The 230,686-nt window shown below is 66.0% G+C and carries 202 protein-coding genes, 1 tRNA gene and 6 pseudogenes (2 of these 209 running past the window's edge); 95 read left to right on the top strand and 114 right to left on the bottom strand.

Translation table 11 applies throughout. The features are described from left to right. From B4U45_RS21785 to B4U45_RS21770, 4 genes and pseudogenes are all read left to right on the top strand, one after another. A protein-coding gene (locus B4U45_RS21785) for an alpha/beta fold hydrolase (protein ID WP_075548849.1) crosses the window boundary here: on the top strand, window positions 1-497 show its 3' portion. 379 nt of this gene lie to the left of the window's left edge; the window shows 497 of its 876 coding nt (coding positions 380-876); its start codon lies beyond the left edge, outside the window; the stop codon is at window positions 495-497. After that, a complete protein-coding gene (locus B4U45_RS21780) occupies window positions 494-1,507 on the top strand; it encodes a VOC family protein (RefSeq protein WP_075548850.1) in 1,014 nt (337 codons plus the stop codon). The genes B4U45_RS21785 and B4U45_RS21780 overlap by 4 nt, the downstream gene beginning before the upstream one ends. A 72-nt stretch (window positions 1,508-1,579) precedes the next feature. Then, window positions 1,580-2,577, top strand: a pseudogene (locus tag B4U45_RS21775) (acrylyl-CoA reductase family protein). A gap of 41 nt (window positions 2,578-2,618) precedes the next feature. After that, on the top strand, window positions 2,619-3,590 hold the full coding sequence (locus B4U45_RS21770) for an NADPH:quinone oxidoreductase family protein (RefSeq protein WP_219859509.1): 972 nt from the start codon (window positions 2,619-2,621) through the stop codon (window positions 3,588-3,590). A 223-nt stretch (window positions 3,591-3,813) separates the two neighbouring features. Here the strand turns inward: B4U45_RS21770 and B4U45_RS30530 are convergent, their stop codons facing one another. After that, window positions 3,814-4,056 carry a PPE domain-containing protein gene (locus B4U45_RS30530; protein ID WP_158006378.1) on the bottom strand — a complete coding sequence of 81 codons (243 nt, stop codon included), beginning with the start codon at window positions 4,054-4,056 and terminating at the stop codon, window positions 3,814-3,816. Window positions 4,057-4,434: 378 nt separating this feature from the next. On the opposite strand from B4U45_RS30530, the gene B4U45_RS21760 reads away from it, so the two are divergent. The 8 genes from B4U45_RS21760 to B4U45_RS21725 are packed head-to-tail and all read left to right on the top strand — an operon-like array spanning window position 4,435 to window position 12,014. Then, the gene (locus B4U45_RS21760; RefSeq protein ID WP_075548852.1) at window positions 4,435-5,526 is read left to right on the top strand and encodes a homogentisate 1,2-dioxygenase; all 1,092 of its coding nucleotides are present in this window, start codon (window positions 4,435-4,437) and stop codon (window positions 5,524-5,526) included. 8 nt (window positions 5,527-5,534) lie between these two features. Next, window positions 5,535-6,716 (top strand): alpha/beta hydrolase, encoded by a 1,182-nt coding sequence (locus B4U45_RS21755; RefSeq protein WP_075548918.1) that lies wholly within the window; start codon window positions 5,535-5,537, stop codon window positions 6,714-6,716. Then, complete coding sequence (locus tag B4U45_RS21750; protein WP_075548853.1) at window positions 6,713-7,954, top strand: CaiB/BaiF CoA transferase family protein; 1,242 nt, start codon at window positions 6,713-6,715, stop codon at window positions 7,952-7,954. Before B4U45_RS21755 ends, B4U45_RS21750 begins: the two co-directional genes overlap by 4 nt. Next, on the top strand, window positions 7,951-8,847 hold the full coding sequence (locus B4U45_RS21745; protein WP_075548854.1) for a hydroxymethylglutaryl-CoA lyase: 897 nt from the start codon (window positions 7,951-7,953) through the stop codon (window positions 8,845-8,847). Before B4U45_RS21750 ends, B4U45_RS21745 begins: the two co-directional genes overlap by 4 nt. Continuing rightward, on the top strand, window positions 8,847-9,467 hold the full coding sequence (locus B4U45_RS21740) for a TetR/AcrR family transcriptional regulator (protein ID WP_075548855.1): 621 nt from the start codon (window positions 8,847-8,849) through the stop codon (window positions 9,465-9,467). The genes B4U45_RS21745 and B4U45_RS21740 overlap by 1 nt, the downstream gene beginning before the upstream one ends. 11 nt (window positions 9,468-9,478) lie before the next feature. After that, entirely contained in the window at window positions 9,479-10,717 is a 1,239-nt protein-coding gene (locus B4U45_RS21735; RefSeq protein ID WP_075548856.1) for an acyl-CoA dehydrogenase family protein, read from the top strand. Beyond that, window positions 10,714-11,679, top strand: coding sequence for a phosphotransferase family protein (locus B4U45_RS21730; RefSeq protein WP_099223156.1), 966 nt, complete (start codon window positions 10,714-10,716; stop codon window positions 11,677-11,679). Before B4U45_RS21735 ends, B4U45_RS21730 begins: the two co-directional genes overlap by 4 nt. Next, window positions 11,676-12,014, top strand: coding sequence for a DUF6285 domain-containing protein (locus tag B4U45_RS21725; protein WP_075548858.1), 339 nt, complete (start codon window positions 11,676-11,678; stop codon window positions 12,012-12,014). Before B4U45_RS21730 ends, B4U45_RS21725 begins: the two co-directional genes overlap by 4 nt. Before the next feature lie 329 nt (window positions 12,015-12,343). On the opposite strand, the gene B4U45_RS21720 is transcribed toward B4U45_RS21725, so the two are convergent. Both B4U45_RS21720 and B4U45_RS21715 read right to left on the bottom strand, forming a co-directional pair. Then, complete coding sequence (locus tag B4U45_RS21720) at window positions 12,344-19,150, bottom strand: PPE family protein (RefSeq protein ID WP_219859508.1); 6,807 nt, start codon at window positions 19,148-19,150, stop codon at window positions 12,344-12,346. Between the two features lie 35 nt (window positions 19,151-19,185). Further along, the gene (locus B4U45_RS21715; RefSeq protein WP_219859507.1) at window positions 19,186-21,165 is read right to left on the bottom strand and encodes a PPE family protein; all 1,980 of its coding nucleotides are present in this window, start codon (window positions 21,163-21,165) and stop codon (window positions 19,186-19,188) included. Window positions 21,166-21,620: 455 nt separating this feature from the next. On the opposite strand from B4U45_RS21715, the gene B4U45_RS21710 reads away from it, so the two are divergent. Together B4U45_RS21710 and B4U45_RS21705 are read left to right on the top strand one after the other, a co-directional pair. Next, on the top strand, window positions 21,621-22,022 hold the full coding sequence (locus B4U45_RS21710) for a nuclear transport factor 2 family protein (RefSeq protein ID WP_075548919.1): 402 nt from the start codon (window positions 21,621-21,623) through the stop codon (window positions 22,020-22,022). Window positions 22,023-22,145: 123 nt separating this feature from the next. Continuing rightward, window positions 22,146-22,679 (top strand): YceI family protein, encoded by a 534-nt coding sequence (locus tag B4U45_RS21705; RefSeq protein ID WP_075548861.1) that lies wholly within the window; start codon window positions 22,146-22,148, stop codon window positions 22,677-22,679. A gap of 15 nt (window positions 22,680-22,694) precedes the next feature. Here the strand turns inward: B4U45_RS21705 and B4U45_RS21700 are convergent, their stop codons facing one another. Further along, on the bottom strand, window positions 22,695-23,954 hold the full coding sequence (locus B4U45_RS21700) for a PPE family protein (protein WP_075548862.1): 1,260 nt from the start codon (window positions 23,952-23,954) through the stop codon (window positions 22,695-22,697). A 586-nt stretch (window positions 23,955-24,540) separates the two neighbouring features. Here B4U45_RS21700 and B4U45_RS21695 point away from each other — a divergent pair. From B4U45_RS21695 to nuoN, 17 genes are all read left to right on the top strand, one after another. Then, window positions 24,541-25,164, top strand: coding sequence for a DedA family protein (locus B4U45_RS21695; RefSeq protein WP_075548863.1), 624 nt, complete (start codon window positions 24,541-24,543; stop codon window positions 25,162-25,164). After that, on the top strand, window positions 25,161-25,856 hold the full coding sequence (locus B4U45_RS21690) for a class I SAM-dependent methyltransferase (protein ID WP_075548864.1): 696 nt from the start codon (window positions 25,161-25,163) through the stop codon (window positions 25,854-25,856). The genes B4U45_RS21695 and B4U45_RS21690 overlap by 4 nt, the downstream gene beginning before the upstream one ends. A 130-nt stretch (window positions 25,857-25,986) precedes the next feature. Next, on the top strand, window positions 25,987-26,388 hold the full coding sequence (locus B4U45_RS21685; protein WP_075548865.1) for an Rv3143 family two-component system response regulator: 402 nt from the start codon (window positions 25,987-25,989) through the stop codon (window positions 26,386-26,388). 257 nt (window positions 26,389-26,645) lie between these two features. Further along, a complete protein-coding gene (locus B4U45_RS21680; RefSeq protein ID WP_075548866.1) occupies window positions 26,646-27,023 on the top strand; it encodes an NADH-quinone oxidoreductase subunit A in 378 nt (125 codons plus the stop codon). Between the two features lie 50 nt (window positions 27,024-27,073). Continuing rightward, window positions 27,074-27,628: a NuoB/complex I 20 kDa subunit family protein gene (locus tag B4U45_RS21675; protein WP_023371908.1), complete on the top strand. Its 555-nt coding sequence runs from the start codon at window positions 27,074-27,076 to the stop codon at window positions 27,626-27,628. Beyond that, window positions 27,625-28,344, top strand: coding sequence for an NADH-quinone oxidoreductase subunit C (locus B4U45_RS21670; RefSeq protein ID WP_075548867.1), 720 nt, complete (start codon window positions 27,625-27,627; stop codon window positions 28,342-28,344). Before B4U45_RS21675 ends, B4U45_RS21670 begins: the two co-directional genes overlap by 4 nt. Further along, complete coding sequence (gene nuoD / locus B4U45_RS21665; RefSeq protein WP_075548868.1) at window positions 28,344-29,642, top strand: NADH dehydrogenase (quinone) subunit D; 1,299 nt, start codon at window positions 28,344-28,346, stop codon at window positions 29,640-29,642. Before B4U45_RS21670 ends, nuoD begins: the two co-directional genes overlap by 1 nt. Beyond that, entirely contained in the window at window positions 29,639-30,406 is a 768-nt protein-coding gene (nuoE, locus tag B4U45_RS21660) for an NADH-quinone oxidoreductase subunit NuoE (RefSeq protein ID WP_075548869.1), read from the top strand. The genes nuoD and nuoE overlap by 4 nt, the downstream gene beginning before the upstream one ends. Further along, window positions 30,406-31,734, top strand: a complete 1,329-nt coding sequence (gene nuoF / locus B4U45_RS21655; protein ID WP_075548870.1) for an NADH-quinone oxidoreductase subunit NuoF — start codon at window positions 30,406-30,408, stop codon at window positions 31,732-31,734. Before nuoE ends, nuoF begins: the two co-directional genes overlap by 1 nt. Beyond that, entirely contained in the window at window positions 31,731-34,142 is a 2,412-nt protein-coding gene (locus tag B4U45_RS21650; RefSeq protein ID WP_075548871.1) for an NADH-quinone oxidoreductase subunit G, read from the top strand. Before nuoF ends, B4U45_RS21650 begins: the two co-directional genes overlap by 4 nt. A 49-nt stretch (window positions 34,143-34,191) precedes the next feature. After that, on the top strand, window positions 34,192-35,445 hold the full coding sequence (gene nuoH / locus B4U45_RS21645) for an NADH-quinone oxidoreductase subunit NuoH (RefSeq protein ID WP_219859506.1): 1,254 nt from the start codon (window positions 34,192-34,194) through the stop codon (window positions 35,443-35,445). Next, window positions 35,438-36,034 (top strand): NADH-quinone oxidoreductase subunit NuoI, encoded by a 597-nt coding sequence (gene nuoI, locus B4U45_RS21640; RefSeq protein ID WP_089025017.1) that lies wholly within the window; start codon window positions 35,438-35,440, stop codon window positions 36,032-36,034. Before nuoH ends, nuoI begins: the two co-directional genes overlap by 8 nt. 8 nt (window positions 36,035-36,042) lie before the next feature. Beyond that, window positions 36,043-36,819, top strand: coding sequence for an NADH-quinone oxidoreductase subunit J (locus tag B4U45_RS21635; RefSeq protein WP_089025019.1), 777 nt, complete (start codon window positions 36,043-36,045; stop codon window positions 36,817-36,819). Continuing rightward, entirely contained in the window at window positions 36,816-37,115 is a 300-nt protein-coding gene (gene nuoK / locus B4U45_RS21630) for an NADH-quinone oxidoreductase subunit NuoK (protein ID WP_068042120.1), read from the top strand. Before B4U45_RS21635 ends, nuoK begins: the two co-directional genes overlap by 4 nt. Before the next feature lie 10 nt (window positions 37,116-37,125). Next, on the top strand, window positions 37,126-39,027 hold the full coding sequence (nuoL, locus tag B4U45_RS21625) for an NADH-quinone oxidoreductase subunit L (RefSeq protein WP_075548873.1): 1,902 nt from the start codon (window positions 37,126-37,128) through the stop codon (window positions 39,025-39,027). Next, complete coding sequence (locus B4U45_RS21620; protein WP_089025020.1) at window positions 39,024-40,619, top strand: NADH-quinone oxidoreductase subunit M; 1,596 nt, start codon at window positions 39,024-39,026, stop codon at window positions 40,617-40,619. Before nuoL ends, B4U45_RS21620 begins: the two co-directional genes overlap by 4 nt. Continuing rightward, window positions 40,616-42,202 (top strand): NADH-quinone oxidoreductase subunit NuoN, encoded by a 1,587-nt coding sequence (gene nuoN / locus B4U45_RS21615; RefSeq protein ID WP_075548875.1) that lies wholly within the window; start codon window positions 40,616-40,618, stop codon window positions 42,200-42,202. The genes B4U45_RS21620 and nuoN overlap by 4 nt, the downstream gene beginning before the upstream one ends. 604 nt (window positions 42,203-42,806) lie before the next feature. Here nuoN and B4U45_RS30750 read toward each other — a convergent pair. The 9 genes from B4U45_RS30750 to B4U45_RS21570 form a co-directional block, all read right to left on the bottom strand. Further along, window positions 42,807-46,052 (bottom strand): PPE family protein, encoded by a 3,246-nt coding sequence (locus B4U45_RS30750; protein WP_122526384.1) that lies wholly within the window; start codon window positions 46,050-46,052, stop codon window positions 42,807-42,809. Window positions 46,053-46,399: 347 nt separating this feature from the next. Continuing rightward, window positions 46,400-48,286, bottom strand: a complete 1,887-nt coding sequence (locus tag B4U45_RS21605) for a PPE family protein (protein WP_075548877.1) — start codon at window positions 48,284-48,286, stop codon at window positions 46,400-46,402. Between the two features lie 193 nt (window positions 48,287-48,479). After that, complete coding sequence (locus tag B4U45_RS21600; RefSeq protein ID WP_075548878.1) at window positions 48,480-48,926, bottom strand: hypothetical protein; 447 nt, start codon at window positions 48,924-48,926, stop codon at window positions 48,480-48,482. 1 nt (window position 48,927) lies between these two features. Then, window positions 48,928-50,205: a DUF58 domain-containing protein gene (locus B4U45_RS21595; RefSeq protein ID WP_075548922.1), complete on the bottom strand. Its 1,278-nt coding sequence runs from the start codon at window positions 50,203-50,205 to the stop codon at window positions 48,928-48,930. Beyond that, window positions 50,189-51,166: an AAA family ATPase gene (locus tag B4U45_RS21590; protein ID WP_075548879.1), complete on the bottom strand. Its 978-nt coding sequence runs from the start codon at window positions 51,164-51,166 to the stop codon at window positions 50,189-50,191. Before B4U45_RS21590 ends, B4U45_RS21595 begins: the two co-directional genes overlap by 17 nt. Before the next feature lie 38 nt (window positions 51,167-51,204). Continuing rightward, complete coding sequence (locus B4U45_RS21585; RefSeq protein ID WP_075548880.1) at window positions 51,205-51,687, bottom strand: hypothetical protein; 483 nt, start codon at window positions 51,685-51,687, stop codon at window positions 51,205-51,207. Next, window positions 51,684-52,643 (bottom strand): DUF4129 domain-containing protein, encoded by a 960-nt coding sequence (locus tag B4U45_RS21580; protein ID WP_075548881.1) that lies wholly within the window; start codon window positions 52,641-52,643, stop codon window positions 51,684-51,686. The genes B4U45_RS21585 and B4U45_RS21580 overlap by 4 nt, the downstream gene beginning before the upstream one ends. Window positions 52,644-52,728: 85 nt before the next feature. Beyond that, entirely contained in the window at window positions 52,729-53,598 is an 870-nt protein-coding gene (locus B4U45_RS21575; protein WP_075548882.1) for an SDR family NAD(P)-dependent oxidoreductase, read from the bottom strand. Continuing rightward, on the bottom strand, window positions 53,595-54,197 hold the full coding sequence (locus B4U45_RS21570) for a TetR/AcrR family transcriptional regulator (RefSeq protein ID WP_075548883.1): 603 nt from the start codon (window positions 54,195-54,197) through the stop codon (window positions 53,595-53,597). Before B4U45_RS21570 ends, B4U45_RS21575 begins: the two co-directional genes overlap by 4 nt. A gap of 43 nt (window positions 54,198-54,240) precedes the next feature. Here B4U45_RS21570 and B4U45_RS21565 point away from each other — a divergent pair, with 43 nt between their 5' ends. The 3 genes from B4U45_RS21565 to B4U45_RS21555 all read left to right on the top strand — a co-directional run bounded on the left by B4U45_RS21565 (window position 54,241) and on the right by B4U45_RS21555 (window position 58,016). Further along, on the top strand, window positions 54,241-55,377 hold the full coding sequence (locus B4U45_RS21565) for a phosphotransferase family protein (RefSeq protein ID WP_075548884.1): 1,137 nt from the start codon (window positions 54,241-54,243) through the stop codon (window positions 55,375-55,377). Beyond that, a complete protein-coding gene (locus tag B4U45_RS21560) occupies window positions 55,377-56,492 on the top strand; it encodes an Rv3169 family protein (RefSeq protein WP_075548885.1) in 1,116 nt (371 codons plus the stop codon). The genes B4U45_RS21565 and B4U45_RS21560 overlap by 1 nt, the downstream gene beginning before the upstream one ends. Before the next feature lie 177 nt (window positions 56,493-56,669). Next, window positions 56,670-58,016 (top strand): flavin monoamine oxidase family protein, encoded by a 1,347-nt coding sequence (locus B4U45_RS21555; RefSeq protein ID WP_075548886.1) that lies wholly within the window; start codon window positions 56,670-56,672, stop codon window positions 58,014-58,016. Here the strand turns inward: B4U45_RS21555 and B4U45_RS21550 are convergent. Continuing rightward, window positions 58,011-58,973: an alpha/beta fold hydrolase gene (locus B4U45_RS21550; RefSeq protein ID WP_075548887.1), complete on the bottom strand. Its 963-nt coding sequence runs from the start codon at window positions 58,971-58,973 to the stop codon at window positions 58,011-58,013. The two genes, B4U45_RS21555 and B4U45_RS21550, sit on opposite strands and share 6 nt — an antisense overlap. A 160-nt stretch (window positions 58,974-59,133) precedes the next feature. On the opposite strand from B4U45_RS21550, the gene B4U45_RS21545 reads away from it, so the two are divergent. Then, a complete protein-coding gene (locus tag B4U45_RS21545; protein WP_167381710.1) occupies window positions 59,134-60,489 on the top strand; it encodes a flavin monoamine oxidase family protein in 1,356 nt (451 codons plus the stop codon). An 18-nt stretch (window positions 60,490-60,507) separates the two neighbouring features. Here B4U45_RS21545 and B4U45_RS21540 read toward each other — a convergent pair whose 3' ends face one another. The 5 genes from B4U45_RS21540 to B4U45_RS30515 form a co-directional block, all read right to left on the bottom strand. Then, the gene (locus B4U45_RS21540) at window positions 60,508-60,885 is read right to left on the bottom strand and encodes an ester cyclase (RefSeq protein ID WP_219859584.1); all 378 of its coding nucleotides are present in this window, start codon (window positions 60,883-60,885) and stop codon (window positions 60,508-60,510) included. Between the two features lie 50 nt (window positions 60,886-60,935). Next, window positions 60,936-61,664 (bottom strand): DUF2652 domain-containing protein, encoded by a 729-nt coding sequence (locus B4U45_RS21535; RefSeq protein WP_075548888.1) that lies wholly within the window; start codon window positions 61,662-61,664, stop codon window positions 60,936-60,938. A gap of 113 nt (window positions 61,665-61,777) precedes the next feature. Next, window positions 61,778-62,011, bottom strand: coding sequence for a hypothetical protein (locus B4U45_RS21530; RefSeq protein WP_036391787.1), 234 nt, complete (start codon window positions 62,009-62,011; stop codon window positions 61,778-61,780). A 200-nt stretch (window positions 62,012-62,211) separates the two neighbouring features. After that, window positions 62,212-62,742: a DUF5994 family protein gene (locus B4U45_RS21525; protein WP_240316597.1), complete on the bottom strand. Its 531-nt coding sequence runs from the start codon at window positions 62,740-62,742 to the stop codon at window positions 62,212-62,214. Between the two features lie 508 nt (window positions 62,743-63,250). After that, window positions 63,251-63,388: a citrate/2-methylcitrate synthase gene (locus B4U45_RS30515; RefSeq protein WP_371686945.1), complete on the bottom strand. Its 138-nt coding sequence runs from the start codon at window positions 63,386-63,388 to the stop codon at window positions 63,251-63,253. Between B4U45_RS30515 and B4U45_RS30510 the strand changes: the two genes are divergently transcribed. Then, complete coding sequence (locus tag B4U45_RS30510; RefSeq protein ID WP_075548890.1) at window positions 63,387-63,824, top strand: hypothetical protein; 438 nt, start codon at window positions 63,387-63,389, stop codon at window positions 63,822-63,824. The genes B4U45_RS30515 and B4U45_RS30510 overlap by 2 nt on opposite strands. A gap of 269 nt (window positions 63,825-64,093) precedes the next feature. Here B4U45_RS30510 and B4U45_RS21515 read toward each other — a convergent pair whose 3' ends face one another. The 3 genes from B4U45_RS21515 to B4U45_RS21505 form a co-directional block, all read right to left on the bottom strand. Further along, window positions 64,094-64,324, bottom strand: a complete 231-nt coding sequence (locus tag B4U45_RS21515; RefSeq protein ID WP_075548891.1) for an MbtH family protein — start codon at window positions 64,322-64,324, stop codon at window positions 64,094-64,096. A gap of 209 nt (window positions 64,325-64,533) precedes the next feature. Continuing rightward, complete coding sequence (locus B4U45_RS21510; protein WP_075548892.1) at window positions 64,534-65,460, bottom strand: DMT family transporter; 927 nt, start codon at window positions 65,458-65,460, stop codon at window positions 64,534-64,536. A 149-nt stretch (window positions 65,461-65,609) separates the two neighbouring features. Further along, entirely contained in the window at window positions 65,610-66,491 is an 882-nt protein-coding gene (locus tag B4U45_RS21505; RefSeq protein WP_075548926.1) for an oxidoreductase, read from the bottom strand. Window positions 66,492-66,959: 468 nt separating this feature from the next. Between B4U45_RS21505 and B4U45_RS21500 the strand changes: the two genes are divergently transcribed. Further along, window positions 66,960-67,976 carry a diacylglycerol kinase family protein gene (locus tag B4U45_RS21500; RefSeq protein WP_075548893.1) on the top strand — a complete coding sequence of 339 codons (1,017 nt, stop codon included), beginning with the start codon at window positions 66,960-66,962 and terminating at the stop codon, window positions 67,974-67,976. Between the two features lie 2 nt (window positions 67,977-67,978). Here B4U45_RS21500 and B4U45_RS21495 read toward each other — a convergent pair whose 3' ends face one another. Beyond that, complete coding sequence (locus tag B4U45_RS21495) at window positions 67,979-68,299, bottom strand: hypothetical protein (RefSeq protein ID WP_075548894.1); 321 nt, start codon at window positions 68,297-68,299, stop codon at window positions 67,979-67,981. Window positions 68,300-69,222: 923 nt separating this feature from the next. On the opposite strand from B4U45_RS21495, the gene B4U45_RS21490 reads away from it, so the two are divergent. From B4U45_RS21490 to B4U45_RS21475, 4 genes are all read left to right on the top strand, one after another. Further along, a complete protein-coding gene (locus B4U45_RS21490; protein ID WP_219859505.1) occupies window positions 69,223-72,462 on the top strand; it encodes a thioester reductase domain-containing protein in 3,240 nt (1,079 codons plus the stop codon). 81 nt (window positions 72,463-72,543) lie between these two features. After that, window positions 72,544-73,452 carry a metal-dependent hydrolase gene (locus B4U45_RS21485; protein WP_075548896.1) on the top strand — a complete coding sequence of 303 codons (909 nt, stop codon included), beginning with the start codon at window positions 72,544-72,546 and terminating at the stop codon, window positions 73,450-73,452. A 13-nt stretch (window positions 73,453-73,465) separates the two neighbouring features. Next, window positions 73,466-75,184 carry an SDR family oxidoreductase gene (locus B4U45_RS21480; protein ID WP_083156336.1) on the top strand — a complete coding sequence of 573 codons (1,719 nt, stop codon included), beginning with the start codon at window positions 73,466-73,468 and terminating at the stop codon, window positions 75,182-75,184. 10 nt (window positions 75,185-75,194) lie between these two features. After that, complete coding sequence (locus B4U45_RS21475; protein ID WP_082275585.1) at window positions 75,195-76,271, top strand: PDR/VanB family oxidoreductase; 1,077 nt, start codon at window positions 75,195-75,197, stop codon at window positions 76,269-76,271. 42 nt (window positions 76,272-76,313) lie between these two features. On the opposite strand, the gene B4U45_RS21470 is transcribed toward B4U45_RS21475, so the two are convergent. The 7 genes from B4U45_RS21470 to B4U45_RS21440 all read right to left on the bottom strand — a co-directional run bounded on the left by B4U45_RS21470 (window position 76,314) and on the right by B4U45_RS21440 (window position 87,116). Further along, window positions 76,314-76,673 (bottom strand): hypothetical protein, encoded by a 360-nt coding sequence (locus B4U45_RS21470; RefSeq protein ID WP_082275586.1) that lies wholly within the window; start codon window positions 76,671-76,673, stop codon window positions 76,314-76,316. A 587-nt stretch (window positions 76,674-77,260) separates the two neighbouring features. Next, window positions 77,261-77,836, bottom strand: coding sequence for a hypothetical protein (locus B4U45_RS21465; protein WP_075548929.1), 576 nt, complete (start codon window positions 77,834-77,836; stop codon window positions 77,261-77,263). Then, on the bottom strand, window positions 77,817-79,760 hold the full coding sequence (locus B4U45_RS21460; RefSeq protein ID WP_075548898.1) for a putative alpha/beta hydrolase: 1,944 nt from the start codon (window positions 79,758-79,760) through the stop codon (window positions 77,817-77,819). Before B4U45_RS21460 ends, B4U45_RS21465 begins: the two co-directional genes overlap by 20 nt. Before the next feature lie 784 nt (window positions 79,761-80,544). Next, a complete protein-coding gene (locus tag B4U45_RS21455; RefSeq protein ID WP_075548899.1) occupies window positions 80,545-81,711 on the bottom strand; it encodes a Wadjet anti-phage system protein JetD domain-containing protein in 1,167 nt (388 codons plus the stop codon). Then, entirely contained in the window at window positions 81,708-85,106 is a 3,399-nt protein-coding gene (locus tag B4U45_RS21450) for an ATP-binding protein (RefSeq protein WP_075548900.1), read from the bottom strand. The genes B4U45_RS21455 and B4U45_RS21450 overlap by 4 nt, the downstream gene beginning before the upstream one ends. Next, the gene (locus B4U45_RS21445; RefSeq protein WP_075548901.1) at window positions 85,099-85,677 is read right to left on the bottom strand and encodes a DUF4194 domain-containing protein; all 579 of its coding nucleotides are present in this window, start codon (window positions 85,675-85,677) and stop codon (window positions 85,099-85,101) included. The genes B4U45_RS21450 and B4U45_RS21445 overlap by 8 nt, the downstream gene beginning before the upstream one ends. Then, window positions 85,674-87,116, bottom strand: a complete 1,443-nt coding sequence (locus B4U45_RS21440) for a DUF3375 domain-containing protein (protein WP_075548902.1) — start codon at window positions 87,114-87,116, stop codon at window positions 85,674-85,676. The genes B4U45_RS21445 and B4U45_RS21440 overlap by 4 nt, the downstream gene beginning before the upstream one ends. Before the next feature lie 310 nt (window positions 87,117-87,426). Between B4U45_RS21440 and B4U45_RS21435 the strand changes: the two genes are divergently transcribed. Both B4U45_RS21435 and B4U45_RS21430 read left to right on the top strand, forming a co-directional pair. Beyond that, window positions 87,427-87,663: a hypothetical protein gene (locus B4U45_RS21435; RefSeq protein ID WP_082275593.1), complete on the top strand. Its 237-nt coding sequence runs from the start codon at window positions 87,427-87,429 to the stop codon at window positions 87,661-87,663. A gap of 1 nt (window position 87,664) precedes the next feature. Next, entirely contained in the window at window positions 87,665-88,057 is a 393-nt protein-coding gene (locus B4U45_RS21430; protein WP_075548904.1) for a PIN domain-containing protein, read from the top strand. Window positions 88,058-88,233: 176 nt separating this feature from the next. Here B4U45_RS21430 and B4U45_RS21425 read toward each other — a convergent pair. Beyond that, a tRNA-Met gene (locus B4U45_RS21425) sits at window positions 88,234-88,310 on the bottom strand. A 536-nt stretch (window positions 88,311-88,846) separates the two neighbouring features. Between B4U45_RS21425 and B4U45_RS21420 the strand changes: the two genes are divergently transcribed. Next, entirely contained in the window at window positions 88,847-90,052 is a 1,206-nt protein-coding gene (locus B4U45_RS21420; protein WP_075548905.1) for an RtcB family protein, read from the top strand. A gap of 24 nt (window positions 90,053-90,076) precedes the next feature. On the opposite strand, the gene B4U45_RS21415 is transcribed toward B4U45_RS21420, so the two are convergent. Both B4U45_RS21415 and B4U45_RS21410 read right to left on the bottom strand, forming a co-directional pair. Continuing rightward, window positions 90,077-93,058, bottom strand: a complete 2,982-nt coding sequence (locus B4U45_RS21415) for a UPF0182 family protein (RefSeq protein WP_075548906.1) — start codon at window positions 93,056-93,058, stop codon at window positions 90,077-90,079. A 77-nt stretch (window positions 93,059-93,135) separates the two neighbouring features. Further along, on the bottom strand, window positions 93,136-94,158 hold the full coding sequence (locus tag B4U45_RS21410) for a YlbL family protein (RefSeq protein WP_075548907.1): 1,023 nt from the start codon (window positions 94,156-94,158) through the stop codon (window positions 93,136-93,138). 77 nt (window positions 94,159-94,235) lie between these two features. Between B4U45_RS21410 and B4U45_RS21405 the strand changes: the two genes are divergently transcribed. Both B4U45_RS21405 and B4U45_RS21400 read left to right on the top strand, forming a co-directional pair. Further along, window positions 94,236-95,627: a zinc-dependent metalloprotease gene (locus B4U45_RS21405; RefSeq protein WP_089025044.1), complete on the top strand. Its 1,392-nt coding sequence runs from the start codon at window positions 94,236-94,238 to the stop codon at window positions 95,625-95,627. Between the two features lie 37 nt (window positions 95,628-95,664). Beyond that, window positions 95,665-96,519 (top strand): cyclodehydratase, encoded by an 855-nt coding sequence (locus B4U45_RS21400; protein WP_075548930.1) that lies wholly within the window; start codon window positions 95,665-95,667, stop codon window positions 96,517-96,519. A 17-nt stretch (window positions 96,520-96,536) separates the two neighbouring features. Here B4U45_RS21400 and B4U45_RS21395 read toward each other — a convergent pair whose 3' ends face one another. Then, window positions 96,537-96,710 (bottom strand): hypothetical protein, encoded by a 174-nt coding sequence (locus B4U45_RS21395; protein ID WP_023371764.1) that lies wholly within the window; start codon window positions 96,708-96,710, stop codon window positions 96,537-96,539. Window positions 96,711-96,933: 223 nt separating this feature from the next. On the opposite strand from B4U45_RS21395, the gene B4U45_RS21390 reads away from it, so the two are divergent. Next, a complete protein-coding gene (locus B4U45_RS21390; protein ID WP_075548931.1) occupies window positions 96,934-98,277 on the top strand; it encodes a macrolide-binding ATPase MABP-1 in 1,344 nt (447 codons plus the stop codon). 104 nt (window positions 98,278-98,381) lie between these two features. On the opposite strand, the gene B4U45_RS21385 is transcribed toward B4U45_RS21390, so the two are convergent. Next, complete coding sequence (locus tag B4U45_RS21385; protein ID WP_075548932.1) at window positions 98,382-98,645, bottom strand: WhiB family transcriptional regulator; 264 nt, start codon at window positions 98,643-98,645, stop codon at window positions 98,382-98,384. Window positions 98,646-99,067: 422 nt separating this feature from the next. Further along, window positions 99,068-101,167 (bottom strand): ATP-dependent DNA helicase UvrD2, encoded by a 2,100-nt coding sequence (locus B4U45_RS21380; RefSeq protein WP_089025048.1) that lies wholly within the window; start codon window positions 101,165-101,167, stop codon window positions 99,068-99,070. A gap of 179 nt (window positions 101,168-101,346) precedes the next feature. On the opposite strand from B4U45_RS21380, the gene mrx1 reads away from it, so the two are divergent. After that, window positions 101,347-101,601 (top strand): mycoredoxin Mrx1, encoded by a 255-nt coding sequence (mrx1, locus tag B4U45_RS21375; protein ID WP_075548910.1) that lies wholly within the window; start codon window positions 101,347-101,349, stop codon window positions 101,599-101,601. A gap of 257 nt (window positions 101,602-101,858) precedes the next feature. Continuing rightward, window positions 101,859-102,518, top strand: coding sequence for a sensor domain-containing protein (locus B4U45_RS21370; RefSeq protein ID WP_075548933.1), 660 nt, complete (start codon window positions 101,859-101,861; stop codon window positions 102,516-102,518). Between the two features lie 15 nt (window positions 102,519-102,533). Here B4U45_RS21370 and nudC read toward each other — a convergent pair whose 3' ends face one another. The 6 genes from nudC to B4U45_RS21340 all read right to left on the bottom strand — a co-directional run bounded on the left by nudC (window position 102,534) and on the right by B4U45_RS21340 (window position 112,171). Further along, the gene (gene nudC / locus B4U45_RS21365) at window positions 102,534-103,466 is read right to left on the bottom strand and encodes an NAD(+) diphosphatase (protein ID WP_075548911.1); all 933 of its coding nucleotides are present in this window, start codon (window positions 103,464-103,466) and stop codon (window positions 102,534-102,536) included. Further along, window positions 103,466-104,536, bottom strand: coding sequence for a potassium channel family protein (locus B4U45_RS21360; RefSeq protein ID WP_083153877.1), 1,071 nt, complete (start codon window positions 104,534-104,536; stop codon window positions 103,466-103,468). Before B4U45_RS21360 ends, nudC begins: the two co-directional genes overlap by 1 nt. 61 nt (window positions 104,537-104,597) lie before the next feature. After that, on the bottom strand, window positions 104,598-107,876 hold the full coding sequence (locus B4U45_RS21355) for an ATP-dependent helicase (RefSeq protein ID WP_240316595.1): 3,279 nt from the start codon (window positions 107,874-107,876) through the stop codon (window positions 104,598-104,600). Next, window positions 107,873-111,028, bottom strand: a complete 3,156-nt coding sequence (locus B4U45_RS21350) for an ATP-dependent helicase (RefSeq protein ID WP_244899419.1) — start codon at window positions 111,026-111,028, stop codon at window positions 107,873-107,875. The genes B4U45_RS21355 and B4U45_RS21350 overlap by 4 nt, the downstream gene beginning before the upstream one ends. A gap of 134 nt (window positions 111,029-111,162) precedes the next feature. Then, window positions 111,163-111,480 carry a J domain-containing protein gene (locus tag B4U45_RS21345; RefSeq protein ID WP_075548914.1) on the bottom strand — a complete coding sequence of 106 codons (318 nt, stop codon included), beginning with the start codon at window positions 111,478-111,480 and terminating at the stop codon, window positions 111,163-111,165. Window positions 111,481-111,748: 268 nt separating this feature from the next. Further along, the gene (locus B4U45_RS21340; RefSeq protein ID WP_075548297.1) at window positions 111,749-112,171 is read right to left on the bottom strand and encodes an Hsp20/alpha crystallin family protein; all 423 of its coding nucleotides are present in this window, start codon (window positions 112,169-112,171) and stop codon (window positions 111,749-111,751) included. Between the two features lie 412 nt (window positions 112,172-112,583). Between B4U45_RS21340 and B4U45_RS21335 the strand changes: the two genes are divergently transcribed. From B4U45_RS21335 to B4U45_RS21325, 3 genes are all read left to right on the top strand, one after another. Further along, window positions 112,584-112,793 (top strand): hypothetical protein, encoded by a 210-nt coding sequence (locus B4U45_RS21335; protein WP_075548298.1) that lies wholly within the window; start codon window positions 112,584-112,586, stop codon window positions 112,791-112,793. A gap of 71 nt (window positions 112,794-112,864) precedes the next feature. After that, on the top strand, window positions 112,865-113,665 hold the full coding sequence (locus B4U45_RS21330; RefSeq protein WP_075548299.1) for an alpha/beta fold hydrolase: 801 nt from the start codon (window positions 112,865-112,867) through the stop codon (window positions 113,663-113,665). Next, window positions 113,653-113,970: an MGMT family protein gene (locus tag B4U45_RS21325; protein WP_075548300.1), complete on the top strand. Its 318-nt coding sequence runs from the start codon at window positions 113,653-113,655 to the stop codon at window positions 113,968-113,970. The genes B4U45_RS21330 and B4U45_RS21325 overlap by 13 nt, the downstream gene beginning before the upstream one ends. Here B4U45_RS21325 and B4U45_RS21320 read toward each other — a convergent pair. The 3 genes from B4U45_RS21320 to B4U45_RS21310 all read right to left on the bottom strand — a co-directional run bounded on the left by B4U45_RS21320 (window position 113,959) and on the right by B4U45_RS21310 (window position 117,260). Beyond that, window positions 113,959-114,813, bottom strand: coding sequence for a TIGR02569 family protein (locus tag B4U45_RS21320; protein WP_023371734.1), 855 nt, complete (start codon window positions 114,811-114,813; stop codon window positions 113,959-113,961). The two genes, B4U45_RS21325 and B4U45_RS21320, sit on opposite strands and share 12 nt — an antisense overlap. 103 nt (window positions 114,814-114,916) lie before the next feature. Continuing rightward, on the bottom strand, window positions 114,917-116,095 hold the full coding sequence (gene moeZ, locus B4U45_RS21315; RefSeq protein WP_075548301.1) for an adenylyltransferase/sulfurtransferase MoeZ: 1,179 nt from the start codon (window positions 116,093-116,095) through the stop codon (window positions 114,917-114,919). Window positions 116,096-116,225: 130 nt separating this feature from the next. After that, on the bottom strand, window positions 116,226-117,260 hold the full coding sequence (locus B4U45_RS21310; protein ID WP_075548302.1) for a DUF3152 domain-containing protein: 1,035 nt from the start codon (window positions 117,258-117,260) through the stop codon (window positions 116,226-116,228). A gap of 194 nt (window positions 117,261-117,454) precedes the next feature. Here B4U45_RS21310 and fasR point away from each other — a divergent pair, with 194 nt between their 5' ends. After that, on the top strand, window positions 117,455-118,138 hold the full coding sequence (gene fasR, locus B4U45_RS21305; protein ID WP_075548303.1) for an HTH-type transcriptional activator FasR: 684 nt from the start codon (window positions 117,455-117,457) through the stop codon (window positions 118,136-118,138). Here fasR and B4U45_RS21300 read toward each other — a convergent pair. Then, complete coding sequence (locus B4U45_RS21300) at window positions 118,135-118,380, bottom strand: DUF3107 domain-containing protein (protein ID WP_075548304.1); 246 nt, start codon at window positions 118,378-118,380, stop codon at window positions 118,135-118,137. The two genes, fasR and B4U45_RS21300, sit on opposite strands and share 4 nt — an antisense overlap. Before the next feature lie 389 nt (window positions 118,381-118,769). Between B4U45_RS21300 and B4U45_RS21295 the strand changes: the two genes are divergently transcribed. Next, on the top strand, window positions 118,770-119,348 hold the full coding sequence (locus tag B4U45_RS21295) for a threonine AND proline RICH protein (protein WP_089025047.1): 579 nt from the start codon (window positions 118,770-118,772) through the stop codon (window positions 119,346-119,348). Between the two features lie 6 nt (window positions 119,349-119,354). Here B4U45_RS21295 and B4U45_RS21290 read toward each other — a convergent pair whose 3' ends face one another. Beyond that, the gene (locus tag B4U45_RS21290) at window positions 119,355-120,050 is read right to left on the bottom strand and encodes a ferritin-like fold-containing protein (RefSeq protein WP_075548305.1); all 696 of its coding nucleotides are present in this window, start codon (window positions 120,048-120,050) and stop codon (window positions 119,355-119,357) included. 259 nt (window positions 120,051-120,309) lie between these two features. On the opposite strand from B4U45_RS21290, the gene B4U45_RS21285 reads away from it, so the two are divergent. Beyond that, entirely contained in the window at window positions 120,310-121,821 is a 1,512-nt protein-coding gene (locus B4U45_RS21285) for a DEAD/DEAH box helicase (RefSeq protein WP_075548306.1), read from the top strand. A gap of 15 nt (window positions 121,822-121,836) precedes the next feature. Then, window positions 121,837-123,060, top strand: coding sequence for an Rv3212 family protein (locus B4U45_RS21280; protein ID WP_075548307.1), 1,224 nt, complete (start codon window positions 121,837-121,839; stop codon window positions 123,058-123,060). A gap of 91 nt (window positions 123,061-123,151) precedes the next feature. On the opposite strand, the gene B4U45_RS21275 is transcribed toward B4U45_RS21280, so the two are convergent. Continuing rightward, a complete protein-coding gene (locus tag B4U45_RS21275; RefSeq protein WP_023371712.1) occupies window positions 123,152-123,952 on the bottom strand; it encodes a ParA family protein in 801 nt (266 codons plus the stop codon). Window positions 123,953-124,028: 76 nt separating this feature from the next. Between B4U45_RS21275 and B4U45_RS21270 the strand changes: the two genes are divergently transcribed. The 3 genes and pseudogenes from B4U45_RS21270 (at window position 124,029) to B4U45_RS21260 (ending at window position 126,214) form a co-directional block, all read left to right on the top strand. Continuing rightward, complete coding sequence (locus B4U45_RS21270) at window positions 124,029-124,628, top strand: acid phosphatase (protein ID WP_075548308.1); 600 nt, start codon at window positions 124,029-124,031, stop codon at window positions 124,626-124,628. Then, window positions 124,625-125,725, top strand: coding sequence for an isochorismate synthase (locus B4U45_RS21265; RefSeq protein WP_083153869.1), 1,101 nt, complete (start codon window positions 124,625-124,627; stop codon window positions 125,723-125,725). The genes B4U45_RS21270 and B4U45_RS21265 overlap by 4 nt, the downstream gene beginning before the upstream one ends. Next, window positions 125,722-126,214 (top strand): annotated as a pseudogene (locus B4U45_RS21260) (GNAT family N-acetyltransferase). The gene B4U45_RS21265 and the pseudogene B4U45_RS21260 overlap by 4 nt, the downstream one beginning before the upstream one ends. Here B4U45_RS21260 and B4U45_RS21255 read toward each other — a convergent pair. After that, the gene (locus tag B4U45_RS21255) at window positions 126,166-126,546 is read right to left on the bottom strand and encodes a hypothetical protein (protein WP_075548335.1); all 381 of its coding nucleotides are present in this window, start codon (window positions 126,544-126,546) and stop codon (window positions 126,166-126,168) included. The pseudogene B4U45_RS21260 and the gene B4U45_RS21255 sit on opposite strands and share 49 nt — an antisense overlap. 437 nt (window positions 126,547-126,983) lie before the next feature. On the opposite strand from B4U45_RS21255, the gene B4U45_RS21250 reads away from it, so the two are divergent. Continuing rightward, the gene (locus B4U45_RS21250; RefSeq protein ID WP_075548310.1) at window positions 126,984-127,970 is read left to right on the top strand and encodes a diacylglycerol/lipid kinase family protein; all 987 of its coding nucleotides are present in this window, start codon (window positions 126,984-126,986) and stop codon (window positions 127,968-127,970) included. 254 nt (window positions 127,971-128,224) lie between these two features. Beyond that, on the top strand, window positions 128,225-128,479 hold the full coding sequence (gene whiB1 / locus B4U45_RS21245) for a transcriptional regulator WhiB1 (protein ID WP_023371700.1): 255 nt from the start codon (window positions 128,225-128,227) through the stop codon (window positions 128,477-128,479). Between the two features lie 58 nt (window positions 128,480-128,537). Here whiB1 and B4U45_RS21240 read toward each other — a convergent pair whose 3' ends face one another. Together B4U45_RS21240 and B4U45_RS21235 are read right to left on the bottom strand one after the other, a co-directional pair. Beyond that, window positions 128,538-130,040: a sensor histidine kinase gene (locus tag B4U45_RS21240; protein WP_075548311.1), complete on the bottom strand. Its 1,503-nt coding sequence runs from the start codon at window positions 130,038-130,040 to the stop codon at window positions 128,538-128,540. 46 nt (window positions 130,041-130,086) lie between these two features. Next, on the bottom strand, window positions 130,087-130,302 hold the full coding sequence (locus tag B4U45_RS21235; protein ID WP_075548336.1) for a biotin/lipoyl-binding carrier protein: 216 nt from the start codon (window positions 130,300-130,302) through the stop codon (window positions 130,087-130,089). A gap of 199 nt (window positions 130,303-130,501) precedes the next feature. Here B4U45_RS21235 and B4U45_RS30505 point away from each other — a divergent pair, with 199 nt between their 5' ends. Further along, window positions 130,502-130,576 (top strand): 50S ribosomal protein bL37, encoded by a 75-nt coding sequence (locus B4U45_RS30505; protein ID WP_089025046.1) that lies wholly within the window; start codon window positions 130,502-130,504, stop codon window positions 130,574-130,576. Between the two features lie 124 nt (window positions 130,577-130,700). Here B4U45_RS30505 and rsrA read toward each other — a convergent pair whose 3' ends face one another. Next, window positions 130,701-131,006: a mycothiol system anti-sigma-R factor gene (gene rsrA, locus B4U45_RS21230; protein WP_075548312.1), complete on the bottom strand. Its 306-nt coding sequence runs from the start codon at window positions 131,004-131,006 to the stop codon at window positions 130,701-130,703. Next, a complete protein-coding gene (locus B4U45_RS21225; RefSeq protein ID WP_162877407.1) occupies window positions 131,003-131,653 on the bottom strand; it encodes a sigma-70 family RNA polymerase sigma factor in 651 nt (216 codons plus the stop codon). Before B4U45_RS21225 ends, rsrA begins: the two co-directional genes overlap by 4 nt. 347 nt (window positions 131,654-132,000) lie before the next feature. On the opposite strand from B4U45_RS21225, the gene B4U45_RS21220 reads away from it, so the two are divergent. Then, window positions 132,001-132,849 carry an SDR family oxidoreductase gene (locus B4U45_RS21220; RefSeq protein WP_075548314.1) on the top strand — a complete coding sequence of 283 codons (849 nt, stop codon included), beginning with the start codon at window positions 132,001-132,003 and terminating at the stop codon, window positions 132,847-132,849. Window positions 132,850-132,898: 49 nt separating this feature from the next. On the opposite strand, the gene B4U45_RS21215 is transcribed toward B4U45_RS21220, so the two are convergent. From B4U45_RS21215 to B4U45_RS21205, 3 genes are read right to left on the bottom strand one after another with little or no spacing between them, the layout of a single operon-like run. Further along, the gene (locus B4U45_RS21215) at window positions 132,899-133,711 is read right to left on the bottom strand and encodes an alpha/beta fold hydrolase (protein ID WP_075548315.1); all 813 of its coding nucleotides are present in this window, start codon (window positions 133,709-133,711) and stop codon (window positions 132,899-132,901) included. A gap of 3 nt (window positions 133,712-133,714) precedes the next feature. After that, entirely contained in the window at window positions 133,715-135,415 is a 1,701-nt protein-coding gene (locus B4U45_RS21210; RefSeq protein WP_075548316.1) for a PHA/PHB synthase family protein, read from the bottom strand. Window positions 135,416-135,417: 2 nt separating this feature from the next. Then, the gene (locus tag B4U45_RS21205) at window positions 135,418-136,929 is read right to left on the bottom strand and encodes a long-chain-fatty-acid--CoA ligase (RefSeq protein ID WP_075548317.1); all 1,512 of its coding nucleotides are present in this window, start codon (window positions 136,927-136,929) and stop codon (window positions 135,418-135,420) included. A gap of 143 nt (window positions 136,930-137,072) precedes the next feature. Here B4U45_RS21205 and B4U45_RS21200 point away from each other — a divergent pair, with 143 nt between their 5' ends. Continuing rightward, complete coding sequence (locus B4U45_RS21200) at window positions 137,073-138,296, top strand: PucR family transcriptional regulator (RefSeq protein ID WP_082275536.1); 1,224 nt, start codon at window positions 137,073-137,075, stop codon at window positions 138,294-138,296. A gap of 303 nt (window positions 138,297-138,599) precedes the next feature. Here B4U45_RS21200 and B4U45_RS21195 read toward each other — a convergent pair whose 3' ends face one another. Further along, a complete protein-coding gene (locus B4U45_RS21195) occupies window positions 138,600-139,880 on the bottom strand; it encodes a PucR family transcriptional regulator (protein WP_371686926.1) in 1,281 nt (426 codons plus the stop codon). A gap of 135 nt (window positions 139,881-140,015) precedes the next feature. Here B4U45_RS21195 and B4U45_RS21190 point away from each other — a divergent pair, with 135 nt between their 5' ends. After that, entirely contained in the window at window positions 140,016-141,803 is a 1,788-nt protein-coding gene (locus B4U45_RS21190) for a DUF3556 domain-containing protein (protein ID WP_075548318.1), read from the top strand. Next, window positions 141,800-143,221 carry a phytoene desaturase family protein gene (locus tag B4U45_RS21185; protein ID WP_075548319.1) on the top strand — a complete coding sequence of 474 codons (1,422 nt, stop codon included), beginning with the start codon at window positions 141,800-141,802 and terminating at the stop codon, window positions 143,219-143,221. The genes B4U45_RS21190 and B4U45_RS21185 overlap by 4 nt, the downstream gene beginning before the upstream one ends. 170 nt (window positions 143,222-143,391) lie before the next feature. On the opposite strand, the gene B4U45_RS21180 is transcribed toward B4U45_RS21185, so the two are convergent. Together B4U45_RS21180 and B4U45_RS21175 are read right to left on the bottom strand one after the other, a co-directional pair. Next, a complete protein-coding gene (locus tag B4U45_RS21180; RefSeq protein ID WP_075548320.1) occupies window positions 143,392-144,261 on the bottom strand; it encodes a 3-hydroxyacyl-CoA dehydrogenase family protein in 870 nt (289 codons plus the stop codon). Between the two features lie 144 nt (window positions 144,262-144,405). Continuing rightward, window positions 144,406-145,170 (bottom strand): SOS response-associated peptidase, encoded by a 765-nt coding sequence (locus tag B4U45_RS21175; protein ID WP_075548321.1) that lies wholly within the window; start codon window positions 145,168-145,170, stop codon window positions 144,406-144,408. Between the two features lie 72 nt (window positions 145,171-145,242). On the opposite strand from B4U45_RS21175, the gene aroA reads away from it, so the two are divergent. Further along, on the top strand, window positions 145,243-146,529 hold the full coding sequence (aroA, locus tag B4U45_RS21170; protein WP_089025045.1) for a 3-phosphoshikimate 1-carboxyvinyltransferase: 1,287 nt from the start codon (window positions 145,243-145,245) through the stop codon (window positions 146,527-146,529). Further along, entirely contained in the window at window positions 146,526-147,518 is a 993-nt protein-coding gene (gene rsgA / locus B4U45_RS21165; RefSeq protein ID WP_075548339.1) for a ribosome small subunit-dependent GTPase A, read from the top strand. Before aroA ends, rsgA begins: the two co-directional genes overlap by 4 nt. A gap of 185 nt (window positions 147,519-147,703) precedes the next feature. On the opposite strand, the gene B4U45_RS21160 is transcribed toward rsgA, so the two are convergent. From B4U45_RS21160 to B4U45_RS21125, 8 genes are all read right to left on the bottom strand, one after another. Continuing rightward, window positions 147,704-148,984: a fatty acid desaturase family protein gene (locus B4U45_RS21160; RefSeq protein WP_219859504.1), complete on the bottom strand. Its 1,281-nt coding sequence runs from the start codon at window positions 148,982-148,984 to the stop codon at window positions 147,704-147,706. A 90-nt stretch (window positions 148,985-149,074) separates the two neighbouring features. Next, entirely contained in the window at window positions 149,075-150,220 is a 1,146-nt protein-coding gene (locus B4U45_RS21155; protein WP_075548324.1) for a ferredoxin reductase, read from the bottom strand. Window positions 150,221-150,406: 186 nt separating this feature from the next. Beyond that, a complete protein-coding gene (locus B4U45_RS21150) occupies window positions 150,407-150,769 on the bottom strand; it encodes a thiocyanate hydrolase (protein WP_075548325.1) in 363 nt (120 codons plus the stop codon). Window positions 150,770-150,788: 19 nt separating this feature from the next. Continuing rightward, entirely contained in the window at window positions 150,789-151,490 is a 702-nt protein-coding gene (scnC, locus tag B4U45_RS21145; protein WP_075548326.1) for a thiocyanate hydrolase subunit gamma, read from the bottom strand. Between the two features lie 10 nt (window positions 151,491-151,500). Beyond that, entirely contained in the window at window positions 151,501-152,343 is an 843-nt protein-coding gene (locus B4U45_RS21140) for a nitrile hydratase subunit beta (protein ID WP_075548327.1), read from the bottom strand. A gap of 104 nt (window positions 152,344-152,447) precedes the next feature. Continuing rightward, window positions 152,448-152,960, bottom strand: a complete 513-nt coding sequence (locus B4U45_RS21135; protein ID WP_075548328.1) for a DUF6912 family protein — start codon at window positions 152,958-152,960, stop codon at window positions 152,448-152,450. 33 nt (window positions 152,961-152,993) lie between these two features. Then, window positions 152,994-153,866, bottom strand: a complete 873-nt coding sequence (gene ppk2, locus B4U45_RS21130) for a polyphosphate kinase 2 (protein WP_075548329.1) — start codon at window positions 153,864-153,866, stop codon at window positions 152,994-152,996. 42 nt (window positions 153,867-153,908) lie between these two features. Continuing rightward, the gene (locus B4U45_RS21125; RefSeq protein ID WP_075548330.1) at window positions 153,909-155,318 is read right to left on the bottom strand and encodes a WS/DGAT/MGAT family O-acyltransferase; all 1,410 of its coding nucleotides are present in this window, start codon (window positions 155,316-155,318) and stop codon (window positions 153,909-153,911) included. A 218-nt stretch (window positions 155,319-155,536) separates the two neighbouring features. Between B4U45_RS21125 and B4U45_RS21120 the strand changes: the two genes are divergently transcribed. After that, window positions 155,537-156,061, top strand: coding sequence for an Rv3235 family protein (locus B4U45_RS21120; protein WP_075548331.1), 525 nt, complete (start codon window positions 155,537-155,539; stop codon window positions 156,059-156,061). Window positions 156,062-156,072: 11 nt separating this feature from the next. On the opposite strand, the gene B4U45_RS21115 is transcribed toward B4U45_RS21120, so the two are convergent. The 3 genes from B4U45_RS21115 to B4U45_RS21105 form a co-directional block, all read right to left on the bottom strand. Next, window positions 156,073-157,218: a cation:proton antiporter gene (locus B4U45_RS21115; RefSeq protein ID WP_075548332.1), complete on the bottom strand. Its 1,146-nt coding sequence runs from the start codon at window positions 157,216-157,218 to the stop codon at window positions 156,073-156,075. A 4-nt stretch (window positions 157,219-157,222) separates the two neighbouring features. Beyond that, window positions 157,223-157,705, bottom strand: coding sequence for a cation:proton antiporter regulatory subunit (locus B4U45_RS21110; protein WP_075548333.1), 483 nt, complete (start codon window positions 157,703-157,705; stop codon window positions 157,223-157,225). 100 nt (window positions 157,706-157,805) lie between these two features. After that, window positions 157,806-157,946: a hypothetical protein gene (locus B4U45_RS21105; protein ID WP_219859583.1), complete on the bottom strand. Its 141-nt coding sequence runs from the start codon at window positions 157,944-157,946 to the stop codon at window positions 157,806-157,808. 53 nt (window positions 157,947-157,999) lie between these two features. Between B4U45_RS21105 and B4U45_RS21100 the strand changes: the two are divergent. The 3 genes and pseudogenes from B4U45_RS21100 to B4U45_RS21090 all read left to right on the top strand — a co-directional run. Continuing rightward, a pseudogene (locus tag B4U45_RS21100) lies at window positions 158,000-158,113 on the top strand (ribonuclease domain-containing protein); the annotation flags it as partial. Between the two features lie 15 nt (window positions 158,114-158,128). Beyond that, window positions 158,129-158,626 (top strand): barstar family protein, encoded by a 498-nt coding sequence (locus B4U45_RS21095; protein ID WP_075547806.1) that lies wholly within the window; start codon window positions 158,129-158,131, stop codon window positions 158,624-158,626. A 145-nt stretch (window positions 158,627-158,771) separates the two neighbouring features. Then, the gene (locus B4U45_RS21090) at window positions 158,772-159,212 is read left to right on the top strand and encodes a hypothetical protein (RefSeq protein ID WP_241780271.1); all 441 of its coding nucleotides are present in this window, start codon (window positions 158,772-158,774) and stop codon (window positions 159,210-159,212) included. A gap of 189 nt (window positions 159,213-159,401) precedes the next feature. Here B4U45_RS21090 and B4U45_RS21085 read toward each other — a convergent pair whose 3' ends face one another. The 7 genes and pseudogenes from B4U45_RS21085 to B4U45_RS21055 form a co-directional block, all read right to left on the bottom strand. Next, entirely contained in the window at window positions 159,402-160,025 is a 624-nt protein-coding gene (locus B4U45_RS21085) for an alpha/beta hydrolase (RefSeq protein WP_158006356.1), read from the bottom strand. A 236-nt stretch (window positions 160,026-160,261) separates the two neighbouring features. Then, the gene (locus B4U45_RS21080; RefSeq protein ID WP_082275485.1) at window positions 160,262-161,254 is read right to left on the bottom strand and encodes a tryptophan 2,3-dioxygenase; all 993 of its coding nucleotides are present in this window, start codon (window positions 161,252-161,254) and stop codon (window positions 160,262-160,264) included. 871 nt (window positions 161,255-162,125) lie between these two features. After that, window positions 162,126-162,881, bottom strand: a complete 756-nt coding sequence (mddA, locus tag B4U45_RS21075; protein WP_075547803.1) for a methanethiol S-methyltransferase — start codon at window positions 162,879-162,881, stop codon at window positions 162,126-162,128. 68 nt (window positions 162,882-162,949) lie between these two features. Next, window positions 162,950-164,536, bottom strand: a complete 1,587-nt coding sequence (locus tag B4U45_RS21070; protein WP_075547802.1) for an HD domain-containing phosphohydrolase — start codon at window positions 164,534-164,536, stop codon at window positions 162,950-162,952. Window positions 164,537-164,554: 18 nt separating this feature from the next. Beyond that, on the bottom strand, window positions 164,555-165,301 hold the full coding sequence (locus B4U45_RS21065; protein WP_075547876.1) for a hypothetical protein: 747 nt from the start codon (window positions 165,299-165,301) through the stop codon (window positions 164,555-164,557). Window positions 165,302-165,402: 101 nt separating this feature from the next. Continuing rightward, window positions 165,403-166,014 (bottom strand): hypothetical protein, encoded by a 612-nt coding sequence (locus B4U45_RS21060; RefSeq protein WP_131808316.1) that lies wholly within the window; start codon window positions 166,012-166,014, stop codon window positions 165,403-165,405. Between the two features lie 379 nt (window positions 166,015-166,393). Continuing rightward, window positions 166,394-166,834 (bottom strand): annotated as a pseudogene (locus B4U45_RS21055) (PucR family transcriptional regulator); the annotation flags it as partial. Here B4U45_RS21055 and B4U45_RS21050 point away from each other — a divergent pair. Further along, window positions 166,825-167,493: pseudogene (locus B4U45_RS21050) on the top strand (NAD(P)/FAD-dependent oxidoreductase); the annotation flags it as partial. The pseudogenes B4U45_RS21055 and B4U45_RS21050 sit on opposite strands and share 10 nt — an antisense overlap. A 14-nt stretch (window positions 167,494-167,507) precedes the next feature. Next, window positions 167,508-168,410 carry an alpha/beta hydrolase gene (locus B4U45_RS21045; protein WP_075547875.1) on the top strand — a complete coding sequence of 301 codons (903 nt, stop codon included), beginning with the start codon at window positions 167,508-167,510 and terminating at the stop codon, window positions 168,408-168,410. Here B4U45_RS21045 and secA read toward each other — a convergent pair. The 3 genes from secA to B4U45_RS21030 all read right to left on the bottom strand — a co-directional run bounded on the left by secA (window position 168,407) and on the right by B4U45_RS21030 (window position 173,014). Next, window positions 168,407-171,259, bottom strand: a complete 2,853-nt coding sequence (gene secA / locus B4U45_RS21040; RefSeq protein ID WP_075547800.1) for a preprotein translocase subunit SecA — start codon at window positions 171,257-171,259, stop codon at window positions 168,407-168,409. The two genes, B4U45_RS21045 and secA, sit on opposite strands and share 4 nt — an antisense overlap. 96 nt (window positions 171,260-171,355) lie before the next feature. Next, a complete protein-coding gene (hpf, locus tag B4U45_RS21035) occupies window positions 171,356-172,045 on the bottom strand; it encodes a ribosome hibernation-promoting factor, HPF/YfiA family (protein ID WP_075547799.1) in 690 nt (229 codons plus the stop codon). Between the two features lie 336 nt (window positions 172,046-172,381). Then, window positions 172,382-173,014: a ComF family protein gene (locus B4U45_RS21030; protein WP_075547798.1), complete on the bottom strand. Its 633-nt coding sequence runs from the start codon at window positions 173,012-173,014 to the stop codon at window positions 172,382-172,384. Between the two features lie 171 nt (window positions 173,015-173,185). Here B4U45_RS21030 and B4U45_RS21025 point away from each other — a divergent pair, with 171 nt between their 5' ends. Further along, the gene (locus B4U45_RS21025; protein ID WP_075547797.1) at window positions 173,186-174,061 is read left to right on the top strand and encodes a L,D-transpeptidase; all 876 of its coding nucleotides are present in this window, start codon (window positions 173,186-173,188) and stop codon (window positions 174,059-174,061) included. Between the two features lie 29 nt (window positions 174,062-174,090). Here B4U45_RS21025 and B4U45_RS29540 read toward each other — a convergent pair whose 3' ends face one another. From B4U45_RS29540 to B4U45_RS20965, 12 genes are all read right to left on the bottom strand, one after another. Next, window positions 174,091-174,426, bottom strand: coding sequence for a hypothetical protein (locus tag B4U45_RS29540; protein ID WP_244899430.1), 336 nt, complete (start codon window positions 174,424-174,426; stop codon window positions 174,091-174,093). 532 nt (window positions 174,427-174,958) lie between these two features. Further along, window positions 174,959-175,789 carry a DUF2993 domain-containing protein gene (locus tag B4U45_RS21015; protein WP_219859502.1) on the bottom strand — a complete coding sequence of 277 codons (831 nt, stop codon included), beginning with the start codon at window positions 175,787-175,789 and terminating at the stop codon, window positions 174,959-174,961. Between the two features lie 55 nt (window positions 175,790-175,844). Then, on the bottom strand, window positions 175,845-177,620 hold the full coding sequence (lpqB, locus tag B4U45_RS21010) for an MtrAB system accessory lipoprotein LpqB (RefSeq protein WP_075547874.1): 1,776 nt from the start codon (window positions 177,618-177,620) through the stop codon (window positions 175,845-175,847). Further along, window positions 177,620-179,299: an MtrAB system histidine kinase MtrB gene (mtrB, locus tag B4U45_RS21005; RefSeq protein WP_075547794.1), complete on the bottom strand. Its 1,680-nt coding sequence runs from the start codon at window positions 179,297-179,299 to the stop codon at window positions 177,620-177,622. The genes lpqB and mtrB overlap by 1 nt, the downstream gene beginning before the upstream one ends. A 64-nt stretch (window positions 179,300-179,363) precedes the next feature. Continuing rightward, a complete protein-coding gene (gene mtrA / locus B4U45_RS21000; protein WP_036417860.1) occupies window positions 179,364-180,050 on the bottom strand; it encodes a two-component system response regulator MtrA in 687 nt (228 codons plus the stop codon). Between the two features lie 69 nt (window positions 180,051-180,119). After that, window positions 180,120-180,764 carry a dTMP kinase gene (locus B4U45_RS20995; protein ID WP_075547793.1) on the bottom strand — a complete coding sequence of 215 codons (645 nt, stop codon included), beginning with the start codon at window positions 180,762-180,764 and terminating at the stop codon, window positions 180,120-180,122. Between the two features lie 94 nt (window positions 180,765-180,858). Further along, the gene (ahcY, locus tag B4U45_RS20990; RefSeq protein WP_075547792.1) at window positions 180,859-182,337 is read right to left on the bottom strand and encodes an adenosylhomocysteinase; all 1,479 of its coding nucleotides are present in this window, start codon (window positions 182,335-182,337) and stop codon (window positions 180,859-180,861) included. A 103-nt stretch (window positions 182,338-182,440) separates the two neighbouring features. After that, complete coding sequence (gene alkX, locus B4U45_RS20985) at window positions 182,441-183,088, bottom strand: TetR family transcriptional regulator AlkX (RefSeq protein WP_075547791.1); 648 nt, start codon at window positions 183,086-183,088, stop codon at window positions 182,441-182,443. Then, the gene (locus B4U45_RS20980) at window positions 183,088-183,270 is read right to left on the bottom strand and encodes a rubredoxin (RefSeq protein ID WP_023371557.1); all 183 of its coding nucleotides are present in this window, start codon (window positions 183,268-183,270) and stop codon (window positions 183,088-183,090) included. The genes alkX and B4U45_RS20980 overlap by 1 nt, the downstream gene beginning before the upstream one ends. Before the next feature lie 22 nt (window positions 183,271-183,292). Next, window positions 183,293-183,454 carry a rubredoxin gene (locus B4U45_RS20975; RefSeq protein WP_075547790.1) on the bottom strand — a complete coding sequence of 54 codons (162 nt, stop codon included), beginning with the start codon at window positions 183,452-183,454 and terminating at the stop codon, window positions 183,293-183,295. Beyond that, window positions 183,454-184,728, bottom strand: a complete 1,275-nt coding sequence (locus B4U45_RS20970; protein WP_075547789.1) for an alkane 1-monooxygenase — start codon at window positions 184,726-184,728, stop codon at window positions 183,454-183,456. Before B4U45_RS20970 ends, B4U45_RS20975 begins: the two co-directional genes overlap by 1 nt. 112 nt (window positions 184,729-184,840) lie before the next feature. Then, entirely contained in the window at window positions 184,841-186,325 is a 1,485-nt protein-coding gene (locus B4U45_RS20965; RefSeq protein ID WP_075547788.1) for an amino acid permease, read from the bottom strand. 54 nt (window positions 186,326-186,379) lie between these two features. On the opposite strand from B4U45_RS20965, the gene B4U45_RS20960 reads away from it, so the two are divergent. Beyond that, entirely contained in the window at window positions 186,380-187,762 is a 1,383-nt protein-coding gene (locus B4U45_RS20960; RefSeq protein ID WP_219859501.1) for an FAD-dependent oxidoreductase, read from the top strand. 61 nt (window positions 187,763-187,823) lie between these two features. Continuing rightward, window positions 187,824-189,194 (top strand): FAD-dependent oxidoreductase, encoded by a 1,371-nt coding sequence (locus tag B4U45_RS20955; protein ID WP_116671271.1) that lies wholly within the window; start codon window positions 187,824-187,826, stop codon window positions 189,192-189,194. Here the strand turns inward: B4U45_RS20955 and manA are convergent. The 4 genes from manA to B4U45_RS20935 all read right to left on the bottom strand — a co-directional run bounded on the left by manA (window position 189,178) and on the right by B4U45_RS20935 (window position 193,504). Beyond that, window positions 189,178-190,404, bottom strand: a complete 1,227-nt coding sequence (gene manA / locus B4U45_RS20950) for a mannose-6-phosphate isomerase, class I (protein WP_075547785.1) — start codon at window positions 190,402-190,404, stop codon at window positions 189,178-189,180. The two genes, B4U45_RS20955 and manA, sit on opposite strands and share 17 nt — an antisense overlap. Window positions 190,405-190,411: 7 nt before the next feature. After that, window positions 190,412-191,512, bottom strand: coding sequence for a TobH protein (locus B4U45_RS20945; protein ID WP_083153764.1), 1,101 nt, complete (start codon window positions 191,510-191,512; stop codon window positions 190,412-190,414). Then, window positions 191,509-192,903: a phosphomannomutase/phosphoglucomutase gene (locus tag B4U45_RS20940; protein WP_219859500.1), complete on the bottom strand. Its 1,395-nt coding sequence runs from the start codon at window positions 192,901-192,903 to the stop codon at window positions 191,509-191,511. The genes B4U45_RS20945 and B4U45_RS20940 overlap by 4 nt, the downstream gene beginning before the upstream one ends. A 130-nt stretch (window positions 192,904-193,033) precedes the next feature. Continuing rightward, entirely contained in the window at window positions 193,034-193,504 is a 471-nt protein-coding gene (locus B4U45_RS20935; protein WP_183154970.1) for a DUF3499 domain-containing protein, read from the bottom strand. A gap of 65 nt (window positions 193,505-193,569) precedes the next feature. On the opposite strand from B4U45_RS20935, the gene B4U45_RS20930 reads away from it, so the two are divergent. Continuing rightward, the gene (locus B4U45_RS20930) at window positions 193,570-194,103 is read left to right on the top strand and encodes a metallopeptidase family protein (protein ID WP_371686920.1); all 534 of its coding nucleotides are present in this window, start codon (window positions 193,570-193,572) and stop codon (window positions 194,101-194,103) included. A gap of 36 nt (window positions 194,104-194,139) precedes the next feature. Here B4U45_RS20930 and B4U45_RS20925 read toward each other — a convergent pair whose 3' ends face one another. Further along, complete coding sequence (locus tag B4U45_RS20925; RefSeq protein WP_036391130.1) at window positions 194,140-194,487, bottom strand: WhiB family transcriptional regulator; 348 nt, start codon at window positions 194,485-194,487, stop codon at window positions 194,140-194,142. 398 nt (window positions 194,488-194,885) lie between these two features. On the opposite strand from B4U45_RS20925, the gene cofD reads away from it, so the two are divergent. From cofD to B4U45_RS20905, 4 genes are read left to right on the top strand one after another with little or no spacing between them, the layout of a single operon-like run. Then, the gene (cofD, locus tag B4U45_RS20920; RefSeq protein WP_075547781.1) at window positions 194,886-195,875 is read left to right on the top strand and encodes a 2-phospho-L-lactate transferase; all 990 of its coding nucleotides are present in this window, start codon (window positions 194,886-194,888) and stop codon (window positions 195,873-195,875) included. Further along, window positions 195,872-197,212, top strand: coding sequence for a coenzyme F420-0:L-glutamate ligase (locus B4U45_RS20915; protein ID WP_122526383.1), 1,341 nt, complete (start codon window positions 195,872-195,874; stop codon window positions 197,210-197,212). Before cofD ends, B4U45_RS20915 begins: the two co-directional genes overlap by 4 nt. A 2-nt stretch (window positions 197,213-197,214) precedes the next feature. Continuing rightward, a complete protein-coding gene (locus B4U45_RS20910; RefSeq protein ID WP_075547779.1) occupies window positions 197,215-198,786 on the top strand; it encodes an Eco57I restriction-modification methylase domain-containing protein in 1,572 nt (523 codons plus the stop codon). Next, the gene (locus tag B4U45_RS20905; protein ID WP_075547778.1) at window positions 198,783-199,331 is read left to right on the top strand and encodes an NUDIX hydrolase; all 549 of its coding nucleotides are present in this window, start codon (window positions 198,783-198,785) and stop codon (window positions 199,329-199,331) included. The genes B4U45_RS20910 and B4U45_RS20905 overlap by 4 nt, the downstream gene beginning before the upstream one ends. Before the next feature lie 60 nt (window positions 199,332-199,391). Here B4U45_RS20905 and manB read toward each other — a convergent pair whose 3' ends face one another. The 3 genes from manB to rfbD are packed head-to-tail and all read right to left on the bottom strand — an operon-like array spanning window position 199,392 to window position 202,270. Next, entirely contained in the window at window positions 199,392-200,471 is a 1,080-nt protein-coding gene (gene manB / locus B4U45_RS20900; protein WP_075547777.1) for a mannose-1-phosphate guanylyltransferase, read from the bottom strand. A 1-nt stretch (window position 200,472) separates the two neighbouring features. Continuing rightward, window positions 200,473-201,363 carry a glycosyltransferase family 2 protein gene (locus B4U45_RS20895; protein WP_075547776.1) on the bottom strand — a complete coding sequence of 297 codons (891 nt, stop codon included), beginning with the start codon at window positions 201,361-201,363 and terminating at the stop codon, window positions 200,473-200,475. A gap of 16 nt (window positions 201,364-201,379) precedes the next feature. After that, entirely contained in the window at window positions 201,380-202,270 is an 891-nt protein-coding gene (gene rfbD, locus B4U45_RS20890; RefSeq protein WP_075547775.1) for a dTDP-4-dehydrorhamnose reductase, read from the bottom strand. A gap of 64 nt (window positions 202,271-202,334) precedes the next feature. Here rfbD and B4U45_RS20885 point away from each other — a divergent pair, with 64 nt between their 5' ends. Both B4U45_RS20885 and B4U45_RS20880 read left to right on the top strand, forming a co-directional pair. Continuing rightward, complete coding sequence (locus B4U45_RS20885; RefSeq protein ID WP_371686909.1) at window positions 202,335-203,816, top strand: LCP family protein; 1,482 nt, start codon at window positions 202,335-202,337, stop codon at window positions 203,814-203,816. Then, window positions 203,804-204,520, top strand: coding sequence for a TIGR03089 family protein (locus tag B4U45_RS20880; protein WP_198929534.1), 717 nt, complete (start codon window positions 203,804-203,806; stop codon window positions 204,518-204,520). The genes B4U45_RS20885 and B4U45_RS20880 overlap by 13 nt, the downstream gene beginning before the upstream one ends. Window positions 204,521-204,612: 92 nt before the next feature. Here the strand turns inward: B4U45_RS20880 and B4U45_RS20875 are convergent, their stop codons facing one another. Further along, window positions 204,613-204,900 (bottom strand): hypothetical protein, encoded by a 288-nt coding sequence (locus tag B4U45_RS20875; protein WP_241780270.1) that lies wholly within the window; start codon window positions 204,898-204,900, stop codon window positions 204,613-204,615. A gap of 293 nt (window positions 204,901-205,193) precedes the next feature. On the opposite strand from B4U45_RS20875, the gene B4U45_RS20870 reads away from it, so the two are divergent. Beyond that, on the top strand, window positions 205,194-205,475 hold the full coding sequence (locus B4U45_RS20870) for a DUF1490 family protein (RefSeq protein WP_075547773.1): 282 nt from the start codon (window positions 205,194-205,196) through the stop codon (window positions 205,473-205,475). 10 nt (window positions 205,476-205,485) lie between these two features. Further along, window positions 205,486-207,642: a manganese-exporting P-type ATPase CtpC gene (gene ctpC, locus B4U45_RS20865; RefSeq protein WP_075547772.1), complete on the top strand. Its 2,157-nt coding sequence runs from the start codon at window positions 205,486-205,488 to the stop codon at window positions 207,640-207,642. A gap of 86 nt (window positions 207,643-207,728) precedes the next feature. On the opposite strand, the gene B4U45_RS20860 is transcribed toward ctpC, so the two are convergent. Then, window positions 207,729-208,403: a cation efflux transmembrane domain-containing protein gene (locus B4U45_RS20860; protein WP_075547771.1), complete on the bottom strand. Its 675-nt coding sequence runs from the start codon at window positions 208,401-208,403 to the stop codon at window positions 207,729-207,731. Between the two features lie 111 nt (window positions 208,404-208,514). On the opposite strand from B4U45_RS20860, the pseudogene B4U45_RS20855 reads away from it, so the two are divergent. From B4U45_RS20855 to B4U45_RS20845, 3 genes and pseudogenes are all read left to right on the top strand, one after another. Further along, a pseudogene (locus B4U45_RS20855) lies at window positions 208,515-208,953 on the top strand (class I SAM-dependent methyltransferase); the annotation flags it as partial. A 73-nt stretch (window positions 208,954-209,026) separates the two neighbouring features. Continuing rightward, entirely contained in the window at window positions 209,027-210,211 is a 1,185-nt protein-coding gene (locus B4U45_RS20850) for a CoA transferase (RefSeq protein ID WP_089025023.1), read from the top strand. A gap of 233 nt (window positions 210,212-210,444) precedes the next feature. Further along, complete coding sequence (locus B4U45_RS20845) at window positions 210,445-212,685, top strand: SulP family inorganic anion transporter (RefSeq protein WP_075547768.1); 2,241 nt, start codon at window positions 210,445-210,447, stop codon at window positions 212,683-212,685. Between the two features lie 5 nt (window positions 212,686-212,690). Here the strand turns inward: B4U45_RS20845 and B4U45_RS20840 are convergent, their stop codons facing one another. The 10 genes from B4U45_RS20840 to B4U45_RS20795 form a co-directional block, all read right to left on the bottom strand. Continuing rightward, window positions 212,691-214,679 (bottom strand): serine/threonine-protein kinase PknD, encoded by a 1,989-nt coding sequence (locus B4U45_RS20840; protein WP_075547767.1) that lies wholly within the window; start codon window positions 214,677-214,679, stop codon window positions 212,691-212,693. A 21-nt stretch (window positions 214,680-214,700) separates the two neighbouring features. Next, window positions 214,701-215,801: a phosphate ABC transporter substrate-binding protein PstS gene (pstS, locus tag B4U45_RS20835; RefSeq protein ID WP_089025024.1), complete on the bottom strand. Its 1,101-nt coding sequence runs from the start codon at window positions 215,799-215,801 to the stop codon at window positions 214,701-214,703. A 247-nt stretch (window positions 215,802-216,048) separates the two neighbouring features. Beyond that, complete coding sequence (locus B4U45_RS20830) at window positions 216,049-216,489, bottom strand: response regulator (RefSeq protein ID WP_075547766.1); 441 nt, start codon at window positions 216,487-216,489, stop codon at window positions 216,049-216,051. Then, the gene (locus B4U45_RS20825; RefSeq protein WP_075547765.1) at window positions 216,486-218,102 is read right to left on the bottom strand and encodes a sensor histidine kinase; all 1,617 of its coding nucleotides are present in this window, start codon (window positions 218,100-218,102) and stop codon (window positions 216,486-216,488) included. Before B4U45_RS20825 ends, B4U45_RS20830 begins: the two co-directional genes overlap by 4 nt. Continuing rightward, window positions 218,099-219,262 carry a PP2C family protein-serine/threonine phosphatase gene (locus B4U45_RS20820; protein ID WP_089025027.1) on the bottom strand — a complete coding sequence of 388 codons (1,164 nt, stop codon included), beginning with the start codon at window positions 219,260-219,262 and terminating at the stop codon, window positions 218,099-218,101. The genes B4U45_RS20825 and B4U45_RS20820 overlap by 4 nt, the downstream gene beginning before the upstream one ends. 485 nt (window positions 219,263-219,747) lie before the next feature. Further along, the gene (locus tag B4U45_RS20815; protein WP_075547763.1) at window positions 219,748-221,004 is read right to left on the bottom strand and encodes a PPE family protein; all 1,257 of its coding nucleotides are present in this window, start codon (window positions 221,002-221,004) and stop codon (window positions 219,748-219,750) included. Further along, on the bottom strand, window positions 221,001-221,171 hold the full coding sequence (locus B4U45_RS20810) for a hypothetical protein (protein ID WP_158006355.1): 171 nt from the start codon (window positions 221,169-221,171) through the stop codon (window positions 221,001-221,003). The genes B4U45_RS20815 and B4U45_RS20810 overlap by 4 nt, the downstream gene beginning before the upstream one ends. Window positions 221,172-221,610: 439 nt before the next feature. Next, entirely contained in the window at window positions 221,611-222,780 is a 1,170-nt protein-coding gene (locus tag B4U45_RS20805; protein WP_075547762.1) for an acyl-CoA dehydrogenase, read from the bottom strand. Between the two features lie 12 nt (window positions 222,781-222,792). Beyond that, window positions 222,793-223,308 carry a 5-(carboxyamino)imidazole ribonucleotide mutase gene (gene purE, locus B4U45_RS20800; protein WP_075547761.1) on the bottom strand — a complete coding sequence of 172 codons (516 nt, stop codon included), beginning with the start codon at window positions 223,306-223,308 and terminating at the stop codon, window positions 222,793-222,795. Continuing rightward, entirely contained in the window at window positions 223,305-224,633 is a 1,329-nt protein-coding gene (locus B4U45_RS20795; protein WP_075547870.1) for a 5-(carboxyamino)imidazole ribonucleotide synthase, read from the bottom strand. The genes purE and B4U45_RS20795 overlap by 4 nt, the downstream gene beginning before the upstream one ends. A 99-nt stretch (window positions 224,634-224,732) precedes the next feature. Between B4U45_RS20795 and B4U45_RS20790 the strand changes: the two genes are divergently transcribed. Next, complete coding sequence (locus B4U45_RS20790; protein WP_075547760.1) at window positions 224,733-225,401, top strand: GtrA family protein; 669 nt, start codon at window positions 224,733-224,735, stop codon at window positions 225,399-225,401. Here the strand turns inward: B4U45_RS20790 and B4U45_RS20785 are convergent. Further along, on the bottom strand, window positions 225,356-225,874 hold the full coding sequence (locus B4U45_RS20785; RefSeq protein ID WP_075547759.1) for a PH domain-containing protein: 519 nt from the start codon (window positions 225,872-225,874) through the stop codon (window positions 225,356-225,358). The two genes, B4U45_RS20790 and B4U45_RS20785, sit on opposite strands and share 46 nt — an antisense overlap. A 14-nt stretch (window positions 225,875-225,888) precedes the next feature. After that, window positions 225,889-226,698, bottom strand: coding sequence for a biotin--[acetyl-CoA-carboxylase] ligase (locus B4U45_RS20780; RefSeq protein WP_075547758.1), 810 nt, complete (start codon window positions 226,696-226,698; stop codon window positions 225,889-225,891). Between the two features lie 473 nt (window positions 226,699-227,171). Between B4U45_RS20780 and B4U45_RS20775 the strand changes: the two genes are divergently transcribed. The 5 genes from B4U45_RS20775 to B4U45_RS20755 form a co-directional block, all read left to right on the top strand. Next, entirely contained in the window at window positions 227,172-228,812 is a 1,641-nt protein-coding gene (locus tag B4U45_RS20775; RefSeq protein ID WP_075547756.1) for an acyl-CoA carboxylase subunit beta, read from the top strand. Continuing rightward, window positions 228,809-229,132 (top strand): acyl-CoA carboxylase subunit epsilon, encoded by a 324-nt coding sequence (locus B4U45_RS20770; RefSeq protein WP_241780269.1) that lies wholly within the window; start codon window positions 228,809-228,811, stop codon window positions 229,130-229,132. The genes B4U45_RS20775 and B4U45_RS20770 overlap by 4 nt, the downstream gene beginning before the upstream one ends. Then, window positions 229,129-229,770, top strand: a complete 642-nt coding sequence (locus B4U45_RS20765) for a Maf family protein (RefSeq protein ID WP_075547754.1) — start codon at window positions 229,129-229,131, stop codon at window positions 229,768-229,770. Before B4U45_RS20770 ends, B4U45_RS20765 begins: the two co-directional genes overlap by 4 nt. 65 nt (window positions 229,771-229,835) lie before the next feature. Then, complete coding sequence (locus tag B4U45_RS20760; protein ID WP_075547753.1) at window positions 229,836-230,324, top strand: pyridoxamine 5'-phosphate oxidase family protein; 489 nt, start codon at window positions 229,836-229,838, stop codon at window positions 230,322-230,324. A gap of 39 nt (window positions 230,325-230,363) precedes the next feature. Then, window positions 230,364-230,686, top strand: the 5' portion of a protein-coding gene (locus B4U45_RS20755; RefSeq protein ID WP_083153791.1) for a sulfurtransferase. Its footprint extends 571 nt past the window's final position; 323 of the gene's 894 nt are visible here — the first part of the coding sequence; it begins with the start codon at window positions 230,364-230,366; its stop codon lies off the right edge, out of view.

Raw genomic sequence — 230,686 nt, 5'->3', positions numbered from 1 at the left:
TGGGTCCGGGCGGTATCGGGACTACCCGCGCGCTACCTGCCGAAGGCTTGAAGTACCTGCTTTCCTACTACGGCGGTACCGGACCCAGCCGCGAGAAGCTGGCCACGTTCATCCGTAGCTATCTGGTCTACGACGGCGCCGCGGTGCCGGACGATCTGATCGACTCGCGCTACCGAGCGTCCGTCGATCCCGAGGTGGTGGCCAACCCGCCGCTGCAGCGGCCTTCGGCACCGGCGGCGCTGCGCACCGCGTGGCGTATGGATCTTATCCGGGACAAACGGCTCAAGCAGCTGTCCAACCCCACCCTGGTGCTGTGGGGCCGTGACGACAAGGTCAACCGTCCCTCCGGCGGACCGCTGTTGGTCAACGTCATGCCTAATGCCGAGCTGGTCGTGACATCCCATACCGGCCATTGGATGCAGTGGGAGCGCGCGGACCTGTTCAACCAGCTTGTCACCGAATTCCTTTCCTCCGACTCGAAATTGGCAGTCTCATGACTGACACTTCCACCTCGGTCTTTGGCCGGGTCCACCTCGGCTACATCGTGATCGAGACCGAGAAGTTCGCCGACTGGCGACGTTTCGGCCGCGATGCCATCGGCATGCACCTCGACGAGACGGTGCCCGGTGTCATGCGGTTCCGGCTCGACGACAACGAATGCCGCTTTCTGTTGCAGCGGGGCCCCGCCGAGGATGCCACCGCCCTGGGGTGGCAGCTCGACGACCACGCCACGTTCGACACCATCGAGGCCCGGATCAAGAGTCACGGCGTTCCTGTCACGGTCGGCTCCGCGGATGACGCCGCGCAGCGCGGCGTCGAGCGCTTCGTCCGGTTCCCCGGGCCCAACCGCCTGACCCAGGAGATGTACGTCAACGCCCGCAACGGCTCCCAACCGCTGACCTTGGCGGCCGGTGGCGGTTTCGTCACCGGGGCGGACGGCATGGGCCATGTGGCCATCACCACCAAGAAGCCACAGCAGATGCGCGGGTACTACGACACGGTGTTCGACGCGCGGCTCAGCGACTACATCGACGAGACGATCAGCGGCGTGAAATTCAAGATCCGGTTCCTGCGGGTCAACGAACGCCACCACACGGTGGCGATCGCGTCGACGAAGCACTTGCCGATCAACCCGATTCGCACCAGGATTCAGCATTGCAACGTGCAGGTCGCTGAGCTCAACGACATGACGTTGGCCTATCAACGGGTGCAGCAGCTGGGGTTCGACATGGCCCTTTCGGTTGGCCAGCACACCAACGACAAGGAGTTGTCGTTCTACGCGGTAACCCCGTCGGGGTTCGAGTGGGAACTGGGCTGGAATCCGATCGTCGTCGACGAATCGACCTGGGAGCCAACCACTCATCAGGGCATCAGCATCTGGGGCCATACCCCGGAGGGGCAGACGATCGTCGATATCTTCGAGCGGTTCAAGATCGGCGCACAATCGATGCTGCACCGCGAACACGCCGTTCCCGAGCTGTGCGCGACGGGCATTCCCGACGACTGAGCCGGCGACGCGGTCACCCGAAAAGCGACCGGGTGGAAACCAATCCAGCCGCTGCGGTTAGCGTCGAACGTTATGGACACGTTTCAAGCACTGGTGGCCCGCCAGGACCAGGATCGGATCAGCACGACGGTGGAGACGCTGACAACGGCCGATCTGCCGCCCGGCGAAGTGACCATCCGGGTGCTGTACTCCAGCGTCAACTTCAAAGACGCGCTCGCGCTGACGCCGGGCGGCGGTGTGGTGCGCAAGTACCCCGTCGTACCGGGTATCGATCTGACCGGCGAAGTCGTGGACTCGCAGTCGCCCGAGTTCGCCGCCGGCGACATGGTGCTGGCCCACGGCTATCAGATCGGGACGGGTCACCATGGCGGCTACGCCGAATATGCCCGGCTGCCAGCCGATCAGGTGGTACCCCTGGGTGCGTTGAGTCCGCACACGGCGCGGCGATCGGCACCGCCGGCTTCACCGCGGCGATGAGCGTGCAGGCGCTGATCGATTGGGGTATCGCTCCAGACGCCGGGTCCGTCGTTGTCACCGGCGCCTCCGGTGGCGTCGGGACGGTCAGCGTCGACCTGCTGGCCGCCGCAGGCTATCGAGTGGTGGCCTCGACCGGCAAACCCCAGGCCGCCGAACTGCTGAAAATGCTTGGCGCCAGCGAGGTTATCGGCCGGCTGCCCGCCGACCCGGACGCCAAACCGCGGCCATTGGCCACCGCGCGCTGGGCGGCCGCGGTGGACTGCGTGGGCGGCGCGACACTGGCCGACGTGTTGAGCGCAGTCGACTACGGCGGGGCGGTCGCGGCCAGCGGCCTCACCGGCGGGCCAGCCCTGCATACCACCGTGATGCCGTTCATCCTGCGCGGCATCGCCCTGCTGGGAATGGAATCCGTGCAGATGGCGATCGGTCCGCGCCGCAACCTTTGGGCACGCCTTGGCGATTCGCTACGGCCACGCCATCTGGCCGACATCACCACCGAGGTCGACGTCAAGAATGTCGTCGAGGTGGTCGACCAAGTCCGGGCCGGCGCGTTCACGGGGCGCGCTGTGGTGCGGGTAGCCGGCGGGTTCTAGATTGGGGCCGGGGACTGACGGGGCTTCACCAAGGAGGTGGCATGCGCGCGGCACGGGTGACTCGGCTAGACGGTCCGGACTCGGTCGAGGTGGGCGAGGTCGACGAACCCGCCGGCGACGGTGTGGTGGTCGATGTATACGCCGCCGGCGTGGCGTTTCCCGACGCGCTGCTCACCCGCGGCCTCTACCAGTACCGGCCCGAGCCGCCGTTCGTGCTCGGGGCCGAAATCGCCGGGGGGGTGCGCACCGCGCCCGAGGATGCCCAGGTGCGGGCCGGCGACCGGGTCGTCGGCCTGACGATGCTCACCGGCGGCATGGCCGAGGTCGCGGTGCTCGCCCCCGACCGGGTGTTCAAGCTGCCCGACAACGTGAGCTTCGAGGCGGGAGCCGGCTTGTTGTTCAACGACCTGACGGTGTACTTCGCCCTCAGTGTCCGTGGCCGGTTGCAGCGCGGCGAAACGGTACTGGTGCACGGCGCGGCCGGCGGCATCGGCACGTCGGCGCTGCGGCTGGCACCGGTGCTCGGAGCGTCGCGCACCATCGCGGTGGTCAGCACCGAGGAGAAAGCCGCGGTCGCGACGGCCGCCGGGGCCACCGACGTGGTGCTGGCCGAAGGGTTCAAAGACGCGGTCAAGGCGCTGACGGACGGTCGCGGCGTGGACGTGGTGGTCGACCCGGTAGGCGGCGACCGGTTCACCGATTCGCTACGCTCGCTGGCCCCGGCGGGTCGCCTGCTGGTCATCGGCTTCACCGGTGGTGAGATACCGACTGTCAAGGTAAACCGGCTGCTGCTCAACAACATTGACGTGGTCGGTGTCGGCTGGGGCGCCTGGGCCGGAAAGCATCCCGGCGCGCTGTCCGAGCAGTGGGCCGCACTCGAACGGCTGCTCAGTTCTGGCGAACTGCCTCCTCCCGAGCCGGAGGTCTACCCGCTGGAGCAGGCCGGTGCCGCGGTGGCGTCGCTGGAAAATCGCACTGCCAAAGGCAAAGTGGTGTTGCGTGTCCGCGATTAGCGAGCACGCTCAGACGAGCGACGCGAAATCGCCGGCTATCGATTTGGCCGCGCCGTAATAGGCATACGCGTGGAAGAAGCTCAGGAACGTGAGCAGTCCGGTGTCGGCGACAATCGGATAGCCCACCGCGTTAATGATTCCCGCAGGGTCGCCGTGGAGCGCTTTCCCAATTCCGTCGAGGAAGAGATTGACGTCATAGGACGGAGAGAAATGAGGATGGCGCTCAAGGTGTCTGCGGTCGGAAGCAGAGTCGCGTAAGCCGACGAGGTCGCGCTCGTGACGGCGTTGGTGAGGTTGGTGTTCCCGGTCTGCAGACCCTCGATGATGCCGTCGATCGAGGGTGCCACGCCGACCCCGCTACCGCCGAAATCACCGACGACACTGCGGTTGCGCTAGTGGCCAGATCCTCGCTCAGCGCCGCCCACGCCGTCGCCGCGGCCAGCAGGGGGCCCCGGTGCGGGGCCACAGAGAATCCGGGCAGAGTTCACCTCCGGCGCCAACATCGAGAATTCCATCACACCCACCTGACCGTCAGAACGTCAACACCCGTGGACAACTTCGGGTACCGTAGCCGATGTTGTCATCGCGAGTTGCCGTTTTAGCCAACCTTGGTTGACATCAATCGGAGTTGAAGCCAGCTCGGGTCAACGGTGTTGGACAACAGGCGTCGGGTCATGGCGCCGGCCGATTATTCGGCCGGTCGAGATGGTGGCCCGCCCCGGCGCGGAGCCGGCCCGCGGACTGTTCGGTGCCAGGCCCTTGCATCCGCCGAAAAGAAAAGTAATATCACTTTCAGTTTTATGTTGAACTTCACCTGACTTGCCCGACCCCCGGGAGCCGACGTATGGAATCCTTCGTCCACCTGCGTAAGGGCCGGACACCGCGGCGCCTGCATGCCGATCTCGACGGGCTCAAGGACGACGAGCTGGGCCGCGGCGGCTTCACCGGGCGAACCGCCAACATCTACCGCCGCCACGACCCCACCGGGTACCGGGCGGTCGGCCCACTGCGGCCGGTGGACGTGCTGGCTCACGAGCTCAACCCCGATGACGCCACCGATGCCGACGGCGGACCGCTACCGATGTTCCACAACGCCGACTGCCGGATTCTGCTGAGCCGCCGCCAGCAGCCCATGCCGTTCTACAGTCGCCACGTCGACGGCGACTTGCTGTGCTTCGTCCACCGGGGCAGCGGCATGGCCGAAACCGAGTTCGGCCCGTTGCGTTACCGGGAGGGGGACTGGGTCTATATCCCCAAGGCCTGCACCTGGCGCCAGCTACCGGACAGCGAAACAACCCTGCTGATGGTCGAGGCCACCGACGAGTTTCGGGTGCCACCGCCCGGCGCGCTGGGCCGGCACTTCCCGTTCGACCCGTCGCAGGTCACCATCCCGGAGCCGGTACCGATCGACGACGACGCCCGTGACGAGTACGAGGTACGGCTGATCCACCGGGGCGGCCCGACAAGCCTGTACTACCAACACAATCCGATCGACGTCGAAGGCTGGCGCGGCGACAACTTTCCGTTCACCTTCAACATCGCCGACTACAACGTGATCACCTCCGACAGCGTCCACCTGCCGCCGACAGTGCACCTGTTCATGCAGGCCACCGGGGTCTACGTGATGAACTTTCTGCCCAAACCCGCCGAGGGCGTCCCCGGCACCGAGCGCACACCCTGGTATCACCGTAATGTCGACTACGACGAGATCGCCTTCTTCCACGGCGGTTCGCTCTACGGCATTCCGATGCCGTCGGGGCTGATCTCCCATGCGCCCCAAGGGGTTCACCACGGCGCACCCGAAAAGGCACGGGACCGGGCGCGCCGCAAGTTCGACGAATATTCGACGGTCGACTGGCAGGTGATCGCCATCGATACCCGCCGGCGACTCGCCCCCTCAGACGCGGTGCTGGCTCACGACCTCGGACAGCACTGACCATGACGATGACGACCCGTCACGAATACGACAGAGTCCCCTACCTCGTTGCCTTCCAGAACAATTCCGGTGTCCGCGACATCTATGGCGGGCTCGCCGAGATCACCGTGTTGGAGAGCTACCTGCTGCGGCCCACGGATAAGCCGTCGGATACCGTGCTGGTGTTCATGCACCCCATCGGCGGCGGCGCCTATCTGCCGATGATCAACGCGCTGGCCCGAGCCGGCCACCATGTCATCTACTGCAACAGCCGGTTCCGCGGCACCGACTCGGCGCTGCTGATGGAGAAGGTGGTCGAGGACCTGGGCGAGTGCATCAAGGACGCAAAAACGCGGCTGGGCTACACCAAGGTAGTGCTGGCTGGGTGGAGCGGCGGCGGTTCGCTGTCGATGTTCTACCAGCAGCAGGCTCAGCACCCGACCGTCACGTCCAGCCCGTCCGGCGACGGGCCTGACCTGACCCGGCTCGGGCTTGCCGCCGCCGACGGCATCATGCTGCTGGCCGCGCACATCAGCCGCCATGGCACGCTCACCGAATGGCTCGACGCGTCGATCCTCGACGAAACCGACCCCACCAAGCGCGATCCCGAACTGGACCTGTACCACCCGGATAACCCCAACCAGCCGCCCTACAGCCAGGAATTCCTGGCGCGATACCGGCAGGCTCAGATCGATCGCAACCGTCGTATCACTGCGTGGGTCAAGGACACGCTGGCCGAACTGGCGGCCCGGGGCCGTCCTCATGATGAGGTGTGCTTCGTCGTTCACGGCACCATGGCCGACCCGAGGTGGCTGGATCCGACCGTCGATCCCAACGAACGAACGCCGGGCACCTGCTATCTGGGTGATCCGCAGGTGGTGAACATGAGCCCGGTCGGGTTGGCCCGGTTCTGCTCGTTACGCAGCTGGCTGTCGCAGTGGAGTTACGACGATGCCCGCGGCGACGGCGTGGCATGCGCGCATGATCTCACCGTTCCCGCGCTGGTGATCGGTAACCTTGCAGACGATGCCTGCACGCCCAGCCATACCCGGCGGCTCTTCGAAGCGATCGGGTACCCCGACAAGGAGATGTACGAAATCCCCGGCGCTACACACTATTACGCGGGTCCCGAGCAACGCGACAAACTGGCACAGGCCGTCGACATCGTGACCGACTGGCTGATCCGCCACGACTTCGCGAGCACCGCATGACCGAGCCGACCGGGAGTGCGGCACACTGCGAGTCGACCCCAACCGGACCGCTGGACGGCATCCGGGTACTCGAGCTCGGCACCTTGATCGCCGGCCCCTTCGCCGGCCGGCTGCTCGGCGACATGGGCGCCGACGTCATCAAGGTGGAGCCGCCGGGCGCCCCGGATCCGTTACGCACCTGGGGCCAGGCCGAACTCAACGGGCACCGCGTCTTCTGGACCGTGCACGCCCGCAACAAACGCGCCATCACCCTCGACCTGCGACGCCCGCGCGGCCGGGAGCTCTTTCTCCAGCTGGTCGAGAAATCCGACATCGTCGTGGAGAACTTCCGCCCCGGCACGCTGGAGAAGTGGCATCTGGGATACGACGTGCTCAGCGCCCGCAACCCCGGCATCATCCTGGTCCGGGTGTCGGGTTATGGACAAACCGGGCCCGACGCACACAAAGCGGGTTACGCCTCGGTGGCCGAGGCGGCCAGCGGGCTGCGCCATCTCAACGGCTTCCCCGGCGGACCGCCGCCCCGGCTCGCGCTGTCGCTGGGCGACACCCTGGCCGGCATGTTCGGCGCCCAGGGCGCGTTGGCCGCGCTGTATCGCCGCGGCGTCACCGGCAAGGGCCAGGTGGTCGATGTCGCCCTCACCGAATCCTGTTTGGCGGTCCAGGAATCCACGATTCCGGATTACGACGTCGGCGGGGTGGTCCGCGGGCCGTCCGGAACCAGGCTGGAAGGCATTGCGCCGTCCAACATCTACCGCAGCGCCGACGGCTCCTGGGTGGTGATCGCCGCGAACCAGGACACCGTGTTCGCCCGCCTGTGCACAGCAATGGGGCGTTCGGAACTGGTCACCGATGACCGGTTTGCCACGCACGGGGCACGCGGCCGCAACCAGGACGAGCTCGATACGATCATCGGCTCCTGGGCCGCCGAACGTCAGCCGGGCGAGATCATCGAAACACTGTCCGCCGCAGGAGTGATCGCCGGACCGATCAATACCGTCGCGGAGGTGGTCGACGATCCACAGCTGCGGGCACGCGGCATGCTGGTCGAGCATTATGACGAACGAATCGAGCGGCCCGTCCTGGGACCGGGGATCGTGCCGGTGCTCTCCGAATCACCGGGCACCGTGCGCACCGCAGGTCCCGCCCACCCCGGTCAGCACAACGACGACGTCTATATCGGACTACTGGGCAACAGCGCTCAGGACCTCGACGAGTTGCGTGCCGAAGGAGTGTTATGAATTCCCGGATAACCATTCGTGAGGTGTCGCTGCGCGACGGACTGCAGATCGAGAGGCCAATCCCGTTGTCGGCCAAGCTGGAGTTGCTGGCCTCGGTGGCCGCCACGGGTGTGCGTGAGGTGGAGGCGACGGCGTTTGTGTCACCGTCCAAGGTTCCGGCGATGGCTGATGCCGCCGAACTCGCGGCCGAATTACCCAACTACCCCGACATCGAGTTCTCCGCACTGGTGGCCAGTCCCAACGGCGCCAAGCGGGCGATCGCGGCCGGCCTGCGCGCGATCGAATACGTGGTGGCGGCCAGCGACTCGTTCAGCAAGGCCAACGTCGGTCGCAGCAGCGCCGAGGCGACCGTCCACATCGGCGAAATCCTTGCCATCGCCCGGAGCAGCGAGGTGACCGTCGAGGTCATCGTCGCCACCGCATGGGATTGTCCGTTCGACGGGCCCACCCCGCCGCAGCGGGTCCTCGACATCGCTGCCGTCGCCCGCGATCTGGGTGTGGACCGGTTCTCGATCGCCGACACCATCGGCACCGCTACGCCGGGTCGAGTAAGTTCGCTGATCGCACAACTACGTCCGGTGATCGGTGACATTCCGCTGGGTGGTCACTTCCACAACACCCGGGGCGCGGGGCTGGCCAGTGCCTATGCGGCGGTGTGCGCGGGTGTTACCCGGCTGGACGCCTCGGTCGGCGGACTGGGTGGCTGTCCGTTTGCACCGGGCGCCACCGGCAATATCGCCACCGAGGATCTGGTGTATCTGCTGGCCGACAGCGGCTTCGATGTCGACGTCGACTTGCCGGCCGCCATCGCGGCGGCTGAGGTTGCGAAATCGGTTGTCGGCCATGAATTGCCGGGCGCGCTGCTACGCGCCGGCGACCGGATCCGGAACTGATGCCCGCCGGCACACTCACCTCCAAGGGCCGCCAGACTCGGCAGGCCATCGAACAGTCCGCGCGAAAGCTGTTTGCCGAGCGCGGATTTCACGGGGTGACCCTGGCCGATATCACAGCGGCCGCGGGCAAGTCGCCCGCGGTGTTCTACCGGTACTTCTCCGACAAAGAGGATTTGCTGGCCGCCCTCGCGGAATCGTTTCTGCACGACGTCGTCGCGCCGTCCGGGCTGAGCGTGCAGTTGCCGGATACCCCCGAGGACGACACGTTCTTCACCTCGGTGGTCACCGGTTACTGGAACATCTTCAAACAGAACATCGGCATCATGATCGCTGTTGCTCAACTGGCAGCCACCCAGCGGCGTTTCGCCGCCGTGCAGAACGAATTCCGGCGTTTCGGAATGAACATCGTGGCCGCCTCGGTCCGCCGCGCTCAAGAGCAGGGCTACGGCACCGAGCTCCATCCGGAGCACACGGCGGCCGCGATCGCCCTGTTGTTCGAGAACTTCACCACCGTGTTCGTGGGCCGCTCGGGCCCGGAGAATCTGCGTCTGGACATCAGCGACGAGGATGCGATCAAAACCTTGTCAACGATCTGGAAGAAAACCCTGTACGGCGCTTAAGGAGATTGGTCGTGGATTTCATTTTGCCAGAACATCTTCCCGGTCTGCTCGCCGAGATCGACGAGTTCATCGAATCCCAGATCAAACCGCTGGAACGCGATCACATCCAGTACTTCGACCATCGCCGTGAGCATGCCCGCACCGATTGGGACAACGACGGCATCCCCCGGCGAGAATGGGAGGACCTGCTCACCGAGATGCGCAGCCGCGCCGACCGGGCGGGCTGGCTACGCTACGGCCTGCCGTCGCGGTTCGGTGGCCGCGACGGAACCAACGTCGATATGGCAGTCATCCGCGAACACTTGGCGCACAAAGGGCTTGGGCTGCACAACGACTTGCAAAACGAATCCTCCATCGTCGGCAACTTCCCGCAAGTCATCATGATGGACCGGTTCGGCACCGAAGCGCAGCAGAAGGAGTGGACCGAGGCGCTCATCACCGGCGAGCGGTCGATGGCGTTCGGCCTGACCGAGCCCGATCACGGGTCGGATGCCACCTGGCTCGAGACCCGTGCCGAGCGCGCCGGCAACGGCTGGGTGATCAACGGCGCCAAGCGATTCAACACCGGCGTGCACCGCGCCACCCACGACCTGGTGTTCGCCCGAACCTCGGGCGACCCCGGCCAGGCCCACGGCATCACCGCGTTTCTTGTCCCCACCGACGCTCCCGGCTTCACCGTTCCGTACTACTGGTGGACCCTCAACATGCCCACCGACCACGGCGAGGTGGTCTTGGACGGCGTCCGGGTGCCCGATGACGCGGTGCTCGGCGAGGTCGACCGCGGCCTTGAGGTGGGCCAGACTTTTTTGCACGAGAACCGTATTCGTCAGGCGGCCAGCAGTCTGGGCGCCGCCCAGTACTGCATTGACCGGGCCGTCGACTACGCGAACGAACGCAGGGTATTCGGTAAGCCGCTATCGGTGAACCAGGCCGTCCAATGGCCGCTGGTCGAGCTGCAGACCGAGGCCCAGATGGTGCGGCTGCTGGTGTATTACGCCGCCTGGCATCTGGATCGCAATCACCACACGGAAGTTTCGGACAAGGTCTCGATGGCCAACTACCGCGCCAACCGGTTGGTGTGTGAGGCCGCGGATCGTGCCATGCAAGTGTTCGGCGGAGTGGGATATAGCCGTCACGAGCCCTTCGAGCACATTTACCGCCACCACCGCCGCTATCGGATCACCGAGGGCGCGGAGGAGATTCAGATCCGCCGGGTTGCGCAGCGGCTGTTCAAGTTCGGCAAGAAGTGACTCTGCTGGAGGACTTGGCCGCGCTGCTGGGTCCGTTGCTGGGCGCCGAAGTGGCGGTCGACAACCTGCGAGTGCTCACCGGCGGCGCCAGCAGGACCACGTGGGCGTTCGACGCCATCGTGGACGCCGAGCGTCGACCGCTGATTCTGCGCATCGGCCCGCCCGACGATGTGCACGCCGGTATGGAACTCGAAGCCCGCGTCCAGGCCGCCGCGGCAGCCGCGGGCGCGCCGGTGCCGCGTATTCTGATCGCCAACGATTCGCCTGCGGCACTGGGCAATCCGTTCCTGATCTGCGAAGAGGTCAAAGGGGAAACGATCGTCCGGCGTATCCAGCGCCAGCTCGACGCGACCGGGCGGCAACGGTTGTTGGGCCAGTGCGCACACGCGTTGGCCGCGATTCACCGGGCCGACTCGAACGACCCCGGGCTTGTCCGCGAGGATGCACTTGCGCAATGGCGGGATCGGCTCGACGTCATGGGCGACACCACCGCCACCTTCGAATGGGCCTTCCGCTGGCTTGCGGCGCATCGGCCACCGCCCTCGGCAGCGGTTCTGGTGCACGGCGACTTCCGGATGGGCAACCTCATGGTCGACGGGTCCGACCTAGCGGCCGTTCTGGATTGGGAACTGGTGCATGTCGGGGAGGCGTATGAGGACTTGGCCTGGTTTTGCGTGCGGGCCTGGCGGTTCGGAGCTCCGGCCAACCTAGGCGCCGGCGGATTGGGCGGCATCGACGACCTCTTACGCGCATACCAGGAGGCCGGCGGGGCAGCCGTCGACCCGGTGACATTTCGTTGGTGGTTGGTACTGGCCACACTGCGTTGGGGTGTCATCTGTCGGTACCAGGCGGAGCGGCACTTGAGTGGTCAGTCCCGGTCGGTCGAGTTGGCGACCATTGGGCGCCGGGTCTGCGAGAACGAATGGGATCTGCTCGAACTGCTCGAGGGACGTGGACGATGACCGGGCTCTACGGCCGTCCGACCGCAGCTGAACTCGTCGCCGCCGTCGCCGAATTCCTCGAAGGCGACGTACGGTCGGCGACAGGCGGACAGGTCAACTTCCATGCGCGGGTGGCGGCCAACGCCCTGCGCATCGTTGAGCGAGAATTGTTGATTCCCAGCGACGTTGACGTCCGAGAGGCGCTGGTCGGCCTCGGCTTCGCTGACGAGGCCGACCTCGCCGCTTCGATCAGAGCCGGTGAGCTGGACGGCCGCGACGACGACGTCGTTGCCTGTCTGCGCATCCTGGTGCGGCATCGCCTTGCGGTCTCTCATCCCGGATACGACAGCGAATAGGCGGTTTGACGCTGCGGATTCGGCTGTCACCGGAGCGCTGGATCACGGCAATCACGTCTTTCTCATTGGTCCGTGACCGAGCAGGTACCCGGTTTGCCCACCTTCGAGCGACACCTCAGCGAAAAACCCTTGCGCGCCAGCATTTATCGCACAACGGGGAGGACTCGGGCGACTCGACTGACTGACATGACCGGCCCGGTCACCTCGACGGCCGACGGGACTACATCCTGCCCAACGGGCCGTTGATGTCGCGGTGCGGCCGCCGCGCTGCACCCGGCTGGTGGGCGTGGCCGGCGTGCACCCTACCCGGCGTGGGCAGGTTGAGATGGCTAGGAGAACAATCCGCGCAAGGCTCCCAGTAACAATGCAAATAACGGCGGCTGGATGTCCACGATGTTGTCGCCGGGACCTGCGATCGCCGATGCGCCGTCTGCCCTGGCGATTGCGAGGTCGTTGTTGCCGTTGAATGCTCGAGCCTGGGCGTTGTTGGCGACGACGATCGCGAGGTCGAGATTGCCTTCGTCGCCTGCTTCACCGCCCGCGAAGGCAGTGCTGTCATTGCCTACGACGACCGCCGCGTTGAAGTGGCCTCTTTGCGCGTGAACGTCGCTGTTGTTGCCGCCGACGACCACAGCGGCGTTAGCGAAGTTGCCGGCTACGGCGTCGACTGCGACCCCGTCGTTACCCGAGCCCACGACGGTAGCAGCGGTGACGAAGTCGTTGTCGCCGACAGCGCTGGCAGCAACCCCACCATTGTTGGCGCCCACCACGGTGGCCGCGGTGGCGATGTTGACGCTGCCATCCGCACTGGCCGCCACCCCATTGTTGGCATTGCCCACCACCGTGGCCGCTGTCGCAATGTTGGTATCCCCGACCGCAGTTGCCGAAATCGCTTGATTACCATCAAAAACCGCGGTCGCCGCCGTCACCACATTGATGTTCCCCTCGGCATCGGCGGTCACCCCACTATTGCCATCACCGACCGCCGTGGCCGCCGTCGCCACATTCACACTGCCATCCGCAGTCGCCGCCACCCCACTATTGCCATCCCCGACGGTCGTGGCCGCCGTCGCCACATTCGTGTCACCGACCGACCCCGCCGCAACCCCACCATTGTTCGCGCCCACCACCGTGGCCGCCGACGCGATGTTGACGCTGCCATCCGCACTGGCGGCCACCCCATTGTTGGCGTTGCCGACGACAGTGGCTGCGGTAGCCACGTTGGTGCCACCGTCAGCAGTTGCCGAAATCGCTTGATTACCATCAAAAACCGCGGTCGCCGCCGTCACCACATTGACATTCCCCTCGGCATCGGCGGTCACCCCACTATTGCCATCACCGACCACCGTGGCCGCCGTGGCCACATTCACACTGCCATCCGCAGTCGCCGCCACCCCACTGTTGCCATCCCCGACCACCGTGGCCGCCGTCGCCACATTCGTGTCACCGATTGCGACCGCGCTGGCCGCATCAACCACATTGTCATTGCCCACCACCGTGGCCGCCGTCGCAATATTGCGCACCCCCTGCGCGCTGGCCAACACCGCAGCATTGCGATCGCCCACCACCGTCGCCGCCGTCGCCACATTGGTATCCCCGACAGCGCTGGCCGCAACCCCACCATTGTTCGCGCCCACCACCGTGGCCGCGGTCGCAACGTTGACGCTGCCATCCGCACTGGCGGCCACCCCATTGTTGGCGTTGCCGACGACAGTGGCTGCGGTAGCCACGTTGGTGCCACCGTCAGCAGTTGCCGAAATCGCTTGATTACCATCAAAAACCGCGGTCGCCGCCGTCACCACATTGACGTTCCCCTCGGCATCGGCGGTCACTCCCCTATTGCCATCACCGACCACCGTGGCCGCCGTGGCCACATTCACCCTGCCATCCGCAGTCGCCGCCACCCCACTGTTGCCATCACCGACCACCGTGGCCGCCGTCGCCACATTGGTCTCCCCCACTGCGACCGCGCTGGCCGCATCAACCACATTGTCATTGCCCACCACCGTGGCCGCCGACGCAATATTGCGCACCCCCTGCGCGCTGGCCAACACCCCAGCATTGCGATCGCCCACCACCGTCGCCGCCGTCGCAATGTTGGTATCCCCAACAGCGCTGGCCGCAACCCCACCATTGTTCGCGCCCACCACCGTGGCCGCCGACGCGATGTTGACACTGCCATCCGCACTGGCGGCCACCCCATTGTTGGCGTTGCCGACGACAGTGGCTGCGGTAGCCACGTTGGTGCCACCGACAGCAGTTGCCGAAATCGCTTGATTACCATCAAAAACCGCGGTCGCCGCCGTCACCACATTGACATTCCCCTCGGCATCGGCGGTCACTCCACTATTGCCATCACCGACCACCGTGGCCGCCGTGGCCACATTCACCCTGCCATCCGCAGTCGCCGCCACCCCACTGTTGCCATCACCGACCACCGTGGCCGCCGTCGCCACATTGGTCTCCCCCACTGCGACCGCGCTGGCCGCATCAACCACATTGTCATTGCCCACCACCGTGGCCGCCGACGCAATATTGCGCACCCCCTGCGCGCTGGCCAACACCCCAGCATTGCGATCGCCCACCACCGTCGCCGCCGTCGCCACATTGGTATCCCCAACAGCACTGGCCGCAACCCCACCATTGTTCGCGCCCACCACCGTGGCCGCCGACGCGATGTTGACACTGCCATCCGCACTGGCGGCCACCCCATTGTTGGCGTTGCCGACGACAGTGGCTGCGGTAGCCACGTTGGTGCCACCGACAGCAGTTGCCGAAATCGCTTGATTACCATCAAAAACCGCGGTCGCCGCCGTCACCACATTGACATTCCCCTCGGCATCGGCGGTCACCCCACTATTGCCATCACCGACCACCGTGGCCGCCGTCGCCACATTCGTGTCACCGATTGCGACCGCGCTGGCCGCATCAACCACATTGTCATTGCCCACCACCGTGGCCGCCGTCGCAATATTGCGCACCCCCTGCGCGCTGGCCAACACCCCAGCATTGCGATCGCCCACCACCGTCGCCGCCGTCGCCACATTGGTATCACCGGTCGCCTCCGCCAGGATCGCACCGGTGTTGTTATCGCCCACTACCGTGGCCGCCGTCGCGACGTTGGTCGCCCCGTCGGCGGCTGCCGTAATCCCACTATTGGTGTTGCCGACAACAGTGGCTGCGGTAGCAACGTTGGTATCACCGGTGGCAGAAGCCGTAATCGCCTGATTGCCGTCAAAAACCGCGGTGGCAGCGGTTGCGATATTCAGTCTGCCGTCGGCGTTGGCTGCGACTCCGCTGTTGGCATCACCCACGGCGGTGCCCAGGGTAGCGATATTCGTGCTGCCGACAGCGTCAGCTGCCACCGCATTGTTATCACCGACGACCGTGGCTAGCGTGGCGATATTGATGTCGCCATTGGAGGTGGCGGCGGCGCCGGTGTTGGCGTTGCCGACGACAGTGGCGAGCGTGGCATAATTGGCAGTGTCGTTGGAGCTGGCCAGAACTCCGCTGTTGTGGTCGCCGACCACGGTCGCAAGAGTCGCGATATTGGCCGCGCCATTGGCCTCGGCTGTCAGCGCGTTACTGTTGCCAACCGCGGTACCGAAAGTGGCGATGTTGCCTGTGCCGTCGGTCTTGGCCTCGACTGCGGTGTTGTCATTGCCGACTGCGGTGGCGGCCGTGGCGTAATTGACCGTGCCGTTCGCACTCGCCAGGACGCCGCTGTTGTGGTCGCCGACGACTGTCGCAAGAGTCGATATGTTGCCATCACCGACAGCCTCGGCGGTGAGCGCGTTGTCGTCGCCGACCACGGTCGCGAAGGTGGCGATATTGCCCCGGTCGCTGGCGCTGGCCAGGACCGCACCGTTGTCATTACCGATTGCGGTAGCGAAAGTGACGATGTTGTTGTCTCCCATGGCTTTAGCGGTCACCCCATTGCTGTCGCCGAAGGCGCTGGCAAATGTGGCGATATTGCCCCCGCCGTTGGCGCTGGCTTCGACGCCGTTGCTGGCGGTACCAAAGAGCGTGGCGGCGGTGCCGACGGTCGCGATATTGCCCCGGCCGTTGGCGTTCGCTGCGACCGAATTGTCACCATTGCCAAAGATAGTGAGGGAGTTGGCCATCGTGGCGATATTGGCATCGCCACTCGCCGTGGCTTGCACCCCATCGTTGCCGTTGCCGAAAACCCCTGCGAGAGTGGCGATGTTGTTGTTCCCAGTGGCGCCGGCTTCCACCTGTTGGTTGCCGCTGCCGACGACGGTGGCGAAGGTGGCGATGTTACCTCCGCCGCTGGCATTGGCTTGGACGCCGTTGTTGGCGTTGCCGACGAAGCTGGCGTTGGTGGCGAACGTGGCGATGTTGCCGGTGCCGTCTGCGCTCGCTTGGATCGCGTTGTTGGCGTTGCCGACGAAGCTGGCGTTGGTGGCAAAAGTCGCGATATTGCCGGTGCCGGTGGCGCTGGACGCCACTGCTGTGTTGGCATTGCCAAAGACGGTGGCAAAGGTCGCGATGTTGCCCTGTCCGTCGGTGCTGGCGGTGACCCCGTCATTGGCGTTACCGAAAGCCGTTGCAAACGTAGCGATATTACCGGTACCACTGGCACTGGCTTCCAGGTTTTGGTTGCCGTTGCCGATAATGTTGATGTCGGTGGCAAAGGTCGCGATGTTGAGGTCGCCAGCAGCCTTTGCCTTGACGCCGTCGTTTCCGAGGCTTATCAGGCCCGTCGTGGTGGCGAAGGTAGCAATGTTGTTGTGGCCGAAGGCTTCTGCGGTGGTGTCGCTATTGGCGTTGCCCGCGACGGTGGCAAAGGTGGCGATATTGGTATCACCGCTCGCGCTGGCGGCCACCTCATGATTGCCGTTGAACATGGCAGTGCTCAAGGTGGCGATATTGAGATGGCCTGCGGTGTCGGCGGCAACGTCATGGTTGCCGTTGCCGACCGCGCTGGCGAAGGTAGCGATGTTGGTGTCGCCGTTGGCGCTCGCGCCGACCTCGTTCCCGCCGCCGACTGCAGTGCCGAAGGTGGCGATGTTCAGGCGGCCAACGGCATCGGCACCAGCCCCATGGTTACCGTTGCCGACGACGGTCGCGAAGGTGGCGATGTTGGTATCGCCATCGGTGCTGGCTGCGACGCCGCTGTTGGCGTTGCCGATGACGTTGCTGAACGTGGCGATGTTGGTATTGCCGACGGCGTCGGCTGCCACCACGTTGTTGTCGGCGCCGATAGCATTGGCCATCGTGGCGATGTTGAGGTTGCCATCAGCACCGGCCAACACCCCACCGTTGTTGTCGCCGAGCACGGTAGCGACGGTGGCGATATTGGTCTGGCCGGCGACGCTGGCTTGAACACCGCTGTTGTTATTTCCCAACACGGTGGCAATGGTTCCGACGTTGACGTTCGCGACTGCACCACTTCCGTTGGCACCGGCGGTAACCATGCCGTTGTTGCTACCGAGCACAGTGGCGAAGGTGCCGATGTTGGTGTTCGCGACTGCGTCATTTCCATTGGCACCCACGGTAACTGTGCTGTTGTGGTTCCCGACGACGGTGGCAAAGTTGGCGATGTTCGTTCGGGCTACGGAGCCCGTGCCGTTGGCGCCGACCCCGACCGGGCTGTTGTAATTGCCGAGCACTGTTGCCGCGTTGAAGTACCCGCCGCCGGCGTGGGCTGCGTTGTTGTCCCCGAAAACCCAAGCGCCGTTGCCTATGCCGTCAACCGCACCGGCCTGATTGTTGTTACCCAGAATCCCGACGAAATTCACAGTGCCACCGGCGCCGGTGCTATTGCCGCTACCGAGCGTAAGGGCCCCTGTGACCACGCCGACGACATCGCCTACATTGTCATTACCGAAAACCCAAGCCCGGTTACCAAATCCATCAACCACACCGACCTGATTGCCATTACCGACAAGCCCCGCGAAATTCACATAACCACCGGTACTCACACTGCTACCACTACCGAAAGCCGAAGCAGCAGTAAGCAAACCACCCACCTGCGCTACATTGTCGTTACCGAAAACCCAAGCCCGGTTACCAAAGCCATCAACCACACCGACCTGACTGCCATTACCGACAAGCCCCGCGAAATTCACATAACCACCGGTACTCACACTGCTACCACTACCGAAAGCCGAAGCAGCAGTAAGCAAACCACCCACCTGCGCTACATTGTCGTTACCGAAAACCCAAGCCCGGTTACCAAAGCCATCAACCACACCGACCTGACTGCCATTACCGACAAGCCCCGCGAAATTCACATAACCACCGGTGCTCACACTGCTACCACTACCGAAGGCCGAAGCCAGGGTAAGCAACCCACCGGCCTGTGTGCTGCTGGTGTCGCCCACGGCCAACGCCGTGTTGAGAATGCCGCTGCTGCTGGCGCCAGTGGCGCTGCCCAGGGCCCAGGCCCCGTCGAGCAACCCGGCAGCACTGGCAGAACTGTTCGGGCCGAGCGCGACCGCCAGCCCACCGAAAGTCGAGTTCGCGTGCGCTGTGCCCAACTGCACAAGTTGAAGGCCGCTGAACGACACACTGACATCCAAAGCATTGAGAGATTCAGCCTGGGCGGCCACGTTGACGGCCGCGACCGAACTGCTCGCATTCGCCTGAGGCGTTTGCAGCACTCCTTGCCACGGCATCAGCTGAGCGGCCACCGTCGAAACCCCGGCGTGGTAGCCCGACAGGGCTGCCACATCCTGGGCCCACATCTGTTCGTAGTGCGCTTCGGTGGCCGCGATCGCCGGAGCATTCAGACCAAACAAATTCGACATCGCGAGCCTGACGAGCTGAGTCCGGTTTGTCGCCACCACCGCCGGATGCACAATCGCCGCTAGCGCGTCCTCGAACACCGTCGCCGCTGCACCGGCCTGGACGGACGCACCCTGGGCCCCGGCAGCGGCGGCGTTCAGCCAGCTCGCGTATGGGGCGGCGGCACTCGCCATCGCCGCCGCCGCCCACCCCTGCCAGGAGTCGCCGACCAACGCCGAGGTCACCGACTCGAATGACGCTGCCGCCGAGGTTAATTCGTCGGCTAGCCGCTGCCACGACGCCGCCGCCTGCAGCATCGGCGCTGAGCCGGGACCAGCAAAAATCTGCGCCGAATTGATCTCCGGGGGCAAAACTGAAAAGTTCATCGCACTCTTTCCTCTCCGAGCTGGCCCACCCAACTTCAGAAGTTGCTACCAAAGAAGCCGGCCCAGCCGGTACCAATATTGAAGCCCCCGGAGTTGCTGTTACCGAAATTACCAACGCCCGAATTTAACCCGCTGACAACGTCGTTGATGTTTCCGAAGCCGGAATTATTGTCTCCAGTGTTGAAGAACCCGACATTATAAAAACCTGTGTTCCCGAAGCCTGAGTCGTTGTTGGACCCCGTGTTTCCAATTCCGGAATGCTGCGTCCCCTGATTCCCGATACCGGCATTGTTCTGGCCGGGGCCGCCTGCGACGCCCGCGTTGCCGTAGCCCGAGTTGTTATCACCGAAGTTGTTGAAACCAGAGTTGCCGGTGCCGGTATTGCCAAATCCCGAGTTGGCAACCGTCTGAATGATCGAACTGCCGAAACCGGTATTCAGCGTTCCGGAGTTCAAGGCGCCGGTATTGGTATGGCCCGAATTGCACAATCCGGTATTGACGGCGCCCGCGTTGAAGCTGCCGGTGTTCACGTCGCCTGCATTGAAGCTTCCGAAGTTGCCGTCGCCCGAGTTGTAGTCGCCCGTCCCGCCTGAGCCCGCGTTGAACCAGCCGGTGTTGTAGCTGCCCGCGTTGAAAGTGCCGGCATTGCCGGTACCAGCGTTAGCGAAGCCGGTGTCGTACGATCCGGAATTCCACAAGCCGGTGCTCGTCGCACCCGAGTTACCAAATCCGGTGCTACCCACCCCGGAGTTCCAGCCGCCCCAGTTGCCCAACCCCGAGTTCAACCAGCCCAGGTTGTTGCTGCCAGAGTTGAAGATACCGGTGTTACCGCTACCCGAATTGAACAAGCCCGCGTTCCCTGAGCCGGAATTCAGGCCGCCGAAGCCAATTTGATTGTCACCGGTGAGACCGATGCCGATATTGTTATTACCCGTATTAGCTAAGCCGATATTGAAGTTACCGGTGTTTCCGAGGCCGAGGTTGAGATTACCGCTATTTCCGCTGCCCAAATTCCCGCTGCCGTTGTTTCCACTGCCGAAGTTATTGCTGCCGGCATTGCCGAAGCCAAGGTTGCCGCTACCAATATTGCCACTGCCCAGGTTATTGCTGCCGACGTTCCCGTGCCCGAAGTTCGCGTTCCCGTTGTTGCCGCTGCCCAGGTTGTTGTTGCCGGCGTTGCCGCTGCCGAAGTTGAGGCTGCCGGCATTGCCGCTGCCAAGGTTGACGTTGCCGGTGTTGCCGCTACCCAGGTTGACGTTGCCGGTGTTGCCGCTACCCAGGTTGACGTTCCCGTTGTTGCCGCTACCCAGATTCAAATCGCCGGCATTGCCGGAGCCAAAGTTTCCATTGCCGGTATTGCCGAAACCGAGGTTGGGCAGCGAGATATTGGTGCCGGCGGCCGCACTCGACGCGGCCGAGACAGCGGCCGCCACCGGCCCTCCCCCGGAGGCCGGCATGTCCGCCGCACCCGACTGGCCCGATGCGGCGGAAATGCCTTGCAGCCCAGCACCCCACGGCGACAGCGCAGCCGCCGCGGCCGACGCGTCAGCGTGATAACTGAGCATCGCGTCCACGTCCTGTGCCCACATCTGCTCGTATTGGGCCTCGGCTGAGGCAATCGCCGGCGCGTTCAAGCCAAGCACGTTCGACGCCACCAACTGCACGAACCGATTACGGTTGATCGCCACCATCAATGGATGCACTGTGGCCGCGCGCGCCGTGTCAAACGCACTGACCACCGCACGAGCCTGAGCTGCCGCCCCCCAAGCGTGACCCGCCGCGGCACTCAACCATCGGGCGTAAGGCGCCGCTGCAGCCGCCATCGCCGCCGACGCCGGCCCCCGCCAAGAGCCGTCGACCACCCCCAACGTCCCCGACGAAAACGACGACGCCGCCCCGGCAAGTTCGCCCGCCAGCCCGTCCCAGGCCGTAGCCGCGGCCAGCATCGGTTGCGGACCGGCGCCAGCGAAAATCCGCAACGAGTTGATCTCCGGCGGCAACACCGAAAAGTTCATCACACTAGCCCTTCCGCAGCCGACCTGCCCCGACCGACGGGCCCGCGATAACGGACCAGAGCAACCGTTACACCGGCCCACCCAGGCTGTCAGCGGTTCGGGCGAATTGCTCTAGGAGGTCCTCGACCGCATCCCTGTTACGGCTGCAACGCCGGGTTCCGCCGTCGCGGCAGCGCCCTCGTTGCCGACGGGTCGGCAGCGTGACTCGGCGAATCAGGCGGACCCTACGACCCGGCGACTTCACACCGGGCCACCCACCGAGCCGGTGCGTATCGTCGAACCCGACCATGACGAACAACCGGCACCGGGCAGCCGCAGCGATGCCTCGGTCCGGGCCGGCGCACCGCGCAGCGGGCAGCGGGCAACGGGGACCTGCCTATCCCCGCCCGGCTCCCGCTGGTGCGGCATCGATTGGCCAACGCACACGCGGACGACCACGAATAGGAATCATGCTCATGTCCACTTCCACCACCGAGGCCATTGCCGAAGTGGCCGACCGGTTGTTCACTGCCGTCGAAAACGGCGACCGGGCTGCGGTTGCCCGCATGTGGAGTGACGACATCGCTGTATGGCGCGCGGGTGCTCATCGCGACGACGACAAGGCCCGCGCCCTGCGGGTGATCGATTGGTTCGTCTCGACGACCACGGAGCGTCGCTATGAGGTCCTGGACCGCCAGATTTTCGAGGGCGGGTCGGGAAAGGGATTCGTCCAACAGCACCTGCTACATGCGGCAGGCCAGACCGGGCTGTCGATCGCGCTGCGGGTTTGCATCGTGATCAAGCTGAACACCGAAGGTTTGATAAACCGGATCGACGAGTACTTCGACCCGGCCGAGCTTGCGCCCCTGTTCGGCTGAGGCCCGGCAGTGCATCGCCGGCGGCGACAAACTTGCGAGCGGTGCCTTCGCTTGCGGGTACACCACAAAGGATCAGACGACCACCGGGTGGGCTCCACGCCCGATAGACAATGAGGCAGCACGATGACGACGCTCGAAACGCTACTCAGCGATCCCGATGCCACCGGGGCATGGAATCTTGTTCCGGATCGCTCGGCGGTCACCTTCAAAATCAAGAACATGTGGGGCCTGCTCGCGGTCAAGGGCGAATTCACCAGGTTCACCGGCCACGGCAACCTGACTGACCAGGGCACGGTCTCCGGTTATCTCGAGGTCGACGTCGCCTCGCTGCGCACCGGTATCCGCCTGCGCGACAAGCACTTACTCTCGGCCGACTTCTTCGACGTCGAACGCTTCCCAGAAATCCGGGTTGTGGTGACCGCGCTGCACCCGACCAAGGGCAAACGCGCCGAACTGCAGGCCAGTCTCACCATCAAAGGCATCACAGACCCGGTAACCGTTCCGGTCACGGTCACCGAGTTCAGCGACGGCTCGGTGCGCATAGCCGGCGAAACCGAGATCGACCGATTCCAGTTCGGCTTGCGGTGGAACAAGTTCGGCATTCTGGCCGCAACAGCGACCGCCGCGGGCGAGGTCTGTTTCGTGAAGGCGCCGTAGCAGAACGAAGTCCGTTCAGCCACCACGCATTTGAATTCCCGACTCTTGCTTGACCCGAGGTCGCAGCTTGCCCTTTTCGGCTTCCGGCCGTAGCGAAACCGCCTTGTCCTCCGCCTCCGATGCCTGGTCCTGCTTGTCGGCTGACCGGTGCGACCCATCGGCGGTCCGAGACGGCCGTAGCGCCGACTCCGGAATTCCCGAACCGGTCGATTGCGCCACCCGCGCTACTGGTACCGGGGCCGCTTTCGCCGCAATTTCCGGATCCGCGTTCGGCAACACCCCCAGCTGGGGAGCCGCAGCTTCGACCTCGGCCGCCGGTGGGGCCGAGGCTTCCGGCGCCCGCGTTGGTGCGGCATTTCCGGCGCTTCCGGCACCAACGCCGATACCGGCGGACCCCGCCTGATTGCTGCCGGTGACCGGGACCGGAATCGGAACGCCCATCATCCCGGGGGTCGCGACGCCGCCGTTTGCGCTGGTAGCACCGCCACTCAGCAGACTTGCAGTGCCGACATAGCCGCTGCCGGCAATCCCTTGACCCACGTCGGCATACATCGGGTCTGACTGCGATAACCCGGCGCCGGGGGCGCCGTTGACGACGTTGTTCGTCTCCCCACCGACCGGAACGCCGCTCGCTCCGCCGGCGTCACCGCCGCCGGCAACGTTTGCGCCCTCCCCGTTGCCGCCGACATTGGCCGTAGCCGCTCCACCGCCGGCGCTTGTGCCCGCGGCACCGGCGCTGCCCATAGCCGGGAGGCCCTTCAGGATGCTCTGCCACGGCACCAACTGCGAGGCGAGCGCCGCGGCACCGGAGTAGTAGCCCGACATCGCAGATACGTCCGCAGCCCACATCTCCTCGTAAATACTCTCCGCGAACGCTATCGCCGGCGCGTTCTGGCCGAACAGATTCGACATCACCAACTGCACGAATGCGTCGCGATTGGCAGCCACGGCGCCCGGAAGCACCGTTGCCGCCTGGGCTGCCTCGAACATGCTGGCCATGGCACTGGCTTGCCCCGCGGCCCCGGCGGACTGCGCTGCGGCCGCACTCAGCCAGGCCGCGTACGGAGCTGCCGCGGCCGCCATTGCCGCCGCTGCCGGACCCTGCCAAGCCTGACTCGCCAAGGACGACGTCACCGAGGCAAAGGATTGGGCCGCGGCCCCTAATTCATCGGCGAGTCCCGCCCATGCGGTCGCTGCCTGCAACATGGGCGCTGAACCCGCGCCAATGAACATTCGTAAAGAGTTGATCTCCGGCGGCAGCACCCAAAAACTCACTGCACCAGTCCTCCAGAATCGCCTGCCGGGTTTCTACCCGATCTGCACACAGCGTAACGACAAATAGCCGCCGATTCGCCGCTTAGCCCCGCATTCATCATTTTCGCTTCCACGCCCGACTTCACGGGCGCTCCCCCACTGCGCCAAGACGCTACCCCGAACCGGGACCAGTTGGTATCAACCAGCGCGCACCAGGCCGATGTCTGCTCGTCAGGAGCAATGCCGGCGGGTTCACCGCAGCGGAACGGACGGTGAAACCGCCCGTCTCGCGGCGCTGTGTCACCCCGGTATTGACAACTATGGTTGACAGAAGCTCTAATTTACGTGCGATACGGCATTTGTTTCCATAGACATTGGTCCGCCTGGTCTCTAGATCACGTCCGTTAGCCGCCCGGACGGTCCGCAACCGGCCCAGGCGAAGGTTGTCGATGCGCATAACGGAGGCAGGTTTGCGACCATGTCCAACAACTTTGAATGTCCAATTCACCAGAGCTGGTGGACCGCAGCCTGTCGCCGTGCCGAGCGACCCGGCGCAACCGGCGGTCCGCAACGTGCGTCGTTCGTTGGCCCGACCCGGGGTTGACGGATGGAAACGTTCATCGTGTCGCACCATTCGTACTTGCTGTTGCCGCTGCTTACGGCCACCGGCATTCCCGTCCCTGAAGAAGTGGTCACCGTCGCGGCGGGCGCGTTGAGCTCACCTTCGGTCGGCCGGCTCGAACCCGGGTTGGCGATCTTGGCGTGCCTGGCCGGGGTGCTGGTCGGCGATTGCGCGCTGTATTGGATCGGCAGGGGTCTCGGTCAGACACACCTGGGGCGATATCACTGGTTTGCGCGGTTGGTCGACAGCGATCGAACAGGGCATGTCGAGCGCATCCTGCAGCAACATGGCCTGAAGGTGTTCCTCCTGGTGCGTTTCCTGCTGGGGATGCGTACTCCGGTGTATCTGGCAATCGGTGCCCTAAAGATGGACTTCCGCCGGTTCCTGGTGTGCGACGTGGTCTGCGCGACATTGGCCGTCGGCATTTTCTTCTTACTCAGCTATCTCGGCGCTGGATGGATCAGCGGACTGATTCACCGGTCGGAATGGGCGGCGACTGCGATCTTGCTGGTGACGGCTGTGACCGGCGGATTGTATTACGGCGTCTGGAAGCGTTGGCGCGTGCAATTGAGCGCGCACGGGCCCCGATTACAAGGAAAAGCACAATGACTCAACAGTCGCCTGACACCACCCTGTTTTTTCGTGAGTTCTGCGGGAAATTCGAGACAACCGGATCGGTGATGCCGAGCACCCGCTACCTGGCCCGGGCCATGACTCGCCACCTTCGGCGCCGTGGGCCGGCGCCTATTCGCGTTCTGGACTGCGGGCCAGGCACCGGCGCGTTCACTGACCGAATTGTCGACCACCTGCGCCCGGGTGACACATTGGACGTGGTGGAAATCAATGATTCCTTTGTCCGCGTGTTGCAAAGACGTTTTGCCACTGAACCACGCTGGCAGGCGGCCAGCAATTTCACCAATATCCACGAGGTACCGTTTCAGTATTTCGATGCCGCGGAGCCATACGATTTCATTATTTCGAGCCTGCCGCACAGCAACTTCCCGGCGATCACCGTGGCGGAGATCCTCCACTCCTACACCCGGTTGCTCAAGCCTGGAGGGGTACTCACCTACGTCGAATACCTGTACCTCCGGCAAATCCGCAGAACCCTGTCACGCGGGACCCAGCGCGCTCGCATCCGCAGTGTTGAGCAACTCATGCTGTCGCACATGAGCGAGCACGAGGTCGCCCACGAGAATGTTCTCCGGAACGTTCCGCCCGCCCGGGTACACCACTTGATCGCGCCGGCCGACGGCACCGGGGGAAACACGGGTCGTGACTGGAACACGCTCAGTGCGTAGGAGCTCGCTGTCCGAGCCCCGCCTCACCGCTAGGCACGCCAGTGCGCCCATCACCGAGGAGGTCACAGCACGATAGCCTCGATGCCCGCCGTGCCAAAGAAGGCTGACGAGCACAAGTAGCATCTTCACCGTGCCCGACTCCAGCGACGCTCTGCGGATCCTCGTTTACAGCAACAATGTCCAAACCCGCCAACAGGTGATGCGTGCACTGGGCAAACGGCTGCACCCTGATCTGCCGGAATTGACCTATGTCGAAATTGCGACAGCTCCGAGGGTGATACAGCGGATGGACGAAGGCGGCATCGACTTGGCCATCCTCGACGGCGAAGCGACACCAGCCGGGGGCATGGGAATCGCCAAACAGCTCAAAGACGAACTCTCGACGTGCCCGCCGATTCTGGTGCTCACCGGGCGGCCGGATGACACCTGGCTGGCCAGCTGGTCGCGAGCCGAGGCCGCGGTACCGCATCCGATCGACCCGATTGTGCTCGGCCGCACGGCGCTCGGCCTGTTACGCGCGCCCGCGCTCTGACCGCCGCGCACACCAACCCAATCGCCCACGAGACTTCCGAGCCACCCCGACTCCGAGCCAACGCGCGAGGCACCCCCAACGCCTCCGCAGCCGCGGATCTGCAGGTGCCCGCGAGGGTTGACCCCGGGCATGGGCCCTTGCCGCAGCGCGACTATGTTGAAGGTCACTGCGGCGGTCCACAAGCCCGGCCCGTCACAGCAGCCCGGTCACCGCCCGGCCGCCGTGTCGGCGGCCAATACGACGGATCATGGAGCGACGTGAACGTCTACATACCCATCCTGGTGCTGGCGGTGCTTGCCGCCGCCTTTGCCGTGTTCTCGGTTGTGATCGCGAGCCTGGCCGGTCCATCGCGCTTCAACCGGTCGAAGCTCGCGGCCTACGAATGCGGGATTGAACCGACAGACAGCTCGGTGAGCGGCCCGCAAGCGACGGCCGGGCAGCGGTTCCCGATCAAGTACTACCTGACCGCAATGTTGTTCATCGTCTTCGACATCGAGATCGTGTTCCTGTACCCGTGGGCGGTCAGCTTCGACGCGCTGGGCACCTTCGCGCTGGTCGAGATGCTGATCTTCATGCTCACGGTGTTCGTTGCCTACGCCTACGTGTGGCGCCGCGGTGGTCTGACGTGGGATTGAGGGCTGAGATGGGATTTGCGATGGGATTTGAGATGGGATTGAGGTAGGGCGTGGGACTGGAAGAACAGCTACCCGGCGGGATCCTGCTGTCAACAGTCGAGAAGGTGGCGGGCTACGTCCGCAAAAACTCACTGTGGCCGGCGACGTTCGGCTTGGCGTGCTGCGCGATCGAAATGATGGCGACCGCCGGACCGAGGTTCGATCTGGCCCGCTTCGGGATGGAGCGATTCTCGGCGACACCGCGGCAAGCGGATCTGATGATCGTGGCGGGACGGGTCAGCCAGAAGATGGCGCCGGTGCTGCGCCAGATCTACGACCAGATGGCCGAGCCGAAATGGGTGCTCGCCATGGGGGTCTGCGCGTCGTCCGGCGGGATGTTCAACAACTACGCGATCGTCCAGGGTGTGGACCACGTTGTTCCGGTCGACATCTACCTGCCGGGGTGTCCGCCGCGTCCCGAGATGCTCCTGCACGCAATCCTCAAGCTGCACGAGAAGATTCAGGAAATGCCGTTGGGTGTCAACCGGGAACGTGCCATCGCCGAGGCCGAGGAGGCGGCGCTGCTGGCCAGGCCCACCATCGAGATGCGCGGACTGCTGCGATGAGCTCCCCAGACCAAGACCCGCAGGAGGCGATCGCCCGCGCCGACGAAGAAGTGATCGACGTTCGCCGCGGGATGTTCGGCGTCAGCGGCACCGGTGACACGTCCGGATACGGGCGGCTGGTGCGTCAGGTCACGTTGCCAGGGAGCAGCCCTCGGCCCTATGGCGGCTATTTCGACGACATTGCCGACCGCCTGGCCGAAGCACTGCAGGGCGAGGGTGTCGAATTCGACGACGCCATAGAGAAAGTCGTGGTGTACCCGCCCGGCAAGGGGGCCGAACTGACCCTGCACGTCCGGCGCGAACGACTGCCACAAGTCGCCCAACGCCTGCGCGACGAACCGGAATTGCGGTTCGAAATGTGCCTGGGCGTCAACGGAGTGCACTACCCGCACGAGACCGGCCGAGAGCTGCACGCCGTCTACCCCCTGCAGTCGATCACCCACAACCGTCGCCTCCGGCTGGAAGTGTCTGTGCCCGATAGTGATCCGCATATCCCGTCGCTGTATTCGGTCTATCCGACCAACGACTGGCATGAGCGCGAGACATATGACTTCTTCGGGATCGTCTTCGACGGGCATCCGTCACTGACCCGCATCGAGATGCCCGACGACTGGCACGGACATCCGCAGCGCAAGGACTACCCACTCGGTGGCATCCCGGTCGAATACAAGGGCGCGCAGATACCCCCGCCCGACGAACGTAGGGGCTACAACTGATGAGTGAGACCGAAACCATCCTGGTCGCCGGCGGCCAGGACTGGGAGGACATCGTCGACGCCGCCCGCAAGGCGGACCCCGGCGAACGCATCGTCGTCAACATGGGGCCCCAGCATCCGTCCACCCACGGGGTGTTGCGGCTGATCCTCGAGATCGAAGGCGAAACGATCATCGAGGCCCGCTGCGGAATCGGCTATCTGCACACCGGTATCGAGAAAAACCTCGAATACCGGTACTGGACCCAGGGCGTCACCTTCGTGACCCGAATGGATTATCTGTCACCGTTTTTCAACGAAACCGCGTACTGCCTGGGTGTGGAGAAGCTGCTCGGTATCACCGAGCAGATCCCAGAGCGGGTCAACGTCATCCGGGTGCTGCTGATGGAGCTCAACCGCATCTCGTCTCACCTGGTGGCATTGGCGACCGGCGGCATGGAACTGGGCGCGATGACCGCCATGTTCATCGGCTTCCGGGCGCGCGAAATCATCCTCAACGTGTTCGAGTCGATCACCGGATTGCGGATGAACCACGCCTACATCCGGCCCGGCGGCGTCGCCCAGGATCTGCCGCCCAACGCGGCCAGCGAAATCGCCGAAGCCCTCACCCAGCTGCGGCAACCACTGCGCGAGTTGGGTGATCTGCTCAACGAAAACGCCATCTGGAAAGCCCGCACCCAGGGCATCGGATATCTCGATCTGGCCGGATGCATGGCGCTGGGTATCACCGGGCCGATCCTGCGTTCCACCGGATTACCGCACGACCTGCGCAAGAGCGAACCCTACTGTGGTTACGAAAATTACGAATTCGACGTGATCACCGATGACGCCTGTGATGCCTACGGGCGCTACATGATTCGGGTCAAAGAGATGTGGGAGTCGGTGAAGATCGTCGAGCAGTGCCTGGACAGGCTGCAGCCGGGCCCCACCATGATCGAGGACCGCAAGATCGCCTGGCCCGCCGACCTGAAGGTGGGCCCCGATGGCATGGGCAACTCGGAGGAGCACATCGCCAAGATCATGGGCAGCTCGATGGAGGCGCTGATCCACCACTTCAAGTTGGTGACCGAGGGCATCCGGGTACCGCCGGGCCAGGTCTACGTGGCGGTGGAATCACCGCGCGGAGAGCTCGGCGTGCACATGGTCAGCGACGGCGGCACCCGCCCCTACCGGGTGCACTACCGGGATCCGTCGTTCACCAACCTGCAGGCGGTCGCCGCGATGTGCGAGGGCGGCATGGTCGCAGACCTGATCACCGCCGTCGCCAGCATCGACCCCGTCATGGGCGGGGTGGACCGATGACCGGACCGCTGGGGCAACCGGTGTTCCTACGGCTCGGGCCGCCGCCCGAAGAACCCAACCAGTTCATGGTGGAGGGTGCGCCACAGTCGTATCCGCCCGAGGTGCACGCGCGGCTGGAGGTCGACGCCAAGGAGATCATCGGCCGCTACCCCAACAAGCGTTCCGCGCTGCTGCCGCTGCTGCACCTGGTGCAGGGTGAGGACTCCTACCTGACACCGGCAGGTCTGGAGTTCTGCGCAAACCAGTTGGGGCTGACCGGGGCCGAGGTCTCGGCGGTGGCCAGCTTCTACACCATGTACCGGCGCGGACCCACCGGCGACTACCTGGTCGGCGTATGCACCAACACGCTGTGTGCCATCATGGGCGGCGACGCCATCTTCGCGGACCTCAAAGACCATCTCGGCATCGGCAACGACGAGACCACCGCCGACGGGTCGATCACCCTGCAACACATCGAATGCAACGCCGCCTGCGACTACGCCCCGGTCGTCATGGTCAATTGGGAATTCTTCGACAACCAGACACCGGAGTCGGCGCGCGAACTCGTCGACTCGCTGCGCTCCGGCACCCCGAAGCCGCCTACCCGGGGGGCCCCGTTGTGCGCCTTCCGGGAGACGTCGCGCATCCTGGCGGGGCTGCCGGATCAGCGTCCCGACCAAGGCCAGGGCGGTGCCGGCGCCGCCACGCTGGCCGGCCTGCAGGTGGCGAAGGAAAACGACATGCAGGCGCCACCCGGGCCCGAAACCACCCCGGAAGGCCAGTGATGACCTCGCAGGCAACCCCGTTGACCCCGGTGATCAGCCGCTACTGGGACGACCCCGAGTCATGGACCATGGCGACGTATCAGCGTCATGACGGCTACCAGGCGATGAAGAAGGCCTTGGCCATGGACCCCGACGACGTGATCGGCACCGTCAAGGACTCCGGGTTGCGCGGGCGCGGCGGCGCCGGATTCGCCACCGGAACCAAATGGTCGTTCATCCCCCAAGGAGACAAGGGTCCGGCCGCCAAGCCGCACTACCTGGTGGTCAACGCAGACGAGTCCGAACCCGGCACCTGCAAAGACATTCCGCTGATGCTGGCGACACCGCACGTGCTCATCGAGGGCGTCATCATCGCCGCATACGCGATCCGGGCCCACCACGCCTTCATCTATGTGCGCGGCGAGGTGCTGCCGGTGCTGCGCCGGCTGCAGAACGCGGTGGCCGAGGCGTACGCCGCCGGTTACCTGGGCCGCAACATCGCCGGGTCGGGTTTCGACCTGGAGCTGGTGGTACACGCCGGTGCGGGCGCCTACATCTGCGGAGAGGAGACCGCGCTGCTCGATTCGCTGGAAGGCCGCCGCGGCCAGCCGCGGCTCCGGCCGCCCTTTCCCGCTGTTGCGGGGCTGTACGGCTGCCCGACGGTGATCAACAACGTCGAGACCATCGCCAGCGTCCCGGCGATCATCCTCAACGGCGTCGACTGGTTCCGGTCGATGGGCAGCGAGAAATCGCCTGGCTTCACGCTGTATTCGTTGTCCGGGCACGTCACCCGTCCCGGGCAGTACGAGGCGCCGTTGGGTATCACGTTGCGCGAGTTGCTCGATTACGCCGGCGGGGTCCGCGCCGGACACCGGCTGAAATTCTGGACGCCGGGCGGGTCCTCCACACCGTTGCTCACCGACGAGCACCTCGACGTGCCCTTGGATTACGAGGGTGTGGGTGCTGTCGGATCGATGCTGGGCACCAAGGCGCTGGAGATCTTCGACGAGACCACCTGCGTGGTGCGTGCGGTGCGGCGCTGGACCGAGTTTTACAAACACGAATCATGCGGGAAATGCACACCGTGCCGCGAAGGGACGTTCTGGCTGGACAAGATCTACGAGCGGCTGGAAACCGGCCGGGGCACCCACGAGGACATCGACAAACTGCTCGACATCTCGGACTCGATTTTGGGAAAGGCGTTCTGCGCGTTGGGCGATGGCGCCGCAAGCCCGGTGATGTCGTCCATCAAGTACTTCCGCGACGAGTACGTCGCGCATGTCGAAGGCGGCGGATGCCCGTTCGACCCCCGGGAATCCATGCTCATGGCGAACGGAGACACGGCGTGACCCAAACGGCCGACACCGAAAACCGGGTGGCCCAGCCGGAGATGGTGACGCTGACCATCGACGGAAACGAAATAAGCGTCCCCAAAGGCACTTTGGTGATCCGGGCGGCGGAGCTGATGGGCATCCAGATCCCACGGTTCTGCGACCACCCGCTGCTCGACCCGGTCGGCGCGTGCCGCCAATGTCTGGTCGAGGTCGAGGGACAACGCAAACCGCTGGCGTCGTGCACCACGGTCTGCACCGACGACATGGTGGTGCGCACCCAGCTCACCTCGGAAGCCGCCGACAAAGCCCAGCACGGTGTGATGGAGCTGCTGCTGATCAACCATCCGCTGGACTGCCCGATGTGCGACAAGGGCGGCGAATGCCCGCTGCAGAACCAGGCCATGTCCAACGGCCGGCCCGACTCCCGCTTCACCGACGTCAAGCGCACGTTCGCCAAGCCGATCAACATCTCCGCACAGGTATTGCTGGACCGGGAACGGTGCATCCTGTGCGCCCGCTGCACCCGGTTCTCCGAACAGATCGCCGGCGATCCGTCCATCGACATGCAGGAGCGCGGCGCGTTGCAGCAGGTCGGCATCTATACAGGCGAACCGTTCGACTCCTACTTCTCGGGCAACACGGTGCAGATCTGCCCGGTCGGCGCGCTGACCGGGACTGCCTACCGATTCCGGGCGCGTCCGTTCGACTTGGTCTCCAGCCCCAGCGTCTGTGAGCACTGCGCGTCGGGCTGTGCCCAGCGCACCGATCACCGCCGCGGCAAGGTGCTGCGCCGCCTCGCCGGCGACGACCCGGAAGTCAACGAGGAGTGGAACTGCGACAAGGGCCGGTGGGCTTTCACCTACGCGACCCAGCCGGACGTGCTGACCACTCCCCTAATCCGGAATGCCGACGGCGAGCTGGTGCCCGCGTCGTGGTCGCACGCCATGGTGGCCGCGGCCCAAGGACTCGAAGCGGCCCGCGGTCGCACCGGTGTGCTGGTCGGCGGCCGGGTCACCTGGGAAGACGCGTACGCCTACGCCAAGTTCGCGCGAATTGTGTTGGACACCAACGACGTCGACTTTAGGGCCCGGCCACACTCAGCCGAGGAGGCCGACTTCCTGGCGGCCCGCGTCGCGGGCCGGCCGAAAGCCGTCAGCTATGCCGACCTGGAATCGGCGCCGGTGGTGCTACTCGTCGGGTTCGAACCCGAAGACGAGTCCCCGATCATCTTCTTGCGGCTGCGCAAGGCTGCCCGCAAACACAAGGTTCCCGTGTATGCGATCGCCCCGTTCGCCACCCGGGGTCTGCAGAAGATGTCGGGCACGCTGATCAAAACCGTTCCCGGCGAGGAGCCCGCGGCCCTAGATGGGCTGGCCACCGGTGAGGTGGGTGATCTGCTGGCCACACCGGGAGCGGTCATCATGGTCGGGGAACGCTTGGCTACGGTGCCCGGTGGATTGTCCGCCGTGGCACGGCTGGCCGACTCCACCGGGGCCCGGCTGGCCTGGGTGCCGCGCCGCGCCGGGGAACGCGGCGCGCTGGAAGCCGGCGCGCTGCCGGGACTGCTTCCCGGTGGCCGTCCGCTGGCCGACGAGACCGCCCGCTCGCAGGTCCGAGACGCCTGGCATGTGGCCGAATTGCCTTCGGCCCCAGGGCGTGACGCCGACGGGATGCTGGCCGCGGCGACCGACGGCGCGCTGGGCGCGCTGCTGGTCGGCGGTGTCGAACCCGGCGACTTCGCCGATCCGGACGCGGTGCTTGCCGCACTGGACTCCGCCGGTTTCGTGGTCAGTCTGGAATTGCGGCACAGCGCCGTCACCGAGCGCGCCGACGTGGTGTTCCCAGTGGCCCCGACGGTGCAGAAGGCCGGCGCATTCGTCAACTGGGAGGGCCGCTACCGCGGGTTCAAGCCCGCGCTTCAGGGCACCATTGCGCAAGCCGGTCAGTCGGATCATCGGGTGCTCGACGCGCTGGCCGACGAGTTGGGCGTCTATCTGGGCGTATCCGACGTCGAGGCGGCCCGCGCCGAGCTTGCCGCGCTGGGCACCTGGAACGGCAAGCACGCCGCAGGCCCGCAGGTTGCCGCGCCCGGGCCCGCCCAACCGGGCACTGGCGAGGCGGTGCTGACCGGTTGGCGGATGCTGCTGGACGCCGGCCGGCTACAGGACGGCGAACCGCATCTGGCCGGCACCGCGCGCCCGCCGGTGGTGCGGCTGTCGGCCGACACCGCAGCCGAGATCGGCGCCGCCGACGGCGACGATGTCACCGTCAGCACGTCGCGTGGATCGATCACCGTGCCGCTATGCGTCACCGACATGCCCGATCGGGTGGTGTGGCTTCCGCTGAACTCTTCCGGTTCGGCGGTGTACCGGCAGCTGGGCGCAAGTCTGGGCAGCGTCGTGCGCATTGGAGTGAGCGAATGACCCGCGCCGGCGACGACCCAGAACGAAGTGATGTGGAGGAGCGGTGCCGATGACCCCGTTCGGACATGACGTCTGGTGGCTGGTGGTGACCAAGGCGATCGCCATCTTCGTCTTCCTCATGCTGACCGTGCTGGTGGCGATCCTGGCCGAGCGCAAGCTGCTGGGCCGGATGCAACTGCGCCCCGGCCCCAACCGGGTGGGGCCGCACGGCGCGTTGCAAAGTCTCGCCGACGGAATCAAGCTGGCGCTCAAGGAAAGCATCACTCCCGGCGGCATCGACAAGTTCGTTTATTTTCTCGCCCCGATCATCTCGGTGATTCCCGCGTTCACGGCATTTGCCTTCGTCCCGTTCGGCCCCGAGGTGTCGGTGTTCGGCCACCGGACGCCGCTGCAACTGACCGATCTGCCGGTCGCGGTGCTGTTCATCCTGGCCCTGTCGGCGGTCGGGGTATACGGCATCGTGCTCGGCGGTTGGGCGTCCGGCTCCACCTATCCGCTACTCGGCGGTGTGCGCTCGACCGCGCAGGTGATCTCCTACGAGGTCGCGATGGGGCTGTCGTTCGCGACCGTGTTCCTCTACGCGGGCACCATGTCGACGTCACAGATCATCGCCGCACAAGACCGGGTCTGGTACGTCTTCTTGTTGCTGCCGTCGTTCGTCATCTACCTCATCTCCATGGTGGGCGAGACCAACCGGGCGCCGTTCGACCTGCCCGAAGCGGAGGGTGAGCTGGTCGCCGGGTTCCATACCGAGTACTCGTCGCTGAAGTTCGCGATGTTCATGCTCGCCGAATACGTCAACATGACAACGGTTTCGGCGCTGGCCGCGACGATGTTCCTGGGCGGCTGGCATGCTCCCTGGCCGCTGAACATGTGGGCCGGCGCCAACGTCGGCTGGTGGCCGGTGCTCTGGTTCACCGCCAAGGTGTGGGGCTTTTTGTTCATCTACTTCTGGCTGCGGGCCACGTTGCCGCGGCTGCGCTACGACCAATTCATGGCGCTGGGCTGGAAATTGCTGATTCCCGTCTCGCTGCTGTGGATCATGGTCGCGGCCGTCATCCGCGCGCTACGCAACCAGGGATACCAGTATTGGACGGCGACGTTGGTGGTCAGCAGCCTGGTCGTCACCACGGGCCTGGTGATGTCGCTACGAAGCCCGGGCTCTCGGGTGAAGCGCCGCCAACAGCGCGCCGAGACCACAGCCGAGCGCGGCGGCGCCGAACCGGTATCCCCGACCCCGCCGCTGCCGATGAAACCACTGGCGCAGCCAGTTGGTGCGAGCAAGGAGAACGCACGTGGCTAAGTCTGACCGTCCGACTTCTCCTCGGGCCGGCTCCGGCCCGCATCGTCGTCGGTTTCTGGACGCCGTAGCCGGATTCGGCGTGACCCTCGGGTCGATGTTCAAAAAGACCGTCACCGAGGAGTATCCGGAAAAGCCCGGTCCGGTGGCACCGCGGTACCACGGCCGTCATCAGCTCAACCGATACCCCGACGGGCTGGAGAAATGCATCGGCTGCGAGTTGTGCGCCTGGGCGTGCCCGGCCGACGCGATTTACGTCGAGGGCGCCGACAACACCGAGGAAGCGCGTTATTCGCCCGGTGAGCGTTACGGCCGGGTGTACCAGATCAACTACCTGCGGTGCATCGGTTGCGGCCTGTGCATCGAGGCGTGCCCCACCCGGGCGCTCACCATGACCAACGACTACGAAATGGCCGACGACAACCGCGCCGACCTGATCTATGAGAAGGACCGGCTGCTGGCTCCGCTGCTGCCCGAGATGACCGCGCCACCGCACCCCAGGGCCGCGGGTGCCACGGACAAGGACTACTACCTGGGCAACGTCACCCCGCAGGGCCTACGTGAACCGCAGCAAGCCGGAGATTCCCGGTGACCGCGTTACTGGCCGCTAATCTGGCGCAGGACACCATCGTTCGGACCTCCACCGGTGAAGCGGTGACGTTCTGGATCCTGGGCGCGCTGGCATTGATCGGCGCGCTCGGGGTGGTGCTGGCGGTGAACGCGGTGTACTCGGCGATGTTCTTGGCGATGACGATGATCATCCTGGCGGTGTTCTACATGGTCCAGGACGCGCTGTTCCTGGGCGTCGTTCAAGTCGTGGTCTACACCGGCGCGGTGATGATGCTGTTCTTGTTCGTGCTGATGCTGATCGGCGTGGACTCCGCGGAATCGCTGAAGGAGACCCTGCGCGGACAGCGGATCGCCGCGGTGGCCACCGGGATCGGGTTCGGCATCCTGCTGGTCGGCGGCATCGGCAACGTGGCCACCGGCGGCTTCGCCGGACTGACCGCCGCCAACGCCAACGGCAATGTCGAAGGCCTGGCGGCGCTGATCTTCTTTCGCTACCTGTGGGCTTTCGAGCTGACCAGCGCGCTGTTGATCACCGCGGCTATCGGGGCGATGGTGCTAGCTCACCGAGAACGCTTCGAGCGCCGCAAAACCCAGCGCGAGCTCTCCCAGGAGCGCTTCCGTCCCGGCGGGCATCCCACCCCGCTGCCCAACCCGGGTGTCTACGCGCGCCGCAACGCGGTCGATGTGGCGGCGCTGCTGCCCGACGGGACGTACTCGGAATTGTCGGTCTCCCCGATATTGCGCGGCCGGGGCGCGGACGGCACGGCGACCCCCTCCGCCGACACGGTCAAGAGAGGTAAGTCGTGAACCCGGCCAATTACCTTTACCTTTCGGCGCTCCTGTTCACCGTCGGCGCTTCCGGTGTACTGCTGCGACGCAACGCGATTGTCATGTTCATGTGCGTGGAGCTGATGCTCAACGCGGTCAATCTGGCGTTCGTCACGTTCGCGCGGATGCACGGCCATCTCGACGGGCAGATGATCGCGTTCTTCACCATGGTGGTGGCTGCCTGTGAAGTCGTCGTCGGCCTGGCCATCATCATGACGATTTTCCGTGCCCGCAAATCGGCGTCGGTCGACGACGCGAACCTACTCAAAGGCTGAGAACGCCACCGTGACAAATTCTTTGGGGACTCACTACACCTGGCTGCTGGTGGCGCTGCCGCTGGCCGGTGCCGCGATCTTGCTGTTCGGCGGCAGACTAACCGACGCCTGGGGTCATTGGCTGGGCTGCGCGGCGGCCCTCGGGTCGTTCGGCGTGGGCGTGACGTTGCTCAGCGACATGCTCGGCCGGGGTGAGGGCGACCGCGTCATCCGCCAGACGGTGTACACCTGGATTCCGGTGGGCGGCCTCCAGGTCGACTTCGGGCTGCAGCTCGACCAGCTGTCGATGTGCTTCGTGCTGCTGATCACCGGCGTCGGATCGCTGATCCATATTTATTCGGTGGCCTACATGGCCGATGACCCGGACCGCCGCCGATTTTTCGGCTACCTCAACCTGTTTCTGGCCTCGATGCTGCTGCTGGTGGTCGCCGACAACTATGCGCTGCTCTATGTCGGCTGGGAAGGCGTCGGCCTGGCTTCCTACCTGCTGATCGGTTTCTGGTACCACAAACCGTCGGCGGCCACGGCGGCCAAGAAGGCGTTCGTGATGAACCGGGTCGGTGACGCAGGACTGGCGCTGGGCATGTTCGTCATGTTCGCCACGTTCGGGACGCTGTCCTACGCCGGAGTGTTCGCCGCAGCACCCGCCGCCGGTCGCGGTGCGCTGACCGCGATGGGGTTGCTGCTGTTGTTGGGCGCGTGCGCCAAATCGGCACAGGTTCCGCTGCAGGCCTGGCTGGGCGACGCGATGGAGGGCCCCACCCCGGTGTCCGCGCTGATCCACGCGGCCACCATGGTGACCGCGGGCGTGTATCTGATCGTGCGGTCCAACCCGCTGTATGACCTGTCGCCGGAGGCTCAGCTGGCCGTGGTCGTCGTCGGCGCCGTCACCTTGCTGTTCGGCGCGTTCATCGGGTGCGCCAAGGACGACATCAAGCGCGCGCTGGCCGCCTCCACGATGAGCCAGATCGGGTACATGGTGCTGGCCGCCGGCCTGGGCCCGGCCGGTTATGCCTTCGCGATCATGCATCTGCTCACCCACGGCTTCTTCAAGGCCGGCCTGTTCCTCGGGTCCGGTGCGGTGATCCATGCGATGAACGAAGAACAGGACATGCGCCGCTACGGCGGACTGCGGGCCGCGCTGCCGGTCACGTTCGTCACCTTCGGGCTGGCCTATCTGGCGATCATCGGGGTGCCGCCGTTCGCGGGCTTCTTCTCCAAGGACGCGATCATCGAGGCGGCGCTGAACGTCGGCGGCGCCCGGGGCTATGTGTTGGGCGGCGCGGCGCTGCTCGGTGCCGGCGTCACCGCGTTCTACATGACGCGGGTGATGCTGATGACCTTCTTCGGCAAAAAGCGTTGGGCGCCAGGGTCACATCCGCACGAGGCGCCGGGGCTGATGACGTGGCCGATGATCTTGCTGGCCGTCGGCTCGGTGTTCTCCGGGGGCCTGTTCGCGGTCGGCGGAACCCTACGGCACTGGCTCGAGCCCGTCGTCGGCGTACCCGAAGAAGCCGCCCACGCCATCCCGGCCTGGGTCAGCACCACGGTGACGCTCGCCGTCGTCGCCGCCGGAATCGCGGTCGCCTACCGGATGTATGCCACCGCACCGATCCCGCGGGTGGCCCCCACCCAGGTGTCGGTGCTGACGACGGCCGCGCGCGCCGACCTCTACGGCGACGCCTTCAACGAGGAGGTGTTCATGCGTCCCAGCGCCCGACTGACGGACACGCTGGTCGAAGTCGACAATGCGGGGGTGGACGGGTCGGTCAACGCGCTGGCGGCGCTGGTGAGCCGGACGTCGAACCGCTTGCGGCGCATGCAAACCGGCTTCGCACGCAACTACGCGCTGTCGATGTTGGCCGGCGCGGTCCTGGTGGCTGCGGTACTCCTGGCGGTGAACCTGTGGTGAGCAACTTTGCCTGGCTGAGCACGCTGTGGCTGGTGCCGCTGGCCGGTTCGGTGCTGATCATCCTGCTGCCCCCGGGACTGCGCCAACTGGCCAAGTGGACCGGCCTGATCGTCAGCGTTGCGACGCTGGGGGTCTCGATCGTCATCGCGATCGGCTTCAAGCCCGGCTCACAAACTGGCACGGAGCCATACCAGTTCGTCGAAAAGCATTCATGGATACCGGCTTTCGGTGCCGGCTATACCCTCGGGGTGGACGGCATCGCGGTGGTGCTGGTGCTGCTCACCACGGTGCTGATTCCGCTGCTGCTGGTAGCCGGCTGGAATGATGGTGGTGAGCGCACCCGCGGGGTGCACGCGTATGTCGCCTTGACGCTGGCCATCGAGTCGATGGTGCTGATCTCGCTGGTAGCGCTCGACGTGCTGCTGTTCTACGTGTTCTTCGAAGCCATGCTGATCCCGATGTACTTCCTCATCGGCGGCTTCGGCCAGGGTCCGGGGCGCTCGCGCGCGGCGGTGAAGTTCTTGCTGTACAACCTGTTCGGCGGGCTGATCATGCTGGCGGCGGTGATCGGGCTGTACGTGGTGACCGCGCAGCACGGTCCGGGCACCTTCGACTTCCGCGAGATCGTGGCCGGTGTTGCCTCGGGCCGCTACGGCGTGGACCCGGCAGTGTTCAAGGCGCTGTTCCTGGGTTTCATGTTCGCGTTCGCCGTCAAGGCCCCGCTGTGGCCCTTCCACCGCTGGCTGCCCGACGCCGCCGTCGAGTCCACACCCGCGACCGCGGTGCTGATGATGGCCGTGATGGACAAGGTCGGCACCTTCGGCATGCTGCGTTATTGCCTGCAGCTATTCCCTGACGCGTCAACGTATTTCCGTCCGCTGATCGTGACACTGGCCATCATCGGCGTGGTCTACGGCGCGGTGGTGGCGATCGGTCAGACCGACATCATGCGGCTGATCGCCTACACCTCGATCTCGCACTTCGGATTCATCATCGCGGGCATCTTCGTGATGACCACCCAGGGGCAGAGCGGATCGACGCTGTACATGCTCAACCACGGCCTGTCCACGGCGGCGGTGTTCCTGATTGCCGGCTTCCTAATTTCCCGCCACGGCAGCCGGTCGATCGCCGACTACGGCGGTGTGCAAAAGGTGGCCCCGGTCCTGGCCGGAACGTTCATGGTTTCGGCCATGGCCACCTTGTCGCTGCCCGGCCTTGCCCCGTTCGTCAGCGAATTCCTGGTGCTGCTAGGCACTTACAGCCGCTACTGGCTGGCAGCGGCGTTCGGCGTCACCGCCCTCGTTCTGTCTGCCATCTACATGCTGTGGCTCTACCAGCGGGTGATGACCGGGCCGGTGGCCGAGGGCAACGAACGGATCGGTGACCTGGTGCCCCGCGAAATGATTGTGGTGGCACCGCTGATCGCGTTGCTGCTCGTGCTCGGGGTCTACCCCAAACCGATGCTCGACCTCATCAACCCGGCGGTCGAGAACACCATGACCACCATCGGCCAGCATGATCCCGCGCCTCACGTCACACATCCGGTTTCGGGCCCCGGCGCCCAGCGGACAGCCGAAGGACCGCACCAATGACCTTGCCCAGCCCCAGTATTGAGTACTTCCTGCTCTGCCCGATGCTGATCGTCTTCGGCGTCGCTGTCGTCGGAGTGCTGGCCGAAGCGTTTCTGCCTCGCCGCATGCGATACGGCGCCCAGGTGACGCTCACCGTCGGCGGATTGGTCGCCGCATTCGTCACGGTCATCATGGTGGCCAGGTCGATTCCGGCGTCCGGTCGACGCGCGGTGCTGGGTTCGGTGGCCGTGGATCGACCGACGCTGTTTCTGCAGGGCACCGTGCTGCTGGTCGCGGTGCTGGCAGTCATCTTCATCGCCGAACGCAGCGCCCACCGCGTCGCCACCCCGCGCAGGGTGGCGGTCGCGGCGGGCACCGGCGGGCTGGATTCCTTTACGCCGCAGGCTTCTGCGGTGCCGGGCAGCGACGCCGAGCACGAGGCCGAACGGGCCGGCGCCGCTCAAACCGAGATCTTCCCGCTGCTGACGTTGTCGGTCGGCGGCATGATGGTCTTTCCCGCGTCCAACGACCTGTTGACGATGTTCGTCGCGCTCGAAGTCTTGTCGCTGCCGCTGTACCTGATGTGCGGGCTCGCTCGTCACCGCCGGCTGCTGTCGCAGGAAGCGGCGTTGAAGTACTTTTTGCTGGGCGCCTTCTCGTCGGCATTCTTCCTCTACGGCGTCGCATTGCTCTACGGTGCGACCGGCACGCTGACCCTGTCCGGTATCCGGGATTCGCTGGCAGCACAAAGCGATACGTCGATGGCCTTGGTCGGCGTCGGACTGCTGTCGGTCGGCCTGCTCTTCAAGGTCGGCGCGGTCCCCTTCCATTCCTGGATTCCCGACGTCTATCAGGGTGCGCCCACCCCGATCACGGGATTCATGGCGGCCGCCACCAAAGTCGCCGCGTTCGGCGCACTGCTGCGCGTTGTCTATGTCGCGCTGCCGCCGCTGCACGACCAGTGGCGCCCGGTGCTGTGGGCGATTTCGATCCTGACCATGGCGGTAGCCACCATCACCGCAGTGAATCAGACCGACGTCAAACGGATGCTGGCCTATTCGTCGGTCGCCCACGTCGGATTCATCCTCACCGGCGTCATCGCCGACAACCAAGCCGGCCTGTCGGCGACGCTGTTCTATCTGGTCGCCTACAGCTTTTCGACAGTGGGCGCGTTCGCCATCGTGGGCCTGATCCGCAACGCCGACGGAGTCGAGGACGCCGACCTGTCGCACTGGGCCGGGCTGGGCCAGCGTTCACCCATTGTGGGCGTGATGCTTTCGATGTTTCTGCTCGCGTTCGCCGGTATCCCGCTGACCAGTGGATTCGTCAGTAAGTTCGCGGTGTTCCGGGCCGCTGCCCAGGGTGGGGCGGTGCCATTGGTGATCATCGGTGTGATCGCCAGCGGAGTGGCCGCCTACTTCTACGTGCGCGTCATCGTGTTGATGTTCTTCACCGAGGGATCCGACGACACACCGCAGGTGGTGGCGCCCGGAGTGCTGAGCAAGGCCGCTATCGCGATATGCGCGATCGTCACAGTGGTTTTGGGGATCATTCCGCAGCCGGTGCTCGATCTGGCCGATCAGGCCGCGCAATTACTGCGCTGAGGTAGCGGCTACATTGGAGTCGTCCTCGGCCTCGTCCTCGGCCGTCACATCCTTCCCACCAGTCTCTGGCCCAGTGGGTGCCGTTTCTGCCCACACTCGGAAATTCATGGTGATCACGCATGCTGCTGGTGGACAATGTCCGCTTGCGCGGCCTTGGCGGCCTGGCTCTGTTTTCGGCACACCTTGGGCTCTGTTTTCGGCACGCCGATACCGCGCATTCGCTCAAACCTGTTGTGATGGCAGGCGTTCGGGGGATGTCTGGGGTGCTCACCGAGTCGGGCGTCATGCCGCGGCATCGAGTGCGCATTGACGGCTTTGAGTGCGTTTGTAGGGCGGGATCCGCCGCGATCAGCCGCCCTGACGGCACGGTCGGCGCCATCAGCACACACTCGGCGCCATCAAAGCACCCTCGGCGCCATCAAAGCACACTCGACGCCGTCAGCCTCCGACCCAACCGCACCAGCACGCGATTTCCATCTCCCCGCAGCGGGAGCAGGCCCACGACCGCCATTGGCGACAAGCTAAGGTGCACAATGCATTTGTCCCTGGTAAGCGGGCACAATGCACCTACGGAGACTCGTGTGGCTGAGGTGACGGTCGCCGGCTAGTGGAAGAACCCTGACTGGCTGTCACCGGTGTTGAAGCCGCCGGAGCTCAGCGTGCCCGAGTTCTGCACGCCCGAGTTGTCGCTACCTGAGTTGCCGACGCCGGCATTGTCACTGCCGGAGTTGGCGATGCCCGTGTTGGCGATGCCCGTGTTGAAGAAGCCCGCCAGCCCGCCTCCACCCGAGTTTTGGACGCCGGACACATAGGCGCCCCCGGTCGTGTTCTGGAAGCCGGAGGTATCGGTGCCCGAGTTGTAGAAGCCCGACATATTGGTACCCGTGTTGCCGAAGCCCGACACCGAACCGGGCTGGTCGATCGAGCTGCCGAAGCCCGTGTTTACGCTGCCCGCATTGAACAGCCCGGTGTTGAGGTCTCCCGAGTTGAACCACCCCGTGTTCTCGTTGCCCGAGTTGAACCAGCCGGTGTTGACGCCGTCCCCGGCGAAGCTGTTGAAGCTGCCGGTGTTTCGCGTGCCCGAGTTTCCGAAGCCCATGTTGTCAAGGCCCGAGTTGCCGGCCCCCACGTTGAACCGTCCGGCATTCCCGATTCCGAAGTTGCTGTCGCTCCCGTTTCCGAAGCCCGTGTCCCAGCTGCCGGCGTTCCAGAAACCGGTGTCGACGCTGCCGGAGTTCGCGAAACCGTAGTTAGCGTTGCCCGAATTGAAGAAGCCGACGTTGTTGTCTCCGGAGTTGAAGAACCCGATGTTGTTGTTGCCCGAGTTTCCGAAGCCGATGTTGTTGGTGCCCGCGTTCAACCCGCCGATGCCGATCATGTTGTCGCCGGTGAGCCCGAACCCGATGTTGTTGTTGCCGTGGTTGCCGAAACCGAAATTGTTGTTGCCCAGGTTGCCGAAGCCCAGGTTGTGCGAGCCATGGTTTCCACTGCCCACGTTGGAGCTACCGAAGTTCCCCCCGCCGAAGTTGTAGCTGCCCCGGTTTGCGCTGCCCAGGTTCCCGTTGCCGAAATTGCCGAAACCGACGTTAGCGCTGTTGAGGTTTCCGCTGCCCAGGTTGAGATCTCCGAAGTTGCCGATGCCGAAGTTGGTATTGCCCAGGTTGCCGTTACCCAGGTTGAAGAAGCCGCGGTTTCCGCTGCCCAGGTTGGCGTTGCCGAAGTTTGCGCTACCGAAGTTGAAGTCACCGGTATTCCCACTGCCGAAATTGAAGTCGCCGGTGTTTCCGCTGCCCGGGTTGAAGTCGCCGATGTTGCCGATGCCAAGGTTCCAGGCGCCGGTGTTCCCGAAGCCGGTGTTGATGCCCGGAATGCTGGTCGCCGGCACGGACAGGTGGGGCAAAGCGGGAATGGCAACCGTCGGCAAGATCCCGTGCAAGAAGCCCGACTGGTTGTCGCCGGTGTTGAAGAACCCCGAGCTGAACATGCCCGCGTTGGCGATTCCCGAGACCAGCTCACCGGAGTGGGCCAGGCCAAAGTCGTTGGTGCCCTTGTTGAACAAGCCCGAGTTGAGCGTGCCCGAGTTGAACCAGCCCGCATCGCCGTCGCCCGAGTTGCCGATCCCCGAGTTCAAGCCGAGGCCCGTGTTCGTGTTCTGCAAGCCGGAGGTGGCGGGGCCGGTGTTATTGAACCCCGAGACATCGGTGCCCGTGTTCCCGAAGCCCGAGACCGAACCCGGCTGGTCGATTGAGCTGCCCAGGCCCGTGTTCACGCTGCCAGCGTTGAACAGGCCCGTGTTGGTGGCGCCCGAGTTGAAGAAGCCAGTGTTGTTCGGGCTCGAGTTGAAGGAGCCGGTGTTTCCGCCCGGTGCGGGGAATGCGCCGCCGCCGGAGTTGAAATCGCCGGTGTTGAAATCACCCGAGTTGAAGAAGCCCATGTTGTCCGAGCCCGCGTTGCCGACGCCCATGTTCTTGAAACCCGCGTTGCCGAAGCCGAAATCGAGGTTGCCCCCGTTCCCGGCGCCGGTGTTCCAGTTGCCCGAGTTCCAGAAGCCCGTGTTGATGTTGCCGGAGTTTGCGAAGCCGAAATTACCGCTGCCCGAGTTGAAGAAGCCTACGTTGTTGTCGCCGGAGTTGAAGAACCCGATGTTGTTGTTACCGGAGTTCCCGAAGCCGATGTTGTTGACGCCCGAGTTCAGCCCGCCGATGCCGATCTGGTTGTCGCCGGTGAGCCCGAAGCCGATGTTGTTGTTGCCATGGTTCCCGAAGCCGAGGTTCTTGCTACCGAAGTTTCCGAAGCCGATGTTGTTGGCGCCGTGGTTCCCGGAGCCCACGTTCAAGGGGCCGAAGTTTCCGCTGCCGAAGTTGTCGCTGGAGTGGTTTCCGCCGCCGAAGTTTGCACTGCCCCAATTTCCGAAGCCGATGTTTCTGTTGCCGTCGACGGGTCCGGTGTTACCGCTGCCGAAGTTGAGATCGCCGCGATTGCCGTTGCCGAGGTTGAGGCTGCCGAAGTTTCCGTTGCCCAGGTTGAAGAAACCTCTGTTTCCGCTGCCCAGGTTTCCGTTGGCAACGTTTCCGCTGCCGAGGTTGCCGTTGCCGTAATTTCCGCTGCCGAAGTTGAGGTCACCGTGGTTGCCGCTGCCCAGGTTGACATTGCCGATGTTTCCGATGCCCAGGTTCCACGCACCGGTGTTGCCGAAGCCGGTATTGATCGCCGGCAGAATCGACGCCGCGACGACCCCCGCCGGGCTGGCGGCCACCGCCGAGCCGACCGCAGCCGCAGCCGCCCCAACCGGGCTGGCCGACACCGCGCCGGCCACTTGGCCCGCCAAACCTTGCGGCGCGCCCTGCCAGGGCGCCAACTGCCCGGCGATCACCGACACCCCGCTGTGATAGCCGGCCATGGCGGCCACGGCTGAGGCCCACATTCCCTCGTACTGAGCCTCGGCAGCCGCAATCGCCGGCGCGTTCTGCCCGAACAGATTCGATAGCACCAACCGCACGAACTGATTGCGGTTGGCCGCCACCACCACCGGCCGAACCATCGCGGTCCGCGCGGCCTCGAACACACTGGCCACCGCGTTGGCCTGGGCAGCCGCCCCCGCCGCCCGCGCCGCCGCCGCAGTCAGCCACCCCGCATACGGAGCCGCCGCCGCGCCCATCGCCTGCGCCGCCGGACCCTGCCATGCCTGACCCGCCAGCCCGGACGTCACCGACGAAAACGACGACGCGGCAGACCCCAACTCAGCAGACAACCCGTCCCAAGCCGTCGCGGCTTGCAACATCGGGGCCGAACCGGCACCAGAAAACATTCGCAGCGAATTGATCTCCGGTGGCAAGACTGAAAAATTCATCGCATCCGTCCCTTCTGAGCCCCGGCCAGCATCGTCCGATCGGCGAAAACCGAGCATCGCGCGAACGCGTTTGGGTTCAACAGGGCCTTCCGGCCCTAGTCATGAGGCCGAAAGTTCAGAGGCTAATGCGGTGCCGTCGCGGACATGCGGACGTCGGTAGTTGGTCTCCGCCACCGCGCTGGATAGCCCACGGCGAGCCGGTGCCTTGGGTGCGACCGCCACCAAGAGAGCCGAATGTGCGCCGACCGCCAGAAACGCTTGTTGCGTTGCGCTACAACGGGTTCGCTGTTTGGGCGCAGCACCACGGCATCTTTAGCCGAGGAACCGAGACCCGGATACCCGTTCCGTTAGGGCTGACCGAGGATACCCGCCTGGTTGTCGCCCTGGTTGAACAAGCCCGCACTGCCGTCACCGGAGTTCCCGACACCGGAGCTGCCAAGTCCCGAGTGGAAGAGACCCGAGCTGAAGCCGAGCGTGGCCGTGTTACCGATGCCGTAAACGAAGGTGCCCGAGTTTGCGATTCCGGTGTTGTTGTTGCCCGAGTTGAACAGGCCCGTCTGGCCGTCACCGGTGTTCTGGAAGCCCGAGCTGGAGTCACCGTGGTTCTGGAAGCCGGAGGTGTCGTTGCCGTTGTTGAAGAAGCCCGACACGTTCGTACCGGTGGTACCGAAGCCCGACGAGGTCGCCCCGGCGGGCGTGGCCGCACTGCCAATCGCCGTGTTGAAGTCGCCGGAGTTGAACAGGCCCGTATTGACGTCACCGAAGTTGCCGAAGCCCGTGTTCGCGTCGCCCGCGTTGTAGAAGCCGGTATTCAGGCCGCCCGAACTGAATCCGCCGGTGTTGTCGTGCCCTGAGCTACCCAGGCCCAGATTGGCATCCCCCGAATTTCCGAAGCCCATGTTGGTGAAGCCCCCATTGCCGAAACCGAAGTTGATGGAGCCACCATTGCCGATGCCGGTGTTGGTGTTACCGGAGTTCCAAAAGCCACTGTTGGTGTCGCCCGAGTTGGCGAAGCCGAAGTTGCCGGTCCCCGAGTTGAAGAAGCCGAAGTTCCCTTCACCGGAGTTGAAGAAGCCGATGTTGTTGTTGCCCGAGTTCCCGAAGCCCATGTTGTTGGTGCCGGTGTTGAACGCGCCGAAGCCGACCTGGTTGTCACCGGTGAGCCCGAAGCCGATGTTGTTGTTGCCGTTATTGCCGAAACCGAAGTTGTTGTCGCCGATGTTCGCGAAGCCGATGTTGGAGGAGCCGATGTTGGCGCTACCTATATTGAATGCGCCTTGGTTCGCATCCCCGAAGTTGTTGCCGCTACTGAAATCAAACGGGTTAAAGGTGTTGCCACTGCCCAGGTTTCCGCTGCTGAAGGAATTTCCGAAGCCGAAGTTCCCGTTACCGAAGAAGTTTCCGCTGCCGAGGTTGAGATTGCCCCGGTTGCCCCAGCCGAAGTTGGTGTTGCCAGTGTTTCCGCTGCCGAAGTTGGCAAAGCCGAAGTTGCCGCTGCCCGAGTTGAGGTTGCCGATGTTTCCGCCGCCAAGGTTGAGGCTGCCGAAGTTCCCGTTGCCCAGGTTGAACGAGCCCTTGTTGCCGCCACCGATGTTCCAGTCGCCGGTGTTTCCAAGACCCGTGTTGGACAACACAATCCCAAAAGGTGCTGCGGCCGGTGACGCGGCCGCCGCACCCACGGCCGACGCCGCCGCCTGACCCAGGCCCGGCAACCGGGACAACGCCTGTTGCCACGACTGCAACGCCGATGCTGCCGTCGCCGCCCCACCGTGATACCCGACCATCGCGGACACATCCGCGGCCCACATCTCCTCGTAGATTCCCTCAGCCGCGGCGATCAACGGCGCGTTCTGACCAAACACATTGGAAAGGACCAGCTTCACGAAGGCATTCCGGTTCGCGGCCACCTCGAGCGGATGAACCATGGCCGACCGCGCCGCCTCGAACGCACTCGCCACCGCCTTGGCAGACGCCGACGCTCCCACCGCCCGTGCCGAGGCCGCCTCCAAGAATCCCGCGTATGGCGCTGCCGCGGCGGTCATGGCCTCTGCGGCAGCACCCTGCCACGCCTGGCCCGTCAGCCCCGAGGTCACCGACGTGAACGACTGCGCCGCCGTGCCCAACTCCTCGGCCAACCCGTCCCAGGCTGCCGCCGCCTGCAGCATCGGTGCAGACCCCGCGCCGGTAAACATGCGCAGCGAATTGATCTCAGGGGGCAAGACAAAGAAGTTCATCAGCTAGTCCTTTCGTCCGGTCGCCACACCGCATTCCTCCCCGGGCCGCGCAACGGATGCCTGAGCTTCGGGCGACCGTCCACAGCACTACACCGGTTATCGCAGACTTTAGGAAAATCGCCGCATGAATGTGGGGAGTTCCGTCAAACTCGTTGAACATTATTGCTGACAGCAACATGGACCCAGTTCACACTCAGCCGATGAACGGGCGGGTCGCCAGCACATAGATCGCGACCACCGCCACCGGCGCCACCAACGGCAACCACGGCACCTGCAACGGAAATGACGTCGCGACCAATCCGGCTAAGGCGAATCCCGCGGCGGACACGATCGTTGGCAAACTGCCCACCACGAGACCAATGGCGTGTCGGCACACCAGATAGGCGGCTGCGCACAACCCCGACAGTGCGGCAAGCCCCTGCGACGGATCCGACATCACCAACACCGACACCGACAGCAGCACCGCAATCGTTGCCGCCGGCCGAAACGCGATCCCCGCCGCCACCGCAAGAGCGGCCGCAATCCCGACGGCGACGGCCGGCCCGTGCGCCCCGACGACGGCGGACGCCACCATCAGCAGGCCGAACAACGAGGACCCGACCCGACTGAGCTTGCCGACCTGACGGGCAGAAACGCCCATGTCAGTGCCTTCCCGCCAGCTGTCCGCGCCCCCGACGACGGCGATCGGGCAAGGTGCTCATCGACAGCTCCAACGGACGATCCCCTTGCCAGGACAGCACGTCGACACCGACGGTGGCCATGTCGCGATACATCGCGGAGCGCTGCAGCGCCCACAGCCGTACCACCAGCGGATCCTGCTCGCCCTCGAACGGAGACCCGTCGAGAACGTCGACGGCAACTACCACATGACCGCGTTTGCGCAAGTCGATGAGTGCCAGCGCGAATTCGGTGTCGAGCAAGGTGGAGAACGCGATGACAATCGCCCCGGCCGGAACGGCAGCACGCGGCGCCAATGTTCCGGTAGTCCTTTCGAACCCGTCGCCGGTGGCCAGCACGGTATCGAGCACTCGATAGAACTGGCGCTGGCCGATATCGGCGCCCAGCCACCGGGGACGGTTGCCCCCCAGCGCGACGATCCCGGCGCGGTCACCGTTGCGCAGTGCGGTCTGCACCACCTGAGCGGCGCCACGCGCGATTCGCTCGGTGGCCTCGGTCGCCGGACCCGGCGGCTGCCGATAGGTGTCGATGAGCACGACCACGTCGGCGGCGCGGTCGGTCAACCGCTGCGTCACGTGCAATCGGCCACGCCGCGCGCTGACCGCCCAATTGACGGCGCGCAGCTGGTCGCCCGGCACGTAGGGGCGAATGTCCGCGTATTCCACGCCCGGGCCGATGTGCCGGGTGAGGTGGGCACCCAGACGGTCGAGCAATTCGGTCTGCGGAATCGCCGTGGGCTGTGGCGGTGTCAGCGGAAAGACCACGATTTCGGCCGCGTCGACGGTTCCTGACCCGGTCAGCAAGCCGCCGCGTGCGACCACGTCGACCCGGGCCCGGATGGGATAGCGACCCCATCGCGGGGCCGACGCGGCGACCATTCTGGCTGTGCGGCAATCCGATTGGAGAGCATCGAGCTGCATGCCGGTGGGCGCCGAGACCGTCACCTCGATCGGCTCCGACCCGGATTGAGCGGTGGAATCCGTTGTGGCCCAAACCTTGACGTGTACCTGCTCATTCTCGAAGCAGCGCTGCGAATCCGGCTCGCCGAGCACCTGGACGGCCGGGACCGGTCGCTGCCAGTAGATAGAGCACAGCACGCCGAGCAGCGGCGCCGCGAACGCGATCAGCTGCCAGCGACCGCCGATGACGGCAGCCGCCAGCGCCGCTGCCGCACCGGTAGCGATCGCCAGCGTCAACGGTGACGCACGCCAGCGCAACTCGACTTCACGCGTCTGGATCATTCGCCCCATTGGTTCGCGGAACAGGCAAGCGGCGCAACAGTTCTCCGACGACGTCGGCGCCCTGTACCTTTCGCACCCACATCTCCGGACGCAACGTGATCCGGTGTGCGATCGACGCGGTGGCCAGCGCCTTGACGTCCTCGGGGATCACATAATCGCGCCCGAGCAGCAGGGCACGGGCACGCGCGAGTTGGACCAGGTCGAGTTCGGCACGCGGACTGGCGCCGACGGCGACCTGGGGGTGATGCCGCGTCGCGGTGGCCAGCGACACCACGTAGTGCAAGACGTCCTCGTGGACGGTCACCTGCTCGACCGATTCCCGCATCGCCAGCAGGTCGTGCAGGTCGACGACCTGGTTCACCGTCGGTTCGGCCGACCCGCGGTCGAGACGACGGCGCAGCATCGCGGTCTCGTCCCGCTCGGAGAGGTAGCGCAGCTCCAGCCGAATCGCGAACCGATCCAACTGTGCCTCGGGCAGCGGGTAGGTGCCCTCGTACTCGATCGGGTTGTCGGTGGCCAGCACGATGAACGGTGTGGGCAGCTTGTGCGTCTTGCCGTCGATGCTGACCTGGCCCTCGGCCATCGCCTCCAGCAACGCCGCCTGGGTTTTCGGCGGCGTGCGGTTGATCTCGTCGGCCATCAGCAGGTTGGTGAAAATCGGACCAGGGCGAAACTCGAAGCGGCCCGACTGCATGTCGTAGATCGTCGAGCCGAGCAGGTCGGCCGGCAGCAGATCAGGCGTGAACTGCACTCGCTTGAATTCCAGCCCCAGCGCGGCGGCGAAGGAGCGTGCGATCAGCGTCTTACCCAGACCGGGCAGGTCCTCGATGAGCACATGGCCGCGCGCCAGGACGGCGGTGAGGATCAGCGTGAGCGCGGCGCGTTTGCCCACCACGACGCGTTCGATTTCGTCGAGCACCGCCTCGCAGCGGGCCGTCGTGGTCGCAACCGGCATATTCATGATCGGGTCATGATCGAGTCACATTCGTCCTACCAGCCTCATACCAGCTCGAATTTTTCCAGGATCGCCTCGAGCGCCGCGCGGCCGGGACCGGGCTGATGCGCACCGGAACGCACGACGTTGTTGGGGTTGACCCATTCCCACAACTCGGCGCCGAACAGCATCTGGCCGGTGGCGTGAAACGCCGCCGGGTCTTTGGCCAGCCGTTGACCGGTCGCGATTTCATATCGGCGCGCCAGCATCGGACGCAAGTGCCGGTCCCAGTCCGCGCGGGTGGATTCCGACCACCGGATCGTGGTCTCGGTGCTCGACAGCCAGCGGCGCAATCCGTCGCCGAGATCGTCGTGCTCGGGCTCGACGGCCGGCGAGGATCCGCGGCCGAGGACCCGGCGGACATTGAGCAACACCAGGCCCACCGCCACACCGGAAGCCGCGAGCACGAACCGGCGATCCTGCACGATCAACCCCAGCAGCTCGATTCCGACGATGAGGCAAACACCCAGGACGACAAGCTTTTTCACAAGGCAGCTCGCTGGATGCGGGGCGCCAGTTCGTCGAGCACCAGCCGAAGGACCCGGACCGCGAGTTCGCGGTGCCCCTCGTTCATCACGTGCGGACTGAACCGAGCCTCGGCGAACAGGTTGACCAGCTGTCCGGCGTTGTCGGCACGCAGGACGCCGTGTGCGACGGCGCGGGCCAGCACCTCGGTGGGGGTGTCGAAGTCCTGAGGAACGGCACCGGGAACGTTGGCGAGCTCCCGCTCCATCGCCGCGTAGCAGGCGATGATCGCCTCCCGCGGCTCGCGATCCAGATCGGTCATCTCGGCCAATCCCAGTTCGGCCGCCCGAGCCAGCAATTCCGACCCCTCGGCCGGCCCCGGGAACTCGACGTCGTCGGCGGCGACGCTCGCCGGGGGTGCGCCGCGCCACCGCCGCCGTGCCATGACGGCTGCTGCCACGACGATCATGATCAACAGCGGAACCGTGTACGCGAGCAGGATTTCCAGGGTGTGTCCGGGATTGCCCGGCGGGTGCTGCCTCGGCGGCGCCGCGGGGCGGGGCGCCGGCGGTGGCGCGCTCTGATCCGCCGAGGGCAGCGAGGAAGCCACTTCCCGCGGCACGACCAGGCGAGCGAGCAGCGTCGCGACCAGCAGCCAGGCCACGATCACGCCCAGCCCGATGAGCAGCACCCGCCAACTCGGACGTCCCTTGCCGCCGCCGAGCATCTCGGACAGGGTCCCCGCACTGGGCGCCTCCGCGCGCGGATCGCGTAATCGCGCGATCATCGCGAACGCCATCAGCGCGACACTCGCGCTCAGGGCGACGATCACGAACGTCAGCGCCGCCCGGCCGCTACCCGGCTCCGAGCGGGAGCCGCCGTCGGCAGCCGGCAGATAGCCACGCAGGGCAGCGGCGACCAGGATCAACAGCAGGATCAGGACGACAACGCGTCCTGTCGGCTTGTCGATACCGGGCATCTGGCACACCTGCCTGCCGCCGTTGCGGCCTGGGATTTCTTCATACTGGCACGTCGAAGACCCGTGTCGCCACCAGCGGCCGAAGTTACTGCCCCGGCCGGAACGGCCGGAAGCTGCCGTCGAGAACCTCCCGGTGCCCGATCGTGCGCCCGGTGACCACGGCGGCGTCAACGAGTGCCAATTCCACTGCCGCCCTGGCGAATTCATCGGCCGGGGCGGTGTCGTCGAATTCCCGGGCGTAGTAGGCCAACCCCGGAGTGAGGATGGGTTTCGACGGCGCCAGCGCGTTGACCGCGATGTTGTGGCCGGCGAGATCGAAGGCCGCGCACTGGGTGAGATGCTCGAGCGCCGCCTTGGCTCCGCCGTATCCGGGCAGCACCCCGCCGCTGCGATCCGGATACGGCCCGTCGCCGGGTAACCGGGAGGCCACCGAGGTGATGTTGACGACCCAGCCGCCACCCGCCGCGACCATGTCGGGACAGGCGAGTTGCATCAACTCGTAGGCAGCGAACACCGAGATCTCGAAGTGCCGGCGATAGGCGGCCAACGGGATACTGAGGAAACCGGGCCAGCCGGGTTTGCCGTCGGTCGGCCTGACCGGCTTGGCGTGCGGTTGCGCGCCCGGCACCGGCGGGCGACCGGGCGCGGTGAACGCCGCATTGTTGACCAGGATCGTGATCGGCCCCAACGCATCTCGCGCTTGGGTCACCAGCCGTGCGACGTCGTCGCGCTCGGTCAGGTCGGCCCGCACCGCGATCGCGCGTCCGCCTGCCGCCTCGATATCGGCCACGGTTTCGCCGATGGTCCCCGGCAGCCGGTCGTCCCACACCTGCTCGGTGCGCCCGGCGACGGCCACCGCCGCGCCCTCGGCCGCCAATGCCAACGCGATGGCACGGCCCAATCCGCGGCTGGCGCCGGTGACGAGCGCGCCGCGGCCGGCCAGCCGCCGCGTCACCGGGTCACCCCGTGCACCAGGATCGCGGCGGTCTGATCCACCCATGTGTCGTCGAGCTTCTCGTCCGGGCGCAGCAGCATTCGCAGCATCGTGGCTCCCCCGATCAGTTCGATCAACCGGTCCGGGTCGACGTCGGGATGCGCCTCACCGCGTTCGACAGCCTCCCGCAACCGCGCCCGCACGGCGACGAACAGGTCGGTGAACCGTGACATCACCCGGGCGTTGAGCTCGGCATCGGCGGTCATATCGGCCACCAGGCCGGGCAACGCGGCCCGTACCACCGGGGTGGTGAACACGTCGCGGGTGGCGGCGAGCATCATCGCGATGTCGGCGGCGATATCGCCGGCCGGAGCCTGCAATGCCGTGGGGGCCGCCGGGAATGCTGCCTCGTGGACCAGTTCGGCCTTACTCGACCAGCGCCGGTACAACGCCGATTTCGTGGTCCCGGCACGTTCGGCGACCGCGGCCAGGCTCAGGTTCGAATAGCCGATCTGCACAAGCAATTCCGCGGTCGCCGCCAAGATCGCCGAATCGATGCGCGGGTCGCGGGGCCGGCCGGCGCCCGGGGCCTTGTCAAGGGAGGACGGGTCTGCTTTCATAACGCTACCTACCGTATCGTAATTATCGCGGGAAGGAAGACCTGTGACCAACGAACCGGCGATTGGGGACATCGACCGCCTGCAGCGCTCGAGTCGTGACGTCACCACCCTGCCGGCGGTGATGTCGCGATGGCTGTCGACCGTGTTGCCCGGCGGCGCCGCACCCCAGGTGAGCGTGGAAAGCGGCGTCGATTCCACCGGCATGTCGTCGGAAACCATCATTGTGACCGCGTGCTGGCGTCAGGACGGCCAACCCATCGAGCAGAAACTGGTGGTCCGGGTGGCGCCCGCGGCCACCGATGTGCCGGTGTTCCCCACCTATCGACTCGACCACCAATTCGAGGTGATACGGCGAGTTGGCGAACTGACCGACGTCCCGGTCCCCAACGTGCGCTGGATCGAGCCCACCGGGGACGTGCTCGGAACTCCGTTCTTCCTGATGGATTACGTCGACGGCGTGGTGCCGCCCGACGTGATGCCCTACACCTTCGGCAACAACTGGTTCGCCGACGCCGCGGCCGAGCGTCAGCGCGAACTACAGGACGCCACGGTGGCAGTGCTGGCCACGCTGCATTCGATCCCCGACGCCGAGAACACCTTTGGATTTCTGGCCAAGGACTTCCCCGGCGACACCGCGCTGCGCAGGCATGTCAACTGGGTTCGCGCCTGGTACGACTTCGCGGTACCCGACATCGGCCGATCTCCGTTGCTGGAGCGGACGTTCGCCTGGCTCGACGACAACTGGCCGCACGAAGCGGATGCGCGCCAACCGGTGCTCCTGTGGGGGGACGCCCGGGTGGGCAACGTCATGTATCGCGACTTTCGTCCGGTGGCGGTGCTGGACTGGGAAATGGTCACGCTGGGTCCCCGCGAACTCGATGTCGCCTGGATGATCTACGCGCACCTCGTCTTTCAGGAGCTGGCCGCCCTGGCGACGCTGCCTGGGCTGCCCGAAGTGATGCGCGAAGCCGACGTCCGGGCCACCTATGAGCGCCTTACCGGCGCCGAACTTGGCGACCTGCATTGGTTTTACGTGTATTCGGGTGTCATGTGGGCCTGTGTGTTCATGCGTACCGGCGCGCGCCGCATTCACTTCGGTGAGATCGACAGACCCGACAACGTCGAATCGCTGTTCTACCACGCCGTTTTGATGAAGCGCCTTATCGGAGAGGACGACTGATGATCGGGCCACTCGACGAATATCCGGTGCACCAACTTCCCCAGCCGATCGCCTGGCCGGGTTCCTCCGACCGCAACTTCTATGACCGCTCCTACTTCAACGCCCACGACCGCACCGGAAACATCTTTGTGATCAGCGGTATCGGCTACTACCCCAACCTCGGAGTAAAGGACGCATTCCTGCTAATCAGGCGCGGGGATACCCAAACGGCGGTACATCTTTCCGACGCTATCGACCAGAACCGGCTGCGCCAGCACGTCAACGGCTATCGCATCGAGGTCGTCGAGCCGCTGCGCAAGCTGCGCCTTGTCCTGGACGAAACCGAAGGCATCGCAGCCGATCTCACCTGGCAGGGGTTGTTCGACGTCGTCCGGGAACAGCCGCACATACTGCGGTCCGGCAACCGGGTGACGCTGAATGCGCAACGGTTCGCCCAGCTGGGCAGCTGGAGCGGCCGGATAGCGATCGACGGCGAAGAGATCGCGGTAGACCCCGCCACCTGGATCGGCAGCCGCGACCGGTCCTGGGGCATCCGGCCGATCGGTGAGCCCGAGCCGGCCGGCCGGCCCGCCGATCCGCCATTCGAGGGAATGTGGTGGCTGTACCTGCCGATGGCGTTCGACGCTTTCGCGGTCGTGCTGATCATTCAGGAGGAGCCGAACGGATTCCGCTCGCTCAACGACTGCACCCGGGTGTGGCGCGACGGCCGCGTCGAGCAGCTGGGCTGGCCACGGGTCACAATCCACTACCGCTCCGGCACGCGGATCCCCACCGGGGCCACCATCGACGCGACGGCACCCGACGGCGCCCCGGTGCATTTCGACGTGGAGTCCAAGCTGCCGGTGCCGATCCACGTCGGCGGCGGCTACGGCGGCGATTCCGACTGGCTGCACGGCATGTGGAAGGGCGAGAAATTCGTCGAGCGGCTGACCTACGACATGACCGATCCGGCGATCATCGCCCGGTCCGGCTTCGGCGTCATCGACCACGTCGGCCGTGCGATGTGCCGCGACGGCGAGGCCGAACCGGTAGAGGGCTGGGGTTTGTACGAGCACGGCGCGCTGGGACGCCACGACCCGTCGGGGTTCGCCGACTGGCTGACGGTTGCACCGTAAGCGCGCCGTAACGGGGCGCCGGCCACCGCACCCCGACGTCAATGCCGATGTCGTGCTGTCGGCTGTCGGGGCTCAACGGTAGTCAGTCGGGCCCGGTCACATCAGTCACTCGAGTCACCCGGCGTCGGGGTGTTGGTTTTTCCGACGGATCCGCCGAAATGCGGTTGACTGGAGGACGTGACAAACCCACGCTGGATTGTCGACGTGGTCATAGTCGGTGCCGGCTTCGCCGGACTGGCGGCAGCCCGCGACCTGGCCGGTCAGGGTCATGACGTGCTGGTCTTCGAAGGCCGCGACCGCGTCGGCGGCCGATCCCTCACCGGCAACGTCGCGGGATTACCGGCGGACATGGGCGGCACGTTCGTCGGACCCACGCAAAACCAGGTCCTGGCCCTGGCCGACGAGCTGCGAGTTCCGACCATCCCGACCTACCACGACGGCAAGAACGTGATCCACTGGCGGGGCGCGGTGCGCCCGTACAGTGGCACGATCCCGAGGCTTTCGCTGGCCGGACTGCTCGACATCGCGCGGTTACGCTGGCAATTTGAGCGGCTTGCCCGCGCCGTGCCGATATCGGCGCCCTGGGATGCGCCGCGAGCGCGCCAACTCGACGGCGTGTCACTGCGTCAGTGGTTGCGCGCGGTGCGCGCCACCGCGTCGTCACACGACCTGATGGCCATCATGGCCCGGGTGACCTGGGGTTGCGAACCCGAAGACGTCTCCATGCTGCACGCCACCCGCTATGTGCGCGCGGCCGGCGGCCTGGACCGGCTCCTGGACGTCGAAAACGGCGCCCAACAAGATCGGTTCGCGGGCGGCACCCAGCAGATCGCCGACCTGGCGGCGGCCGAGCTGGGAAACCGGGTGGTGCTGGATGCCCCGGTGCGTCGCATCGACCGGCACGGCGCGGGTGTGACCGTCACGTCGGATCAGGGACATGCCGAAGCTGGGTTCGTCATCGTGGCGATCCCGCCCGCACACCGTGCGGCCATCGAGTTCGATCCCCCGCTGCCGCCGCAATACCTGGAACTCGCCCGGCATTGGCCGCAGGGTCGGTTGAGCAAGGCCTACGCCGCCTATTCCACGCCGTTCTGGCGAGCCAACGGATTCTCCGGCCAGGCCCTGTCCGACAACGGCCCGGTGTTCATCACCTTCGATGTCAGCCCACATGACGACGGGCCGGGCATCCTCATGGGTTTCGTCGATGCCCGCGCATTCGACTCGCTGCCCACCGAGCAGCGTCGCCGCGACACGTTGCGGTGTTTCGCATCGCTGTTCGGCGACCAAGCGCTCAAGCCTCTCGACTACGCCGACTACCGTTGGGGCAGCGAACAATTCGCGCCAGGCGGTCCCACCGCCGCGGTGCCGCCCGGTTCCTGGACCAAATACGGGCGGTTGCTGCGCGAACCGGTTGGGCCGATTCACTGGGCCGGCACGGAAACCGCGGATGAATGGACCGGCTATTTGGAGGGCGCCGTCAGGTCCGGTCGCCGTGCGGCCACCGAAGTGTCCGCACGGCTATGAGCTGATCCGCCGGACGGCGGAATTGCGCGTGACCGATTCGGCCAGGGTGCGCAAATGGCGGTTGACCTCGTGGTGCTGTTCCAGCATCGAGCAGTGGCCGCCCGGCAACTCGACGAGATCGAAGACATTGGGTGCGGCACTGGCAATTTTGCGGGACTGACTGATCGGCGTCAGCCGGTCACGCTTGCTGCCGATCACCAGGGTCGGCACCGTCAAACCGTCGAGGTTGATATGCCGGGGCCCCAGTTCCTGCACGAGCATCCGTGCACAGCCGCCGCGCCCTGCCGGTGAGGTCTGCGTGAACAGCTCGTAGACCAGCCGCGCGGTGCTCGGGTGGGCATCGGCCCCGACGGCCATCATTGCGACCATGAGCTGGGTCGGTATCCGGACCGCGCCCGGTATCCGAAATCCCCCGAACGCGTTGATCAAGCCGCGGCCGGCCAGTACTCGTGCCGCCGACAATTCCCGTGGCACCGACAGCAACTTCACCTTGCTGAGCAGGTCGCCGGTGGTCGTGTTGATCAAGGCGACCGCGTCGGCACGTCGGAGTACCTTGTGGCGATAGCGTTCCGACCAGGCCGAGATGGTGATCCCGCCCATCGAATGCCCGGCGATCAACGCCCGCTCGTGCGGGGCCAGCGTCGCGTCCAACACCGAATCCAGGTCGGAGGCAAGGTGTTTGAGGGTGTAACTGCCGCGCCGCGGAATGCCGCTGTTCCCGTGTCCGCGGTGGTCGAAAGCGATCACCCGATAGTCGGTGGCCAGGTCGGCGATCTGATACGCCCACACCCGGATGGAGCAGACGAAGCCATGCGTCAAGACGATCGGATAGCCGTCCGGCGGCCCGAACACCTGGGTGTGCAACGGAGTACCGTCGGCCGCGCGAACGGTCAAGCTGCGACTGGGCGGCAACGCATCGGGCAACTGGTTCGGCACACTGCCGCGGGTGGACTTCATCGCCGCTCCCCCTTCGAACGCGGCTTCGTCGCCGCCCTCCGGATGCAGCCGAGTTTACCTGACGGTAATGTGGGGCCGGTCACATTTGCGTGAACACGATCTGGTAACGACGCTGAGCAGCCCACATTTCCGGATCGCGCGGGTGTGAGACGCTGACATCGTGTCCCAGATGTCCCGCCGGGGGTTCTTGGCGGCAACGGCGGGTTTGGGCTGCGTCGTCGGGTCCGGGGTAACGGCCGGGTGCGCCAAGACAGCGCCTCCGGACCACCAAGCGGTGCTGGTCATCGGCGCCGGAATGGCGGGGTTGGCCGCGGCCCGCAGTCTTGCCGACGCGGGTTGGCCGGTGCAAGTGATCGAAGCCCGCAATCGGATTGGCGGCCGGGTGAACACCACCCGCGACTGGGGTCCGCCACTGGAAATGGGCGCGTCGTGGATTCACGGCACGACAAACAACCCGCTGGCGGAGTTGGCGCGCAAAGTACAGGCGCAATTCGCGCCGACCGACTACAACCAAGCGGCCAAGCTGGTGATCGATCCGCGCCTAGGGCCCGTCGAGTACCGCCAGGCAACCTGGCGGGCGCTGGTAGGGCAGGCTCGCGACGAGGTCGACGGCGGCAGTCTGGGCGCCGCCCTCGACGCCCAGGCGGAGCGCGACGAGTTGTCCGATAGCGAACGCGCCCAATTGGCCTACTACGTCAACACCGAAATCGAAGACGAGTACGCCGCGGATGCAGACCAGCTCTCCGCCACGACGTTCGACAAAGGCACGTACACCGGCGGACCGCAGGTGGTCATCACCAGCGGATACGATGCCGTGCCACGCTCACTGGCCGACGGGCTTCCCGTCGTCCTCAATACCGCGGTCACAGCGGTGGTGCGACAAGGCAATTCGGTGATCGTGCGAGCCGGTGACCGGTCCTTCGAAGGACCCGCCGCGATCCTCACCGTTCCGCTCGGCGTGCTGCAAGCCGGAGCGATAACCTTCGATCCGCCGCTTCCGGATGGACACGCACACTCCTTGCGGGCGTTGGGATTTGGCGTGCTGTCCAAGAGCTACTTCCGCTTCGCGCAACGGACCTGGGACCTGGAAAACGCGTTCTACCAATTCCTGGGCGCAGACACCGGGATGTGGGCGCAATGGCTGACGTTGCCGGCCGCCGCCGGACCGATCGTGTTGGCTTTCAACGCCGGTCACCGCGGCCGGCACGTGGAGTCCTCGGCACCCGGTGAGTTGATGGCCTCCGCGCTGCCCATCGCCCGGCAGTTGTTCGGCACTGACGTCGCGCTCGTCGACGTCAAATCGTCGACCTGGACCGTCGATCCCTATGCCCTTGGCTCGTACTCGTTTCACGCGCCGGGCTCCGGTCTCGACGATCGCCGCCGGCTGCAGGAACCGATCGGTGACCGGCTTTACCTCGCCGGCGAGGCTGTCGGCGAAGACAATCCCGCCACCGTGCACGGCGCCTTGCTCAGCGGCCGACACGCCGCGGCCGAATTGATGCGCCGGCTGCAATGACGTTGCCGGGATGCCCGGTCAGTAGGCTTCCAGCGCGGCCACGTTGCGCCAACTCGGCCACGTCGTCTCCCAGATCCGATGGATTCGACCGTTGCGGTACGCGGCGATGAGCACAACCTCTATTCGGGTCGGCTGTTCGCCGGGGCGAGACGTGGTAATCCACAACCGTCCCGCGACCTTGTCGGCGGCCGCCACCCACGCCTGCTCGTCGTACTCGACCGCGTAGCTGATGTCGGTGGCATAGACGTTGCGGTGGCTGTCGCGGAATTCGGTGAAACTCTGACTCAGCCCGTCGGAGTACATCACGAAGTCGGGGTCGTAGTAGTGCTCGAAGAGATCAGCGTTCTTGGCCACGACCACCCGGTCGAACATCTCGCGAAGCAGCGCCACCGACACCGGCCGATCGTATCCGGGTTCGGAACTGCGACGACTGCCCGCCGCCCGGCTCACGCGGGAAGCTCTTGTGCGCCGCGATCAATGTTGTGGAACTGCGCGCAGGGCTGTTTTGCCCCCAGCATGAAGGGCAACGCCTTCGCCCCGAATCCCAGCTTCGCCGAAAGCCGGGCGAAGAAGCCGCGTTCCACCACCACGGGCAGCACCTCGAAGGTGGCGAGATCGATATAGTAGGTCGCCGTTTGGCCGATGCCCTCGAAATCGTGGTTCAACGCAATCGAGAGCTTCCGCATCGACTCATCGAGGCAAGCGGCCACCACGTCGGTCATCAGCACGTACTCCGGCACCGGCACCAGGTTCTTCAGCATCCGGTGCACGAGAATGACATCGAAGCCGGCGAGTTCGACCCGCCGCTTGACCTTCTGTTCGGCGACGTCGCCTTCGTGAGTGACGAACTTGAGCGATAAATTGCCCAGTTGCGAACAGCTCGCGCAGTCGCAGGCGATGTCTTTCTTGAGCCTTTCCCGCCGCGCCAGGAAGGCTTGCCGCATGGTTGTTATCCGCTCGCACACAACGACTTTCGGGTTTCCGCCGGGCGCCCAGAAGAACGCCGCATCGCCCTCCAGCTTGGCCAGCTTGAGACCGTTACCGGCGTCGATCACCGCTTCGAGCAACTCTGCCACCGTCTGCTGCGCGTGGACCAGATGCATGCGGTTCCACGTCATGTAGCGCGTGTATCCGCCGATATCGGCAATGAGCAACACGGCGCGCCTAACGGCCATGAAATTAAGATTTTAGCGGTCTGACCCGACACAGTCGATGCTGGCCCGCGCGAAGATCGGCGCCAGCGCAACCGCTTCGGTGGCGCTCTGCCGGACCGTCGTCGGGGCGGCGGTCAGGAGGCCTTGGTGTACCTGCGGACCAATTCACCGTCACCGAAGGTGCTCACGTAGTCCAGGCCGGCGTCGTCGCGGCCGAAAAACGTCCATTGCTTCGGGCTTCTATTCGGCTCACTGATCAGCTTGACCTTGAAGGGAACATGGGTCGGGCGCACGGTGCCGATGACGTCACCGACCCGGATCTCCGACGGATGAATTTCCGGTGCGTCCCACCAGTTCTGTATGGCCATGAGATACATCCTTTCTTACGAGCGTCGGCGCGACACGTCTCAAGCGCAGGCCCGCACCGAGCATGATGTGGGGCTTCAGAGGTGGGTTGCCCAAGCGTCCGGAGGTCAACGAAGTCGCCGGCTGGTCGCGGTCGGACCGTACGCCGAGAAGTGTTGCCGCTGCACGGCGTTGCGCGGTTGGAGAGGTACCCATTAAGCCGTCATGACTGCAGATCGGCCGGAGCGGCGTGCGCGGCCGCATCATCCCGGACAGGTCGGCCGCAGTGTGCGCTTTCGGCCCGAGCAGCACGCAGGATGTCGCCGCAGGTCTGGAATTCCTGAGTGTCCCGCTCCTCACCCATGGCGGGCAGTCCCGCACATCTGCGCAACACCATCTTGGCCAGAGCCGCGGACGTGCGGCACGGTACCACCAACAGGTTCGCCGAGGCCCGGCTGCCGGTGATCGTCATCAGTCGCTGGCGTACGACAACCCGGCCACGCTCAGCCCTGTCCCCTACCCCGGGACGGTTCAGCGCATCGAGATCCGGCGAGCTTTCCAGCGAGGACCAGTTCACGGTGATGGCGGTGATCTTGCCCAACCGCGCGCACAGCGCATCAACCAACTCGGGAAGCTCGCGCGCTATCGAGGCCGTGTGCGGCCACCACGCCCCGTCAAGCGGCGCACCCAGCTCCATCGCCAAGGCGACCCGCACGGGGCTGGCCAGGCGCCGCCCACCCACTGCTCCGTTCATGGCGCTGACATTGCCCAGCCGAAAACCACCCGCGTCACGCGGCCGTGGCCCAGCAACATCATCACCGCCACCGGTCGACCCGCGCGCAACTCGCGATGATCCATTGACGACCCCTTCACTTCGGCCTGACCCGGCACACACGTGTGGGGATCGACAAACGAAGCCAGTCACAGACCCGTGGTTGCGATGCGGTCGCAAACCCTGAGATCAGGGCTGGCTACGAAAGAAAACCTCACCATGGACACTACACCCACGGCGGCGGTAACCGCACCGAGTTGAGTGATCAGGTGACGACCCGGTCGGTGTGGCTTCCGGGCCCGCCGCACCGGGTCGCAGTCCCCGATTTCGACCGCCGCGCACCGTCGTTGCACGACCGGTTCATGGGCCGCGCGACGAAAGTCCAGATTCGGCCTGATTCCAGTCGCGGCCAACATATCCCGCTCCAGGATGGGGTACAGGATGGGGTAAGTGTGGAGCCACCGCTGACCCTCTCGTCCGGCCACCCGCATCAGGGCTTGCCCCTGGCCGACACCCGCCAGTCACCGTTCTGGTACACCCGGTGACCGCATCCTACGATCTTCTCGTTGCGGGCCAGTTTGCTGGTCGACCACTCGGATGTCCTTGCAGCAGCGCCTATTTCGAACATGTCACGCATCACCGCCTCGTTGGTGCAACCTGAGCGCACTACTCGCCCAGGCCGACGTGATCGCACCGGCATCGCCGGCGACGACCAACTCGGCGACGACGCGCGCGGCATGGCCCGCATTCGTCTGACCAACCATCTCACCGGCGCTTTGCTGTTGTCCTACGTGCTTTCCTGGACGCCGCCCAGAGCGTGCACTCCGACCTCGATACTGGCACCGACCTGCCCTACCGGCCGGCGGTCACTCCCCGAGCAACTGCCGGCTCAGCTGCAATGTCCCGACGCCGTGCCCTGCGCCGGGGCGGGTTACCCGCTGGATGGGCTCCCACGGGTCAGCCTCCGCAAAGCCTCGGGCGGCACCGGGATGGCCTTGGGCGCTGCTGGTGTGGTCCTGTTTCGCTGCCGGGCAAGACGGCGACTGGTCACATGGGTCGCATGAGTCACCGGAGGTCAGGGTGCCCGTCGCGCCCGGCTAAGCTGTGGGGTATCCCGTCGATCACCGAAAACACCGGGCGCAGGCCTTCGTGGGGGCTGCCGGAGTCGTCGGCCAGCGCGCCGCATTCAGCGCCTCGGCATCAAGAGCGCCTCATCAAGCGCCTGGACCTCACCGGGCTCGGTGAGATACGTGTGCATCTTGGCCTTGCTCGTCGGCACACTCGACATGGCGCAGCCGCCCATCAGGGTTCACGCGGATTGCACCCAGCGGGCCTACGAATCGGAAGCCCTCCGCTCCGCCAGCCTCTCCCGCAGACTCTTCGGCCGGATATCGGTCCAGTTCTGGTCGACATAGTCCAGGCATTCGGCCCGGGTGGCCTCACCGTAAACGACCCGCCAACCGGCCGGAATATCGGCGAACACCGGCCACAGGCTGTGTTGCTCCTCGTCATTGACCAGGACGAAGAAGCTACCGTTTTCGTCGTCGAACGGATTGACACTCACTCGTTCTCCTCACGGCCCAGTAGAGACGGGTCAAAACCGAACCAGCGCGGAACCATTCTTGTGGTAGAACGTTGTGTCCAGATCACCGATCGGCGACGTCAACGTAGCACCAACACCCTTGAGTTCTATGGTCAACTCAGTGTCCCGATGAAGACCCGGGCGGAAGTCGGCAGCCGGGACGCCGCCCGGAGATAGCCGCCGGTATTGCGTCAACCGCCCAAGGGCTGCGACCGCGCCGTGGGCCGCTCGGCGATGGTCACGTCACGTCCCGCGCCGGCCGCCATGGTAGCGGCCTCACCACGCGCCAAGGCAACCGTCGCGATGATCACCACCACCGCCGAGGCCACCAGCAACAGCCACTCCGGGCCGTCGGCCTCCAACGTCTCGCCGAGCACGGTGACCCCCAGCACCGAGGCCACCACCGGTTTGGCCACCGTCAGCGTCGGCAACGAGGCGGTCAGGGCGCCGGCGCGAAACGCCGACTGCTGGAAGATCATCCCGCCCAGCGCGGCCAGCACCCAGCCATACAACTCGGGTGTGCGCAACAGGTTGTCGGTACCATGTTCGAGCACGTCAACGATGCCCTTGGTGAGTACCGCGAACAGCGCCAACGACGAACCCGACACCACCGCCAGCAGCACCGCCGCAGCGGGACGATCCGCCAGGATCCGGGCGCCCAGCACACACAATCCCAAGGCAGGGCCCAGCACCGCGGCCACCACGATCCAGGCTTGCACCGAGCCCCGGGAGTGGCCGGCGGTGGGATCTCCAGCCGTGATGAGTGTCGCCAACGCCGCAGCCAGCAACACCGCCGACAGCCACTCCCGCCGGGTTATCCGATGGTGGGCCAACCGCGCATAGAGGGGCAGCGCGAACAGCAGCACCGTCACCTGCAGCGCCGTCACCAACATCACCGAGCCCTTGTCGAGGGCCGCGGCGAGCAGACAGTAACTGGCGATGTCGCCCAGACCGCCCAGCCACCAGCGGGTGTCGCGCAACAACATGCCGAACAGCGCCAGGTAGCCGACGGGTTGGTCGGTGATCTCCTGGGCGGACCGCTGGCGGATCACACTGCCGATCGCGGCCGCCAGCGCGGCGCACAACGCGAGAAACCCGGCGATATCCGTATTCGACATGGGGCGCCCTCCTCGCCGACATCCGGCCCGCGGCCGCACGTATACCCACTATTCACGTTTCGTGGGCATTGAGGCGACTGTGCACCGAGTTCTCAGCCGTCCCGGCGCCGAAACCGCCTCGCCGGCTTGCACACTCGCGCACCGTCGCCTCAAAGCGGGAACTTGGCGTCGGTCAGCCGTTCGGACAGCTCCCAGAGTGCGACGGCGGTGGCGGCCCGCCTGGCCGACCAGTTGCGCCAGGTCGGCTGGCTGCGGCCATATAAGCCGAATCGGGGGCCGACGAACGTGTTGCCGGCAAGGTCCTGCGACACCGCATACAACGTCTGGCGGGCACCGAAGTCGGCGTCGGTAGACACCATCCGGTCGACGGCCAAGACCGCCGCGTCCACCACTTTGCGGCCGGAGTTGCCCTGCAGGTTCGTGTGCGACCAGCCCGGATGGGCGGCCAGCGCGCGCAGCGAGGAGCCGACGGCATCCAGACGCCGCTGCAGCTCGCTGGTGAACAGCAGGTTGGCCAGCTTCGACTGGCCGTAGGCCAGCCACGCCGAATACGGCCGCGACTGCCAGTTCAGGTCCCTGAGGCTGATGTAGCCGATGTTGTGCAGCAGCGAGGACACCGTCACCACCCGGTCGGCGAGCTTGCGCAGCAGCAGGTTGGTCAGCGCGAAATGACCGAGGTGATTGGTGGCCATATGGCCCTCGAATCCGTCGGCGGTCAGCGTGTATTGAGCGGCCATGATGCCGGCGTTGTTGACCAGGACATCGACTTTGTCGATGCCGTCGGCGAAGTCCCGCACCGAGGACAGGTCCTGCAGGTCGAGCCGACGCACCTCGACGCGACAGGCCCCGGGTTCGGCCATTTGCCGGGCGGCGGCCTCGCCTTTCTCGGTGTTGCGTACCGCCAGGATGACGTGGGCACCGACCCGGGCCAGCTCGCGGGCGGTCACCTCACCGAGCCCGCTGTTGGCCCCGGTGACGATGACGGTGCGTCCGGCGAAGGACGGCAGCTCTGCCGCAGTCCACTCAGGCACGGCAGTCGCGGGAATGCGGAGCCTCATCAGCCGGCCCCCGGTGACCTTTCCGCGGCGTCCCCCGTGCCCCCCGCGGCGCGCGGCACCCCCCCGCCACACCGATCAGGCATCCGTTATCCCACCCCGTCAGTGCTTAGTTCTTTTCGGTTCTTCGCGATGGAAAACCTCACGCGTTCGACACCGATGACATGGTAAAGCGCGACCCTTGACCGGATCCCCGACGGTGCTTGGTCACGCCCGGGACACCGCCGAGGCCGAAGCCCAGGCTTTGGCGGCGTCTATTTGGTGGCGACGACGGCAGGGTTCAAAACCAGTGAAGCTGGGTATCGTCCCGAGTGGTCCGCGTGATCGCACGCGCTGTCCCTTCGCCGAGGAGTATCCAAGTGGCACGCAATGTATCCGCCTGGCCGGCCCTGCCCCGCAACGGCCGCGGGTCGGTCAGACGCGCGCCGGGCGGGTGACCAGCAGATGTACCTGGGCGTCATCGTCAATCCGAAGGCACGCAAGAACCTCGCTGCGCCACGTGATCGCGCCGCCGAGCTGCGCGACATCGTCGGCCGTTGGGGCGAGGTGCACGAAACCGCGTCCGTCGACGAACTCCGCACGACCCTGCAGCAGCTTTATCCCCGAGTCACCCACCTCGTGGGCGACGGCGGCGACGGCGCACTGCACTGGTTGATCAACGAAACCCGGCAGTGGGTGGCCGATCCGGAACGCTGGCCGGCATTCGTGCCCACCAACGGCGGCAGTGTCAACGCCGTCGCGCGCAAAGCGGGGGTGCGCGGGCGGGCCGATGCGATCGTCAGTGCGCTGGCGGCGGCCGCCGAGTCAAATCAGCCGCCGCCCGAGGTCTGCCTCGACACTTTGCAACTCGACGGCGAGACCGCCGACGGCGCGCCATTCCATCGCCTGTGCTTCGGGCTGGCCGCCGGAGGCGTCGGCAACCGGTTCTACGACAAGTACTACGCCAACCCCGATCATGGCCGCGCGGCCGTCGCCCGGGTGATCGCCCGCACGTTCGGTGACTACCTGACTTCTAAGGTTGCCCCGGGCCGCATGAACAGACCCAACTGGGCGGCTCACCTGTTCGCGCCGACCCACGCCCGCGTGATCATCGACGGCGAGGAGGTCCCGACGCGAACCCACCGACTGCTGCACGCGGGTGCGATCGACCTGCGTATCGGCGGTCCGTTCCGGCTCTTCCCGAAGGCCGCCGCAGCCGGAGTGCTGCATTTCCAGGCCGGGGACACCAGGCCCTCCAGGATCGTCGCGCAACTTCCCGCGGGGCTCACCTACGGCAGCATCCGCGGTGATCGGGTGCGCGATGTCAACGGCGAAGAAATGGTCATCGAGGCCGAGGACGAGCCGCTGTCACCGATCATCGACGGCGAGCGATTCGTCGGCATCGTCAAGATTGTGGCCAGCGCCGGACCACGCATCCGGATGGCCCAGGTGGGGCATGCGCGTCGCCCGCGTCGTCGGTGACGTCAGCGCCGGGAACGGATGGTGCGGGTGATCTGCGCCGACAGTTTGGGGTCGCTCAAGAGTTGGTCGACGAGGGCGACCAGGACCTCTTGTCCGGTGACGCGGGCGACGCCGAGGCGGTCCGCGGCTTCTCGCTGCCAGATGTCGAGGGCTCGATGCTGGGCCGGTGAGAGGTCGACCGTTCGCCGGGTGCGCGCGGCGCGTGTGCGGCCGATGGTGACCGGTTCGGTCGGCGCCGCCGCGACCGACGACGCGAATGGTGCGTCTGCGGTGTACGCCCGGAAGCGTTCGGCGTCGGCGTTGATGCGGTCTGCGCTGCTCATCGTGGTGCCCCCCTCGGCCAGCCATATCAGTATGTCAGTACATCCGTTGCAGTATATCCGTAGATGAGGAGTTGCTGCACTATCACGGCGGTGCGGATTGGGGGCCGCCGGCGAACGGGGATCCGCAGGCCCGCGGGGTACCGCGCCTGGTCGCAACCGGCGGGCGGGAGGGGCCCGGCCGGTCGCCGGTGACGGCGTTGCTGCACGTGGCTGTCGTGAGGCGGCGTGGTTACGGGGTCAGACTGCGGTCCGGAAGCAGCGGGTGACCGCGGCCCGGTGGCCGGCGCGGATGCCGTCGACTCGGGCCAACACCATCCGCACACGGCTGGCCCGATGCTGCCGTCGCGCCCGCTGGCACCGGCCCATCGACGGGGCGCCCGGCGCCGAGACGCCGGCCCACCGCCCAATGACTCATTTTCGCAGGTGACATAGATTGTTGTTGCTGCAATGACCGATAACGACAGAAAGACGAGCAGTTGCGAGGCCGCGTTCGGCTTACAAGCTAACCTGGGATTGTGACGGTGACACCGGTTGGTAACGGTGTGAAAGGTAAACTCTATGGCCATGTTCATGAAATCCGGTGATACGCATTTGCGTATGTCAGTATCTTTGGATTACCGCCGGTTTACCTGCTTAAATGCCGCCGTTCAACGTACTGAGATACTGAGATGCGTAAGTACGGAAATCTCCGGTGATTCCGTGTCACGTGCCTGCGGGGCCGGAAGTCACAGCACTCGCTATTTGTAATATGACTTATTAATGTGAAACGCGCCTGTGAGGTTAGTGTCAACCCACATAAATTGGACTGAAATCCTTTGCTTGCTATCGGTCTGTCGCGTTACTCTTGGCATTACCGATTGGTGAATGACGTGGTTCCGTCGATCCGGTCGAAGACCGGCTCGGAAGGGGGAATGGCTCCTACGATGGATACGCTTATCGACTACCTGCGGATGTGGGAAGCGCGCCGGCCCGACCAGACTCTCTACCGGTTCGTGGATGCCGAAGGCCGCGAGCTCGCGCACTACACCTATCAAAGCTTCGCCGAACGGACCCGCGAGCTGGCCGCCTATTTGTTTGCAGAGGCCGGGCTGCGGCCGGGAGACCGGGCGCTGCTGGTCTACCCGCCGGGGCTAGAGATGGTGGCGGCGTTCTTCGCCTGCGCTCGTATCGGGGTGATCGCCGTACCGGTAAGCCCGCCTTTGCCCATGGCGTTCGAAGCGGGCCTGGCCAAGTTCAGCTTCATCGCCCGGGACTGCCAGGCCAAGGCGGTGCTGTCGACCAAACAGCTCGAGTACGACTACCGCCTGCTGCTCGGCCACCGACAAGGCGGGCTGCCGTGGCCCGACGCCGCGCGGCCTCCGGAGCTGCCGTGGTTCGCAACGGACGGCACCTGGGAGTTCGGCGGCGCCCCCGTGGCGGACGCGCCCGGTCCGGTGCTCTTCCTGCAGTACACCTCCGGCTCCACCAGCGATCCCAAGGGTGTGATCGTCAGCCACGCCAACGTCATCGCCAACGGCTCGGCGTTCGCCGGCGGCGAAGTGGCCGTCAGCTGGCTCCCGCAGCACCATGACATGGGCCTGATCTCCGCTTACCTGTTCATATTGCTGCTCGGTGGGACTACGCATGCGATGTCGCCGGCTGATTTCCTGCAACGGCCGTCGGCGTGGCTCCGGCTGATCAGCCAGGTGCGCGCCACCCACAGCCCGGCGCCGAACTTCGCGCTGGAGTACTGCCTGCGTGAGGACAAGCTGCCCACCGACGAGCTGACCGGGATCGACCTGAGCAGCCTGGACAGCCTGGTCGTCGGTGCAGAGCCGTTGCACGCCAACACGTTTGCTCGTTTCCGGCAGCGCTTCGCTGGCTACGGTCTGCGGCCCGATGCGCTGGCCGGCGCTTACGGCTTGGCCGAAAACACCCTGATCGTGTCTATCCGGGGGCGCCAGACGCTGGCTTTGAACAAGCGGGCGCTGGGGCAGAATCTGGCCCGGGTCGAAAAGGCGCTGCCGGAGAACAACAACCAGGCCCGGGTCGTGAGCTGCGGCAAGCCCGTTGCCGGAAACGTGGTCCGCATCGTCGACCCGCAGTCGAGGCAGGCAGTGGGCGAGGGCCGAATCGGCGAGGTGTGGCTGGACGGGCCGTCCAAGGGCGGCGGCTACTGGCACCGTCCCGAGCTCACCGCGGAGACCTTCGCCGCCCGCATCACCGGCGATGCGGAGCGCACCTATCTGCGTACCGGCGATCTCGGTTTCCTCTACGAGGGCGAGCTGTTCGTCTGCGGCCGCAGCAAGGACCTGATCATCGTCCGGGGCGTCAACTGCTACCCCTCCGACATCGAGGCCGTGGTGGAGCGCTCGGCCGCGCAGGTTCGCAACGGCTGCGTCGCGGCCTTCTCGGTCGAGCAGGAGGAGCAGGAAGCGCTGGTCGTGGTCGCCGAGGTGCGTGACCAGCACGCCCTCCCGGACCCGAAGGCACTGGCGCGGTCGATCCGCCGCCACTGCCACGTCGATCCGCACACCATCGTGTTCGCGCCGCCGCGCAGCATTCCCAAGACCCCCTCGGGCAAGATCAGGCGCGCGCAGACGCGGCGGCTGTGGCTCGACGGCAAACTGCCCGTGCTGGCGAGCCACACCCGCCGGACCCACGAGGAGCTGGGCGTCACCGCGGGTCCGCTGGAACGCTTCCGTCACCTCATGGAGAGCTACGATTTGACCGGCCAGGAGGACTGCTCCTTCGCCGATCTCGGCATCGACTCACTGGCCCTGGCCGAACTGCGCGCGGACCTGCAGTCGCTGCTGGACGAGCATGGCGCGGCGGAGCTGACCGAGGAGGTCAACACTCGCCTGCTGCAGCGCCTGACGGTTGCCGAGTTCTTCCGGCTGGTGTGGCAGTTCGGCGATGGGTCGGGCCAGCCGATCCACGCCCTGCGCCACGCGCTCGACCGGATTGCCGCCGAGTACGAGGCATACGAGGTCATGCAGATGCGTGTCGACGCGCGGCTGCCGCTGCCGGCGCTCCCGCCGGCGCGATCGGGCGCGCCCAGCGACATCCTGTTGACCGGGGCGACCGGATTCCTGGGACCGTTCCTGCTCGCCAGCCTGCTGCGGCGGACGTCCTACACCATCCACGCGCTGGTGCGCGCCACCGATACGGCACACGGTCACGATCGGATCATCGCCTCGCTACGCCGGGCTCAGCTATGGTCGCCGGCGCTGGAGGCCGAAGTCCTGGCGCGGGTTCGGGTGATCTGCGGCGATCTGGCCGAGCCTCACCTGGGAATCGGCGAGGCGGGGTTCCGGCGACTGGCCGACACCATGGACGGCATCGTCCACAACGGCGCCCTGGTCAACTACGTCCGAACCTATGACGCACTGCGTCCGGCCAACGTGATCGGCACCTGGGAGCTGCTGCGGCTGGCGCTGACCACCCACCGCAAGAGCTTCCATCTGGTCTCCAGCACCTTCATCTATGGCTGGAGCACCATGCCGGTGGTCGGCGAGTCGTATGGCAACGAGGAGATGGCCGGGCTGGATTTCGGCTACTCGCAGACCAAGTGGGTCGCCGAGCAGCTGACGCTGGCCGCGCAGCGGCACGGACTCGACGTGCGGATCTACCGGCCGTCGCTCATTTCGCCCACCAGTGCGGGCTTCGGCAGCCAGGACGACATCCTGGTGCGCCTCACCGCGTTCATGATCGAGCACGGCCTTGCCGTCAACGCGCACAACCAGGTCAGCCTGCTGCCGGCCGACCTGGTCGCCGATCACATCGTCGCGCTGATGGACCTGCCGGCCGAGACCGGCACGGTCTTCAACATCACCGCCGACGACTACTACAACCTCACCGACATCACCCGGCTGTTGTCGGAACGCCACGGTTACCGCTTTGCCTACCACGACATCCCGTCGTTCGCCGAGCAGTTGAACCGCCGGTGCACGCCGCGCGACCCGCTGTACCCGCTGGTCGATTTCCTGACCCGCTCGGCCGGCAAGATCGAGGCGATGCGCGACAAGCGCTACGACAACACGCGGTACCGGCATGCCCGCGCGCTGGCCAAGGTCGGGTTGCGCGAACCGGCCCTGGCCGACACGGTCGATGCGCTGGTCGAGTTCCTGCGGCGCGAGCAGCTGATCACCGAGGCTGAACCCGAGGCGCAATGCAGTGCCTAGTCACCGTGGGTCGGTTACGAGGTAGTGCCAGCGCACTTTTGGGTACTAGCCGTACAGCCGCACGCGTCCAGGGGGATCACCATGTTCACTGTCGATGACCAGGCCGCCGGCCCGCACGACGCGTCACTGGATCACGAGCGAATCGTCCTTCAGGCGCGCGACGTCAAGTTCGATTGGGCGAAGCTGCCGTTCTACTACGTGCCCAACGAACCCTTCACCACCCACTTCTGCAATGTGCTGCACCTGCTGCTGCCGGCGGGTGAAGAGTTCATCGTCGAGGCGTTCAAGAAGGCATTGCCGCTGATCAAGGACGACCAATTGCGGCTTGACGTACAGGGATTCATCAGCCAGGAGGCCTTGCATTCCCAGGCGCATTCCGGCCTGCTCGAGCGCTTCGCCGCCCGGGGCATTGACGTGACACCGTTCACCGACCAGCTCCGCTGGCTGTTCGGCAAGCTGATCGGTGACCGGCCCCGCTGGAGCCTGCGACGACGGCAGAGCTGGTTGCTGGAGCAGGTTTCGATCGTGGCGGCCATCGAGCACTACACCGCCATCCTGGGCGAATGGATTCTCGACACCCCGCAGCACGATGCCCTCGGCACCGATCCGGTGATGCTGGATCTGCTGCGCTGGCACGGCGCGGAGGAGGTCGAACACAAGGCGGTCGCCTTTGACACCATGAAGCATCTGCGGGCCGGGTATTGGCGGCAGGTGCGCACCCAGCTGTTGGTCACGCCGGCGATGCTGTGGTTGTTCGTGCGCGGTGTGCGGTTCATGTACTCGGTCGACCCGTACCTGTCGCCGGGGACCAGGCCGCGCTGGCGGGATTACTTCGATGCGGCGCGGCGGGATCTGGTGCCGGGGCCTTTTCAGTTCCTGCGGGTCATCGGCGCCTACTATTCGCCGCGTTTTCATCCGTCCCAGCTGGGCGGGGTGGGACGGGCGGTCGAGTACTTGGCCCGATCACCCGCTGCCCGAGCGGCGCACTGAGCATCGAGGGGCCATGATTCGCACCACTGTGACCGCATCGGACGGCGTCGCACTGGCCGTGCATGCCTATACCGAGATCGACCCGCGGCGCCCGACCATCCTGGCCATCCACGGCTACCCGGATAACCACCACGTGTGGGACGGCGTCGCGGCGGAACTTGGTCATCGCTACCCCGGCAAATACAACGTCGTGGCCTACGACGTGCGCGGGGCCGGCGAATCCGGACGACCGGCCGGTCGGTCGGGATATCAACTCCCCCAATTGGTTTCCGACGTCGGCGCGGTGATCGACAGCCTCGGCGTTGACCAGGTACACCTGATCGGGCACGACTGGGGCTCGATCCAAGGCTGGACGGCGGTCACCGACGACACCGTGCTGGGCAAGATCGCCTCGTTCACCTCGATCTCCGGGCCGCACCTGAACTATGCGGGCCGGTTTCTGCGCTCACCGCGTACGCCGCGCGCCGTGGCCGCCGTTGCCCGACAGCTCCTGGCCTCCTCCTACATCTGGTTCTTCCTGTGTCCGGTTGCGCCGGAGATCGCGATCCGGTCGCGGTTGCAAGTGAAAGTGTTTGAGGCCGTTGAGCGTATCGGGAGATCAAGCACCCGTAGCCGGCGGGGCGCGTCGCCCCGGTCGCTCGACGACTACCGCAACGGGCTCAACCTCTACCGCGCCAACATGCCCGCACCGTTTCTGGCACCGCCGGCGCAACTGCCGCAGGCCGGCGTCCCGGTGCAGGTGCTGGTGGCGCGTCAGGACTATTTCGTGACGCCGGCCCTGCAGCGGTTTACCGGCTCGATTCCGGCCGAGCGCAGGGTCGTCTCGATCGAGGGCGGGCACTGGGTGGTGACCTCGCGTCCCGACGTCATCGCGAGGCTCACCGGCGAGTGGGTCGATATGGTCACCGAAGGGGCGGCTCCGTCGGGTGAGTCCACCCGACCGCGCGCTGTGCGAGGCACCCTCGCGCTGGTAACCGGGGCGGGCGCCGGGATCGGCCGGGCCACCGCGGTGGAGTTGGCCCGTCAGGGTGCGCGTGCCGTCGTGATCGTCGACCGAGACCTTGCCGGGGCCAATGACACCACCGAGGCCGTGCGGGCAGCCGGCGCCGAGGCCGCGGTTTACCAGGTCGACGTCAGCGACGAAGCGGCCGTGAACGACCTTGCCGCACAAGTGCGCAACAAGCACGGCGTGGTCGACGTCCTGGTCAACAACGCCGGCATCGGGATGGCCGGCCGGTTCCCGCAGACCACGTCGGAGCACTGGGACACCATCATGGCCGTCAATGTTCGCGGCGTCATCAACGGCAGCAGAGCGTTCGGCGCCCAGATGGTGGAGCGCGGCCAGGGCGGCACGATCATCAACGTGGCGTCGGCGGCGGCGTATGTGCCGTCAAAATCGATGGTCGCCTACGGCACCTCGAAAGCGGCGGTGCTGGCGTTGAGCGAATCGATGCGCGCCGACTTCGCCGACGAGGGCATCACCGTCACGGCGGTGTGCTCGGGCTTCGTCATGACGGCCGAGCAGCAGGAGCGCGCCCGCGAGAAGGCCGACGCCGCGTACCGCCGGCGTAACTACCCCCCCGAGGCCACCGCCAAGGCGATTGTCCGAGCCGTCCGGACCGGCCCGGCGGTGTTGCCCGTCGCGGCGGAGTCGCGGCTCGGCTATACGCTGCGCCGCGTCAGTCCGTCGCTGGTTCGGCTGTTGGCGCGCTTCGACATTCGGCAGACGTAGGGAAACGGCTGTGGCGCAGACTATTTGGAGCAGCAGACCCGCCGATCTTTATGGTCGTCGCGGCCGCGATCGCATGTTGACCGCATTGTGCGGGGTGGGCGCTCTCTTCGGCGGTTTCGCCTCGGCGTCGCGGTGGACGCCATCGCGGATAGTGCCGGTGCAGCGGAACATTGCCGCCGTGGTGGCCAAACGCGAGCTGCTCACCCCGGACGTGGTCGCGTTGACGTTGGCCGACCGTGACGGCGGGCTGCTGCCATCCTGGACCCCCGGAGCGCACATCGACGTTCGGCTGCCCTCGGGGCGACGCCGGCAGTACTCGCTGTGCGGTCCGCCCGGGAGACGCACCGACTACCGCATCGCCGTGCGACGGATCGCCGACGGCGGCGGCGGTTCGATAGAGATGCATGACGCCTTCCGCGAGGGCGACACGCTGACGTTCGAAGGCCCCCGCAACGCGTTCTATCTCGTCACCGACGAGCACGACGTGCTGTTCGTGATCGGCGGCATCGGGGTGACTCCGATCCTGCCGATGATCCGCCTTGCCGATCAGCACGGAATCGATTGGCGCGCAACCTATGCCGGCCGGAGCCGAGACTACATGCCGTTGTTGGACGAGGTGCTGGCGGTGGCGCCGGATCGGGTCACCGTCTGGGCCGACGACGAGCGCGGCCGCTTCCCCACCGCCGAAGATCTGCTTGCCGACGCCGGGTCGACGACGGCGGTGTATGTGTGCGGGCCGACCGGGATGCTGGAGTCGGTGCGGGCAGCGCGCGACCAACACACCGACGCGCCGCTGCACTATGAGCGGTTCGGTCCGCCGCCGGTGGTCGACGGTGTCGCCTTCGAGCTGGAGCTGGCGCGATCGCAGCGAGTGCTCACCGTGCCGGCCGACCGGTCGGTGCTGGGCGTCATGCTCGATTGCGATCCGGCGACGGCATATTCCTGCCAGCAAGGGTTCTGCGGGACCTGCAAAGTCAAGGTGCTGGCCGGCGAGGTTGATCGTCGGGGGCGCGCTGCGGAGGGTGAGGACGAAATGCTGGTCTGCGTCTCGCGCGCTCGAAGCGATCGTGTCGTGATCGACGCCTGAGTTCGACTGAGAACGTTGGGGGTTGGTTGGCCGACATTTCAGCTACACGTACTCGTTCCGTGAGAGGACAAGCGTCTGCGTGGGTGCGGAAATGTCGACATAGTAATGACCCGCACCGGTGGTGGTATGAGTCATCGCCGTCAACAACTCGATGATTTCCATCGCCTTGGCATCGTCAAACCGCCACACAACCTTGTCGTCGTGCAGCTCGATGTCGGCCGCGCCGGGAACGATCAGGAATTCGTGGATCTTCCCGTCGTGCGCCATTCGCGAATACCCCTGGCGCTCAGCCTGAACCAGCGTTACGAGGACGGTATTTACCCCGGCGGTGTCCATGGCCAACAACACCGCGTCGTCACCGAAGTAGAACTTTGGAGCCAGTTCGGCACGAACTACGGTCATGGTTCTCATGCTTTCTCACGGGCAGCCGAGGCGGCTCAGCGCACTCCGTTGTCGGTCCGAATCACATCCTCGATCAGAGGTGGATGCCTTTCTTCGCTTCCCGCACGTGGCCGATCTCATCGTCGAGCCCTCACAGCTGACCCTCTAGAATTCGCACGGTCTTGGATATTGTTGGCGCACTGGGTAAATCCTGCCAACGATAGCTGCTCCAGCGTTCCAGTCCCAGGGTTCACTGAGTGAAGACTGCTGGCTGGCGGTGCGTCGCTGGGCGTGACCCATGGCCAGCGCCCGGATTATCGACGCGCAATCGCTCAAAGCTGCTGACTCCGCCAGCAGGGCCACTCGCGTGTTTGACCTGTCTTGGCTCACGATTGGGGATTAGCATTAGCGGGCCGCAACGCCTCTGAGGTGCTGCCACGCCGCTGGATGGTCGAACGCGCAAGCGCTGCGCAAACGGGCCATGATGGGCCTAATGGTTCGCCGCGCCGAACCACTGCCCGGCCGGCGCCCATGGCAAACCAGCTCACGCAACGTAAAGTCAGCTCTTCGCGAACGCGTCCTGAGATGTCCTCAGCGCAGCCGAGCCGTCAGGGCGCAGTTAGTTGGTTGGTGATATCGAGTCCGGCGCCAGGATCATGGCGATGATCGGTCGTGTTCCGGCACTCGCCATCAAGGATGATTTGTCCGTAACTGTGGTCGGACGGCAGAAAGCTGATATTCGCCGTCACGCCGTTCTTATTCAGGGTTGTGCCGTGCAGATGCTGTCCCGGAGGGGGGCCGGCGTTCCAGCCGTGGGAGAGCATCGCGGCCCGAACTTGCTGGAAGTAGGTGTCCGGCTCGCCGTGAATCAGGAAGGTGATCGTGACTGTCCCCTGATAGGGCGGATCGCCTTGGTCGTTGCACGAGGCGAACGAGAACCCACCGCTGACGCCTTGCAGGTTCGCGGCGGTGACGATTTGTTTGGCCGGCTCGATCACCTGGGCCTTGATCTGATCGTCGGTCATGGGGTGAGCCGAATCATCAAAGGGATTAGACGAGCCCGAGGAATGCGGTTTGGGAAACACCAGCGAACACGCTCCTAACACCATAACGGCGACCACGGTTACGGCAAACATTGCTTGCCGTAACCACACGCATTGCCGCTCAGTGGTGATGTTGGTCATCGAAAACATGATCATCGGTAACAGATCCTGGCGGGCGGCCCCACTCCGGGTCAATGACGGCGGGCGTGCCGGGTATACCGACGCCGACCGGACCCACACCCGGCATGTTGACCTTGCCCACCTGATAGCGGTGTTGGGCCGTCATGCCGTCGGATTCCAGCGCATCACCGTGACCCGAAGCGATGTCGGCCATGCTGTGCAAGGCCTCGCTCCCGCGATGGTAATAGTACGAATGGTCATGCGGATTAATGCCGTCAGAGCCGGGCACCTCGGCGCGAAAACGCACCGATCCGAATCCGTCGGCGGCCGGGTCAGCGCCCAGGCCGGGCGTTAAACCAAGCACCTGACCGCCAATGTTGTCTCGGTTCACATAATGGCTAAGACCATTCAGCTCCCCCAGCATCCCAACGGGATCCGTCGAGGCGTCACCCACATACACATGCCCACCGTCAAGATGAAAACTCGCGGCGTTGGCGGCAAGATCGGTACCCGGGCAACCGATCAGCACCGCATCGTTCGCGTGCATCTGACCCAACGCGAACGCGTCAGCCACCGTGGTCGAACCATACGAGTGGCCCAACACGGTGACGTGCTGACCGGCGCCGAGGTGGGTGGCCCACAAACCATTGACATCCTGCGCCAAGGCCTGACCGCCGGTTCGCGCCAGCTCCGGGGTGGAAATTCGTTGAACGTCGTTGAAGTCATTGGGAGCGTCGGAGCCCATCCACGCGATCACCGCGGTGGGGTTCTTTGGGTCGGCGGCGTTGGCCTGCTCGAACAGGTTCAGCGCGTCGTTGTGGCCCTCGTGCAGCCAACCACCCCTCACGCTGCTGCTGGTGCCCGGCACAATCACCGCGGTGTTCTTCGCCAGGTCCGGGTTACCGATGGCGATCGCCGCGCGACCCTTACCGCCGAAAGCCAGCGGGTCGTACGCGAACAGATAGGTGGGGAGAGGGTGGCGAGGATCATTCCCGGCGTCGTGGTCGAGACCCTGCTCGGTCTGATCGGCGTTCTGGTAGCGGGTGATGTCGGTGGCCGACAGACCGTACTTCGTCGGATCGCGCACCACATCGTCGACAGGCACGCCGTAGCGGCTGGCGATGTCGCGTACCCGGTTGAGGTCCTTTGTCATCACCGCGAGATTGGCGCCGCTGCGAGCAAGGACCGGGACGCCGTTGAGATTGCCGATCTGATCAGGGTGCTCAGCGATGAGCTGCTGTCGCTCCTCGGGGGTCAAGGACGTCCACCACTTGTTGACATCCTCCGGTTTCGTGCCGGGTGGCGGAATCTGAGGTTTTGCATCCACGGCCTGGAGAACGTCGGGGTCGTAGCCATCGGCACGTAACGTGTCCAGCGACTTGTCCAGGTAGCGTGAGTAGCCATCACGAAGCGACTCGACCTGGCCCAGAGCGGATTTGGTGTCAGCGATGGCCTCGTCTTCAAGACCGGTGATGTGGAGATCCAACAGCTTTCTCTCACCCGCGGTCAGGTGGATGTCCTTCTCCGCTTCCAGGGCCCGGCCGATTTCATTGTCGAGTTCCTGTAGTTGAGCCTCCAAGGTCGAGATCAGCAGTGTGCCGGTTCGCTGTGCCTGGGCCAACGCGGCCGCGATGTTTTCTAGGTCCACCCCGATCTTGGGCAATTGCAGGGACTGCGCACCCAGCGCCTTGGTCACCCGCTGCACCTCGGCGGAGTCATTAATCGGGTGAATGCCATCCTCGCGATTCCATGCCGCCTCAAACCGACGACGCGCCTCCTCGAATGCCGCGTCAGCCTCATCGGTGCAGCGACCGGCAGCATGAAACGCCTCCGCCAGATCAGAAATCTGCGACGGGCGACCAACTTGCAGACTGTGGTTGATCGCCCAGGGGTCACCGCCGGCTTCGGCGATCAGCGCTGGGCTACTTATGTAGCGCAGCTGCATACACGGCCCATTCTATGAATCGGTGTTGCTTTGCAAGCATGGCACCTTTGCCGAGCCGGCGACAACACGACTACCGACTGCCGTACTAAAGCGCATCTGAGCGTGCCCGCACTGGCGCTGTCACGATTGTCAACGGCGCGTGAAAACTAGCCATTGTAGTCTCCGCCGGAAGGCCGACCACAGTATCGTCCCTGGGGACGGTTCACCCGAACATGCTGCTGACGTGTGTGCGCTGGGCCACAGCACCCCGTCCAGTCGTCGGTGGTCTCCCGGCGATAAAGTATGAGCCAACTCCTCGACGAATTACGGAACTCGACAGCAATCTGCTGGTAGCAAAGCCCGATAACTCACATCGCACGACCCCCCATTACCCGCCCGTGTCCAAATGTCTTCGTACGGGCCGGCGTGCAAGTCCATGAGGGAGCAATCGGTCGGCAGTGAGCCGCCAAGAGCCGCCGTCGGCAGCTCCTTGGCCGTAGACCGCGGCTGTGGTCACGGATTCACTCAACATCAGCACCACATCAGGCGGCGGGGCCACCAATTCGTCTTCGAGAAGCGGTGTTTCGCCGTACCCCCAGCGTCAGCGGCATCAGGGACGCTGTTGACGCGCAGCGAGGAAACGTTTTACAGCAGGTAATCGAACGAGGCCGGCAGGAATTGCCCGATTCTCGAGTTTGCCTACGACTGCAATGATTCGGCGGTAGCGCGCCTCATCGCATCCTCCGTAGCGCCATGACGGCGGGCACGGCCAGCACGTCCTTGACAACGCGCGGGCATCGGTCGACTACACCCCCTTATGAAGGCTGACTGCCGACAGCCGATGCATGACCCGCTGCCAGTCGATTCGCTCCTGTTCCAGGCGCACGCGTTCACCCAACCCATCGGCGACCAGATCCGAATAGAGGTCCTGCTCGTCAAGCGTCAGTCGCGTGAGACTAGACGTGGCCGGACGGTCCTCGGTCACCCAACGGTCGCGATGGGCGACCAGCGTCTCACGGTCCATCAACACCGAGCGGGCTTGTGGGAGCCATGCCCGCAGCCGGTCGAGAATGGCGAAGCCGTGTGTGTCGATGTCGCCCCAGTACAAGACCTCGGCTTCGGCCAGCCATCCCAGCCTACCGACGCTGTCGACATCAAAGCCCTTCCCCCACAGCACAACACCGTCCTCGGGGACGTCGACACTTAGATAGCTGATCTCGTTCTCAATGACCAGAGCCACCCGTGGCTCAATCCTGAGCTGAGCCAACTCCTCAGAGCGCACCGCCAGCTCGGTGAGCGCAGCCGGCAGGCCCAACGAGGGTGCGGGCCGGAGTCGGACCAGTGCGGGCTTCGACCGGAGGCCAAGTCCCGCAAGGAATCCCGAGGCTGTCGATGAAACGCCAAGCATCGCCGCCAGAACCGGTCGGTGCCGCTCGGCGAACTTGGTGTCGACGCCGGGTGCAGTGATCTCGCGCAGATACCGATTCGATTGACGGTGACCGTCGAGCCACACGTAGGCAGCGATCAGCTGCGACATCTCAGACCCTAGGCCGAGCGCGTGGTGCGGATGGTCCACGACCCACTCTCGAACCCGCGGATATCCATCTGCGAGAGCCAGGAGCTCGTCGAAACGACGAACCAACGTCGCTACACCCAACAACGCACAGGCCTGCTCGATTGAGGACACCACCGCGCGGACGGGCAGCTGGTTATGGCCGATCCGCCTGCCGCCGATCGAGTGCCAGTGCAGGGTGTATCGGCGACCGTCGCGACCGCCGTCGTCGAGCGCGGCCACCCAGTCGCGGGCGGCGGCGATGTCGTCACCGACCTGCGACGGTTTGGGGCCACGTAGTGGCACTTCGATCGGTTCGAACGGATCGCCGTTGGCGTAGGCACGTAACAGTGATCCGTCGTCCCACCGGCGTCTGACCCTGGTGGCAATGTCATCCGGTGTGGTCCACCTGGCACTCATGGCCGCCGTCCGTCACGTCGTGTCCGGTACTCCTCGATCGTCATCGTCTGGAGGCGGGAGAACGTTCCGGTCGGATTGTCGACGAATCCGATTGCCTTCACATACGGCTCGATGACGTGAACCTTCTGCAACGGCGTGACGATGAGAAGTTGCAGCCCAAGCGTCGCAAACAGGTCCAGCGCGTAGCGCGTCGAGACATCCGAACCACGCCCGAAGGCTTCGTCGATGACCGCGAAACGGAAGTCGCGTGACTGCGCGGCACCCCACTCGAGCCCGAACTGATAGGCCAGCGACGCCGCCAAGATCGTGTAGGCGAGCTTTTCCTTCTGGCCGCCGGACTTGCCATCGGAGTCGCTGTAATGCTCCCACTCGGCACCGGTTTCGACGTCGCGCTCGGAGGCCGAAAAGACGAACCAGTTGCGCACGTCGGTGACCCGTCGGGTCCAGTTCTTGTCCGATTCGGCGTAGCCGTCACGACCGCGGAAGCGCTCGATGATTCGCTTGACGTCGAGGAAGCGCTGCTCGGAGTATTGATCGCCGTCGACCGCGAGACTGTCATTGGTCAGGTTGCGTAAGTCTGCGCGGAATTGCGCAATGTCCTGGTTTGTGGTGGGCTCCTTCTCCAACCGGATGAAACGGCCCGGGTTGTAGGGCACCGCGCCGAGCGCCTCGTTGATGCGGTCGACGCGCTGGTCGATTCCCGAGGCCTGCCGGTGCAGCCAGTTGTTGAACCCGGCCAACTCCTGGATGGCGTTCTTGTTGAGCTGTTCCTTGAATTCGCTCTCGAAGCGCGGGAGATCGTCGGTCGCGATACGGTCTCGGAACGCCAGGAACTCTTGGCGGGCATCGACATTGGCGTCCATGTCCGCGCGAAGCCCGGGCCAGCGGATCAATACCTTGAGCATCGACTGGATCAAGCTCTGGGCGTAGCCGCCAAGTTCCTTGTTGAGTCGGTCGATACGGTGATGGAGATCAGCCGAGAGAGCGTTCTCGGTCTCGGCGCAGTCCGCTGCCCGCGCCGGGCAGTTCTTGCCCAGTCGTTCGGTGAGGGCCGGATACGATTGGCGGGCCGCCGCCAACTGTGCCTCCGGCTGGTCCCCGACGAATTCGTCGTCGCGCTTCTTGTCCCGTTTTGCTTGATTTGCTTTCGCGGCCGTGGTGGCCAGCTTGCCGGTGAGTTGCTCGATCGAAGTCGCCACCGCATCAGCTTGTTTGGCGTTGTCCGCAAGCGCTCGGGCAATCTCCTCCAAACGCGACGAGCCGGCCTGCAACCGAACCCGTTCGGCGTCATGGTCGTTCGCGCGCGACTGCGCCTCGTCAACGTCGAGATCGGCCCAGGAGCGGAATCCCTCGATCCGAAGTAGTGCATCCAGCCGTTCTTGCAGCGCTTCCCGTAACCCGCTGAGCCTGGCCTGCTCGGATGCCGCCGCTTCGCGCTCGGATTCCAGCTCGGCGAGCTCGGTGCGCAGCGCGGCGACCTTTTTCTCGTTGGCCCAGCCGAGAACCCAACGACGAGGGTCGTCGACGCGATGCCGGTCGTCCTTCTCGTGGCGCTCACCGGAGCGCACCTGACCCTCGCGGGTGACGGCCCGCCGCTGGCCGCGGAACTGCTCTAGGCTTGCCGTGCAACGGAAGTCGGCTCGTTTCGTGAGTTCGTTGACGAGGTACTCGCGGAACGGCCCGTCCTTCACGTCGATGCAGTCGGCAAGTAGCAGCCCGTCATGGCCCGGCGGCTGGAGGCGTACCCGTTGCCGGGGAACCCTTTCATAGACCAGCTTGGCGCCGGCCACTTTTCCACCGCGGCCGTGGAAGGTGAGCCGTCGGCCGTTCACCCAGCCGGCGACGGCGTCGTAGTGCTGTTGCGGCACCAGCAGCGAGAGGGCGAACCCGCGCAACACGCGTTCGGCAGCTCCCCGCCACTGCGCGTGCTCGTCGAAGACGTCGAGAAGCTCACCCGCGTAAGGAAGATCCGCCGGCGTCAGCCCGAGGGCCGCGCACATCTCGGCGCGCACCTCGACCTGCTCCACGGGCAGATTGCTGGTGCGCTGTTGCAGGCTGGTGAGTTCGTCGATGATGTGACCGCACTTGCGTTGCAGCTCTTTCTCGCGTCCGATCGCTTCAGCGCTGGCTGCGTCGAGGTCTCTCTTCTTGGCTACCAGCCGCGGGCGCTCGGCGGCGACCAGAACCGATAGGGCCATGAACTCGTCGCTGCTGGCGACCGCCTTCAGTCCGGCGCTAGCGACAGCGTCGTCGAACAAAGTCCTTGCGCGACGGCGGGTTTCGGCCTGGTCGCGAGCCTCGCAGGCGAGGCGTTCCAGCTCGCCGATGCGATCGCCGCCCGCTTTCGCGCGCTCCTCGATGAGGGATTCGCGTTCGCGCGTGAGCGTCTGCTGCCTGGCTTTGGCGGTGTCCTGCTCCTGCCACAGAGCGGCGCCGTCGGTTTCCAGCTGCGCGATCTCGCCGGCCAGCAGATTCGACCGAAACTCTGCGATGAAGAGGCGCACGGCGGATCGCTGGCGCTCCAGGTCATCGCGCTCGGCGAGGGCATCGTCGTACTTCGCCGCCGTCGACACGACGGGTTCGAGCGCTTCCAGTTGCTCCCGCGCCCGCTTGACGGCATCGTGTGCCCTGGTCAGGTCTTCGAAGTGGCCAATAATGTCACAGACGCGCGGACTGGCGTCGCTAGGTTCCAGCATATGGTCGCGCACGAAATCGTTGAGGTTGCCCACAGACTTCAGCGAGACGGTCTGGTGGAACAGCTCCAGGGCCTGCTCCGATCGGATGCCCAGCAGCCGACGCAATGAGGTTGCGTACTTGGGGAATTCGTCGAAGATGTCAGCTCCGGCGGCCCGCAGCCGCTTGCGCAGGTCGCGTAGATCGGAGCCGAAGTCGGCAAAGTCCGTCGCGATCGAGAGTTCTTTGGTGGCTGTGACCATGAAACGGTAGGGCTGTCCGGTGCTCTCGCGCTGCTGAAAGACCTGGGCCAGGGTGACCGTTTCGTCGTAGCCGTGGTTGGTGAAGACTCCGAGGATCACCGAGTACGTTCGCCGGTTCTCGCGCAGGCCCTTGGCGCGGGATTTACCGGTGGCCTCATTGCGCTCCGATTTGTAGTGGCCTTCAACGTAAGAGCGCAGGGTGCGTTCCCTGGCCTCGGCGCCCGCGGCTTTGTTGTAGGCGGCTTTGTGGGACGGCACCAACAAGGTGGTGAGTGCGTCGACGATTGTCGACTTGCCCGAACCGATGTCACCGGTGAGCAGCGCGGTATCGGTGCCAGGGGTGAACCGCCAGACGTGGCTGTCGAAGGTGCCCCAGTTCAACAGCTCCGCGTGCTGCAGCCGGTAGCCGGCCCGTCTGGTATCTCCGAGATCGGCCGTGGTAGATCGTGTTTCACTCATCACTGGTCACCGCCCCGGCGTATTCGCGCAGCTTGGCCGCAAAGTCCGACAGGGTTTGGGCGTCGACGTAGGCCTTGAGGATGCGCCGCACCTCCCAATGGTCGCGTTGACGGGGTAGCTGGCGCAGGAAGCCCAGTTCGGCGGCCTTCTTGATCGTCGTCTCGGCCTGGTCTACGACGCGCGCGTCGTTGGTGGACTCGGCCTGGAAGAGTCGCAGCATTTCCACGATCTGGTCGGTGGCGAGAACCAGTCGGCCCTCACCGCCGGTCGTCTCGAACTCGACGAGCCGTTTGCGTAGCAGCACCAGCAGCAGGCTGACGTTGTACGTCAGCGCTCGCCTGCGCACCAGGCGCGGGAGCGCCTCATCACCGTCTTGCTCTGGCCGGGAGCGAAGATGGGCGTAGCCCTCGGCGTCGTCGATCACCACGTCGACGCCGATGGTGGCGAAATGGTCTCGCACGCCGGCTCCTAGGCGCTCCAAGGTCAGCCAGGTGTCCTCGTCGGAATCGCGATAGACGACACCTTGCATCAGCCGGATGATGGCGCTGGCGATCGCATGCTCGTTGCTCATCGTCGCCGCACCGTCACCTTCGGCAGCCTCGCCCGCTTGGTGACGTCCGGGTCGGCAGGGTCGCAGTATTCCAGCAGCGTCTCGTCGGTGTCGTCCATGTCGACCATCACGTCCTCGTCGTTGAGTGCCAGATAGCCGACGATCTCTGCGGCACCCTGCTCGATCGGGCGGGCCGCGACAATGTCGGACAACAGCGCCGAAGAGTTCTCCGGCAGCACATCGCGGATGGTCTCGATCAACCGCGCTTGGTCGATGAAGGTCTGGACGAAGAGCAGACCGGTGTCGACCTCCTCGGTTTCGGCCGGGATATGGCTCTCGACCGCGACCGCCGCCGGCGGCTGGTAGAGCGGGCGCTCGAACGGAAGCGCGATCTCGATGCCCGGCTGGTCTAGTTCGAGCCCGAAAGACGGTGGGTCGCCGCGGATTTCGAGCGCGGTGCTCTCCACCGCTCTGACCAAGTCGAGCACTCGCCGGTTCTCCAGCCAAACCTGGTCATCGAGGAAGCGGCGCAGTTGTTCGGATATCTGCCGGACGGTGCGCTGCGCTCGATCGGCAGCTTCAGACCAGTCGTGGTGAATTCCGCGAATCCGATGGTCGGCTTCGATGGTCTTGAGGGTGGACACCTTCGCCAGGAGTTCGGCGAGTTCGGCCTGGCGCGACTCAGACAGCAGGAAGTCGTAGAACGCCTGGAAGCTCCGGCCCTGGTCTGAGCCGGCAATCTGCGAGCGGCTTCCGACCAGCTCGGCGAGCAGTTCGCCCTTGGACCCATCCCACGCCGCGATCTTCTCCCGCGCCGCCCGGTCGAGGAGCCGGAAGTTCTCTTCGACCTCGCGAAAGTCCGAGAGCAGTTCCCGCGCGGTGGTGGCGAGCTGCTGGTAGCGGTCGCGGACTCCGGTCGCGTCGAGTAGCTGAACGATGCCGGCTTCCACGGCGGCGATCTCGGCGTCGATTTCGTTACGGCGGCGCCGTAATTCGGCGAGCCGGACCTCGGGTTCGACTTCGGTTCCGTGGACGATCTGTCGCAGCAGTTCGACGACGGTGTGCAGCCTGGACTCGGTCCCCACGAAGGCCCTGCCTTTAAGGCCTGTTACCCACGCGTAGGCCTTCTCGAACGCCGGCGTCACCTCATAGTGGACTTCGTCGTCGCCGGCCGGGTAAAACCGTCGCAGATACGCGGCGTCGGTGGCCGACCAATCCTCCAGGTAGGACCGAGCGTCCTTCGGAAACCGTTCCTGCCCGTTCTCGGTGGGAATCTCGGCGTTCAGTGCGTACAGGTGGTCGTCCAACGCGGCCGCGACCTGGCTCGCTGGGCACGCGCCACGGTTGTCCTCGACAAAAAACGCCCCGAGGAACGCCAGGATCAGCGTGGCATTGCCGGCGCGGAGCAGTCGCCAAGCGGGGTGCCGGTCCCGCAAAGCATCGATCTTCGCGTATTCCACGAGTGAAGCGTAGGCAAGGCCGCCGACAAGTTCGGGCGGGTACTCCGGAAGGGCCGTGATGTGACGATCGCCCCTGGGTAGGCCCGGCTGTCCTTGGCCATGAAAAAGTCCGGGCGGCCCGCCAAGCACGGGTTGGGCATTCGCCGCTGCGGCACGGCCGAGTCGGCCCGGCCGCCGTGGCCCTCAACCCCGATGATGCGGCGTCGAACTCGCGGCCGATCCGCTTCGCGGTAAAGCGCTACGGCCGGTGCTGCCCACTGACGCACGAGTGCGGCAAAGTGCTACCACGTTAGTGGGCTATAGTCAGCACATGCGACTGCACATTACCGTCGATGACGAGCTCGTTGCCGAACTCGACCGGCGGGCCGGAAGCCGGAGACGCAGCGCATTCATCGCAGAGTTGATTCGCCGCGGCCTCGACGACGAGCGGCGATGGGACGATATCGAGGCAGCGCTTGGGGCCATCCCCGACGAGGGCCACGAATGGGATGACGATCCCGGCGAATGGGTCCGCAGACAACGCTCCGACCAGCGTCGCGTCGGCTGACGTGGGGAGGATCCTGCTCGACTCGACCGTTCTCATCGACGCTCTGCGCGGCCGCCCGGCGGGCGAGCGACTGCGCGCTCTGCGCCGACAAGGTGACGAGCCGTGGACCTGTGCGATTTCGATCGAGGAGATTTGGCGCGGACTGCTTCCGGGCGAAGATGCCGTAGCGCAACGACTGGTGCGCGGCCTACGGTGTGCACCGTTGGGCCCGACCGAAGGAATTCGCGCTGGAAGCTGGCGCCGCCAGTTCGCCGAACGCGGGATCACCCTTCACCAGGCCGACTGCCTGATCGCCGCGGCGACCGCCGGCATCAATGCGCGCTTGGCGACAGGCAACCCCGCCGACTTTCCCATGGACGACATCACGATCGAGCACTGGCCCGTCGGACGCTGAGGGCACATTTCTCAGCGGGCGCGAACAACTGGGGGCACCACCGCTCCCAAACCGGATGCTCGCCGCTGTGGCCCGATGCCGTTCCCAACGCGTCATTAGCGTTGCGAATGTTCCCCAAAGCGTTGCCAACCCGCATGAAAATGGCCCTCCGGCTTGCGCCTGAGGGCCATCTCCGCTGGTAGCGGGGACAGGATTCGAACCTGCGACCTCTGGGTTATGAGCCCAGCGAGCTACCGAGCTGCTCCACCCCGCGTTGGTGAATGCCAGGTTACCGAACATCTGTGAACCTGACCAAATCGCGCGGTCAACAGCGCAGTAGCAGCCTGAAACACGACACACCCATGTCGCCCTGACCGACCGTAAGGAGTCGACCCCGCACTGAAGCAGCCCCCGGGATTCACCCCGAAATCCCGGCAGCGCTTGCCTCGGCACGGCGCTTCCGCTCGCCCATCGGGCGAACCCGTCAGTCAATTTCACCGTGCGTCGACCGGCATCCAACCGCAAGGCGCGCCTGCATCTGGCTCGCCGGCAATTCCCACAGCTACAACACGCAGCGGAACCGCCGACCTCGTTCCGTCGGCCACCACCGGCCGTCAGTGACCAGCGTAAATTGCTTTGCGGCCGAGGGCTTCGGCCGGATAGCATCCCAGGCTTGGCCGCTACGAGTTAACTCCGCAGCAGGTAGTGGCCCGGCAACGAACAACCAAGAGCTGCAACATGATCCACACCCAATCGGTGCCGCCCCACGCTCGTGCTGGCCAACTATAATCGCGTCCGAAGGAGTTCACCATGCCGCAACGCCTCGGGCCGAAGCTACTCAACTTCGCCAGCGAAATCGCCGGCGACACCGTCGAGCAAGCAAAACTCACCGCATCGATGGCGTTCGTCCACCCGCACGTCTCCCTCATGCCCGACGCCCACCTGGGCAAAGGCTCGGCCGTCGGCACCGTGATACCCACCAAGGGCGCCGTGATTCCCGCGGCCGTCGGGGTGGACATCGGCTGCGGCATGGTCGCGGCCACAACGCGGTTCACCGAGCGGGATCTGTCAGACCGGTTCGGCGGCGAGTACGCCGCACAGTTACCCGCGCTGCGGCGCCTAGTAGAAGACGCGATTCCGCTGTCACCGGGGAACTACAACAAGAGCCTGCAACGGTTCCCGTTCACCGCCAAGAAGCACAACGAGCTCCTGCAGCTACAGCAGGATCTCGACGTCGACCTATCCCATAGCCCAAAGTGGATGGAGCAGTTGGGATCTCTCGGCGGTGGCAACCACTTCATCGAACTCTGTGTCGACACCGAGGACAACGTCTGGCTGTTCCTGCACAGCGGCTCACGCGGCGTAGGCAACAAGATCGCACAGCGGCACATCAAGATCGCCTTGCAACGCTGCTCGGCTGACCCCGGTATCAGGCTGCCCAACCGCGATCTGGCGTTCTTCACAGAGGGAACGGCCGAATTCGACCGCTACCTCAAGGATTTGGAGTGGGCACAGCGCTTCGCCTATCTCAACCGGGCGGAGATGATGGATCGCTTCATCCACGTCTTCGCCTCGTGGCTGGGTGTGCAGCCGCAACGCGTGGAGTCCCAACGCATCAACTGCCACCACAACTACACCGTCGCGACGAAGATCGGCGGCGAAAGCGTCTGGCTCACCCGCAAGGGCGCAATCGACGCAACCGAAGGTAAATTGGGGATCATTCCCGGCTCGATGGGCACTCGCTCCTACATCGTGCGCGGCAAGGGAAACCACGACGGCCTCTGGTCGGCCCCGCATGGGGCCGGTCGCCGGTTCAGCCGGACCAAGGCCAAGCAACTGTTCACCGAACAGGATCTGGCCGCCGCGATGGTCGGCATTGAATACCGCCACGGCAAAGAGTGGATCGATGAGATCCCGCAGGCCTACAAGGACATCGACCGCGTCATGGTCGATGCCGAGCCGCTCGTCGACATCGTGACGTCGCTGCGACAGATCATGAACGTCAAGGGGCAGTGATCGCCGCTACCCGGCACCACCCGCCTACTTGGCGTTGTTGAACTTGGTGATGGCCTCGTCGAGCCGCTGCAGCGCTGACCCGTAGGCGGCGAAATCGCCCTTCTTCTGCGCGTCTCGCGCCGCGCCGATCGCAGCCTGAATCTCTTGTAGCGCAGCCGCTTTGGCCGGCGACAAGGTGGCAGTCCCGTCCGGGGGCGGTGGCACCACGGCCGTCGGCGGCGGGGTTCCCGGTCCGGTGGCGGGCGGCGGCGGGTTGGCGGGCGGGTTCGGCGGCACGCCGGCCTCGGTCGGTTGTATTCCGGCCGCCGCGTCACCGGCCCCTGGCCCGAACAACCCGTTGAGCGCATCGCGCACGGTGGGGCCGTATCCGACCTTGTCGTTGTACATCATCGCCACCCGGATCAACCGCGGGTAGGACGAGGCGGCGTCGCTGGCGCCCGGGGAGGCATATACCGGTTCGACGTACAGCAGCCCACCCTGAGCCACCGGCAAGGTGAGCAAGTTGCCCCAGCGGATCCGATTCTGGTTATCGCGCCCGATCACGCCGAGGTCCTGCGATACCGCGGGGTCGGTGGTGATCGCGTTGTTGGCCAGCTTGGGACCGTTGACCTGTCCCGGGATGGTCAGCACCGTGATCTTGCCGTATGTCGCGGGGTCGGAGCTGGCGCTGATGTAAGCGGCCAGGTAGTCGCGCTTGAACCTGTTCATCGCGCTGATCAACTGGTATGCAGCCGAATTATCGTCCTTGGCAATGTTTTTCGCAACGATGTAGTACGGCGGCTGATAGCTGCTGGCGGTCGGGTTCGGGTCCAGCGGCACGTCCCAGAAATCCGAGGTGGAAAAGAACGTCACCGGGTCGTTGACGTGGTATTTGGCCAGCAGCATCCGTTGCACCTTGAATAGGTCTTCGGGGTAACGCAGATGCTCGGCGAGCTCGGGCGTGATGTCGCTCTTGGGCTTGACCGTACCGGGGAAGACCTGCATCCACGCCCGCAGCACCGGGTCCCGTTCATCTTGCTGATACAGCGTCACGGTGCCGTCGTAGGCATCGACGGTGGCCTTCACCGAGTTGCGGATGTAGGAGACTTTCTTGTCGGGGGCCAGCCGGTTGAACGCCACCTCGGTGGAATCGGCGGTCGCCGACGACAACGACGTCAGCTCGGAGTAGGGATAGTTGTCCAGGGTGGTGTAGCCGTCGATGATCCACACCAGCCGCTTGTTGACGATCGCCGGGTACACCGCGCTGTCGGTGGTGAGCCACGGCGCCACCGCCTCCACCCGCTGCGCCGGATCCCGGTTGAACAAGATCTTGCTGTTGGAACCGATCACATTGGAGAACAAGAAGTTCCGCTCGGCGAACTTCGCGGCGAATACGGTGCGGGAAATCCAGCTGCCGACCGGGACGCCGCCGCTGCCGGTGTAGGTGTAGTTCTTGGTTTCGGTGCTGGTTTCATAGTCGTATTCCCGGTCTGCGCCGGTCTTTCCGACAATCGCATAGTCGGCGGACGTGTTGGAGATGACCGGTCCGAAGTAGATCCGCGGCTGGTCCAACTGTGCCGGGCCGTCGGACACCACGGTTCCGTTGGCGCCGACGACGTTGACCAGGAACTCCGGGTAACCGCCGTTCTGGTTCGGGTCGTTGGCGATCCCGCGCACGGTGTTGGCCGGCGACGCGATGAATCCGTTGCCGTGCGTGTATACCGTGTGCCGGTTGATCCAGTCGCGCTGGTTGTCGATCAGCCGGTCGGGGTTGAGTTCCCGCGCCGCCACGACGTAGTCACGCAGGTTTCCGTTGCGGTCGACGTAGCGGTCGATCGACAGCTGGTCGGGGAAGTAGTAGAAGTTCTTGCCCTGCTGGAACTGTGTGAACGCCGGGCTGACGATCGTGGGGTCGAGCAACCGGATGTTCGAAGTCGTGGCGCGGTCGGCGGCGACCTGCTGCGCAGTCGCCTGACCCTCGCCGGTGTAGTTGCGATAAGTCACCACGTCCGACGTCAGACCATAGGCTTGCCGGGTCGCGGCTATGCTGCGGCTGATGTATTCGCTTTCCTTCTGCGCGGCGTTGGGTTTGACGCTGATCTGCTCGACGATCATCGGCCAGGCGGCACCGACGATCAGCGACGACAGCAGCAACAGGGCCAAACCGATAGCCGGAATCCGCAAGTCCCGCAGGGTGATTGCGGAGAACACCGCCGCCGCGCAGATCAACGCGATCGCCATCAGGATCAGCTTCGCCGGCAGGACCGCGTTGATATCGGTGTAGCCGGCACCGGTGAACGGCTTACCGCCACGGCTGTGTGATAGCAGCTCGTAGCGATCCAACCAATAGGCGACGGCCTTGAGCAGCACCAGCATCCCGACCAGGCTGACCAGTTGGATACGCGCCGAGCGGCTCAGAGCGCCCGTGCGACCGGAAAGCCGTATGCCGCCAAAGATGTAGTGCGCCACCAGGTTTACCACGAGCGCCAGGAACACGGCTACGAACAGATAGCTGAGTACCAGCCGGTAGAACGGCAATTCGAAGGCGTAGAAGCCTAGGTCCTTCCCGAACTGCGGGTCCCTGACGCCGAAATCACCGCCATGCAAGAACAACTGGATCCGAACCCAGTAGCCCTGCGCGACGACGCCGGCCAGCAGTCCGATCGCCGCCGGCACGCCGATGCCCACCAGCCGCAGCCGAGCGAGCACGAGGGCCCGATAACGCGCCACCGGGTCATTGTCGTTGCTCGGCACGAAGACCGGCCGGGTGCGGTAGGCCAACGCCAGCCCGGCAAAGACGATGCCGCCGACCAACAGTCCACCCACCAGAAACACCACGATTCGGGTGACCAGCACGGTGGTGAACACCGACCGGTAGCCCAGTTCGCCGAACCACAGCCAATCGACGTACGCGTCGATCAGGCGTGGCCCGGCGAGCAGCACCGCGATGACACCCAACGCGATCAAGATCAGAATCCGGCTACGCCGAGTCAGCTTCGGCATACGTGCGGACGGCCGCATCCCCACTAGCTACGCTCCCTGCTCGGTATTGGCTGCTGCCGCAGATTTGTCCAGTCGGTCACAACTGTACGCATCTCAGAGCATTAGCAACTCGGCGTCGCGGCTCCGGCAGTCATCGCATGCAACGCGTCCACCGCCTGGCCGAGCGTCTCGACCTTCACCAGCCGCAGACCAGGCGGGATGTCGGAGGCCGCCTCGTAGCAGTTTTTCGCCGGCACCAGAAACACCGTGGCGCCGGCGGCACGCGCGGCGGCCATCTTGTGCGTGATCCCCCCGATAGCGCCGACCTTGCCGTCAATGCCGATGGTGCCCGTACCCGCGACGAAGGTCGACCCAACCAGGTCACCGGTGGTGAGTTTGTCGATCACCGCAAGACTGAACATCAACCCGGCCGACGGGCCGCCCACATTGGCGAGGTTGAAATCCACCACGAACGGCGCCCACGGCGCGTCCAGCACCGCCACCCCCATGAATCCGTAGTCGCGGTCCTTGTTGGTGCCGAGCGTGATCTGCGCGACACCGGCCGGCTCGTTCTTGCGACGGAAGTCGATGGTCACCGACTGGCCGGGCTTGGTGTTCTTCAGCAATCCGGTGAACTGCTCGACATTGGCCACCGGCGTGCCGTTGACCGCGTCGATAGCGTCACCGGCTTTCAGCTTGCCCGCCGACGGTCCGGGATCGTTGACCGAGGCGACGGTTACCGCTTCCGGATACTTCAGATAACCCAGGGCCGCGTACTCGGCGCTGTCTTCGGAGTTCTTGAAATCGGCGTTGTTGGCCTTGTCGACCTCCTCCCGCGACTTGCCCGGCGGGTAGACAAGATCGCGGGGCACCAGCTGTTCTTGCCCGGAGAGCCACAGTGTTATGGCCTCGCCCAGACTCAGACCGTCGCGCTGGGACACCGTCGTCATGTTCAGATGACCAGACGTCGGATGTGTTTGGGTGCCTTCGATGTCGACGACCTGTTTGCCGTCGACTTCGCCGAGGGTGTCGAATGTGGGCCCGGGTCCCAGCGACACGAATGGCACCGTCACGACCGCGAGCAATACGCCGAACACCACGATGGGCACCAGCGCGACCATCAACGTCAAAATCCGCCTGTTCACGCCGCATAGACTAGACGGGGCCGCCGAGGCCGGTTCAGCTGCGAGCGTGACGGCGGATGGCGCTTTCTTCTGCCCTGATGGGTACCGTTGACCGTATGGCTGACCTGCCTTTCGGTTTCTCCTCCGGAGACGACCCCGACCGCGACAAACGCGGGAAGAACGAACCCGACCCCGGCTCGGGCGCTAACCCGCTGGGCCCGTTCGGTTTTAGCGGGGATTCCGCCATGGCCGACCTGGGTCAGATCTTCACCCGGTTGGGCGAGATGTTCGGCGGTGTCGGCAGCGCGATGACCGCGGGTCAGAGTTCCGGACCGGTCAACTACGCCCTGGCCCGCCAAGTGGCAGCCAGCTCGGTCGGTTTCACGGCGCCCATCCCGGAAGCGACCAACTCCGCGATCGCCGACGCGGTGCACCTGGCGGAGACCTGGCTGGACGGGGCCACCTCATTGCCCGCCGGCACCACCAGGGCGGTGGGCTGGAGCCCCACCGACTGGGTCGACAACACCTTGGACGTCTGGAAGCGACTGTGCGATCCGATGGCCGAGCAGATCTCGACGGTCTGGGCGTCGTCGCTGCCGGAGGAGGCCAAGAGCATGGCCGGCCCGCTGCTCACGGTGATGTCGCAGATGGGCGGCATAGCATTCGGTTCGCAGCTGGGTCAGGCGCTCGGCCGGTTGTCGCAGGAGGTGCTGACATCGACCGACATCGGCCTGCCGCTGGGACCTAAGGGTGTGGCCGCAATCCTGCCCGCCGCCGTCGAGGACTTTTCGTCCGGCCTGGAGCAGCCGCGCAGCGCGATCCTGACCTTCCTGGCCGCCCGTGAGGCCGCCCATCATCGCCTCTTCGGCCACGTTCCCTGGCTGGCCGGGCAGCTGCTGGGCGCTGTCGAGGCGTACGCCAAGGGCATGAAGATCGACATGACCGGAATCGAGGAGCTGGCCCGCGACTTCAATCCGGCCACGCTGACCGATCCCGCCGCCATGGAGCGGTTGCTCAGCGAGGGAGTATTCGAGCCCAAGGCGACACCGACCCAGATCCAGGCGCTCGAGCGGCTCGAGACGCTGCTCGCCCTGATCGAGGGCTGGGTTCAAACCGTGGTGACCGATGCGCTCGGCGAGCGTATTCCGGGCACCGCCGCACTCAGCGAGACGCTGCGCCGGCGCCGGGCCAGCGGCGGTCCCGCCGAACAGACGTTCGCGACCCTGGTCGGGCTGGAGCTACGGCCGCGCAAACTGCGGGAGGCCGGCGCGCTGTGGGAGCGCCTGACCCAGGCCGCCGGCGTGGACGCCCGGGACGCGCTGTGGCAGCATCCCGACCTGCTGCCCGCGGCCGACGATCTGGACGACCCGGCCGCGTTCATCGACCAGGTCATCGGCGGTGACACCAGCGGCATCGACGAGGCAATCGCCGAACTCGACCGTGAGACCGGCGGCCCGGAAGACTCCGGCCCCGGCCCTGTGGATAACTGAGCCGCTAGCCGAGCCCGGCGTGGCACAGTTTCTGGTCATGCCGCAGGCAGTTCCCACCTTGTATTCGCTTGATCCGGCGATGCCGGTGCTCCTGCGGCCCGACGGCGCCGTGCAGGTGGGCTGGGATCCGCGCCGGGCCGTGCTGGTGCATCCACCCGGCGGCCTGAGCGCCTCGGCGGTGGCCGCGCTATTGCGGTCCATGCGCTCGCCGACACCGATCACCGAGCTGCAGCGCCAAGCCGTCAGCCAGGGATTGGTGGACGGCGAGGGGGTGGTGAACCTCGTCAGGCAATTGGTCAGCGCCGGCGTCGCCACCCACGGGCATCGAGGCTGCCCGGGCCGCGCGGCGTCGATCCGGATCCACGGGCGCGGACCGTTGTCGGACCTGCTGATGCAGGCGCTGCGCTGCTCGGGGGCCCGGGTCGGGCAGAGCAGCCAACCGCATGCCGCGGTCAGCAGCGGCACGGTGGATTTGGTGGTGTTGTCCGACTATCTGGTAGCCGATCCACGTTTGGTGCGCGATATGCACAACGAGGGCATTGCGCACCTGCTCGTTCGGGTTCGTGACGGCACCGGCCTGGTAGGACCGCTGGTTATCCCGGGCGTGACGAGCTGCCTACGCTGCGCCGATCTGCACCGCAGCGACGTGGACTGCGCCTGGCCGGCAATCGCTGCACAGCTGCGCGGCACCGTCGGAGTGGCTGACCGAGCGACGTTGCTGGCGACGGCCGCACTGGCCCTCAGCCAGGTCAACCGGGTGATCGCCGCGGTGGGCGGTGAACAAGCCGACCACGATCCGCCGTCGGCTCTCAACGCCACGCTGGAGTTCGACCTCAACGCCGGCTCCATTGTGGCGCGCCAATGGACCCGGCATCCGTTGTGCTCGTGCTGACGGTGGCGTGACGGGGTCTAACCGAGACGGCCCTGCTCCGGGACGTTCGTAGACACCGCCGCATAGGCTCTGGCCAAGTCGTCCAGCACGCCTTCGGTCAGGGTGCCGTCTTTGCGGTGCTTGTCTAGCGTTTCGATAATCGCCCTAAATAAGGCATCGGCGGTGTCGTGCTGGGTTTGCTTTGCTGACATGGCTTTGGCGGTCCACCCTCCGGATGTGGGGATCGATGCGTCACACCGTTGCGACCTGCAAGAGACTACATAGGCGCTGTGCCGGCGGCGATCCGAAAATGCACCCGCCATCCGGCGAGCCGAAGGCGAGATGGGCGCCGTCGGTCCGGTGCTCAGCGGCCCGGGCGCGCCGCACCCGCGCGGCCGGTTGATACCGGATCAATACCCGGTTGGCGCAACCGTCATGGATGATGGGTATGTGTCAGACATCAAACGCGGCCGCGCCGCGCGAAACGCCAAGCTGGCCAGCATTCCGGTCGGCATGGCCGGCCGGGCGGCGCTTGGCTTCGGCAAACGGCTGACCGGCAAGTCGAAAGACGAGGTCAACGCCGAGCTGATGGAGAAGGCCGCCAACCAGTTGTTCACCGTCCTGGGCGAGCTCAAAGGCGGGGCGATGAAAGTCGGCCAGGCGTTGTCGGTGATGGAAGCAGCCATCCCCGAGCAGTTCGGCGAGCCCTATCGCGATGCGCTGACCAAGCTGCAGAAGGATGCCCCGCCGCTGCCCGCGGCCAAGGTCCACCGGGTGCTCGACGCACAGCTGGGCACGAAGTGGCGTGAACGGTTCAGTTCGTTCGATGACACCCCGGTTGCCTCGGCCAGCATCGGCCAAGTGCACAAGGCGGTGTGGTCCGACGGCCGCGAAGTGGCCGTCAAGATTCAGTACCCGGGTGCCGACGAGGCCCTGCGGGCCGACCTGAAGACCATGCAACGCATGGTCGGCGTGCTCAAACAGCTCTCGCCGGGCGCCGATGTTCAAGGTGTCGTCGACGAACTGATCGAACGCACCGAGATGGAGCTCGACTACCGGTTGGAGGCCGACAACCAGCGGGCCTTTGCCAAGGCGTACCACGACCACCCACACTTCGCGGTGCCGCGGGTGGTGGCCAGCGCACCCAAGGTGGTGATCCAGGAATGGATCGACGGCGTGCCCATGTCGGCGATCATCCGAAACGGCAACCAAGAACAGCGCGACCTGATCGGGACCCGCCTGATAGAGCTCACCTTCGACGCCCCACGCCGGCTCGGGATGCTGCACGGTGACGCCCACCCCGGGAACTTCATGCTGCTGCCGGACGGCCGAATGGGCGTCATCGACTTCGGCGCCGTGGCACCACTACCCGGCGGCTACCCCGTCGAGCTGGGAATGACGATCCGGCTGGCCCGCGACAAGAATTACGACCTGCTGTTGCCGACCATGGAGAAGGCCGGCTTCATCCAGCAGGGCCAGCAGGTCTCGGTCCGGGAGATCGACGAGATGCTGCGCCAGTACGTCGAACCCATCGAAGTCGACGTCTTCCACTACACCCGCAAGTGGCTGCAGCGGATGACCGTGAGTCAGTTCGACCGATCGGTGGCGCAGATCAAGGTGGCGCGGCAAATGGACCTGCCGGCCAAGCTGGCGATTCCGATGCGGGTCATTGCCTCGGTGGCCGCGATCCTCTGCCAGCTGGATGCGCATGTGCCGATCAAGTCACTGACCGAGGAGCTGATTCCCGGCTTCGCCGAGCCCGATACGGCCGTGGTCTGATACGCGGTCGAGCGGGGAAACCGGCGGCGGTCGTGCGCTTCGCCGAGTGGCGTCGATGTCTCCACAAAGCTGGGCCCGGCTCTCGGCGAGCCGGGCCCGGCCTGCTAAGCGGCGACCTTGCGCGGACGCCCCCGCGGACGCTTGCGGCTCACGATCGCGCCGCGCTCGAAAATCTCGCCGCCCCAGACGCCCCATGGCTCGGCACGTTCCAGCGCGGCCGCCAAGCATTCGCGCCGCACCGGGCAGCCGGTACACAGCGTTTTTGCGCGCTCGAGATCAGCTGGGGTGTCGGCGAACCATAGGTCGGGATTACCCACATGGCATGGCAACGCCGGCAGCCGATTTTTGGGGACTGTCAGTGCTGACATGTTCTGGCTCACCTGCTTCCTGGTCTTGGGGCTGTCTTTCGAAGGTGATCCGGACCAGGTGAGGGAGGTTGCCCCCCAACAAGTTTGGCCACGGATCCTGGTGACTTGGGTCCGTGGCCATTCGGCAAATCTGGGGCTGCTACGCAGTGTCTACGTTGAGCTCCGATCCACGGACGCGTCGGTCGCGGCGGCGACGCGGTGCTTAGCCGCTGCCGCCGGTGCGGCGGCATGAGGGGTTGCCGCGGTTGACGCCGGGGCAGCCACGCTCACACCGAACATGTTGATGTCGAGCATCGTGGCCACCCTCCTCTCGTACCGTTTGCCGATTTGCCAGCCTTCAACGCCGGCAGCGAAGTGCGTTTCGAGGGTAATCGGTCACGGCCGCCAATCACAACCGATTTTCTGACCTGCGGTTTCGTTGCTCAGCGAGCCTGCCTGACCATGTCGAGCACGTCGGCTCCGTACTGTTCCAGCTTTCGGGCACCGATACCCGGAATGGCGATGAGCGCCTCGTCGTCGTCGGGGCGCATCTCGGCGATGGCGATGAGGGTGTTGTCGGTGAAGACGACGTAGGCCGGCACGTTCTGTTCCTTGGCGATGTTCAGCCGCCACGACTTCAGCTGCAGCAGCAACCCCTCGTCAACGTCGCCTGCGCATGTTTCACATCGCCGCAGCATGACGGCCGCCGGGGTGGTCAGCTCCTTGTTGCAGACCCGGCAGCGGGCGGAGGCCCGGTTGCGACGGGCTTTGCCCGGCCCCGGTTCGGCACGCGTCTGCGGCGCAATGCCGTTGAGGAACCGCGACGGCTTACGGCTCTGGCGACCGCCCGGCGCCCGAGCCAGCGCCCAGCTGAGGGCCAAATGCACTCGGGCCCTGGTGATTCCGACATAGAGCAGGCGACGCTCTTCCTCGACCGGCTCACTGTCGGGACCGTGCGCCAGCGCGTGCGAGATGGGTAAGGTGCCGTCGGCCAATCCGACCAGAAACACCGCATCCCACTCCAGGCCCTTGGCCGCATGCAGCGACGCCAGGGTGACGCCCTGCACCACCGGCGGATGCCGGGCGTCGGCTCGGGCCCGAAGCTCGGACAACAGTCCCTGAAGCTGTAAATGCGGACGCTGCGCCACCTCGTCGTCGACCAGTTGCGCCAATGCAGTAAGCCCCTCCCAGCGTTCCCGGGCGCGCGCACCCACCGGCTCGTGTGCCGTCAACCCCAGCGGTTCCAGAACGCCGCGGACCGCGTCGGCCAATGCAGCGTCGGTACCCCGTTCGGCGGCACGCTGCAACGCGACCAGCGCCTGCTTGATCTCCTGACGGTCGAAGAACCCCTCCCCGCCGCGTACCTGGTAGGCGATTCCCGCTTCGGTCAGCGCTTCCTCGTAGACCTCCGACTGTGCATTGACCCGGTACAGAATCGCGATTTCCGAAGGCGCAGTACCGGCTTCGATCAGCCGGCCGATCGACGCCGTCACCGCGGCGGCCTCGGCGGGCTCGTCGGGATACTCCTGGAACGACGGGACGGGACCGGGCTCACGCTGGCCGGATAACCGCAACTTGCTGCCCGCGACCCGGCCCCGCGCGGCTTCGATCACCCGATTGGCCAGCGACACCACCTGCGGAGTGGACCGGTAGTCACGCTCTAGGCGCACCACCGTGGCGTCGGGGAACCTGCGGGAGAAGTCGAGCAGGAAGCGAGGGGAGGCTCCGGTGAACGAGTAGATGGTCTGATTCGCGTCGCCGACGACGGTCAGATCGTCGCGATCCCCCAACCACGCCGACAGCACCCGCTGCTGCAGCGGTGTGACGTCCTGGTATTCATCGACGACGAAGCAGCGGTAGCGATCCCGGAACTCCTCGGCCACCGCGGCGTCATTTTCGATAGCGGCCGCGGTGTGCAGCAGCAGATCGTCGAAATCGAGCAGGGTGACGCTGTCGTCGCGGACTTTGAGGGATTCGTATTCGGAGTAGACCGCCGCGATGTGTGCCGCGTCCAACGGGGTGTCCCGGCGCACGGCCGCCACCGCGCTCGGGTAATCCTCGGGGCCGATCAGCGAGGCTTTGGCCCACTCGATCTCGCCGGCGAGATCCCGGACGTCATCGGTGCTGGCCTGAAGCCTGGTGCGGCTGGCCGCGCGGGCCACGACGGCGAACTTGGTGTCCAGCAACTGCCAGCCGATGTCACCGACCACGCGTGGCCAGAAGTACCGCAGCTGGCGATGCGCCGCCGCGTGAAAGGTCAGCGTCTGCACCGCGCCGACGCCCGAACCGACCTGCGCGGCGGCGCCCAGTGTGCGCAACCGGGCGCGCATCTCCCCCGCCGCACGCTGGGTGAACGTCACGGCCAGTACCTGACCGGCAGCCACATGACCACTGCTGACCAGCCGGGCGATCCGGTGCGTGATGGTGCGCGTCTTCCCGGTTCCGGCTCCGGCGAGCACGCAGACCGGTCCGCGTGGAGCCAATACGGCTTGGCGCTGCTGGTCGTCCAGTGCGGCGGTCAGTGCGTCGGCGACCATCGGCATAGCGTCCATCTTGGCAGCGGCGGCCGACAAGCCGGGCGTTTCGACGCGCCGCGGCCTGCGTCGTCGCCGGTGCCGCCTGCCCCCCAAGGCTGCCCGGGTAAACCGGCGATGCCCTCGCTTCTGCCCATCCCACGGCCCCCTCCATGACCCGGATGGCCGCCGGGCTACGTTTACCAGCTATGACCAACGCTGCGCTCACCATCTACACGACGTCATGGTGTGGCTACTGTTTCCGGCTCAAGACGGCGCTCAAGACAGAGGGGATCACGTACGACGAGGTCGACATCGAGCACGACGGCGCGGCCGCGGAGTTTGTCGCCTCGGTCAACGGCGGCAACAGGACGGTCCCGACGGTCAGGTTTGCCGACGGCTCAACGCTGACCAACCCGAGCGCACACGTGGTCAAAGCCAAGCTGGCAGAAGTCGGCGGCTGAGGCGGCCCGGTGTCGGCCGTTCACCCGGGGCCAAGACACGGCCCGTCGCCTGCGCAAAGGTGCCCAACAAGAGGTCCGGTCGCCCGTACGATAAAAGTTACGGCGTCGACCTCCGGGCACAACTCGCCGGCACCATAAGCGCCACCCAACGGCGGACGGCGGTCCGCAGAAAACGGCTATCAACGATGAGGCCAACCGGCTCAACCCGCTCGAGCGTGACATATCTGGCGCTGCGGCTGACGCGGCACGCGGCAGATATTCGCGCCGCCCTTGCCGGCACGGGCAAGTCACTGTTCATCATCTGCACTGCGCTACTCGTGATCACGGCATGCTCGCACAAGGGCACATCAGCGAAGCCGAGCACCGCCACCGCCGCCACGCCGCAATCGGGTGCCGATGCGTTGATCATCAGCATCGAAGAGGTACGGCGTATCGCCAATTACGAGGAACTGACCGCACATTCACACGCGGACTTGCGTCATCCGCCACCAGGCGACCTGAACGCGCCGGGCCCCTGCCGGGCGGCCGGGACCAGTGATCTCACCTTCGCCAGCGGCTGGATAGAGTTCCGGAGTGCCGGCTACAGCGGCGTCACCGACGAAATTCGCCCCGGCGGCATGGCTTTGGTGGATTCGGTCAGTCAAGCCGTTGCCATCTACCCGGACGCGCATGCAGCGCGCGCAGCGCTCGACCAGCTGGAAGCTTCGCTGAACGCGTGCATGGCATTACATGACCCCAAGTACACGTTCAACGTGGACAAGCCGGACCCTGCCACGTTGCGGATCACCGACCAAGGCTGGAGCCATCTGTATCGCGTCAAGAATGCGGTGTTGATGTCTGTCGGCGTATTGGGCATCGAACCGGCTGAACGGATCGCCAATACCGTGCTTGACGCGATCTGCGATCGCGTCACGTAGTTCGATCGCGGCAGTTCAATCGCGCGCCGCCGCCCAGGATTCGATGATGATCCGGGCGATCGAGACGGACCCCGGTAGCCGCAATGCCGACTCCGATGCGGCGGTTGTCCAGTCGCCCGCGTCCAGCGCCGCACGCACTTCGTCGCGGGTGAACCAGCCGGCCTCGGCGATCTCGCCGTCGTGGAATGAGAAATCTTGATCCGGGTCAGCTACGGCATGGAAGCCCACCATCAGCGAGCGCGGGAACGGCCAGGGTTGGCTGCCCAGGTAGCGCACATCACGGACGGTCAGACCGATTTCCTCACGAATCTCGCGGGCCACGCATACCTCGAACGATTCACCCGCCTCGACGAAGCCCGCCAGCAGAGAGAACATCCGCGGCGGCCATGCCGCTTGGCGGGCCAATACCGCGCGATCACCGCCGTCGTGAACCAGGCAGATCACCGCCGCGTCGATACGGGGAAACTCCTCGCGACCGGTGATCAGGCTGACCCGTGACCATCCGGCCCTGGCGGGTTTGGTCGGGGTGCCGTCGACGGGGCTGAATCGCGCGGTGTCATGCCAGTTCAATAACGCCAACGCCGACGACACCAATTGGCTGCTGGTGTCATCGAAGATCTTGCCGAGCCTGCGAAGGTCCACTACATCGACCTCCACCCCCTCGGGGGGCTCCAGTTCGCCCCTGATCGCCCAGACGTGGCGATCGCCCTCGATGCGACCCAGGAACACCGCCTCCGGCGGTGGCTTGTCGCCCAGCGCGGCCGCCGAACCCAGCACCGCTCGGCCATCGGCAACCAGGACCTGGTTGCGCGAATCCACCCGCAGTAGCGCCGCATCGGCCCAGCCGGCAGCCGCGGCGTCGACATCGGTCCGCAAGTGGTCGGCTCGGTCCGCGCCGATACGCGACAGGAATGGAACGTCCCGCAGCCGGAAGTCGACGATCGCCACTAGTGCCCCGTGTTGCGGACGTAGACGAGACGGTCGTCGGCCTCGATGGCGTCCACCTCGGGCATTCCGATACGCAATAGGTGTCCGTTGCGGACGACGCCTAGCACTATGTCTCCCAGATGCCGCGGAGAACCGCCGACTTCGCTCGCCTCCACCTCGCGTTCGGCAATCGCCAGCCCGGTATCCGGCGTCAACAGATCCTCGATCATCTGCACAACGCTGGGAGTGGTGGTGGCAAGGCCAAGCAATCGGCCCGCCGTCTCCGAGGAAACCACCACCGAGTCCGCCCCCGATTGCTCGAGCAGATGCTGGTTTTCGGCCTCCCGGATGGAAGCCACGATCTTGGCCTTGGGCGAGATCTCGCGGGCGGTCAAAGTCACCAGCGCCGCCGTGTCGTCACGGCTCGCGGCAACGATGATCGAGGCCGCATGCTGAGCACCGGCCAACCGCAGCACGTCGGATTTGGTGGCGTCGCCATATACGGTGACCAACCCCGCCGCCGCCGCGCGGTCCAGGGCCGCCCGGTCGGTGTCGACGACGACAATCTCACCCGGGACCACCTCGTCACCGAGCATCGCGGTAATCGCCGTTTTGCCTTTGGTCCCATAGCCGATGACGACGGTGTGGTTGCGCACTCTGTTCCTCCAACGCTGGATCTTCAGTGCTTGCCGGGACGTCTCCGTGACCACCTCGAGCGTCGTCCCGACCAACAGGATCAGGAACGCGATGCGCAGCGGCGTGATGATCAAGACGTTGGTCGCGCGCGCGAATTCGGAAATGGGCGTGATGTCGCCATAACCGGTCGTCGACAACGTCACCGCCGAGTAATACAGGCAATCCAGGAACGTCAGTTCGTCGCCCTGTGAGTCGTGGTATCCGTCCCGATCGACGTAGACGGTAATGGCGCCGACCAACAACGCCGCCAGGGCAATCGCCACTCGGCGGGTAATGATGCGCGCGGGACTGGCCCGACCCGAAGGAATGCGCAACACGCCGACGAGTGCGTAACTCGGCTGGACCGTCAACCTCTCGTCGAGACGCCTCAGCCGCCGCCAACTACCTTTTGCCACGGGAATCCGTCATCGGCTGATCCCAAAGCACGACACAGGCACGAGACACATGTAACCACGATCAGGTGTCGCAAGGGTGAGCGGAGTCAGCCAGCAGCGCAGCCAACGCCGCACCGTCGGGCAACTCATCGGGAACAACGGTGATGCCACTGCGGACGTAGTAGAACGCGGTGCGTACCGATGACTCCGAGCAGCCGAGCAGCGCTGCCCATGCCAGCCGGTAGACGGCCAACTGGACGGCGGCCTGCCGCCTGGCTTCCGGCCCGCGTGGCGGCTCACCGGTCTTCCAGTCAACCACGGTGACGCCGCCGTCGGGGTCGGCGAACACCGCATCAATGCGGCCGCGAACCACGGTGTTGCCGATCGGCATCTCGAACGGCACTTCTACCGCGATCGGGGTGCGAGCAGCCCAGGGCGATGCGGTGAACGCCGCTCGCAGTTTGGCCAACTCCTCGGCGTTGCTTGCGTCGGAGTCGGCGGCACCCGGAAGGTCACCGAGATCGAACAGCAATTCGACTCCGTAGAACTGCTGGACCCAGGAGTGAAAGGCGTTGCCCAGCAATGCCTGCGGATCCGGACGCGACGGCAGACGGTGGGCTAGCCGCTGCCGTGCCTTGGCAGGATCGCGGCCCAGCTCCACCAGACCGCTGACCGACAATTGGCCCGGCAGCTCGCGGGCCGGCGGTTGCACCGTGCGCGCACGTTCGGCCAGTAGCGCATCGACGTCATGGGTCCACCCCTCGGCGTCAGCGTCCCCGGCGCCGACCACTTCGGCCGCTGTCGCCTCAGCCACCAGCCGGGCCCCGCGTTCCACGTCAGAGCGCCGCGCGCCCAGCGGCTCGGCTGGCCAGACTGCTTGGATAACATTGTCCCGCAACGGGTTAGGCTCACCTTCAGCCGGTGCGGGAGCCCACTGGTCGATAGTCCCGCACGGCTCGCCGGCCGTAATCGAGTGATCGATGATGTCTTTGACTTCGCAGAGGAATTCCGACGGCCCGCACGGCTTGACCCCGGTAGCGCCCCAGTGGTGACCCGATATCAGCAGGGTGTCCTCGGCACGAGTGACTCCCACATATAGCAACCGGCGCTCCTCATCGACACGTCGCTGATCGAGCTGATGACGGTGCTCGGAGATCTTGTCCGCCAGCTGTTTTCGATTGGTCACCGCCGAGGTGTCGAGGACCGGGATACCGAGCACCCCGGTCGAGGCGCGGTCGCCGCGCAGCAGTGGCGGTAGCTCACCGGGGTCGGTTAACCAGGTGCTTCGCGACGCGGTTGACGGGAAAACGCCACCCGACAGGTGGGCAACCGCCACGACCTGCCACTCCAAGCCCTTTGCGGCATGCACGGTCAGCACCTGCACCCTGTCGCGGGCAACCGCGGGCTGCGCGGGGGGCAGGCCGTTTTCCACTTCTGCGGCCACGTCCAAGTAGGCCAGCAGACCAGCCACCGACGCGTGTGCCGGCACTTCCGTGGTCGACGGGGTAGCCCGCTCGGCGTATTTCGCTACCACGTCGGCGAAGGCGTCGAGATGCTCGGTGCCGGACCACTGTGCGGCAGCGCCGGATTTGGCGCGGGCTTCGCAATCGACGCCCAGCACGCGGCGCACCTCGGCAACCAGATCCGGTAGGCAATGGCCGAGTTGCGCACGCAGCAGGTTCAGTTCGCCGGCCAGCGCCACGATGCGCCGGTAGCCTGCCACCGAGTAGCAGTCGGCCGGACCCGGGTCGCTGATCGCGTCGGCCAGACAGGGGGTGTCGCTGTCAGGGCCGGCTGCCGCCGCAATCGACTCGGGCGAAGATTCGTTGGGGCCGCCCGCCAGGGCCAGTGCGCGCCGCCACAACGCTGCCAGGTCCCGGCCACCGAGCCGCCAGCGGGGACCGGTCAGCACCTGCATCGCCGCGGCTCCAGCCGTCGGCTCGGCCACCACGCGCAGCATGGCCACCACGTCGGCGACCTCTGGAATGGACAACAGGCCGGCCAGCCCAACCACTTCGACCGGGATCCCGCGAGCACGCAGTGCATCGGCGATGGGTGCCGCGTCAGCGTTGCGGCGCACCAGAACGGCTGAGGTAGGCGGGCCGACCCCATCGACCCGAGCCCGCAAGTAGTGCCGCTGAAGATGGTCGGCAATCCAGTCACGTTCGGCCTGCACATCGGGGAGCAGTGCGCAGCGAACGGTCCCGGGCGGGGCGTCCGGACGTGCCCGCAATGCCCGCACCGCGACCGATCTCCGGCGCGCCTCTGCAGATATGGCGTTTGCCAGGTGCAGCGCTCGCGGCGGGTTACGCCAACTGGTCCGCAGCTCCAGAATCGGCGCTGGTGTGCCGTCGGAGAGGGGGAAGTCGGTGGTGAAGCGTGGCAGGTTCGTCGCCGAGGCACCGCGCCAGCCGTAGATCGACTGGATCGGGTCCCCGACCGCCGTGAGCGCCAGCCCGTCGTCGACTCCGCCGCCGAACAACGACGACAAGGCGACCCGCTGGGAATGGCCGGTGTCTTGGTACTCGTCGAGCAACACCACCCGGAATTGGTTCCGCAGTTCGCGACCGACCTGCGGGAACGACGCCGCCAGCCGCGCGGCAGACGCCATCTGCAACCCGAAGTCCATCACCTTCCCGGCCCGCATGCGTTCGAGCAACGCATCCAGCAATGGCACCAACTCGGCGCGCTCATTCTGGGTGGCCAGCATCCGCAGCAACCACTGGCTGGGGCCGCGGTCGCGCTGATAGGGACCCGCCGGCAGGGTGTGCACCAGTCGTTCCAGCTCAACGTGGGTGTAGCGGAGTTGCCCGGTGTCCACCAGGTGCTCAGCGAGCTGGCTCCATAACCGCAGCACCATCGCCGTGACCGCCGCCGGGGTCTTCTGGGTATGCAACTCACCGCGATATCCGTTGACCACCTCGAACGCCAGCTGCCACAGCTCTGACTCGGTAACCAACCTGGTGTCGGGCTCGACGGGCAGCAGCAATCCGTAGTCACGCAGCAACGACCCGGCGAACGCGTGGTACGTGCTGACCACCGGAGTGGCCGCGGATTCGCACGCCGCCGCGCCGGGTTCCAGCCCGGCCAACCGCGCCAGTCGAGACCGGACGCGGCGCAGCAGTTGGCCGGCGGCCTTACGCGTGAACGTCAGGCCCAACACCTGGCCGGGTTCGGCGTAGCCGTTGGCGATCAACCACACCACCCGCGCCGCCATCGTCTCGGTCTTGCCGGCTCCGGCCCCGGCGATGACCACCAGTGGGCCCGGCGGCGCGGCGATCACGGCCGCCTGCTCCTCCGTGGGCGGGAAAAGCCCCAGCGCACAAGCTAATTCGGCGGGGCTGTAGCGGGCATTTTTCACAGCGGTGACCTGTCGGTGTGTGCCGGGCAAAACGGCCGGATCGGGCAGTTCGTGCAACCGTCGTTGCGTCGGGCGATGAACTGCGGCCCGGCCATCGCCTCGGCGGCCTGCCGCACCAGAGCGCGCCATCGATCACGAGTGGCCGGCGTCAACGGATCCTGCTCGCGTTCGGCAGCGCCGGTCGTCCCGCACTTCCCGGGATAGACCAGACGCGCACCACCGGGCTCGTCGCCTGCGGGCACCATCCCTTCGGCGACCGCCAGCTGATACATCGCCAGCTGCGCATGCTGTTGGCCATCGTCCTTGCTCACCGGCGTCTTGCCGGTTTTGACGTCGACGATCACCAGCCGACCCGCACCGTCGCGTTCGAGCCGATCGACGCGGCCGCGCAGCCGGATCTTTCCGCCGTCGTCGCGGCGGGTCCGCAGGACGCCGTCCACCTCGACCTCGACGCCGACCTCGGTCAACTCACCACGGGTACGCGCCCGCCACTCGACAAACGACTGGATCATCGCGCGGTGCCGGGCAAGCTCATTGGACGAATACCAGCTCGCGTCGAAGGGCAACCGCTGCCACACCCGGTCCAACTCGGCCAGTAGTTGAGCTTCACTGCGGCCCGGACCGGCGATCAGCGCGTGCAGCACCGAACCAACGGTGGAGCGCAGCTCACGCGGCTTGGCTCCGCCGTGGCGTTCGGTCAGCCACCGTAACGGGCACTCGCTCAGCGTCTGCAGGCTCGACGGGGTCAACGAGACGACATCCCCACTGCCGTACAGCGGTTCACTGGTGCTCACCGGGATCAGCCCGTGCCACCCTTCCGGGTCGGCCCCTGCCACACCGGCCTTGGCCAACCGCGCCAATTGCGTTGCCGCACATGCCCGTGCAGCGTCATCGACCGTGCCGTCTGGTGCACACACGACAGCCCGTAACCGACCCACCACCGCCGCGGCCGACAGGACACGCGGTGCCGGCTCCGGCTGCGCCGCCGCTGGTTCGCCGCCACAATCAGCCAACCGGGCGATCTCGAAAAAGAATGCCGACGGTAGCGCCGGTTCCCGGCCGCCTCCGTCGGCGTCGTTGTCGACGGCTGTCACCAGCAACCGGCGCCGGGCCCGACCCATGGCGGCCACCAAGAGCCGGCGTTCCTCGGCCAGCAGCGGCGCCCGGGCAGAGGCGTTTTGGGTGACGCCGTCGAGCTCATCAAGCAACCGCTGGGTAGCCAACACGCCACCACGCGGAATTGTGTTGGGCCACAGCCCTTCCTGCAGTCCCGCGATGATAACGAGATCCCATTCGTGCCCCAGGGCGGCGTGCGCGCTGAGCAACGTCACCTGTTCTGCCTGCGATACCGGCTCGGCGGTGACGGGCGGCAGCTGCAGAGCCGTGACATGCTCGATGAGTCCGCGCAGCGACGCACCCGAGGTTCGGGCGACGTACTGGTCGGTGATGTCGAATAAGGCGGTCACCGCTTCCAGATCCCGCGTGGCCTGGACACCCGCCGAGCCGCCGCGCTCGCTGGCTGCCAGCCAGCGACTTTGAAGACCTGAGCGGTCCCACGCCGCCCACAGCGTGTATCGCGGATCTTGACCCTGACGGTGACACCGTTCGGCCGCGGCGAGCACGGCACGCACTCGCCGCAGTGGGCCGGCCTGCGGACCTGAGAACTGCGGGCGCGATTCGGCTTCGGGGGAAAGTATTTGTGCCAGTACGTCACCGAAATCACCCGATGAATCGCCGGACCGGCCGCGCTGCAGCGTCCGCCGCAGCTGGCGAAGCGAAACCGGGTCGACGCGGCCGATGGGCCCGGTGAGCAGCGCCAATGCCCGCTCTCCGGTGAGCCCGTCGGCGGTCGCGGCCAAAACCGTGAGCAGCGCAGCCGAGGCGGGCTCCGCCGACAACGACCCGCCGATCGCCGGCATGGCCACCGGAACTCCGGCCGCTGCCAGCGCCCGGGGCAGCCGCGCGGCGGCCCGCGGCACCGACCTGACGATCACCGCCATCTGCGACCACGGCACCCCGTCGATCGCATGGGCTCGTCGCAGCGTATCGGCAATCATCGCGGCTTCGGCATGCGCCGAGGCGGCCAGCCGCACGGCAACCGAACCGCCCTGTTCCCCGATGCCGTCGATCTGCTTTCCGGCGCTGCCACCGGGCAACCGTCGGGTGATGCCACTGACGGCACGCGCCACCGCGGGCGCACAGCGATGCGACACCGTCAAGGTCACTAAGCGTCCGTCTTCGACAGCCCCGCCCAATAACCCGGCGGGCTCGCCGCCGCGGAAACCGAATCCCGCCTGGTTCGGGTCACCCGCCACCACGACACGTTCGGTGCCCGCGGCCAGCGCCCGGACCAGCCGGGCTGCCTGCGGATCGAGTTGCTGAGCATCGTCGACCAGCAGCAGCCGGACCCGGGCGCGCTCGGCTGCCAGTAGTCCCGGATCGACCGCGAAGGCTTCCAATGCCGCCCCGACGAGTTCGGCGGCCGCCAATGCCCGTGCCGTCGCTTGTGGCACCGCCATCCCGGCCGCCGAGCGCAGCAACATCACCTGCTCGTATTGGCGGGCGAACCGGCCGGCGGCAATCCATTCCGGGCGGCCGCAGCGCGGGCCGAGCCGCTCCAGCTCCGAGGGGTCTACGCCGCGTTCGAAACAGCGTGCCAACAGATTTCGCAATTCGTTGGCGAATCCCGCGGTGCTCAGCGCCAGCCACAGATGCTGCGGCCAGGCGGATTGGGAGGCCGCTGCGTCCTCGAGGTCGCCGGCTAGCAGCTCGCGGATGATCGCATCCTGTTCGGCACTGGTGAGCAGGCGCGGCGGCCCGTCTCCGGTACGCTCCGCGTTGCGTCGCAATAGCGCATAGGCGTAGCCGTGGACGGTACGCACCAGCGGCTCGCGGACCGCGGACCGGCCGGATCCAATCCTGCTCGACCGCAGCAACGCCGACGTCAACGCGCTACGTGCGCGCATCCCCAGCCGCCCTGAGCCGGTAAGCAGCAGAACCGATTCCGGATCGGCACCCGCGGCGATATGCGCAACCGCGGCCTCGACCAGCAGGCTGCTCTTACCGGTCCCCGGGCCGCCCAGCACGCGCATCGGCCCGCGCATTCCCGGCACCAGCAGCTCGCGCGCCTCGGCACCCCAGCTCAATGACATAGCCGACATAGCCGCATGCAACCACGAGGGTCTGACAATCTCCGGCGGCCAGAGCCGGCGAAGCCCCTCGGGGGGTTCGATCTCAACTGCTCGAGCGGCCCCAACGGCGATCGAACGCGGCCTGCAGCCGGCCGTCACCGATGCCAGCGCACTGGCCCCGCCCACAACGCCGCACCGACGTGGGCAGAGTCATTGCGCCTGACCGCGATTCGAGCCGTCGGCCGGTGTTTGCGGACGCGAGCGACCGCGCGGTCGTAGTCGTTGCGCAGCTGCGGATCGCGCAACACGCGGTAAGCCGACAGGACTTGCCGCAGCCGTTCGTCGGCGCCCGAGTCCGGTTCGCCGGACCGCAAGTCCGGGTGGCACCAGCGCAATAGGCGCCGGTAGGCATGGGTTATCTCGGCCTGCGTCGCCGTGGGCGAAACGCCGAGGACTGCGTACGGGTCAATCATCGAGTAGCACCGCGCCTTTCGTAAGTGATGGCGGGTTGCTGCTGGAAGTGGGCGCGCCGTCGGGGGCGCGCCCACTTCTACCGGCACCCTCCGCGCAGCCTCACCTCAACCACGTTGGGTGGCAATGCGCTGCGGTTACGGACTCAGTCGCGCGTCGATTGTGGCGACAGACGGCACGGAGGGCCGCAAGCGTCAAACAGATTTCAATCCGGCGTCATCACCTCCTCGTCGAGATCCGTTGCAACCAAAAGTGGGAAACCGAGCACCGTCAGGCATTGATCGGTGTGCGCTCCCCGTTGTGGCTGATCTCGATGCGGCGTGGCTTGGCCTGTTCCGCGATCGGAATGGTCAGGCGCAACACGCCGTCGTGGTAGCTGGCCCCGATTCTGTCGGTGTCGAGGGTGTCGCCCAGGAACAGCTGCCGGCTGAAGACGCCGCGTGGCCGTTCGGCCGCGACCACATCTCGCTCGCGGTCAAGACCGGGGCGCTCCGCGCGCACCGTGAGCACATTGCGTTCGACGTCGAGGTCGAGCGAGTCAGGGTCCACGCCCGGCAGGTCGAATTCGACGATGAACTGGTCTTCTTCTCGCCAGGCATCCATCGGCATAACGGCCGGGCGCGCCGGAGTGCCCAGCACTTGCTCGGTCCAGCGGTCGAATGCACGGAATGGATCTGAACGCATCAACATCATATTTCGCCTCCTAGCCGCAACGATTATCTATGTTGATGGTCATAGGTTCTATCTACCACCTCGACCGGCCGCGCGCAAGCATCCCAACGGAAATTTTTCCGATTCAGTAGCCGCAGCCGTTATCGATCCTCCTGGCGTACACCGTATTTCAGCGACGCCGCACTCCAATGCGGCGAGCCGCCACCGAGTGGCCCCGCGACAACGACGGGCCCGAAGCGATAGGGCATCACAGCCAACCGATGAGCAGATGGCACAATGCAGGTAACTGGTCGGCACTGTTCCTAATGGTTGATCGGGAAGCTCTGGAAGACTCAGCGAGAAGCCGCCAACACGCAGTGGCCGTGCGACAAACCCGGACTGCGGGCCAACGAGGCCGGCCAGCAGCCGGAGAGCTATAGCAGGAGTATCGATTATGGGCAATGCCGACGGGGTAGGTCCGCAGGATCAGATTCCCGAAGCGGACGCGGCGGAGCAGCACCGCACCGTCGATTTCGACGACGAAGCGGGGTTGGACACCGCCTACCTCAGCGATGCCGCGGATCGCGAAGCCAACGAAGCCGACGTGATCGATCAGGCCTACATCGTTCCGGTATCGGACGACGACGCGGACCTCGACCGCTAGCGCGCAGCCGATCTAGCCGCCCACGAGCCCCTTCGACGGCCCGCGGCGACCTGACCTGGCACCATCGACACGTGACTGCCGACCTCCACGTCCACCGCTACGGGCCGTCCGGCCCTGTCCAGGTACTGACGATTCACGGAGTCACCGAACATGGGCAGTGCTGGGAACTATTGGCCAACCATTTGCCCGAGGCCGCCATCGCCGCGCCTGATCTGTTGGGTCACGGCAGGTCATCGTGGGCGGCCCCGTGGACCATCGATGCCAATGTGTCGGCGCTGGCAGCACTGCTCGATGAACAGGGCGCCGGACCGGTTGTGGTGGTCGGACACTCGTTCGGCGGTGCTGTCGCGTTGTGGCTGTCGGTGGTCCGTCCGGATCTGGTAGCAGCGCTTGTGTTGCTCGATCCGGCCGTCGGTCTGGATGGATCGCGGGTACGCGAGGTGGTCGATGGGATGGTGGCGTTCCCCGATTACCCCCACCCGGCCGCGGCGCGCGCGGAGAAGGCGACCGGAGCCTGGGCCGATGTGGACCCCGCCGTGCTCGACGCCGAACTCGCGGAGCACCTCGTCGCCTTACCGAGCGGACGGTATGGCTGGCGGATGAGTCTGCCGGCAATGGTGTGTTATTGGAGCGAGCTCGCTCGGGACATCGTGCTGCCTGCAGCCGGAATCCCGACAACGCTGGTGCGTGCGGGGCGAGCTGATCCGCGCTATGTCAGCGACGAGCTCGTCGCCGCCCTCCGTCAACGGCTGGGAACCGATCTGGTGCTGCATGAATTCGACTGTGGACACATGGTGCCTCAAGCCAAGCCCGCTGAGGTTGCCGCGCTGATCCGCCAACGCCTGGCAACACCCTCGTCATGGCACCGGTGACCGACGAGCAAATCGAGCGGGTGCGCGCCCTGGTTGCCGCCATACCGCCCGGTAGGGTCGCGACCTACGGTGACATCGCCTCGGTGGCTGGACTTTCCAGTCCGCGCATCGTCGGCTGGATCATGCGGACCGACTCCGCGGATTTGCCCTGGCACCGGGTGATCACCGCCTCCGGACGCCCGGCGCGGCACCTGACCACGCGGCAATTGGAGCTGTTGCGTGCCGAAGGTGTGCTCAGCACCGACGGCAGAGTCCCGCTGGGTCAGGTGCGTTACGAGTTCCCACCTGGGCTGTCAGAGCATTAGCCGGACCAGCGCCGCGGTGCGGGCCAGACCGGGAAACGCCTCCGCCGTGGAACGCGGGTGCAGCGCATGCACCGCTAGCCGAAACATCAACGCGCGCAATAACATCTGTGGCCATTCCGGCAGCGCGCTCCACCGCTCGATGAGTCCGTCATCGGCCTCTCCCCACGACAGCGCATCGACGACGACCACCCCGGCCGCCCACGACGCGGGCCGCCAGTACGGCGTGATATCGGTGATCCCGGGTGCCGCTGCTCCCACGAAAAGCACTGTGCCGTACAGATCCCCGTGCACCACCTGGTTGGGGCTCCTGGTGGGTTTGCGCAGTGTGGCAAGTTGATTGATCAGATCGATCGATCGCTCGGCATCCGCTGTCGGCGAGGACGACCGGGCACCGGGCGGAATGGACTGCAGCGGCCGCTCCTCCCATGCCGCGCGGTCGGCGGCGATGAAGACGTCTACTTCCGCCCACGGCGTCGTGGGCCCCTGGGTCAGGAAGCGCGGCCGTTCCAACTTGCTGGTGGCCTCGTGCAGGCGTACCGCCGCCGAGACGACTTCATCGTGTCGGGCCTCAGGAGTGCCGGCGACGAAAGTGTCTGCCCGCCAGCCGGAAACCACGTACCGGCCGTCGGTCGAGCGAACCGGCCGGGCCAACCGGACCCCGTCGACAAACAACGTTTCGCGCACCCGCGCGGACCAAGCCGCGCGGGCATGGTCGGCCACCATGGACAACACCACTTCGCCACACCGCCAGCCACCTTCCCAGCTGGAACCCAACGAGGCGGGCTGCACACCGGTCAAACCAAACGCCGCCAGTACGTGCTCGGGCGGTGGCTCGACACTCACACGGGTCAGCCTAGTCGGGCGACCCAGCGGGTCGACACGACCCGCTGAGAGCCCGACAAATGGGGTTCACTACCGGCCGTCTGGCCCAGCGGTAGGATCCGGCTCAGTACATCACCATGTCGGGCTGCATTTGCCGGGCCCACGCCACGATTCCGCCCTGCAGGTGGACCGCATCGGAGAAACCCGCCTTCTTCAGCGCGGCCAATGCCTCGGCCGAACGCACACCCGTCTTGCAGTAGAGCACCGGCATCCGGTCCTGGGGCAGCCTGGCCAGACCCTCACCCGATTTGATGGATGACTGCGGGATCAGTGTCGCTCCGTCGATGTGCACGATGTCCCACTCCACACGCTCGCGGACATCGATCAGCGCCAGCTTCTTGCCGGAATCCATCAGCGCACGCAATTCCCGCGGAGTGATCGTCGATCCGCTGGCCGCGTGCGCGGCATCGTCGGAAACCACGCCGCAGAATTGTTCGTAGTCGACCAGCTCGGTGATCTTGGGCGTCGACGGGTCTTTGCGGATCCTGATCGTGCGGTAGGTCATCTCCAGCGCGTCGTAGATCATCAGCCGGCCCAACAGTGTCTCCCCAAGCCCGGTGATCAGCTTGACCGCTTCTGTCCCCATCACCGACGCAATCGAGGCGCAGATGATGCCCAACACGCCGCCTTCTGCACAGGAGGGCACCATGCCGGGCGGCGGCGGCTCCGGGTAAAGGTCACGGTAGTTGAGCCCCAGCCCGTTGGGCGCATCCTCCCAGAACACCGACACCTGGCCCTCGAAGCGGTAGATGGAACCCCAGACGTACGGTTTGCCGGCCAGGATCGCGGCGTCGTTGACCAGATACCGAGTGGCAAAGTTGTCGGTGCCGTCGAGAATCAGGTCGTACTGCCCGAACAGCTCGACGGCGTTGCCGGGCTCGAGCCGGTACTCGTGCAGTTGCACGTCGATCAACGGGTTGATCGCGACGATCGAGTCACGTGCCGACTGGGCCTTGGACCGTCCGATGTCGGCGACGCTATGAATGATCTGGCGCTGCAGGTTGGACTCGTCGACGACGTCAAAGTCGATGATGCCGATGGTGCCGACGCCCGCGGCAGCCAGATAAAGCAGCGCCGGTGAGCCGAGGCCGCCGGCCCCGATTACCAGCACCCGTGCGTTCTTGAGTCTCTTCTGCCCGTCGACACCCAGGTCGGGAATGATGAGATGGCGACTGTAACGGGCCACCTCTTCACGGCTCAGCGCCGGTGCGGGCTCAACTAGGGGCGGCAGCGATGTCGACACCGAACCTCTCCTCTGTGCAGGTTGTCAGGGCACTGTCAGGGCATCGTCTAGGACCCATCACAGCAGCTATCCGAACCGACGGCAATGAGATCAACACCCAGACGGGCGGTGTTGTTTCCCGGGCCCGTGGTCAGGCGATCGGGTATGGCCAGGGATTGAATCGGCAAGTCTTGCCGTCCGCCTTCACCCATTCGGGGTCGAACTTGGCTGCATCGTCGTCGGATGTGGAGAACGTCTGCTGCATCATCACCGGCGCCAGGCCGCCCTGCTTGTCACACGGCTCGTGACGCAGGTACCCGATGGCGTGGCCGACCTCGTGGTTGATCACGTACTGCCGGTAGGACCCGACATCGCCTTCGAACGGGACGGCTCCGCGGACCCAGCGAGCCTCGTTGATGAAAACACGTGCTTGCCGGTCCGCTCCGAAAGACGGGTTGTAACAGGAGGTCTCGAGCCGGAACTCGTAACCGCACCCTTCACGCACCGTCAGCGGTGACACCAGCGAAATGCGGAAGTCGGGCTTTGCCTTGTCGGTTCCATCGATCCGGACGAACGCAAATTGCGGATCGTGGGTCCAGCCTTTGGGATTGGCTAGCGTCTGGTCGATCATCTGGGCGAACGCGTTATCGCCGCCGTACATCGTCGGGTCCAGCCCGTTCTCGATCTCGACGGTGTACTTGAAGACCCTTGCCGTACCCTGCCCAACTTGCGGCGTGGTTCCCGGAACCACCCGCCATGACTTTTCGCCCCCTTCGGTGAACGGGCCACCATCGGGCAGTGTTCCGGCCGGCAGGTTGGCGTCGAATGCGGCCAGACCGCGCGGCGGCGTATCGATGATCACCGTCCCCACCGACCCGATGGAGGGCGGGTCATGAATGGTGGCCGCCACCGCCGACTTGGGTGATGTCGTCCCCGTCACCGTCTGATAGACCACCACCGCGGTGAGGGCCATCAGGATCGGCAGCGCATACGCCCGCCAGCCGTAGGTCGACACGAACCGCCCGAGCCAGGTTTGTTTGCGCCATTGGCGCGGCCTGTCGCGGTCAACGCGCGGCCGTCCGGCGGCCTGCCCGAGCGGGTCACGCTGGGCCCGCAGCGGTTCACGCCACGGCTCGCGCAGCACCGGCACCCGAGCGGTGCTGCCCGGCGGGCGGGTGGACGTCATTTCCCCAGGATGGCACAGTCGGCCGTGACTGCCACCCCTGGCGCGCCCGAATACGCCCGCTCGACCCCTTCAACCAGCGTCGACGATGTCTGTTCGGATCGGAGGGCGCCTCGGGTAGTAATGTCTTGCGATAAACCGTGCGGGCGCGGGGATGGCAAGTTGCCCGCGAATCAGCACGATCAGATTGAGGACCGATGAGCGATCTCGCCAAAGCTGCACAACGGCGTGCCGTCAGATCGGCCGACCGGATGCGGCCGGTGGAGGTTCCGGCCCAGAACCGCAAAGGCAATCGGCTGCCCCGCGATGAGCGCCGTGGCCAGTTGCTTGTCGTGGCCAGCGACGTCTTTGTCGACCGCGGCTACCATGCCGCCGGCATGGACGAGATCGCCGACCGCGCTGGTGTCAGCAAGCCTGTTCTGTATCAGCACTTTTCGAGCAAGCTGGAACTGTATTTGGCGGTACTCAAGCGGCATGTGGACAATTTGGTGTGCGGCGTCCAGCAGGCGCTGCGCACCACCACCGACAACCGCGGGCGACTGCACGCGGCAGTGCAGGCATTCTTCGACTTCATCGATCACGACGGCCAGGGGTACCGGCTGATCTTCGAGAACGACTATGTCACTGAGCCCGAGGTCGCCGCTCAGGTGCGAGTAGCCACCGAATCATGCATCGACGCGGTGTTCGCCCTGATCAGTGAGGACTCGGGACTGGACCCACACCGCGCCCGGATGATCGCGGTGGGCTTGGTCGGCTTGAGCGTCGACTGTGCCCGGTACTGGCTGGATTCCGACCGGCCGATCTCAAAATCGGACGCCGTCGAAGGCACCGTGCAGTTCGCCTGGGGCGGTCTGTCGCACGTGCCGCTTGCCCGCTCCTAGTGCCGCGCGGCGTCTGCGCCGATTCCGAACCCAACCCGGCGGGCGTCGGCGACGCCGATTTCGACATAGGCGATCTTGGCGGCATCAATCAGGAACCGACGGCCCCGGTCGTCGCTGAGGCTCAGCAGACCCGAATCCTCACGCAGCGCTGCGGCGACGAGTTCTTCGACCTCATCGGGGGTCTGTGCACTGGCGAAGACCAGCTCGCGCGGACTGTCCGTGATACCGATCTTGACCTCCACGGGGGCCCCTTCCGTTGGTATTGAAGTCGCAGGCGTTTCAGCAGCAGGCTAGTAGACGCTGCCGGCGCCGACCGTACCCCCAGCCCCTAGCGCCATCATCACGATTGGGTCTAACACGGCCCGACACGCCAACCGGCACCGACCGGTCATCGCGGGGCATCGATAACATCAGCCCCATCAGCAACATGTATCACACCCTGTACCAAGATTCTCGAGAGTCGCGAGACTCCCGCGACGCCCGGGGCTACCCGGACGAGGTAAACCATGCCGCCGAGGCCGACGATGACTACGGCTACGACGAGGACGGCTACGAGGACGGCGACTACGGCGAACTGGTCTGGTCGACCGAGAGCCGGTGGCGCCCCGTCGCCGCCATCCTCGGCGTGGTGGTGGCGCTCGGCGCCGTCGCGACCGCAGTCATCATCAACAGCGGCGACAGCGCCACGACAAAAGCGACGGTGGGAGCGCCGGTGGGAGCGCCAACGCCCAGGACGGTGGTCTCCACCACGCCGCGGTCGACGGCCCCGCCCGGCACGTCATCGAGTCCCCCGCCGAGTACCAGCGCACGGCCCGGTACGTCGGGGCCGCAACTTGCCCCCGAGACCGTCACCACGGTGACGATTCCCAGCGCTGCGCCGACGCGAATCCCGACCGCCGCGCCGCCGCAGCCGGGCACACCGCCGTCGGCCGCGCTGAGTCCCCGCGCCGTCTTCTACAGCGTCACCGGGACCAAGCAACTCCTCGACATCGTCAACGTCGTCTACACCGACGAGCGGGGCTTTCCCGTCACCGAGTTCAATGTGGCGCTGCCGTGGACCAAGATGGTGGTGTTGAACCCCGGCGTGCAGACCGAGTCCGTGGTGGCGACCAGCATCTACAGCCGCCTCAACTGTGTGATCGTCAACGCCCAGGGTCAGCCGGTCGTGGCGTCGACCACCAACTCGATCCTGGCGACGTGCACTCGCTGACAGCGGTCAGGCCAGACCGAGTTCGCGCATCCGTTGGTCGTGTGTCTGCTGCAGACGCTCGAAGAAGGCGCTGAGTTGGCCCAGGCCACCGGAGCCAGCTACCACCAAGTCGACCAGCTCGTCGTGATCGGCCAGCAACAACTGAGCTTGCGTGATGGCCTCGCCCAGCAGGCGGCGTGACCACAGCGCGAGCCGGCTGCGCTGTTTGCCGCTGGCGGTGACCGCCGCACGTACCTCGGCGACCACAAACTGGGAGTGCCCGGTCTCGGCCAACGCCGCGCGCACCACATCGGCAACCTCATCCGGCAGTCCGTCGGCGATCTGCAGGTACAAGTCCGCGGCCAGCGCGTCACCGACGTAGGTCTTCACCAACGCTTCCAGCCACGTACTCGGCATCGTCAGCCGGTGGTAGTTCTCCAATGCCGACACGTACTTCGCCATCGCCGGCACCACGTCGACACCGCGGCGTTCCAGCGCGTCGCGCAATAGCTCGTAGTGCGCCATTTCGGCGGCCGCGATGCTGGCCATCGAGATCCGCCCCTGCAGATTCGGCGCCATCCGCGCCTCGTCGGTCAGCCGGTAAAAGGCCGCCACCTCGCCATAGGCCAGCAGCGCGAACAACTCGTTGACGCCGGGATGGTCCGCCGGTAACCGTGGCCGGGTCGAATCGGCCACCTGATCGGCGGATGTGGGCGAAGTCATGGCAACACTCTAGTCGCCGGAACCACTCGCACACCGGTGGCAGTTGGCCAACCAGCTATCATGGGATTCGGTAGTGGCTGGATCTGTGCTGCTACTACCGGGAAATGTGCGTGCACGTAGCTGCGCCCGCCCAGATCGAGCAGCGGGCCGGCCTCTCGGCGACATATCGGAGTCGGAACTCGTGCGCGCGACGAAACCGCGACAAAGAAGTACCGACACCAGACCGATACTCGTCACCGAAAGGCTCTTCACCCCCCTAATGACCGCACTCAAAAGCACAACCGAACATAGCTTTGCCCAACTCGGAGTCCGCGACGAAATTGTGCGCGCACTACGGCAAAAGGGCATTGAGCATCCCTTTGCTATCCAAGAACTCACCCTGCCCCTGGCGCTGGCCGGAGAAGACGTGATCGGCCAAGCCCGAACGGGCATGGGCAAGACTTTCGCGTTCGGCGTGCCGCTGCTGCAGCGCATAACCTCCGAAACCGCCGTGCGGCCCCTCACCGGCACCCCCCGGGCCTTGGTAGTGGTGCCCACCCGCGAATTGTGCCTGCAGGTCACCGACGACCTGGCCACTGCGGCCAAGTACCTCACCGCCGAGGAAACGCGTCGCTTGGCGGTGGTCTCCATTTACGGAGGGCGGGCCTACGAGCCGCAGGTCGAGGCGCTGCGCGCCGGCGCCGACGTCGTCGTGGGCACCCCGGGCCGGCTGCTGGATCTGTCCCAGCAGGGCCATCTGCAGCTGGGCGGGCTATCGGTGCTGGTGCTCGACGAGGCCGACGAGATGCTGGACCTGGGCTTTCTACCCGACATCGAGCGCATCCTGCGGCAGATCCCGGCCGAGCGGCAATCGATGCTGTTCTCGGCGACCATGCCGGACCCGATCATCACCCTGGCCCGCACCTTCATGGTGCAGCCGACACATATCCGAGCCGAGGCACCGCACTCCCTGGCCGTGCATGACACCACCGAGCAGTTCGTCTATCGAGCCCACGCCCTGGACAAGGTGGAACTAGTCAGCCGGATTCTGCAGGCCCGGGACCGGGGCGCGACGATGGTCTTCACCCGCACCAAGCGCACCGCCCAGAAGGTTGCCGACGAGTTGAACGAACGCGGTTTTGCGGTGGGCGCCGTGCACGGTGATCTCGGGCAGGTGGCGCGCGAGAAGGCGCTCAAGTCGTTCCGCGCCGGCGAGATCGACGTCCTGGTCGCCACCGACGTGGCCGCGCGCGGCATCGACATCGACGATGTCACCCACGTCATCAACTACCAGTGCCCCGAAGACGAGAAGATGTATGTCCACCGCATCGGGCGCACCGGCCGGGCCGGACGCACCGGCGTCGCGGTCACCCTGGTGGACTGGGATGAGCTGGACCGCTGGACGATGATCGACAAGGCACTGGGCCTGGGCTCCCCCGACCCCGCCGAAACCTACTCCAGCTCACCGCACCTGTATGCCGAGCTGTCCATCCCCGCCGAGGCCGCGGCCACCATCGGTCCCCCGCGCGGATCGCAGCCCAAGCGCCGTGCCAGCGATCAGGAAGGCCAGCCATCGGTAACCGCGCGCTCCAGCGCGAGGCGTCGACAGCGCACCCGCGGCGGCAAACCGGTCACCGGGCATCCCGCCACCAGCCCGGCGAATGAGGCTGCCGCAGAGACGGGGTCCGGTTCCGGGTCCGCTTCCCCCTCGGCCAACGGGAACACCCGGCGCCGGCGTCGACGCCCAAAGCCCGCCTGCGTCCCGGACAACGCGACCGCCTCGGCCAACTGAGGCCCACGCTCGAGCATGGTCAAACCGGAGCGGCGCACCAGGGGCGATGTGCTGGCCGCCGCGGCCATCGTTGTGGTCATCGCCGTGGTTGTGGCACTGATCTGGTGGACCAGCGACGCCCGGGCCACCATCAGCCGTCCGGCCGCGACTCCGGTGCCCAACCCGACGCCGGCCCGGGAGGTCCCGGGCACACTGAAGCAGCTCTGGAGCGCGCCCAGCCCCGCCAGCCGCGTGCCCGTCGCGGTCGGCGGGACCGTCGTCACCGGCGACGGACGCCACGTGGACGGGCGAGATCCGGCCACCGGTGAGACGCTGTGGAGCTACGCCCGCGACACCGACCTGTGCGGGGTGACCTGGGTCTACCGCTACGCCGTCGCCGTCTACCGCGACGACCGCGGGTGCGGTCAGGTCAGCACTATCGATGGGTCGACCGGACGCCGCGGACCCGCCCGTAGCAGCTACGCCGACCCGCGGGTACGCCTATCCTCCGACGGCACGACGGTGTTGTCGGCCGGCAGAACCCGCCTGGAGCTGTGGCGATCCGACATGGTCCGGATGCTGTCCTATGGCGAGACCGACGCCCGGGTGAAACCGTCGAATCGGGGTCTGCACTCGGGGTGCACGCTGGAATCGGCCGCGGCCAGTTCGTCATCGGTGGCAGTTCTCGAGGCTTGCGCCAACCAGGCCGATATGCGGCTGGTCCTGCTACGGCCCGGCAAGGAAGAGGACGAGCCGGAACAGCGGATCGTGCCTGAACCCGGGATTCGGCCGGGGTCGGGCGCTCGGGTACTGATCGTCTCGCAGAACAACACCGCGGTGTACCTGCCCGGTGAATCCGGCGCGCAGCCACGAGTCGACGTGATCGACGAGACGGGGACCACCGTGGCGAGCACACTGCTGCCCAAGCCGCCGTCACCCGAGGCCACGGTGTCGCAGAGCGGCAACCTGGTGACGTGGTGGACCGGCGATGCACTGCTGGTTTTCGACAGCGGCAAACTGACCCAGCGCTACACCATCGCCGCCGGCGAGACGGCGGCGCCGGTAGGACCCGGGGTGATGATGGCAGGTCAGCTGATCGTGCCGGTCACCGGCGCGATCGGTGTCTACGATCCGGTCAGCGGCGCCAACACCCGTTACATTCCGGTGGACCGTCAGCCGAGCGGCTCGGCGGTGATCCCGGTCGTGGTGGGATCCAGGGTGATCGAGCAGCGTGGCGACTCGGTGGTGGCATTGGGCTGAATCCGGCGCCCGCCGCCAGGGGCGAGCAGACGCACAATCGCACAGCGCCGGGTGTTTGGATGCGATTCGGTGTCTGTTCGCGCGGCCAAATCTAAAGCTCGACAGCGAATGTGGGCAGCGGCTTGCCCGACTTCCAGTGCTTCAGTAGCGCCTGGGCCAGGTCGCGATAGGCCACCGCGCCCTTGTTCTTGCGCCCGGCCATGACCGACGAGCCCGATGCGCTGGCCTCGGCGAAACGCACCGTGCGCGGAATCGGCGGGGCCAGCACTGGCAGGCCGTAGCGATCGGCGACATCGAGCAGCACGTCGCGGGTATGGGTGGTTCGGGAGTCATAGAGGGTAGGTAGTGCCCCCAGCAACCGCAGATTCGGGTTGGTGATCTGCTGAACGTCAGCGACGGTGCGCAGGAGCTGTCCAACACCGCGGTGGGCCAGCGTCTCGCACTGCAACGGAACAATGACTTCGTCGGCGGCCGTGAGTCCGTTGAGCGTGAGCACCCCCAACGACGGCGGACAGTCGACGATGACCACGTCGAACTGGTCGGAGAGTTTGGCCAGCGCCCGTTTGAGCGCATATTCCCGGCCGGCACGCATCAACAACATGGCCTCGGCGCCGGCCAAGTCGATGTTGGCCGGCAGCAGCGCCATTCCTTCCATGGTGGTCACCAGCGCGGTGTTCGGTTCCACCTCCCCGAGCAGCACCTCGTGCACGGACACCGGTAGCTTGTCGGGGTCCTGGCCAAGCGAGAACGTCAAACAACCCTGCGGATCCAGGTCGACGAGTAGCACCCGCCGACCCTTATCCACCATCGCCGCGCCGAGCGAGGCGACCGTCGTCGTCTTGGCCACCCCGCCCTTCTGGTTGGCCACCGCCAGTACCCGGGTCTCTGTCACAGTGCCATCCTGGCACGTACCCGCCAGTCTGGTAGGGGCGACGGGTCCGGCATGTCGTCCGGCACAATCGGTCGGCATGGGCATACACGAACACCGGCTGCTGCTGGTCCGCCACGGCGACACGGAGTGGTCGAATTCGGGCCAGCACACCGGCCGAACCGATATCGAGCTGACCGAAACCGGCCGGATACAGGCTGAGCTGGCCGGAAAGGCTCTGGGCGAACTCGATCTCGACGACCCACTGGTGATCAGTAGCCCACGTAAACGGGCGCTGACCACCGCCGAGTTGGCCGGGCTGACGGTCGATGAGATATCTCCGCTGATCGCCGAATGGGACTATGGCGCCTACGAGGGGCTGACGACCGCACAGATCCACGAGGTCGAACCAGATTGGCTGGTATGGACGCACGGATGCCCCGACGGTGAGAGTGTCGCGCAGGTCAGCGAGCGCGCTGACCGGGCTGTCGCGCTGGCACTGGAACACCTGGCGTCACGCGACGTCGTGTTCGTCGGCCACAGCCACTTTTCGCGGGCGGTGATCACCCGCTGGATCGAGCTACCGCTCGTCGAGGGTACCCGCTTTTACATGCACACCGCTTCGGTCAGCATCTGCGGGTTCGAACACGGGATACGCCAGCTCTGCGCGCTCGGAGTGAAGGGGTATCCCGGCAAGTGAGCCCCATTGAGCCGCCCTTCGCGCTGTGCGGCCCCCGACGAACTCTGGTCGCCGACGGGGTGCGATCACATTACCGCGACATACGGGCGGCGCAAGCGGCGCTGCGCTCCGGTTCTGTGCCGATGATATTGGGCGCGTTGCCGTTCGACGTGAGCGAACCGGCCGCGTTGATGGAGCCGACGAGCGTGCAGCGCCTCGATGCGCTGCCCGGCTGGCCAACCGGCCCGCTGTCGGCGGTTCACGTCAGCGCCGCCGTTCCGCCGCTCGCCGAGCATCGCGCCCGAATCAGCTATGCGCGGGATCAGCTTGCCGCACTTGATAATCCACTGCGCAAAGTGGTGCTGGCCCGGGCATTGCGGCTTACCGCCGACGCTCCGCTGGACGCCCGCGTCATCCTGCGCCGGTTGGTCGCGGCCGACCCGGCGTCCTACGGCTATCTGGTCGACCTGAGCGCCGCCGGCGACGATTATCTGGGAGTGGCGCTGGTGGGAGCCAGTCCGGAACTGCTGGTCGCGCGATCCGGCAACCGGGTCACCTGCCAGCCGTTCGCCGGGTCGGCCCCCCGCGCTGCCGACCCCGAAATCGATGCCGCCAATGCGGCTGCACTGGCCGGCTCGGCCAAGAACCGGCACGAGCATCAGCTGGTTATCGACACCATGTGCGCGGCCCTGGAACCCCTCTGCGAAGACCTGGAAATGGCATCCGAGCCCCAACTGACCCGCACCGCGGCGGTCTGGCACCTATGCACTCCGATCACCGGTCACCTGCGCGACACAGCAACTACCGCAATCGATTTAGCGCTTGCCCTGCATCCCACGCCCGCCGTCGGCGGAGTGCCGACAGGCGCCGCCGGCGAGCTCATCGCTGCACTGGAAGGCGACCGCGGCTTCTACGCGGGCGCCGTAGGTTGGTGCGATGCGCACGGTGACGGCCGCTGGGTGGTGTCCATCCGCTGCGCTCAGCTATCAGCCGACCGTCGAACCGCGATCGCCCACGCCGGCGGCGGTATCGTCGCCGAATCCGATCCTGATGACGAAGTTGAGGAGACCACAACGAAATTCGCGACGATGCTGACCGCATTGAGAGTACTGCAATGACCGAGAACATCCGCCGCGCCATACTGGAAGACATCGTCGATATCGTGGCCATGGTTCACCATCTCGCGGGATTCGAGCGCGTCGCCGATCAATGCATGCTCACCGAAACACAAATGTATACAGCGCTTTTCGGCCCGTCTCCGACGGTTCGAGGACACGTCGTCGACAGCGACGGTCAGGTCGCCGCGAATTCGGTTGTGGTTTCTGAGCTTCTCCACCTGGGACGGTGTCGCCGGCGACTTTCTAGAAGATCTCTATGTGCGGCTGAGCTTTCGCCGCCGTGGCCTCGGCCGCAGGCTGCTGGCCACACTGGCCGGCGAATGCCTCGACAACGGCTACACACGGCTGCCCTGAGCCGTGCTGAACTGGAATTCCGATGCCTCCGATGCCGTAGCCCCCTACGACGGGATCGGTGGATAGCCGCGGCGCGAGTGGACCACCTATCGGCTGTCCGGGCCGGGCTTGGTTGCGTTGGCCGGACCGCGGTGATCGCTGCCGGCCACCCAGCGCAGCGCCGGAGGGCTGAAGAGCAGTACCAGAACCGCCAGCGCCACGATCGCTACCGGGATCCCGAACGCCGGCTGCCGAGAGCCGACGCTCAGATACCACGCCACCGGCAGCAGCAATAGCTGGGTGAACACGGCCACGCCACGGCCCCAGCGTTTGCCGATCACCAGAGCGCTGCCGCCGGCCAACACCCCGCCGCCAATCAGCACGAACCAGACCGCGGTTCCGAGCCCATTGACCACGGGTTGATCGGCCCCGGCAAGGCCGCGCACCACCAACACCGCAGCCGTCACCAAGGCCGCTGTGCCCTGCATTGCGACGATCAGTCCGGCGCCGCGCACGGTGGTCGGAGCAGTCACAGCATCAGCGTAGCCAGTGCGGCGTTGCGGCACCGTCGCCGCGCTTCAGTTGGAACGCACTAGCCAATCCTGTCGCTTTGATCGCAATTGTCACGTGAGCCTCTGCCGTGGGAGGTCCCCAATTTTCCCAGCTCCGAGCGACAACTCGCCATCACCTGACACTCGTCACAGCGTGACGCCGGTGCGGCTGTCGCGGAAAGCCGGGCAAAACGGATGCCGACCACCGTGCGTTCAATCAGGCAATGTGGCGGATATGAGCCCCTGCGGTCGCTGGCCCACCCGCTGCTCAACGGGCCCCACCGGCCCGCATCGTCACACGGCACAGCCCCATTGCCGCGCTCCTCAACGGGCCCCACCGGCCCGCATCGTCACACGGCTTAGGCTCATGCCTCATGCGCGCCGTGCTGATCGTCAACCCCACCGCCACTTCCATCACACCGGCCGCCCGCGACCTGGTAGCCCACGCGCTCAAGAGCCGGCTGCAACTCACCGTCGAGCACACCAACCACCCCGGTCACGGGGCCGAACTCGGTCAAGCGGCGGTTGCCGCCGGGGTGGACGTGGTTGTGGTGCACGGCGGCGACGGCACGGTAAGCGCAGTGGTCAACGGCATGCTGGGCCGCCCCGGATCGACCCCGTCGGGTCCCATACCGGCGGTCGCAGTGGTGCCTGGCGGCTCGGCGAACGTCCTGGCCAGAGCGCTGGGGATGTCACGCGACCCGATTGCTGCCACCAACCAGCTCATCCAGCTGTTCGACGACTACGGCCGGCGTCCACAGTGGCGCCGCATCGGCCTGATCGATTGCGGTGACCAGTGGGCCGTGTTCAACACCGGAATGGGCGTTGACGCCGAGGTTGTAGCGGCCGTCGAGGCCGAACGCAGCAAGGGTGGCAAAGTCACGGCCTGGCGCTACATCCGTGCCGCGGTTCCCGCCGTGCTGCGCTACCGGAATCGCGAACCCGTCCTTAGGCTGGAACTTACGGGCGGTGAGCCGATTCCCGGGGTGAGCTTCGTCTTCGTGTCCAACTCGAGTCCGTGGACCTACGCAAACGACCGGCCGGTGTGGACCAACCCTGGCTGCACCTTCGAGTCCGGCCTGGGCGTGTTCGCCCTCACGACCGTGAAGACGATCCCGACGCTGCGCATCGTCCGGCAGATGTTCGCCAAGAGGCCGAAGTTCGAGTTCAAACATCTCATCACCGACGATGACGTGGCCTGCGTACGGGTCACCAGCACCGCGGCTCCAGTTGCCTGTCAGTTCGACGGGGATTACCTCGGCGAGCGCCAAACCATGACCTTCCGGGCGGTTCCCGACGCGTTGGCGGTGGTCGCCCCTCCCCCCAAAAATTGTTCTGACCTGCGGCGATCCAAGCTGTAACAACCTTGGGACGCAAATGCGGAGCGCAATTGGGAGGCAGTGTAGTACAAATGAGTAAGGGCTTTGGTAAGAGAACGTCAAAGTGAGATAGCCCACGCGCTCAGGTAACACTATTGACATCTGTTGAGCCTGTGAAACGATCAAAAGGTTGCATGCAGAGACATGTAGGGGTACGGATACCTTTCTTGTGCACGCGTTAAGCCAGGAAATACGCCCGTGCGCCTTGCTGCGCATTTAGTGAGGAGTAGTGACTAATGGATTGGCGCCACAAGGCGGTCTGCCGTGACGAAGATCCGGAACTGTTCTTCCCGGTAGGGAACAGCGGCCCGGCGCTCGCGCAGATCGCTGACGCGAAACTGGTCTGTAATCGGTGCCCGGTAACCACGGAATGCCTCAGCTGGGCCCTGAACACCGGCCAGGACTCGGGCGTCTGGGGCGGCATGAGCGAAGACGAGCGGCGCGCGCTGAAGCGCCGCAACGCCCGGACCAAGGCCCGTAGCGGAGTCTGACGACTCGGTAGCACAGCTGTGCGGCCCCGGCGAATGTCGGGGCCGTATTGTTGCGCGCTCATTGCACCATCAACCGGCCACGCCGGCCGATCGGCACCCGCAACACCACATCGGTTCCGCGTTCAGGAGCCTCACGCATACCCAAGGAACCGTCCAACTCCGCTGAGACTAGCGTCCGCACGATCTGCAAACCGAGACTGTCGGACTTCTCCAGGTTGAACCCTTCGGGCAAACCCCGTCCGTCGTCGTGAACCACGACATCGAGCCAACGCGCCGAGCGCTCGGCACGAATCGTCACAGACCCACCTTGAGCGGCGGGGTCGAACGCGTGCTCGATCGCATTCTGCACCAATTCGGTGATCACCATGATCAGGGCTGTCGCGCGGTCGGAGTCCAGCACACCGAGGTCACCTACCCGGTTGATGCGGATCGGCCGGTCCACCGACGCCACGTCGTTCATGATCGGCAGAATCCGGTCGATGACCTCGTCGAGATTCACCTGCTCGTCCACCGACATCGACAGCGCGTCGTGGACCAAAGCGATCGACGACACCCTACGCACCGACTCGATGAGGGCTTCCCGACCTTCGGCATTGGCGGTCCGCCGGGCCTGCAGCCGTAGCAGCGCCGCCACGGTCTGCAGGTTGTTCTTCACTCGGTGGTGGATTTCCCGGATCGTCGCGTCCTTGGATATCAGGGCCCGGTCTCGCCGTTTCACCTCGGTGACGTCGCGGATCAGGATGGCGGCACCCGCGCTGGCGCCGTGGACCATCAGCGGCAACGTCCGCAGCAGCACCGTGGCACCGCCGGCGTCGACCTCCATCCGCATACTGGGCCCGCCGGTGAGCAGGTCGCGCACATGCTCGGCGACCTCTTCGGCCTCGAACGGATCCGAAATCAGCGGCCTGGTGACCTCGACCAGGTTGTGTCCCTCCAATTCCGTGGTCAGGCCCATCCGATGATAGGCCGACAGCGCGTTGGGGCTGGCGTACGCGACGACACCGTCGACGTTCAACCGAATGAAGCCGTCGCCTGCCCGCGGGGTCGAACGCGACATAGCCACGTCCCCGACGTCGGGAAATGTGCCTTCGGACAGCATGTGCAGCAGGTCGATCGCGCACTCCCGGTAGGCCGTCTCCAGGTGGCCGGACGCTCGTTGTGCCGCCACCGCCGTTTGGTGCTGCGTCAGCACCGCCACCACCTGGCCGCCATACCGCACCGGGGAGGCCGCAACGTTGGGCCCTGGCAGGTCACCCGAATGGCATTCGGCATCGCCTTGCCATTTGGCGGCGCCTGACGTGAAAGTCTCGGCAACCAGCGGCAGCTTGTCGCCGGCGACGGCGGTGCCCACCGCGTCGGTCTGCAGCACCGTGGGCGCGGTGTTGGGTCGACATTGCGCCACGCATACCAGCACGCCGTCGTCGCGACGAACCCACATCAAGTAGTCGGCGAACGACAAGTCGGCAAGGAGCTGCCACTCCCCCACCACCGCATGCAGGTGGTCGACGGCATTGCCCGGCAGGACAGTGTGTTCGGCCAGTAGATCACCGAGAGTGGACATCAAGAACTCCCGAGACGCTCCCGGTTGGCAGGTATAGGTCCAACGGCTAACTGATCACCGCGATGAGATCGCCGGCCTGAATGACATCGCCTACGGCCACGCTCACCTTGCTGACGGTGCCGTCCACCTCGGCCAGGACGGGAATCTCCATCTTCATCGACTCCAACAGCACCACGACGTCACCCTTACCGATTTGGTCACCTTCGCTAACCACGACTTCGAGCACGCTGGCCACGATCTCGGCGCGAACATCCTCGGACATCTTCACCCCACTCGTTCCGGCCATTTCCATGCTGACTGCTGGTCTATCGGGCTGCGATCAGCTCATGTATATCGAACCATAAGGCCTGCGACGGTTGCGGCGCGCGGGCTACCGCAGCCGCGTCAGTGACCGCGTGAGACACTGGACCCCAACCGCGGGGCCGAGTTGCCCGCTGCTGACTCGATACGGAGGTTCGGTGATGGCCAAGCGTGGCCGAAAGAAGCGCGACCGCAAATACAGCAAAGCCAACCACGGCAAGCGCCCGAACGCCTAGCCCGGCGACGATGCGGACCGCGTAGCGGTCTGAGGAGGAGCCGGGCAATCAGGCCTAGCCCGGCGACGATGCGGACCGCGTAGCGGTCTGAGGAGGAGCCGGGCAATCTAGGCCCGGCAATCCCTTACTCGCTATGACGGATGATGGTTGTCCGGCGTATCTCCAGCCGCACTCGCTCGTGCAGGCTTGCGGGTGCCTTCTCGCCTTTGCACTTGGTTGCTATCAGTAGCTTGATCCGCTCCTCCAGCCCGTAGTGCTTCAGGCAGCCGGGGCAGTCTTCGAGGTGTTGGCGTAGCTTCTGGCGTGTCTCGGCTGTGCACTCACCATCGAGCAGCGTCCATACCTCGGCAATCACCTCGGCACAGCCGACGTAACCATGGGAGTCTTCGCGGTCCGGGCTCGAGTCGCTTGAGCTGACTAAGTCGCTCATGACGACACCTCCTCGTGGGGCTGATCACCGCGGACAAAGCCCCGCTCTTTGGCAACGTCAGCCAAGAGAGCCCGCAGCTGGCGGCGACCGCGGTGCAGCCGCGACATCACCGTCCCGATCGGGGTATCCATGATCTCGGCGATCTCCTTGTAGGGAAAACCCTCGACGTCGGCGTAGTAGACCGCCATCCGAAATTCCTCCGGCAAGGCTTGCAGCGCCTCTTTGATTTCGGAGTCCGGTAACGCCTCGAGCGCCTCGACCTCAGCCGAACGCAGCCCGCTCGAGGAGTGCTCGGCGTTGGCGGCCAGTTGCCAGTCGGTGATCGCCTCGGTCGGATACTCCGCAGGTTGACGCTGCTTCTTGCGGTAGCTGTTGATGTAGGTGTTGGTTAGGATCCGGTACAGCCAAGCCTTGAGGTTGGTGCCTTCCCGAAAGGAGCGGAATCCCGCGTAGGCCTTCACCATGGTCTCTTGCAGCAAGTCCTCGGCATCGGCCGGATTGCGTGTCATGCGCAGCGCGCCACCATATAACTGGTCGAGCAGTGGAATCGCGTCGCGCTCGAAGCGCGCGGTCAGTTGCTCGTCCGTCTCCGCATTCGGCTGGGGACCGGGAACCTCCGACCGGGTCTCGCCATCGATGTCGGCCATCTTGATTAACACGGTCCCTTCGGTTGCGGTGTCACCGGACAGCGTCACAGGCCGTGCCGGATTCGCACGGAAGCGATCCAACTGCTCCTCACATAGCAGGCTCGTCGCAGTTGACACCGGGCTCCCTTCCCCCAATGTAGAGGTCGCGACCGACGGCATTTGCCTCGGTCCGTTGATTCTTCTTATCGCCGGACGGCCGCAAGGACCGCATCAATCAACGGCGCGAGCAGGCACACTATTTCCGAGCCGCAGCTCCGGCGGGGCCGCTGGACGCTCACCCGAGCCAGCGAGGCGCGCGGGGACGTCCCGCAATCCGGATGGGTCGCCGGTCACGTTAGTGTGACGCCATGTCCCTTAACGGCAAGACCATGTTCATCTCTGGCGCCAGTCGTGGCATCGGCCTGGCGATCGCCAAACGCGCCGCACAAGACGGCGCCAACATCGCCTTGATCGCCAAGACCGCCGAACCCCACCCGAAACTGCCGGGCACGGTGTACACCGCCGCCAAAGAGTTGGAGGAAGCCGGCGGTCAGGCCCTGCCGATCGTGGGGGATGTCCGAGACCCGGACTCGGTCGAGTCCGCGGTCGCCCAGACCGTCGAACGGTTCGGCGGCATCGACATCTGCGTCAACAATGCCTCGGCGATCAACCTCGGCTCCATCACCGAAGTCCCGATGAAGCGCTTCGACCTGATGAACGGCATCCAGGTGCGCGGTACCTACGCCGTGTCGCAAGCGTGCATCCCACACATGAAGGGTCGGGAAAACCCGCACATTCTGACGCTGTCGCCACCGGTGTTGCTGGACAAGAAGTGGCTGAAGCCGACGGCCTACATGATGGCCAAATTCGGCATGACACTGTGCGCGCTGGGGATCGCCGAGGAGATGCGCGACGAGGGGATCGCGTCGAACACGTTGTGGCCACGCACCTTGGTGGCCACGGCCGCGGTGCAGAACCTGCTCGGCGGCGACGAGGCGATGGCGCGGGCCCGTAAGCCCGACGTCTATGCCGATGCGGCCTACGTCATCCTCAACAAGCCTTCCCGCGAATACACGGGCAACTCGGTGCTGTGCGAGGACGTGCTGGTGGAATCCGGCGTCACCGATTTGTCGGTATACGACTGCATGCCGGGGGGCAAGCTCGGCGTCGACCTGTGGGTGGAAGAGGTCAACCCGCCGGGCTACGTTCAGCCTTGATCCCGCTGGCCGAACCGGCAACACCGGGCATCGCGGCCTGTGCCTGGGCTCAGCCCAGGAACTGTTCGATGACGGGAGCGAGCTCGACCGCGTTGTGCACGAGGTCGATGTGGCCCCCGGAATGCAGGTGCAGCCGCGAGTGCGGTAGCAAGGTGTTCATGATGTGAGCGTTGGCAACCGGAATGATCGGATCATCGGTGCCCGCCACGATCAACGTCTCCTGGCGCACCGCCGGTAGCGCGAACAGGCTCGTCCACACCGAACCGGCGAGCAGCTGGTGAAGGTAGCCGACCTTGGATCCGGCACGCAATTGCCGCACGAACAGTTGCGCCACGTCGTCGCCGTGGGCACGGACGGTACCACCGTAGAGTTCAGCGGCGATGGATGCCGCATAGTTGGGATTCGAAAAGCGGCGCGGGGTAAGCATTTTCGTTAGAACCCGGGGGTGGCCGGGAACCATGACCACCCCTGTGCCCGTGGCGACCAATACCAGGCGACGGCATCGGCGCGGATTCTGGAAGGCGAACTGCTGCGCCAAGGCGCCTCCCCAGGACAGGCCGAGCACATCCACCACCCCGAGATCGAGCTTGCGCAGGATCCTGCCCAACACCCAGGCGAGATAGGGAAACCCATAGGGCAGAACGGATGTGGGTGATCCGCCGGTTCCGGGAACATCGAATCTGATGACCGTGGAGTCCAGTTCCTGCACCAGCGGATCGAGCACTTCCAGGCTCGCCCCGATGCCGTTGCACAGCACCAACGGCACGCCGGTTCCTTGGCGTACGTTGACTCGGATCCGCTGTCCGCCGGCGAAGACATGGCGCTCTTCGCCGTGTGCGCTCGTGCGGTGGCTACCGGGCATCGCTCATTTCTCCCTCACATAGGTACCCGGTGCCGGGCCGAGCGGTGGCAGACCCGGGCCGCCAAGCGCCGTCGGCGCGTCGATCTCCGGACCGCTGCGCTCGGCGAGCCAGCTCACGTAGTCGGGCCACCACGAGCCCGCGAACTGCTGAGCAGCGTCAAGCCACTGTTGAGGATCCTCGGCGTCGACCGGACTCGTCCGGAACGACGCCTTCGGGTTGCCGGGCGGGTTGACCAGAGCGGCGATGTGACCGCTGGTCGACAAGACATAACGATTGTCCTTGCTGCCCAGCAGCCGCGCGCTGCGATAGGTCGCCTGCCACGGGGAGATGTGGTCGGCGACGCCGCCGATCACATATGCGTCGGAGGTGACGTTGCCCAGGTCGACCGGGCTGCCCAACATGGTGACTTCGCCGGGGGTCACCAGCGCGTTCCGCAGCCCCATGAGCACCATGTCGCGGTGCAGTGCCGCGGCCATCCGGGTGGTGTCGGCGTTCCAGAACAACACGTCGAAAGCCGCCGGCTTGCGGCCCTGCACGTAGTTGTTCACCCAGTACCGCCACACCAGGTCGGTGGGTCGTAGCCAGGCGAACATCTCGGCCATGTCGCGCCCGTCCAGGTAGCCCTTCCTGGCCGAAACCCGAATGGCGGTTTGCGCGGCGCGATCGCTCATGGCCGCGACGGCAAGACCGGCACGGGTCTCATCCAGCACGGTGACTGCCAAGGTAAGCCCAGCCACCCGATCGCCCTCACCGATATGGGCGAGGTGGGCTGCCGTCATCGCCGCGATGATGCCACCCGAGCAGCTTGCCAGCAGGTGCACGCTGTCGGTCCCGGCGACATTCTGGACCGCGTCCATCGCCTCCACGATCGCCCCACCGTAGGCGTCGAAACCCCAATCTCGATGGCGCGCCTGGGGATTACGCCACGAAATCGCGAAGACCTGCTGGCCCTGCTGCAGGAAGTACTCGATCATGCTGCGTCCCGGCGCGATGTCCATGATGTAGAACTTGTTGATCACCGGCGGCACCATGAGCAACGGAATCGTCCGTACCTTGGCCGTTTGCGGGGTGTACTGGATCAGTTCGAACATCGAGGTTTGCAGCACCACCGCCCCTTTGGTGATGGCGACGCTCTCGCCCAGCACAAAGGCGTCGGGCTCGACCATCGATGGTACCCGCGGCTTTGAAAGCATGTCGCGGACAAAGGCTTTCACACCTCGCAGGGCACTCAGGCCACCGGTGTCGATCAGCGCTTTCCAACCGAGCGGACTGATCAGCGGGTTGTTGCTGGGCGCCAGGCCCTCCACCAGATTGTCGACGACAAACTGCATCTTCTCCTGGTCGCGCCAATCCAGCTCGGCGTCGGCAAGCAACCCTTCTGCAGTCTCGGCACCGGCCAGATAGGCCTGCATGACCCGGTGCAGCAGCGGATTCTGTTGCCAGGCAACGTCATTGAAGCGCTTGTCGGCCCGCGCCGGGGCACGGTGCGACTTCCCCGCCGCGATAGCGCCAAGCTCACGGGTAAGCGTGGCGGCGCGGCCGGTCACGGCGCCGGGGCGCTGGGCGAGATTGGCGCCGAGCCGGGCCCAGGTGGCGTCGGGCGTCATCCGGCTGGCAAACGGCCGGGTGGCGCTGGTGAGCAACAGGTCCAGCGGTGCGGCCAACTCGTCGGGCGCAGTGGTTGGTTTCGGAGACTCGGCCATGGTTATCGTGCGCTTTCACTTGTCGGAACGATGATTTCGCGTTTGAGGACCTTGCCGGTGGGTCCTTTGGGCAGCGCATCAATGAGCCAGACCCGGCGCGGGTACTTGTAAGCGGCGATCCGGTCCTTGACGTAGTCACGCAGCTCGTCGGGACTGACCTCCACACCCTTCTTCAGCGCGACCGCGGCGCCGACCTCCTCACCGAGGGAGTCGTGCGGGATGCCGATGACGGCGGCCTCGGCCACCGCCGGATGCTCGTAGAGCACTTCCTCGATCTCGCGGGGATAGACGTTGTAGCCGCCGCGGATGATGAGGTCTTTGGTGCGGTCGACGATGTAGAAATAGCCGTCGTCGTCGACGCGTCCGACGTCCCCGGTGGCCAGCCACCCGTCGGGCGTGATCGCGGCCTTGGTCGCCTCGGGCAGGTTCCAGTAGCCCTGCATCACGTTGTGGCCGCGGATCTGGATCTCACCGGTTTCACCGGCCGGGACCTCGGCTCCACCGGGGTCGACGACCCGCATCTGCACACCTTCGATCGGCGTGCCGATCGACCCGGCCTTGCGCGGCCGGTGCGGATGATTGAACGCGGCCACCGGAGAACTCTCGGAGAGTCCGTAACCCTCGAGAACGGCTGAGCCGAATACCTTTTCGAAATCCGCGAGAACTTGGACGGGCAACGCCGCGCCACCGGACACGCAGACCCGCAGGGTCTGCGTCGCCTCCGGTTTGACCGTGTCGGCCACGCTGAGCAATGCCGAGTACATCGTCGGCACCCCCTGGAAGACGGTGACCGCGTCCCGCTCGATCACCTCGAGCGCCTTGCGGGGGTCGAACCGCGGAATGAGCGTCAGCGTGGCACCCGCGACGACGGCCGAGTTGAGGCCGCAGGTGAGACCGAAGACGTGGAACAGCGGCAGGCATCCCATCACCACGTCGTCCGGCCCGGTCTCGATCAGGGTGCGAACGCTGACCTCGGCGTTGCGGCTCAGGTTTGCGTGAGTGAGCGTGGCCCCCTTGGGTTTTCCCGTTGTTCCGGAGGTGTGCAGGATGATCGCGACGTCGTCGTCGTCACGATGCACGGGGTTGTCCTGGGCGGGTAGGTCTGCGATCCGCGCGGCCAGCCCGGGGTCGTCGACGAGCCAGCATTGCGCGCCGGCCTCGACGGCGCCGGCGCTGGCCTCGTCGGCGAAGGCAGGTGTCGCGAACAGCGCTTTGGCGCCGCTGTTGGACAGGTAAAACGACACCTCGCGGGCTTTCAACAACGGGTTCATCGGGACCGCGACGGCACCGCGGTACATGATCCCGTAGAACGCGATGGCGAATGCCGGGGTATTGGGCAACATCACGCCCACCCGATCACCCGGCTCGACACCGGCCCGCTCCAGCAGTGTCGCCACCCGGGCCGCGGCGGCGTCGAGTTCGCCGAAGGTGACCTGCAGATCGTCACATCGCAACGCAATACGTTGGGGGTGGCGATCTTTCGATGCGACGAGGTTGGCGCTCAGCGTTACCATCAGGTGCCTCCGAAGGTGCTTAGGGTGGTTGTTTCCATGGTCACTCCGGGGACTTCGGGTCACAATGTCCGCTCGCACAACAGTCGGGGCAGTTCGCTGTGACGGCGCACATCCGCAACCGGTTGGGGCATAAAGTTCACAGGATGAGCGCGGCGACACATCCAGCCGGCGTCAGACATGGCGCCACACCCGATCCGCACATCATCGAACTCGGCAAGCTCATGCTGACGCGCGCGCCGCAGCTGGGCGAGGCGATGGCGGATCTGCTGTGCCGCGAGATCGACGCATATCGTGACGGCACCGTGGTCAGCAAGGACGAAGTACGCCAAAGCTGCGTGGCCAACCTCACGTTCATCTTCGACTCACTCGCCGGCGACGCCGATGCGGACGTCTCACCCGCGGAGCGCACCGGCACCATCCGCGCTCTGGCCGGGGTGCCGCTGCCTGCGGTGATGACCGCCTATCGAATCGGTTTCCGATTCATGTGGGAGCAGACCCTGGCCGCCGGGCGAGCCGCGGGCATGCCAACCGAGTCGATCCTGGATGCCACCGCGCGGGTGTTCCTCGCGCAGGACACCTTCACGCAAGCGATGGCCAGCGCTTACCGCCAACAGCTGACCACCCAGATCCTCGAGCTGGAGGAAGAGCGCTCGGCGCTGGTTGAAGCGCTGCTGTCGCGGCGGATCACCGACGGTCATAGCCTCTGGGAGGCGGCCGATCTGCTGCGGTTGCCCACTTCGGGGCCGTACGTGGTCGTGGCGGCGGAGCTGCCGGCGATCGGCAAGTTGGGGTTGCCCGCCATCGAAAACAAGCTCTCGGCCCGCGACATCCGCTCGGCGTGGCGGCTGTTGCCGGAATTACAGGTCGGCATCGTCCATCTGCGGGGCCGGGATTCGGTCGAGACCCTCGGTGTACTTGTCGAGGTGCTGCGGCAGTCCGCCACCGCGCGCGTCGGGATCAGCCAGCCGTATCACGAACTCGCCGAAACCAGCGACGCGTTGCGCTGCGCCCGGCTGGCGGTCACCGGAAAGCCGTCGGGCGACTCGCTCGTTGCCGTCTTCGACGACGCCCCGCTCGCGGTCGCGGCGGTCAGCGCCCCGGAAGTCATGTCGAAGGTCAGGTCGTCGGTGCTCGGCCGGCTGGATGCACTGCCGGCCGAGGAGCGCTCGGTGCTGCTCGACACTTTGCAGGCTTGGCTACACGCGGGCGGCTCTGCCAACCAGGCCGCCGCGACGATCTTCTGCCATCCCAACACCGTGCGGCACCGGCTGCGCCGCATCGAGGAGCTGACCGACCGGTTACTTTCGCGCCCAACGGATCTCGCCGAGTTGTGTCTGGCCCTCGAGGTCCAGCGACGACTGCCCTGACAGCGCACCCTCCGCACTGGCCTTGTTGCCGGAAGACAAAACCGGCTGGCAACTTCGTCGGTTGACGACATTCATCCGCCCGGGCGCAGTCAGTATGTTTTCGGGTCAGCGCTCGCTGATCCCAGTTGCGCAGTGACACAACGTCGTTCACCTTCACTACAGAAAGAAATGTGATCCGATCATGCAGTACTTAACCATCGCCGGAATGCTTGTTCTCATCCTGTTCCCGCTGCTCCTCCCGGCAATCATCACCGCTGTGCACGCCTTCACGAGCCCGGCCGCCGAGTAAGCCGGCCGGCTGGGCTATTTCGGCTGCAGCACCGCGGCGCCATACCAGTGACAGGCGAGCAATGCGAGTTCTACGTCGAGCCGGTCGCTGCCGATGTCCCGGCCCCGCCGGGCAATGGCGCGGCCGACTCGATACTTCACCGTGTTGAAGTGCATGTTGAGTTCCGCGGCGGCGGCCTTGTAGCTGGCGCCGCAACCCAGGAACACCCGCAGCGTCTCCCGCAGGCGCTCGTCGTTCTCGTCGTCCCTCGCCAGGTCTTTGAGCACCCGGGCTACCCAGTCGCGGGTGCCAGCCACATCGCCACCGAGACGCGCCACGACGGACAGCCCCGGGTCGCCGGCAGCTACCACCGTCGCCGCGCGGCGATCGCCGGCGATCGCGACGCCGTGGGCCTCGCTCGCTTCCCGGTGGGTGCGGCGGAAGCCCTCGACGCCGCCGGACATGTTTCCTATGGCCACATTTGGTGAATTCGGCCAAGACAGCGCGAACTGCCTGACCTGCGAAACCGCATCCGCGACGGCGGCCCGAAAAGGCAGCCAGGCCCATCCGCAACTACGGTCGGCGGCCACGAAGAGGGGGCTGGCGTCCGCGCCGACGGATTCACCCAGCCCGCGAAGAAACCGTTGCAGCCGGGGAAGTTCATCGACATCGAAACCTTGGTCCCCGGACCACATAATCAGCCCGACGTGGTGCCACCGCAACGGATAGCGAATCGCGGCGGTTGCCGCGTCGACATCGAAGCTCTTGGTCGCGCCCAGCAGTTCGCGCACCCGCACGCCCCGCAGGGCGTTCTGGTTTTCCAGCCATCGTTCGCGCTCGTCTTCGTAAACCGCGACGACTTGCTGCGACATCCAGTCGATGTATGCGAAGATCGCGGCGTTCATCGCCTCGATCACCGCAACCCGCATCGAGTCCGGGATCTCGGTGGCGCGAATTTCGGCGAAAATCAGCTCGTTCATCCTGCGCTGACCTAACCGATAGGCGCGTACCAACGCGTGGACGGGCACCCCGTGTTGCGCCAGCCGGCGCGCGTATTCCAGCGCCGCGGTGGGCGCCTCGACCCGCTCGACCGCGATGTCGTACTGCAACGCGTGCAGCATCGTGTCCACGTTGCCCTCGATGCTGGCCCCGAGCAGCTCCATGATCCGCGCGTCGCGGCGCAGATCCGGGATCTGCCCCTCGAGGGCACCATGGATCTCCGACGTCACGTCGGCCAACCGACGCTGCAGTCGGCCGGCGACCTCGGCCACGTAGCGGCTCACCTCGACGTCGCTGCCGGGACCCATCTCCTCCACCTGGTTGACGTTAGCCGCCGCAGTTGTTTTCTGGCGATAAGGCCGGTACCCGGTTTTGTCGATTCGCGACGGTGTCAGGTCTCAAGGCGATTCCTAACGTTGTCGAAATTCATCGCAACCCAAGGAGCGAACACAATGGGATTCACAAGACCGGCTCTCCCCGCACTCGATCCGGATGCGTTCCTGCGCAAACCGTTGATGGAGCGAATGCGGATCCTCGCCGCCGATTGGGCCGAAAACGGTTTCGGCGCACCGCGGATGGTGCACCTTATCTACGTTGCGAAGCTGGTGGTGTTCTTCGCGATCGGTGGCATCACGGTGGCCACGGCGACGTCGGGACTGCCGGCCTTCTGGCACGTCAGCGAATGGTGGAACCAGCCCATCGTCTACCAGAAGGTCATCCTGTGGACCGTGCTGCTGGAGGCCATTGGTGTGGCCGGCTCGTGGGGTCCGCTGGCCGGCAAGATCAAGCCGATGACCGGCGGCATCCTGTTCTGGGCCCGACCGGGCACCATCCGGCTGCGGCCGTGGAAGTGGGTGCCGTTCACCACCGGTGACCGACGCACCTGGTTCGACGTCGGGCTCTACCTGGCACTGTTGGTCAGCTTGGCCATCGCATTGCTATCACCGGGCGTGCACAGCGACTCGCTCTCAAAGACTGTGCCGCACAATACTTCCGGGCTGGTCAGCCCTGGGCTGCTGGCCGGGCCGATCGTGCTGCTGGTGCTGATCGGTCTGCGGGACAAGACCATCTTCCTGGCGGCCCGCGGTGAGCAGTACTTCCCGGCGCTGGTCTTCTTCAGTGTTTTTCCGTTCTCGAGTTTCACCGACATGATCATCGCGCTGAAGATGCTGATCGTGGTGGTCTGGGTGGGCGCCGGCTTCTCGAAGTTTGGCAAGCACTTCTCCAACGTCATTCCGCCGATGGTCAGCAACAGCCCCTTCATCCCGTTCAAGCGGCTCAAGCGGGCGCACTACCGTGACTTCCCTCGCGATCTGCTGCCGTCGCGGGTGGCTCATTTCATGGCGCACGTCAACGGCACCTTCGTCGAGATCGTCGCCCCACTGGTCCTGTTCTTCTCCACGAACAAGTGGCTGACCCTGGTCGCGGCGCTGTTCATGGTGGGGTTCCACGTGTTCATCATCTCGACCTTCCCGCTGGCCGTTCCGCTGGAGTGGAACGTCGTATTCGCTTACGCGACAGTGTTTTTGTTCCTGGGATTCCCGGCCTGGAACGGCTATTACGTCACCGACATGTCATCGCCATGGCTCGCGGTCGTGCTGGTCGCGGGTCTGCTGTTCTTCCCGGTGCTGGGAAACCTGCGGCCGGACAAGGTCTCCTTCCTGCCGTCGCTGCGGCAGTATGCCGGCAACTGGGCCGCTGCGGTGTGGGCGTTCGCGCCGGGCACCGAGGCGAAGCTGGACCGGATCACCCGGTCGGCGCGCAACCAGGTCGACCAGTTCGTCGCGTTCGGCTACGAACCGCAGTGGGCGGAAGTCACCGCGCAGAAGACGATCGCGTGGCGCGCCATGCACAGTCAGGGCCGCGGCCTGTTCTCGCTGCTGTTGAAGCACCTGCCGGACGTCGACGCGCGCACCGTCCGGGAAGGCGAGTTCTTGTGCAACTCCTTAACCGGGTTCAACTTCGGCGACGGTCACCTGCACAATGAAGACTTGATCCGGGCCGTACAGCGTCAAGCCGAATTCGAGCCGGGCGAGTGCGTCATCGCCTGGGTGGAGTCGGAGGCATTCGGCAGCGGGGTTCAGCACTACAAGCTGATCGACGCCGCACTCGGGGTCATCGAGCGCGGCACCTGGAAGGTGGCCGACGCGGTCTCCGAGCAGCCCTGGCTGCCGAACGGCCCCATCCCGACTCAGGTGAGCTGGTCATCGCACGGCAACCAGCTCAGCGCAGCGGCATGAGCACCGCGCTGGTGGTGGGCGGCGGGCCCAACGGACTCGCCGCGGCCATCGCTTTGGCCACCGCGGGCGTGCAGGTCACCGTGCTCGAGGCTGCCGATGAAGTCGGTGGTGGTGCGCGCAGCAGCGAAGCGATAGTCCCCGGGCTGCTGCACGACCACTGCTCGGCCATCCACCCGATGGCCGTCGGCTCGGAGTTCCTGAGCCGCGTCGATCTGCAACGCTACGGCCTATCGTGGCGCTGGCCGGAGATTGATTGTGTGCACCCGCTCGACGGCGGTAGCGCCGGCGTGTTGTACCGCTCGGTGGAGCAGACCGCGGCGGGGCTGGGTCGCGACGGATCGCGGTGGCGGCTCGCCTTCGGCTACCCGGCCGCCCGGTTCGACGCCCTGAGTGAGGACATCATGCGGCCATTGCTGCGGTTCCCGCGCCATCCACTGATGCTGGCCCGGTTCGGCGCACCCACCGTGCTTCCCGGGTCCGCATTGGCCCGCGTGTTTCGCACCGAGGAGGGGCGGGCGTTGTTCGGAGGCGTTGCGGCCCATGCCTTTCGGCCGCTGCACTACCCGATGACCTCCGCGATCGGGATGGGCATCATCGCGGCCGGCCACCGGCACGGCTGGGCGGTGGCCGAGGGTGGATCGCAATCGATCACCAACGCAATGGTGGCGCTGCTGGGCGACCTGGGCGGCAAGATCGAGACCGGTGTCCGGGTCGCGACGGCGTCGCAGCTGCCACCGACGGACGTCACGATGTTCGATCTGGCGCCGAGCGTGGTCGCCGCGATCCTGGGTGACCGTCTTCCGCGCCGAGTTTGCCGCGCCTTCACCAGGTTTCGGCGTGGTCCGGGCGCGTTCAAGGTCGATTTCGCGGTCGAGGGCGGGGTGCCCTGGGCGAGCCCGGATGCCCACCGGGCCGGCACGGTGCACCTGGCCGGCAGCTACTCCGAACTTGCCGCGACCGAGCGAGACATCCATGCCGGACGTATGCCCCAGCGGCCGTTCGTGCTGGTTGGTCAGCAGTACCTGGCCGATCCGCAACGTTCGGTGGGTAACGTCCACCCGGTGTGGAGCTACGCGCATGTCCCGAACGGCTACACCGGCGACGCGACCGAGGCAATCATCGCCCAGATCGAGCGGTTCGCCCCCGGGTTCCGGGAACGCATTGTCGGACTTGCCGCCCGCACCACAGTGCAAATGTCTTCCTACAACGCCAATTATGTCGGCGGTGACATCATGACCGGCGCCAAGGACATCCGCCAGCTGGTATTCGGGCCGCGAACCACGCTGTCGCCCTACACCATTGGTGTACCCGGGATGTACATTTGCTCGGCGGCCACCCCGCCGGGACCCGGTGCGCATGGAATGTGCGGCGCCAACGCTGCCACGCTTGCGCTCGCCCAGCTGGCTCGGCGAGCGTAACGCCACTGCTGGGAGCGCTGCCGGGCGAGCAGACAGAGAATCGCCCAAGTCCCCATGGAATGGTGCGATTCTGCGCCTGCTCGCGGGCAGGTGCGGAGCCCCCTTCGTCGGCGTCCGCGTGGGCGATGGACCCCGTACCCCGGCACATCGATCGCCATGCCAACAACGCGCTAGGTGTACTTGTAGAAGCCCTGGCCCGATTTGACGCCGAGCTTGCCGGCATCGACGTATTCCCGCAACAAGTCCCGAGCCTGCTTGGGCAAGTGCGGAAACTCTTCGACGTAGTGGTTTTCGATGTCGAGGACCACGTCGAGGCCAACCAGGTCCATCATGTGGAACGGCCCGGCCGGTACCCGCCAGTTGACCTTGAACATCCCGTCGACATCCTCCGGGCGGGCCACGCCTTCGGCGACGACGGCCAGTGACTCGCGTTTGATTGCGGCCCAGACGCGATTGAAGATGAAGCCGGTGCATTCGCGCCGTGCCTCGAAAGGATGGACACCGAACTCGGGCAGGACGATCAGCAGGGTGTCGAGCAGGCCGCGGTCGGTCTCCCCGTCCGACATCAGGTCGAGTGCGTTGAACTGTGGTGGCATGTAAAAATGCGTGTTGCACAAACGTGTTTTGTCTCTGACATTTTCGGCCATCAGCCGTGACGGGAACGACGAAGAGTTGGTCGCGAAGATGGTGTCCGGCAGTGCCGCTTGGTCGATCTGGCCCCACAGCGGAATCTTGATCTCCAGCCTCTCGGGGACGGACTCGACGGCTAACCAGGCGCCGTCCAGCGCCTCTTCGAGCGAACTCGTGCCCACCGCCACGCCGATTTCACCAAAACCTCTGTCCTGCAACAGCTTCGGCAGTGTTTCCGCCACGTACTGCGTCGCTTCGGCGTGCTGTTCGGCGCGCCTGGCGTACATTCGTACCGTGCCGCCGCGGCTGGCGAACATCAATGCGATGCGGCGACCCAGGGTGCCGGACCCGATCACCGCGACCGGACGGTTCCGGATGTCGTCGAATGTGTAGGTGTACGAACCAGTCACACATGCATGCTAGGCTCGCGGTCGGCTGCCCAGTTCCGTCGTCATCCGACAAAAATGAGCCGAACGTTGTCTTCGGCAGACAACATTGACCTCAGGTTTGAGCTCCGCCAGACTCCCCGCGCGACGCGGGGTTCATAACTGGCACTACAGCAGCTTCATCTGCTCCGACTGCCGCTCGACGGACTCCAGCAGTTCCGGCCCGTTGTTGCGCACACTGTTGACCAAGGTCGACACCTGGCGCAGCTCGATGTCATGCACGTCCGGCGGACGGGCCAGTAACTCCGGATCCAGCGGTGCGTCCGGATTCAGCCAGGCATCCCAGTCGGCTTCGGCCAACATCAGCGGCATCCGGTCATGGATCTCGGCCATCTGCCCCACGGCGTCGGTGGTGATGATGGCGCAACTCAGCAGCGGCGCAGCAGCGTTGCCCGGCTTCCATACCGACCAGAGCCCCGCCATGCACACCAGGTCACCGTCGCGGCGGTGCGCAAAGAACGGTGTCTTGGCGGTCTTACGCCCCGGCGCGGCATCGGGATTGGCGCGCCATTCGTACCATCCGTCCATAGGCACCAGGCAGCGTTTGCGCTGCGCCGAATTCCGGAACGCGGGGGACGTGGCGACCTTGTCGGCACGGGCGTTGATCAGCAACGGACCCTTGGAGTCGGGCGCGCCGTCCGGCGCGGGCTTGGCCCACGGCGGGATCAGGCCCCAGCGCATGAGCCGTACCCGGCGCGATGGCTGGTCGTCCGGCGCACTGTGGCGCGACACCACCGTCACGATGGTGTTGGTCGGCGCCACGTTGTAGTTGGGCGCCTCGGCCGTGGACCCGGTGCCGGTGGCTTCGTCGATCGCCTTGATTTTCTCGGCCAGCCGGGCGGGATCGGTGGTGACCGCGAATCGTCCGCACATGAGTCCCATGGTGCCTGGTACCCACGACAACCGCCGACACGGCAGGATGTAGCCGTGAGCAGCACCAAGCCCCTGAAGGCGTGGCGTGCCCCGTCCGCGCCGACACCGGTGCACGCGACGGTGATCGTTCCGGGCTCGAAATCCCAGACCAACCGGACCCTGGTGCTGGCCGCGCTGGCGGCCGCGCAAGACCACGGCCCCTCGACCATCAGCGGCGCGCTGCGCAGCCGGGATACCGATCTGATGATCGCCGCGCTGCGAACTCTGGGCCTGCGCGTCGACGGGACGGGCTCCGAACTGACGGTCAGCGGCCGGCTGGACCCCGGTCCCGACGCCCGAGTGGATTGCGGCCTGGCCGGCACGGTGTTGCGTTTCGTGCCGCCGCTGGCGGCGCTGAGCGCAGCCGTGGTCACGTTCGACGGCGACGAGCAGGCGCGGGCCCGGCCCATCGCACCGCTGCTGGATGCGCTGCGCGGTCTGGGCGTCCAGGTCGACGGTGCGGGTCTGCCGTTCCGCGTCCAGGGCACCGGATCGGTCGCCGGCGGCACGGTGGCCATCGACGCATCGGCGTCGTCGCAATTCGTGTCGGGCCTGCTGCTGTCCGCGGCGTCGTTCACCGAGGGACTGACCGTGCAGCACACCGGTGCGGCGCTGCCGTCGGCGCCGCACATCGCGATGACGGTGGCGATGCTGCGCCAGGCCGGCGTCGACGTCGACGACTCAGTTCCGAATCGTTGGCGGGTCGCGCCCGGCGCGGTCAAAGCGCGCCGGTGGGATGTCGAACCTGATCTCACCAACGCGGTCGCGTTCCTGGCGGCGGCCGTGGTCAGCGGCGGCACGGTGGGTGTCACCGGCTGGCCGGCCGACAGCGTCCAGCCCGCCGACCACATCCTGCGTATCCTGCGACAACTGAATGCCGTTGTCTCACATACAGATTCAATGTTACAAGTGCGAGGGCCGGCCGCGTACCACGGGTTCGACGTCGACCTGCGCGATGTCGGTGAGCTCACGCCCTCGGTAGCCGCACTGGCGGCGCTTGCCACCCCGGGATCGGTGTCGCGGCTGACCGGCATCGCCCACCTGCGCGGCCACGAGACCGACCGGCTGGCCGCGCTGAGCACCGAGATCAACCGCCTGGGCGGTGACTGCCGGGAAACATCGGACGGCCTGGTGATCACCGCGACCCCGTTGCGGCGCGGCCTGTGGCGCGCGTATGCGGATCATCGGATGGCGATGGCCGGCGCGATCATCGGACTGCGGGTCGCCGGAGTCGAGGTGGACGACATCGGCGCTACCACCAAGACGCTGCCGGAGTTTCCGCGGCTATGGGCCGAGATGGTCGCGGAGCCCGGCGCTTGAGACCCGGCGACTACGACGAATCCCACGTCAAGGTCCGCTCCGGCCGCGGTTCGCGGCCGCGGACCAAAACCCGCCCCGAACACGCCGACGCCGAGGCCGCCATGGTGGTCAGCGTCGACCGCGGTCGGTGGGGTTGTGTGCTGGGCGGGGACCCGGATCGTCGCATCACCGCAATGCGGGCACGCGAGCTGGGACGCACGCCCATCGTCGTCGGAGACGACGTCGATGTGGTGGGCGACCTGTCCGGCCGGCCGGACACGCTGGCCCGCATCGTCCGCCGGTGTCCGCGACGAACGGTGTTGCGCCGCACCGCCGATGACACCGACCCCACCGAACGAGTGGTGGTCGCCAACGCCGATCAACTGCTGATCGTGGTCGCGCTGGCCGATCCCCCGCCGCGCACCGGGCTGGTGGACCGGGCACTGATCGCCGCGTACGCGGGCGGGCTGGCGCCCATACTGTGCCTGACCAAGACCGACCTGGCCCCACCCGAACCGTTCGCCGAACAGTTCGCCGACCTGGACCTCACCGTGGTCGTCGCGGGCCGCGACGATCCCCTGCTCGCGGTGGCCGGCCTGCTCGACGGCAAGATCACCGTGCTGCTCGGACATTCCGGCGTCGGCAAGTCAACGCTGGTCAATCGCCTTGTGCCGGAAGCTGATCGGGCAGTCGGGGCGGTCACCGACATCGGCAAAGGGCGGCACACCTCGACACAGTCGGTGGCATTGCCGCTGCAAACCGGCAGCGAAGGTGCCGGCTGGGTGATCGACACTCCGGGGATCCGTTCGTTCGGGTTGGCCCACATCCGGTCCGACGATGTACTGTTGGCGTTCGCCGACCTGGCCGAGGCGATTCACGACTGCCCGCGCGGCTGTGGGCATATGGGGCCACCCGCCGATCCCGAATGCGCACTGGACAGCTTGTCCGGGCCCGCCGCGCGGCGGGTCGCCGCCGCCCGCCGACTGCTCGCGGTACTCAGGGAGACCTGACCAGCCGGATACCAAGCCGGTCAACGCGCTGCACCAGCGCGGCGGGCGCTACGGGCTGCAGACTGCCAGGGCGGCGGCATGGCCAACGCGACGATCATCGAGCGGTGGTGGCAGGCGCCGAGCGTGTTCTCGCTGCGAAAAGAAGGCCAAAATCTCGCAGTGATTTCACGCTGGGCGACGGACCTTTAAGCCGCCAGATCGTCTGTGGCCGGACCCATCTCGGTACGCCTGGCGCGCCGCCAACCACGTACCGCGGCAATCGCGGTCCGCAAGCCGCGGCGGCGTCCGGTCGCCGGATCAATGCCGGCGAAGCCCGGTTGCAGTTCGGCGAACATCCGCTCGCTGCGCGTTTCCGGCGCGTCGTCGGCATTGTCGCGCAGGTACTTGTTCGGCAGCGACAGCTTGGCCAGCGTGCGCCACGTCTTGGCGTACTGCACCAGGAACGGGCCTGTGGTGTAAGGCAAGTCGTACTTGTCGCACACCTCGCGCACCCGCACCGACATCTCGGCGAGGCGGTTGCTCGGCAGGTCGGGATATAAGTGGTGCTCGATCTGGTGGCATAGGTTGCCGCTCATGAACCGCAATGCGGGCCCGGCCTCGAAGTTGGCACTGCCCAGCATCTGGCGCAGGTACCACTGGCCCTTCGTCTCGCCGATCATGTCCGTCTTGGTGAACTTCTCAGCGCCGTCGGGAAAATGCCCGCAGAAGATCACGGCGTTGGACCACACGTTGCGGATCACGTTGGCCACTGCGTTGGCGGTCAAGGTGGACCTGTAGGTCGCGCCGGGTGACAACGAGGTCAGCGCCGGGAACGCGACGTAGTCCTTGAACAGCTGGCGGCCGGCCTTGCCGGTGAACTCGCGCAGCCGGATCTTGGCGGCGTCGCGATCCGCCCGGCCCTTGAAGATCTTGCCGATCTCCAAGTGCTGCAACGCAACTCCCCACTCGAAGCCAATCGCCAGGATGGTGTTCCACACCAGGTTGAAGATGTTGTACTTCTTCCACCGCTGATCCCGGGTGACGCGCAGCATGCCGTAGCCGACGTCGTCGTCCATGCCCAGGATGTTGGTGTACTTGTGGTGCACGAAGTTGTGGGTGTAACGCCAGTGCTTGGACGACCCGCTCATGTCCCACTCCCAGGTCGAGGAGTGAATCTCCGGGTCGTTCATCCAGTCCCACTGGCCGTGCATCACGTTTTGGCCGATCTCCATGTTCTCGATGATCTTGGCCACGCCCAGGGTCGCCGCCCCGGCCCACCATGCGCTGCGCCGCGAGCCGGCAGCCAGCATCAGCCGGCCACTGACCTCCAACGCACGCTGGGCGGCAATGGTGCGGCGGATGTAGCGGGCATCGCGCTCGCCACGAGAATCTTCGATGTCCTGGCGGATGGCATCGAGCTCAACCGCAAGGTTTTCAATGTCGGCGTCCGTGAGATGCGCGAATACGTCGACGTCGGTTATCGCCATTGTCTTCTCCCTACGTCGTACGTTTCCTTGAATCGATTACGTACCTACGCCATCGTAGGCTACGTATCCGTAAGTTACCAGCGGGTAGCTTTAGATGTCGACCACACAGTCACCCGAGGCGGCCGACACACAGGTCTGGATCCGGGTGCCGGGGTCATGTTCCTGACCGGTCCGCAGGTCACGCACGTGGCCCGCTACCAGGTCGACCACACATGATTGACAGATGCCCATGCGGCAGCCGAAAGGCATCTGCACACCGGTACCCTCGCCCGCATCCATCACCGATGTCGCGGCATCCGCCGCCGCGGACTTGCCACTACGGGCGAACGTGACCGTGCCACCCGCGCCGGCGGGTGCCGCCTTGGACATCGCGAACCGCTCCAGGTGCAGCCGGTCGCTAATACCGGCTGCGGCCCAGATTTTCTCGGCCTGGTTGAGCATGGCGGAAGGACCGCACGCCCAGGTGTGCCGGTCGCGCCAGTCGGGCACCTGCTCATCGAGCCGGGTGAGATCCAGTCTTCCCTCGGTGCGGGTCGTGCGCACCGTCAGCCGATAACCGGGATGATCATCGCTCAGCGCGGCCAGCTCGGCGGCAAACATCACGTCAGCTTCGGTGGGCGCCGAATGCAGATGCGCGATATCGGTGATCTGGTTGCGGCGCAACAATGTTCGCAGCATCGACATCACCGGGGTGATTCCGGACCCGGCGGTCAGAAACAGCATCGACGGCGGCGCCGGATCGGGCAGCACGAAGTTTCCCCGGGGGGCGGCCAGTCGCACGACGGTCCCCGGTTCGACACCGGCCACCAGGTGGGTGGACAGGAAGCCTTCGGGCATCGCCTTCACGGTGATGGTGATGGTGCGCGCGGATCCAGACGTCCCGATTGGGCTCGACGTCAGCGAATACGAACGCCAGCGCCAGCGCCCGTCGACCAAGAGGCCGATCCCGATGTACTGGCCCGGTTGGTAGTCGAAACTGAAGCCCCAGCCCGGCTTGATGACCAGGGTGGCCGAGTCTTCGGTCTCGCGGCGGACTTCGAGGATACGGCCCCGCAATTCGCGCGCCGACCACAGCGGATTGGCCAGCTGCAAGTAGTCGTCGGGCAACAGCGGTGTCGTGATCCGCTCCGCAATCTTGCGCAGCGCGTGCCAGCCCGGATGCCGCTCTGCGCCGGCGACGGTCGGCCGTCTGGTGTCGGCGACTTTGGCGTTGATCACCGCGTGTTTCTTACTCATGCGAAGCTCCTGATTGCGGCGCGGCCATTGGCTTCCGCCTGGGTAGCGGGCAAGCTCAGGCCCACGTCATAAGGCTACGGTACCGTAACTTACGGTTGCGTAGCTAGGCCGGAATGTGCAAGTTGCGTCACAGGACGGTCAGGATGCAAGCGGGACGGCCGGTGTTACCCGGTGACCGGGAGCCGGTCAGGCTTCCAGGCGCTTTCGGATGTCGGACAGCCGTTGTGCCAGCTCTGCTTGCCCGATGACCCCACGAGCAACCAGTGAATGGGCCAGTGACACCAGCTGGTTCTCCGGATAGGGCAGGCTGGAATACCGGCTCTCCGAGAGGATGTCTTCCTCATCGCGTCGCTGCTTGAAATCAGGGATGTCCGCGGTGCAGGAAGCGCGGTCGAGGGCGTCGCACAGGCCGTCCAGGCTGGACTTCCACGGCGGCACGGGATTGCTCACACCGTACTTTTCGGCCATCCGCGACCAGACCTGGTTGCGCTCCACGATCTGCTGCAACGGCGCGATGGTGCGCTGCTGGATCGGATCCTGTGGCCTCATCTTCTGTATCTTCTGCCCGTCACTCGGCTGGATGTATCGCGGCCCTGGTGGCGGTGATGACGTTGCTCGTGACACCTGGCTTGGGCAGTGCCACACCGATCACACAGTCGCGGGTGACGATCTCGGCCAGCTGATCCTCGTCCCAGCCCTCGGTTCCCTCCGGGCGCATGGGCATGACCATGAAGCGGTGCTTCTGGTTGGAGTCCTCTACCCGGATAGCGACGTCGTCGGGCAGATAGAGCCCGAATTCCGCTAGCACCTGACGTGGCCAGCGGACCATCCGCCGGCGATAGTTCGGGGTGCGGTACCACTCCGGAGAGTTCCCGAGAATCGGCCGCGGATAACACGAGCACAATGCGCAGACGATCACGTGATGCAGCGTCGGTGTGTCCTCGAGAATCTGGAACGCGGTGAAGTCGCTCGGCGTACCGAAGCCGGTGGGTTCCAGCCAGTCGACGCCGACCTCCTTGCTGGCGGCCATGGCATCGGTGAGTGCGAGTTGCTTGAACTCGGGATCGAGCCACGCGCGTGCCACCAGGTGCGAGGCCGGTGTGGGGTTGATCTGTTCGGCGAACTCGGTGAAGTGTCGATGCTCTTCGGCGGTGAAAATGCCCTTCTCGATGCACAATTCGCGCAACGCGATCTCGAGAACCTCGAAGTCGGTGATCTCGTCGACCGTGGGGGCAAGCGCTCGCTCGTGGTCGTGATCATGATCGGTCATCTCGTAACTCCTACCCTCGGGCCGCCGTCAGCCACCGCTCGGGAAGCTCCGTCTGCAGGGTGTCGGTGGCGGTCCCGGTGTATCCGTGCCATAGCTCGGAGAGGTTGAACCGCACGATGTAGAACCACTCCGGCCGCGCATCGGGCCGGTCCCACGTCTCGTCCTCGGGGGCCGGGCTTTCGTAGGCGACCGATGCGATTTCGCCCGTGGCGCCCCGTACATATTCCGGGGTGCGGGTGTACAGCAACGCGGGCAGTTCACGTACCACCACCGGGTCGCCGACGCGGAACCTGGGCTGCCCGGCCTGACCGGCGTACACCTGCGGATCGCCTTTGCCGACTGCGTGGGTGTGGTGCGCATTGCGGATAACGCTGGTGCCGTCACCTTCTGAATTCGGTTGTGCTGCAAGCTTCTTCCCGTCGAGGCCGCCGGCATAGCGGGCCTTGACCGCTGCCATTCGTTCACTGAGCTCGCCCAGGCTGATGTGATGCTTTTCCACCAGCACCCGCGCCACCGCCCAGAGCCAGCGACCGTAGTAGGGGAAGCCCAGATAGACCGCGCGTCCCACGTCGACGTTGCCGATCCGCCGGCGCTCCTCCGACAGCCAAATGCCGCGCCACGCAAGCACTTCGCAGAGCACATACGTCATGTGCTCCCAGTACTCGTACTGCTTGTTCTCGTACGTCATGGGCGCGTCCGGCTCACCGCCGACGTCGTGGTTGGTCTTCATGTACGCCCAGAAGCGATCGTGGTCGAGCAGGTCGGGAGTGGGCGCGTCAGGAAGCTCGGGATAGGCCGACTTCAGCCGGGCAACCAGATCGAGCTGACGGGCACGGTCAGCGGCGGTACTCATGACCACTCCTCTGGCATCGGAGCGTGGGACGGTGCAGGTGATGCTACTACCCGACAGCACAATCAATCTGAGACCGAGGCCGGTTGACACCTGGCAATGCGCTGTCAAAGCAAGTCGAGCAGGAACGGCAACTCCTGGTTGGCATACCACGCCAGATCGTGGTCCTGGGCGTCACCGACAACCAGGTCGGCGTCCTCGTCGCCGAGATCGGCGGCGTCGATCACGGCTATCGCCGCAGTGACGGCCGGTTCGGCGGCGGGGTTGTCGACATAGGCGGCAACCACCCGATCCATCGCAACCGGCGACGTCAGTCTGACGACGGCGTCGTCGAGATCGGGGCGCAACGTGACATCGTCCGCTTCATCGTCCACTTCGGCGGCGATCACCACCCGGCGCGGCGGCAGACCCTCGCCTCCGTCGTCGGCCAGTAGCCGCAGCGACGCCAGCGCGGCCTCCTGCAGCGCCACCTCCGCAAGCTCGTCGTCGTCGCCCTCGGCATATGACTCCCGCAATTTCGGCGTCACCGCGAACGCCGTGCCGTTGACCGGCCACAGTGAACCGTCGGCGACAAGTTGCCGCAGCATGGCCAGGGTGGCCGGGACGTAGACCTGCATCATGGGCCGAGCCGCCGAGTCCGCGTGATCGCCGAGCTAACCATCGATCAACGTCGCCGCATAGTCTTCGACATAGTTGGACAATTCACGCGGCGGGCGCTGGTAGTTGCCGCTCACCAACGGATGTTTGGGCAACTTGACCTTCGGCTTCTCCACGTCGCGGTAGTCGATGGTGGACAGCAGGTGAGCCATCATGTTCAGCCGCGCATGCTTTTTGATATCGGATTCCACCACATACCACGGGCTGGTCGGGATGTCGGTGTGCACCATCATCTGGTCCTTGGCGCGGGAGTAATCCTCCCACCGGTACAGCGATTCCAGGTCCATCGGGCTGAGCTTCCATTGCCGGACGGGGTCGCTGCGGCGGGCCTTGAAGCGCCGCAACTGCTCCTCGTCGGACACCGAAAACCAGTACTTGCGCAGCAAGATCCCGTCGTCGATCAACATGTGCTCGAAGATCGGCGTTTGCCGTAAGAACAGCGCATGCTCTTGCGGCGTACAGAATCCCATGACTTTTTCGACGCCGGCGCGGTTGTACCACGACCGGTCGAAGAGCACGATTTCGCCCTTGGCGGGCAAGTGTGCGATATAGCGCTGGTAATACCACTGTCCGCGTTCCCTGTCGGTCGGCGAGGGCAACGCCGCGATACGGGCCACGCGCGGATTGAGGTATTCGGTGATTCTCTTGATGGTCCCACCTTTGCCGGCACCGTCGCGGCCCTCGAAGACGACCACCAGCCGCGCTCCGGAATGCCGTACCCACTCTTGTAGCTTCACGAATTCCGTTTGTAGCCGGAACAATTCGGCATGGTAGACAGTGGCCGGAATCTTGCGCTTGGCCGGCGGGTTTGACTTCTTCTTCGGCTTCGCCGCCTTGGCCGGCGCGCCGTTGGTTATCGCAGTGCTCACAACAACGGATGGTATCTCCACTAGCCATTTCGACTCGGATAATTACCGAGACGCTTCCAGCAACTCCTCGAGCGATTGGCCGAGCAGGCCCGGCAATAGGTCGACGTCGCTCATCGCGTCGCGGTCGGCATTGATCCCGAAATACAGCATGCCGTTGTAGGACGTCACGCTGATGGCCAGCGCCTGGTTGTGCAACAGCGGCGGCACCGCGTAAGCCTCCAGCAACTTGGTGCCCGCGACGTACATCTGCGATTGCGCCCCAGGGGCATTGGTGATCAGCAGGTTGAACAACCTCGCCGAATAGCTGGTCGCGACCCGGACACCCATCGCGTGCAGGGTGGGCGGCGCAAAGCCGGAAAGCGTGACGATGGTCCGAGCGTCTACCAGGCTCGCTGCCGTCGGGTTCGATTCGGTGGCGTGCGCGACCTGGGACAGCCGCACCACGGGGTTGCCCTCCCCTACCGGCAGATCTATCAAGAAGGGAGTCACCTGGCTCATGGCCTGGCCGGGACCAGTCGAATCGAGTTGGTCATCGACGTACGCCGCCAGCGGAGCCATCGCGCGCACCGTGGCCGTCGGCGCCACCGTCTCACCGCGTGACATCAGCCAGTTGCCCAGCGCGCCGGCGATCACGGCCAGAACCACGTCGTGGATGTCGCAGTCATAGCGGGCGCGTACCGTCCGATAGTCCTCGAGCCGCCCGCGCGCCACCGTGAATCGTCGATTGCGCGAAACGGTGGCATTGAGCGGACTATTGGGTGCGGTGCCGCGCGCCACGGTGCGCGCAACATCGAGAACCCGGCGACCGGCGTCGACGAGTTGGCCGTAGTTGGTGACCGCGCCAGCGACCGCGGAACCGACGGCCTGCAGCTGCGCTCCCGGCCCGATAAGCCAGTCACCGATGGCGCCCAGCACCAACCGGGTGTGGCCGGGGTCGCGCTCCGGTATCCAGATGTCTTCGGGGAACGGCGGTGGATGGCGCGTCCGATCGGCGATGACGTGGCCGATGGCCAGTGACGTCACCCCGTTGATCAGGGCCTGGTGCGACTTGGTGTAGAGGGCAATGCGATTCTTCTCCAGGCCCTCGACGAGATACATCTCCCATAGCGGCCGCGACTTGTCCAGCGGCCGGGCGGCCAGCCGCGCGATCAGCTCGTGCAGTTGCTCGTCGCTGCCCGGCGACGGCAACGCCGAGCGCCTGACGTGATAGGTGATGTCGAACTCGGGATCGTCCATCCACACGGGGCGGGCCATGCCGATCTTCACCTCGCGTACCTTCTGCCGGTAGCGCGGTATCTGCGGCAGCCGCTGCTCGACGGTGGCCAACAGCGTCTCGTAGCTCAGTCCGGCCCGCGGCCGGCGCAGGATCATCAGCGACCCGACGTACATGGGGGTGGCGGTGTTCTCCAGCCGATAGAAAGACGCGTCCGTCGTGGACAACCGGGTCACCATTTACGGCCCTGTCCTCCTTGTCAATTCGTCCCCAATCTGGCGGTTGGATCGATGTGGCTCACGGTTCCCACTCGACGGGGGCCACATTACGGGGCGGGTACACGCCGGCGTGATGTGTGCAATGATGACCGGCAGTTTGTCTGCCACTCTCCAGCAGGCGCGCGGTCCGCATCCTCTCATTGCCATCGTTTGACCTGTGTTGATCTGGAGAGAGCCCGTTGAGCATCAGTCCTATTGTCGAACCGCCTCATCGTCCGACTTTCGCCGTTGTCCCGGTAGTCGAGTACGAACCGCCCACGGGAACCATCCCCCGGTGCCGACAATCAACGCACCCACCCCTACGCCCGCGCAGTCTACGGGCGCCCCGCCGGGCCCGCGGCGAGCATCCGACCAACGAGGGCATGCCGGCACCCATGCGCCAGGCGGCCGTGTTCACCGACGCGGCACTGCGTCGGGTGCTCGAAGTCATCGACCGCCGCCGTCCCGCCGCACAGCTGGGTTCACTGCTGGCGCCCAACCTGGTCCACGCGGTGCTGTCGGTCAGCGACGCGGTGGCCGGTCAGCACGGGACCGCGGTGTTGCGCCGGGTTCGACTGCAACCGGTCGGGTCCGCGGAAACCGCGGCAGAGGTGTTCGGCAGCTACAGCCGCGGAGACCGGATCCATGCGATCGCCTGTCGTGTGGAACGGGTGAGCGCCGGCGGCGGCCCGCGCTGGCTGGTCGTCGCCTTGCACATCGGCTGACGGCCTTCGTCTCAGGCGGCGCTCGGCAGCGGCCCGCCGGTGTAACGCGCCACGACCGGGCCCACGATCGCCATGATGAAGACGTAGGAGGTTGCCAACGCCGCCACCGTGGGGATCGATGCGCCGACCAATCCGATGATGATCAGTGAGAACTCGCCTCGAGCGATCAGCGCGGTGCCCGCGCGCAACTGACCGCGCCGTGCCACTCCGTCACGGCGGGCGGCGTACATCCCGGTCAGTACCTTGGTTGCGGCGGTCACCGCGGCCAGGACGACGGCCACCGGAAGCATCGGAAGCAGCTCCTTGGGGCTCACCGATAATCCGATCGCCAGGAAGAAGATCGCGGCGAACAGGTCCCGCAGCGGACCCAGGACCCTGCGCGCCCGGTCGGCCGTTTCCCCGGTCAGGGTAAGGCCCACCAGGAACGCGCCGACCGCGGCGGATGCGTGCAACGACTCGGCCAGCGCCGCGACCAGCAAGGTGATGCCCAAGATCCGCAGCAGCAGTTGCTCGGAGTCGGGGTGCGCCACCAGGCGGCCGACGTGATGACCCCAGTAGTAGGACGCGGCGAACGCCGCAACAAGGGCGCCGATCGCGGCCAGCGTCCCGCCGAGCGCGTCCAGCCAGCTGCCGCGCAATGCCAGCACCGTGAACATCGGCAGGTAGCCGGCCATCGCGAAGTCTTCGAGCACCAGCACCGACAGCACCGCCGGGGTCTCGCGGTTGCCCAGGCGGCGCAGGTCTTCGAGTAATCTCGCGATGACACCCGACGACGAGATGTAGGTAACGCCGGCCAGCGCCAGGATGGCAACGCCGTCCAACCCGAGCAGCCAGCCGGTCACCGCACCGGGCGTGGCGTTGAGGACGATGTCGACAGCCGCCGACGGCAAATGATGGCGCAGGCTGCTGGCGAATTCGGTCACGGAGAACTCCAGACCCAAGGTCAGCAGCAGCAACACAATGCCGATGGGTGCGCCGGTGCTAACGAAGTCAGCGGCGGCGGCCACCGGCAGAAGGCCGCCCTTACCCAGCGCCAGGCCAGCCAACAGATAAACCGGGATCGGCGACAATGCGAACCTACGGGCAAGGGCGCCGAGCAGGGCAAGCATCACCAAGAGGGCGCCGAGCTCGAATAGCAGCGCCTCCGAAACATCCACCGGCTCAGCCTTTGTTGACGATCTGCCGGACTCCGATGATGCCCTCTTCGGTGCCGATCACAATCAGGACGTCGCGCGCCCGCAGCGTTTCCGCGGGGTCGGGCGAAGCGACCACATCGTCGCCGCGGACGATCGCAACGATCGAGGCGCCGGTGCGGGTGCGGGCGCGGGTGTCGCCCAACGGCCGGCCGACGAAGGGACTCTCGGGCTCGACCGAGATGTGACCTGCCTCGAGCCCGGGCACCTCGCGGGTCAGCTCGGTGAACCGCTCGGCGATTCTCGGTGCACCGAGAATCGCGGCCACGGTGTCGGCCTCTTCGCCGTTGAGGCGGAAGACCGGCCGGCATGCGTCAGGGTCCTCGGCGGTATACAGGACGATGTCGAAATCGCCGGTGCGCCGGGCGATGATGCCGATCCGCTCACCTTGATGGCTGGTGAACTCGTACCGCAGACCGACTCCCGGCAGCAGCACTTCCTTGACATCCATGCCGCCAATACTCGACGAAATGGCATCGAGAGAGAAGTGCCACCGGCCAATTTCATAGCCGATGGCGTCCTTGAGTCTCGGCCTTCGAGGTAGTCCCGCGTCAGAAGGGTGGGGGTTCGTCGTCGGGTGGGGCGGGTCCGGGATTTTCGGCGGACTCGGCGCGCTGGTTTAGGCGGGTGGCGCGGTTGTGGCGGCGTTCGGTGGCGATGCGGTGGGCGCGGGTGCCCCGGCGTTTGGGCATCATGGCGGTTTGTCGGTGCAGCAGTTCGGTGGTGGCATGGTGGGTGAGGGCATGTCAACCCAAGGGTGCCCGACCAGGACCGCGACGGTGAGCGAATAGTCACCGGAAGTGACGGATCCGCGTGGTACACCACTGACCATTACGGCACATTTCATCGGATTCGTTAGCGAGGAACACGAACTGTGAATTTAGACGAATTCGTCTTAGGGGCCGCCGGCCACGGGGCATGCGTCGGTGTGCACACCGCGACTGCATCGGCTTTGGCACCTCCGGACGGTGTCGAACTCCGAACAGTCGACGGATCGCACGTCAAAACGCTCGATGCGCTCTTCAACACCTTCGCCGAAGTGTGGCACTTCCCGCCGTGGTTCGGGCGCAACGCGGCTGCATTCGATGACTTTATGCGCGACTTGGACAACATGATCAATACAGCTGAGGGTAAGCCACCGGCTCCCGGGTACCTTACTGACATCACCGATGCGCACTTGCTGCTGGTTGAACAACCCGACATTTTTCCTTGGTTTGCCAAGTCAATACCGTTCTATCGGGATTACTACCGTGACGAAGCTGATCCGCCAGCGGCATTCGGCCTATTGCTTTCCGCCCCCACCAATCACGTCAATGAAGTTCGCAAACGCTGGCTAACCGCCGGCATCCCGGTCGTGACAGTTTCGGTTTGAACTCGACACGCCGAGCTCTCCAGCTCGATACCGGTGAAGAAAGGTCTCGGGAAGCACTAACGGTACGTCCTGACGATTCGGTTGCTGTGTTCAAGGGCTACCTTACCCAATTCTTGCCTTACCTCGGCAAATGAAGGAATAAGCAATGAATACATCTTTGGTTTCTGAGATACTCGACTTCGAGGTGCACCTGCTCATGACAATGAAGATACGAATGGTCAACAAAAATGCGAAGCTGCTGGAAAACAAGCTAGCCGAACATGGGCTTTCCGTAGCGGACGCACAACGCATACATGAGCGGGTATCCGAAGCTCTTGGCGACGAAGGCTCTCGTTTCGAAAGCATGAAGCAGCTGCTGGGCCTGGGAGGCCTGTCCTCGAAATCACTGGGATACAACAGCGTAGTGTGGCCTGGATTTGACTTCACCGCGACCGCCAGTGAAGAAGGAATGCTTGAGTCGGCGCGGTACTGGCACACGAGGAGCGATTCATCCCGGGTCGATTCGCCAACCGAGTTGCTCCCGTGGAGCATGGACATCGATGAGTTCACGAAACAGTTTGGTCCCTTGACGGATGGCCTCAAGTGAACCCTGTTCGACAAACTTCTCCCCTCTCACGAAGAGTACGAATTTCCCTGGAATGGAGAGCGCCACGGTGCGGCATTCAGCTGGGGGCTGTTTATGTTTGCGTCGGGGTACTGGCCCGAAGATTGATAAAGGAAATTGTTGACTTTCAGAGTTACCTTAACTAAATACTAACAGTACGTCCTGACGGTTTTAGTCGAGGATTGAAACTGCGAGCTCGAATAGCCGTGTTTCGCGGCACCGCAGATCCTCCACCACCGAAAAGTGATTCCGACCTGGGATGACGTATGGCGGACGGGTCAACTGCCGCCACGCGGCCGCCTGGTTGATGCTCTGGCGATGAAACTCGCCGGTTTCGTCGCCGCCAACCGCCAGTAAGAACGGTGCAGTCACCATCGGTCGTTGCACAGCGATGCTCCAGAGCCGCGCGCTTTCCATCGTCAATTTGATGTCCGCACTCATACTGGTGTGGACGATGGGCGTGAGATCATAAATTCCTGATATTGCGAGCGCGCCTCGGAAGGGATCCGACGGCAGCCCGTGGTACGCCCAATCCGTCGTCAATGCCGTAGCGACGAGGTAAGCACCTGCAGAATGCCCGCAAATAACAAAGTTCGCTCGTTCCGCGTCACCCAGAATCCGCCATAAAAAAACGACCGCTCGTCGGCAACTGCACGAAATGTCTTCGATGCTCACTTGAGGGCATAGCGGATAATTGAGCACCGCAACAGAGAATCCACTGGCGACAAGCGCATCAGCGACCCAGGAGAATTCGTTCTTGGAGAAGGACCGCCAATATCCGCCGTGCAGGAACATAAAGACGCCACGCGGACACGGCGCTCTAAAGAGGTCCATCATCTCACGTGGGTGTCGCCCGTATTTAAACTCTCGCGCATGGGGCAGAGCGGCGCGAGTCAGATCCGCCCACCGGGCCCACCGAGCATAATGCTCGGCGGCGTCAGGAATCTGAATCGTCGGATTGTATTGCTGCTCCCAATAGTATTTTGGGATTGGTTGCGACGCCAAAGATCAACCCGGTAATGCTGGAAGTTCTACATTGCAGTTCGAAGGTGCCACAGCTCCGGAAAGAGCACGACATCGAGTTTCTTGCGAAGGTATGCGACGCCTGAAGTGCCTCCTGTTCCCTTTTTGCGGCCAATAATGCGCTCGGCTGTGGTCAGATGACGAAAGGACCATTGCCGCATTGCATCTTCGATATCAACCAGCGTTTCTCCGAGATCGAATAGATCTCCGTAGTGGTTCGGGTTCTGGTTGATGGTTAACCACGCTGCCTCAACTGATGTGTCGCAGCAGGTTGGTAATTTCTGATCGCGCGATAAGACCGATGGAGAAATGGTAAAGCCTCTTTGCGCCAGCAGATCGATAACTCCAGCATACAACGAAGGTGCTACGTAGGCGTCTGCGACTTCGTGATGTATCGCCCTGCCGTCTTGATATTGTTCCATTATTTTCGGGTCCTTGTTTCCAAGGCGATACTGGATAGCGCAAAATAGGTACGAATGCATTCCTGAGGCCGTACCGAGTGATTTTCGAATCGCCGAGAACTCGATTGGTCTTATCGTTGAGATAAGATCCCAGGAATATACGAGCTGTTGAATGATCAGCTTTACTCGAGTCAGCTTTCGAGAGGCCTCTTGCAACATGTCGGCACAGATTGCCGTGGTCGCTAGTTTGAGTTCATGGAGAAGCAATTTCATCCACAGCTCCGCGGTTTGATGTTGGACGATAAATAGCATCTCAGTGGGATCATCAGAGATCAGTCGCTGAGCAGACAACAGCTTCTCGAGCTGCAAGTACTCTGCATACGACCGTTGTGTACCGAACGTCGATCGACCGTCGTCGTGGTCTGAAGCAGCGACGTATGAAGCCGGTGCGAAATCGCTTGCGCTCACCTCGGCTTCTTCGACCTGATTTGAATTATTAGACCGCGAAGGGCTATTTGAACTGGTTTCGGCTGGGCAGCCAAGAGCCCGTTGAATTTCAATCTGGACATTACTATTTGATGAGATCGATTTCAGTTGCATGGACTCACCACCGTCGCATTCATCCTCGTGGGCTCGTGCCGTGTCGCGCAAACACGTTGTCGTTCAGGTGATCGATCAAGGCCCTTCGCCAACCGAAACGCGGCCCTCCCGAAATCCTGACGGCGGTGACGTCCACTGGAGAATCGATCACCCTTCGCTGCCGCGCGGCGACCCTGACCTTCGCCGGCCAAGGTTGATCCGTTCCGCACGTAGTCGCTTCGCAACGTGGCGGCGAGTTGAGGCGAAAACTCCCCGCGGAACTCGAATCGACAAACCGCTCCGGATCAGCCAGCCCATAACACGTGTCCTCGCGGCCACCGGCTTCTGCTGCTGCCATCCCGCCTGTGCACTCCTCTCGTTGACGGCGCCGCCCAGCGATCCGCCACACCCGACCGCAACATTCAAGAACCTGTCACAGCTGATCAAATATCGACGTGAAAAGCATGAGCGAAAAGGCGTAGATCTTGGCGCCGGATGCAGGCCGTCTAACCGAGGGAGTCGACAAGGATGGCGTTCGCGTTCATCGCCCCGCTACCACAACACCGACACCGAGTCGTCCGAACTTACCGAACCCGGCCACCCGGCCAATGCCGCCCCTTCGAGTGGCTCACCACCCCAGTTCCGCTCGCTCCACCTAGCCCCAAACCCGCCCACCGTGCCCTAGCCGGTGCCGATCTATGCCGGATCGAGGTGTGCCGTGGCTCGGTGCCCAGTGGGTCGCCATGCTCGAGAAGGCCAGCGAAATCATCCCCGCCGATCCCCTGCGGCCGGTGGCCTGGACCCGGCACCGTTTTTCCGCGGCCCGCGGGAATACCCGCACCAGCGCCTCTAGAACCGAGGCGGGCAGGATGGTTGTCATACCGCGCCAAAGCTACTGCTGGGCAGCCGTTTTGGTCGATAGCCGACGATGCCGCGGAATCAACATGGGCACCGCGCGTCGGTAGCTCTGGTACCGGTCACCCAACGCCGCCGTCAGGTCGCCCTCTTCCATCTGCAGCGCGATCAGGATGTAGCCCGTGGTAGCGATCGAGAAAAGCAGATGGCCCGCTGTCATGGTGGGCGCCGCCCAGAAGGCGATGATGAAACCGAGCATGAGTGGGTGACGGACCACCCGGTAGAGCAGCCGGGCGCGGAAGCCGACCTCGGTGTATGGCTTTGCGCGCCAAGCCAAATACACCTGCCGAAGGCCAACCAGGTCGAAGTGGTTGATCATGAACGTCGACGCGAAAACGATCCCCCACCCGAGCCAGAACACTGCCCACAACGCCACCCGGGCGGCCGGCTGCCGCACGTCCCAGATGACCGCGGGCATCGTTCGCCACTGCCAGTAGAGCAACAGCAGCACGGCACTCGACAGCAACACGTAGGTGCTGCGCTCAATCGGCTGCGGCACGAATCGCGTCCACCACCGCTTGAACGCCGGCCGTGCCATCACGCTGTGCTGGACGGCGAATACACCCAGCAGCACCACATTGACCGCGACGGCCTGGCCGATCGATGCGGTGATCGCGTGGTCGACGGTGCGTGGCATTACGAAGTTGCCGACGAAACCGATCGCATACAAGAAAGCCACCACAAATAGCAGGTAGCTGGCGGCGCCGTAGCCGATGATCAGGGATCGCTTCATGGGTTAAGTGTCCGCGGCACAGGCGGTTTCGCCTATAGGTCTATTGCCTCAAGTTCGTTGAGGGGGCCCTAGTCATTATTGACTAGGCCATTCCGCAGCGCATACATGCTGGCTCCGATGCGGTTGGTCACCCCGATCTTGGCGTAGGTCCGCTCCACGTGGTTGCGGGCGGTTTTTTCGCTGATCACCAGGGCCGCGGCGATCTCTTTGTTCGACGCGCCACGGGCGACCAGGCAGAGCACTTCGACCTCCCGGGGCGTGAGCCCGTGCGGGCGCAGACTCGACCGGTCGGCACGGTGTCCCGCGGCGTGCAGCACTGCCTCGACGGCGACGGCGTCGAGCTCGCCGGCTTGCACCTGTCGCCGCAGCCGCCGGGTTGCCGACTCCGGTGTCAGCTGTTCCCGATATGGCCTTGGCTCACAAGCGCATTGGTAGCTGACCGCTGCTGCCAGAACGCGGTCCGGCAGGCTCAGCGCTGATTCGGCCAGCCCACGCGGGTATCCCGAGCCGTCGATGCGTTCGTGGTGATTGCCGGCGACCTCGGCCAATTTCCGGAGCCCGGGAACCTGGTTGAGGATCCGCACCGTGAAGTACGGATGCAACCGGACTCGCTCGAACTCCGTCGCGCTCAGCGGACCCTGTTTGGACCAGATCTGATTGGAAACTCCGATGCGGCCCAGATCGTGAACGTGGCCCGCACGCCGGGTCAGCACCGCCGCGTCCGCATCGAGCCCGGCGGCAATTGCGGCGTCACCCGCCAGCCGGGCCACCGTTCGCGAATGTCCCAGCGTGAATGGGCATTTCAAGTCGACGAAGTCGCCCAGTGCGACGAGCAGCGCGTCCAGGGACTGGTCGTCCAGCGGCTGCTGGTGATCTGGCGAGGCTCGCAGGGCCGCCGCCCACGCATCACCGGTGGGCGGGCCGGCCAGGATCGCGTCTGCATGGTCGACAAACGTGTCGACCACCTCGGGATCGAATTGCCCGCCCCGCCTGCGGCGAGCCATGGCGACGGCACCCTCGACACCGTAGGCGCGGTGGTGAACCTCCACCATGTCGGCGAGCTGGGCGACGCGCATCTGGATCGGGATGGCGTCGCCGCAGACACCCGTGGGCAAACCTCCGCCGTCGTAGCGTTCGAACGTGAACGCTACCGCGGCTTGCACGGTGGGATCCAGGCCGATTCGATCCGCCAGCAGAGCCGCAGATGTGCAATGCGAGTGGATCAACTGGGATATGTGGCCGCGCGCGTTGATGAAGAGGGTCGCCATGGTGCTGAGCCGGTGCACCAGCGGCTGACCGCGGCCCACGTTGCCGGTCAGGAAACGCAGATACGGCAACCCCGACCAGTCGACCAGATAGGAGTCGTGGCGGACGGCGATGTCGTCGCCGAACCACCGTGCGTACTCATGCGAGTCGGCGTGGCACCCGATCCACATGATCAGGGTCGCGTAGTAGGTGGAATCCCGCTGCTGCCTGCTGAGCCCGAGTCGATCGGCCAGTCTGGTCGCAATCAGCGCGGACCGCAGCATGTGTTCGGCCGGCTGGCCCAAGCCGAGATCGATCGCGACCGACAACGCCGCCAGCAGCTCCGCACGGGTCGGCAGTTCCGCATCCGACTGTCTCGGACGTTCTGGTTGCGACGCCCGCGATGTCATGGACTCATTGTGCACTGGTCACCGGATCGGGACGGTGCCGTTGACCGCATCATGGCGTCCCGGGTCGAACGTTTCGAAATGCCCTGAGCCCACGACGAACAGACCCCGCTGCGGGGGCCGGAAACCGGCGAGCCGCAGCTGACGCCGCAGCGGTCCCACCGGTCCGAGGTCCACGCCGCGCAAGACGGCGCGCGACTGTGCCACCGCCCAAACCCGCGCGGGGGCAATCATGAACCGCTGGCCGTTCGGCGCGGTCCCGGCGAGCCGGACCTGCCCGGCCCGCAGCAGCGCCCCCGCAGCCTGGCCCAGCACACTCAGAGCCGCACGGTTGGTCCACACTCCGGCCGGCAGTCGCTCCCCGACGGTGCTCATCAGCCGCGTCGCCACGGTGGTGCCGATGTCGATATGCCACTCGAGCAATCCCGGAATCACGACGGCCAGTGACCACGGCGTGACCCACGCGACGTCGATCTCGCACTGGACCGCGTCATTGCGGGTCACCGAGCTGAAGTAGCGGGCGCAGCTCTGGGGACCCGGCGTCGTCGCATAAAACGTCCACCTGCCTTGCGGATCGCGGTGCCACACCGACCGGTAGCCGGGTGAAAACGACGTCACCGGAAAGTGCCGCAAGGCAAGGTAGTGCCCGCTGGTGAACGGGAGGCCCATCACACCGAACCCGACGAATCGTTCGTCGTCGCCGGCAGGCAGGACCGGGTCGTGCAGGACGGCCGCGGCGGCGTCCAAGGGGGTGAGCGATGTGTTCATACCTGGATAGTCCGCGCCGCGGCCGCGCCCGCGCATGAGGCGGGTGCCTCAATTCGGCCAGGGCCGCAGGCAGCCGCGGTTCCGCCGCAGCGGATACCCGATCACCCCGGGCTCGGCGAGGGCGAACGCCCCAGCTGCCGGTCCAGAGCACGCATCACGGCGGGCCGGATCAACCCGATGAACGGGCCGGTTGCCCTCCAGTAACGCTGGAACCGGCGCCGGCTGGCCTCGTCGGTCGACACCACCCTGGTCTCCAGGGTGAGGATGCACGCCTGGGCGCCAAAGGGAGTCACCCGGGTGGTCTCGGCAAGTTTGGCGAAGCCGGGCTCGGCAAAACCGGCGAAACTGTCCGCGGTCACCGGCCGTTCGGGCTCACCGCCGAGGGGCTGCCACGGCTTGGTGACGGTTCCGAGAACCAGCTCGGTGCCGGGCCACTCACCCAGCAGGATCCATCCGCGCGCTGGAAGGTCCCGCACCCGAAACGTCGGCGGTTCCGCCGCCACGGACTCGCCGCGGCGCCGGGCACGGGCATCGGCGAGCCGCGCGGGCAGGCCGCGGGCCGCGATCAGCAGATGCACCAGCGGGAGCCGGTACAAGTCCAGGTTCGTGGCGGCCTCGAACACCTTCTCGGGAGGGGCTCGGAGCACCTGGGAGACGGAGACGACGTGGTCGAACGTGGGCAGAAATTCGTCCAGAAGTAGGGGCTCCGCCATGTCGTCCTCCTCGGTGAGCGGCTGGGTCACACAACGGCCCAGCCGCGCGGCGTCGAGTCACATCTCTGCCGAGTGTCCGGCGCCTCCTGAGTCCGCTGTCTCGCTCGCGGAGGCTGCCAGCCACTGGCCGATCGCTAACCTCCGGATTCGCAGATGACTGGTCCGAATTATTTCTCAGTGAACCCCACTATTCGTAACACGATCGGGGCAAGTTGCGGGTGAACCTGTTGCCCACCGCCGTTCGAACGCAACCCGCTGTCCCGGATCGAGTTTCACTGCTGCGGATTAGCGATTCAACAGCGCCATGATCTGCGGCAGTGCTTCGCGAGCGGCAGCGCGCCCGCCTCACGGGCCACATCCAACCTGACATTCACCGCGATCAGGGCCTGGCCAGTACCCGCGGGCCGATGTGGTGGGCGAGTTCGAGAGCGAGTTCGACGGCGAGCCGGCGCTCGCCGGGATGGTGGCCGAGCAGTTCGGTCGCGCGCGCGACCCGCTGCAGAACCGTATTGCGGTGAGTATGCAGACGAATGCCGGCGCGCGGCGCGTTCTCGGCTTCGTCGAGGAACACCCGCAAGGTCTCACGCAACCGAGCCGCACCGGGGGTGTCCGCCGCGAGCGGGCCCAGCGTGGTGGCGACGAATTCGGCTGCCTGGTCCTGGTTTTGGGCAGCCAACGCGGTGACTTCGAGATCACGGTGGAACGCGATGCGCTCGCCACCGGGGTGGCCGCTGAGCAACCGCTGGATGACCAACGCGGCGGCGTGCGACCGGCGAAAGCCGGTGATTCCGGGTTGGGTGGGGCCCACCGCGACGGCAACTGCCCAAGAACTTCGACGTCGACACCCACTTCAGCCCGCGCTACAACCCGTGGGATCAGCGGCTGTGCATGGTGCCGGACGGCGACCTGTTCAAGGCGATCTCGGCCGGGCAGGCTTCGGTGGTCACCGACCGGATCGACCGGTTCACCGAGACCGGCATCCTGCTGGAATCGGGTCAGGAGTTGGCCGCAGACATCATCGTCACCGCGACCGGCCTCAACATGCTGCCGTTCGGGAAGGTGCACCTCGACGTCGACGGTCAACCGGTGAACCTGCCCGACACCACGGTCTACAAATCGATGATGCTCAGCGGGGTGCCCAACCTCGTGTTCGCACTCGGCTACACCAACATCTCCTGGACGCTGAAGGTGGACCTGGTCTGCGAGCACTTCTGCCGACTGCTCGACCACATGGACGCGCACGGCTACCACACCGTCGAACCGGTGCTGCGCGATCCTGACATGCAGCGGGTGCCGCTGCTGGACATGAGTTCGGGTTACGTCCAACGTGCGATCGCGAACTTCCCGCGCGGCGGCACCAGCGGTCCCTGGACGGTCCAGATGGCCTACGAGAAGGATGTCGAGCGGCTGCGCCGGGGTCCGGTGACCGATCCGGCCCTCGAGTTCTCCGTCCACCAGGCCGCCCGGCTTGCTTCGTGATCGGGCAGCACGACATGAAGAACCTCACCTTCCCCAGCCACGGCATCAGCTGTGCTGCCTGGCATATTCCGGCCCGCTCGCACACGATGACAGGCCCGGCCGGCCGGCCCGCCATCGTCATGGCGCACGGTTTCGCCGGCACCCGCGACACCGGCCTGCTCGACTACGCCGAGGCATTCGCCGACGCCGGCATCGACGCGCTGGTGTTCGACTATCGCGGCTTCGGTGACTCGGAAGGCACTCCCCGCCAACATGTTTCGTTCCGGCGGCAACGCCAGGACTACCACGCGGCGATCGCGGCCGCCCGGCAGCTGCCCGGCGTGGACCCGGCCAGGATCGCGGTGTGGGGCACGTCGTATTCCGGGGGCCACGTCGTCGCGGTCGCCGCGCAGGACCCCCGCATCGCCGCAGCGGTGTCGATGACCCCGGCCACCGACGGACTGGCCGCCCTGGTGCAGCTCGTCCGTTACGCCGGCCCGGCTCAACTGGCGCGCACCGCCGCGCACGGCTTGCGTGACGGCACCCGTGCCCTCACCAACCGTGCGCCGCACCGGATTCCGGTGGTGGCCCGACCCGGATCGGTCGCGATCATCAGCACCCCCGGCGCCACGGAGGCATACACCTCGATGGCCGGACCGACCTGGCGAAACGAGGTGTGTGCGCGTACAGCGCTGGAGATCGGATTCAACCGGGCCACCGGTTTCGCGCGGCGGCTGCGGTCACCGATCCTGGTGCAGCTGGGTACCAACGACCGGGTCGCACCCGCCGCCGCGGCCCGGCGCACCGCCAAGAAAGCCGGACCGCTGGCACAACTGCGCGAGTACCCGGTCGATCACTTCGACGTCTACGAAGGTCGTTGGCAGCGGCGGGCGCTGGCCGACCAGCTGGGCTTCCTGAAAAGCGCGCTGGCCGGCTAGCGCTTCTTCACCGATTTCGGCGGCTTGGGGCCGCGACCTTGGCGGCGCGCGGCTTCGCGCCGTTCCCGCCGGCTGGCGCCGGCCGGCACCCCGGCCGGCGTCTTCTGCGCGCCGCCCCCGTTGCGCTGCACCTGCGCCGAGCCGTCCTCGGACGGGCCGGAATACGTCAGCGCGGGTGATTCATCCTCAATACCCTTGGCGCGCAACTTACTTGGAGCCTCCTCGGGCACCGCTGCGCCACTGCCACGCTGCTGGGCGGCAGCCGCCGCCGCGGTGGCGAACTCCGCCAGGTCTTCTGGTTGTTCGATCGGTGCGACCTCGACCTGCGGCGCCGGGACCGCCTCCACCGTGACGTTGAACAGGAACCCGACCGATTCCTCTTTCATGCCTTCGAGCATGGCCATGAACATGTCGTAGCCCTCGCGCTGGTACTCCACCAACGGGTCGCGCTGGGCCATCGCCCGCAGCCCGATGCCCTCCTTGAGGTAGTCCATCTCGTAGAGGTGCTCGCGCCACTTGCGGTCGATCACGTTGAGCAGCACGTTGCGCTCCAGTTGGCGCATCGCGCCCTCACCGGCAAGTTCCTCGAGCTCGGCTTCCCTTGCGGCGTAAGCACGTTCGGCATCGGCCAGCAGCGCTTCGAGCAACTCCTCGCGGGTGAGGTCGTCACGCTCGGAGTCGGCGTCATGGTGGGTCAGCGACTCGTGATCGATCCCCACCGGGTACAGCGTCTTGAGTGCCGTCCACAGCGCATCCAAGTCCCAATCCTCGGCGTAGCCTTCGGCGGTGGCGCCGTTGACGTAGGCGGTGATCACGTCGCGGACCATATCCGTCGCCTGCTCTTTGAGGTTCTCGCCTTCGAGGATCCGGCGCCGCTCGGCGTAGACCACCTTGCGCTGCTGGTTCATCACCTCGTCGTACTTGAGGACGTTCTTTCTGATCTCGAAGTTCTGTTGCTCGACCTGGGTCTGGGCGCTCTTGATGGCCCGGGTGACCATTTTGGCCTCGATCGGCACGTCGTCGGGCAGGTTGAGCCTCGTCAACAAGGCTTCCAGGGCCGCGCCGTTGAACCGGCGCATCAGCTCGTCGCCCAGCGACAGGTAGAAGCGTGACTCGCCCGGGTCGCCCTGCCGCCCGGAACGACCGCGCAACTGGTTGTCGATGCGTCGCGACTCGTGGCGTTCGGTACCCAGCACATACAGACCGCCGGCCTCGATCACTTCGGCGGCTTCCTTGCCGGCCTCCTTCTTGACCTTGGGCAATTCCTCGTGCCAGGCGGCCTCGTACTCGTCGGGGGTCTCCACCGGGTCCAGGCCGCGCTCGCGCAGCCGCTGGTCGGTGAGAAAGTCGACGTTGCCGCCCAGCACGATGTCGGTGCCACGGCCGGCCATGTTGGTGGCGACGGTGATGCCGCCGCGGCGGCCCGCGACGGCGACGATGCCCGCCTCCTGTTCGTGGTACTTGGCGTTGAGGACGTTGTGCGGGATGCGTCGCTTGGTGAATTGCCGCGACAGGTACTCCGAGCGCTCCACGCTGGTGGTGCCGATCAACACCGGTTGGCCCTTCTCGTACCGCTCCGCGACGTCGTCGACCACCGCGACGTACTTGGCTTCCTCGGTCTTGTAGATGAGGTCGGAGCAGTCGGTGCGGATCATCGGCTTGTTGGTCGGGATGCTGGCCACGCCGAGCTTGTAGATCTCGTGCAGCTCGGCCGCCTCGGTCTGGGCGGTGCCGGTCATGCCGGCGAGCTTGTCGTAGAGCCGGAAGTAGTTCTGCAGCGTGATGGTGGCCAGCGTCTGGTTCTCGGCCTTGATCTCGACGTGTTCCTTGGCCTCGATGGCCTGGTGCATGCCCTCGTTGTAGCGGCGTCCGTAGAGCACGCGGCCGGTGAACTCGTCGACGATGAGCACCTCGCCGTCGCGCACGATGTAGTCCTTGTCGCGGTTGAACAGCTCCTTAGCCTTCAGCGCATTGTTGAGATAGCTGACCAGCGGCGAGTTGGCGGCCTCGTAGAGGTTGTCGATCCCGAGCTGGTCTTCGACGAACTCCACGCCCTTCTCGTGCACACCGACAGTGCGTTTGCGCAGGTCGACTTCGTAGTGAACGTCCTTTTCCATCAGCGGCGCCAGCCGGGCGAACTCGACGTACCAGTTGGAGGCGCCGTCGGCGGGACCGGAGATGATCAGCGGGGTGCGGGCCTCGTCGATCAGGATCGAGTCGACCTCGTCGACGATGGCGAAGTTATGCCCGCGCTGCACCAGGTCGTCGAGCGAGTGCGCCATGTTGTCACGCAGGTAGTCGAAGCCGAACTCGTTGTTGGTGCCGTAGGTGATGTCGGCGTTGTAGGCCACCCGACGCTGGTCGGGGGTCATCTGGGCGAGGATGACGCCGACGTCGAGGCCCAGGAAACGGTGCACCCGACCCATCCACTCGCTGTCGCGTTTGGCCAGGTAGTCGTTGACGGTCACGATGTGCACGCCCTTGCCCGCCAGCGCGTTGAGGTAGGCGGGCAGCACACAGGTCAGGGTCTTACCCTCACCGGTCTTCATCTCCGCGACGTAGCCCATGTGCAGGGCGGCCGCACCCATCACCTGGACGTCGAACGGTCGCTGGTCGAGCACCCGCCAAGCTGCCTCGCGCGCGACGGCGAACGCTTCAGGTAGCAGGTCGTCGAGGGTTTCCGGGTTTTTCTCGTCGGCCAGGCGCCGCTTGAACTCGTCGGTCTTGGCTCTCAGCTCGGCGTCGGTGAGCTTTTCGACGTCGTCCGACAACGTGTTGACGTAGTCGGCCACCTTCCTGAGGCGCTTGACCATGCGACCTTCACCAAGGCGCAGCAACTTCGACAGCACAGCTATATCCCTTATGGGTAGGAGTCTTCTTCGATCAGGCGACTCCCATCGTAGGTGACGCCGTGGTATTAGCCGCCGATCCTCGAGCCAGCCTGATCAAGCCAGCCGGATCAAGCCATAGTCGTAGGCGTGCCGGCGGTAGACGACGGTGGGCCGCTCGGTCTCCTTGTCGAAGAACAAGAAGAAGTCGTGTCCGACAAGCTCCATCTCGTAGAGCGCGTCGTCCACCGACATCGGCTTGGCCGGGTGTTCCTTGACGCGGACGATGCGTCCCGGTTCGTGGTCAAGTTCGGCGCCGTCATGCTCGTGTGGCTCGGCCGGCTCCGCGTCGAAGGCCCTTTCCGGTGGCGGGGCCGCCGCGGTGGCCTCGGCCAGCGACACGGGCGTCTTGTCGCCGTAGTGGACTTTGCGGCGGTCTTTGCTGCGGCGCAGCCGGTTTTCCAGCTTGCCGACGGCGGACTCGAGGGCGGCATAGAAGCTGTCGGCGCAGGCCTCGCCGCGGACGACGGGTCCCCGACCGCGAGCGGTGACCTCCACTCGCTGACAGGATTTGCGTTGGCGACGGTTGCGTTCATGGTCGAGTTCGACGTCGAACAGGTAGATGGTCCGGTCGAAACGTTCCAAACGAGCGAGCTTCTGCGAAACGTAGATGCGGAAGTGGTCGGGAATCTCGACATTGCGGCCTTTGAACACAATCTCGGCGGTCGCTTGCGGTTCCGCCTGTTCATCGGTTTCGGCCGGCGGCTGATCCACAATCTGGTCGGAATCCACGGTGAGCCTTGACATTCGTGACAACTCGTTTCTCTTTTCACGTCGCACGCGCCCTGCGTGCCGGGCCTTCGGTTACGCGCCGACGGGGGTTGGAGCGGATTTCGTGAAGTCACCGCCGCATGCTGCCCGCCGGAGCAAGGTGCCGATTACTCACCTCCTACCGCGGTTAGTGCTTGGACCTGTCTTGGACCTGGGAAACCTGGGTATCGCGACCGTAAGCCTTGCCGGTAAGTCTGAATCTGATCTCGACGTTAGCCTGTGTTCACCCCGCGGTGCCAGCGAATCGGCCAGCCTTTTGCCGAGTTCTTATGCCGGACGTTTCGGGGGGGATAGGAGACCGGCTAAAGCTCGTCATGCCGCCGCGATTGCCAACACAGCGGCCACCCGGACCCCGGCGGCCTGCAGGGCCTGGACCGACTCCCGCGCCGTCGCCCCGGTGGTGACGACATCGTCGACGATCACGACTTCGGCGCACAGGCGCCGGCCGCGCAGCAGCACTCGGCCGGCGATGTTGCGCTCGCGCGCCGACGTGCCCAAACCGACCGAGTCGCGGACCAGCCCTTTGAGTCGTAACGCCCGGACGACCGTGATCCCGGGATGGCCGGCCACCGCCGCGGCGGCGATGCGGGTCACCGGGTCGCCCCCGCGCCGACGCGCCGCCGAACTACGAGTGGGCGCGGGCACCAGGGTCAGCGGGGCATCGACAACCCCCCAGGACAGCAGGCGGTGGATACCGACGGCCAGTGCCCGCGCCAGCGGTACGACAAGGTCGCGGCGACCGTGTTCCTTCATGGCCAGGATCGCTTGACGACGGGCGCCGGCGTAGCGCCCGAGCGCGAACACCGGGACCCGGGGGTCCACCCGCGGGTTCACGACGTGCGGTTGATCGGCCGCCACACCGAGCTCCGCGGAGCAGCCGGGGCACCACCGGGTCGCCGGGGCACCGCAGCCGCCGCACTGCAGCGGCAGGACTAGGTCGAGCACGTTGTCAGTGTGGCGTCGGGGACCGACAACCCGTGCCGAGTGGAGACCTACCTGTAACCAAAACCTGACCGACATGCCAAGGCGCGCTGTCACATTCAGCCGTCGACGCGGCCATACCATCGACCAGCGACAACGACTGATTACCGATGCGAAAGGTGTCCGGCGAGAACGATGCGGGCGGCAATACGGTCTCTTCTGGCGGCAATACGGTCTCTTCTGGTGGTCATCAGCATCACCGTGACGGTATTCGCCGGGCGAACCGGCGTAACGCTGATGGCGGTGAACAGCGCCAGCGGCAACGTCGGCATCACTGCCATCTTGCCGATGCGCGGCGCGGTGGTGGGGGTGGCGCATCCGGTGGTGATCACGTTCGGCTACCCCGTCGCCGATCGGCAGGCGGTGCAGCGCGCGATCGACGTCAGATCGGCGCCCGCCCGTACCGGCACGTTCGAGTGGCTGGACGACAACGTTGTGCAATGGGTTCCCGACCGATTCTGGCCGGCGCACAGCACCGTGGCGCTCTCGGTGGGCGGGTTGCGCACGAACTTCGAAACGGGTCCGGCGGTCGTCGGCGTTGCCGACATCGCGAAGCACACCTTCACCGTGAGCATCGACGGAGTCCCGGCTGCAACGGGGGCGCCGCCACTACCAACGCCGCACCACCGGCCGCACTGGGGAGAAGAAGGTGTGCTGCCGGCCTCGATGGGCAGGCCCGAGTTCGAGACGCCCGTCGGCACCTACCACGTGATCTCCAAAGATCGCACGGTGATTATGGATTCGAGCTCGGTCGGCATCCCCGTCGACGACCCCGACGGTTACCGGCTCCCGGTGGACTACGCCGTCCGGATCACCAGCCGCGGCCTCTATGTGCATTCGGCCCCGTGGGCGATCCGGTCAATGGGGGTTGAGAATGTGAGCCATGGCTGCATCAGCCTGAGCCCCACCGACGCCGAGTGGTACTTCAACACGGTCAACGTCGGCGACCCCGTCATCGTCCAGGAAGGGGTTGCGGCAGACGAAAAGGAAGTAGACCCGGTGATGCCGTGATCCGGGGCCGGTGCGGGCAGCCGCCGACGTTACTGCGCAGCCGGCCCTGGTGCGGGGCCCGCCGCGCAAGCCGGAAGCGGTGTCGACGACCCAGCCAGCACAGCGGTGATGGGCGCCTGGGGTAGCGCCGCTGCCGCCGGCGCCGGCGGGCCGGGCAGCACCACCGGTCCGGGTGCCGGCGCAGCCGGATCCGTCGGCGCACCCTTACCCGTGCCGGCCGCCTTCACGATCGGAGCGGCACCCGGGGCAGCGTCGGCTGGTGCGGCGGCCACGCCGGCCGGCACCACCGGCACCACGGGCGCGGCCGGCGCAGCCGGCACCACGGGCGCGGCCGGCACCACCGGCACCACGGGCGCCAGAGGCACAGCGCCTGCTACTGGCGGACCGGGCAGCACCACCGGCGCTGCTGCCATGGGCGGTGCGGAACCAAGCGCGCCAAGTTGCTCCAGGCACGTCGGACCGCCGGTCGGCAATGGAGCGGCCGGCGCACCAGCACTGAACGTAAGCGCGGCGCCACACAACCCCGCGCCGGCAGCTACCGCAACGCAGCATCGATCCACAAGCCGCAACGCCAACTCCGTTCATTCCTGCCCAAGCCGCCCGCGAAAACGGCGGCAATGAGGAACCGTATCGGTGCGCCGAATCCTTGCCTAGATCAAGACGTATTGGTTGCCGAACCGATACGGCGCACCAGCCGCGTCGTGATCCAGAATTGCCCAAACAGTGACTTGGGGAACGCTTTTCACGTCCGTCGCCGCGCCGAGCACAAGCACGCTCGGCCACCCGCGATCCCGCGGTGAGTCGCCGGTGCGCGGTATCGGGATGCCGTTTCGGCAAATTCGGCAGATCTGGAACGACCTGGAACGACTTGGAACGACCGAGCCACTCTGCCGCCGGTCAGTCCGAGCCCCGCAGCAACGAGGGCCAGGTGAAGCTGAGCGCCCCCTGGCTCAATCGGGTGATCAGATCCTCGAGATGACGCAGCGGCAACTCCATGCGCCACTCCGGCAGCAGCGCGGACAGGTGCAGCGAGTCCGGGCCAAGGTCGACGTCGGTCAGCAGCAGCCCATGCGGCAGCGCGGGCAGCGGCACCTGGTACGCGGGGACCCGGATCGGCAGGGGCCACCGGCGGTGCCCGGTGATCACGGCGCGCGGGCGCAGCCACAACGTCGTGCCCACCACGTCGGCGTCCACTTCCCCCCCGCCCCAACCGGGCCGGCGTGCCCAGCGCAGCCGGGCGGTCCCGTCCCCGCGGAGTTCACTGCGCAGCTGCGGTGCCACCTGCCGCAGCACATCGTCGAAGATGTCCGCCGACAGCACCGACGACAACCGGGCCGGAGCCGCGACCACCAGCGGGGGCACGCCCGGACGGATGTGCACGTTGCGCAGGACGGCGACCGCGGTTTGGAGGTGGTGCTGATCCCACCTGATGTCGCGTGCGGCGACGCGGACCTCGCCGAGCTGACCGACGGGCAACCCCTGCGGGTCGAGCTCGGCGTCCAGCTCGGTCACGGTCAGCACCACATCGTCGCCGCCGATGCGCACCGTGACTTCCTTGTCGACGAGCAGCTGCTGCAGCGTCATGAACAAGGTGCGGTATGGCATGGCAACCGCTTGGGCGGCTCCCGCGCTCACCGACGGCAACCCGGTCGACGACCACAACGAGGCCAGCATGTCGAGGGCGCGGAACGGATCGTCCCAACGCAGGAAAGGAACTCTGGGCGACATCGACAAGCGCCTCCTCACTGCGAGGGTAGCCGGTGAGATCAGCCCAGCCCAGCGCTCATCCCGGCAATACCGGCGCCGCCCCCGCCACCATCAGGCCCGCAACTTCCGCCCAGCCCTGCTGACCGTCGGCGGCCGACGCCGAATACATCAGCACCCCTTGCGGAGCGGCAACGTACACCGTCGAGGGATTGGCGGCGATGGCGAACAGCGGTATCTGCAAACCCCTGGCCGGGGCGTCGGAGTTGACCCCGTCGAGGTTCACATACGAAACCGGGTGCGTCGCATCATTGCGGGTCACCACGATGTCGTCGCCGGTTCGCCAGGACAGCGACACCACCGAGGTACCCAGCCCGAAACCCAGCCGCCGCGGATAGGTCAGGGCGAACTGACCAGCCTGGGTCTGCTCGACACCGGCGAGGATCACCTGCCCGTCGATCACCATCGCGGCCCGCGTTCCGTCGCGCGAGAGCTGCAGGTCGGTGATCGCGCCCGGAAAGCGACTGGACACCGCGGTGGAGTCCACCGGTATCCGCGCCGGTTGTCCCGACGCGGTTTCCTGGATCGCCCGCAGCACGATGTTGGTGTCGACGACCACCCACACCGCGTCGTCCAGCGACCAGCTGGGCCGCGAAAGATTGTGGCCGTCGGCCGACTGGACCGCCTCGCCGCCGAGGTCACCGATCCACAAGGAGGCCGCCACATCGGGGGCGCCACGCCGCAGCGTCACCACCGACGCCACCTGCCGGCCACTGCGGGACAGTGCTGCCCCGGTCTGGTCGCCCATCCGCCCGAAGGCACCGGGCACGGTAATGATCCGCTGTCCGTCCAGCGCCACCAGTGAACCGCCCACCAGGGCGTGCAGGCCCGCGCCGGCGCCATCGGCCACCCCCGGGTCGGTGGCGGCGACGTCGGAGGTGTTCCATCCCTCCGCGAACCTGTCGTCGAGCGGGGCGCCGTCGGCGTTGATCACGTACGGCCCTCTGATGTCGGCTCTGGCCAACGTCCAAATGATCTGGGCGGCAAGCAATTGCCTGCTGTGCGGATCGGTGGTGGACAGCTTCTCCAGGTCGATGCGCGCCCCGCCGTACCCCTTGCCGATGCCGCTCTTGCCGCCGTCGGCACGGGTTACCGGACCGCGCAGCCGCAGCGGCGGAGCCAGCAGGTTGCGCACCGTGTGGGCCATCTCCGGACGCGGCCCCGACAGCAGCTTGGACACCAACTCGGTGGCCAGCTGGTCGTGATCGGACACCGCGACGTAGCGCGGATCGGGAACCACGGTCTTGCCGGTCGGGTCGGCGAAGTACAAGGTGTTGCGCTTGTAGGTCGCCTGGAACTGCTGCCAGTCCAGGAAAACCCCGTTGGGCAGCCGGTCGATGCGCCAGCCACCGGACGTCTTGACCAATTCGATCGGGCCTGGATCCGGCAGCTGACCCTCGGCCGTCTCGAAGACCCCGATGTCGGAGAGCGAACCCAGGATATCTGCCCGCATGGTCGCCGAAACCCGTTCTGCGCCACGGGTTTCGACGAATACCACGTGGTCGATCAGCAAGGCGCTGCCGGCATCGTCCCAGGCGTTGGATGCCGACTGGGTAAGGAACTGACGTGCTGCCAGATGCCGGTTGGCCGGGTCGGCGGTGGCCTTGAGAAATTCGCGCAGCAGCACGTCTGGATCCATGCCCGGGGTCGGCTTGGGCAGGTTCGACGGCGCCGGACGCTCGACGGTGCCGATGGCTTGCGGCGCCGACGAACTGGGCACACTCGCGCAGCCGCCGAGCAGCGCGGCCACGAACAACAGGGCCGTGCTGGCCCGGATCGCCCGGATCCGCTGCATCAGCCGCTCCACTCCGCGGGTTCGCGCTGGTGCTGACGATCTTTCTGTTCTGGCGCGTTCGGCTGTGGGACGGGTTGCGGGATCGGCTTCATGGGCAACGGGCTGGTGGTCACCTTGTGCCCGCGCACCAGCGGAAGCGTCAGCCGGAAGCAGGAGCCCTGGCCGGGTTCCCCCCAGGCTTCCAGCCGGCCTTGGTGCAGTCGCGCGTCCTCGATGCTGATCGCCAGACCCAGCCCGGTGCCGCCGGAGCGCCGCACCCGCGAGGGATCGGCGCGCCAGAATCGGCTGAACACCAGTTTCTCCTCACCGGGCCGCAGCCCCACCCCGTAGTCGCGCACCGTGACCGCCACCGTGTCCTCGTCGGCGGCCATCCGGATCCGCACCGGCTTGTGCTCGGCGTGGTCGATGGCGTTGGCGATCAGATTGCGCAGTATCCGTTCTACCCGGCGGGCGTCGACCTCGGCGATCACTTCATGGGCCGGCAACTCCACGAGCAACTCGATACCGGTCTCCTCGGCCAGGTGCCCCACATTGCCCAGAGCACTCTTGACGGTGGTGCGCAGATCGACTGCCTCCACCGACAGCTCCGCCACCCCCGCGTCGTGCCGGGAGATCTCCAGCAGGTCGTTGAGCAGTGACTCGAACCGGTCCAACTCGCTGACCATCAGCTCCGTGGAGCGCCGCAGCGTCGGGTCCAGGTCGGCGCTGTGGTCGTAGATCAAGTCGGCCGCCATGCGCACCGTGGTCAGCGGGGTGCGCAGTTCGTGGCTGACGTCGGAGGTGAAGCGGCGCTGCAGGTTGCCGAACTCCTCGAGTTGGGTGATCTGTCGGGACAGACTCTCGGCCATGTCATTGAACGACACCGCCAATCGCGCCATGTCGTCTTCGCCGCGCACCGGCATGCGCTCGGACAGATGCCCCTCGGCGAACCGTTCGGCGATCCGCGAAGCCGAACGGACCGGCACCACGACTTGGCGCGACACCAGCAGCGCGATGCCGGACAGCAGAACCAGCAGCACCAGGCTGCCCGTTGCCATGGTGCCGCGCACCAGCGCGATGGTGGCCTGCTCGTTGGCCAACGGGAAGATCAGGTACAGCTCCAGGTTGGCCACCCGCGACGACGTCGGCGTACCGACGATGAGCGCCGGCCCGGAGAAGCCGTCGGTGTGCACGGTGGCGTACTGATACGCGGCCTGGCCGGCCTTGACGAAGCCCCGCAACGCGGCGGGCACCTGGTCGACGGGCCCGGCCGTGGAGGCGGCGCGCGGCCCGTCACCCGGGACCATCAGCACCGCATCGAACGCACCGGCCTGGCTGGTACCGGAGGCGGGATCGGTTTTCGAGGTCAGGGTGTTGCGCGCGAGCTGCAGGCTGCTGTCCAGCGAGCGGGTCTCTTCGCCGTTGACGATGCCGCTGACGGTGTTTCGCGCCCGCTCGGTCTGGTCGATCGCGGCCTTGAGCTTGATGTCGAGCACCCGGTTGGTGACCTGGCTGGTCAGCACGAAGCCAAGCGCCAGGATCACGGCCAGCGAGAGTCCGAGCGTCAGCGCGACGACGCGCAGTTGCAACGATCGGCGCCACGCCACCGCGACGGCTCGACTCAGCGCACTCAAGCCGCGAGCCATCGGGCCGGAGCGCCCCCAACGACCACGCGTACGTCGCCGAGAGCCCCAAATCACTGGCGCCGCACTCCCCTGTCAGCGGACGGCGGTCCCCCCGGGGCGTCGCGGTCGTCCCCGGGGATCACGGGGGTCCGGCCTTGTATCCCACTCCTCGAACGGTCAACACCACTGTCGGGTTCTCCGGGTCTTTCTCGACCTTGGCCCGCAGACGCTGGACATGCACGTTCACCAGCCGGGTGTCGGCCGGGTGACGATATCCCCACACCTGTTCGAGCAGCACATCACGAGTAAACACCTGGCGGGGTTTGCGTGCCAGTGCGACCAGCAGGTCGAATTCCAGCGGCGTCAGCGAGATCTGCTCGCCGTTGCGGGTGACCTTGTGCGCCGGCACGTCGATGTCGACGTCGGCGATCGACAACATCTCGGCCGGCTCGTCGTCGTTGCGGCGCAGCCGGGCCCGCACCCGTGCGACCAGCTCCTTGGGCTTGAACGGCTTCATGATGTAGTCGTCGGCGCCCGACTCGAGACCAAGCACCACGTCGACGGTGTCGGTCTTGGCGGTCAGCATCACGATCGGAACGCCGGAGTCCGAACGGAGCACACGACATACGTCGATGCCGTTCATGCCGGGCAGCATCAGGTCCAGCAGCACCAGATCGGGGCGCAGCTCGCGCACCGCGGTCAGGGCCTGGGTGCCGTCACCGATGACCGCGGTGTCGAAGCCCTCCCCACGCAGCACGATGGTCAGCATCTCTGCCAGCGAAGCGTCATCATCGACGACGAGAATCCTTTGCCTCATGGTGTCCATGGTGGCACTAGAACCGGACAAAACTGCGATTCCACCCGGGCGTTTCGTCTTTGATATGGGCAAATAGTCTCAAAATCGATCATTTGAGGCCATCAGGGTCGCCGCCAGCCGGTCCGGGTCGACCTCGGAGTCGACCACCAACCATCGTCCGTTCCAGTCCGCGGCGGCCAATTGCGCATACACCGCGCCGGTGCGCTGTTGCAGCTTGTCGTCACGCTCGTAGCTGTCGCGCGCTCGCACGGGGTCGGCTTCGGCCCGGCTGCGGGCCCGCTGTGCGGCAAGATCGGTGGACACCGCCAGCAGCACCTGCCAGTCGGGTGCGGGCAGCTCCAGCCGCTGGTACTCGAGTTGCCGCACCCAGGCGACCGCCTGCCCGTGCGCGTCCTCGTGCAGCCGGGCCGCGCTATAGGCGGCGTTGGAGGCTACGTAGCGATCCAGGATCACCACGTCGTAGTTCCGCCGCAGCTCCGCGATCTCCGCCGCCGCGCCGGCGCGGTCGAGCGCGAACAGCGTCGCCATCGCGTACACCGACGAGGCGAGATCACCGTGCCCCCCGTGCAGGGCCTCCGCGGCGATGTCGGCGGTGACCGAGCGCCCGTAGCGCGGGAACGCCAGCGTGGCCACCGACTTCCCGACCGCCTGGAACGCCGCGCGCAGGCCCTCGGTCAGCGTCCGTTTGCCGGCACCATCAACGCCTTCGATCGCGATCAGCACGGCGCGAGCCTAGTCCCTGCCTCGAGCGTGACGCGGCAGTCACACTCGGCGCCGAACGTGACTGTGGCGTCACGCTCGGCCGCCGACACCGCACTCAGTAGCGGTAGTGATCCGGCTTGAAGGGGCCCTCGACGTCGACGCCGAGGTACTCTGCCTGCTCCTTGGTGAGCTTGGTCAGGTGACCACCGAGCGCCTCGACGTGGATGCGGGCCACCTTTTCGTCGAGGTGCTTGGGCAGTCGGTACACCTCGTTGTCGTATTCGTCGTTCTTGGTCCACAGCTCGATCTGGGCGATCACCTGGTTGGCGAAGCTGTTGCTCATCACGAACGACGGATGCCCGGTGGCGTTGCCCAGGTTCAGCAGTCGGCCCTCGGACAGCACGATGATCGAGCGGCCCGTGTCGGGGAAGGTCCACAGGTCGACCTGCGGCTTGACGTTGACCCGGGTCGCCCCGGAGCGCTCCAGACCGGCCATGTCGATCTCGTTGTCGAAGTGGCCGATGTTGCCCAGGATCGAGTGGTCTTTCATCTGCCTGATGTGCTCGAGCATGATGATGTCTTTGTTGCCGGTGGCGGTGACGACGATGTCGGCGTCGGCGATGGCGTCCTCGACGGTGACGACGTCGAAGCCCTCCATCATCGCCTGCAGCGCATTGATCGGGTCGATCTCGGTGACCTGGACCCGCGCGCCCTGGCCCTTCATCGCCTCGGCACAGCCCTTACCGACGTCGCCGTAGCCGCAGATCAGGACCTTCTTGCCGCCGATCAGCGCGTCGGTGCCGCGGTTGATGCCGTCAATGAGCGAGTGCCGGGTGCCGTACTTGTTGTCGAACTTGGACTTGGTCACCGAGTCGTTGACGTTGATCGCCGGGAAGGCCAGGTCGCCGGCGGCGGCGAATTGGTAGAGCCGCAGCACACCGGTGGTGGTCTCCTCGGTGACACCCTGGACCGACTCGGCGATCTTGGTCCACTTGCCCTTGTCGGTCTCGAACCGGTTCCGCAGCAGGTTCAGGAACACCTTCCACTCCGCCGAATCGTCTTCCTCGGCGGGCGGCACCACGCCGGCCTTCTCGTACTGCATGCCGCGCAGCACCAGCATGGTGGCATCGCCGCCGTCGTCGAGGATCATGTTGGCAGGCTTGTCCGGGTCCGGCCAGGTCAGCATCTGCTCGGCGGCCCACCAGTACTCCTCGAGCGTCTCGCCCTTCCACGCGAATACCGGGACACCCTTGGGCTCCTCGGGCGTGCCATGCGGGCCGACCACGACGGCGGCCGCCGCATGGTCCTGGGTCGAGAAGATGTTGCACGACGCCCACCGAACTTCGGCGCCGAGTGCGGTCAACGTCTCGATCAGCACCGCGGTCTGCACGGTCATGTGCAGCGAACCCGAGATGCGAGCGCCTTTGAGGGGCTGCACCTCGGCGTATTCGCGACGCAGAGACATCAGGCCGGGCATCTCGTGCTCGGCGATGCGCAGTTCCTTACGACCGAAATCCGCCAGCGACAGATCGGCAATCTTGAAGTCGATGCCGTTACGAACGTCGGGGGTCAGCGAAGTTTCGGTCGTCGTCATGGCGTGTTTGATCCTTACTGTGGGCCTGCGGGAAGCTGAGCGAGGCGACATAGCCTAGGTATGCTCTTCAGCCACTGTAGCCCCCGGCTCCCAGCCTCGCAGGTCAGGGGATATTGATCACCCCGTGGCGTTCCGCGAACGGCGTCATCAACCTCGCCAGGTCCGCGGCAACGTCGTGGTCGGCCTCCGGCGGCATCGGCACATAGCTCAAGCACAGCCGCACGATCGCCCGCGAGAGCACACCGGCGTCGTCGTCACTGGTGGCCACCCAGGTCTGGGTGAAGGCCTTCGCCAGGCGGGCCGACGCACGGTTGATGATGGGCGCGCTGTCGGTGGTGATCAGCTGCAGCAAATCGGGCTTGGCGGCGCCGGTCAGCAACGAGATCACCAGGGGATCGGCCGCGGACTCGGCGAAGAAAGCGCGAAAACCCTGTAAGAACGACTCAAAGATGTTGCCCACGTTGGCATCCAGCGAGGCATGCACCCGGTCCACCAGGCGGTCGGTGAGGCGCAGCGCATAGCCCTGCGCCAGGCCCTGCCGAGAGCCGAACTCGTTGTAGATGGTCTGCCGGCTAACACCTGCGGCGCGAGCCACGTCAGACAGGGTGATCGCCGACCAGTCTCGAGTCAGCAACAGATCCCGCATCGCATCCAGCACCGAATCGCGCAACAGGGCCCGAGATGCCTCGGCGTAAGGAATCCGCTTCACAGGCGCGACAATATCTGTTTCCGCCAGCACCTTGGCCTCCATCACGATCGGGCCACCTCCACCATCACGAAGTCGGACTTCGCCGCCCCGCAATCCGGGCAACTCCAGTCCTCCGGGATGTCCTCCCAGCGAGTGCCGGGTGCGATGCCCTCGTCCGGCCAGCCGAGTGCCTCGTCGTACTCGAAGCCGCACTGGACGCACTGAAACAGCTTGTAGTCGCTCATGGTTGTCTCCCTTTCAGACCTTTCACACCTTTTCGAAATCGACCTTCTCCCGGACGGCGCAGTCCGGGCAGCACCACTCGTCGGGAATCTGCTCCCATCGGGTGCCGGCTGAAAACCCTTCCCGGGGTTCACCTTTGGCCTCGTCGTAGACGTAGTCGCAGACCGGGCACCGATAGGCCGCCATCATGCCGCGTCTCCGTGCCGGGCTGCGTGCACGGCCCCGTACCGGGCCAGCATCTTGGCGCGCACCCGGGGGTGCAGGTTGACCCTGGTGATGTCGCCGTCGTAGTGCTCGAGCACCCGGTGGTCCATCACCTTGCGCCACAGCGGCGGGAAGTAGGTCAGCGAGATCATCGACGCGTACCCACTGGGCAGGTTCGGCGCCCCGTCCATGCTGCGCAACGTCTGGTAACGACGGGTGGGGTTGGCGTGGTGGTCGCTGTGCCGCTGCAGGTGATACAGGAACAGGTTGGTGACGATGTGGTCGGAGTTCCAGCTGTGCACCGGCGCGCAGCGCTCGTAGCGGGCCTTCCCGGAAGCGGTGCCGATCTTCTGCCGCAGCAGTCCGTAGTGCTCGAGGTAGTTGACCGCTTCCAGCAGGCTGAAGCCGAACACCGCCTGGATGATCACGAACGGGATCAGGCCCACGCCGAAAACCGCGATCAGCACCCCCCACAACACCACCGACATCGCCCAGGCGTTGAGCACGTCGTTGGACAGGTAGGTCCGGGGGTCCCAGGGGCTCTTACCGAGCCGGCGAATCCGTTGGGCTTCCAGCCCGATCGCGGAGCGCAGGCTGCCGATGACGCTGCGCGGCAGGAATTCCCAGAAGGTCTCCCCGAAGCGGGCCGACGCCGGATCCTCCGGGGTGGACACCCGCACGTGGTGCCCACGATTGTGCTCGATGTAGAAGTGGCCGTAGCAGGTCTGGGCCAGCGTGATCTTGGACAACCAGCGCTCCAGCGACTCCTTCTTGTGACCCATCTCGTGGGCTGTGTTGATGCCGACGCCACCAAGCACACCCACCGACAGGGCAACCCCGATCTTGCCCGCCCAGCTCAAACCGCCCTCGAAGCCGAGCCAACCGAGGTCGGACGCGGTAAACAGATAGGCGCCCAGCACCACACTGAGGTATTGGAACGGGACGTAGATGTAGGTGCAGTAGCGGTAGTACTTGTCGTTTTCCAGCCGCTCCATCACCTCGTCGGGCGGGTTCTGACCGTCGGGCCCGAAGCGCAGGTCCAGCAGCGGCAACAGGATGTAGACCAGGAACGGTCCGATCCACAGCGGCGCCTGGGCCGCGGCGTGCCAGCCCAGCTGGTTCAGCCCCCACACGATCGGCAGCATCACGAACAACGCCGTCGGGGCGATCAATCCCATCAGCCACAGGTGGCGCTTCTTATCGCGCCACTCCGTTTCGGGAGCTTGCGCCAACTCGGAACTGAACTGTGTGGTCATATGCCAAACCTCCTCGTGAGTCACACCACGCTTAAGGTTGGACATTACTGCCTTATACGTCTGCTGTCTAGACATCAGACGTATATTTGTACACTATGTTTCCAAAATGGCCTTACTTGTCAGGCGCCGCATTGGCCACCTCCCGGTTTCCGTGCACCGAATGCCGGTGCCCATAGCCCACGTAGATCGCGGTGCCCAACACCAACCAGACGCCGAACCGGACCCAGGTCAGCGCGGTCAGATTCACCATCAACCACAGACACGCGCACAGCGAGGCGATCGGAAGCCACGGCACCAACGGCGCCCGGAAGCCGCGCTTCAGGTCGGGCCGCTTCCTGCGCAGAATGATCACACCGCCGGATACCAGGACGAAGGCGAACAAGGTGCCGACGTTGACCATCTCTTCGAGCTTGGTGATGGGAAAGACCGACGCCGTCGCGGCCACCACCACCGCGACCAGCACGGTGATCCGCACCGGCGTGCCGCGTGGCCCGGTCTTGGCCAGCTGCCGCGGCAACAGCCCGTCGCGCGCCATCGCGAACAGGACCCGGCACTGTCCGAGCATCAGCACCATCACCACGGTGGTCAGCCCGGCGAGCGCCCCGACGGAGATGATGCCGCTGGCCCAGTACACCCCGTTGGCCGTGAAGGCGGTGGCCAGGTTCGCCTGGCCGCCGCCCGGCACGGTGCGCAGCTGCCGGTAGGACACCATGCCGGACAGCACCACCGACACCGCGACATAGAGCAGCGTGACGATGCCCAGCGACGCCAGAATGCCCCGCGGGACGTCACGCTGCGGATGCTTGGTCTCCTCGGCCATCGTGGCCACGATGTCGAAGCCGATGAACGCGAAGAACACGATCGACGCCCCGGCCAGGACGCCGTACCAGCCGTAGTGGCTGCCGTGGGCTCCGGTCAGCAGCGACAGCACCGACTGGTCGGCGCCCTTGCCCTGATGTTCGGGTTCGGGTTCGGGAATGAAGGGCGAGTAATTGGCGGCCTTGATGTAGAACGCGCCGACTATCACGACGAAGATGACCACCGACACCTTGATGGTGGTGACCACGGCAGAAAACCTCGACGACAACTTGGTGCCCAGCGCGACCAGGGTCGCCACCACCGCGACGATCAGCAATGCACCCCAGTCGAAGTTGACCGATCCGAAATGGATTGTGCCACCAGCAAATCCGAACACTGTGCCCAGATAGCTGGACCAGCCCTTGGCGACGACGGCGGCGCCGACGGCCAATTCCAGGACCAGGTTCCAGCCGATCACCCACGCCAGGAACTCACCGAAAGTCGCATAGGAGAAGGTGTATGCGCTGCCGGCCACCGGAAGCGTCGAGGCGAATTCGGCATAGCACAGGGCCGCCAGCGCGCAGGTGCCCGCGGCGATGAGAAACGACACCCAGATGGCCGGGCCGGTGATGTCGCCGGCAGTCGAGGCGGTGACCGTGAAGATACCGGCGCCGATCACCACCGAAACACCGAACACCACCAGGTCTCTCCAGGTGAGGTCCTTGCGCAGCCGAGTGTCCGGCTCGTCGGTGTCAGCGATCGATTGCTCTACCGACTTCGTGCGCCATCGATCGGCCATGCGTGTCCTCTCGCCTCCAGCTGTGACCGCACAGTACTGGGTACGCTGCCGGGGATGAGGGCGAGCTTGCGAAACAGCGCCGCAAACCCCAAGGACCACGCGGTCGTCATCGGCGCCAGCATCGGCGGGTTGTGCGCAGCCCGGGCGCTCGCCGACTTCTATGCCACGGTGACCGTCTTCGAGCGCGACGAACTGCCGGACACGCCCTCGTATCGCGGCGCGGTCCCCCAGGACCGTCATCTGCACCTGCTGATGGCCCGCGGCGCGCTGGAATTCGAGGCGCTGTTCCCCGGTCTGTTGGCGGAACTGGTGGCAGCCGGCGTGCCGATGCTGGACAACCGCCCGGAGTGCATCTACCTCGGCGCGGTAGGCCACGTCCTGGGCACCGGCCGGCAACTGCGTAAGCAGTTCACCGCCTATCTGCCGAGCCGGCCCCACCTGGAGTGGCAGCTGCGACGACGGGTGCTGGCCCTCGGCAACGTCGCGATCCGGCGGCGCACCGTCAACCAGCCGCGGTTCGACGGCGCACGTGACCGGGTAACCGGTGTGCTGGCGGAGACCGGCGCCGATGATCCGGAGTTCGTCGCGGCCGATCTCGTCGTCGATGCGGCCGGTCGCGGCAGTCGGCTGCCGGTGTGGTTGGCGCAGTGGGGATATCAGCGCCCGGCCGAGGACACCGTCGACGTCGGCATCGGCTATGCCAGCCACCGGCTCACCATCCCGGACGGACTCATCCGGGAAAAGATCGTGGTCACCGGTGTCGGCCCAGGGCAATCGCTGGGCCTGGGCATGTTGTGCTACGAGGACGGCAGCTGGATCTTGACGACGTTCGGGGTCGCCAAAGCCCCCCCGCCTGCGACCTTCGACGAGATGCGTGAGCTCGGCTACCGGCTGCTGCCCAGCCGTTTCGCCGATGCGTTGGCCCGGGCCGAACCCGTCGGCGCCCCGGCATTCCTCGCATTTCCGGTCAGCAGATGGCGCCGCTACGACAAGCTGAGTCGCTTCCCGGCCGGGATCATCCCGTTCGGGGACGCCGTCGCCAGCTTCAATCCCACCTTCGGGCAGGGCATGACGATGGCGTCCCTGCAGGCCGGCCGGCTGCGCCAGGCACTGCAATCCGCACCCGGCGAGCCGGCCGTCGAATTCAACCGGGCCGCCGCCAAGATCACCAGACCGGTGTGGACGATGAACGCGATCGCCGACCACTGCTTCCAACACGCCGACGGGCCGATGCCGCGCTGGTATCGGCCGGTCGGCGCGCTCTACGACCAGTTCCTCGGTGCCGCTGAAACCAATCCTGTTCTGGCCGAATGGTTTTTACGCCGAATCTCGCTGCTCGACAGCCTGTACACGGTGCCGTCGGCGCCAATCATCGGCCGCGCCGTGGCGCACAACATGCGGCTGTGGCTGCGCGAGCGCCGGTCGCCGCGACAGTAGCGGGTACGCTGCGGGAATGCGGGGGAGCTTGGCGAGCACGACGGATTCCAGGGACCATGCGATCGTCATCGGGGCCAGCATCGCGGGGCTGTGCGCGGCGCGGGTGCTCTCGGATTTTTTCGGCCGGGTGACGGTTTTCGAGCGCGACGAGCTGCCGGACGCACCGGCCAACCGCGCCACGGTTCCCCAAGACCGGCACCTGCACATGCTGATGGCCCGTGGCGCAGACGAATTCGACAGCCTCTTCCCCGGCCTGTTGAAAGACATGGTCGCCGCCGGTGTGCCCATGCTGGAGAACCGCCCGGACTGCATCTACTTCGGGGCCGCGGGCCACGTCCTGGGGACAGCACACACGCTGCGCGAAGAGTTCACCGCCTACGTGCCCAGCCGGCCGCATCTGGAATGGCAGCTGCGCCGGCGGGTCCTCGACATCGACAACGTCGAGATCGTGCGGCGACTCGTTCTCAAACCGCGGTTCGCGCCCGCCCGGCAACGGGTGACCGGGGTGCTGCTCGCACCCCAGGAAGACGGTGATCCCGAGTTCCGGGCCGCCGACCTCGTCGTCGACGCGGCGGGGCGCGGCACCCGGCTACCAGTGTGGTTGACGCAGTGGGGATTTCAGCGCCCGGCCGAGGAAACCGTGGACATCGGCATCAACTACGCCAGCCAGCAGTTCCGCCTCCCCGACGGCCTGCTGCGGGAGAAGGTGGTGGTCGCCGGCGCCTCACATGACCAGTCGCTGGGCCTGGGCATGCTGTGCTACGAGGACGGCACCTGGGTGATCACCACCTTCGGCGTCGCCCATGCCAAGCCGCCGTCGACCTTCCCCGAGATGCGCGCGCTCGCCGACCAGCTGCTGCCGGCCCGATTCGCCGACGCGCTAGCACAGGCCGAACCGGTGGGCAGCCCGGTCCTGCATGCCTTTCCGGCCAGCCGGTGGCGCCGCTACGACAAACTGGAGCGGTTCCCGGCGGGCATCCTCCCGTTCGGCGACGCCGTGGCCAGCTTCAACCCCACCTTCGGGCAGGGCATGACGATGACGTCGCTGCAGGCCGGCAATCTGCGCCGGGCGCTGCAATCTCCCACGAAAAGCCTTGCGGCCGAATTCAACCGGCTCACCCGCAAGACGACCTATCCGGTGTGGATGATGAACGCCATCGGCGACATCACCTTCCACCACGGCGTCGCCGGGCCGGTCCCGTGGTGGTGGCGACCATCCGGTGCGTTGTTCGACCAATTCCTCGGCGCCGCCGAAACGAATCCCGTTCTCGCCGAATGGTTTTTACGCCGGTTCTCGCTGCTGGATAGCCTGTACATGATTCCGCCGCCGCGGATTGTCGGCCGGGCCATGGCCCACAACCTGCGGCTATGGCTCGGCGAGCGCCGCCAAGCCGTCGCCGGTAGGCGGCAAGCCGTCACAGCCCCACGGTAGCCCGGAACAGTTTCGTGGGCTCGTGCGCGAGCAGCCGAATCGGGCCGTCGTCAGCGGCCACCCAGGCAGCCATCCCCTGCTTGAGCGTCAACGACTTCGACTTGCCATGGACCATGGTCGAACCCTCGGTGCACAACAAGATCTGTGGGCCCTCATGGCTGGAGGGTGCATCGATCTCGTGGCCCAGCTGATCCGCGCCGAGCGCGAGCAACGCGACCGCGAACTCCTCGGCCGGAGTGTCGTAAACCAGCTCCAGCCCGTCGCGCCGGATCGGCGGCCGCAGTTGCGACTCCGCGGTCGGGGCGAAGTCCAGCACCCGCAGCAGCTCCGGCACATCGACGTGCTTGGGAGTCAGACCGCCACGTAATACGTTGTCGGAGTTGGCCATTACCTCCAGCGCGAAACCCCGCAGATAGGTGTGCAAGTTGCCGGCCGGCAGGAATATCGCCTCACCCGGCGACAGGCTGATCCGGTTGAGCAACAACGCCGCGAGCACCCCGGCGTCGCCGGGATAACGCTCGCCCAGCTCCAGCACCGTCTTGACCTCCGCGGCGAATTCCGTCGCACCGGAGCTGACGTAGTGAATGGCGCCCTCCAGCACGGCGGGCACCAGCACGTCGATGTCGGGCTGGGGGGCAGTGATCCAGGTGGTGAACAGCGCACGCAGGCCGTCGGCGTCGGACTGGTCGCTGAGCAAGTCGATGAACGGGTCGAGGTCCGACACCGCCAGCGCCTGCAGCAGCTCGCGGGTGCGGGCGACCTGACGGAAGCCGGCCAGCGCCTCGAACGGCTGCAACGCCACCAGCAACTCGGGCTTGTGGCTGGTGTCGCGATAGTTGCGCACCGGCGACGCCACCGGAATGCCGAGCCGCTCTTCCCGTAGATAACCCTCGATGGCCTGCTCGGCGCTGGGGTGGGCCTGCAACGACAACGGCTCGTCGGCGGCCAGGACCTTCACCAGGAACGGCAGCACATCGCCGAACCGGGTGCGCAACCCGTGACCGAGCTGTCCCTCCGGATCGGTGCTCAGCGCTTCCAGCAACGAGGTTTCGCCTTTGTCGGTTTCCAGCCAGGCGGGGTCACCAGGGTGCGCACCAAACCAGAGTTCGGCTTCGGGGTGGGCGGCCGGCACCGGCCGCCCGGTGAACTCGGCGATAGCGGTACGCGATCCCCAGGCGTATGTCCGTAACGCTCCGCGTAGCAATTCCACCTTGTATCTATCCCCGCGCCAGTCGCAAATACACCGCGGCCATCTCCAGCCGAACGGCCAATATTGCCAGTTGCTGTTCGGGACGTTGAGCGGCGGCCGCTGTGAGCGGGCCATCCGACCCGGCCACGCCGGGGTCCTGCGTCGCGTCCTCGGCCGTGACCAGGTTGATGTCGTCCAGCCCGGCGATCCGGGCGCCGACCACCGTCCGCTCCCCGGCCAACGTCAGCGCCAGCACCCGCATCCGCTCGGGCAGCGGGCCGTCGATCTGCTCGTCGTGGAACAGGGCATCCCCCGAATAACCGGCGGCACCGGAGGCCGCGCCGGCCCGCAGCGCCACCACCGCGTCGGCCAGCCAGGCGGCCGCGGCCACCTGCTGCGCGATCCGCAGCAGCACCGAGCTGCCGTGCCGCGCCAGGGCCAGGGTGGCGGCGTTGTCACCGGTCAGCGCAACCCGGCGTCCCGATACCCGCGCGGCAAGCGTCTTAGCCGGGTTGGTGAACACCTCGCGGGCGGCACTGTTGTGCAACGCCTCGGCATCGAGTTCGTCGGCCAGCGACGCCAGGTCGATCTGCAGCCTGGGGTCCACGGTGCTCAGCGCGGCCAAGCCCGCGGCCAGGTAGCGGCACAACCCGAACTCGTCGGGAACCCGTAGTCGTGGTTCCAGCACCGCGACTCGACCGGCCGTGGAGTCGCGCAGCGGACCCGCATAGGGGGCTACGACGACGACCCGCGCGCCTCGGCGCACACCGGTCGCGGCCGCTGCGACCAGTGCGGGATCACCGGGGTCGTCACCGGCGACAATGAGGACGTCAAGCGGACCCACCCAGGGCGGTGCCTCCCTGGCGAGCGCGATCGGCTCCGCGGCCGCAGCCGCGAGCGTCGATACCAGCATCGCCCCGGCCGTCTCGGCGGGACCTCGCCCGCCCACCCAGATCACCGTTCGGGGCCGGTCGCCGCCGCGCAGCAAGTCCAGTTCGCCTTCGTCGTGTGCGGCGGCAATCGCCCGCACCTGCGCACCGGCGGTCGACGCGGCGCGCAACAGGCCGTCGCGGTCGGCGGCGATCAGGCCGGCGGCGTCTTCGAGATCGACCGAGTGGACGGCACTCACGGTCCCGCCTCCGCCGGCAGCTGGGCCGCGATTTCGCCGCTGACCTGCTGCACCACCGCATCGACCTCCTCGGCGGTGCGGGCCTCCACGTTGAGCCGCAGCAACGGCTCGGTGTTGGAGCTGCGCAGGTTGAACCAGCTGTCATCGCCCAGATCCACCGTTACGCCGTCGAGGTGGTCGATGGACTGGACCCGGCTGCCGAACGACTTCAGCACCGCCTCCACGCACGCCTCGGCGTCGGCCACACGGAAGTTAATCTCACCGGACGATTCATAGCGCTGGTAGTCGGCGGTCAGCTCGGACAACGGCCGGTCCTGCTCACCGAGGGCGGCCAGCACATACAGTGCGGCCAGCATCCCCGAATCGGCGCCCCAGAAATCGCGGAAGTAGTAGTGGGCCGAGTGTTCGCCGCCGAAGATCGCGCCGGTGTCGGCCATCAGCGCCTTGATATAGGAGTGTCCGACTCGCGAGCGCAGCGGCGTGCCGCCGCGCTCGACGACCAGTTCGGGCACCGCGCGCGAGGTGATCACGTTGTGGATCACCGTGGCGCCGATCTCCCGGCCGAGCTCGCGCGCTGCCACCAGGCTGGTCACCGTTGACGGCGACACGGGGTGGCCGGTCTCGTCGACCACGAAGCAGCGGTCGGCGTCTCCGTCGAAGGCCAGGCCGATATCGGCGCCGGTGTCGCGCACATAGGACTGCAGGTCCACCAGGTTGGCCGGATCGAGCGGGTTGGCCTCGTGATTGGGAAACGAACCGTCGAGTTCGAAGTACAAGGGCAGCAAAGTAATCGAGCCGATGGGGCCGAGCACGGCCGGCGCGGTGTGGCCGGCCATCCCGTTGCCGGCGTCCACGGCCACCCGCAGCGGCCGCAGTCCGGTGGTGTTGACCAGCGATCGCAGGAATTTCCCGTAGTCGTCCAGCACATCCTGGTCGGTGCACGTTCCGGCCGGCCCGTCGTAGGCGGGCACGCCATTGATGAGATCGTCGCGGATGGCGATGAGCCCGGTATCCGCGCCCACCGGTTTGGCGCCGGCCCGGCACAGCTTGATGCCGTTGTATGCGGCGGGGTTGTGGCTGGCGGTGAACATCGCACCGGGGCAGTCCAGCAGTCCCGAGGCGAAATAGAGCTGATCGGTCGACGCCAAACCGATGCGCACCACGTCGAGGCCCTGTCCGGTCACCCCGTCGGCAAACGCGGCGGCCAACGACGGCGAACTGTCGCGCATGTCGTGGCCGATCACCACCTGCCGCGCACCCTCGGTGTGCATCAACCGGGCGAAGGCCGCGCCGATATCGGCGGTCAGCGACTCATCGATCTCTTCCCCGACCAACCCGCGCACGTCATAAGCCTTGATAAAACGATTGATAACCGCGGCGGGCCAAGACATGGCGGGGCTCCTGACGACTGAGGTTTTCTGCGTCCCTTGGCCGCCAGCCTATCGGCCCGACGAAGTCGCCGACGGCATCGGTCCGGACCGGAGCCGAACCGGCTGCGGGAATCGGCCGGGCCAGTCGTGACTAGTCGGGTGGATCGGGCAACACCCGAAGGTGTCCACGGCGACGTCCATTGCGATGTTCAGACGGCGCGAACACCCCACCATTCGGAGCCTTAGCATGAACACCGGCCTGAACACCGGCGTGGTGGACCACGGGATCGGGGAAGCCGTTGTGCGGCGAGCCGTTTCTGCCGGGATGGGCCACCGAATAGGCCCCGGCAGCGACGGGGCCGCCCTCGCGCACCGCGTCGGCCAGCGCAACCAGATCGTCCTCATCGGGATTGGTGGGTAGCGGTCCGGCATGGCGCACGAGTTCCCACCCGCGCGGCGCGGTGATGCGGCCGGCGTGGCTGACGCACAGATCCCAGGAGTGCGGTTCGCGTGCGGTGGCGAGCGGACCCACGACCGCCGTCGAGTCCGAGTAGACGAACGTCAACGTTGCCACTGCATAGTGCGGACACCCGGGCCGGCAGCAGCGACGGGGTACGTTCACGACCGAAAGGCTATCGTGCGGAAACGCCGCCGGAGCGGCGGACACGCGCATCCGTGCCAGCCGCGATGTGCAACCGTTACCATCGGCGCGTGACCGATTCCCGCGGCTACCCGCGCAGCGGCCGGCCGGGTGGCAGATCCGCGGCGGCGCGTCGGGTGCGGCGCCGGGGCCGCGAGTGGCGTGGCCCGCTGCTGCCGCCGACGGTGCCGGGGTGGCGCAGCCGGTCCGAGCGGTTCGACATGGCGGTGCTGGAAGCCTACGAACCCATCGAGCGCCGCTGGCAGGAGCGGGTGTCGGAATTGGACGTCGCGGTCGACGAGATCCCGCGCATCTCGGCCAAGGATCCCGAGAGCGTGCAGTGGCCGCCCGAAGTCATCGCCGACGGGCCGATCCCGCTTGCCCGGCTGATACCGGCAGGGGTCGACGTCCGCGGCAATGCCACGCGGGCACGAATCGTGTTGTTCCGCAAGCCAATTGAGCGACGGGCGAAGGACACCCTGGAGCTTGGCGAGTTGTTGCACGAAATCTTGGTGGCCCAGGTGGCCAGCTATCTGGATGTCGAGCCCTCGGTCGTCGACCCGACGATCGACGACGACTGAGCGCCGGGCTGCCCTAGATCCCGAACAGGATCCCGCTCAGATGATTCCGCGCTTGAGGCGGCGACGCTCGCGCTCCGACAGGCCACCCCAGATGCCGAAACGCTCGTCGTGAGCCAGCGCGTATTCCAGGCACTCGTGGCGCACCTCGCAGCCGAGGCAGATCTTCTTTGCCTCGCGGGTCGAGCCGCCCTTCTCCGGAAAGAACGCCTCGGGATCCGTTTGGGCACAAAGGGCGCGGTCCTGCCACTGGTCGGCGGGCGGCTCGACGGGAGCCGGCGCCGGCTGAGGCTCGAACGCGTCGGGAACCAAACTCAAGTGCGGTCGGGCAATCTCCATCGATGGCACTGTCGCCGAGCCGGCAGCGGTGTGCGGTGCGCCTGCCATCACACCCCTAAGGTGCTCATAGGACATGCCGCCGCCTCCTCACCTAATAGATCGTGAAATGGTTTGCCACTGTTTTGATGTGCGGTTAACCCAATTCGAACTAGTGATCGAATCTCGGTCTGCGACACCGAAACCGGCCGGCCAACCGGGAAATGACACTGATGTGATTAGACACGCATTGGGCAGCCGGGTCAAGCATTCCGGCGCATTTCCATACCATCTCGTGATCAAATTTCCGCGATTCTGTTTCGGTTCGTTGTACGGCGTGTCTAGTGCACTTCGTCACAATGACCGTCAGGGGCCCGTCAGGGGCCCCTCGGGGGGCCGGTCAGGGGCCGGCGTGAAAGCGCGGCAACCCCGCCCTGATCCCCCGTCCCCGGCGGGTACTGTCCTGCGGTGTGAAGGTCACCGTTCTCGTGGGGGGAGTCGGCGGCGCCCGCTTTCTGTTGGGGGTCCAGCAGTTGCTCGGCCTGGGACAGTTTGCCATACCGGGACACGACGCATGTCACGAATTGACGGCGGTGGTCAACATCGGTGACGATGCCTGGATCCACGGGCTGCGTGTCTGCCCGGACCTGGACACCTGCATGTACACCCTGGGCGGCGGTGTCGATCCGCAGCGCGGTTGGGGTCATCGCGACGAAACCTGGCACGTCAAAGAGGAACTCGCGCGCTACGGCGTGCAGCCGGACTGGTTCCAGCTCGGCGACCGGGATCTGGCGACCCACCTGGTGCGCACTCAGATGCTGCGGGCCGGCTACCCACTGTCGCAGATCACCGCGGCACTGTGTGACCGCTGGCAACCGGGGGCGACGTTACTCCCGGTCAGCGACGACCGTTGCGAAACCCACGTGGTGATCACCGACCCGGAGACCCGATCCCGGCGTGCCATCCACTTCCAGGAGTGGTGGGTGCGTTACCGCGCCCAGGTGCCGACCCACAGCTTCGCCTTCATCGGCACCGAAACAGCTAGTGCTACAACAGAAGTGGTGGCCGCCATCGCCGAGGCCGACGTCGTCATGCTGGCTCCGTCCAACCCGGTGGTCAGCATCGGCGCCATCCTGGCGGTCCCCGGAATCCGGGCCGCCCTGCGGGCCACCTCAGCGCCGATCGTCGGCTACTCGCCGATCATCGGGGGAAAACCGTTGCGCGGCATGGCCGATGCGTGTCTTTCGGTGCTCGGGGTGGATTCCACCGCGGCGGCGGTGGGCCGGCACTACGGCGCGCGCACCGGCACCGGCATACTCGACTGCTGGCTGGTCGCCGAGGGCGATCAGGCCGATATCGACGGCGTGCTGGTGCGATCGATACCGCTGTTGATGAGCGACCCGAAGGCAACCGCGGAGATGGTGAGCGCCGGGCTGGAGCTTGCGGGCGTGGCGGCGTGAGCGAGCACGGCACCGGATCGGCCGTCGAAATCCTGCCTGTCACCGGGCTTCCCGAATTCCGCCCTGGCGATGACCTGAGCGCGGCGATCGCCGCGGCCGCGCCCTGGCTGTGCGACGGCGACGTCGTAGTGGTCACCAGCAAGGTGGTGTCCAAGTGCGAGGGCCGGCTGGTGCCGGCACCGGAGTCCGAGGAGGCGCGAGATCGGCTGCGTCGCAACCTGATCGACGACGAAGCGGTACGGATATTGGCCCGCAAGGGCAAGACGTTGATCACCGAGAACCGACTCGGGCTGGTGCAGGCCGCCGCCGGGGTCGACGGATCCAACGTCAACCGGAATGAATTGGCGCTGCTGCCCGCCGATCCCGACGCCAGCGCCGCGGCGCTGCGCGCCGGGCTGCGCGAACGCCTCGGTGTCACCGTGGCTGTGGTGGTCACCGACACCATGGGACGAGCCTGGCGCTGCGGCCAGATCGACGCCGCGGTCGGCGCCGCCGGTCTGGCGGTGTTGCATAACTATGCGGGCGCCCTGGACCGGCACGGCAACGAGTTGGTCGTCACCGAGATCGCGGTCGCCGACGAGATCGCCGCCGCCGCCGATCTGGTCAAGGGCAAGTTGACGGCGCTACCGGTGGCCGTGGTCCGCGGGCTGCCGGTGCGCGACGACGGCTCCACGGCGCGGCGCTTGGTGCGGCCGGGCGCCGAGGACCTGTTCTGGCTCGGGACCGCCGAAGCCATCGAGCTGGGGCGTCGACAGGCCCAGCTGTTGCGCAGGTCGGTTCGCCGGTTCAACCCCGAGCCGGTACCGCCGGAACTCGTCGAATCCGCGGTCGCCGAGGCGCTCACCGCGCCGGCCCCGCACCACACCCGGCCGGTGCGCTTCGTATGGTTACAGACGCCGGCGGTGCGCACCCGGCTGCTCGACCGGATGAAAGACAAGTGGCGCTCCGATCTGGCCGGCGACGGCAAGCCGGCCGACGCCGTCGAACGCCGCGTCGCCCGCGGCCAAATCCTTTACGACGCACCCGAAGTCGTGATCCCGATGCTGGTTCCCGAGGGCGCCCACGCCTACCCCGACGCGGCCCGCGGCCACGCCGAGCACACCATGTTCACCGTCGCGGTGGGAGCCGCGGTGCAAGCTCTGCTGGTCGCCCTGGCGGTGCGTGGACTGGGCAGTTGCTGGATCGGCTCGACGATCTTCGCCGCCGATCTGGTGCGTGCCGAATTGCGGTTGCCTGCCGACTGGGAGCCGTTGGGCGCCATCGCGATCGGCTACCCCCAAGAGCCGACGGGGGTGCGCGACCCGGCGCCCGTCGGGGATCTGCTGATCCGCAAGTGACAATGTTCGCCGGTAAGGCCGCCGCGTCCGCCGACAAAGTTCGCGGCGGCTACTACACGCCGCCCGCGGTGGCCCGGTTCCTTGCCCGGTGGGTCTGCGAGGCCGGCCCACGGATCCTGGAGCCCTCCTGCGGGGATGGCCGGATTCTGCGGGAACTGGCTGCGCTGACGTGCCGGGCGCACGGTGTGGAACTCGTTGAGCGGGAAGCGAAAAAGTCGCGAGAATTCGCAGCCGTCGACGTCGACAACTTTTTCAGCTGGCTGCATACGACCCGACCCGGCAGCTGGGACGGTATCGCCGGCAACCCGCCCTATATCCGCTTCGGCAACTGGGCGCCCGATCAGCGGGCACCGGCCCTGGAGCTGATGCGAAGCGCGGGCCTGCGCCCGACGAAGCTGACCAATGCCTGGGTCCCGTTCGTCGTGGCCAGCACAAACCTGGTGCGCGACGGCGGACGAGTGGGCCTGGTGGTTCCGGCGGAATTGTTGCAGGTCGGCTACGCGGCGCAACTGCGGGAATTTCTGCTGAGCAGTTATCGCGAAATCACGCTGGTGACTTTCGAGCGATTGGTATTCGACGCGATCCTGCAAGAAGTCGTGTTGTTCTGCGGAGTGGTCGGCGCGGGCCCGGCGCGGATACGCACGGTCAACCTCGCCGGCGCCGGTGGACTCGAGCGCGCGAACCTCACCGGCGAGACCGCTCCGGCACTGCTTCACGAAAAAGAGAAGTGGACCACCTATTTCCTCGAGCCGGGTCAGGTCGAGCTGTTACGCGCACTGCGCCGGTCCGGGGCCATGGTCAGGCTCGGCGACCTGGCGGAGGTGGACGTGGGCATCGTGACCGGCCGCAACAGCTTCTTCACCTTCACCGACGTCGAGGCGGCCGCGCGGGGGCTGCGGCGGCACTGCGTTCCGCTGGTCTCTCGCAGCGCCCAACTCAGCGGTCTGGTCTACGACGACGATTGCCGGGCAAGCGATGTCGCCGCCGGGCACCGAACCTGGCTGCTGGACGCCCCCATCACCCGCACAGATCCCGCTTTGGCCGCACACCTTGCCGCCGGCGAGGCCGCCGGGGTTCACCTGGGTTATAAGTGCTCGATCCGCAAACCGTGGTGGCGCACGCCGTCGCTGTGGATTCCGGACCTTTTCATGCTGCGCCAAATCCACTGCGCGCCGCGCCTGACGGTCAATGCGGCCGCGGCGACGAGCACCGACACCGTGCATCGGGTACGGGTGGGCCCCGCCGTCGATCCGGCAAGGCTCGCCGCCGTCTTCCACAACAGCGCGACGTTCGCGTTCGCCGAGATCATGGGCCGCAGTTACGGCGGTGGCGTCCTGGAGCTCGAGCCGGGTGAGGCCGAGCTGTTGCCGGTCCCGCCGCCGGCGTCCGCGAGCATCGAACTTGCCCGCGACGTCGATCTGCTGCTGAAGGCGAACGAGACGGAGAAGGCCCTCGACATTGTGGATCGCCAGGTCCTGATCGAGCGGCTCGGTCTGTCGCCGGACCTGGTCACGAGCTGCCGGGCGGCGTGGTCCACCCTTCGCGATCGCCGACGCAACCGGGGGTCGCGTTGAGCATCCGGGATTCGGTGATCGCCACCCTGACCGATTGGCAGGCTCCCGATCCGGGCCAGGACTCGCTGCGGCATGCCGTGCTGGCGTTCGTGCATGCCCGCGCCGACGCGTGCCGGCGCGACTGCGAAGCCGGCCACATCACCGCCTCCACGCTGGTGCTGGACGACAGCGGCACCCAGGTGCTGCTGTGTCTGCATCGCCGCTTCGGTCGTTGGGTGCAGCTGGGCGGCCACTGCGAGGACGATGACCGCGACGTGGTCGCCGCGGCGCTGCGCGAGGCGACCGAGGAATCCGGCATCGCGGGTTTGCGACTGGCGCCCGAACTGGTCGCGGTGCACGTGCACCCGGTCACCTGCTCGTTGGGAGTGCCGACGCGTCACCTGGATCTGCAGTTCGTGGCGCATGCGCCGGCCGGGGCGCAGATCGCGATCAGCGACGAGTCCGAGGACCTGCGGTGGTGGCCGGCCGAGGAGTTACCGCCCGGAGCCGACCACGCGCTGGCGTACCTGGTGACTCAAGCAACTCGGGCGACACGCCGGGCGTGACGCCAGCGTCACGTTCGGCGTCGGGCGTGACGCCAGCGTCACGCCCGACGGCGAACAAGCTCAGACGTCGGACGAGTAGCGGATGCCGCCGTCGGGAATGGAGACCCCGGGCCACACCCGGGCGCCACGCAGCAGTTCGCAGCGCGCGCCGATGTCGGCGCCGTCGCCGATCACGCCGTCGCGGATCAGCGCCCGGGGCCCGATGCGGGCGCCGAAGCCGATGATCGATCGCTCGATCACGCTGCCGGCCTCCACCTTGACGCCGTCGAAGATGACCGCGCCGTCCAGCCGGGCGCCGGGACCGATCTCGGCGCCCCGCCCGACGACCGTGCCGCCGATCAGCAGCGCCCCGGGCGAGATCGCCGCGCCGTCGTGCACCAGCTGCTCACCGCGATGGCCGTGCAGGGCCGGCGACGGAGCGATGCCGCGAACCAGGTCAGCCGACCCGCGCACGAAGTCTTCCGGTGTCCCCATGTCCCGCCAGTACGTGGCATCGACATAGCCGCAGATCCGGACGTCGGGGTCGGCGAGCAATGCCGGAAAGACCACGCGTTCCACCGAGACTTCGCGGCCCCGGGGAATCCGGTCGATGATCTCGCGCTTGAACACATAGCATCCGGCGTTGATCTGGTCGGTGGGCGGATCCTCGGTCTTCTCCAGAAAGGCGGTGACCCGGCCGTCGGCGTCGGTGGGTACACAGCCGAAGGCCCTCGGGTCACCCACCCGGACCAGGTGCAGGGTGACGTCAGCCTGGTTGGTGTCGTGGAATTCCAGCAGTTGGTTCAGGTCGGCCCCGGAGAGGACGTCGCCGTTGAACACCATCACGGTGTCGTAGCGCAACTTGTCAGCCACATTGGCGATGCCGCCGCCGGTGCCCAACGGATGCTCTTCGGTCACGTAGTCGATCTGCAGACCCAGCTTGGACCCGTCGCCGAATTCGGCTTCGAACACCTCGGCCCGGTATGACGTGCTCAGGATGACGTGTTCGATCCCTGCCGCCGCGATGCGCGACAGCAGATGGGTCAGAAACGGCAGCCCGGCGGTCGGGAGCATGGGTTTGGGCGCGGACAACGTCAGCGGCCGCAGCCTGGTGCCCTTGCCGCCGACCAGGATCACCGCATCGACTTGCCGACCTGCCAACTCAGTGCCGCCCTTCTACTAGTTTCCGGCGCGAACTGCGCACCATGAGACGAGAACGCACCGCCAGTGATCCCCGCAGCGTCCAGCGCAGCGGCGCACGCCACCAGCCGCCATGGCGATCCGCCAGGAATATGTAGGTGCTTTGGTGATGCGCCGCCAGATGCGTCGCCGGGTCGCGTCCGGTCGAGTGCCCCTTGTGATGCAGGACCTCGGCCGACGGCACATAGACGCTGAGCCAGCCGGCCTTGCCGAGCCGATCGCCCAGGTCGACGTCCTCCATGTACATGAAGTAGCGCTCGTCGAACCCGCCCACCTGGGTGAAGGCAGAGCGTCGTAGCAACAGACACGACCCCGACAGCCAACCGACCGCCCGCTCACTGGGCTCCAGATGCTCCTGGCGGTAGGCCTTCGTCCACCGATTACCCGGCCATACCGGTCCGAGCAGCGCGTGCATGCCGCCGCGGATCAGGCTCGGCAGGTGGCGTGCCGACGGGTACACCGAGCCGTCGGGGTCGCGGATCAGCGGACCCAGCGCACCCGCATTGGGCCAGCGCTCGGCGGCGCCCAGCAGGGCATCGATGCTGCCCGGCCCCCATTGCACATCCGGGTTGGCCACGATCACCCAGTCGGGCAGCCAGTCCTCACCGAGCCGGTCGAGCTGGGAAACGGTGAAGTTCACCGCGGTTCCGTAGCCGAGGTTGGCTCCCGTCGGCAGCAGCCGCACGTTGGGATAGCGCTCGACCGCCGCCTGCGGTGTTCCGTCGGTGGAGCCGTTGTCGGCCAGCAACACACCGACCGGACGCTCGGTGGCCAGCGACAACGACGCCAGGAACCGCTCCAGGTGCGGGCCCGGCGAATAGGTCACCGCGACGACCGGCAAGACGTCAGTCACGCGTAGAGGGTAACGGTCATGGCGTGGGATGTCCCGGGGCTGCGCCGCAAGCTGCCGCCAGGGCCGCCGCCAGCGCGCTGCGCCAGGGCCGCAGCGGGGTCAAGCCGGCCGCGGCCCAGGCCAGCCCACCCAACGCCGAGTAGCTCGGCCGCGGCGCGGGCCGCGGGAACCGGTCACTGCTGACCGGGCGCACCCGCCCCGGGTCGGCGCCGCATTCTTCGAACACCGCGCGAGCTTGGGCGAACCGGGAGACCGCACCCTCGTTGGCGGCATGTAACACCCCGCCGGGTACGCCGGCGCCGGCCACTTCCAGCAGCGCGGCGGTCAGGTCGGCCACATAGGTCGGTGATCCGGTCTGGTCGCTGACCACGTCTACCGGGCCGTCACCGGTGGCCAGCCGGCGCATGACGGCCACGAAGTCCGTGCCGTCCCCGCCGGTGTAGACCCACGCGGTGCGCACCACGACGGCTTCCGGCAACGCCGCCAGCACCGCTTGTTCACCGGCGAGCTTGCTGCGGGCATACACACTCTGCGGCGCGGTTGCGTCGCCGGGCTCGTAGGGATGTGGCGGCGCGCCGCCGAAGTCGCCGTTGAACACGTAGTCGGTCGAGACGTGGATCAGCCGGGCGTCGACACGCGCGCAGGCACGCGCGAGGTTTTCCGGCCCGATGGCATTCACGGCGTAGGCGCGGGCCTCGTCGCTTTCGGCGGCGTCGACGTCGGTGTAGGCGGCGCAATTGAGCACGATGTCGCCGTTTCGGATGATCAGGTCGGCCGCGCCCGGGTCGGTGATGTCCCATTGCGACGACGTCCGCGCCAGCACCTCGCGGCCCGCGAGGCCCGCCTGCACAGCCACAACGCGGCCCAGCTGCCCGCCCGCACCGCTGATCACGATCCTGCCCGACATGCGTTTGAGTCTGGCACGCCGACCCGTGCTACCCGGAAAGTAGCTGTGACGCAAGTAGCCTACAGTGATGCCTGTGCAACGTGTGGTTCGTGCGGTGTGCACCGCATCGGCCGTCGCGGTCGTCCTCGGCACCGGATTGGCATGGACCAACGTCCGGTCGTTCGAAGACGGCATCTTCCACATGTCCGCGCCCTCGCTGGGCCACGGCGGCGACGACGGGGCGATCGACATCTTGTTGGTCGGCCTGGATAGCCGCACCGATGCCCACGGCAACCCGCTGTCCGCCGAGGAACTGGCGACATTGCGCGCCGGCGACGAGGAAGCCACCAACACCGACACGATCATCCTGATCCGCATCCCCAACAACGGGAAGTCGGCCACCGCGATATCCATCCCGCGCGACTCCTACGTCCAGGCCCCCGGCCTGGGCAAGACCAAGATCAACGGCGTCTACGGCCAGACCCGGGAGGCCAAGCGGGCCGGACTGGTCCAAGCCGGCGCTTCTGCAGCCGAGGCGGCGGCGGCGGGCACCGAAGCCGGTCGCGAGGCGCTGATCAAGACGGTGGCCGAACTCACCGGCGTCACGGTCGACCACTACGCCGAGATCGGCCTGCTCGGTTTCGCGTTGATCGCCGACGCGCTCGGCGGCGTCGACGTGTGCCTCAAAGAACCTGTCTACGAACCGCTTTCGGGCGCCGACTTCCCGGCCGGGCGGCAGAAGCTCAACGGTCCGCAGGCGCTGAGCTTCGTCCGCCAGCGCCACGAGTTGCCGCGCGGCGACCTAGACCGGGTGGTGCGCCAGCAGGCGGTGATGGCCTCGCTCGCCCACCGGGTCATCTCCGGCAAGACGCTGTCCAGCCCGGCCACGCTCAAGCGGCTGGAGCAGGCCGTGCAGCGCTCGGTGGTGTTGTCGTCGGGCTGGGACATCATGGATTTCGTCAAGCAGATGCAGAGCCTGTCCGGCGGCAACGTCGCCTTTGCCACCATCCCGGTGCTCGACGGCGCCGGCTGGAGCGACGACGGGATGCAGAGCGTGGTGCGGGTGGACCCGCACCAGGTGGCCGACTGGGTGGGTGGGCTGCTGCACGAGCAGGACGAGGGCAAGACCGAGCAGCTGGCCTACACCCCGGCCAAGACCACCGCGGACGTGGCCAACGACACCGACATCAACGGACTGGCCGCAGCTGTTTCGGAAGTATTGAGCGCCAAGGGATTCGGCACGGGTTCGGTGGGCAACAACGACAGCGGCCACGTGAAGGGCAGCCAGGTGCGGGCCCCCAAGACCGACGACCTGGGCGCGCAGCAGGTGGCCAAGGAACTGGGCGGGCTACCGATCGTCGCCGACTCGTCCGTACCACCGGGAACGGTCCGGGTGGTACTGGCCAACGACTACACCGGACCGGGCTCGGGCCTTGAGGCTAACTCGAGCGGCACCATGACGCCTGCCCGCGCTTCGAATTCCGGGAATGCCGGCACCTCGGACACCGCTCCCCCGCCCTCGCCGATCCTGACCGCGGGCTCAGATAATCCGGAGTGCATCAACTGACCACGCTGTCGGCAGCGATCCTCGACCCGATGCTGCGAGCCGATCCGGTCGGCCCCCGTATCACCTACTACGACGACATGACCGGCGAGCGCATCGAGCTGTCAGCGGCGACCCTGGCGAATTGGGCAGCCAAGACCGGGAACCTGCTGCGCGACGAGCTGGCCGCCGGGCCAGCCAGCCGGGTCGCGGTGTTGCTGCCGGCACATTGGCAAACGGCGGCCGTGCTGTTCGGGGTGTGGTGGATCGGCGCCGAGGTAGTGCTCGACGGCCCGGCCGATCTGGCTCTGTGCACCGCGCCGCGGCTCGACGAGGCCGATGCGGCGGTTGCCGGCGGCGAGGTGGCGGTGTTGTCGATGGATCCGTTCGGCCGGCCGGCGCCCGACCTCCCGATCGGGGTCACCGACTACGCCACGGCGGTACGGGTCCACGGCGACCAGATCATTGCCGAGCGCCACCCCGGGCCGGCGCTGGCCGGCCGATCGGTGGCCCAGGTGCTGGCCGACTGCGAAAACTCCGCGACGGCAAGAGGTTTGACGGCAAACGATCGGGTGCTTTCCAGCGCGTCCTGGTCCACACCCGATGAGCTGGTGGACGGCTTGCTCGCGGTTTTCGTCGTCGGCGCCTCGTTGGTACAGGTGACCAATCCCGACGCCGGGGTGCTGCAACGCCGGATTGAGACCGAAAAGGTCACCCGTGTCCTGTAACCACCCACCAACCGGTGGCATGGCGGACAAGATCTGCCGCAACCAACCGGGCGGAGCGCCGGACGCTGCACCCGGCGAAAGCAGGGCTAAAGCTAAGGCGTCGGGTGCGGGCTGCCCCTCCACGGGTACATGGTCTTGGTCATCACGTCGACAATGCCTTCGGAATTCCAGTACCAGTCGTGGGGAACATTCCAGTCCCAGCTGAGCACCTGACTTCCCGGGGGAGGGGGGTCACCGGGGAACCAGTGCGTGCAGGTCATTCCCGGCGGGCAGTTCCCACCCTGGTAGCTAGGGCCGTCCGCCTGGGCAGTGCCCGATGCGAATACCGCCACGGCAAAACTGGCGGCCACTGTGCCCGCTAGTCCCCGCAGTCCGTTCATGGGTGTCTCCCTTGCGCCCGGCGCGACCCGATGACGCGCCTGCCTGAAGCCATTCCAGTGCGGCCGGATTGCTACCGATCCCAACTATGCCGGAGGGAACGCGGACTCGTACCGGTTACCGACAGACGCCGATTTCCTGCGCCGCGCGCGAAGGTGTCGGCGACCGACACCGACGTTCGCAGACTCGACACCCGAACGGCAATACATATTGATATTGCCATATTTCTATGTTAATTTCGGCACCGCAACCTAGCCCACAGGGTGACGACACGACCAATAGAGAGGTTCAAGCAATGGCAGTGCAGGCGATCTTTGCGAAGGCAGCAACTACGGTGATCACCGGTCTGGCCGGGGTCACCGCCTATGAGGTGTTGAAGAAGATGGCGGCCAAGGCCCCGTTGCACCAGACCGCCGTGTCGGCCGCAGAGCTTGGTCTGCGTGGCACTCGTAAGGCCGAGGAGGCCGCGGAATCGGCCAGGCTCAAGATTTCCGACGTGATGGCCGAGGCCCGGGAGCGCATCGGCGAGGAGGCGCCCACTCCTGCCGTTGCTCACGCCCACGACCACGACCACTGAGCCACTCGAGATGACGCTGGCAATTCCTCAATCCGTTCCTCACCAAGTGGTTTCCGATGCGGCCGGGCGCATGCGGGTCCACGTCGGCTGGGTGCGCGGTAATTCCCGCCGGGCGGTTGCGGTCGAAGAGGCCGTCGCCAAGCAGAACGGAGTGCGGGTGGTGCACGCCTACCCGCGCACCGGGTCGGTCGTGGTGTGGTACTCGCCGCGGCGTTGCGACCGCTCGGCGGTGTTGCAGGCGATCAACGACGCGCAGCAGGTCGCGGCCGAGTTCATTCCGGCGCGGGCCCCGCATTCCTCGGAAATCCGCAACGCCGACGTGCTGCGCATGGTCATCGGCGGGGCGGCGCTGGCCCTGCTCGGGGTGCGCCGCTATGTGTTCAAGCAGCCGCCGCTGTTGGGCCCCAGCGGCCGGATGGTCGCCACCGGCGTCACCATTTTCACCGGCTACCCGTTCCTACGCGGCGCACTGCGCTCGCTGCGCTCCGGCAAGGCGGGTACCGACGCGCTGGTCTCGGCGGCCACCGTCGCCAGCCTCATCCTGCGGGAAAACGTCGTCGCGCTCACCGTGCTGTGGCTGCTCAATATCGGTGAGTACCTGCAGGATCTGACGCTGCGACGGACCCGGCGGGCGATTTCTGAGCTGCTGCGCGGCAACCAGGACACCGCCTGGATCCGGTTGCAGGACGGCGCTGAAGTCCAGGTGCCGATCGACACCGTGCAGATCGGCGACGAGGTGGTGGTGCACGACCATGTCGCCATCCCCGTCGACGGTGAGGTGGTCAACGGCGAGGCCATCGTCAACCAGTCGGCGATCACCGGGGAGAACCTCCCGGTCAGCGTCGTGGTCGGGACGCACGTGCACGCGGGTTCGGTGGTGGTGCGCGGGCGCCTGGTGGTGCGCGCCCAGGCCGTGGGCAACCAAACCACGATCGGCCGCATTATCAGCAGAGTCGAAGAGGCGCAACAGGATCGCGCTCCGATCCAAACCGTCGGGGAGAACTTCTCCCGCCGCTTCGTGCCCACCTCGTTCATCGTGTCCGCGATCACCTTGCTGATCACCGGGGACGTCCGGCGGGCCATGACCATGCTGCTGATCGCCTGCCCCTGTGCGGTGGGCCTGTCCACCCCGACGGCGATCAGCGCGGCGATCGGCAACGGGGCGCGCCGCGGCATCCTGATCAAGGGCGGCTCGCACCTGGAACAGGCCGGCCGGGTCGACGCGATCGTGTTCGACAAGACCGGGACGCTGACCGTAGGACGGCCGGTGGTCACCAATATCATTGCCATGCATAAGGATTGGGAGCCCGAACAGGTGCTGGCCTATGCCGCCAGCTCGGAAATCCACTCCCGGCACCCGCTGGCCGAAGCGGTGATCCGCTCGACCGAGGAACGCCGGATCAGCATCCCGCCGCACGAGGAGTGTGAGGTGCTGGTCGGCCTGGGCATGCGAACCTGGGCCGACGGTCGGACCCTGTTACTGGGAAGCCCGTCGCTGTTGCGGTCGGAGAACGTCAAGGTCTCCAAGAAGGCATCGGAATGGGTCGACACCCTGCGACGCCAGGCCGAGACTCCGCTGCTGCTGGCCGTGGACGGCACGCTGGTGGGGCTGATCAGCCTGCGCGACGAGGTACGGCCCGAGGCGGCCGAGGTGCTGAAGGAGTTGCGGGACAACGGTGTTCGCCGCATCGTCATGCTCACCGGTGACCATCCCGACATCGCCAAGGTGGTCGCCGAGGAGTTGGGCATCGACGAGTGGCGCGCCGAGGTGATGCCGGAGGACAAGCTCGAGGTGGTGCGCGAACTGCAGGACGACGGCTACGTCGTCGGGATGGTCGGCGACGGCGTCAACGACGCCCCTGCGCTGGCCGCCGCCGACATCGGGATCGCCATGGGGCTGGCCGGAACCGACGTCGCCGTCGAGACCGCTGATGTGGCGCTGGCCAACGACGATCTGCATCGGCTGCTCGACGTGCGAGACCTGGGTGGTCGGGCAGTGGAAGTGATCCGGCAGAACTACGGCATGTCCATCGCCGTCAATGCGGCCGGACTGCTGATCGGGGCCGGCGGCGCGCTGTCCCCGGTGCTGGCCGCCATCCTGCACAACGCGTCGTCGGTGGCGGTGGTGGCCAACAGCTCTCGGTTGATCCGCTACCGCCTGGATTGAAACCGGTTACGCCGAGATTGCCGTCATGGCTGTGGATGAGCCGCCTACCACACCCCTGGCGGCAATCTCGCGTCCCGCCGAGCGCGTTAGCAGCCGCAGTCGTGCCCCCGCCAGGACCGGACCCCCTGCCACACCGCCACACCGGAAATGGCGAGCCCGATGACCGGGTCGACCCACCAGCCGCCGGGCCAGCCGGCCGTAATCGCCAGGCCCAGCAGCACCCCGGCGGCCTGCGCGGCGCACAGATAGTTCTGGGTGCCTTCGCCTTCGGTGGCCCCCGATTTCAGACGGGCGCCCAATTTGTGGTTGGCCCAGCCGAGAATCGGCATCAGCACCAGCGCGATGGCCGTCAACGCGATGCCCAGCACCGAGGTTTCGGCGTGCTGGCGGCCGGCCAGGTGGTGCAGGGACTCGGCGGCGATATAGGGGGCGGTCAGCCAGAACGACACCGCGACTCCGCGTTGCGCGCGCCGCTCGGCGGTCTGGGACAGGGTGCGGTCGCCGGTGAAGCGCCACAGCACCATGGCGCTGGCCAGGCCCTCGGAGCCGCCGGCCAGAGCCCACCCGGTCAAGGCCACGGATCGCACCGCCAGGCCCTGCCACAGCCCGATGCCGCCCTCGACGAGCAGCACGGCCAGGCTGACCCACGCCAGCCGGCGCGCCCACACCGCGTTGTGCTGCCATTCGGAGTCCCGCCCGGTCGTCGGCGTCGCGGGCGTCACCCCGTGGCAGTGGTCGGTCTGCGAGATCCCGGTGTCCATCCCGACGATGTTAGGGGCAACCCTTGCCCGACGCCCGCTTCGACCGGCCCACTGTGACCGAAGTGATGGCAATTAGTCTGACTGACCAATAGGCCGTCGAGGAGATCGCAGATGGGGCGCACCGAGAACGACACCTGGGACCTGGCTTCCAGCGTGGGTGCCACGGCGACCATGGTGGCGGCCAGCCGCGCCCGCGCCACCCGGGCCGCCCTGATCGACGACCCGTTGGCCGAACCGCTGCTGCGCGCTGGCGGCATCGACTTCTTCATCCGGTGGGCCAGCGACGAACTCCGGCCCGAGGACGTCGACCTGCCCGATGCCCCGTGGGGCATGCAGCGGATGACCGACCAGCAGGCGGCGCGCACCCGCTACATCGACGCGTTTTTCGTCGCGGCCCAACACGACGGGATGCCCGCGGGCATCCGCCAGGTCGTCATCCTGACCTCCGGGCTGGACACCCGCGGATACCGGCCGCCCTGGGCGGGGGGGAACGACGGTCTTCGAGATCGACGTGGCGCAAGTCTTCGCTTTCAAGACCACCGCACTTGCCGAGAACTACTACTGCACGGCGGCGCTGCGCCGGCAGGCGGCCACACGTGAGGGAAACAGGGAAGGGTTCGCCGATGCGGAACGACATACCTGCCAAGCCACTCGACGGGTTTCGGGTCCTCGATTTCACCCAGAACGTCGCCGGTCCGCTGGCCGGACAGGTGCTGGCCGATTTGGGCGCCGAGGTGATCAAGATCGAGGCGCCCGGCGGTGAGGCGGCTCGCCACATCACCGCGGTCCTTCCCGGACGTCCGCCGCTGCCCACGTATTTCTTGCCCAACAACCGGGGCAAGAAATCGGTGACGGTGGACCTGACCACCGGCGCGGCCAGGCAGCAGATACTGCGGCTCGCCGACACCGCCGACGTGCTGCTGGAAGGCTTTCGCCCGGGCGTCATGGAACGCATGGGCCTGGGGCCCGAGGACTTGCGAGCCCGCAACCCGAAACTGATCTATGCGCGCCTGTCGGCGTTCGGCGGCAACGGCCCGCATGGCAACCGGCCCGGTGTCGACCTGATGGTCGCCGCCGAAGCCGGCATGACCACCGGGATGCCCACACCGGACGGCAAACCGCAGATCATCCCGTTCCAACTGGTCGACAACGCCAGCGGCCACGTGCTGGCCCAGGCGGTGTTGGCCGCGCTGCTCAACCGCGAGCGCCACGGGGTGGCCGACACCGTCCGGGTGGCCATGTACGACGTCGCGGTGGGCCTGCAGGCCAACCAGCTCACCATGCATCTGAACAAGACCAGCGGCGACCGGCCCAAGCCCGATTCCGCGCCGCAAGCCAAGCGGCGTAAAGGGGTCGGCTTTGCCACCCAGCCGTCCGACGCGTTCCGCGCCGCCGACGGATACCTGTTGATCAGCGCCTATGTGCCCAAGCATTGGAACAAGCTGTGCCAGCTCATCGGCCGGCCCGATCTCCTGGACGACGAGCGGTTCATCGACCAGCGCGCGCGGGCGATCCACTACCACGAGTTGACCGACGAACTTCACTCGGCACTGGCCGCCAAGACCGCCGCCGAATGGGTTGAGCTGCTGCAAGAGGGCGGTCTGATGGCCTGCCTGCCCTATACCTGGAAACAGGTCGTCGACACCCCGCTGTTCGCCGAGAACCAGCTAGCCGTCGAAGTCGGCCGCGGGGACGACGCCGTCACCGTGATCCGAACGCCGGCGCGCTATTCGAGCTTCAACGCGGTGGTCACCGACCCCCCGCCGGCCCCCGGCGAGCACAACGACATGTTTCTGACCGAACCCTAAAGTCCAGGTGTCACGGTCCACAGCTTTCTTTGAGTTACCGATGAATTGACCTGCCCCGCGCTGACCTCGTAGAGAGCCGCGTAGAGGATTACATGGTCGTATTCCGTCACTTCACATATTCGCCATTTACCCAATATGAACTCTCTTTCAAGCCGGTGGGCAGCAGGGGCGTCGGCACGAGGGGAAGCGGTTCTGCCGCCGCCGACCTTTTGATCGCTTCGAGGAGCCACGATATGAGCGCCGCTGTCCAGGACTCCGCCTTACGTACCGAAACTCGATCACGGTCGATCTTGGTCAACCTGCGGCACGACGTTCCGGCGTCGCTCGTCGTCTTTCTGGTCGCGTTGCCGCTGTCGCTGGGGATCGCGATCGCCTCGGGCGCTCCGCTGGCGGCCGGATTAATCGCCGCGGTGGTAGGTGGCATTGTCGCCGGGGCCATTGGCGGGTCGTCGGTTCAGGTGAGCGGACCGGCTGCGGGTCTGACCGTGGTGGTCGCCGGCCTGATCGAACAGGTCGGCTGGCCGATGTTATGCCTGATGACCATCGGCGCAGGTGCGCTGCAGATCGCCTTCGGCGTGAGCCGGATGGCCCGCGCCGCGCTTGCCATTGCTCCGGTGGTGGTGCACGCCATGCTGGCCGGCATCGGCATCACCATCGCGTTGCAGCAGATTCACGTGCTGGTGGGTGGGTCGTCCCGGAGTTCGGCGTGGCAGAACATCGTGGCACTGCCCAACGGCATCCTGCATCACGAACTGCACGAGGTGATCGTCGGCGGCACCGTCATCGCCATCTTGCTGTTGTGGTCGAAGCTTCCGGCCAAGGCGCGGATGGTTCCGGGGGCCCTGGTGGCCATCGTGGCGGCAACCGCGCTCGCACAGGTCACTGGACTAGACGTCGAGCGAGTTACCTTGTCCGGCAACTTTTTCGAGGCTATCAGCTTGCCGAATCTCCCCGACATGTCACCCGACGGCCGACCGTGGACCCAGGAGATCGGCGCGATCACCGTGGGTATCCTCACCATCGCCCTGATCGCCAGCGTCGAATCGCTGCTGTGCGCGGTCGGTGTCGACAAGCTGCACAAGGGGCCGCGCACCAACTTCAACCGGGAAATGATCGGGCAGGGCAGCGCGAATATGGTGTCCGGATTCCTCGGCGGGCTGCCCGTCACCGGGGTCATCGTGCGCAGTTCGGCCAATGTGGCCGCCGGCGCCCGAACCCGGATGTCGGGGATATTGCACGGGGTATGGATCCTGCTGTTCGCGTCGCTGTTCACCAACCTGGTGGAACTCATCCCCAAAGCGGCGCTGGCCGGTTTGCTGATCGTGATCGGCGCCCAGCTGGTCAAGTTGGCTCACATCCGAATGGCCTTGCGCACCGGCAATTTCGTCATCTACACGATCACCATCGTGTGTGTCGTATTTCTCAACCTGCTCGAGGGTGTGGCTATCGGGCTTGCGGTCGCGATCCTGTTCTTGCTGGTCCGGGTGGTGCGTGCGCCCATCGAGGCCAAGCCGGTGGGGGCAGAGGCCAAGCACTGGCGGGTCGACATGGACGGCACGCTGAGCTTCTTGCTCCTGCCCCGGCTGACCCACGTACTCTCGACGCTGCCGCGGGGAACCGACGTGACGCTGCACCTGAACGCGGACTACATCGATCACGCGGTGTCCGAGGCGATTTCGGATTGGAAAACCGCGCACGAGGCGACCGGCGGATCGGTCGCCATCATCGAGACGTCGCCGGCGAATATGATCAGCGCGCACAGCAGTCCGCCGAAACGTCACTTCGCGCCCAAGTCATTGCGGGATGTTGCCTGGCCGTCGCGGCGCGACAAGCATCCCGAGCGTGCTTCCATCCTGCACGGCGTCGAGGAGTACCATCGCAACGGCGCCCGAGCACTGCACCACCAGGTGCACGCCCTGACGGATCCGCCGAACCCGGACACGTTGTTTCTCACCTGCGCCGACTCCCGGATCATGCCGGACGTCATCACCGCCAGCCGTCCTGGTGACCTCTACATCATCCGCAACGTCGGCAACCTGGTACCGACCGATCCCGCCGAGTGCTCGGTGGACGCCGCCCTCGACTTCGCGATCAACGAACTCGACGTGAGTTCAGTTGCGGTGTGCGGACATTCGTCATGCCACGCGTTGAACGTGTTGCTGCAGCCGACCAGTCCGCCGGGTCCCATGGGTCACTGGCTGCAACATGCACACGAGAGCCTGGCCGCATTCCGCGACAACCATCCCGCGCGGCTGAGCGCGGTGTCCAACGGCTTCACCGAAGCTGACCAGCTCGCCATCGTCAACGTGGCAGTGCAGGTGGAAAGACTTGCCCGAAACCCGATCCTGGCCCCGGCATTGGCGTCCGGCGCGGTACGAATCGTCGGGATGTTCTTCGACCTCTCCACGGGCCGGGTGCACGAGGTGGACCGCAGCGGCATCGTGTGCCTGGAAGAGCCGGCCGGAGCGCAGTAGCGGCATCAGAGCGTCAGCTTGACCGCCCGGTCGTTGCCGCGGTCGGCGACGTACACATTCCCCGAGCCGTCGACCGCCACCGCCAACGGGGTGTTGAGCCCGGTGAACGGGAGCACGGTCGCGGTGTTCGAGCCGGCCGCCAGCTTCACCACATCGTTCTTGTTGTGCTCGGTGACATAGACATTGCCGACCGAGTCCACGGCGATACCCCACGGCACGGAGAGTTCGCGGAAGGGCAGCACGGTTTGGTTGTTGGATCCGGCGTCCAGCTTGACCACCCGGTTGTTGTCGGTGTCGGCGACATAGATGTTGCCGGCGCCGTCCACCGCCACACCATCGGGATTCTTGAGGCCGTCGAACGGCAGCACGGTCTGGGTCTTGGCACCCGCCGCCAGCTTCACCACCCTGCTGTTGCCGCGGTCGGCGACATACACACTTCCCTGCGCATCGACGGCGACCCCTTCGGGGTAATCGAGGCCGTCGAACGGCAGCACCGTCTGGCTGTTCGAGCCGGCAGGCAGCATCACAACCCGGTTGTTGAAATCGGTGACGTAGATCGCGCCGGCGCCGTCAACCGCCAAGCCCTGAGGCTGGTAAAGCCCGTTGAACGGCAGCACCGTCGCGGTGCTCGACCCGTTGGCCAACTTCACCACCCGGCCGTACATGCCCTCGCTGGTGACGTAGACGTTGCCGGCGCTGTCCACGGCCACCCCGCCGGGCGAGAGCCGGAAGTCGATGCCCTTGAACGGCAGTACCGTCTGCCCGGACACCGGTGTCGAGGGGTGCGACGGCCGGGTTACCACATACCCGACGGCGGCGACGACGAGCAGTGCCGCGGCGCCCAGCAGGATCCACAGCTTGCGCTTGGAACGGGGTCGCGGCGCACCCGGTGCGAAGTCGGGCGCCGGCGCGCCCGGTGGCTGGCCGAACCCGGGTGGCCCGGCCGGACCCGCGGGCGGCTCGGGTCCGGGCCGGTCCCGCCAGCTGCCGGCGCGCGGTGGCACCGGCGCAGCCATCGTCTCAGCGCGAGGCGACGGCTGGGCCGGACCCAGCGGGATATCCGCGGAGCCGGGTGCGGGGTAGCCCGATACGGATCCCGGTCCGACCGGCGTGGGCGCGTCGGGGTCCAACCGCCGCAAAATTGTGGTGGCCTGATCCTGCTCGGGTCCGCTCAGCGCCTGGTGGGCGGCGGCGGCCAGTTCACCGGCGCTGCGGTAGCGCTCCCCGGGATCCTTGGCCATGCCTTTGGCGATCACCCCGTCGAACGCCTGCGGGACCTGCCCGGGTCGCAACCGGCTGGGTTGCGGGGCGGGCTGGGTCAGATGTGCGCCGACGGCCCGTTCGATGCTGTCGGTCGGATACGGAGGTGACCCGGTCAAGCATTCGTTGAGCACACAGGCCAGTGAATAGATGTCGGCGCGATAGGTGACCTCGTCGCCGGTGAATCGCTCCGGAGCCATGTAGCTGTAGGTGCCCATGGCGATCCCGGCCCGGGTCAGCCCCGGATCGGTGGCCGCGCGGGCGATACCGAAGTCCACGAGATAGGCGAAGTCGTCGTCGGTGATCAGGATGTTCTCCGGTTTGACGTCGCGGTGCGTCACGCCGGTGGTGTGGGCGGCGTCCAGCGCGGCGGCGATCTGGCGCACGATGGCCACCGCGCGTGCCGGGCTGAACGGCCCGGACCGCTTCAACAGCGTGGCCAGGTCGGTGCCGTTGACCAGCCGCATCTCCAGGAACAGCTTGCCGTCGATCTCGCCGTAGTCGTGGATGGGCACCACGTGTGGCTCGGTTAGCCGTCCGGCGGCGTCGGCCTCACGTTGCATCCGGGCACGAAACACCGGGTCACCGGAGAACTCCGGCGAGATCAACTTCAGCGCGACCACCCGGCGCTTACGGGTGTCCTCGGCCTCATAGACCTCGCCCATACCGCCGCGGCCCAGCAATCGCCGCAACTCATAGGGCCCGAACCGCGCCCCCGCCTGCGCATCGGTCACGGCCGCGCTCCCTTCACCCGATCACGAGATAGCATTGACCGCCTTCGCCAGCTTTGCCTGAAACGAGCTCGGCAGTGGAATGGATCCATACTGCTCCAGACCCTCCTGGCCGGGGCCGATCGCGGCCTGCATAAACGCCTTTACCGCCTTACCCGTTGCCGCGTCCGGGTATTTGGAGCACACGATCTCATAGGTCGCCAGCACAATCGGGTAGGCGCCGGACTGTGTCGGCTTGTAGAACGACGACGTATCCAGCACCAGGTCGTTGCCTTGCCCCTGGAAACGTGCGCCGGCGATCGTCTTGCCAACGGAATCGGTGGTGATCAACACCGGGTCCGGGCCTGCCGAGGTGATGATGCCGGCCATGTGCAGCTGCTTGCCCACGGCGAATGACCACTCGTTGTAGGTGATCGACCCGTCGGTCGTCTCCAGCAGCGCCGACGTGCCGTTGTTGCCCGCGGCGCCGTCACCGACACCTCCGTGGAACGTCTCGCCGACGCCTTTGCCCCAGGCGCCGTCGGACGCGCCGTCGAGGTACTTCTGGAAGTTGGCCGTGGTCCCCGATTTGTCGCTGCGGAAGATCACGTGGATGGGCGTCGGCGGCAGGCCGGTGTCGGCGTTGAGGGCCTTGATCGCGGGGTCGTCCCATCGGGTGATGGTGCCGTTGAAGATCTTTGCGGTCGTGGGCCCGTCCAGATTCAGCCTGCTCACTCCGTTGACGTTGTAGGTCACCGCGATCGGGCCGAAAACCGTCGGCAGATCCCACGCCGGCGAACCGCACCGGGCCGCGGCCCGGTCGGGCTGACCGGTCGACGGGTCCAACGGCACGTCGGAGCCGGCGAGATCGGTCCGGTTGTTGACGAATTCCTCCACCCCGGCCCCGGAGCCGTTCGCGTTGTAGTCCAGCGTGTAACCGGGGCAGGCCCGGATGTAGGCGTAGACGAATTGTTCGATCGCATTCTGTTGCGCGGTGGAACCGGCGTCCTGGAGTTCCTTTTTGCCGCCGCACTCGATCTTCGTGGCTGCGGTGTCGGTGTGACCGCCGCACGCCGAGAAGACCAGCGCGGCCGCGGTCAGCACACTCACCAGGCCGCTAGGGCCACCACGTCGGTTGGACGTCACGACACTCCTCTACACCGTCGCCGCCACAGGTCGCGAGCCGAGCCGGAACCGCTCCTGCGAGACGTATGAACGAAAAGGTGAACATAGTAAACCTTCGCCGGAAAACGAAACTCTGACAAGGGGCCTCCCCGGATCGCCCGTGGGTCATCTGACCCATCCGATTTGGTGTTCGTGGGGCTGCTGATCGCCGCCGGACAGCTGCTGGCTTGCCCGCCGGCACCTTCGAATCTCGTTGAGCGGCAACCACTCAGCTCGACGGCAGCCGCACCACCTGCAGGAAGAACTCATCGATCTGCCGAACCGCGGTCATGAACTGGTCGAGGTCGACCGGCTTGGTGACATAGGCGTTCGCGTGCAGCTTGTAGCTGCGCAAGATGTCTTCCTCCGCCGCGGAGGTGGTGAGCACCACGACCGGGATGCGCGACAGGTCGGGATCCGACTTGATCTTCTCGAGCAACTGCCGACCGTCGTACTTCGGCAGGTTCAAATCGAGCAGGATCAAATCGGGTCGGGGCGCATCGTGGAACTCACCGCGCCGGTAGAGGTAATCAAGCCCCTCTTCCCCGTCGCGCGCGACGTGGAGCCTGTTCTTGACCTTGTTGTGCTCGAACGCTTCTCGAGTGATGAGCTCGTCACCCGGGTCGTCTTCGACGAGCAGGATATCGATGGGGCGGCCTGCCGATGTCATGTGGTGTTCCTTCCGGGGAGGGCACTAATTTCCGTCGGCATCCGCGGCGCCGCGGGCGCGGCAATGGGTAGCGTGAACTGGAAGCGCGTTCCATCGGTGAAAGACGTGTCGATCCAGACGACGCCGCCGTGGTGCTCGACGATCTTGCGGCACAACGCAAGACCCAAGCCCGTTCCTCCGTAAGCGTCGCGGCCGTGCAGCCGTTGGAAGATGATGAAGACCTTGTCGGTGAATTCCTCCGGGATGCCGATGCCGTTGTCGGTCACGCTGAACAGCCACCGACCATCGCGTTCGCCGCTGCCCCGGCGGCAGTCGATGACGACCCGCGGCGCCCGGTCGGGGCGCCGGAACTTGACCGCGTTGCCAATCAGGTTCTGCCACAACATCGTCAGCAACGTCGGGTCCCCCACCACCCACGGCAGCGGCTCGGCGGGTCGCACAATGTGGGCCTCTGATTCCTCGATCGCGGTGGCGAGGTTGGCCAGGGCGGCGTCCAGCGTCGTGTCGAGGTCGACGTCGGTGCTCGTGGTGCCCAACCGGCCGACCCGGGAGAACCTGAGCAGGTCGTTGATGAGCACCTGCATGCGTTTGGCTCCGTCGACCGCGAAGCCGATGTATTCCAGGCCGCGCTCGTCGAGCTGATCGGCGTATCGCTTTTCGAGCAGCTGACAAAAGGCGGCGACCTTGCGCAACGGTTCCTGCAGATCGTGGGACGCGACATAGGCGAACTGCTCCAGTTCGGCGTTCGAGCGCCGCAACTCGAGGGCCTGCTCATCCAATTGCGCCCGGGCCGTACGCGACGCCTCGAGCTCCTCCACCATGCGCTGCCGCATGTTCTCGACGTCGACGGCGATGCCCCGGATGTCTTTGGGTCTGCTGGGCGGCGTGATGGCTTCGCCGAAGTTGCCTTCGGTGACCCGCCGGCATGCCCGCGCCAGCGCAGCCAGCGGACGGGTGACCGCCCGTCTGGTCAACAGCCCCAGCAACGCCGCCGTGGCGAAGAACACCAGCACCATCGCGGCCAGCACCCGGTCGCGCCAGTCGTCCATGTGGGCAAGCCGGTCGGCCGCCTGCGCCCGGGCCTGCGCCAGATGCTGGTTCTGCACGCCGAAAAGTTCACGGAGCCGGTCGAATTGGGCCTTGCCTATGGCCACGATGGCGCCGTTGACCACGATGGGAGTGTCCGGGGTGACCTGCGCGATCAGCGGTTGGGCATAGCTGGTCCGCCAGGCGGTGGCGGCGTTTTCGACCGCGTCCAAGTCCGCCAGCAGTTCAGGGTGGTGGGCCAGTCGCCGGCGGATGTCGTCGGCGGCGGCCTGCTCGGCGCGCTGCCCCTCGTAGTAGGGACCGAGGAACTGCTTGTCGGCCGATATCAGGTAGCCGCGGATGCCGGTTTCCTGGTCTCGTAATGCCGACTGCAATTGGCAGGCCGCTACCCGCGACGGCGCAATGTCGTCGCGGAGTTGGCGCGACAACTCGTCGGTGCGATTCAGCAATATCGCACCCGTCACCGCTCCCGTGAGCACCATCATGCCCATGACCGCCAGCACCAGCGCTTGCCATCCCCGCACGGTGAGTTCTATTCGGCGCCATGCCATCCCGCCGGCAGTCATCGGATCGTGCGCTCCACCCGTAGCACGGCGATGTCGTCGGTGAGTCCGCCGAGCGACTGGGCGCGCTGCTGCGCTCCGTCGATGAGCGCGTCGACGAATGCGGGACCGGGCAGCGCCGCGTGCGAGCGGGCCAGCGCTAGCAGGCCGTCCTCACCGAGGCGTTCCCGGCCCGATCCCGAATATCCCTCGAACAGCCCGTCGGTGATCAGCAGCAGCCCGTGGCCGGCCGGCAATGCCAACTCATGCCGCGGCCAGTTGTCGAGATGCAGGCCCAGGGCTGGGCCGGCCGGTGGCTCGAGCCATTCCACGGTGCCGCCGCCGTGCAACAACATCCCGGGATGACCGGCCCGGATCACCTTGATGCGGCCGCCATCGGGTGAGCCTGACCGACCGGCGGGGATGGTCAGACTGAGCACCGTCGCGAACACCCCGTCGCCGGAGCGCTCGGCGCGCAACACCTGCTCCAGGCGCCGCATCAGGTCGACGCCGTCGACGCCGGCCAATGTCAGCGCACGCCAGGCGATCCGCAGTGCCGCACCCAGGGCCGCCTCGTTCGGCCCGTGTCCCGCGACGTCGCCGATCAGTACGTGGACGACCCGGTCCGGGGTTTGGACGACGTCGTAGAAGTCCCCGCACAGCAAGGCGTCTTCACGGCTGGGCCGGTACCGGGCGACGATGTCGACGCCGGGGCGGTCGAGCAGCAGCGGGGAGGGCAGCAGGCCACGTTCGAGCAGGGCATTCTCCCGCGCTCGAAGCCGGCTGGCGTGCAGGTCGGCGGCAATCAGCTCGGCACGCTTGCGCTCGATCGCGTACAGCAATGCGCGGCGCAGCATTTCGGGTTCGACCCGCCCCTTGACCAGGTAGTCCTGCGCACCCGCCGCCACTGCGGTAGCGCCGAAGTACTCATCGTTGAGGCCGGTCAGCACGACTATCGGGACGCTGGTGTCGCGTTTGGCGATGCGGTCAAGCGCGTCCATCCCGTTGGCGTCGGGAAGGTTCAAATCCAGCAGCACGCAGTCGGGCCGGGCGGAGTCCAGCTCACGCTCGGCGTGTGCCACCGAGGGCGCCCATCTCACCTCGATATCGCTGAGCGCGTCGGCGATCAGGTTTTCGACGAGGACGGCGTCGGCCCGATCGTCTTCGATCAGCAGCAAGGACAACGACTGCCGTTGCGCCGCGGGGCCGATGCCGGGACCCGGCACAGGCGTCAGGTCGCGCTTACGTGGCGCGCGCACAGATAACCACGCCTTCTACCTCACTCCCCCTGGCCGCGGTGTACCCGTTTGCTCGAGTCCGACGATGACCGACGATAGCCGGTCCCCGGTTGTGCCGACGTCTGCCTCCCACCCCGACGGTCGGCAGCGCTGCGAGCTCGACTTTACTGGCGGATCCTGAGCGTGAACCGCCGTCGTCGGGCGTGGGCAGGAAATGTCAGCGCAGCAGCGCCCTGGACATCACTACCCGCTGGATGGTTGGCGCCCTCGGATTGCACGACTCTCGATGCTGCCGTCCAGTCGGGAGCCCGGTAGGTCGGCGGACGCAGCGCCGCGTCGGTTGTGGCCGCTGGTCGATCGATTCGGCTCCCCCGTGACAGCCACACCGTTGCGTTCAACTCATGCCTTCGAACTGCTGTCGGCCGAAGACCTCACCCCGCGACGCCGACCAACGCCGGCATCCAACCGGCCGGCAGCATCGGCAGCCGCGCGCCGCCAAACTCATCACCAACACCGACCAAACCAGCGGCTGGCATCGCAGTCCTATTGGCCAACGTCCCGGCAAACCCGATTGCGCCGGCCCCCTGATCGGCGGCCGCCACCGCCGACACCAGCTGGGCCTGCGACACCACCGCCGCACCTGTTACCGGCTCCACCACATCCACCGCCATCGCCGCTACCGGAGCCACCGAAGCCAGCTGAGCGACCGGAACGGCCGCACCCACGGATCCGAGCAACGGTGCGCCAGCAGCACCGGCCACTGCCGGAGCAAGATCAGCGGCGAACTCCGCCAACAATGGAACGACACCAAACAAATTCCCGAAGACCCATTCAACAATAATTCCTATGACACCAACGACACCGTACGTCAGCAGCCCTAATATCGAGAAGCCGTTAATGGCAAACTCCAAGAAAAGTGGGATGTCTGCTATCAACTGGAAAATTAGTCCAATCACATTGAAACTCAGGACGGCCAAGGCTATCCAGAGAAAAGCCAAGCCGACGGGAATGAGCTCCGAGAGGAATGTCGGAAGGACTTCCCACAACAGCTTGCCCACATAATCCAGGAACGCCATGATTTCTTGCCAGGGAAATGGGCTGAGAGTTTGGGCGATCGTGGCCGCGGTGTCGGCGGCCGCACCGGTACCGGGTTTGAGAATGGCCGGAGCCGGAACGGCGTGAGGTGCGGCGGCCAGTGCGGTTACGCAGGCAGTCTCGTAGACGCCCATGGTGGTGGCGGCCTGGATCCACATCCGCACATAATCGGCTTCATTGAGCGCAATCGGGATCGTGTTGATACCAAAGAAATTCGTGGCCGCCAGCACCGCATGGGTGGCGTGGTTGGCGATTAACTCAGCCAAGGTAGGCATTGCCGCCAGCGCACCGACATAGGCGCTGGCCGCGGCGTCATGAACCGCCGCATTACCCGCGCTGTCGGCACTGGCCTGCAGCAACCACGCCAGATACGGAATATAGGCCGCCGCGCATAGCTCCGCGCTGGGACCCTGCCAAGCCGCGCCGGTCACTCCGGCCAGCACCACGGTCAGTTCCTCGGCCACCGCCGCGTACTCGGCACTCAGCGACGACCACTGCTCACCGGCCGCCAGCACCGCAGCCGGCCCCGGACCAGCGCTGAGCAATGCCGAATGCACCTCGGGCGGGCATGCCATCCAGATCGGCGAACTCATGCCAGATCAGCCGCGGGAGCATTGGAGACGGTGGCGGCAATATCGCCGGCGGCATGACCGGCCCCGGCGATCACCGGCGCAGCGACACCGTGCGCAGCCGCCAACCGAGTACTCGGCACCGACGGGGCCGCGCCCGCCGAATCCCCAGAAACCATCCGCAGCGTCAAGACCACACCTCTTCCGATGCTTTCAGGGCTTCAGGCGCCGCATCCGAACTCATCGGCACCGAATTGGTTGATTGATTGCAACATGGCGCGACGGGTCCAGCAAGGCGGTGTCAATAGATTCAGGCACTCGAATCTTCAATGGAAGTTATCAAGTCGAGAAGGGCGATTTTCAGGCCGGCGGACCGGGGCGTGTCTCATCCAGAAGCGATGTGAAATTGGCAGAATTTACCCGAAGTGCGCACGTCCGCGTCGGCGATTTAGCTTATACCCGGTGTGCTGGCGGGGCAGCGATGCATCACGAGGTGGCCCCGCACTGGAGCTAGCGCCTCCCAGAACGTCGACCGGCTGACCAGAATCGGCGGCGGCTCCAACGAGCTTGCCGACCGCAGCCAGCGGTACCGGCCCGCGGATCCGGTGCGGTGAACCGACTCGACCCTGCTCAGCGCAGCAACGCCCGCGACATCACCACGCGCTGGATCTGGTTGGTGCCCTCGTAGATCTGAGTGATCTTGGCGTCGCGCATCATTCGCTCGACCGGGAAGTCGACGGTGTAGCCGGCGCCGCCGAACAACTGGACCGCGTCGGTGGTGACCTCCATCGCGACGTCGGAGGCAAAACATTTCGACGCCGCGGAGATGAAGCCCAGGTTGGGCTCCCCGCGCTCGGCGCGCGCGGCGGCGGTGTAGACCATCAACCGGGCCGCCTCCACCTTCATCGCCATGTCGGCGATCATGAACTGCACGGCCTGGAAGGTGCTGATCGACTCGCCAAACTGCTTGCGGTCCTTGGTGTAGGCGATGGCGGCATCCAGGGCACCCTGGGCGATTCCCACGGCCTGGGCGCCGATGGTGGGACGGGTGTGGTCCAGGGTGGCCAGTGCCGTCTTGAAACCGGTGCCCGGCTCGCCGATGATCCGATCACCCGGGATGCGGCAGTTCTCGAAGTACAGCTCCGTGGTGGGCGAACCCTTGATTCCGAGCTTGCGTTCCTTGGGACCGACGGTGAAGCCCTCGTCGTCCTTGTGCACCATGAACGCCGAGATCCCGTTGGCGCCCTTGTCCGGGTCGGTCACCGCCATCACCGTGTACCACGACGATTTGCCGCCGTTGGTGATCCAGCACTTGGCGCCGTTGAGAATCCAGTCGTCGCCGTCGGCCTTGGCGCGGGTGCGCATCGACGCCGCGTCGCTGCCGGCCTCGCGCTCACTCAAGGCGTAGGAGGCCATCGCCGTGCCGTCGGCGAGCTGCGGCAACACCTGCTTCTTCAGGTCTTCGGAGCCGCGCAGGATCAGGCCCATGGTGCCCAGTTTGTTGACCGCGGGAATCAACGAGGCGGACGCGTCGACGCGGGCGACCTCCTCGATGACGATGCAGGCCGCCACCGAGTCGGCGCCCTGGCCGCCGTACTCCTCGGGCACGTGCACCGCGTTGAAGCCCGAGGCGTTGAGCGCATCGAGCGCCTCCTGCGGGAACCGGGAATTCTCGTCCACGTCGGCGGCGTGAGGAGCGATTTCCTTTTCCGCCAGCGCGCGAATCGCCGCCCGCAACTCCTGGTGCTCTTCGGGCAGCTGGAACACATCGAACGACGGATTTCCCGCCCAACCAGCCATCACGGCCTCCTTCTAGTCGCGGGTTAACTTACCCGCACGCTTCTGCAGTTCCGCATCCTTGGCCCGGACGGTCTCGGCCAGCCGGTCCTGGAATGCCACGACTCGCGCCCGCAACTGTGGATCAGACGACCCCAGCATCCGCACCGCCAGCAGGCCGGCGTTGCGCGCCCCGCCGATGGAAACCGTAGCCACCGGCACCCCGGCCGGCATCTGCACGATCGACAGCAGCGAGTCCAGGCCGTCGAGCCGGGCCAGCGGCACCGGCACCCCGATCACCGGTAGCGGCGTGGCGGAGGCGACCATACCGGGAAGGTGGGCGGCGCCGCCGGCGCCGGCGATGATGATCTCGATGCCGCGCTCGGCGGCGCCGCGTGCGTAGTCGAACATCACGGCCGGGGTGCGATGCGCCGACACCACCCGCACCTCGGTCGGGACGTCGAATTCGGCCAGCGCCGCGGCGGCGTCGGCCATCACCGACCAGTCGCTGTCGCTGCCCATGATGACCGCGACCCGGGGCTGTTCGGTCATGCGGATCCCATCCGTCGCTCCTCCACATCGCTTTCTCCCCCCCGAGCGAGAGGGGGTACCTCCCGCTGCGGGGGGCGTGCCCCCGGTGCCTCGTCGCCGGCGGTATGGGGATCCCAGCCGTCGGTCCACTGTGCATGTGACAACCAATGCGCGGCAAGCTCGGCGCGTTCTCGCAGCTGTTGCAGGTCAGTACCGTCGGCGCCGAGGAAGTTGAGGTGTCCCACCTTGCGGCCGGGCCGCTCCGCCTTGCCGTACAGGTGAACCTTGGCGTCGGGCATCCGCGCGAACAGGTGGTGCAGCCGTTCGTCGAGAGACATTGCCGGCGGGGCGGCGGCGCCGAGCACGTTGGCCATTACCGTCACCGGAACGATTGCGTCGGTGTCGCCGAGCGGATAGTCGAGTACCGCGCGCAGATGCTGCTCGAACTGACTGGTCCGAGACCCATCCATGGTCCAGTGCCCGGAGTTGTGGGGCCGCATCGCGAGTTCGTTGACCAGCAGTGTGCCGTCGATCGTCTCGAAGAGCTCGACGGCGAGCACCCCCACCACACCCAGTTCGGCGGCCAGCCGCAACGCCAGCTGTTGCGCGGCCGCGGCCGAGTCGCCGGTCAGCGCCGGCGCGGGCGCGATCACCTGCACGCAGATGCCGTCGCGTTGCACCGTCTGAACCACCGGCCAGGCCGCGCCCTGGCCGAACGGCGACCGCGCCGCCAGCGCCGACAGCTCCCGGCGCAGCGCCACCCGCTCCTCGACCAGCACCGCCACACCATTGGTCAGGTAGTCGCGCGCGATGTCGCGGGCATCGGCGAGGTCACGCGCCATCCGCACCCCCCGGCCGTCGTAGCCGCCGCGAACCGCCTTGACCACCAGCGGTGCGTCCACCTGCCCGGCGAACGCGTCCAGGCCGTGCAGGTCGTCGAGCCTCTCGATGCCGGTGTAGCGCGGCACCGGGGCGCCCAGGGCCGCCAACTTCTGCCGCATCACGAGCTTGTCCTGGGCGTGCACCAGGGCCCCCGGCGGCGGCGCCACGTTGACGCCTTCGGCGACCAGCTTTTCCAGCAGCTCGGTCGGGACATGCTCGTGGTCGAAAGTGAGCACGTGAGCCCCGGCCGCGACGCGGCGCAGGTCGTCGATGTCGGTGTGCGACCCGATCACCACATTGGGCGTCACCTGCGCCGCCGACTCGTCGGCCGCGGTGGCCAGGACGCGCAGGTTCTGACCAAGCGCGATGGCGGCCTGGTGGGTCATCCGGGCCAGCTGACCACCGCCGACCATGGCGACCAGCGGGGCGACATGCGGGGTGCGGGAACTCGGCACGGCCATCATGGTGTCATGGCCCGCGACCGGCGTGTTTGACGGCCGCAGTACCAGATCGTTATGTAGCATTTTGCGTCGATTTCGCGTCGATCCGTACACTGACGTGTTGTGTCCTTTGCCGATGCCACGATTGCGCGCCTTCCCGGGGTGGTTCAGCCCTATGCGCAGCGCCACCATGAGCTGATCAAATTCGCCATCGTCGGCGGCACCACCTTCATCATCGACTCGGCAATTTTCTACACGCTGAAGCTGACGATCCTCGAGCCCAAGCCGGTAACTGCCAAGGTGATCGCCGGGATCGTCGCCGTCATCGCGTCCTACGTGCTGAACCGGGAATGGAGCTTCCGCGACCGCGGCGGCCGCGAGCGCCACCATGAGGCACTGCTGTTCTTCGCGTTCAGCGGCGTCGGGGTGCTACTGAGCATGGCTCCGCTGTGGGTCTCCAGCTACGTCCTGCAGCTGCGGGTGCCAACGGTGTCGTTGACGGTGGAAAACATCGCCGACTTCGTCTCCGCCTACATCATCGGCAATCTGCTGCAGATGGCGTTCCGGTTCTGGGCGTTCCGGCGCTGGGTGTTCCCCGACGAGTTCGCCCGCAACCCCGACAAAGCGCTGGAATCGGCGCTCACCGCCGGCGGAATCGCCGAGGTCTTGGAGGACACCCTCGAGGGCGGCAACGTCACCCTGCTGCGAGCCTGGCGCAGTAAGAGGAACCGGACCGGCCGGTTGGCTCAGCTGGGCGCTTCCTCCGAACCCAGGGTGTCGAAAACTTCGTGATACAGCAGCGCGTGCACTTCCCGCAGGCGCGGAATATCGGGGAATTCCAGCGGATCGTGTGACGCCGACTCGATGATCAGCGTCCCGCTGCGAAACACCCGTTCGGTAATCCGGTCACGAAACTCCACGCTGTTGATCCGTGCCAGCGGGATGTCGATGCCGGTTCGGGTCAGCACGCCATGCCGAAACATCACCCGCCGGTTGGTGACCACGAAATGCGTGGTCAGCCAGCTCAGGAACGGCCACAGCGTGCCCCAGCCGACGATCACCAGCCAGACGCCCCAGATGACGCCGTGCAGGATGGTCTTGGTGAGCTGCGGCCACTGTGTCGAGTTGACGAACCCCGACCCCAGCGCACCCAGCCCGGTGACCAGGATCAGCACCACCACCGGCCAGATCAGCCGTTTCCAGTGCGGGTGGCGATGCAGGACCACCTGCTCGCCGGCGGCCATGGCGTTGTCCGGATACCTCATGGTGGCGACCTTAACTAACGCAGATGCACCACGTCACCGGCTGACACCAGCACCGGCTCACCCCCGGTGTCGACACAGAGCCGGCCCTGGTCGTCGATGTCGCCCGCGACCCCGACGACCTCGTTGCCCCCGGGCAACTGCACCCGCACCCGCGATCCGATGGTCAGGCTGCGGGCCCGGTAGTCGGCCGCCAGTCGCGCGTCTGCGTCCTGCCACTGGGCGATCCGTGTCGCGAGGGCTCGTAACAGCCCGGGGATCAGCTGGTTCCGGTCTGGAGCCGGCACGCCGAGGTCGAACAACGACGTCGCCCCGGGACCGTCGACCTCCTCGGGGTCTTGCGTGACGTTGAGTCCGACGCCGATCACCGCGAACGGTTGCGCCACCTCGGCCAGGATGCCCGCCAGCTTGCCCCTGGCTGCGGCAGACCCGGCCAGCACGTCGTTGGGCCACTTCAGGCGTCCCTCGATCCCGGCGGCTGCGATCAGGGGGGTGACCGCGTCGATCACCGCCAGCCCGGTGGCCAGCGACAGCCAGCCCCACGCGGCGGTGGCGACGCCGTCGATACGCACGCCGACCGACATGGTGATCTGCGCGCGGGGCGCGGCCGTCCAGCCCCGACCATGGCGTCCGCGTCCGGCGGTTTGGTGCTCGGCGATCAAGACCGCGCCGTCGATATCTGCACCGGAGGCCGCGCGCTCCAGTAGATCGGCGTTGGTGGAGCCGGTCTGTTCCACGACGTCGAGTCGGCGCCATCCCGATCCGATCGCCTCGGCACGCAGGGCCGCGGCGTCGAGTGCCAGCCTGAGCTGATCCCGATTCATCACGGCTCAGCCTAGACACGCCCCGAAAGATCTCGACGACGCCGGTCCGGGCTGTTCCCGCCACGGCTCTACGACTATGGGCCGCCGGGTGAACCGCTGGATGATCTGCCGGGCTGCGCTCTAGACGTTGAACGCCGACTGGTCCCTTCCAACCAGCGGAAAGCCGTCAAAACCCCGAACGCCCGGCAGCCATCCCGATATTGTCCTCTGACCTGGGTGCAACGGCGGCAACAGCACCACCGCCGGGCTGGCCGGCGGTGCCGGCGGCAGCGCCGGCAAGGGCGGGATGGTGTTCGGCAGACCCGGAAACAAGGGGACGTAGCGGGGGGCCGGCCCCAACACAACCGGTGAACGTGGCGAAGCCCCGTAAGAGCCCTGTCAGAGCCACTGTGGGCACTTTTCGACGTAGCGCGGCCCAGACGCGTCGTCAGGCTTCCTGACGGCGCAGGAAATGGTTGCCGATACCATCGACTCCCATGACGAGCGTTACCGACCATACTGCCGAGCCCGCCGCCGAGCACACCATCGACATCCACACCACCGCGGGCAAGCTCGCGGAGCTGCACAAGCGTCGCGCAGAGTCCCTGCATCCTGTCGGTGAAACGGCTATCGAGAAGGTGCATGCCAAGGGCAAGCTGACCGCCCGGGAGCGCATTTACGCACTGCTGGACGAGGATTCGTTCGTCGAGCTGGACGCGCTGGCACGGCACCGCAGCACCAACTTCGGACTGGAGAACAACCGTCCCCTGGGCGACGGGGTGGTGACCGGCTACGGCACCATCGACGGCCGCGACGTGTGCATCTTCAGCCAGGACGCCACCGTGTTCGGCGGCAGCTTGGGCGAGGTCTACGGCGAGAAGATCGTCAAGGTGCAGGAATTGGCGGTCAAGACCGGCCGTCCGCTGATCGGCATCAACGACGGCGCCGGCGCGCGCATTCAGGAGGGCGTCGTCTCGCTGGGCCTCTACAGCCGGATTTTCCGCAACAACATCCTGGCCTCGGGCGTCATCCCGCAGATCTCGCTGATCATGGGCGCCGCCGCCGGCGGGCACGTCTACTCCCCCGCGCTGACCGACTTCGTGATCATGGTGGACCAGACCAGCCAGATGTTCATCACCGGACCCGATGTCATCAAGACCGTCACCGGCGAGGACGTCACCATGGAGGAACTCGGCGGTGGCCACACCCATATGGCCAAATCCGGGACTGCGCACTATGTCGCGTCCGGCGAGCAGGACGCGTTCGAATACGTTCGCGAGCTGCTGAGCTATCTGCCGCCCAACAACTTCACTGATCCGCCGCGCTATCCCGCGGCCGTCCCCGAGGGGCCCGTAGAAGACAATCTCACCGACGAGGACCTCGAGCTGGACACGCTGATCCCCGACTCCCCCAACCAGCCCTACGACATGCACGAGGTCGTCACTCGCATCCTCGACGAGGACGAGTTCCTGGAGATCCAGGCCGGCTACGCGCAGAACATCATCGTCGGGTTTGGGCGAATCGAGGGCCGGCCGGTGGGCATCGTCGCCAACCAGCCCACCCAGTTCGCCGGCTGCCTGGACATCAACGCCTCGGAGAAGGCGGCCCGCTTCGTGCGGACCTGCGATTGCTTCAACATTCCCATCGTGATGTTCGTCGATGTTCCGGGCTTCTTGCCCGGCACCGACCAGGAATACAACGGCATCATCCGCCGCGGCGCCAAGCTGCTCTACGCCTACGGCGAGGCCACCGTCCCGAAGATCACCGTCATCACCCGCAAGGCCTACGGCGGCGCGTACTGCGTGATGGGCTCCAAAGACATGGGCTGCGACGTCAACCTGGCCTGGCCGACCGCGCAGATCGCGGTGATGGGGGCTTCCGGCGCCGTCGGCTTCGTGTACCGCCAGCAGCTCGCGCAAGCGGCGAAGGACGGCGAGGACGTTGACGCGCTGCGGCTACAACTGCAGCAGGAATACGAGGACACGCTGGTCAACCCGTATATCGCCGCTGAGCGCGGGTATGTCGACGCGGTGATCCCGCCGTCGTACACCCGCGGCTATGTCGGCACGGCGCTGCGGCTGCTGGAACGCAAGATCGCGCAGCAGCCGCCGAAGAAGCACGGGAACATTCCCCTGTGAGTCGAGTGAGCGCAGCGAGCGACGGGGACGAGAGTCGAGTGAGCGGAGCGAGCGCAATGAGTGAGCGCAACGAGACGGACGAAACCAACACCACCGACCCCGCACCTCAGCCGCACGAACGGCACATCGAGATCGTCCAAGGCCACCCCACCGATCAGGAGTTGGCGGCACTGATCGCGGTGCTGGGCAGCGTCAGCGGTGCGCCGCCGGCGCCGGAAACTGAGCCCACTCGATGGGGCCTGCCGGTCGACAAGCTGCGGTTCCCCGTGTTCAGCTGGCAACGCATCACGCTGCAGGAAATGCTGCACATGCGCCGATGACCCGGTTGGTGCTCGGGTCCGCATCCCCGGGCCGGCTCCAGGTGCTTCGCCAGGCCGGCGTCGACCCATTGGTCGTGCCCTCGGGTGTCGACGAGGACGCGCTCATCTGCGGTTTGCGGCCCGAGGCGTCGCCCGGCGAGGTGGTGGGCACGCTCGCCCGGGCCAAAGCCGAGCAGGTAGCGGCGGCCGTGAATGGCTCGCTCTCAAGCGATTGCGTTGTCGTGGGTTGTGATTCGATGCTGCAGCTGGATGGCAAGTTATGCGGCAAGCCCCAATCCATCGCCAGCGCGCGGCAACAGTGGCAGTCGATGGCGGGACGCGCCGGACAGCTCTATACGGGCCACTGCGTTATCCGCCTGCAGGACAACCAAATTACTCACAATATCGGCGAAACAGCTGTTACCACAGTGCATTTCGGCAGTCCATCGCCGGACGATCTCGAATCGTACTTGGCCAGCGGTGAATCATTGCGGGTCGCAGGCGGGTTCACCCTCGATGGCTTAGGCGGCTGGTTCGTCGACAGAATCGACGGCGATCCGTCCAACGTGATCGGGTTGAGCCTGCCCCTGCTGCGATCACTCCTCCACCGGCTGGGGCTGTCGGTTGCCGCACTGTGGGCGCACGACGCCGGCGACTGACGTGCGCCCTGTGCGTCCACCCGCGGGCGCCCATGGGCGCCCATGGGCGCCCATAGTGTTGTGGCATGACCACCTGGGCCGAATTCAGCGCCGACGCGCCGCACATCGCGACCATTTTCACCCGACGTCATCGCGCCGCCGGCAACCTTTGTCTACTGGCCACGCTGCGCTCGGACGGCTTCCCGCGGATCAGCCCGATGGAGCCGCACATTTTCGAGAACCGGTTGCTGTTGCCCGGGATGCCCGGCACCACCAAGTTCCGCGATCTCGCGCGCGACCCGCGGTTCTGCCTGCACACCGCGACCGTAGATACCCAAGTGACCGACGGCGACGCGAAGCTGTGGGGTCTGGCCCACGTCGCCACCGACACCACATTGCTTCGCCGGTTCGCCGAAACCCTGTTCGACCAGACCGGATTGGATGTGCGCGGGCAGCAATTCGACCTCTTCGCAGCCGATATCACCGGAGCATCGGCGGTAGAGGTGCGCGACGGACATCTGGATATCACCGTCTGGAATCCGGGCCAGACCGAACGAGTGGTTCACAAGCACTGAGCTACGGGCGGTTGCCGGGCCAGCGGTAGGCTGAATGATGTGCCCCTGCCCACAGATCCGAGTCCTACATTGTCGGCCTATGCCCATCCCGAACGGCTCGTGACCGCCGATTGGCTGTCCGCCCACCTGGGCGCGCCCGGCCTGGCGATCGTCGAATCCGACGAGGATGTCCTGCTTTACGACGTCGGCCATATTCCGGGTGCGGTCAAGGTCGATTGGCACACCGACCTCAACGACCCGACGGTGCGCGACTACATCGACGGCCAGCAGTTCGCCGCTTTGATGGACCGCAAGGGCATTGCCCGCGACGACACCGTGGTGATCTACGGCGACAAAAGCAATTGGTGGGCGGCCTACGCGCT

It is taken from the genome of Mycobacterium persicum (genome assembly GCF_002086915.1).
In the GTDB taxonomy this organism is placed as follows: domain Bacteria; phylum Actinomycetota; class Actinomycetes; order Mycobacteriales; family Mycobacteriaceae; genus Mycobacterium; species Mycobacterium persicum.
This window is presented reverse-complemented; position numbering and strand designations above follow the sequence as displayed.

Excerpts from the sequence above, each read along its gene's own strand:
- B4U45_RS21090 (WP_241780271.1), top strand. The coding sequence starts at position 158,772 with ATGAATACATCTTTGGTTTCTGAGATACTCGACTTCGAGGTGCACCTG.
- B4U45_RS21745 (WP_075548854.1), top strand. The coding sequence starts at position 7,951 with ATGAATTCCCGGATAACCATTCGTGAGGTGTCGCTGCGCGACGGACTG.
- B4U45_RS21125 (WP_075548330.1), bottom strand. The coding sequence starts at position 155,318 with ATGGTGACCCGGTTGTCCACGACGGACGCGTCTTTCTATCGGCTGGAG.
- B4U45_RS21110 (WP_075548333.1), bottom strand. The coding sequence starts at position 157,705 with ATGGATGTCAAGGAAGTGCTGCTGCCGGGAGTCGGTCTGCGGTACGAG.
- ctpC (WP_075547772.1), top strand. The coding sequence starts at position 205,486 with ATGACGCTGGCAATTCCTCAATCCGTTCCTCACCAAGTGGTTTCCGAT.
- B4U45_RS21335 (WP_075548298.1), top strand. The coding sequence starts at position 112,584 with ATGGGCAATGCCGACGGGGTAGGTCCGCAGGATCAGATTCCCGAAGCG.
- B4U45_RS20925 (WP_036391130.1), bottom strand. The coding sequence starts at position 194,487 with ATGGCAGGCGCACCGCACACCGCTGCCGGCTCGGCGACAGTGCCATCG.
- B4U45_RS21705 (WP_075548861.1), top strand. The coding sequence starts at position 22,146 with ATGACGACGCTCGAAACGCTACTCAGCGATCCCGATGCCACCGGGGCA.
- purE (WP_075547761.1), bottom strand. The coding sequence starts at position 223,308 with ATGACCGAACAGCCCCGGGTCGCGGTCATCATGGGCAGCGACAGCGAC.
- B4U45_RS20975 (WP_075547790.1), bottom strand. The coding sequence starts at position 183,454 with ATGGCGGCCTATCGGTGCCCGGTCTGCGACTACGTCTACGACGAGGCC.
- B4U45_RS21715 (WP_219859507.1), bottom strand. The coding sequence starts at position 21,165 with ATGAACTTTTCGGTGTTGCCGCCGGAGATCAACTCGTTGCGGATTTTC.
- B4U45_RS21025 (WP_075547797.1), top strand. The coding sequence starts at position 173,186 with ATGCGGGCGGCAATACGGTCTCTTCTGGCGGCAATACGGTCTCTTCTG.
- B4U45_RS21235 (WP_075548336.1), bottom strand. The coding sequence starts at position 130,302 with ATGTCCGAGGATGTTCGCGCCGAGATCGTGGCCAGCGTGCTCGAAGTC.
- B4U45_RS21435 (WP_082275593.1), top strand. The coding sequence starts at position 87,427 with ATGCGACTGCACATTACCGTCGATGACGAGCTCGTTGCCGAACTCGAC.
- lpqB (WP_075547874.1), bottom strand. The coding sequence starts at position 177,620 with ATGCAGCGGATCCGGGCGATCCGGGCCAGCACGGCCCTGTTGTTCGTG.
- B4U45_RS21210 (WP_075548316.1), bottom strand. The coding sequence starts at position 135,415 with ATGGCCGAGTCTCCGAAACCAACCACTGCGCCCGACGAGTTGGCCGCA.
- ahcY (WP_075547792.1), bottom strand. The coding sequence starts at position 182,337 with ATGACGACGACCGAAACTTCGCTGACCCCCGACGTTCGTAACGGCATC.
- B4U45_RS21220 (WP_075548314.1), top strand. The coding sequence starts at position 132,001 with ATGTCCCTTAACGGCAAGACCATGTTCATCTCTGGCGCCAGTCGTGGC.
- B4U45_RS20785 (WP_075547759.1), bottom strand. The coding sequence starts at position 225,874 with ATGAGGTATCCGGACAACGCCATGGCCGCCGGCGAGCAGGTGGTCCTG.
- B4U45_RS20815 (WP_075547763.1), bottom strand. The coding sequence starts at position 221,004 with ATGAGTTCGCCGATCTGGATGGCATGCCCGCCCGAGGTGCATTCGGCA.
- B4U45_RS20805 (WP_075547762.1), bottom strand. The coding sequence starts at position 222,780 with ATGGCTGGTTGGGCGGGAAATCCGTCGTTCGATGTGTTCCAGCTGCCC.
- B4U45_RS21155 (WP_075548324.1), bottom strand. The coding sequence starts at position 150,220 with ATGAGTAAGAAACACGCGGTGATCAACGCCAAAGTCGCCGACACCAGA.
- B4U45_RS30750 (WP_122526384.1), bottom strand. The coding sequence starts at position 46,052 with ATGAATTTTTCAGTCTTGCCACCGGAGATCAATTCGCTGCGAATGTTT.
- nuoN (WP_075548875.1), top strand. The coding sequence starts at position 40,616 with ATGACCTTGCCCAGCCCCAGTATTGAGTACTTCCTGCTCTGCCCGATG.
- scnC (WP_075548326.1), bottom strand. The coding sequence starts at position 151,490 with ATGACCGATCATGATCACGACCACGAGCGAGCGCTTGCCCCCACGGTC.
- B4U45_RS20860 (WP_075547771.1), bottom strand. The coding sequence starts at position 208,403 with ATGGACACCGGGATCTCGCAGACCGACCACTGCCACGGGGTGACGCCC.
- B4U45_RS21175 (WP_075548321.1), bottom strand. The coding sequence starts at position 145,170 with ATGTGCGGACGATTCGCGGTCACCACCGATCCCGCCCGGCTGGCCGAG.
- B4U45_RS21480 (WP_083156336.1), top strand. The coding sequence starts at position 73,466 with ATGATTCGCACCACTGTGACCGCATCGGACGGCGTCGCACTGGCCGTG.
- B4U45_RS21060 (WP_131808316.1), bottom strand. The coding sequence starts at position 166,014 with ATGGCGGAGCCCCTACTTCTGGACGAATTTCTGCCCACGTTCGACCAC.
- B4U45_RS21580 (WP_075548881.1), bottom strand. The coding sequence starts at position 52,643 with ATGCCCGGTATCGACAAGCCGACAGGACGCGTTGTCGTCCTGATCCTG.
- B4U45_RS21465 (WP_075548929.1), bottom strand. The coding sequence starts at position 77,836 with ATGACCAACATCACCACTGAGCGGCAATGCGTGTGGTTACGGCAAGCA.
- B4U45_RS21710 (WP_075548919.1), top strand. The coding sequence starts at position 21,621 with ATGTCCACTTCCACCACCGAGGCCATTGCCGAAGTGGCCGACCGGTTG.
- B4U45_RS21390 (WP_075548931.1), top strand. The coding sequence starts at position 96,934 with ATGGATGATGGGTATGTGTCAGACATCAAACGCGGCCGCGCCGCGCGA.
- B4U45_RS21595 (WP_075548922.1), bottom strand. The coding sequence starts at position 50,205 with ATGATCCAGACGCGTGAAGTCGAGTTGCGCTGGCGTGCGTCACCGTTG.
- B4U45_RS21770 (WP_219859509.1), top strand. The coding sequence starts at position 2,619 with ATGCGCGCGGCACGGGTGACTCGGCTAGACGGTCCGGACTCGGTCGAG.
- B4U45_RS21455 (WP_075548899.1), bottom strand. The coding sequence starts at position 81,711 with ATGAGTGCCAGGTGGACCACACCGGATGACATTGCCACCAGGGTCAGA.
- B4U45_RS21150 (WP_075548325.1), bottom strand. The coding sequence starts at position 150,769 with ATGAGGCCACAGGATCCGATCCAGCAGCGCACCATCGCGCCGTTGCAG.
- B4U45_RS21590 (WP_075548879.1), bottom strand. The coding sequence starts at position 51,166 with ATGAATATGCCGGTTGCGACCACGACGGCCCGCTGCGAGGCGGTGCTC.
- rsrA (WP_075548312.1), bottom strand. The coding sequence starts at position 131,006 with ATGAGCGACTTAGTCAGCTCAAGCGACTCGAGCCCGGACCGCGAAGAC.
- B4U45_RS21400 (WP_075548930.1), top strand. The coding sequence starts at position 95,665 with ATGCCGCAGGCAGTTCCCACCTTGTATTCGCTTGATCCGGCGATGCCG.
- B4U45_RS21240 (WP_075548311.1), bottom strand. The coding sequence starts at position 130,040 with ATGTCCACTCTCGGTGATCTACTGGCCGAACACACTGTCCTGCCGGGC.
- B4U45_RS21140 (WP_075548327.1), bottom strand. The coding sequence starts at position 152,343 with ATGAGTACCGCCGCTGACCGTGCCCGTCAGCTCGATCTGGTTGCCCGG.
- B4U45_RS20940 (WP_219859500.1), bottom strand. The coding sequence starts at position 192,903 with ATGTCTTGGCCCGCCGCGGTTATCAATCGTTTTATCAAGGCTTATGAC.
- B4U45_RS20775 (WP_075547756.1), top strand. The coding sequence starts at position 227,172 with ATGACGAGCGTTACCGACCATACTGCCGAGCCCGCCGCCGAGCACACC.
- B4U45_RS21690 (WP_075548864.1), top strand. The coding sequence starts at position 25,161 with ATGACTCAACAGTCGCCTGACACCACCCTGTTTTTTCGTGAGTTCTGC.
- B4U45_RS21280 (WP_075548307.1), top strand. The coding sequence starts at position 121,837 with ATGGTCAAACCGGAGCGGCGCACCAGGGGCGATGTGCTGGCCGCCGCG.
- B4U45_RS21185 (WP_075548319.1), top strand. The coding sequence starts at position 141,800 with ATGAGCACCGCGCTGGTGGTGGGCGGCGGGCCCAACGGACTCGCCGCG.
- B4U45_RS20970 (WP_075547789.1), bottom strand. The coding sequence starts at position 184,728 with ATGACCACACAGTTCAGTTCCGAGTTGGCGCAAGCTCCCGAAACGGAG.
- rfbD (WP_075547775.1), bottom strand. The coding sequence starts at position 202,270 with ATGTCGGGCAGGATCGTGATCAGCGGTGCGGGCGGGCAGCTGGGCCGC.
- B4U45_RS20965 (WP_075547788.1), bottom strand. The coding sequence starts at position 186,325 with ATGGCCGATCGATGGCGCACGAAGTCGGTAGAGCAATCGATCGCTGAC.
- B4U45_RS21420 (WP_075548905.1), top strand. The coding sequence starts at position 88,847 with ATGCCGCAACGCCTCGGGCCGAAGCTACTCAACTTCGCCAGCGAAATC.
- whiB1 (WP_023371700.1), top strand. The coding sequence starts at position 128,225 with ATGGATTGGCGCCACAAGGCGGTCTGCCGTGACGAAGATCCGGAACTG.
- B4U45_RS30515 (WP_371686945.1), bottom strand. The coding sequence starts at position 63,388 with ATGTTCGAAATAGGCGCTGCTGCAAGGACATCCGAGTGGTCGACCAGC.
- B4U45_RS21345 (WP_075548914.1), bottom strand. The coding sequence starts at position 111,480 with ATGATTGACCCGTACGCAGTCCTCGGCGTTTCGCCCACGGCGACGCAG.
- B4U45_RS21750 (WP_075548853.1), top strand. The coding sequence starts at position 6,713 with ATGACCGAGCCGACCGGGAGTGCGGCACACTGCGAGTCGACCCCAACC.
- fasR (WP_075548303.1), top strand. The coding sequence starts at position 117,455 with ATGAGCGATCTCGCCAAAGCTGCACAACGGCGTGCCGTCAGATCGGCC.
- B4U45_RS21560 (WP_075548885.1), top strand. The coding sequence starts at position 55,377 with ATGATCGGGCCACTCGACGAATATCCGGTGCACCAACTTCCCCAGCCG.
- B4U45_RS21310 (WP_075548302.1), bottom strand. The coding sequence starts at position 117,260 with ATGACGTCCACCCGCCCGCCGGGCAGCACCGCTCGGGTGCCGGTGCTG.
- B4U45_RS21495 (WP_075548894.1), bottom strand. The coding sequence starts at position 68,299 with ATGAGCAGCGCAGACCGCATCAACGCCGACGCCGAACGCTTCCGGGCG.
- B4U45_RS30510 (WP_075548890.1), top strand. The coding sequence starts at position 63,387 with ATGTCACGCATCACCGCCTCGTTGGTGCAACCTGAGCGCACTACTCGC.
- nuoE (WP_075548869.1), top strand. The coding sequence starts at position 29,639 with ATGACCGGACCGCTGGGGCAACCGGTGTTCCTACGGCTCGGGCCGCCG.
- B4U45_RS21760 (WP_075548852.1), top strand. The coding sequence starts at position 4,435 with ATGGAATCCTTCGTCCACCTGCGTAAGGGCCGGACACCGCGGCGCCTG.
- B4U45_RS20930 (WP_371686920.1), top strand. The coding sequence starts at position 193,570 with ATGTGCAACCGTTACCATCGGCGCGTGACCGATTCCCGCGGCTACCCG.
- B4U45_RS21485 (WP_075548896.1), top strand. The coding sequence starts at position 72,544 with ATGTTCACTGTCGATGACCAGGCCGCCGGCCCGCACGACGCGTCACTG.
- B4U45_RS20795 (WP_075547870.1), bottom strand. The coding sequence starts at position 224,633 with ATGATGGCCGTGCCGAGTTCCCGCACCCCGCATGTCGCCCCGCTGGTC.
- B4U45_RS21085 (WP_158006356.1), bottom strand. The coding sequence starts at position 160,025 with ATGTTCCTGCACGGCGGATATTGGCGGTCCTTCTCCAAGAACGAATTC.
- B4U45_RS21600 (WP_075548878.1), bottom strand. The coding sequence starts at position 48,926 with ATGGGCGTTTCTGCCCGTCAGGTCGGCAAGCTCAGTCGGGTCGGGTCC.
- B4U45_RS21200 (WP_082275536.1), top strand. The coding sequence starts at position 137,073 with ATGAGCGCGGCGACACATCCAGCCGGCGTCAGACATGGCGCCACACCC.
- B4U45_RS21380 (WP_089025048.1), bottom strand. The coding sequence starts at position 101,167 with ATGCCGATGGTCGCCGACGCACTGACCGCCGCACTGGACGACCAGCAG.
- B4U45_RS21045 (WP_075547875.1), top strand. The coding sequence starts at position 167,508 with ATGAAGAACCTCACCTTCCCCAGCCACGGCATCAGCTGTGCTGCCTGG.
- B4U45_RS21070 (WP_075547802.1), bottom strand. The coding sequence starts at position 164,536 with ATGACATCGCGGGCGTCGCAACCAGAACGTCCGAGACAGTCGGATGCG.
- B4U45_RS21135 (WP_075548328.1), bottom strand. The coding sequence starts at position 152,960 with ATGATGCAGGTCTACGTCCCGGCCACCCTGGCCATGCTGCGGCAACTT.
- B4U45_RS21255 (WP_075548335.1), bottom strand. The coding sequence starts at position 126,546 with ATGCAGGGCACAGCGGCCTTGGTGACGGCTGCGGTGTTGGTGGTGCGC.
- B4U45_RS21350 (WP_244899419.1), bottom strand. The coding sequence starts at position 111,028 with ATGTCATTGAGCTGGGGTGCCGAGGCGCGCGAGCTGCTGGTGCCGGGA.
- B4U45_RS21290 (WP_075548305.1), bottom strand. The coding sequence starts at position 120,050 with ATGACTTCGCCCACATCCGCCGATCAGGTGGCCGATTCGACCCGGCCA.
- B4U45_RS20845 (WP_075547768.1), top strand. The coding sequence starts at position 210,445 with ATGAGCGCCGCTGTCCAGGACTCCGCCTTACGTACCGAAACTCGATCA.
- B4U45_RS21285 (WP_075548306.1), top strand. The coding sequence starts at position 120,310 with ATGACCGCACTCAAAAGCACAACCGAACATAGCTTTGCCCAACTCGGA.
- B4U45_RS21325 (WP_075548300.1), top strand. The coding sequence starts at position 113,653 with ATGGCACCGGTGACCGACGAGCAAATCGAGCGGGTGCGCGCCCTGGTT.
- B4U45_RS21215 (WP_075548315.1), bottom strand. The coding sequence starts at position 133,711 with ATGCCCGGTAGCCACCGCACGAGCGCACACGGCGAAGAGCGCCATGTC.
- B4U45_RS21510 (WP_075548892.1), bottom strand. The coding sequence starts at position 65,460 with ATGTCGAATACGGATATCGCCGGGTTTCTCGCGTTGTGCGCCGCGCTG.
- B4U45_RS20760 (WP_075547753.1), top strand. The coding sequence starts at position 229,836 with ATGACCACCTGGGCCGAATTCAGCGCCGACGCGCCGCACATCGCGACC.
- B4U45_RS20910 (WP_075547779.1), top strand. The coding sequence starts at position 197,215 with ATGTTCGCCGGTAAGGCCGCCGCGTCCGCCGACAAAGTTCGCGGCGGC.
- B4U45_RS21490 (WP_219859505.1), top strand. The coding sequence starts at position 69,223 with ATGGATACGCTTATCGACTACCTGCGGATGTGGGAAGCGCGCCGGCCC.
- B4U45_RS21015 (WP_219859502.1), bottom strand. The coding sequence starts at position 175,789 with ATGTCGCCCAGAGTTCCTTTCCTGCGTTGGGACGATCCGTTCCGCGCC.
- B4U45_RS21065 (WP_075547876.1), bottom strand. The coding sequence starts at position 165,301 with ATGAACACATCGCTCACCCCCTTGGACGCCGCCGCGGCCGTCCTGCAC.
- B4U45_RS20980 (WP_023371557.1), bottom strand. The coding sequence starts at position 183,270 with ATGAGCGACTACAAGCTGTTTCAGTGCGTCCAGTGCGGCTTCGAGTAC.
- B4U45_RS21725 (WP_075548858.1), top strand. The coding sequence starts at position 11,676 with ATGACCGGGCTCTACGGCCGTCCGACCGCAGCTGAACTCGTCGCCGCC.
- B4U45_RS21250 (WP_075548310.1), top strand. The coding sequence starts at position 126,984 with ATGCGCGCCGTGCTGATCGTCAACCCCACCGCCACTTCCATCACACCG.
- B4U45_RS21270 (WP_075548308.1), top strand. The coding sequence starts at position 124,029 with ATGGGCATACACGAACACCGGCTGCTGCTGGTCCGCCACGGCGACACG.
- B4U45_RS20870 (WP_075547773.1), top strand. The coding sequence starts at position 205,194 with ATGGCAGTGCAGGCGATCTTTGCGAAGGCAGCAACTACGGTGATCACC.
- B4U45_RS21385 (WP_075548932.1), bottom strand. The coding sequence starts at position 98,645 with ATGTCAGCACTGACAGTCCCCAAAAATCGGCTGCCGGCGTTGCCATGC.
- mddA (WP_075547803.1), bottom strand. The coding sequence starts at position 162,881 with ATGAAGCGATCCCTGATCATCGGCTACGGCGCCGCCAGCTACCTGCTA.
- B4U45_RS21605 (WP_075548877.1), bottom strand. The coding sequence starts at position 48,286 with ATGAACTTCTTTGTCTTGCCCCCTGAGATCAATTCGCTGCGCATGTTT.
- B4U45_RS21670 (WP_075548867.1), top strand. The coding sequence starts at position 27,625 with ATGAGCTCCCCAGACCAAGACCCGCAGGAGGCGATCGCCCGCGCCGAC.
- B4U45_RS21550 (WP_075548887.1), bottom strand. The coding sequence starts at position 58,973 with ATGAAGTCCACCCGCGGCAGTGTGCCGAACCAGTTGCCCGATGCGTTG.
- B4U45_RS21190 (WP_075548318.1), top strand. The coding sequence starts at position 140,016 with ATGGGATTCACAAGACCGGCTCTCCCCGCACTCGATCCGGATGCGTTC.
- mtrA (WP_036417860.1), bottom strand. The coding sequence starts at position 180,050 with ATGGACACCATGAGGCAAAGGATTCTCGTCGTCGATGATGACGCTTCG.
- B4U45_RS20960 (WP_219859501.1), top strand. The coding sequence starts at position 186,380 with ATGAGGGCGAGCTTGCGAAACAGCGCCGCAAACCCCAAGGACCACGCG.
- B4U45_RS21450 (WP_075548900.1), bottom strand. The coding sequence starts at position 85,106 with ATGAGTGAAACACGATCTACCACGGCCGATCTCGGAGATACCAGACGG.
- B4U45_RS21105 (WP_219859583.1), bottom strand. The coding sequence starts at position 157,946 with ATGCCCAAACGCCGGGGCACCCGCGCCCACCGCATCGCCACCGAACGC.
- B4U45_RS20875 (WP_241780270.1), bottom strand. The coding sequence starts at position 204,900 with ATGAACGGACTGCGGGGACTAGCGGGCACAGTGGCCGCCAGTTTTGCC.
- B4U45_RS21340 (WP_075548297.1), bottom strand. The coding sequence starts at position 112,171 with ATGATGTTGATGCGTTCAGATCCATTCCGTGCATTCGACCGCTGGACC.
- B4U45_RS21695 (WP_075548863.1), top strand. The coding sequence starts at position 24,541 with ATGGAAACGTTCATCGTGTCGCACCATTCGTACTTGCTGTTGCCGCTG.
- B4U45_RS21405 (WP_089025044.1), top strand. The coding sequence starts at position 94,236 with ATGGGTACCGTTGACCGTATGGCTGACCTGCCTTTCGGTTTCTCCTCC.
- B4U45_RS21205 (WP_075548317.1), bottom strand. The coding sequence starts at position 136,929 with ATGGTAACGCTGAGCGCCAACCTCGTCGCATCGAAAGATCGCCACCCC.
- B4U45_RS21720 (WP_219859508.1), bottom strand. The coding sequence starts at position 19,150 with ATGAACTTTTCAGTTTTGCCCCCGGAGATCAATTCGGCGCAGATTTTT.
- B4U45_RS21525 (WP_240316597.1), bottom strand. The coding sequence starts at position 62,742 with ATGAACGGAGCAGTGGGTGGGCGGCGCCTGGCCAGCCCCGTGCGGGTC.
- alkX (WP_075547791.1), bottom strand. The coding sequence starts at position 183,088 with ATGGAGGCCAAGGTGCTGGCGGAAACAGATATTGTCGCGCCTGTGAAG.
- B4U45_RS21500 (WP_075548893.1), top strand. The coding sequence starts at position 66,960 with ATGTACCTGGGCGTCATCGTCAATCCGAAGGCACGCAAGAACCTCGCT.
- nuoH (WP_219859506.1), top strand. The coding sequence starts at position 34,192 with ATGACCCCGTTCGGACATGACGTCTGGTGGCTGGTGGTGACCAAGGCG.
- B4U45_RS21225 (WP_162877407.1), bottom strand. The coding sequence starts at position 131,653 with ATGGCCGACATCGATGGCGAGACCCGGTCGGAGGTTCCCGGTCCCCAG.
- B4U45_RS21535 (WP_075548888.1), bottom strand. The coding sequence starts at position 61,664 with ATGGCCGTTAGGCGCGCCGTGTTGCTCATTGCCGATATCGGCGGATAC.
- B4U45_RS21460 (WP_075548898.1), bottom strand. The coding sequence starts at position 79,760 with ATGCAGCTGCGCTACATAAGTAGCCCAGCGCTGATCGCCGAAGCCGGC.
- B4U45_RS21470 (WP_082275586.1), bottom strand. The coding sequence starts at position 76,673 with ATGACCGTAGTTCGTGCCGAACTGGCTCCAAAGTTCTACTTCGGTGAC.
- B4U45_RS21755 (WP_075548918.1), top strand. The coding sequence starts at position 5,535 with ATGACGACCCGTCACGAATACGACAGAGTCCCCTACCTCGTTGCCTTC.
- B4U45_RS21160 (WP_219859504.1), bottom strand. The coding sequence starts at position 148,984 with ATGGCGATAACCGACGTCGACGTATTCGCGCATCTCACGGACGCCGAC.
- B4U45_RS20765 (WP_075547754.1), top strand. The coding sequence starts at position 229,129 with ATGACCCGGTTGGTGCTCGGGTCCGCATCCCCGGGCCGGCTCCAGGTG.
- B4U45_RS20850 (WP_089025023.1), top strand. The coding sequence starts at position 209,027 with ATGCGGAACGACATACCTGCCAAGCCACTCGACGGGTTTCGGGTCCTC.
- hpf (WP_075547799.1), bottom strand. The coding sequence starts at position 172,045 with ATGTCAAGGCTCACCGTGGATTCCGACCAGATTGTGGATCAGCCGCCG.
- B4U45_RS21780 (WP_075548850.1), top strand. The coding sequence starts at position 494 with ATGACTGACACTTCCACCTCGGTCTTTGGCCGGGTCCACCTCGGCTAC.
- B4U45_RS21395 (WP_023371764.1), bottom strand. The coding sequence starts at position 96,710 with ATGTCAGCAAAGCAAACCCAGCACGACACCGCCGATGCCTTATTTAGG.
- nuoF (WP_075548870.1), top strand. The coding sequence starts at position 30,406 with ATGACCTCGCAGGCAACCCCGTTGACCCCGGTGATCAGCCGCTACTGG.
- B4U45_RS21740 (WP_075548855.1), top strand. The coding sequence starts at position 8,847 with ATGCCCGCCGGCACACTCACCTCCAAGGGCCGCCAGACTCGGCAGGCC.
- B4U45_RS20830 (WP_075547766.1), bottom strand. The coding sequence starts at position 216,489 with ATGACATCGGCAGGCCGCCCCATCGATATCCTGCTCGTCGAAGACGAC.
- mrx1 (WP_075548910.1), top strand. The coding sequence starts at position 101,347 with ATGACCAACGCTGCGCTCACCATCTACACGACGTCATGGTGTGGCTAC.
- B4U45_RS20825 (WP_075547765.1), bottom strand. The coding sequence starts at position 218,102 with ATGACTGCCGGCGGGATGGCATGGCGCCGAATAGAACTCACCGTGCGG.
- nuoD (WP_075548868.1), top strand. The coding sequence starts at position 28,344 with ATGAGTGAGACCGAAACCATCCTGGTCGCCGGCGGCCAGGACTGGGAG.
- B4U45_RS21080 (WP_082275485.1), bottom strand. The coding sequence starts at position 161,254 with ATGCAACTGAAATCGATCTCATCAAATAGTAATGTCCAGATTGAAATT.
- B4U45_RS21570 (WP_075548883.1), bottom strand. The coding sequence starts at position 54,197 with ATGAAAGCAGACCCGTCCTCCCTTGACAAGGCCCCGGGCGCCGGCCGG.
- B4U45_RS21445 (WP_075548901.1), bottom strand. The coding sequence starts at position 85,677 with ATGAGCAACGAGCATGCGATCGCCAGCGCCATCATCCGGCTGATGCAA.
- B4U45_RS21530 (WP_036391787.1), bottom strand. The coding sequence starts at position 62,011 with ATGGCCATACAGAACTGGTGGGACGCACCGGAAATTCATCCGTCGGAG.